Consider the following 227936-nt stretch of genomic DNA (forward strand, 5'->3'; position numbering starts at 1 on the left):
GGCGACGCGGCGACAGCCCAAAATGCCCCGGGAGGGACAACGAATGAAGCATGAGCGCCGCGATTCCAATCGTGATTTCGATCATGGTTCCGGCCACTTGATGCTGATCAGCCCGGAGCGGGTGTTCTATGCCGGGCTGCTGGGCCGGCCGCGCGGCCGCACCACCGGCTCGCTCATGATTTATGTCAGCATCGAAGGCCGACTGAAGCTGACACAGAATGGCCGCTGCGACGAAGGCCTCACCATCGCGACCGTACGGCCCAATGTGCCCCATACCATCGAAAGCGAGTTCCGCTCGGTCATCAACGTGACCATCGAACCCGAAACCGTCACGCCAGCCGCGCTGGAGCAATTGATACAGCGGGTGAGCGATGATGGGCCGACGCTGGTCGAGCGGATTCGCGGGGCCTATCACCAATGGCGGCTGGAGAAGCGCCGCGGCGGCTTCACCACCCAGGAGTTCGACAGCATCCTGCTCGGCGAGGTTTTGCCGCGCCGGCCGCTCGATGCACGCATTGTCGCGGCGATCGCGCGCTTGAACGTGTTCTCCGGGCCGGCGGTGACCGCGGCGGACTGCGCCGACGCCATCAACCTGTCGCAATCGCGCTTCCTGCATCTGTTCAAGCAGGAGACCGGGATCTCGTTTCGCGCCTACCGCGCCCACAAGCGGGCGCGCCACCTGCTGCACTTCGTCAATGACGACATCAATCTCGCCCACTTGGCCCAGGACATCGGTTATCCGGATTCGACCCACTTCTGTCATTCGATCCGGCGCTTCTACGGGCTGAAGCCCCGCGCCATTTTTTCCGGATCGCGCGATCTGCGGATCTACCGCAGCGATGCCTCCGATGGCGCGCAACTGGTGACGGCGTAAGCCGTTGCTCGCGGGCGAATAGCCAGTCAGCGCAAGAGTTTCGCTGTCCCGGTCCCCATCATGCGGGCGTTGCAGCATGGGGATAAAACAAGCATGGCCGACAAGGCGGTGATCACCTGCGCGCTGAATGGCGTGCTGACCGACCCGAAACAGCATCACGTTCCGGTGACGCCGGAGCAGATGGCGCGCGAAGCGAGGGCCGCGTTCGATGCCGGCGCCAGCGTTATGCACATTCACTTGCGGCAGCAGGCGCCGGACAAGGGGCATCTGCCGTCGTGGGATGTCGAAGTGTCCCGCGAAGTCCAGCAGGCGATCCGCGAGGCCTGTCCCGGCGTCATCATCAACCACACCACCGGCGTGGTCGGCCCCGATTATGCCGGCGCGCTGGATTGCGTGCGCCAGACCAAACCGGAAATGGCCGCCTGCAATGCCGGCTCGCTGAATTACCTGAAGGTCAAGGCCGACAACACCTGGGCCTGGCCACCGCATCTGTTCGACAACCGGATCGAGAAGATCCAGGATTATCTCGATGTGATGAAAGCGGCCGGCACGCTGCCCGAATTCGAGTGCTTCGATGTCGGCATCGTGCGCAGCGTCGGCATGTACCGCCAGACCGGCATGTATTCGGGGCCGCTCGAATACAACTTCGTGATGGGCGTGGCCTCGGGCATGCCGGCGGATCCGGATCTGTTGCCGATCCTTTTGAAGCTGAAGGCCCCCGACGCCAACTGGCAGGTGACGGCGATCGGTCGCGCCGAGATCTGGCCGCTGCATCTGCGCTGCGCCGAACTCGGTGGTCACCTGCGCACCGGCCTGGAAGATACTTTCTACCGGCCCGACGGCAGCAAGGTGACGTCGAACGGGCAGTTGATCGAGAGCATCGCCGCCTGCGCCCGCAAGGCGGGGCGTGAGATCGCCAGCCCCACTGAGGCCAAAGCCATCTTCGGCATCAGGCACTGATCGCGGGCGGGACGGCTGAATCAATTGCCGCTTTCTGGAGGGTACATGACGGATCTGACTGCCACCGGCGGCGTCCCCGGGCCCGGCCGGATCGGACGGGTTGCTATCGGCGATCTGCTGCGCCGCGCGGCGCGGCGATTTCCCGATCGCACCGCGCTGACCGATGGTGTGAAACAAATCACCTTCACCGAGATCGAACGCGACGCCAATCGCTTCGCCAACTACCTGGTTGCCCGCGGGCTGAAGCCCGGCGACAAGATTTCGACCATCTGCAACAATTCCGTGGAGATGGTCAAAGCGCTGTTCGGCATCCATCGCGCCGGCCTCGTCTGGGTGCCCATCAACACCATGCTCGGCCCCGACGACATGGACTACATCATCGATCATGCAGGCGTCTGCTTTGCGCTGATCGACGACAACCTGCATGCACAGCCGGAGCGGCGGGCTGCGCTTGAGAAGCGCAAGGTCGAGCTGATCGCGGTCGATCTCACCGGCAAGGCCAAGGCGGCCGGTCTCGAAAGTTTCAACGATCTGATAGTCGGGCAGTCTGACATCGAGCCCGAGATCGCCTTCGACGATCATGACCTGGCGATGATCATCTACACCTCCGGCACCACCTCGCGGCCGAAGGGCGCGATGCACTGCCATCTCGCGGTGGTGATGGCGGTCATGAGCAACGCCATCGAAATGGGCCTCGGCCGCAACGACGGCATCACCGGGCAGTTCCCGCTGTTTCACTGCGCCGGCCATGTGCTGCTGCTGAGTTATCTCTCGGTTGGCGGCAAGATGGCACTGATGCGCGGCTTCGATCCGGTGGTGGCGATGGAGGCCATCGCCCGCGACAAGCTCACCGTGTTTGTCGGGCTGTCGCTGATGTACCAGGCAATCCTCGATCATCCGCGCCGCAAGGAGTTCGACCTGACGTCGCTGCGGGCCTGCATCTACACTATGGCGCCGATGGGCCGGCCGCTGCTGGAGCGCGCCATCGCCGAACTCTGTCCCAATTTCGTGTTGACCAGTGGGCAGACCGAAATGTATCCGGCCACCACCATGTCGCAGCCGGACCGGCAACTGGAGCGGTTCGGCAACTACTGGGGCGAGTCGCTCATCGTCAACGAAACCGCGATCATGGACGACGATGGCAATCTCCTGCCGCCGGGCCAGATCGGCGAGCTGGTACACCGCGGCCCCAACGTCATGCTCGGTTATTACAAGGATCCCGGCGCCACCGAAGCCGCGCGAAAATTCGGCTGGCATCACACCGGCGATCTCGCGCTGATCGACGCCCATGGCGAGGTGCTGTTCATCGACCGCAAGAAGGACATGATCAAGTCCGGCGGCGAGAACGTCGCATCGGTGCAGATCGAGGAGACGCTGCTGGCGCATCCGGCGGTGGCCAATGCCGCCGTGGTCGGCCTGCCGCATCCGCAATGGGGCGAAGCGGTCTCGGCCTTCGTCAAGCTGAAGCCGGGGGTGCAAGCGAGCGAAACCGAGATATCAGAGCACTGCCGTAAGACACTCGGCGGCTTCCAGGTGCCGAAGCTGGTGCGGATTCTCGACGAGATGCCGATGACGGCAACCGGCAAGCTGCGCAAGGTCGACCTGCGCAACCGCTATGTCGACCATTTCGGCACGCAAGGATGATGCAGCAGCCATGGCCCTGATCGACAACACCATCGCGCCGAGCGGCGCGGCTTTTCAGGCCAATCGGGCCGGCATGCTGGCGCTGATCGACCGCATGCGGTCGCTGGAGGAGCGGGCACGCGCGGCGTCGGCGGCGGCGAAGGAACGTTTCCACAAACGCAGCCAGTTGCTGCCGCGCGAGCGCGTTGCGCTTCTGCTTGATCCGGATACACCGTTCATCGAGCTGTCGACCCTCGCCGGCTACATGTTCGATGTACCCGATGCCGACAAGAGTATTCCCGGCTGCGGCCTGATCGCCGGCATCGGCTTTGTGTCCGGCGTGCGCTGCATGGTCAGCGCCAGCGATTCCGGCATCGATGCCGGCGCGCTGCAGCCGATGGGGCTCGACAAGCAGTTGCGGGTGCAGGAGCTCGCACTGGAAAACAAGCTGCCGCTGGTGCAACTGGTGGAAAGCGCCGGCGCTAATCTCCTGCGCTATCGCGTCGAGGACTTTGTCCGCGGCGGCAACATCTTTCGCAATCTCGCCCGATTGTCAGCCGCCGGGCTGCCGGTGGTCACCGTGACCCATGGCTCGTCGACCGCGGGTGGCGCCTACCAGACCGGCCTGTCGGACTATATCGTGATGGTGCGCGGCCGCACCCGGGCGTTTCTCGCCGGGCCGCCGCTGCTGAAGGCGGCCACCGGCGAAATCGCCACCGAAGAGGAGCTCGGCGGCGCCGAGATGCACACCAGCATTTCCGGCCTCGGCGATTATCTCGCCGGAGACGACCGCGATGCGCTGCGTATCGCCCGTGACATCATGGCCGGCCTTGCCTGGGATCGCCCGTCGCGCGACGGCGATACCGTCTTCGTGCCGCCGCGCTACGATCCGGAGGAACTGCTCGGCATCATGCCGATGGATCACAAGCGTCCGGTCGACATGCGCCAGGCCATTGCGCGGTTTGTTGACGGCTCCGACTTCATCGAGTTCGGCGCCGATTACGGTCCGGCCACGGTATGCGGTCATGCCAAGATCGAGGGACATCCGGTCGGCATCATCACCAACAACGGGCCACTCGATCCCGCCGGCGCCAACAAGGCGACGCATTTCATCCAGGCCTGCTGCCAGTCGCGCACGCCGCTGCTCTATCTCAATAATACCACCGGCTACATGGTCGGCCGCGCCTATGAGGAGGCCGGCATGATCAAGCACGGCTCGAAGATGATCCAGGCGGTGACCAGCGCCACGGTGCCGCAGATCACGCTGTATTGCGGCGCCTCGTTCGGCGCGGGCAATTACGGCATGTGCGGCCGCGGCTTCCATCCGCGGTTCTGTTTCTCCTGGCCCAACGCCAAGACGGCGGTGATGGGCGGCGAGCAGGCGGCGGAAACCATGGCCATCGTCACCGAGGCGGCGGCCGCGCGCAAGGGCAAGCCGGTGGAGCGCGAGCAGCTCGATAAGATGAAGGCGAAGATCACTGCGGTGTTCGATGGCCAGATGGATGTGTTCGCCACCAGTGCACGGGTGCTTGACGACGGCGTGATCGATCCGCGCGATACCCGTGCGGTGCTGGCAGAAGTGCTGGCGATCTGCCGCGAAGCGGAGCGGCGCAACCCGCAGCCGATGCAGTTCTCGGTTGCGCGGCCATGAGCGAAAGCAAAGCCGTGAAGCTCACGCCATTCCGTAAGATCCTGGTCGCCAATCGCGGCGAGATCGCGCTGCGGGTGATGCGCTCGGCGCGCCGGCTCGGTTATGGCGTGGTGGCGGTGTACTCATCAGCGGACGCGGACGCTCGCCATGTCCGTGAAGCGGATGAAGCCGTGTGGATCGGCGAGGCGCCGCCAGCGCAATCCTACCTGAAGATCGAAACTATCATCGCCGCCGCCAAAGCAAGTGGCGCCGATGCGGTGCATCCCGGTTACGGCTTTCTCGCCGAAAACGCGGAGTTCGCCGCCGCCTGTGCGGCCGCCGGGCTTGTCTTCATTGGTCCCTCGGCGGACTCGATCCGCGCCATGGGAAACAAGGCCGCGGCCAAGGCGATCATGGAGAAGGCCGGTGTGCCCTGCGTGCCCGGCTATCAGGGCGACGACCAGAGCGAGACGACGCTGGCCGCTGAGGCACGCAGGATCGGTTTTCCGGTGATGATCAAGGCGACGGCCGGCGGCGGCGGCCGCGGCATGCGGCTGGTGCCGAATGAGGCTGCATTCGCCGATCTCCTGCGCAGTGCCAAATCCGAGGCCAAGAGCGCGTTCGGCGATGCCACCGTCATTCTCGAGCGCGCCATTGTCGATCCCCGTCACATCGAGATTCAGGTGTTCGGCGATCGTCACGGCCACGCCATCCATCTCGGTGAGCGCGACTGCTCGGTGCAGCGGCGGCACCAGAAGCTGATCGAGGAGGCGCCGTCGCCGGCGGTCTCGCCTGAGCTGCGCGCACGGATGGGCGCGGTGGCCGTGGCCGCCGTCAAGGCGATGGGTTATGAGGGCGCCGGCACGCTGGAGTTCCTGCTCGACCCCGCCGGTCACTTCTATTTCATGGAAATGAACACCCGCCTGCAGGTCGAACACCCGGTCACCGAAGCGATCACCGGGCTCGATCTGGTCGAGCTGCAGTTGCGAATCGCCCGCGGCGAACCGCTGCCGTTGCGCCAGGACGACGTGGCTTTCTCTGGCCATGCCATCGAGGTACGGCTGTGCGCGGAAGATGCGGACCATGATTTCATGCCGCAATCCGGCCGGCTGCTGCGCTGGCAGATGCCGGGCGAATTGCGGGTCGAACACGCGCTGGTTTCGGGCGCGACCATCCCGCCGTTCTACGATTCGATGATCGCGAAGATCGTCAGCCATGGCGCCACCCGGGAGGAAGCGCGGCGCAAGCTGCTGCACGGCCTTGGGCACACGGTGGCCTTCGGCGTCACCACCAACCGGCAGTTCCTGGCGGCGTGCCTGTCTCATGACGGTTTTGCCGCGGGTGCGGCCACCACGGCCTTCATCGATGGCCATCGTGATGTTCTGTTCAGGGCGCCCGAGCCGCGCGACCCATCGCCGGTCGTGCTGGCTGCGTTGCTGCTGTGCGTCACCAGTCGTGGTTTTGAATCCTGGCGCAAGGGTCGCGCGCTCACGCCGGCCTTTCCGATCCCGATGCGCATCGCTCTCGGCGGGCCTGTCCATGAGGTCGAGATTGTCCGCCGCCGCGACGGCAGCTATGCCGTTTTCCATGAGGGCCGGGAGACCATCGTCGATATCGACACTCTCGATGCCGACACCATCCGCTTCCGGACGGGCGAACTCATGGTCTCGGCAACCTATGCGCGCGACGGCGACAGGCTCTTCATCTTGGCTGATGGCCTCACCATCGCAGCAAAGGATCTCACCTATGCGGCGCCGGAGCGCGCGGCCGCGGAGGGTGGTGACGGCAAGCTGCGCGCGGCCATGAACGGCCGCGTCGTCGCCGTGCTGGTCAAGCAGGGCGAGCAGGTTGCTGTCGGGCAGCCGGTGGCGACGCTGGAGGCGATGAAAATGGAGCACGTCCATGTCGCGCCAGCGGCGGGCATCATTTCTGCCATGCATGTGATCGAGGGCGAGCAGGTGACCACTGGCAAGATCGTGGCCGAGATCGATACCAAGGTTAAGAACGAGTCCGAGGCGGCGGAATAAGAGGCGCACAATGAGCGACAGCACAGCCGTTCTGCACGACAAGCGCGGACCTGCGTTCTGGATCACTATCAACCGGCCGGACAAGCGGAATGCGCTCAATGCGGATGTGATCGCCGGGATCAAGGCCGGTTATCACAAGGCCCACAACGATCCCGATATCCGTGTGATCGTGCTCACCGGTGCTGGCGACAAGGCGTTTTGCGCCGGTGCCGATCTTCAGCCTGGAAAATCCTTCACCTTCGATTTTGCCAAACCGAATGTGGATTATGCCGACATGCTGCGGCTGGCGCAGGGCGCTACCAAGCCAAGCATCGCCCGGGTCAATGGTGCCTGCATGGCGGGTGGCATGGGGCTGCTCGCCATGACCGACATGGCGGTTGCCGCCGATCATGTCGCGTTCGGCCTGCCGGAGGTCAAGGTCGGCGTGTTTCCCATGCAGGTGATGAGCCTGCTGCAGGCGATTGCGCCACTGCGCCTGATCAATGAATGGAGCCTCACCGGCGAGCCGTTCGACGCCCATGCCGCAAAAGATGCGGGCCTTCTGAATTACGTGGTGCCGGCGGCCGAGCTCGACGCCAAGGTGGACTGGCTGGTCGGGCGCATCAGTGACAAGTCGCCGACCGCGATCCGCCGCGGCAAATACGCCATGCGCGCCATTGCGTCGATGTCATTTGACGAAGCCATTGCCTTTACCGAAAGCCAGATCGCGTTGTTGGCAATGACCGAGGATGCCAGGGAAGGCCTGGCGTCGTTCGCCGAAAAGCGCAAACCCTCCTGGCCGGGCAAATAGGCGGATTGCTCAGGGGATGTCGTCGCGATATCACGACCGGCCGTCACATTCGGGGATCGTCATGAAGGCAACCGCCGCGCTTCTTCTTGTTTCCGTCGTCGCTTCGGTGTCACCGGCTCTGGCGCAGAAATCAACACCTGGCGTCACCGATACCGAAATCCGCATCGGCAACACCATGCCCTACAGCGGGCCAGTGTCGGCATTCGGCCTGGCCGGACGGGTGATGTCGGCCTATTTCGATCAGGTCAACGGCAAGGGCGGGATCAACGGCCGCAAGCTGAATCTGCTGTCGCTCGATGATGCCTTCTCGCCACCGAAGACCGTCGAGGCGGTCCGCCGCCTAGTCGAAAGCGACAACGTCGCCTTCATTTTCGGCACCATGGGCACGGCGCCGAGTTCGGCCGTCGCCAAGTATCTCAACATCAACAAGGTGCCGCAGATCTTCCTGATCAGCACGGCGGCGAAGTGGAATGATCCCGTCAACATGCCGTGGTCGATCGCGCTGCCATGGGGGCCGAACTACCTGATGGAAGCGGCGATGGATGTGCAGTATGCGCGGGCGCAGAATCCGAACGCGCGTTTTGCCGTGCTCTACCAGAACGACGATGCCGGCAAGGAGTATCTGCGTGGTGTGCGCGAGGCGCTGGGTGCGGATGCCGACAAGGCGATCGCCATGGCTTCGAGCTTCGAGGTGGCTGATCCGACAGTGGATTCCCAGGTGCTGACGCTTGCCAGCACCAAGGCCGATGTCTTCATGATCTATTCGGTGACGCCGCGCGCCTGCGCCCAGGCCATCCGCAAGGCCTTTGAAGCCGGCTGGTTGCCGTTGCGTTTCATCTCCAGCGGTTGCGCCAACACCACCGCGGTGATGGCGCCGGCCGGCCTCGAGGCATCAGCCGGCATCCTCTCGCTGGGCGCACTGAAACCCTACGATGCCGAGACGGCCAAGGACCCCGGTCTCGCCGAGTACACCGCATTCATGCGGGAGCGTTTCGCGAACACCGACCCGAACAACTCTGCCGCGATCTATGGATATTATGTGTCGCAGGCGCTAGTGGTCCTGCTCGAACGTTGCGGCAACGATCTCTCCCGCGAGAACATCATGGCGCAGGCCACCAGCCTGAAGAATATCGAGTTGCCGATGCTGATGCCCGGCATCACCCTCAACACCAGCAAGGACGATTTCCGCGCTATCAAGGACGGTTACATGGTGCGCTTTGACGGCAGCCGCTGGTCCGTGATCAGCGAGCGGCTGCGCGGGAACTAGCAGGGCAGGTGATCGAGACCCGGATCTCGACGCTCGATTGTGCAGGTTTTGCGACCAAACTGGTCGATTGTGTGATTTTGACCCTGAATCGCCTGCGTCTCTCGACATTCGAAACCAACTCACCTAGCGTCGATGATGAGTTGCCGCTCCGGTGGCTGAATGCGCTTGAGCGCAGACAGCGGCGATTGTGGCCTCGTGACGTCTGTTCGGACGTCCGGAGGGCGGCATGGCACCCCGCACATCTTGTTTGGCGTACGTTTTGTTCGGCGTACGTCGGTATGACGGGAGTCTGTTTAAGCATGGCTATGATCCACCCCTCGGCCCATGTCGCGGCCGGGGCGCGTATTGCCGATACTGTCGAGATCGGCCCGAACTGCACGATTGGCGGCGATGTGACCATCGGTCCGGGCTGCCATCTGGCGGCCTTCGTCAACATCGGCGGCTTCACATCGATTGGCCAGGATACGCGGATTGGCGCCTTTGCGTCGCTGGGAACGCCGCCACAATCGATCGCGGCGGGTGACTCGACGGGCCGGCTGGTGGTCGGTGCCGGCTGCAATCTCGGCGGACATGTCACCATCAATGTGGGCACCCGGGATGGCGGGAATGTCACCGTGGTCGGCGATCGGTGTCGCATGCTGGCCTACAGCCACGTCGCGCACGACTGTTCGATTGGATCGGATGTCACGCTTGGTCTCGGGGTGGCGTTGGCGGGTCACTGCCAGGTTGGCGATTTCACCCAGTTCGACAATTATTCGGCCGCGCACCAGTTCAGCCATGTCGGTGCGTCGGCCATGGTCGAGATGCGGACGTTCGTGCGCTCAGACGTCATCCCGTTCGGTCTTGCGGCGGGGGACCTCTCGTATTTGGGCGGATTCAATCGCCTGGGGCTGCGGCAGCGGGCGTTCAGCGAAGCCGACATCGACATCGCCGAGGAGGCGTATCGCGGCATATTTTTCGGAGCCGACACCTTTGCCAGCCGGCTGAATCTCGTGGCCGGCAGATATCAGGGGCACATTCTCGCGGACCAGATCATCGACTTCATTCGGGCCGACAGACGTCGGCCGCTCTGTCACCCCCTGCGGCAGCGGACATCCCGTCGGGTGAGGGAGATGTCCTGAGGCCAGTTGCTGAGGTGTAGCGATACGGTGGCGTATTGCGATCCCGACGCCAGCCTGATACGTTACCGTATCAAACCAGCGTCTGCCGGGAACGCCCTCATGACCGCACGCGAGCCCCAGGATCCGGACTATCAGGAGCGGGTCATCGCGAGCTTCGACCGCCAGCAGGCGATGCGGACACTCGGCATAGCGATAACGCGCATGGCGCCCGGCAAGCTCGATCTCGCCATGGCGTATGACGCGGCCTACACCCAGCAGCACGGTTTTGTTCATGCCGGCATCATCACCGCGGGACTCGACAGTGCCTGCGGTTACGCTGCCTTTACGCTGATGCCCGCTGATTGCGATGTGTTGACCGTCGAATTCAAGACCAACCTGCTGGCGCCGGCGAGCGGCGACCGGTTTGAGTTTCGCGCCGAGGTGATCAAGCCCGGGCGCACCCTCACGGTGTGCGAAGCCCGGGCGTTCGCGCTGCGCAACGGCGAGGAAAAACTGGTGGCCACCATGTCGGCAACGCTGATGGTGCTGCGTGGACCGCAATCAGCGACCGCTAATGCGGGGTGAGTTTGCATTGAAGCAATTCCGTCATCCTGAGGTGCGAGCCTTGCGGTGCACTTGCACCGCTGGGCGAGCCTCGAAGGATGAACGGCCAATGAGCTGCCGCCCGGGCCGTCGCCCTTCGAGGGCCATCCTGCGGATGGCCACCTCAGGATGACGGATGACATTGGTCGAACCATATCTCATCGGGCGCTAGCGCTGCACCACGATGACCAGCACCTTGCTGCGTTTGCGCACGCTGCGGACATTGTGTTTCACCGATCCGGGAAATTGCAGGTAATCGCCCTCATTGAGCAATTGCGTGCGGTTGCCGAGCTCGATTTCGACGGCGCCTTCCAGCACAAAGAAGATCTCCTCGCCGCTGTGGTGGGCCGTGGCGGATTTGCGCATTTCGGTATCCGCTGCCGAAAATTCGACCACGAACGAGTTGATCATGGGATCGTTGCTGCGGCTCAGCGCGGCAAAGGCATAACCGCCATCGGTGGCGGTCGCCTTGCGGAAGGTGCGCCCCGCGGCTTTCGACAGATGCGATTTGCCGGCTGCGGTCGGCTCGCCCAGCAGTTCGGCGACCGAGGCGTGCAGCGCGTCGGCCAGCCGCATCAGCATGGCGAGCGACAGCGATTTCTGCCCGCGCTCGAATCGTGACAGATGGCCCTTGCTGACGCCGGTGTGTGCGGCGAGCTCGTCGAGGGTCATGCGCTGATGCAGCCGCAGCGATTTTGCGCGGGCGCCGACATCATTGCTCTCCGGGCTGGCGTCGGAGCGGGGAGCCTTGCTGACGGCCTTCTTCGCCACGTGCTTTCGGACCTTCCATTGCGATTCGCGCCTGCGACCATAAAGCCGGTCGCTGCGCGGCCAAATCGGCTTTTACCCGATCTGCCCAAAATTCTCGCGCCTGCGAGATAAAAATTGAGCTTGCAAATCGGACGGGCGCGGCGGAAGTTGGCTATAGGACAATAAAAGTTGTCTTTCAGGAGGCGCCCATGGTTGAAATAGCCGACGTCACGGCGGAATCCTTCGCACAGCCTTTTCCGGACTCCGTGGCGGACAGCCGCTCGATGCTCAAGGTGACACTTGCCACCATGATCGGGAGTGCGATCGAAGCCTTCGATTTCCTGACCTATGGCACCGCGGCCGCGCTGGTATTCAACAAGCTGTTCTTCCCGACCTTCAATCCCACCGCCGCGCAGCTGGCGGCGTTCGGTGCGTTTGCCGCGGGGTTCTTCGCGCGCCCGGTCGGCGGTCTCATTTTTGGTCATTATGGTGACCGGCTCGGCCGCAAGAAAATGCTGATGCTCGGCCTGGTGCTGATGGGCGTGGCCACGGTGGCCATCGGCCTGCTGCCGACCTATGCCTCGATCGGCCTTGCCGCGCCGATCCTGCTGATTGTCCTGCGCATTGCTCAGGGCATTTCGTTCGGCGGCGAGTATGCCGGCGGCATGCTGATGATGGTCGAGCACGCGCCGGCCGCGCGTCGCTCGTTCTTCGGCAGCCTGCCGCAAGGCGCAACCCCGGTCGGGCTGATGCTGTCCACCGGCGCATTCGCGCTGGCCAGCCTGTTGCCGGAGGAAGATTTCCTGGCCTGGGGCTGGCGGGTGCCGTTTCTCGCGAGTGTGGTGATGTTTGCGATCGGCGCCTATATCCGCCGGGATGTTGCGGAATCGCCGGTCTTTGTCGCCATGAAAAGCGAGCAGAAGATTCGCGCCTTTCCGGCCCGCGACGTTATCAGGCGGCACTGGCGCTCCCTGCTGCTGCTGATCGGCGGCAAGCTCGGCGAGGTCACGCTGTACTTTACGCTCGTGGTGTTTTCGGTCTCCTACGCCATCGGCACGCTCGGGTTTTCCCGCAGCGAGGTGTTGCGCGCGATCACGGTGGCCGCCGCCTTCCAGATCGTCGGCATTCCCTTGTTCGGCTGGCTTGGCGACAAGGTCGGCTCCCGTCGTCTCTATATCGCCGGCGGCCTGCTGCTGGCGGTGTCGGCGGTTCCGCTGGTGATAGCGCTCGGCAGCGGATCGGCGCTGGCGTTCCAGATCGCCGTCATTGTCGGACTCTCGATCAACTATGCGGCGATGTTCGGTCCGCAATCGCATCTCTACAGCGAGCAGTTCCCGCCGGAGCTGCGTTATTCCGGCATGTCGATCGGCATCCAGGTTGCCGGTGCGCTGGGTGGCGGGCTTGCCCCGATCGTGGCGACAACGCTGATTGCGAGCTTCGGCACCATCCAGGCGGTCGGGGTGTATCTCGCCGGCCTCGGCCTTCTCGCCGCGGCCTGCGCCTTCCTGATGCGGCAGACCTATCAACCGGCGTCCCAAATCCAGCTCTGACATCCACAGAGGATAACAACCATGTCGGCAACACCCCTCAAGGCCCATGCGGACAAGACCCATCACGCCAAACGCGTGGACGCCGATCTCGAAAGTCTGCACCGGACCAGCAGCTGGACCGATCAGGAAAAACTGACGTTCACCGCCCACATCCTGGCCGCCGAAGGCCACTTCGGCGGGCTGGCCGGCCAGCTGACCGCGCGGATCGGGCCGGACCGGTTTCTGACACTGCCGCTCGGCACCGGCTTCGACGAAGCCAAGCCCACCGGTTTCATCATGGTCGACGGCGATCTCAACGTGATCGAAGGTGACGGGATTCCCAATCCCGCCACGCGATTCCATCTGTGGATCTACAAACACAAGCCGGCCATTCGCTCCATTGTGCACACCCACCCGCCGGCCACCTCGGCCCTGTCCATGATCGGCCAACCGCTGATCGTCGCGCACATGGACGTGTGCATGTTCCAGGACCAGTGCGCCTATCTGCCGGATTGGCCGGGGCTTCCGATCGGGGACGAGGAGGGGATCGTTATTTCCGCTGCGCTTGGCGAGAGGAAAACCATTTTGCTCGCCAATCACGGCCTGATCACCACCGGCAATACGATCGAGGAGGCGGCCTATCTCGCCTTCTTCTTCGAACGCGCGGCGGCGCTGCAACTGACCGCTGCGGCCGCCGGCACAATCCATCCGGTCGATCCCGACAAGGCGCGGGAGGCGCGCGACTTTCTGCTCAAGCCCAAGATCGTCGAGATGACCTTCGAATACCTGGCCCGCAAGGTCGAACGTCAGAGAATGTAATGTGAGAGCTCAAGGCGTCCGGCTGGTGCCGGAGCCGTTTCGCCTCCAGACGTGCGCGCAAGAGCATGTCGAGGCCACATCAGAAGCGGATCATGTTGGATTCCCCGCGCTGTTGCGTCGAGCGCGGGGAATAAGCGGAAATCAGGCCGCGTAGCCCTTGATCTGGGGCGCCTGCACGGCGCGTAGCGCCGGCTTCGGCGCAACGGCGCGGAGTCTCGCTGTTTCGGCCAACTGGCGGTCGACTTCCGCGATGCTCTCCGGTGCGACCTCGCGGGCGACAGGGGCCATCTCGCGGGCCGGATGGTCGGGGCTCGCCACCAGGCGCGAGGTGGCCGCCATTTGCAGTGCGGTGGCGATTTCGCCGGCGCTGGTGCCGGTCTTCAGCAGCAGCAAGATCAGGAGGGCCTTGACGTCGGAGTTGAGGATATCTGCGTCCTGCATTGGTATTCCCCGTTATTGCCAGTTTTTGCCGATTACAGTTGGTTCGGTTGAGCGCCGAACAGTCTTTCGAAGAACGGCGTCGGCTGCGCCGGTTCTGTCGATTCTTTTTCCGCGACATGGTTGAGCGTCCGTGCAGTTTCGATGTGCTTGGCGCGGACGCGGGTGGTGCGGACACGGGGGCGCGGCACCGGATCGGATGACGCGACAATCGGAATGTCTTCGATGCTTCGGCGAAGCGCGACCAACTCGGTCACGCGCGCAGTGGCCTGATTGAGGTCGGTCAACCCTACGCGGCAAAGGCCGTCAGCGGGCTGCACCGTCTCGCGCGCCACCACCTTGACAATCGGCGCGGCAGGCGTCGCGACAGGTGCGGTGGCTGCGACAGGGACGGAAATCGGGGCGGCGTTGATTTTGACGCTTGTGAGCAGGCTGGCGTAGGCTGCCAGAAAGGGCATAAAGGCAAAGCACAGAGCGGAGATAACCACGACCGCGGTGGTGACGGTGACCCAGCGGACCATGCGGCCATCCGAGAGCACGATCGACGGAGGCACGGACAGTTGCGACAGCAACTCCTCCAGTTCTTCGATCTGCGCGTCCGTGTTCATGGGGCGGAGAGTCCGGCTGGTATGGTTAATCGATCCTTAATTTGATTCTGTCTTGCGTGTTTGTGCGTAACGGCCCCGTATTCCGGTGAGTCAAATGCGCGCCGCCGATTTCGAGCGCGTGAGCGTCGCCTTCCGATCGATGCAATGGCCTCTGGAGGCCCTTCGGATCCCGCCCGCCACGACTGCCCACATCCTGAGCAGGAATCCGGAAAATCCGGTGTTGGAAGGTCGATTTCTTGCACGGCAGCATCTTGCGTGGGCGGTCCGGATTATGGACAAATGATGCACTGCAAAAAGTTGGAAGGGATGGGCCATGTCTGCCGAGGTCAAGACGTCCGAGGTGAAGGCGCCCGGTGCGGGAATGCCGGTCTATGACGAGACCCGCGGCGCGGGGTTCGAGGACACCCAGCTTCGCAACGACATCCGCCAGCTTGGCCGTATCCTGGGCGACACCGTCCGCGACCAGGAGGGGGCGGCGGTGTTCGACCTGGTCGAGCGCATCCGGCAGACCTCGATCCGCTTCCACCGTGACGAGGACCAGGAAGCCAAGCGCGAGCTTGACGAGATCCTGAGCCGGATGTCGATCAGCGACACGGTGCGGATTGTCCGCGCCTTCAGCTATTTCTCCCATCTCGCCAATATCGCCGAAGACCAGAACCACATCCGCCAGAACCGCTCCCGCATCCTGGCCGGGCAGTTGCCGGAGGCCTCGACGATGGCCGGCGCGGTCGCCCGTGCCCGCAAGGCCGGCATCGGCGCCGAGCGGCTGCGGCAATTCTTCGATGAGGCCCTGGTCAGCCCGGTGCTGACGGCCCATCCGACCGAAGTCCGCCGCAAGAGCACCATCGATCGGGAAATGGAGATCGCGGCGCTGCTGGACCACAACGAGCGCACCCGGATGACCGCGGATGAGCGGCGCGACAGCGAGGAGCAACTGCGCCGCGCCGTGCTGACGCTGTGGCAGACCAACCTGCTGCGCCGGACCAAGCTGACCGTGCTGGACGAAGTTGCGAACGGCTTGTCGTTCTACGATTACACGTTCTTGCGGGAATTGCCCCGGCTGCACTGCGCCCTCGAAGACCGGCTGCAGGCGGAGGAAATGGCGAACCGGGATGTCGCCGAGAACGCGCTGGAGCATGATGAGCTGGCCTCGTTCGTGCGGGTCGGCAGCTGGATCGGTGGCGACCGCGACGGCAATCCCTTCGTCACCGCCGATGTGCTGCGCGACACCACCCGCATGCAGAGCACCCGGATCCTGCGGTTCTATCTCGACGAGCTGCATCAGCTCGGCGCCGAACTGTCGCTGGCGTCGCAACTGGTCGAGCTGTCCGAGGAGCTGCAGGCGCTGGCGAAACAGTCGCCGGATGCTTCGCCCCATCGCCGCGGCGAACCCTATCGACTGGCGATATCAGGCATCTATGCCCGCCTTGCCGCCACCGCGATGAAGCTCGACGGCATCGATTCCGATCGCCGCCCGGTCGGCAAGGCTGCGGCCTATGACGGCGTGGCGGATTTCCGCGCCGATCTCGATGTCATCCATCGTTCGCTGCTTGCGAATAATTCCGCCGTCATCGCCCGGGGACGGCTGCGCCAGCTGCGCCGCGCGGTGGATTGTTTCGGCTTCTATCTCGCCAGCCTCGACATCCGCCAGAACTCCGCCGTGCACGAGCGCACCTTGATCGAACTGTTCGATGCGGCGATGCCTGAGGTCGGCTATCGCGACCTCGATGAGGACGCCCGCATCGACCTCTTGGCCCGCGAACTCGCCACGGTGCGGCCGCTGGTGTCGCCGTTCGTCGCTTATGGCGAGGAGACCCGCGGTGAACTGGCATTGCTGCACGCCGTCGCCGACGCGCAAAAGCTGCTTGGCGACAAAGCCATCACCCAGTGCATCGTGTCGATGACCGAAGGCGTCTCGGATCTGCTGGAAATTGCGGTGCTGCTGAAGGAGTCCGGCATCATCGATCCCTCGGGAGCAAGCCGCATCAATGTGGTGCCGCTGTTCGAAACAATTAAAGACCTGCAGCACTGCGCCGAGATCATGGACCGGCTGCTGTCGCTGCCGGTCTATCGCAAGCTGGTCGACAGCCGCGGCGGTGTCCAGGAAGTGATGCTGGGGTATTCCGACAGCAACAAGGATGGCGGCTTCGTCACCTCCGGCTGGGAGCTCTACAAGGCCGAGATCAGTCTCATTGAAGTGTTCAAGCGTCACGGCGTGCGGCTGCGGCTGTTCCATGGCCGCGGCGGTTCGGTCGGCCGCGGCGGCGGGCCGAGCTACGATGCCATCATCGCCCAGCCGGGCGGCGCGGTGAACGGCCAGATCCGCATCACCGAGCAGGGCGAAATCATCTCCAGCAAATACTCCAATGCGGAAGTCGGCCGCCGCAACCTGGAAATCCTGGTTGCGGCGACGCTGGAAGCCAGCCTGATCCAGCCGCAGCAGGCTGCGCCGCGCGAAGATTATCTGGTCGCCATGGAAGAGCTGTCGTCGCTCGCCTTCGCGGCCTATCGCAATCTCGTGTACGAGACCGAAGGCTTCACCGATTATTTCTGGGAATCCACCGTGATCTCGGAAATCTCCGGCCTCAACATCGGCAGCCGGCCGGCCTCGCGCAAGCAGACCCGCCGCATCGAGGACCTGCGCGCGATTCCCTGGGTGTTCAGCTGGGCGCAATGCCGCCTGATGCTGCCGGGCTGGTTCGGCTTCGGTACCGCCGTGGAGACCTGGATCAAGCAGCACCCCGACAAGGGCATTGAACTGCTGCAGGAGCTCTATCGCGAGTGGCCGTTCTTCCGCACGTTGCTGTCGAACATGGACATGGTGCTCTCAAAGAGCAGCATTGCCATCGCCTCGCGTTATGCGGAGCTCGTCACCGACAAGAAGCTGCGCGACACCATCTTCCAGCGCATCCGCACCGAGTGGCAGACCTCGATCCGCCTGTTGCTGCAGATCATGGAGCAGGACCGCCTGCTGCAAGGCAACCCGCTGCTGGAACGCTCCATCCGCAACCGCTTTCCTTATCTCGACCCGTTGAACCACACCCAGGTCGAGCTGCTGAAAGCCCACCGAGCCGAGAATGCCGACGAGCAAGTGCTGCGCGGCGTGCAGATCACGATCAATGGAATTTCGGCGGGGTTGAGGAATAGCGGGTGATCTTCAAACTCGGAGATCATTATTTTTTCCGTCATGCCCGCACTTGGTGCGGGCATCCACGCCTTTACAGCATTACCAAAAGAAAGACATGGATGGCCGGGACAAGCCCGGCCATGACGAAAAACAGCGAACGCTAAATCGCCCCTGAGCCCGACCCCGTATCCCCCAGCGTCGCCTTGAAGCGTTTCAGCGTCTCTTCGTTCGGCGGATAGGTGCCGCGCAGCGGCGCGCCCTTACGGATTTCGTCGAGCACGAAGCTCTCCAGCTTGTCCTGGTTGAAGCCCTCCAGCGCCACCTCATCGGCGATGCCGCGCGGCAGCACGATCACGCCGTCGCCATCGCCCACCATGATGTCGCCGGGGAAAACGGGGGCGGTGCCGCAGCCGATCGGCACGTTGAGGTCGACGGCGTGATGCCGGGTCAGGTTGGTCGGCGCGGAGCGGGCCGCGCAGTAGGTCGGCATATCGAGCTCGGCGATCTCGTCGGCATCGCGCAGGCCGCCGTCGGTGACGATGCCGGCGCAGCCCCGGATCATGGCGCGGGTGGCAAGAATGCCGCCGGCGGATGCGGCGGAATGATCGCCCCGGCAATCCATCACCAGCACATGGCCCGGGGGCACCGTCTCGATCGCCTTGCGTTGCGGGTGCTCGGGATCACGGAACACCTCGATGGTGTCGATATCTTCGCGCGCGGGAATGTAGCGCAGGGTGAAGGCCGGGCCGACCATCTTCAGCGGCCGGCTGGTGAGCCGCGGCACGCCCTGGATGAATTGTGAACGCAGGCCGCGCTTGAACAGGATGGTGGCCAGTGTTGCAGTGGAGACCACCATCAGGCGGTCACGGGTCTCGGAAGACAATTCGGTCATGGTGCGTCCTTGGCGTCGGCGATGGTGGTGCGAAGCAGATCGCTCGCGATCAGGTTTCGGTAAAAAAAACTCGGCCTGTTTGGCGGCGTGATGCGTTGCGAACAGCGGGGTCTCGCGCAGCGCCGCGAGGGTGGTCTCATCCTGCGCGTCGAGGCGGGCGGTGGCAATGGCGGACGCGCGCCGCCGTCCAGGTCATGGCCGCCGAGAGCGACACGCAAGAGCCGCAGGCCGGCGAGATCGTAAGACTGCATGGTTGTCTCACCCCTTGATCGAAGAACTGGTGTCATCACCAACACGTCCGGCTGCCACAAGGCGCCCCCAAAGCATCTTTACAACATTGAGCCGAACAGTTTCCCTCCCCAGGTCGCCCTGATCACGGGACGGTACAGTTCAAGCTGTTATCCGGCCTTTGGAGTGTTGCTACAAACTGTAAGTAAAGTTGTAAATATGTTAGATTTGCGTCCCGGGCGGAACCATGCGTGGATCTGATAACAGCAACATGATGAGTCGACGGACGATGACCGCCCGGGTGAAGCTGAGCGACAAAGCCTATGAATACATCCTCAGCCAGATCATCAGCGGCGCTTACCCCGTCGACAGCCGGCTGCCGACCGAGACCGATCTCGCCGACAAGCTCGGCGTCTCCCGGCCGATCGTGCGCGAGGCACTGCTGCGGCTGCGCGACGACGGCGTGATCGCCTCGCGCCAGGGATCGGGCTCCTATGTGCTGCGCCGGCCGGCCAAGGATGTCGGCATGTTCTCGCCGGTCGGCAGCATTGCCGATATCCAGCGCTGCTTCGTGTTTCGCGTCGCGGTCGAGGGCGAGATCGCTGCGATCGCGGCGCGGATGCGCGACCCCGATGGCATGACGCGGCTGCGCGGGGCGTTCGCCGCACTCGAAATCATCACCGAGCAGGGCAAACTTGGCGTGGAGGAGGACGTCGCATTTCACCGCGCCGTGGCCGAGGCCACCGGCAATCATTTCTTTGTCGCGACCCTGCAAAGCCTGCACGACCAGATCGCCGCCGGGATGAACCTCAACCGCAATCTGTCGCTGATCCAGCCGCGCAGCCGCTTGCTGATGGTCCAGGTCGAGCACAAGGCGATCGTCGATGCCATCGAGGCCGGTGACGAAGCCGGCGCGCGCACCGCCATGCACACACATCTGGAATGCGCCCGGCGCCGGATATTCGAAGGCGGCTGAACGATCATCTTTGGTGTATAGCCGATAGATGTTCCCTTTTGGACTTTCACTCGCAGCATCGAGGCATCATGTCGGCATCCGCGGATCTTCACGGCGTCTTCCCTTATCTCGTATCGCCGATCGACGCCGGCGGGCAGATCCGCACCGATGTGCTGGGGCGGCTCTGTGACGATCTGATCAAGGCCGGCGTGCACGGCCTGACGCCGCTGGGCTCGACCGGCGAGTTCGCCTATCTCAATGCGGCGCAGCGCACCGCGGTGGTGAAAACCACCATCGAAGCCTCCGCGCGGCGCGTGCCTGTGGTGGCCGGCGTGGCGTCGACCTCGACGGCGGATGCGGTGGCGCAGGCCAGGGCTTATCAGCAGCTCGGCGCCGACGGCATCCTGGCCATCCTGGAAGCGTATTTCCCGGTCAGCGATGCGCAGGTCGAAAGCTACTTCCGTGCCATCGCCGACGCCGTGGATATTCCGGTTGTCATGTACACCAATCCGCAATTCCAGCGCTCCGACCTGACGCTCGATGTCATCGAACGGCTCGCCCAGCATCCGCGCATCGGCTACATCAAGGATGCCTCCACCAACACCGGCCGGCTGCTGTCGATCCTCAACCGCTGCGGCGACGCCATTCGGGTGTTCGCCGCATCCGCGCATATTCCCGCCGCCGTGATGCTGATCGGCGGTGTCGGCTGGATGGCCGGCCCGGCCTGCGTGGTGCCGCAGCAGAGCGTCGCTTTGTACGACCTCTGCAAGGCCGGCCGCTGGGACCAGGCGCTGATCCAGCAGCGCAAGCTCTGGCGCATCAACGAAGCCTTCGCACGTTTTAATCTGGCCGCCTGCATCAAGGCCGGCCTCACCCTCCAGGGCTACGACGTCGGCGACCCCGTGCCGCCACAGGCGGCGCTGAGCGAGGCCGATCGCAAGGTGGTGCAGAAGTTGTTGGAGGAGTTGGCTTGAGAATGATTTGGAAAAGCCAGTGTGAGCGCTGGCGCATCATCCCCACTCCGTCATTGCCGGGCTTGACCCGGTAATCCAGCTTATGCGCGGCAGGACTTCAGTGAAGAAAGCTGGATCACCGGGTCAAGCCCGGTGATGACGCTGAATATGGAGAAACGTCGTCTCCCTACGACGCCGCCAGATCCGCATCGCTGCGCGCGACACTGCGAATCCTGGCCACCGAATCCCGCACCACCAGCTCCGGTGTCAGCACGATGCGGTTGGTTTCGATCGGCGTGTCGTTGATCATGGCGATCAGGAGCTTCGCGGCCTGGATGCCGAGATCGGCGGTGGGGGTGTGGATGGTGGTCAGCGCCGGCGCGATCGCGTCCATGAACTGCATGTTGTTCATGCCGACTAGCGAAATCTGCGACGGACAGCGGATCTGGTTGGCCCGAAGATGACGAAGCGCGCCGACTGCCAGCATGTCGTTGGCGGCCGAAATCGCGGTGATGTCGGGATGCTCGCGCAGCAACTGCGCGCAGGCGGTCTCGCCATCCTCCACGGTGAATTCGGCGGCAAACACCACCGATGGCGAGACGCCATCCCCGGCGCGGGCGCGGCAGGCGCGGCGGAAGCCGCGGTAGCGATGATAGCCGGTCGAGACGTTTTGCGGGCCGGCGATATGGGCGATGCGGCGGTGGCCGTGGTCGGCGAGATGTGCCACCACGATTTCCATTGCCCTGGTGTCGTCGACCCGAACGCTCGGGATCAGCTCGGACTCGGCGGCGCGAAACACCGAGACGGTAGGGATGTTGGCCTCGACGCAGACATCGACATCGGGATCGTTGCGCGCGAAGGTCGCGATCGCGAGGCCTTCGACGCCCTGGCGGATGAAGCGCTCGATCAGCGCGCCCTGGCGTCCCGGATAGTTGTCGGTGTTGCCGACAATGGTGACATAGCCGATCTCGGCAAAGCAGTCCTCGATGGCGCGAACGATCGGAGGGTGAACCGGGTCGCCGAGATGCGACACGATCACGCCGATGGTGTGCGAGCGCTGGGTGCGCAGGCCGGACGCCAGCGCATTGGCGCGGTAGCCCATTTCCCTCACGCAGGTCTCGACGCGCTCGATCATCTCCGGCGAGATCAAATGGCGCTTTTCCGGATTGAGCGCACGCGACACCGTGGACCAATGCACGCCTGCGCGCTTCGCCACGTCGATGATGGTGACGCGTGCGGCGCGTTCAGGAACCGTCTTCGAAGGTGTCTTTCGAACCATTCCGCGTCCCGGTGAGTCTCAGTCCGTGAACCTACCCGAACTCGCCGGCAATGGCACGCGATGTTGATCCGGATGACGGACAAAGAAACCCAAGGTTTCGAAATTGAGGCTTGGAAAATTCGCCGGGTCGTGATCCCAGCGTATCGTCGAAAACCCCTGCAAACACCGATTGACAAACGTGTGCATAAAAACTAACAGTGCAGGCGGGGAAACATGACCGTGCCGCGCGGCTGGCTTCAACTGGCCGTGACGGCATCGCTCATGCGCGGAAAAATCGCGCGCCGCGATCGATGGCGTGCATAATGCAAGCGCGGACCAAGGAGTAGATGATGGACCGGTTCGTCTATCAGTCGGCACCCATGCGGGTGGTCTTCGGGACGGGGACGCTGGCGGAATTGCCGGCGGAGCTCGAGCGTCTGTCGATCAGTCGCGCGCTGGTTCTGACCACGCCGCCTCAGGAAAAACAGGGACACGACATCGCGGCGCTGCTTGGCGCGCGCGCCGCCGGCATATTCTCCGGCGCCACCATGCACACGCCGGTCGACGTGACTGAGCTGGCGATGGCGCAGGTCAAGGCGCTCAATGCCGACGGCGTGGTTGCGGTCGGCGGCGGCTCCACCACCGGGCTTGGCAAGGCGATCGCGTTGCGCACCGATTTGCCGCAGGTGGTGGTGCCCACCAGTTATGCCGGCTCGGAGATGACGCCGATCCTGGGCGAGACCCGCGACGGCCTCAAGACCACGCAGTCGAGCCCGAAAATCCTGCCCGAGACCGTGGTCTATGACGTGGACCTCACCATGTCGTTGCCGCCGGGCATGACCGCGACCTCCGGCATGAACGCGATCGCGCATGCGGTCGAGGCGCTCTACGCCCGCGAAAAGAATCCGATCATCTCATTGATGGCGGAAGAGGCCATTCGCGCACTGGCGACGGCCCTGCCTGTGATCGTTGCAACACCGGGCGATCGCGAGGCGCGCTCCGGTGCGCTGTATGGCGCCTGGCTGGCCGGGACGTGCCTGGGCGCAGTCGGCATGGCACTGCATCACAAGCTTTGCCACACCCTCGGCGGCACCTTCGATCTGCCGCATGCGGAAACCCACACCATCGTGCTGCCTCACGCGATGGCCTACAACGCGCCCGCGGTGCCGGAGGTCGCGGCGCGCATCGCGCGGGCGCTCGGCACCAGCGATGCAGCGCAGGGACTTTACGATCTGGCGCGCCGTCTTCATGCGAAGCTCGCCTTGAAGGACATCGGCATGCCGGAGAGCGGCATCGACAGGGCCGCCGACCTCGCTGTGACCAATGCCTACTGGAATCCGCGGCCGCTGGAGCGCGGCGCGATCCGCGACTTGATCGCGCGGGCCTTCGCGGGCGAGGCGCCCGTCACCGTGCCGCTGGCATGAGCGTCCCATGACCGGTACGGCGACCCGCACGCTGATCCGCTCCGCCACGATCGTGACCATGGACGATCGCCTCGGCGATCTTGCCAGCGCCGATCTGCTGGTCGAGGGCGGGCAGATCATCGATATCGGTCCGAACATCGCGGCGAGCGATGCGGACGTCATCGACGGCCGTGACCGCATTGTGATTCCCGGGCTGATCAATGCGCATATGCACACCTGGCAGACGGCGCTGCGCGGCTATGCGGCGAACTGGACCCTGCTGGAATATTTCCGGCGCATGCATGCCGGTCTTGCCACCTTGTTCACGCCGGACGACATCTACATCGCCACCGTGATGGGCGCGCTGAACCAGATCAATATGGGCGTCACGACGCTGGTCGACTGGTGTCACAACAACCCGACCCCGGCGCACACCGACGCTGCCGTGCGCGCGCTGCTCGAAAGCGGCATCCGCGCCGCCTTCTTTCATGGTTCGCCCAAGCCGGAGCCGAAGCCGGGCGAACCGCATTTCTCGGAAGTCCCGCACCCGCGCCATGAGGTCGAGCGTCTGCTGGCCGGCCCGTTGTCCGATCGCAATGGCCTGGTAACGCTGGGGCTTGCGATTCTGGGGCCGCATTATTCCACCCTCGACGTGTCGCTGCAGGATTTCCGGCTGGCGAAGGAATTCGGTTTGGTCGCCTCGATGCATCAGGGCGGCGGGCCGGCGAAGACATCAGGTGGCTGGGAGAAACTGATCGAGGCCGGCCTTGTCGGCCCCGGCGTCAACATCGTGCACGGCAACGATCTCTCCGACGATCTGCTGGCGCGCTTTGTCGATCTCGGCGTGTCGTTCTCGGTCACGCCGGAAAACGAAATGATCCAGGGCCATGGCTTTCCAATCACCGGCCGTCTGTTGAAGGTGGGGGCGCGGCCGTCGATCGGGATCGATCTGGAATCCGTGCTGGCCGGCGACCTCATCGCGGTGGCGCGGGTGGCGCTGTCGACCCAGCGCGCGCTGGACAATGCCGAGGCACGTCGCGCTGGCGGTCCCATTCCCGCCACCACCACAATCCCCGTGCGCGAGGCGCTGCGCTGGATCACCATCGAAGGCGCGCGCATGCTTGGTCGCGAAGCCGAGATCGGTTCGCTGTCGGTCGGCAAGCGCGCCGACCTCGTGGTCATCGACGCCGGCGCCCTGAACATGTCGCCGGTGCACGATCCGGTGTCGACCGTGGTGATGCAGACCGGCCTTACCAACATCGAGGCGGTGATGATCGACGGCGTCTGGAAAAAGCGGGCCGGGCGCCTGCTGGCCGGCGGCATTGAAGACAAGCAACAGGAACTGGCGCGCTCGGGTCGGCGCCTGGTTCACGATATCGAACGACAGCAAGCGGCGTGACAACAATGACAGAACAAAAAACCAGCATCGCCTGGATCGGGGTCGGCAAGATGGGGCTGCCGATGGCGGCGCTCGTGGTGAAAGCCAGCCACCAGGTGACGGCGTTTGATCCGGACCACGCCCGGCTCGCGGCGGCGAAGGCGCAGGGCATAGGCGAAGCCGCTTCGCCAAATGACGCGGTTGCCGGCAAGGGCGTGGTCATCACCTCGCTGCCGGATGATACAGCACTGCGTGCCACGGTGCTCGGACCGCAGGGCCTGCTGCAGGCCATGGCGGCCAATTCTATCCTGATCGAAACCAGCACCGTCAGCGCCGAGATTTCGGCGGAGGTGGCCGTGGCTGCGAAGGCCAGGAATATCGCCTATCTGCGCACACCGGTGTCCGGCAATGCCAGCATCGCCCACACCGGTGCGCTGACCTGTTTCGTGTCCGGACCGAAGGTCACGTTCGAGGCTTTAAAGCCGTTGCTCGCCACCTTCACCCGGGCGCAGACTTATCTCGGGGAAGCCGAAGAAGCCCGCTTCGCCAAGCTTGCCGTCAACCTGATGATCGCGGTGTCGGCCGGCATGATGGCGGAGAGCCTGGCGCTGGCGCGCAAGGGCGGCATCGCCTGGCAGGACATTCTGAAGGTGCTGGATGACAGCGCGGTGGCCTCGCCGATGGTGAAGTACAAGACCGCGCCGCTGCGCACCCGCGATTTCGACTCGACGTTTTCCTGCCGGCAGATGGCCAAGGATCTCGACTTGATCCTGTCCGCCGGCCACACTGCCGGCGTGCCGCTGCAGCTTGCGGCACAGGTGCGCGAAACCTACGGTTCGCTGGTGGCCCAGGGCCACGGTGAGAGCGATTTCATCGCCACCGTGCGGCATGTCGAGCGCCTGTCGGGCCTCGACGAACCCAAGCTTTGATAGCCGAAACTCTGATGATCCAAATCTTGAAGATCGGAGCGTCCCATGCGCAACTTCAATGAGAACACCATCACCGATGCGGTGCTGGAGCGGATCGCGAATGCCGCCGATCCCCGCATCAAGCAGGTCAGCGAAGCCCTGGTGCGCCACCTGCATGCCTTTGTGCGCGAGGTGCGGCCGACCCAGAAGGAATGGGAGCAGGGCATCGATTTCCTGACCCGCACCGGCCAGATGTGCGACGACAAGCGCCAGGAGTTCATCCTGCTGTCGGATACACTCGGCGTATCGATGCTGGTGGATGCCATCAACCATCCGCTGCCCGATGGCGCAACCGAGACCACGGTGCTCGGTCCGTTCTTCGTGCAGGCGGCGCTGGAGAAGCAATTGGGTGAGGACATCTCCGGCGGCATGAAGGGCGATCCGCTGATCGTCACCGGCACGGTCGCCACTCCGGACGGCAGGCCGATCCCCGGCGCCACCATCGATGTCTGGCATTCCAACAATGACGGTTATTACGACGTGCAGCAGCTCGACGACATCGGCCACTTGGCGATGCGCGCGCGTTTCCTCGCCGATGACAATGGCGGCTTCTCGTTCTGGTCGATCAAGCCCGCGGCCTATCCCGTGCCGCACGACGGCCCGGTCGGGCAGATGCTGGAGGCGCAGGGGCGCCATCCCTGGCGGCCGGCGCATGTCCATTTCATGATCGCGGCGCCGGGTTATGAGACGCTGGTGACCTATGTGTTCGAGGATGGCGACAAGTACCTGGATTCCGACGTGGTGTTCGGCGTCAAGGACAGCCTGATCCGGGAGTACAAGCCGCGCGAGCCAGGCCTGGCGCCGGATGGCTGGCAGATGAACGTGCCGTACTACTATCTGAACTACGATTTCGGCCTGAAGCCGGCGGCGAACAGCGCCACGTAGAGCAACCGATACAAGGCAACGGACCGACAAGAGTCCGGCGTCGGATCAAAAATGGAGCGCGCGCAGTCGCGCTCCATTGTGAGGGGAACAAGGATGGGACTGCCGATCAACACGGCCGGGGTTGTCGATCGTCTGACGCAGATGGTCGGATCGCGCGCCACCACCGCGCGCGGCGTGCTGGAGCAGCATGGCCGCAGCGAGGCGTATCATGCCAGCCGGCCGCCGGATGTGGTGGTGTTTCCGGAAACCACGGAGGAAGTCGCCGAGATCGTGAAGCTATGCGCCAGCGTCGGTTTGCCGGTGGTGCCGTTCGGCGCCGGCACCTCGCTGGAAGGCAATGCCGCGGCGGTCGAGGGCGGGCTGTGTTTCGACTTCTCCCGCATGAACAGGATTCTTGCGGTGCACGACAAGGATATGGACGTGGTGGTGCAGCCCGGCATCACCCGCAAGCAGCTCAATGCGCAGCTGCGCGACACCGGTTTGTTCTTTCCGATCGATCCCGGAGCCGATGCCTCGATCGGCGGCATGGCGTCGACCCGCGCGTCCGGCACCATGGCGGTGCGTTATGGCACCATGAAGGACAATGTGATGGCGCTGGAGGTGGTGCTGGCCGATGGCCGCATCATCCGTACTGCGCGCCGCGCCCGCAAATCTTCCGCGGGCTACGACCTCACCCGGCTGTTCGTGGGCTCTGAAGGCACCCTCGGCATCCTCACCGAGATCACCTTGAAGCTGCATCCCTGGCCGCAGGCGATCTCGTCGGCGGTGTGCAGCTTCACGTCGTTGCATGATGCGGTCGAGACCGCGATCGAGATCATTCAATCCGGCATTCCGGTGGCCCGGGTCGAATTGCTCGATGACGTCATGATGCGGGGCATCAATGGCTACGCCAAGTTCGGCTATCGTGAGGCGCCGACGTTGTTCTTCGAATTCCACGGCACCGACGCCGGCGTTGCCGAACAGGCGGAGCTTGCACAGGCGATCGCGGCGGAGCATGGCGGGCTCGGCTTTGAGTGGGCGCGGGCGGCGGAGGAGCGCAGCCGGCTCTGGCAGGCGCGCGACAACACGCTCTATGCGGGCCTCAGCCTGAAGCCGGGCGCCCGCGCCATGATCACCGACGTCTGCGTGCCGATCTCGCGGCTGGCGGAATGCCTGGTGGAGAACCGCAGGGATGTCGAAGCCAACGGCCTGATCGCGCCGATTGTCGGCCATGTCGGCGACGGCAACTTCCACATGCTGATCCTGATCGATCCCGACAATGCCGATGAAGTTGCGCGGGCCAAGGCGCTGCACGCTCGTTTGGTGGCGCGGGCCATCGCCATGGATGGCACCTGCACTGGCGAGCACGGTGTTGGCCTGGGCAAGATCGATTTTCTTCGGGATGAGCTCGGCGACACCGTCGACGTCATGCGCGGCATCAAGGCTGCGCTCGATCCACGCCATCTGATGAACCCCGGCAAGATCTTTCGCCGCGCCGAGGTGACGCCATGAGCGACGCGCTGCCCATCGATGACACCGCGGGCCGCGCCCCGGCCACAGCACCGTTGCTGGAGCTGCGCGGCATCAGCAAGGAGTTTCCCGGCGTCAAGGCGCTGGATGATGTTTCATTTGCGGTGTGGCCCGGTGAAGTCCACATGCTGCTCGGTGAGAACGGTGCCGGCAAGTCCAGCCTGATGAAGGTGCTGTGCGGCGCCTATCGCGCCGACCGCGGCGAATTCTATCACAACGGCGACAAGGTCGAGATCGCGTCGGCTGCGGATGCGCAAAAGCTCGGCATCGCCGTGATCTTCCAGGAGTTCTCGCTGGTGCCGTATCTCGACATCGCCCAGAACATTTTCCTGGGCCGTGAGCCGGCCGGCCGCATTCCCGGCACCATCGACCGCCGCCGCATCCTCAGCGACGCCAAAAAGATCCTGCAGACCATCGGCTTCGACATCGATCCCGCCGTCAAGGTGGACAAGCTCGGCGTCGCGCAGCAGCAGATGGTGGAGATCGCCAAGGCCATCAGCCAGAACGCCCGCATCCTGGTGATGGATGAGCCGACCGCGGCGCTGTCGGACCGCGAGTCGGAACTGCTGTTCGCGCTGATCGCCCGGCTGAAGGCCGACGGCGTCGCCATCATCTATATCTCGCACCGCATGGCCGAGGTGTTCGCCATGGGCGACCGCATCACCGTGCTGCGCGACGGCCGCCGTATCGACGAAGTGCGTCCCGGCGATGCATCGCCCGACCAGCTGGTGCGGATGATGGTCGGCCGCAACGTCGACATGAGTTACCCCCGCAACTTCGCGCAAACTCCCGGCAAGATCATGCTCGAGGTCCGGGGATTGTCGGCGGCCTCCGGCATCAGCCGCATCGATCTGGTGGTACGGGCGGGGGAAATTGTCGGTCTCTGCGGCCTGGTCGGCTCCGGCCGCACCGAAGTGGTGCGGGCGATCTTCGGCGCCGACAAGGCCACCGCAGGCACCATCATTTTCGACGGCCACGAAAAATCCGGCGGCCCGGATGAAGCGGCGCGGCTGGGGCTGGCGCTGATCCCGGAAAGCCGCAGGGCCGAGGGCCTGGCGCTGCTGCGCTCGGTCGGCGACAACCTCGTAGTCTCCGCGCTGCGCAAGCTGTTTCCCAGCGGGCTGTTTGACCGCGGACGCGCCGAACGCACCGCCGATGGCCTGGTGCAGCAATTGCGCATCGTCACGCCGACGGTGAAGCAGACCGTGGGCCTGCTGTCCGGCGGCAACCAGCAGAAGGTGGTGATCGGCAAATGGCTCGCTGCCGGCGCCAAGCTCTTCATCTTCGACGAACCCACGCGCGGCATCGATGTCGGCGCCAAGGCCGAGATTTTCGCCCTGATCGACCGGCTGGTGGCGGAAGGCGCCGCGGCGCTGATGATCTCGTCCGAGCAGGCCGAGATCTGCCATGTTTGCGACCGTGCCTATGTGATGCGCGACGGCCGCATCGCCGGCGAACTGTCGCGTTCCGAGCTGACCGAGGAAAACATCGTGAGACTGGGGATGCACCATGCGTGAGGATGTGATTGCCGTCTCCGCCAATCCGCTGCAGCGGATTCCCGGCGTTGCCGTCATGCTGGTCGTGCTGGTGGCGGTGTTCGGCGTGATCGCGCCGGGCTTCCTGTCGCTGCCCAACATCTCCAATGTGCTGGTGCAGTCCACCATCCTGATGCTGCTGGCGCTGCCGATGACCCTGATCATCATGACCGAGGGGCTCGACCTCTCCATGGGCGCGGTGCTGACCCTGACCTCGCTGGTTGTCGCCATTGTCGCGGTTGCCACCAAGTCGATGGCGCTGGGGCTGATGGCGGCGGTGCTGGTCGGCCTGGTGTTCGGCGTGGCCAATGGCTGGCTGGTGGCCATTGTCGGCATCCCGCCGTTCGTGGCCACGCTGGGCACGCTGGGCATGGCGCAGGGGCTGTCGCTGATCGTCAGCGACGGCCAGAGCGTGGTCGGCATCCCCGCCAGCGTGCGCGGCATCTATTCCGGCGTGGTGGCCGGCGTGCCGGTGCCGATCATCGTGGCACTGATTGCGTATCTGGTGTTTCACGGGCTGCTCTATCACACCCGGTTCGGCACCTATATTTTCGCGCTCGGCGGCAACCGTGAAGCGCTGCGGTATGCCGGCCGCTCGCCCAGCCGATTGCTGATTGCGGTGTATGCCATCGGTGGCGCGATGGCCGGCATCGCCGGGTTGTTGATGACCGCGCGGATGAACTCCGGGCATCCGACTGCGGGGCTCGGCCTTGAGTTCGACGCCATCGCCGCGGTGGCGGTGGGCGGCACCTCGTTCGAGCGCGGCAATGGCTGGCTGCTCGGAACAGCGCTCGGCGTCATCACGGTGGGCGTACTGCGCAACGGCCTCAATTTGATGGCGCTGCCGTCGTCGATCCAGGTCGCCAGTGTCGGCATCCTGGTGATCGTGGCCCTGTTTGTCGACGGATTGCGGAGCCGGACATGACCGACGTCTCGAAGCCGACCACTCCGAAGCAGACCTTCATGCCGCCGCGCGCGTTCCTGTCGGAAGACGTGATCCAGGTGTTCTACCGGCTGCTCGCGGCGCTGCTGATTTGCGTCGCGTTGTCGCTGCTCAGCGACTCCTTCCTCAGCGTCAACAACATCCTCAATGTGCTGCGCCAGGCCAGCCTGATGTTCTTCATCGCCGCAGGCCTCACACTGGTGGTGCTCACCGCCGGCCTCGATCTGTCCGTCGGCGCCAATGTGGCGCTGTCGGCCTGTCTTGCCGGCACCGTCATCCATGTCACCAAGTCGCCCGCGCTTGGCGTGCTCACGGGTCTGGCTGCTGGTGGCGCCATCGGGCTTCTCAACGGGGTGATGGTAACGGCGCTGCGGATTCCGTCCTTCATCGCCACCTATGGCATGCTGTGGGTGCTGCATGGCGTGACCTACTGGTACATGGCCGGGGACACCATCCATGGTTTCCCGCCGGGTTTCCGCCAGATCGGCAGCGGCTACTGGCTGGGCTTGCCGATTCCGGTCTACCTGCTGCTGATCTTCCTCGCCATCGGCACGATTTTCGCGCAGCGCACCACCTGGGGGCAGGAGATCTATGCCATCGGCGCCAATCCGGTGGCGGCGCGGCTGTCCGGCATTCCGGTCTCGCGCCGGCTGATCCTGGTCTATGTGATGTCCGGCCTGATGGCGGGCCTCGCCTCCATCGTGTTCCTGGCGCGGCTGAATTCGGCCGAGGCCGACATCGGCGAAAGCCTGACGCTGCCGGCGATCGCGGCGGTGCTGATCGGCGGCACTTCGCTGTTCGGCGGCATCGGCACGGTATTCGGCACCTTTGTCGGCGCGCTCATTCTCACGCTGGTGCTCAACGGCATGAACCTGCTGCAGGTCAGCGCTAGCTGGCAGCCGCTGGTCACCGGCGTGATCGTCATCCTTGCGGTGTGGCTCGACATGAAGACGCGCCGTCGCACGCAATGATTTTTCGCAACGTTTCAACAATCAACAAGAGGGGTGGAGATATGACCAAATCGACTAATATGAAGCTTGCCGGTGGGGCGGTGACCTTGCTGGCCTCGGCGGCATTCGCAACCGGCGCATTCGCCGACGGCGAGACCATCGCGGTGTTCACCAAGAACCAGACCAATCCGTATTTCCAGACCGTGCGGGTCGGCGCCGATGCCGCCGCCAAATCGCTCAATGCCAAGACGCTGCATTACATCCCGACCAAGCCCGACAGCATTCCCGAGCAGCTCAGCCAGATCGAAGACGTGATCGTGAAGAAGCCGAGCTCCATCGTCTTTATCCCGGTGGACTACAAGGCGATGGTGCCTGGCGTTGAGCAGATCAACAGCGCCAAGATCCCGGTGGTTAACGTCACCGACCGCTCCGAAGGCGGCAAGTTCGTCGCCTTCGTCGGCGCCGACGACTACAGCCTGGGGCTGGAGACCGCGCGTTACCTGCTCAAGACACTCGGCGGCAAGGGCAACATCGTCATCATCGAGGGCGTCAAGGGCTCGCTCACCAACGTCGATCGCGTCCGCGGCTTCTATGATGCGCTGAAGGAAAATCCGGGCGCCAAGCTGCTCGCCGCCCAGCCCGCCAACTATCAGCGGCTGCAGGCGCTGCAGGTGATGGAAAACCTGATGCAGTCGAATTCGCAGATCGACGGTGTGCTCGCCGCCAACGACGCCATGGCGATTGGCGCGATCGAGGCGCTCGACGGCGCCAACCGCAAGGCCCAGGTGATCGGCGTCAACGGCACCAAGGAAGCGGTCGACGCCATCAAGGCCGGCAAGCTGCTCGCCAGCGGTGACTATAACGGCTTCGTGCAGGGCTGTGTCGGCACCATGATCGCCATCCGCGCGCTGCGCAACGAACCGGTGGTGACCGAGATCGTGCTGAAGCCCACCGTCATCACCAAGGACAACTACCAGCCCTACGACGTGGCGCTGGACGCCCGCAAGTGCCCGAGCTGGGATGAGGCGGCGAAGCTTGGGGTGAAGTGAGGGGGATGGCTGAAATCGGCAGCCGGAAAATGTTGTAGGAAACGAAGGTATCCTACCCACTCCGTCATCACCGGGCTTGACCCGGTGATCCAGCTTTCTTCTTCACTGTGCTGGAACCAAGCTGGATCCGCGGGTCAAGCCCGCGGATGACGCAGTGGGGATGCTACGCTCGCGCTGAATGATACGCTTAGCGGTATCCGCCTCACGCGATCAGCAGCGGCCGCAACTGGCGCATGTCATCCAGCTTCTCCAACGCGTTGACCTGATCAATCAGCTTCTCCGCCCGATCAGCCCCGAGCACCGGCGCGATCAGGTCGCGGGTCTTGGCGTTGACGGCTTCCGTGCTCAGCGGGTTCTCCTTGGTGCCGGGCGGAAACTTGGTGAAGTGCTCGACCTTGCGTCCGTCGGTCATAGTCACCTCGACAATCGCGCCGCGTGGTGCCGCGGGATCCATCAAGGCGGGATCGCCGGCGAGCTTCACCTTGGCGCGTTGCGCCAGGATGGCGGGATCGCGCATCAGCCCCACATCGTGGCTGTCGGTGAACGACACCGCGCCCTTGACCAGCGCCAGCGCGACCAGATGCGGGCAACTGACATCGGGCATCGCACTGGTGCCGACGATCCCCATGGCGTCGGTGGGCAGCTTGACCAGGATGTCCCGGACATTGTCCGGCGTCAGCCCATGTTGTTTGCGCAGAGTCAGCAAGGCGTCCAGCGGTGACTGGATCGGGTAGCCGACGGAGAACGTCTTGATTGCGGTCTCGGTGACATAGAACCGGCTGCCGAGGCCTTCCAGCATGGCTTCTGGTTTCGGATCGGTCGACAGCGCGATGAACAGGTTGTGGGTGCCGTCGAGCACGTCGCTGACACCGGTCAAGCCGGCCTGCACCATGGTGACGGCCATCACGCCGTTACGCGCACCCATGCCGGCGAAGTCGAACGCCTTCTCGACATGGTCCTCGTCCTTCACCCAGCTCCACAGGCCCGACACCTGCTGGGCCGCATAGGAGATGGCGAAACGCATGCCCGTCTCGTCGAGGCGTGCGAGCGAGGCCGCGCCGCCAAGGGCGCCGAAGGTGGAACTGGTGCCTTCCGCGCTGCGGTGGCTGCCGCGCACGAGGTCGGGCCCCAGCGCCATCAACAGGCGGCAGGTGAGGTCGTAGCCAAGCGCCACGGCGCGCACGAATTCCTCGCCGGAGCGGCCTTCCTTCTCGGCGATGGCAAGGGCCGCAGGAACCACCGCGCAGCCCGGATGCGCCTTGGTCACCGGCTCGAAATCGTCGGTTTCGTCCGCATGGCCACACATCGCATTGGCAAGCGCGGCATTGATCGCGGTGGTGCGGAAGCTGGCGCCGATCACGGTGGCCTGCTCGGTGCCGCCGAGCCCGCGCACATAATCCACCGCCAGCACACCGGGTTTCATGCGCGCACCCGACACCATCGCGCCAAACGTGTCGAGGATGCGATGCTTGCAGGCGACGAGCACCGCATCGGGCAGCGCGCGATCGCGCGCCGATACCATGTAACGCGCAAGCCGTCCGGTGATATCGGCGCCGGCCGCCGTCGCGCACCCGGGAAACGCAGCAAGTGCGGTGAGGGCGCTGGCGGACACGAGGATGTCGCGACGTGATCGTAACTGCCTTTTCGACATTATTATTATGCTCCCAGAGAATTTTGCGTTGCAGCGGCGTGTGGGCTGATCGCCGTCTCAGCCGGTTGTATCAGCCAAGCGCGTTTTCACGAACAGCGCCAGCGGCACCGCATAGAAAAAATGCGACATGAAACCGCCGATCACCACCATCGGGTCGAAGTAATCGGGATGGTTTGTGGTGGCAACCATGATCGCCGCATGCATCACGATCCAGATCACGATGGCGTAGAACAGCGCCACAAACGTGGCCTCGTAGCCGCGACGCCGGAACATCGGCCAGAGGTAAGCGAACAGCACACCCCAGGCGAGCGCGAAGGCAAAGTGGATGGCCGTGCCGACCACATAGGCCCCAGCCCCCAGCTGGTCCTGCACCACCTTGCCGAACACCAGGCCCGTGGCATTGCGTGGAATGCCGGCGAGCGGCATCAGGTGCTGCACCCCGACCCAGACGATGGCCTCGTAGATCCAGATGATCACGCCGCCCAGCAGTCCGCCGGCGAGGCCGGTGCGGATCAGCAGGGATCGGCCCGGAACATTCGTCGATGACGTTGAGCCGAACTGCGTCACCTGTGTGGCGGTGCTGCTCATGATGGTCGTCCCTCCTGTGTGATGACGTTTCTGGTTGGTATTGGATCTGGCGGTCTGGCGCCGCACGCCGCGTCAAAGCCATTGGACCACGCGCGCGGGCGATGCGATAAACTCACCTGACCTGCCCGCGAAGGACACCCAGCTTGCGCATCGATCTCCTCGGCATCGAAACCTTCGTCAGCATCGCGGACCGCGGCAGCTTCCATCTCGCCGCGGCGCATCTCAATCTGTCGCAGACCGCGCTGAGTCACCGGATGAAGCGGCTGGAGGACGATCTCGGCATCAAGCTGTTCACCCGAACCACCCGCAAGCTGGCGCTGACGCCCGCCGGCCTCGAGCTGCTGCCGAAGGCCCGCCGCATGCTCGACGACATGGCGGCCTCGTATCTGCAATTGCGGCAGCAGGGCCGCGAGGGCCAGACGCGGCTGGCGTTCGGCTGCCTGCCGACCATTGCCAACCATTACCTGCCGCCGGTGCTGAAGACGGTGACGAGCAACTATCCGGACCTCGCCATTCGTGTGTTCGACAACTCCGCCGGTGAAATCGCTGATCTCGTCCAGAAGGGCGAGGCGGAATTCGGCATCACCTTCGTCTCCGCGCATCCCTGGGACATCGACATCAAGCCGCTGATGAAGGAGCCCTATGTGGTGCTGTGCCCGGCGGATCATCCGCTGGCGCGCAACGAGGCGGTGGCGTGGTCCGAGCTCGAGGGCTATCCGCTGGTCCGCATCAGCCCACAGACCGGCAACCGCGCGCTGATCGACGAAGCGCTGGGCAGCCGCCGTGAGACCATGACCTGGCGCTACGAAGTGCAGCATGTGGCGACCGCTGTGAGCATGGTGCAGGCCGGTGTCGGGCTGACCATCGTTCCGCGGCTCGCTGTCGTGGCGGCCGCCGTTCCGGGTCTTGTCGCACGTCCGATGCGCAATCCGTCGGTGGCCCGCACCATCGGCATCATCATGCGGCGCGGGCTGCCGCTGAGCACGGCCGGCCAGGCGCTGGTGAGTTGCCTGGAGCGCAGCCTCCCGGTGGATGTCTGAGCAGGCGATCTCGCTCGTCGCGTCGTCCACGCATCGACCCTTCTTCGTTGTCTGCTGCGCCTTGCTGGGCTGGGCCTTGGTCACGGCGGGGAAGCCGGCGATGCAAGTTGAACCGGCGCGCTTCGGCTCACAAGCCGCCGATTGATGCTAAGTTTTCATGAGAAGCGCAAAATCAATCATTTGATCGATGGTGCGGTGGAACGGTACGGGCCTTTTCATCTCGCCATCATGGCGGGATCGGTGCGCGGCCTCCGGCAAGTGTGGTGTGGCACCCGAACGGAGGAAACAGCATGCATCGACGCGATCTCCTTGCCGGCATGGCAGGGCTCGGACTGGCTTCGAAATTGGCGATGCCCTCGTCGCGCGCGGCCGACGAGAAAAGCATCCCCACCATCGCCGGACCCGATCCGGAGACGAAGACGCCGGCCTTCAAGGCTCCGCCGGGCGCGGTCGATACCCACACCCACATCTTCGGCCCCGCCGCCGTCTATCCCTTCGCGGCGAACCGCCCCTATTCGCCGCCGGATGCGCCGCTCGACATGTTCCGCAAGCTGCACGCCGCGATCGGCGTGGAGCGCGCCGTCATCGTCAATGCCACCGTGCACGGCTTCGACAACCGCGTGGTCACCGACGCCATTGCGCAGAGCGGCGGCAAGTACAAGGGCGTGGCCAATGTCAACGCCGCCATGAGCGATGGCGATCTCGCTGCGCTCGACAAGGCTGGCATCCGCGCCTGCCGCTTCGCCTTCCTCAAGCGGCTCGGCGGCGTCGGCGACATGAAGGTGTTTCGTTCGCTGGTCGACCGCGTCGCCGCGATCGGCTGGCATGTCGACGTCTATCTGGAGGCGGGGACGATCCAGGAATTCGTGCCACTCCTGAAGGCGCTGCCGGTCACCTATGTGATCGACCACATGGGCACCATCAGCGCCGCCAGGGGTCTCGACGATGCCGAGTTCAAGGCGTTGCTCGATCTGCAAGCAAGCGACGAGAAGTGCTGGATCAAGATCACGGGGCCGGAGCGGGCCTCCGCCGCGGGGCCGCCGTTCCACGACGCCGTGCCCTTCGCCAGGCGTCTGATCGACAACGCACCGGACCGCGTGCTCTGGGGCACCGACTGGCCGCATCCGAATGTGAAGATCATGCCGAACGACGGCGATCTCGTCGATCTCATCCCGCTATATGCACCGGACCCCGCGGTTCAGCGCAAGCTGCTGGTGAGCAATCCGGAGCGGCTGTTCAGGTTTGAACCGGTGACTTGAGACGTGTAGCCCGGATGAGCAAAGCGACATCCGGGATGCATGCGGACCCGGGTGTCGCTTTGCTCACCCGGGCTACGGGATAAGTCACGTCCGCGCGCTGCGATCGACCAGCCCCGGCCGCGCGCCGGTGGCGCAGGCCTGCTCGACGCAGCGGCTGGCGCGCAGGATGGTTGGTTCGCTGAACATCGGCCCCACGATCTGCAGGCCGATCGGCAGGCCATCGACAAATCCGCAGGGCACCGAGGCCGCGGGCTGGCGGGTGAGGTTGAACGGCCATGTCAGCGGCGTCCAGTCGAGCCATTGCGGGAAGCGCTCAGGGTCGGGCGTATCGATGCCCGCCGCGAAGGCGGTGATGGGAATGGTCGGTGTCAGCAGCAGATCGTAATCCCGGTGAAACTGCTGCATCTGCTGGCTCAGCGCACGCATGTCGAGATACGCCGCCTGCAGTTCGCTTGTGGAAATATCCTGGGCCGAGACCGCCAGCCGCAGCAGGCCCGGATCGAGCGCCGCCAGTTGCGCGCCGTCGAAGTCACGCACCAGCGCGGCATGCGATGCGGCCCAGATCACCTCGATGGTGCCCTGCGCGCCGGACAGATCCAGCGGTACGCGCTGCACGTCGGCGCCGGCCTTCACCAGCGCATCGAGGGCCGGCTGCAAGCCGGCGACGACGGCGGGATCGGAGACCGGGAAGCCGAGATCGGGCGACCATGCGATACGCAGGCCCGCCACGCCGCTGTCGAGGCCATCGAGATAGTCGATGCCGCGATCGGGAATGGCAAAGGAATCGCGGGGGTCCGGGCGGGTGAGCACGTTCATCAGCAACGCGCTGTCGGCGACATCGCGCGACAGGCCGCCATAAACCGCGAGCGTGCCCATCGGCCCCGGCAGGTTCGGCACCAGGCCGTAACTCGGCTTCAGTCCGAACACGCCGCTGAACGCCGCCGGGATGCGGATGGAGCCGCCGCCATCGCCGCCGGTGGCGAGCGGCATCACGCCGGCCGCCACCAGCGCGGCCGAGCCGCCGCTGGAGCCGCCGGGCGTGCGCGACGTGTCCCAGGGGTTGCGGGTGATGCCGGTCAGCGGGCCGTGGGTGATGCCCTTCCAGCCGTATTCGGGCGTGGTTGTCTTGCAGAAGAACACCGCGCCCGCCTCGCGCAGGCGCGCGACACCCGGGGTGTCGAATGTGCTGGGCGCGGTTGGCGTGGTGTGGGAGCCGATGCGCATCGGCCAGCCCGCGACATGCCCGGTGTCCTTGATGGCGACGGGCACGCCGTCCAGCGGCCCGACCGGTGCGCCGCGCCGCCAGCGTTCCGCCGACTCCGTCGCGAGCCGCCGCCCCTGCGGCTCGTCCAGCAGGCAAACGGCGTTGAGGATGGGATCGACCGTGCGCAACTGCGCCAGCGTGGCATCCAGCACATCCACCGGCGAAAGATCGCCCGTGGCGAAGCGGCTGACCATCTCGCGGGCAGGAAGCCAGTTCAGGTCGTTGGGCATGACGTGTGTTCCAGTGTGCAGCGAATCTGTCGAGCGTAGCACGATAGGCCGTGACCGGGCGCGTCCTCAACTCTCGCGCTTGCGCCGCGTGCTGGCGATCAGGACCAGCAGGAAGGAGGCGGCGGTCATCAGGGTGCTGATCGCGGCGATGGTCGGGTCGATCTCGTCGCGCAACGCGATGAACATCCGCTTGGTGAGCGGCTGATATTGACCGCCGGAAATGAACAGCGCCACCACGGTTTCGTCCATCGCCGAAATGAAGGCGAAGATGCTGCCGGTCAGTACGCTGGTCTTGATCTGTGGCAGGGTGACGGCGAAGAAGCTGCGCAGGCGGTTCATGCCGAGGCTGCGCGCCACCATTTCCTGCGCGGGGTCGAAGCTCTGCAATCCCGCCACTACCGAGGTGATGACGTAGGGCAGGCCGAGCATGACGTTGGCGAGCACCAGCCCGGACATTGTCGCCACCAGCCCGACCCTGGCATAGACGAAAAAGATACCGACGGCGGTGATGATGATCGGCACCACCAGCGGCAGCATCAGCGTCATGTGGATCAGCCGCATGATTCGCAGCTTGGAATTGGTGATGGCGTAGGCCGCGGCGACGCCCAGCGGCGTCGCGATCAGTACGGTGAGCACCGCGACCGTGAATGTCACGCGGGTGGCCTGCATCCAGGCCGGATTGCCGACATAGTCCTGGTACCAGCGCAACGACAGCGATGGCGGCGGAAACGTCAGGAAGCGGGTGCTCGAGAACGACATCGGCACGATGATCAGCACCGGCAGGATTAAATAGAGCAACCCCAGCGCGCAGAACAAAATAAGGGCGATGCGTCCCGGTGATAGCGTCTTCATTTCGGCGCCAGGATGCGATCGAATGGAATGAAGCGGCTGACGATCAGGAAAACGGCGAGGACGCCAGCCAGCAGCACCACCCCGACGGCGCTTGCTGCGCCCCACTGGTTGTAGAGTTCGACATTGCGGCTCACCAGCAGCGACACCATGATGGTTCGACCGCCGCCGAGCAGTTCCGGCGTGATGTAGAAGCCGAGGCTGAGCACGAACACAAGTGTCGTGCCGGCGAGCACGCCCGGCAGCGACAGCGGCAGGAAGATGCGCCAGAAGGTGTGCGCCGGGCCGCCGCCGAGACTTGCGCCGGCCTGCATCAGGTCGTTCGGAATCTTCTGCATGGCGGCATAGAGCGGCAGCACCATGAACGGCAGCAGGATGTGCACGGTCGCCACCACCGTGCCGAAGCTGTTGTGGACCAGCGCCAATGGCTCGTCGACCAGGCCTACGTATTGCAGCACCTGGTTGATCACGCCGGTCCGCTGCAGCAGTGCCAGCCAGGCATAGGATCGCACCAGCACGCTGGTCCAGAACGGCAGGATCACCAGCGCGAGAATGACAATGCTCCATCTCCTCGGCGCCGCATTCGCGGCATAAGCGAGGGGATAGCCGATCAGCAGTGCCAGCGTCGTCACCAGGAGGCTGATCTCGAAGGTCAGCGCGAAGCTGCGCCAATAGATGTCTTCGCTGAGGATGCGGCGGTAGTTCTCCAGTGTGAAGCCGTCATGGTAGATCGATTGCCAGGCGAGCCACCCTACCGGAAGCACGATCAGCAGCAGGATCACCAGCAGGGCCGGTGACGCCAGCGCCAGCATCAGGCCCTGTTCGCGGCGATGATGGCGCAAGGAGATATCCTGGTCGGATGTGCTCAATGCCGTTGTCCCATGTCGATCGGCGCGCTCATTTCTGCATGAAGGCGACCCAGCGCTTCTCGGCCGCTTCCCCCGCCGGCGACGCCCACCAGGCATAGGACATCAGCGCCTGCTTGCGGGTGTTCTCCGGCCCGCTTGGCAGTTGAACCGCCCGGTCCGCCTTGATCACGCCGGCGTCGAACGCCTTTGGATTGGCCGGGCCATAGTCGATATGCAGCGGCAAGTTGGCCTGCAGCAGGGGGTCGACCGCCTCGTTGAGGAATTGGACCGCGGTCTCGCGATTGGGCGCGTTCTTCAGGATACAGAGTGAAGTGCTCTGCAGCACGCCCTGATTGTAGGTATAGGCGACCTTGGCACCCTCGCTCGCGAGCGCGCTGACGCGGCCGTTCCAGGCCATCACCATGTCCACCTCGCCGTCGTTCAGCAATTGCGCCGATTGTGCGCCCGACGTCCACCACACGGTGATCGCGGGCTTGATCTCCTCGAGCTTTTTGAACGCGCGGTCGACATCGAGCGGATAGAGCTGGTCGGACGCCACCCCGTCGGCCATCAGCGCCGCCTCCAGCGTCGCCAGTGGATGGTTGCGCAGCGCGCGGCGGCCCGGAAATTTCTTCACGTCCCAGAAATCGGCCCAGCTGTTCGGCGCAGCACCGCTCGAATATTTCTTCAGGCTGTAGGCGAGCACGCTGGAATAGAATTCATAGGCGATGGAGTAGGGGCTGCGATATGCCTCCGGCATGGCGGCGGCGTTCGGGATTTTCGAGACGTCGAGCTTCTCGATCAGACCTTGCTCGCCGCCTCGCAGGCAATAGCTGGTCGGAACATCGACCACGTCCCAGGTCGGCGTGCCGCTGGCCACCTGCGACTTTATCACCGGCCAGGCGTCGGGAATGCTGTCCTGATTGATTGTGATGCCGAGTTTCCTGGCGGCCGGATCGAGGATCGCGACCGTCTGCGCCTTCTGGTAGGCGCCGCCCTGCGAGACGAAGGTGATCTGGTCTGCGGCCCGTGCCGGCAGGCTGGACAGTCCGGCCAGAAGGCCAAACGAAACACTCAGCGCATGTCGGGAAAAACGCGAACGAGATGCAACCGAACGAATTGCCGTTGTCATGGTCTATTCCCCTGTTGTTGGAATCGGGCCCGCGGATCTATCTCCCGATCGCATCCAGAAACTGGTACCAGCCGGCCACCATGCGGATGGCCGGTTCACGCAGCGGATAAAACGGAATGGTTTTGAGCCGGCTGGCATCGAGCAGGCCGACATTGGGGCTTTCGCCGCGCACGAAATCGGCCAGATAGCGCCCCATCAGGCTGGACATCGCCACGCCGGCGCCATTGTAGCCCATCGAAAACAGTGTCCGGTCGTCGAGCCGGCCGATATGCGGCATGGAATCCAGTGTCATGCCGACAAGGCCGGACCATGTGAAGGCCAGCGGCACATCGGTGAGTTCTGGAAAAATGCCGATCATCGCCTTGCGTAGCGCCTCGAATGCCGCCGTCGAATCCTGTTTGCCGAACGCGCCGCGGCCGCCGAATACCACGCGGTCGTCGACCATCCGGAACCAGCGCATCATCCGCTTGGTCTCGGTGTAGGTGCGGCCGCTCGGCATCAAACAGCGGGCGAGATTGGGCGACAATTTTTCCGTCGCGATGATGGCGCTGCGGAATGGCACCAGTGTTCGCTGCATATGGCGTGTGGCCGGCGTCAGGTCCGAATAGCTGTTGGTGGCGATGACCGCCTGCCGCGCCCGCACCGCGCCGTGGGGCGTCTCGGCGATCACGACGCCGGTGTCGCGCCGCAACTGGAGCACCGGGCTGTCCTGGAAGATGGGGACGCCGCGCTGCGCCACACCTTCGGCGACGCCACGCAGGTAGTTCAGCGGATGGATGCCGCCGGAACCGGGGTTCAGCACGCCGCCGACGAAGAGGCTCGAGCCGGTTTCGTCGCGTACTTGATGGGCATCGAGGATGCGAACATCGGTGTCGCCCATTTCGCGAGCCATCCAGCCAGCTTCCTCGACCGCGGCTTGCAGCGTCGCGCGATTGTGCGCCGCCTTGACCTGGCCACTCCGCGTCAGCAGTGCACCGGCAATGCCGAACTCGGACACCAGTTCCTCCACCATCTCGACGGAGTCGTGGGCGATCTCGTACATACGCTTCGCCATGGCGCCGCCATGGGCGGTATCGATGCTGCGAAAGGATTGCCGGAACTTGGCGGTGAGGACGCCGCCGTTGCGGCCGCTCGCGCCCCAGCCCGGATGGTTGGCTTCGATGACAACCGGCATTAGCCCGCTCTTGGCGATGTGATGCGCGGCGGAGAGCCCGGTATATCCCGCGCCGATGATAGCGACGTCGGCCTGGATCTCGCCGGACAGCGACGGAAAGGCCCGCAATGGCCGCGCGGTGCTCTCCCAGAGCGAGGCGGCCGATGCCTTGGGGCTCCAGATCTTCGGGCTCCAGATCTTCGGGGTCCAGCGCTCTGCCACGGCCGCACCCGCTCAGTGGCCGAGCGCTGCGTCGGCGAAGGCCTTCATGGTGGCGAAGTGGAAGTCCGGCTTGGTCAGCTTCACTTCCGGTGAGCCGCCGAAGCCTGCCATGCCCTGGCGACGCTCGATCCAGCACACCTTGTAGCCGAGCTGACGGGCGATCCCGATGTCATGATACTGGCTCTGCGCCACATGCAGGATGTCGGACTGCTTGTAGCCGAACGCGGACTGCCGCCCCTTGGTATAGGCGAAGAATTCGGGATTCGGCTTGGCGACGCCGGTCTCGTCGGCGCACACCGTGTCGTCGAAGGGGTCGCCCAGAGCGTGGGCGTAGCACGACAGCGCCACGCGATCCGCATTGGTCATCGCCACCAGCCGGAATTTGGTGCGGAGGCGTTTCAGTGCGTCGACCGAGTCGACGAAGGGCTTCCAGCGCAGCACCGCGAGCTGGAAGGCGTCGCACGCCGAATCTTCGGCCGGCAAGTCGAGTTCGTTGGCCAGGAGGCGATAAACGTGGAACATCACCTCGCTCGATCGTTCGGGATGTGCCTCGCGGCCGCGCTTGTAGGACTCGAAGATCTGGTCGTCGCTGAGTTCGGCCGCGCCTCGTCCGGAAATCTTGCGAACGCTGTCGAGCACGCCGGTTTCGAAATCGATCAGGGTGCCGACGACGTCGAAGGTGAGGACCTTGAAGTTGCTGAAGGACATATGCGTTGCATCTCTCTTGTTGGAACGTGGCAGGTCGTGGTCTCCCGGCGTCAAATCCGTGCCTCCGGCACGACGATGATGTCTTCGGGATGGAGCGTGACGGTCAAGTTGCCGCCGACGGATGGAATGCGGCGGCAGGCCTCGTGATGACTGGGCTGGCGCAGGCTCAGCGCGGTGCCGTCGGGCAGGGTGAGAAAAATGCGCAAGCTCTCGCCCTGATAGACGACGTCGGTGACTTGCCCGGTGAGGCGATTACGTACGCCGTCGCCGTCGCCGTCGTCGATCAGCAGCTTTTCGCTATGCACCGCCAGGATCAGCGCATCGCTGTCCGGAATCGCCCGTGCGCTGCGCAGCACGGTCGGGCCCAGCGCCACGCTGCTGCAATCGAGGCGGCGGACCGGCAGCAGACTCGCCTCGCCGATGAAGCTGGCGACAAAGGAATCCGCCGGATGATCATGCAACTGCGCCGGCCGGTCGACCTGGACCAGGCGCCCGCCCTTCAGCACGGCGACGCGGTCGCTCATGGTTAGCGCCTCGCGCTGGTCATGGGTGACATAGATGATGGTCGCGCCGATCCGACGGTGCAGGCCACGCAGTTCGATCTGCATCGATTCCCGCAACTGCTTGTCGAGCGCCGACAGCGGCTCGTCCATCAGAATCAGGCGCGGTTCGAAGATCATCGCCCGTGCCAGCGCGACACGCTGGCGCTGGCCACCGGAGAGCTGGGCGATGCCGCGTTCCTCGTAGCCCGAGAGGTCGACCATCGTCAGCGCCGCGCGCACCTTCTCCGGCCAGCTCGCCCTGGGCAGTCGTCGTGCGCGCAGCGGGAAAGCGACATTCTCGCCGACGCTCATGTGCGGAAACAGCGCGTAGTTCTGGAATACGACGCCGATGTCGCGCTTGTGCGGTGGCACCTGCGTGACGTCCCGGCCGCCGAAATGGATCGAGCCGGACGAGGGCTGGATGAAGCCGCCGAGCAGGCCGAGCAGCGTGGTCTTGCCGGAGCCGGATGGTCCCAGCAGGGAGACGAATTCGCGGGGTTCGATACGAAGCGTGACATCGTCGAGCGCGCGGACCGCGCCGTAGCTCTTGCTTGCGGACCTGATATCGACGCCCTCGCCACCGCTGTCCAATGCTCAACCTCCTGCTGCGCCTCGGCCGACGGTCCCGGAGGCGGACGCACGTCCCCGGCGCTCCCCGCTTGAACCGCGGGAATTGGCATAATCTTGCTTTATAGTCTGGACAATCCGCGAGGCTGCTCAAAGCGGCGCTGTTAGAGTGCTGACGCTTCCCGGCGTGCGCTCATATGGTGATGGGAGCAGAGTTTGCCATCACGGGCAATTGCCAAATTGTCACCCGTCTCATAATCTCAGGTTATGCCTGAACTTCGTCGGATGTTGTCTTCCAGCAATGCGCTGTTCGTCTTCGACGCCGCAGCGCGCAACGGCAGCTTTACTGCTGCGGCGGCCGAACTGAACGTTACCCAGCCGGCGGTCAGCCGCATGCTGGGGCGTCTCGAAGACCATCTCGGCGTTCGCCTGTTCGACCGCGCTGCCGGCCGCGCCACCCTGACCGAGGACGGCGAACTGCTCTATCGGAGTGTGCTTGACGGATTTCGCAGCATCGAAAGCGGTCTTGTCGAGATCGAGCGCCGCCGCAAGGGCACCGAGACCGTCACGCTCTCGCTGTCCACGGCGTTCACCACCCATTGGCTAATGCCGCGCATCGACAAGCTGCAGCGTCAGTTTCCGAGCATCGACCTGCGCTTCCAGTTGATCTCAGGCTCATTGCGCGGCCCGGTTGAGAATGTGGACTTCGGCATGCGCTTCCGCGATCGCGACGATTCCGGTTCGAACGGCGCGCTGGTGATGAAGGAGGTCATGCTGCCGGTCTGCAGTCCCGGTTATCGCGATGCGGAAGCCGATACGCCGATCGAAGGCAACACGATCATCCAGCTGGCCGACACGCCCGGCGACTGGGCTGCGCAATATCCAGACTTTCTGACGCGACGGCGCGGCCCCGCCAAGACGCTGAATTTTTCGGATTATGCCGTCGTCGTGCAGGCGGCGCTGCTCAGCCAGGGAATCGCGCTCGGCTGGCTCACCGTCGGCTCGCACTGGTTGTTGACGGGCGCGCTGGTGCCGGCGGCCGAGACGCTGACCACCACACGGCGGATATGTGAGCTGGTCCATCCGCGCAGCCGGCCCATCCGTCCCATTGCCATCGAGATCCGCGACTGGATCATCGAACAGCTGCGGGCTGAGGTCGCCGAGATCGATCAGCTCTATCCGCGTCTGGGCTTGATGGCGGCCGGCTATTGATCGGTCTGGCGCTCGCTTGACCTGAGCAGCGTCATCCGCACCACGTCAGCGGCTAAACCCAGGCAAAGCAATCCGCTCCACGAATCTGTTGGCCGTCATGGCGGCAGACTGTCGTAGTGTTTCCCTGCCGGAGAAGGGTGCGATCGACATCCCGTTTACCGTCGGTGTCACTCAAGAAGACACCAGGGCATGTCCGCTGACCTTGCGATGCAGGCCGACGCTCTGGAGATAACTCTCCAGCATTGCGAGCTTGTCGGGGGCAACGATCGCGCCGACATAGCCGTCAGGTCGCACCAGGATCCAGTCGCCGGGCCGGACGCCGTAACCCTCACGAAGATGTCCATCGCTGTCGATGAGGTCTCCCCGCGGACCGCCAGGGGCCGCGTGTTGACGGACGCGCTGGACGCCGCGCGGGTGCGAATGATGCGGCCGATCCTGACAAGCTGGAGCGACGAGGAATTTGCCGACCTCGTCAGGCTGACGCGGCGTTTCGTCGACGATCTCCTGGCGTTGCCGGAAGGGGCAGGCGAGGCGAGGCAAGAGCGGAAATAGCCGGCCCGCGGCTCGTCCATTGCGAAGAAAATATCTCAGTTTATCAGGGCCTTAATTTCAACCGGCGGCGCCCCGGCGTCGGTCTTCGATCGCATCGCCTTGACAAACGATAGAATTAAACGATATATTGTTTGTACGAAACGGAGATACTATCGAATGAGATCACATCATCATTGGGGCTTCGGCCGCGGGCGCTCCGAAGCGCGCGAAGAATTTGGCGACCGGGAGTTTCTTGGCCGGGAGTTTCGTCACGGACGCCGGCGCGGATTTCGCGACGAGGCCGACGACATCAGCCTGAGCGAGCGCGGCCACGGCCATCGTGGCGGCCGGCATCGTCATGGCTTTTTTGACGACGGCGGTCGCGGCGGACGCGATGGTTTTGGCCGCGGCGGCGGTGGCCGCTTCTTCGGCCCCGGTGACTTGCGGATGCTGCTGCTGTGGCTGATCGGCGAGAAGCCGCGCCATGGCTATGAACTGATCAAGGCGGTCGAGCAGTTGGTCGGCGGTGCTTATTCGCCGAGTCCGGGTTCGGTCTATCCGATCCTCAGCCTGCTGGAAGACATGGGCCAGATCGAAGGCACCACGTCGGATGGCGCCAAGAAACTGTTCAAGATCACCGACGAGGGACGCAAGGCGCTGGAGCAGGAGCAGCCGGCCATCGAAGGGCTGTTGAGCCGGATGCGCATCATGGCGCGAACCATGGGCATGCGTCCGCCGGAATCGATCTTCCAGGTGTTCCAGACCCTGAAGACCGCCATCGCGCTGCATCCCCGCGCCTGGACCGACGAGGAAGCTGAACGCGTGCGGGCCATCCTCAACACCGCGATCGCCGATATTCAGGCTGATGGCGGCGGCGATCGCTGAGTAACAGTCAGGAATCCAAGATGCCCCCTCATGACTTCACACCTTCAGATCTCTCCCCCGGTCCACTCCATGATCCGCGCGTGCGCGCCGTCATCGAGCGACTGCACGCCAACCGCCGCCGCCCGGATTCCGGCGGGCCACGCCGCAGTGGCGGCCGGTTCGATCCCGCCGTGTTCGCCGACTACGGCTTTTCCATCCTCCCGGAACAGGGCGACCTGATCTATCTGCTTTGCCGCGGCCTGCGCGCGCGGCGTGTGGTCGACTTCGCGACATCGGTCGGCATGTCCACGCTCTATTTCGCAGCGGCCATGCGTGACAATGGTGGCGGCCTGGTCATCGGATCGGAACTGGTGCCCGCCAAAATCGAGGTCGCCAAACACAATCTCGATGAGGCCGGTCTCGGCGATTATGCCGACATCCGCCCCGGCGATGCGCGGCAGAGCCTGCGCGATCTCGGCGGTGACGTCGACTTCGCCCTGATCGACGGCTGGCCCGGCGCCGAAGGACCCTCGCTGGCGCGCGAGGTGATCGAGATCGTGGCGCCGCAATTGCGCGTCGGCGGTTACGTCCTCAACGACAATGCCGAGCCGGACTTTCTCGACTTCATCCGCGATCCCAAAAACGGCTTTCTCTCCCTCACGCTGCCGATCAAGGGCGGGACGGAGCTTTCCCTGAAAGTGCGCTGACGATTTCGGAGCTTGCCGCTTTGCGGCATCCGGCAATGACGTGATAAGGCTCTGCGTTTTCGAATGCGGAGCCGACCATGCTGTTTGTGATCCATGCCCTCGACCGTCCCGGCGCCCTGCCGGTGCGGCAGGCGAACTATGACGCCCACAAGACGTTTCTTGCCGACACCACGCCCCATGGCGTGAGCATTGTGATGTCCGGCCCGCTTGTCGCTGACGATGGCGCGACCATGATCGGCAGCATGTTTCTGGTGGAGGCGCCCAGCCGTGCCGAGGTAGAGACATTCAACCACGCCGATCCGTTCTTCGCCGCCGGCATCTGGGAAAAAGTCTCGATCACCGCTTTCCTGCGCCGACAGGGCTGAACAGCAGGGCCGATCGACCAAAATTTCATCACGCCCCGGGAAAGCTGTTGTCGGAACGGGTCCGTGAGGTAACAATCCGCGCCGCCAATACGTAAAGACTGTCGCGTCCCGCCAAGCCGACAAGACAAGCCAAACAACAAGAGGCCAACGATGCTCAAATTCTATTTCAACGGCTCGCCGAACCCGACCAAGGTCGCGCTGTTTCTGGAGGAGGCCGGGCTGCCCTATGAGGCAATTGCCGTCGACACCCGCAAGGGCGAGCAATTCCAGCCGGATTTCCTGAAAGTGAATCCGAACGCCAAGGTCCCGGCGATCGACGACGGCGGTGCGGTGGTGTTCGACAGCAACGCCATCCTTTTGTATCTCGCCGAGAAGACCGGAATGTTCCTGCCGAGTTCGCCGTCGCTGCGCGGTGAATTCCTGTCCTGGCTGATGTTCGCGGCCACCGGAGTTGGCCCCTATTCCGGGCAGGCGGTGCACTTCCGCCATTTCGCGCCGGAGAAAGTCGCGTACGCCATCAACCGCTACATCTTCGAAGCGCAGCGGCATTTCGGCGTGCTGAACGAGCGGCTGGCCGGCCGGAAATACATGGTCGGCGATACCTACACCATCGTGGACATGGACGTGTGGGGCTGGGCGCGCATGGTGCCGTTCGTGCTGGGCGAGGAGCAGTGGGCCAAGTTCCCGAACCTGAAGCGGCTGGTCGACGAGATCAACGCCCGACCGGCGGCCGCGCGCGCCATCGGCCTCAAGGACAAGCACACCTTCAAGGCCGAGATGGACGAGGAAGCCCGCGGCCACATGTTCCGCCATCTGGCGGTGAAGGCGGGCTGACCCCTCGCGGCCGCGGTTTTCGCGGCAACTGGATCGAAGGCCGGCGCTCCCGCCGGCCTTTTTTGTACATAGCGTTTTCGAGCGAAGTGGGTACCGGTTCGCGTGAAGAAAACGCGTCAAAATAAAGGACTACTAAAACTTGTAAGCTTATACGATGACTTCTCGACAAGCGGCCCCGGCCGTGCATGATACCGCCCCGCAATGGCCAACAAGTTGCGGTCCAAACACGGTGCGGGGAGCATGTCATGGCGTTTTCAGGAGGGCGGTCGGTTGTTCTGCCAGTTGTTTTGATGGTTGCGGCGGTCACCAGCGAGCCGGCGTTCGCAAAAACATACGCCTATGTCGGCAATGCCGGCAGCAACGAGATTTATGTGTTTTCCATCGAGCCCAAAAAGGGCGAACTGACCTTGATCGAGAAGGCCGCGTTCCCGGGCATCGAGAAGCCGGGACCGTCGACGCCGATGGCGGTGAGCCCCGATCATCGCTATCTGTTCGCGGGCGTGCGCTCCGATCCGTTCACGGCAGTGACGTTTGCGATCGACGGCAAGACCGGCAAACTGAAGCATGTGGGCAACGGTCCGTTGGCGGACAGCATGGCCTACATCTCCACCGACCGCACCGGCAAATTCCTGCTCAGCGCCTCCTATGGCGGCAACAAGGTGGCGGTGAATCCGATCGGGACCGACGGCGTGGTCAAGGTGCCGGCCCAGGTGGTGCCGACCGGACCGAATGCGCACGCGATCCTGGTCGATCCGTCCAATCAACACGCGATTGCGACCAATCTCGGTTCTGACACGGTGCTGGATTTTCGCTTCGATGGGGCGACCGGCAAACTGACGCCCAACGATCCGCCGTCGATCAAGGTCGCCGACAAATCTGGCCCGCGTCACTTCATCTTTCATCCGAACAGAAAGTATCTCTATCTGATCCATGAACTGGATGGATCGGTTCGGGTGTTCGACTTCGACGGCAAGACCGGCGGCTTGCGCGAGAAGCAGACCGTGAGTTCGCTGCCCGATGGCTTCAAGGACAAGCCCTGGGCGGCGGACATTCATATCACCCGCAATGGCCAGTTCCTCTACACCAGCGAACGCACATCGAGCACGCTGAAGGCGTTCAAGGTGGATCCGAAGGACGGCACGCTCACCGCGGTCGGCAGCGTTCCCACCGAAACCCAGCCCCGCGGCTTCGCCATCGATCCCACCGGCCACTTCCTCGCCGCCACCGGCGAGAAGTCCGACGGCGTCACCGTGTATGAGATCGATCAGAAGACCGGCGCACTGACCAAACTGAAATCCTACAAGGTCGGCAAGAGCCCGAATTGGGTGGAGTTCGTCTCGTTCCCGTAATGAACGTCATGAAGATGAACCGAGTGGGGATGCGCTGCGCGACGATTGGCGCACCGCGCCGTTTTGTCCCGTGAAACCGGTAAGGGCCGGTTAGGGAAATCCGCTATGCTCGCGGCATGTCGAATCAAACCACATTGAGGATGCTGTTTGCGGGACTTGCCGCGTGCATCTGCATCGTGCCCGCAGCGTCCCCAGCATCCGAAACCGCTCCCGCACACCTGCAACTGGCGCAGCTATTCACCTCGCCGGCGATGGCCGAATACAAGCGTAGGCTCGAGGAATACAAGGCCGCGCGCGCCGAATTCGAGGTGGACGCGTCGGCCTATTGGACCGCGATCACCGAAAAACGCCGCACCCGCAACGCCAAACGCAGGGATCGTTTGGAGATCGCGGCCGACGATTACGTGCTGGCCCAGCCGCCGGTCTACACCGGGCCGAAACGGCCGGTGAATCCGGAACCGGAACCTGAGCCCGACAAGGGGACGCGGCCGCCGAAATACATTCCGGTGGTGTCGGATTTTCTCAAGGCCGCAGCACAACACTTCCAGTTCGCGCCGCAACGCCCCGCAGCCGAAATCGAGTTCAAGCGCGCCTATGTGCGCACCGCTTTGGCCGAAGGGTTGACGCGTGAGCAGATCGTTCGTGTCTATGCGTTCGAGACCGGCGGCAACGGCAATTACGACCTGCAGTCCGGCTTCGCCTCGGGCCGTCCCGGTTCGCGGGCGATCTCGACCGCGATTGGCTACAACCAGCTGCTCACCACCAACAGCGTCGAGCTCTTGGCCGAGCGCGGCGATCATTTCATCAAGGTGCTGACTGAGCGCGCCCACGCCTTGTCCGGGCCGCCGCGCAAGGCGATGGACCACAAGCTCGCCGTGCTCAAACGTATGGTGGCGTTCTGCAAGACTGTTCCCGACGAGTGGAACGAGCATGAAAAACTCGCCAAGACCGAGCAGGGGCTAGGTGTGCACGCCATGGTGCTGGACATCGATGTCGGCCCATTGCTGCAGACCCACAAGCTGATGACATCGGTAATCTTCGCCCGCAACAAGGGCACCACGCGACCGTTGACCGCGGCCGAGCTCGAGATGATGAATCTCACCGGCGACGGCACCGGCCTCGACATGGTGACCATGCCGGCGAGCCTGCGCGAACAGGTGCCGACCTCGAACTTCTTCCAGCGCGGCGGTTACGAACGCAACCCGGTCGCCATCCGCCACAACACCGTGGCCAAATTGTTCACCGTGATGAATTCGCGAATGGACAGCGCGCAGAACGCGCAGGGCGCGAAGGATCTGGCGGGGCTGTAGTCGTTAGTCCCCGCGGCGTGGCCTTCATACTCCGCGTCATGCGCGGGCTTGACCCGCGCATCCAGCTTTCTTGACGCAGTGAAGAAAGCTGGATTGCCGGGTCGAGCCCGGCAATGACGGAGAGAGAGGAGGTCTTTTGCCTCAATCAGGAAATTTTCCCCTCGCTTGCCTTCCCCGAAAATAACGATCAGGCTGGCGCCCCCATCGCTTAACGGAGTCACCATGCCGAGTGTCTATGAATTCACCGCCAACGCGCTGACCGGCGAGGAATTGCCGCTGGCGAAATTCCAGGGGCAGGTGCTGCTGATCGTCAACACCGCCAGCAAATGCGGATTCACACCGCAATATGAGGGCCTCGAGGCGCTGCACCGGGCGCACGCAGAACAGGGATTTTCGGTGCTCGGGTTTCCGTGCAACCAGTTCGGCCAGCAGGAGCCGGGTTCGGCGGATGAGATCGCCGGTTTCTGCACGACCAAATACCACGTGACGTTTCCGATGTTCGCCAAGATCGATGTCAATGGCGCGCAGGCCCATCCGCTCTACGAGCATCTGAAAAAAGCGCGGCCGGGATTGATGGGCTCGACGGCGGTCAAATGGAATTTCACCAAATTCCTGGTCGACCGGCACGGCGCGGTGGTTGCGCGCCACGCGCCGACCACCGCGCCACAGGCGCTGGTCTCCGATATCGAAACGCTGCTGAAGCAGCCTGCAGACTGACGTGGAGGAAAGAGCCATGAAGATCGACGATCTGTTTTCGGTGCGCGGCAAGATCGCGCTGGTCACCGGCGGCAGCCGCGGCCTCGGCGAGATGATCGCGCGCGCCTATGTCGAGAATGGCGCCAAGGTTTACATCACCGCGCGCAAGGCGGATGCCTGTGATGCGCTGGCCAAGGAGCTGTCGGCCCATGGCGAGTGTTTCTCGATTCCGGCGGATCTGTCGAAGATGGAGGAGATCGAGCGCTTGGCGTCGGAACTGGAGAAGCGCGAAAAGCGTCTCGACATTCTGGTCAACAACGCCGGCGCCAGTTGGGGCGCGAGCTTTGCCGAATTTCCCGAAGCCGGTTGGGACAAGGTGATGGACCTCAACGTCAAGTCCGTGTTTTTCCTGACCCAGCGCTTGCTACAGCTGCTGGAAGCCGCGGGCTTGCCGGAGTTCTATGCACGCGTGATCAACATCGGCTCGATCGAAGGCATCCGCACCTCGCATCTGGAGACGTATTCCTACGCCGCCTCCAAGGCCGGCGTGAATCACCTGACGCGGATCATGGCGAAATTCCTCGCGCCCAAGCACATCGCGGTCAACGGTATTGCGCCCGGCTACTTCCCCTCGAAGATGACCGCCGGCATCAGCGATGAGGGCAATCGCGAGACGCTGGCGGGCACGCCGCTGAAGCGGATGGGCGAGCCTGACGACATGGCTGGCATCGCGCTTTACCTCGCATCGCGCGCCAGCGCCTTTGTCTGCGGTGCAGTGATCCCGGTCGATGGTGGGCTCGCGACCACTGCGTGACGACAAAACGGCCTGATGCAACAGCTTGACGCGCTGTCACATTGACGCAGCTGTCATAAATCTCCCTATTCTAGTGCTGGTGTCACACAATGTTCTCTGGCACAGTCGACCTTTGTGACAGGTTTTTGACAACCTGCGCTTTGAGCGGCGTGGCGGCAGGTGTCGCGGGGGCACGCGACCACAACGGCAACAGAGAACAGGTCCCGGTTCTGGTGGGAACCGGCGGGACCGGATTGTGACACAAACGATGGCATTCGCTTCAGTCAACGAACTCGAACTGGCTTATGACGAGCGCGGCCCCAAGTCCGGGCCTGCGATCCTGCTGATCATGGGGCTCGGCACCCAGATGATCGCGTGGCCGGAAAGCTTCTGTAATCAGCTGGCCTCCGCCGGCTTCCGCGTCATCCGTTTTGATAACCGCGACATCGGCCTCTCGACCAAGATCGAGGACGCGCCGAAGATCCGGCTGGCCGCTCTTCTGTTCAACGCTCTCATCGGTCGCAAGATCAAGGCGCCTTACACGCTTGAAGACATGGCGGGGGATGCGGTCGGTCTGCTTGATGCGCTCGACATCGACAAGGCGCATATCGTCGGCGCATCGATGGGCGGCATGATCGCCCAGATCGTTGCCGCGCGTTATCCCGAGCGCACGCTGAGCCTGACCTCGATCATGTCGTCGAGCGGCGATCCGAAATTGCCGCGCTCCAAGCCGAAGGTAAACGCCGTGATGTTCGGACGGCGGCCGAAGCCGGACGATCGCGAGCAGCTGGTTCGCTTTGGCATGAAGATGTTCCGCACCATCGGCAGCCCCGGTTATCCGACGCCGCCGGATGTGCTGCGCCAGAAGGTCGAGGCCTCGATCGCGCGCTCTTATTATCCCGCCGGCACGGTCCGCCAGTTCGCCGCCATCATCGCCAACGGCAGCCGGGTCGACATGCTCAAGACCATCAAGGCCCCGACACTGGTGGTGCACGGCTCCGACGATCCGCTGGTGCCGGTCGAAGCGGGGATCGATACCGCTGATCATATCGCGGGCTCGCGGCTTGAGCTCATTCCCGGCATGGGTCATGATTTCCCCGCCGAACTGATGCCGAAGCTCGCCACCGATATCGTCGCGCACTGCCGTGCCGCCGATCGGGCGATGACCAGTGTCCCGAATTCGAAGTTCGCACCATTTGCCGCACCCCAGAACGAACTTCGAATTCGATAAGGACACTGGCAATTTTATGATTTCTAGTGTGCTTTAAGAATGCGAAGTTCCTAAGGAGCCAGCTGCAAAGTTAGAGGAACTTCGCATTCGGCACACTAGGGGAGAGATTTATGAGCGGACGCGAGGACCCTATCAAGGCGCCATCGCGCCTGAAACTCGCGCTGGAGGGCCGAGGGCTCTTTGATATCCCGGCGCTGTTTGCCGCAGCGCCCTTCCTGAGTACGGCGCCGCGCGGCGAACGCCACCCGGTGCTGGTGCTGCCCGGGCTTGGCGCCAACGACCGGTCCACTTTCGCAATCCGCGGCTTCCTGTCGTCGCTCGGCTACGAGGTGCATGGCTGGGGCCGTGGCCGCAATGTGCGGCTGCCGGAGCTGGAAATCCCCGCCATCGTGCGCACCGTCAAAGAGCTGCATGAGGCCTCCAACCGGCGTGTCAGCGTGATCGGCTGGAGTCTCGGCGGCATCCTGGCCCGCGAGGTTGCCCGCGAAGCATCCTCGCAGGTGCGGCTGGTCATTACGCTCGGCAGCCCGTTCGCGGCGCCCAGCGCCAACAATGTCCGCACCATCTGGCGATTGCTGACCGGCCAGCCGGAGGTGACTGCGACCTCCGCACGCGTGGCCGAACTGGCGCGGCCGTTGCCGGTTCCCGCCACTGCGATCTATACCCGCTCGGACGGCATTGTTGCCTGGCAGGCTTGTCTCGAACAGGACGGGCCGCAGCGCGAAAACATCGAGGTGCGCACCACCCATATCGGCCTCGGCTTCCATGCCCCGGCGCTGTGGGCGATTGCCGACCGGCTGGCCCAGCCGGAAGGCGTCTGGACGCCCTTCAAGCCGGGGCTACTGGTCGCGCCGTTCTTCCCGATGCGGCGTTAAAGGCGCGATTAACTTCATAGCGTTTTCAAGCGAAGTGGGCACCGGTTCGCGTTAAGAAAACGCGTCAAAACCAATAAGCCACATTTGAATTCAAACGGCCGGTTTGCAATTGGCAGGACGATGCCGGACAATACCGGCAACGAGCGCCTAAGGCGTCGAGCTCTCAACGGAGGAAACCATGAGCGGCATCGGCAAGAAGCTGTCTTCTCTCGACGCATCCTTTCTCTATCTCGAAACCCCCGAAATGCCCATGCATGTCGGGAGCATGGCGATCTTCAAACTCAAGGAGGGCTATGAGGGCAGTTTCTTCGAGGACTTCAAGGCGATGATCGCGGAGCGGCTGCATATCGCGCCGATCCTGAAGTCGCGCCTCGCCAAGACGCCGCTCGACATCGATCATCCGAGCTGGGTCGAAGACGACCAGTTCGATATCGACCGCCACATCTTCCGCGCCAGCCTGCCGGCGCCGCACGATCGCGCCACTCTCGAGCGCATCGTCGGCTGGATGCATGCCAAGCTGTTGAACCGGGCCCGCCCGCTGTGGGAATTCTACGTGTTCGAGGGCATGGCCAACAACGAGGTCGGGCTCTATTCCAAGATGCACCATGCCGCGATTGACGGCGGCGCGGGCGCGGCGCTGACCGCCATCATCTATGATGCGACCCCGGTGCCGCGGAAGATTCCGCAGGCGCCGCCGCAGGCCAAGCCCGAGCGCGAGGCGCGCGACATCGCCGCCGACTTCATCGATTCCTATCAGCAGATCTGGCGGCAGCCGTTCGATATGTCGGCCGGGATCAAGTCCCTCGATCTGCCGCGCACCGGCAAGAGCGATCTGGGATCGGTACTGTTCGACAATGCGATGATGCAGATCGAAACTGCGGTCAAGTTCGCGGGCGGCATCCCGACCGTGCTCAAGAGCGTGTCGGAGATGGTCACCAAGGTGGCGGATCCGAAGGCGCGCGAGAGCATTTCCAGCATGATCTCGCCCTCCACCATCCTCAACAAGTCGATCTCCTCGGAGCGCAGCTTCGCCGCAGTGTCAGTATCGCTGTCGGAATCCAAGGCGGTCGCCAAGCAGGCGGGCGGCAAGCTGAACGACGTGGTGCTGGCGCTGTCCAGCGGCGTGCTGCGCCGTTATCTCAGCGAGCGCAACGCGCTACCGACCCGCTCGCTCACCGCCGGCGTGCCGATCTCGCTGCGTGAAGAGGGCAATGCCGACGCCAACAACCAGGTGTTCGGCATGGTGTGCTCGATCGCCACCAATGTTGCCGATCCCAAGGAGCGGCTGCAGACCATCATCGGCGAATCGACCAAGTCCAAGGAGATGTCGCATCCGCTGCGCGCCCTGGTGCCGCAGATGTCGAACGTCTCGATGCTGGGCTCGCCGATCCTGGTGCAGGTGCTGGCGCTGCTCTACAGCCGCTCCAACCTCTCCGACGTGCTGCCGCCGACCGCCAATGTGACGATCTCCAACGTTCCGGGACCGCGGCAAACGCTTTATGCGGTGGGCGCGGAGCTGCTGAACATCTTCCCGGTGTCGATCTCGGCCCATGGCCTGGCACTGAATATCACCGTGCAGAGCTACCGCGATCAGCTCGACTTCGGCTTCATCGCCGGGGCGAACATCATTCCCCATGTGCAGGAGCTCGCCGACATGCTGCCGCGCGAACTGGAGCTGCTGGTCAAGGCCTATGCCCAGCCAGCGCCGGTCCAGAGCGCGGCGAATTGAGCGACTTAATCTTGTAGCCCGGATGAGCGCAGCGATATCCGGGGGCCGCCCATGAGGCTCAATCCCGGATGTCGCTTCGCTCATCCGGGCTACGTCGACCACCTCCGCCGACCCCTTCGATGCCACACAGGTTCACATCATGCCCGTTATGACAGAGATGCCGCCGCTGCAGTTCGCCGACACCAACGGCATCCGCATGGGGTATTACGACGCCGGACCGAAGGACGATCCCATCCCCATGGTGCTCTGCCATGGCTGGCCGGAGATCGCGTTTTCCTGGCGGCACCAGATCAAGGCGCTGAGCGAGGCGGGTATCCGCGTCATCGCGCCGGACCAGCGCGGGTATGGCGCGACGGAACGCCCAGCTGCTGTCGAAGCCTACGATCTCGAGCACCTGACCGGCGATCTTGTCGGCCTGCTCGATCATCTGAAAATCGACAAGGCGATCTTCGTCGGCCATGATTGGGGTGGCTTCGTGGTGTGGCAGATGCCGCTGCGGCATCTTGCGCGGGTGGCCGGCGTGGTCGGTGTCAACACCCCGCACACCGACCGGGCGCCGGCCGATCCGATTTCGCTGTTTCGCAAGCGGTTCGGCGACCAGATGTATATCGTTCAATTCCAGGATCCCGCCCGCGAGCCCGACCGGATCTTCGAAAGCCGGATCGACGCGGCCTTCGATTTCTTCATGCGCAAGCCGCCGCCGATGCGCAGTCCGCCGCCGGCAAGCGCGCCGCCGGCGGAAGCGCCGACCGCCGGTGTTGGCGCGCCGCCAAAAGCCAATCTGGCGTTCCCGCAGATGGTCGCCGGCTACGATGCGACCAAGGATCCGCGGACGCCGATCCTGACGCCCGAGGAGAAGCAGGTGTTCGTCGATACCTTCACCAAAAGCGGCTTCACCGGTGGCATCAACTGGTATCGCAACATGAGCCGGAACTGGGAGCGCTCCGTCGGGATGGACCATACGGTGCGGGTGCCGTCGCTGATGATTATGGCGGAAAACGACATGGTGCTGCCGCCGTCCGCCGCCGACGGCATGGAAAAGATCGTTCCCGATCTGGAAAAGTACCTGGTGCGCAACAGCGGCCACTGGACCCAGCAGGAGCAACCCGAGGAGGTCAGCGCCAAGCTGATCGAGTGGCGTCGGCGCCGTTTTGGCTAGAGCCCCGTTCCGATTCTATCGGAACGGGGCTCTAGTATTTCGTTTTGACGCGTTTTCTTGACGCGAACCGGTACCCACTTCGCTGGAAAACGCTCTAATCGAGCGGTTGCTCGATTATATTTGACGGCGGAGGCGCGACGCAGAACAATGCCTGAAAAACCCCGGCTCAACCGGGACCGGACAAATGGGGAGGCATATGAGCGCAATCTGGCTTTCGAGTTATCCGGCCGGCGTGCCCGGCAAGGTCGACACCACGGGTTACGCCTCGCTGGTGTCACTGTTCGAGGAAAGCTTCCAGAAATACCGGGATCGCGACGCCTATGCCTGCCTCGGCAAGCGCCATACCTATGGCCAGATCGACCGGCTGTCGCGTGATCTCGCCGCCTGGCTGCAGGGTTGCGGGCTGAAGCAGGGCGACCGGGTCGCCATCATGATGCCGAACCTGCCGCAATATCCCGTTGCGGCCGCCGCCGTGCTGCGCGGCGGCTTTATCGCTGTGAACGTCAATCCGCTGTATACGCCGCGCGAACTCGAGCATCAGCTCAAGGATTCCGGCGCGAAGGCGATCATCATTCTGGAGAATTTCGCCAACACCCTCGCGGACGTGGTCGCGCGCTCTCCCATCAAGCACGTCGTGGTGGCCAAGACCGGCGACCTGTTCGGGTTTCCCAAGCGCAGCCTGGTCAACTATGTCGCCGGCAAGAACACCCCGACCTATTCGTTGCCGGGCGCGGTCTGGTTTCGCCGGGCGCTGGCGGAAGGCGCACGGCTGCCGTTCGTCAAGCCGACCATCGGCCGCGACGACGTCGCCGTGCTGCAATACACCGGCGGCACCACCGGCCTGTCCAAGGGCGCGACGCTGACCCACGGTGCGCTGATATCGGCGGTGCTGTCCTCGGAAGCCTGGGTGCAGCCCGCGCTGAAGCGGCGCAAGATGACCGGGCAGGCGACGTTCGTCTGCGCGCTGCCGCTCTATCACGTGTTCGCCTTCATCTCCTGCGCGCTGTTGGCGATGCGGATCGGCGGCCTCAATGTGCTGATTCCCAATCCGCGTGACATGGCCGGCATGATCAAGGATTTGGCCAAATACAAGATCCACTTCTTTCCCGCCGTGAACACCCTGTTCAATGGGCTGGCCAACCATGCCGACGTCGGCAAGCTGAATTTCTCCGAACTGATGGTGTCCAATGGCGGCGGCACCGCGGTGCAGGAGGCGGTGGCGCGGCAGTGGCTGAAGGCCACCGGCTGTCCGATCGTGGAGGGCTATGGCCTGTCGGAGACCTGTTCGGGCGTGACCTGCAATCCCACCGATTCCGATGCCTTCACCGGCACCATCGGATTGCCGCTGCCCAATGTCGAGATCAGGATTCTCGACGACGAGGGCAAGGAGCTCGCGGTCGGCGAGGCCGGCGAGATCGCCATCCGCGCGCCGCAGGTGATGTCCGGTTATTGGGGGCGCCCGGATGAGACGGCCAGCGTGATGACCCCGGACGGCTTCTTTAAGTCCGGCGACATCGGCATCATGGACAGCCGCGGTTACATCAAGATCGTCGACCGGAAGAAGGACATGATCCTGGTGTCGGGCTTCAATGTCTATCCCTCCGAGGTGGAGGCCGTCGCCTTCGAGCATCCCGGCGTGCTGGAATGCGCGGCGATCGGCGTGCCCGATGCGAAGTCCGGCGAGGCCGTGATGCTGTTCGTGGTGCGCAAGGATCCCAACCTCAGGAGCGACGACGTGATGTCGTTCTGCAAGCGCCAGCTTGCGGGATACAAAATGCCACGCATGGTCGAATTCCGCGACACCTTGCCCAAGACCAATGTCGGCAAGATCCTGCGCCGGGAGCTGCGCGACGAAGTGATGCGGGCCAAAGCCGAGATCAAGGCGGCATCCTGATCGCCACCGCCTATTGAATTGATTTATAGAATTGGCCCCTTGTCGGGCAGGAGAGAAGAGAGAATGGCGTCCCAGAACAAGCTCGGTCCGATCCCGCACCCGCCGAAAAAGCCGGTGGTCGGCAACATGCTGTCCGTCGATGCCTCCGCCCCGGTGCAGGATCTCGTCAGGATGTCAAAAGAGCTCGGGCCGATTTTCTGGCTCGACATGATGGGCACGCCGATGGTGATCGTGTCGGGCGCGGCGCTGGTCGATGAGCTCAGTGACGAGAAGCGTTTCGACAAGGCGGTGCGTGGCCCGCTGCGCCGTATCCGGGCGTTGGCCGGCGACGGCCTGTTCACGGCCGATACCAAGGAACCGAACTGGAGCAAGGCCCACAACATCCTGATGACGCCGTTCGGAAACCGGGCGATGCAGTCGTACCACCCGATGATGGTCGATATTGCAGAGCAACTGGCCAAGAAGTGGGAACGGCTGAACGCCGACGAGGAAATCGACGTCGTCCACGACATGACGGCCTTGACCCTGGATACCATCGGCCTGTGCGGCTTCGACTACCGCTTCAACTCGTTCTACCGCCGGGATTATCACCCCTACGTCGCGGCGCTGGTGCGTTCGCTGGAGACGGTGATGTCGATCCGCGGCATTCCGCTCGAAGGCCTGCTGCTGCGCGGCCGCAAGAACCAGATGGGCGAAGACATTGCCTTCATGAACAAGATGGTCGATGAGATCGTCGCCGAGCGCCGCAAGAATGCCGAGGCTGCTGCCGGCAAGAAGGACATGCTGGCCTCGATGGTCAGCGGCGTCGATCGCGCCACCGGCGAGCATCTCGACGACGTCAACATTCGCTACCAGATCAACACCTTCCTGATCGCCGGCCACGAGACCACCAGCGGCCTTTTGTCCTGCGCCATTTACGCGATGCTGAAGCATCCGGAGGTGCTGCGCAAAGCCTACGAAGAAGCCGACCGGGTGCTCGGACCCGACACCGATATCAGGCCGACTTATCAGCAGGTGACCCAACTCACCTACATCACCCAGATTCTGAAGGAAGCGCTGCGGTTGTGGCCGCCGGCACCGGCATTCGGGCTGATGCCGCTGCAGGACGAAACCATCGGCGGCCAATACAAGCTGCGCAAAGGCACCTTTGTCACGGTGCTGGCGCTGGCGCTGCACCGCGACCCCTCGGTGTGGGGCCCGAACCCTGATCTGTTCGACCCGGAGAATTTCAGCCGCGAGGCGGAAGCCAGGCGTCCGGTGAATGCCTGGAAGCCGTTCGGCAACGGCCAGCGGGCCTGCATCGGCCGCGGCTTCGCCATGCATGAAGCCGCGCTCTGTCTCGGCATGATCCTGCAGCGCTTCAAGCTGGTCGATCACACCGGCTACCAGATGTTGCTGAAGGAAACCCTGACCATCAAGCCCGACGGCTTCAAGATCAAGGTGCGGCCGCGCACCGATCAGGATCGTACCCATACCAACGTGACCCGCGCGGCCGGCCCGGCGTCGGCGCCGTCCCAGCCGGTCGCGAGCGTGCGGCCGCGGCCCGGCCACAACACGCCGCTGATGGTGCTGTACGGTTCCAATCTCGGCACCGCGGAAGACATCGCCCATCGTGTGGCCGATCTGGCCGAGGTCAACGGCTTCGCCACCACCCTGGCGCCGCTGGACGATTTTGTCGGCAAGCTGCCTGACGCAGGCGGCGTGATCATCATCTGCGCCTCCTACAATGGGGCTCCGCCCGACAACGCGACGCAGTTTGTGAAGTGGATCGGCGGCGACCTGCCGAAGGATGCGTTCGCCAAAGTGCGCTACGCCGTGTTCGGCTGCGGCAACAGCGATTGGCTTGCCACCTACCAGTCGATCCCGCGCCTGATCGACGAGCAATTGGCCGGGCATGGCGCGACCAGCGCCTGCGCGCGCGGCGAGGGCGATGCCCGCGACGATCTCGACGGCCAGTTCGAGACCTGGTTCAAGCAGCTGCGCGCGCTGGCGGTGAAGGAGTTCGGCGTCGACACCGGATTCCAGCGTGAGGCCAACGACGCGCCGCTGTACCAGGTCGAGCCGGTCGCCACTTCCATTCCCAACACCATTGCCGGCCTTGGCGGCGCTGCTCCCATCAAGATCGCCGTCAACGAGGAACTGCAGAGCGGCAGCGGTGGCCGCTCCACCCGGCATATCGAGGTGGAACTGCCCGAGACCATGACTTACCGGGTCGGCGACCATCTCAGCGTGGTGCCGCGCAACGATCCCGAACTGGTGGATCGTGTCGCGCGTCGCTTCGGCTTCCTGTCCACCGACCAGATCCGGCTCGGCGTGGCCGAAGGCCGCCGGGCGCAATTGCCTGTGGGACAGCCGGTGTCGGTCGGCCGGCTGCTCGCCGAATTCGTCGAGCTGCAGCAGGTGGCCACCCGCAAGCAGATCCAGATCATGTCCGAGCACACCCGTTGCCCGATGACCAAGCCGAAGCTGGAGGCCATGGCAGGCGACGATGCGGCGTCCAACGAGCTCTACCGCGCCGAGGTGCTGGCCAAACGCAAGTCGGTGTTCAACCTGCTCGAGGACTATCCGGCCTGCGAACTGCCGTTCAACACCTACCTCGAAATGCTGTCGCTGCTGTCGCCGCGTTATTATTCGATCTCGTCCTCGCCGCAGGCGGCCGGCGCTTCACGCTGCAGCATCACCACCGCGGTGGTCGAGGCGCCGGCGATTTCGGGGCGCGGCACCTACAAAGGCATCTGCTCGAATTATCTCGCCGGCCGCCGGGTCGGCGAAACCGTCCACGCCACGGTGAAGGAAACCAAGGCGGGCTTCCGGCTGCCGGACGACTCCGCCGTGCCTGTCATCATGATCGGGCCGGGCACGGGTCTGGCGCCGTTCCGCGGCTTCCTGCAGGAGCGCGCGGCGCGCAAGGGCCAGGGCCAAACGCTCGGGCCGGCGATGCTGTTTTTTGGCTGCCGTCATCCCGATCAGGATTTCCTCTACGCCAAGGAGCTCAAGCAATTCGCCGCCGACGGCGTTTGCGAACTGCATGTCGGCTTCTCCCGCGGCGATGGTCCCAAGACCTATGTGCAGCACCTGATCGCGGCGCAGAAGGACCGGGTCTGGAGCCTGATCGAGCAGGGCGCGATCATCTATGTCTGCGGCGACGGCGGCAAGATGGAGCCGGACGTCAAGGCGGCGCTGGTGGCGATCTATCGCGAGCGCAAGGGCACGAGCGACGACCAGGCGCTGCGCTGGATCGATGACATGGGCACGCACAATCGTTATGTGCTGGATGTGTGGGCGGGGAGCTAAACCGCCGCCAGCTTGGCGTCGAGATAAGCCGACAGCACCACGATCAACTCGTCGAGCAGCTTGCGCCGCTCGCCGGGCCTGCTGCGATCGAGGTTCGCGATCATCGCGCCGGTGATCGCCGACCACGCCGCCAGCATGCGGCTGCGTTCCGCTGAGGGCAGTCGCGGAAATGCCTCGCCGACCACGCGATCGAGATGGTGGGTGAGGGTGTGGCGCAGATCCCGCGCCAGGCCGTCGAAGCGGTCGTTGGACTGGCTGCGCGAGAACACGCACACGAACGCCGAGGCCTCGGCCTGGATGCCGGCAATGCCGTCCACAAGCGCTGTGATGAATTCAGTGCGATCCCGCTTCAGGCTGGCCGCATCGAGTTGCCCGCTCACCAGTGCGCGAAGGCGCTCCTGGAACTGCTCGACCAGTGCGGCGACGATATCATCCTTGCCGTCGAAAAACTGATAGATCGAGCCGACCGGAACGTCCGCGCGCTCCGCGATCAGGTTGGTCGTAAGACCATCATAACCGACCTCGCCCAGCAGCGCGCCGGTCGCCTTGAGAATGGCGTCGACCCGCGCGCGGCTGCGCGCCTGGGTCGGCAGCTTGCGCAGCCCGCGCGGCTTGTCGGGTGCGGATTTCGGCAGCCCGGCTTTCGAAGGCTCTGGGTTTGCGGGTCTCGGTTGGCGCATGCCGCTCCATCGTTCGGCCGATTGACAACATGAATATATGCTCATATTCATATTTGCAAGCTCCAGCTGTAGCGTTTTTTGCGGGGTTTTGTGATGGGTTTTCTTTCCACCCTCGGGCTTCGTCCGCCTGGTCCTCCGCGGCCTGCCGCAGGAGGGCGCTTTCGCATCGATGGCGTGACGGTCATCAATCCGATGCACGGCCGCCACATCAACGCGAGCCTGCAAATCGCTGATGGAGTGATCGCCGATATCTCGGATGTGCGATCCGAACAATCTGCCGACTTCGCCGGCTGTTTCGCCTTGCCCGGCCTGGTCGACATGCATGTCCACCTGCCGCCCGACAATGCCTTGAAACTGACCCGGCATGCGGCGCTGTCCTATCTCGCCCACGGCATCACCAGTGTGCGCGAGGCCGGCGACCTCGACGGCACGTCGGTCGACGCCGCGCGACGGCTCGCCCGCGAAGGCGTTTATCCGGTGCCGCGCGTGATCTCCTGCGGACCCTTTGTCGGCGCCGGCAAGCCGACCTTCCGCAACACCATTTTGCTGCCCGACGACAGCGACGCTGCGGCGGATGCAGCTGCGATCAGCGTCAAGGCAACCGGCGCGGGCTTCATGAAATTCTACGATGGTTTGACCAGGCGGATGATCGACGCGCTGGCGCGCGCCTGCGCGCGTCATGGCTTGAAAACCATGGGCCATGTGCCGGCCGCGTTATCTTACGAAGATGCGGGGATCGCCGAGGTGCAGCATTTCTTTGGTGTGCCGAAGCCGCAAACCCTGGAGCGCGAAACGCTGCTCAATCGCTCCTGCGATTGGCATGCGGTGGACGAGCAGCGGATGGATGCGATTGTCACGGCAACGCTCAAGCAAGGCATCGCCAACACTCCGACCATCGTCACCAATTACTGCATGCTCAGCTATCGGGATTTTGCGGCGTCCGCCCGCGAGGCGCGGGCGCAGCACGTTCCCCCCTTTTATCTGGATGTGATCTGGCATCCCGAGCGCGGCCGGTTCAACAACCGCCTGTCGCGCGATTATCTGGAGCGGCAGGTCGTCCCGGCCATCGCGAAGAAGCAGCAGCTCGCCAAAAAACTGTTCGACGCCGGTGCGCAGCTTTATCTCGGCACCGACGTGGCGCAGCCCTTCATCCTTCCCGGCGTCAGCCTGCACCAGGAAATGACGCTGTTTGCGGAGGCCGGAATCGGCATCGAGGCGGTCTGGAAACTGGCGACGCGCGATGCCGGCGAGCGTCTCGGTGTGCCGGGTCTCGGCCGCATCGCGGCCGGCGCGCCCGCCGATATCCTGCTGTTCCGGCGTGATCCGACGCAATCTCTCGATAACCTCGCCAGCCTCGAGGCGGTGATCTCAGCGGGACGGCTCTATCGTCTCGCGGATCTCAAACGCGCGCTGGATACAAGCCAGGCCTACTTCCAGTCGCCGCTGATCAGGCCGCTCGCCCGTCGTGGCGCGGAGAGGGCGCTGGCGAGTGCCCTGCGCGGCAGGTGAGTTGGGGCTGTAGCCCGGATGAGCAAGCGCCCTGCGCGGCCGGTGAGGCGGGGCCGCAAGGGCCGTAGCCCGGATGAGCGCGCAGCGCGATATCCGGGGACGATCGCTGCTCTGATCCCGCATATCGCGTTGCTCATGCGGGCTACAGGTCCATTGCCGCGCGCCCGCTGCGGCCGTGCATGCATTCCCGGCAGTACCTTCGGAGCAAGATCCAAGGTAAGGGTGAGCCTTGAGCCGCCGCTGGTCCAGCGATGTCTTCCTGCCTCATTCGGAAACACTTAAGCAGCATGCAGCCCGATATCTGGTTCTATGTGGTCGGCTCCATCGCCGTTTTCATTCTCGGGCTGTCGAAAGGCGGATTTGCGGGCGTCGGCATGATCAGCACGCCGCTGCTGGCGGTGGTGACCGGTCCCGTCATCGCGGCCGGGTTCATTTTTCCCCTCCTGATCATCCAGGATGTGGTGGCCGTCGCCATCTATCGCCGCACCTACAGCGGGCGGATCCTGGCGACCATGATTCCGGGCGCCGCGCTCGGCATCGCCCTTGCCTACATCTTTGCGTCAAGCGTGCCGGGATGGGCCGTCGAGCTGGTGCTGGGGGCCGTCTCGGTGGTGTTCTCGGTGCAGCAGATGGTGCGCCAGCTCGGCGCGTCGTCCGCCCCGCAACCCGTGCAGGGACCGGCGACACCGGGGCAGGTCTCCTGGCTCGGCGTTCTCAGTGGCGTGGGCTCCGGCTTCACCAGCATGATTGCCCATGCGGGGTCGCCGCCGTTCCAGTTCTACGTCATGCCCAAGCGGCTGGATCGCGACATGTATGTCGGCACCAGCGTGTTGTTCTTCGCGGCGACCAATTTGATGAAGGCCCCGGCGTTTTTCGCGCTGGGCCAGCTCTCCGTCAGCCAGCTCAAGACAACGCTGATTTTCGTTCCGCTGGCCATGGCCTCCAGCTGGCTGGGCGTCCGCCTGGTCCGCTCGATCGACGTGCGCAAATTCAACGTGGTCATCACCTTCATATTGCTGGGCGTGAGCGTACTGCTGATCGCCCAGGGCGTGTCGGGCTTTATGCATGTGCAGGGGATGGCGCACGGCAAATGAGTGGGGCGGCGCTGTAGCCCGGAATGAGCGCGAAGCGCGATATCCGGGGACGGTCGTAACCGTAGTCCCGCATGTCGCGTTGCTCATGCGGGCTACCAGCTGCTACGTTACGATGTCGGGAGGCTTTGCCATGCCGAAGCGTTGTCTGGTCATCATCGATGTGCTTAATGATTTTCTCGACCGGTGGGACGCCACCAAGGCCGATCGCCTGGTGCAGAACATCAATCGCCTGGTCGCGGCCTTCAGGCAGGCCGGGCTTCCCATCATCTGGGTGCGGCAGGAGTTTCGCTCGGACCTCAGCGACGCTTTGCTTGAGATGCGCGATAAAGGCATCGCCATCACCATTGAGGGCACGCGAGGCGCGCAACTGCATGCCGGGCTCGATTGGCAGCCGACAGACACGATCATCGTCAAGAAGCGTTACAGCGCGTTTTTTGGCACGGAGCTGGACACCATTCTGGCTGATATGGGCGCCGGTGAACTGACCCTGTGCGGCCTCAACACCCACGCCTGCGTTCGAATGGCCGCGATCGATGCCTATCAGCGGGATTTGCGTGTCGTCATTGCCAGGGAATGTGTCGGCTCGAACAACGAAGAGCACGCGCGCGTGTCGCTGGACTACATGGACGGCAAGATCGCCAGAGTTGCGACTGTCGCTGATATCATCGAGTCGTTGGGGGCAAGTTGACGCGCGATTATTCCCCTCATGGTGAGGAGCGCAGCAAGCTGCGCGTCTCGAACCATGAGGCCGTAGCACTCACCACACGTGGCCTCATCCTTCGAGACGCCGCTGCGCGGCTCCTCAGGATGAGGAGTCAAGCTTTCTCCGCCGCCTTCGCATGCGCCGCGATCGCGCCGATGATCTCCGGCCAGGTCGGAATCGGAATCGCGTGCCCCATATTGGGGATCATCAGCAGTTTCGCGCCGGGCACGGTGGCGGCGACGTCCTTGCCGCATTCCGGCGGCACCAGTGGATCGATGCTGCCATGGATCACCAGCGTCGGGATTTTCAGCGCGCCGAGCCGCGGCTTGCGGCTGCCCGACGCAATGATGGCATGCAGCTGCCGCGCCACGCCGGCCGGGCTGAGGCCGCGCTCATAGGTGCGTTCCGCGCGCTGGCGGTCCTTGGCTTCGTCAGCGGGAAAATTCGGGCCGCGCAGCACCTTCCAGTTGCGCTGGAAATTCGCGACGTATTCGTCGCGGGTCTTGGGCGGCGGCCCCATCAGCACCGCCATCGCTTCCGGTGTCGGCGGCGGCAGGCTCGGATCGCCCGAGGTCGCCATGATCGAGGTCAGCGAGCGCACGCGCTGCGGCGCATTGAGCGCGAGCTCCTGGGCGATGGCGCCGCCCATCGAGGCGCCGACGATGTGCGCCGATGCGATGCCGAGCGCATCCATCAGGCCGATCACATCCTCAGCCATGTCGCGCAGCAGATAAGGCGGCGGGACCGGCTTGCCGGTGAGCTGGCCCTGAATCACGGCCTGGATGCCGACCGGCTCGAAGCCGGAGATCTTGCTGGACTGGCCGATGTCGCGATTGTCGAACCGGATCACGCGAAAGCCCGCGTCCGCCAGCTGCTCGCAGAACTCGTCGTCCCAGTGCGTCATCTGGGCGGCCAGTCCCATGATCAGCACCAGCGGTTCGGCGTTGTCGGCGCCGAATGTCTCGCAGCAGAACTCGAGACCGTTGGCCTTGACGAATTGTGGCCCTTGTCCGGCTGTCGCTGTCATGGATGTTTCCCCGATTGCGTTGCAAAACTGTTTGCCCCAGCATTAACCAATGTCACCTCCGTACACCAGACGCCATCGCGGCCCGGTCCGGCGGCAACACGCGGCTTGACCCTGAGGCCCGTGATGCGAGAGACTGTCACAAACAACAAGGGGCGAGGCATGCTGAGCCATCGGTCCCGTCCCCCTGGAGGATCGCTCGATGGCCAATCAGAGCAACGACCCGGCCGACGTTTGGCGAACGATGCTCGCCGAGATGGAGAAGGGCTACAACGCGTTCGCCAACCAGGCGATGGGCTCGCAGGAGTTCAGCCGGGTGATGAATCAGGCCGGCAATGCATCGTTTGGCGCGCAGAAAGCGCTGGGCGATCTGATGGAGAAATATCTCACCGGCATGAATTTGCCGAGCCGCGCGCAGCTCACCAACATGGGCGAACGGCTGCAGGCGATCGAAAACCAGCTCAACGAAATCAAGGCGCTGTTGTATCGCACCCATGGTGACGGCAATGGCGCGTCCGCCGGGCTGGCGTCGCAGCCGAAGCCCCCGCGCACCAAACGCCCGCCGTCGGCGGCGGGCGGAGGCCAGCCATGAACGTGACAGCCCAGCAACCGTTTGCGGACATTCCCGGCCGCATCCAGTCGGAAGTGCAGCGCGCGATCCAGCGCAGCATCAAGGGCGTCGAATATCTGAGCTCGGCGGCGCCGGTGCTGGGATCGACGCCGAAGGATGTGCTGGCGTCGCGCGGCACCATGAACCTCTATCACTATCGCCCGCAGTCGGATGAAATCTACCGGGTGCCGATCCTGATCGTGATGGCCACCACCAATCGCGGTTACATCCTCGATTTGGTGCCGGGCCAGAGCTTCATCGAATTCCTGCTCAAGCGCGGCTTCGATGTCTACATGCTGGACTGGAACGCGCCGCGGCCGGATGAAAAGGGCCTGCGCATGGAGGACTATGTCCTCGATTTCATCCCTGAGTGCGTGCGGCGGGTGCAGGAGGATTCCGGCGAGACCGACGTCAACATCATCGGCTATTGTTTCGGCGGTGTGCTGTCGCTGCTCTATGCGTCGATCTTTTCCGAGGGGCCGCTGAAGAGCCTGGTGTGCTTCACCACGCCGATCGATTTCCGCGAAATGAAGCTGTTCCAGAATTTCTCGGACAAGCGATACTTCAATGTCGATCAGCTGGTCGACGGCGTCGGCAATGTGCCGCCGGAATTGATCTTCTCATCGTTCGAGATGCTGCGGCCGGCGTCGCGCGTCGTCAGCCAGGTGCAGTTGTGGGAAAACATCTGGAACGACGAGTACGTCAAGTCCTACCGCATGTTCGATCGCTGGGCGACCGACACGCTGCCGCTGGCCGGGGAATATTTCCGCCAGACCGTGCGCGATCTGATGTGGGGCAACAAGCTGTTCGACCGGACGATGACGGTCGGCGGCCGCCTCGCCGATATTTCCAGGATCAAGGTGCCGATCCTGCATGCGGTCGCCGAACACGATCACATCGTGCCGTATGACGCCGCGAAACATCTGATCCCCAATGTCGGCTCCGCCGACAAGGAGGAGGTCATCCTCAAGGGTGGTCATGTCAGTCTTGTCGCCGGTGCCAACGCCATCAAGCGGCTGTGGCCCAAACTGGATTCCTGGTTGAGCGAGCGATCCGTATGAACAGCACCGAGATGCGATCCTATCCGCGCCATATCAAGACCGACGGCGGCGACGTCGAGTTTCGGCTGATGGGGCACGCCGACGAAGCGGCGGTGCTTGCGTTCGCCAGGGGCTTGCCGGTCCATGACCTGCTGTTCCTGCCACGCAACATCAGCCAGCCCAAGGTGCTGTCCGCCTGGGTCAAGGAGATCGAGCGGGGATCGATCGTCAGCGTGCTGGCGGTGAAGGACGGCGCGGTGGTCGGCTGCGGCACCATCGTGCGCGATCCGCTGTCATGGTCGCCCCATGTTGGCGAAATCCGCATGGTGATTTCGACCGACGTCCGCGGCCTCGGTGTCGGGCGGGCGCTGTCCAACGAAACCTTCGCGCTGGCGCTCTCGATCGGTGTGCAGAAGCTGGTGGTGCAGATGACTGTCGACCAGACCGGCGCCATCGCCATCTTCGAGGGGCTTGGCTTCCGTGCCGAGGCGCTGCTGCGCGACCATGTGAAGGACCTCGCCGGGAATACCCACGACATCGTGGTGCTCGGGCATAATGTGGCGCAGGTCCGGGCGCAGCTCGAGGCCTATGGGCTGCCGGAAGCGGTGCAATAGCTGGGGGCGTTGCATTAATCGAGGGCGGGGGTTCGAGTCGGGCTCCCGCTACCAAATCCTCAGTCGCTCATTTCTCCGTCTGCAGCAGACCGACCGCGAGATGCCGGAATGCCTCGACGGCCTTGGCCAGAACGGCGTGAGGATCGTCGGCTGCGGCAATCCAGAGTGAGGCGTTGAGTGCGGCTCCGTTGAGCAGCCGGGCAGCGGCTTCCGCATCCATTGGTTTGACCGTTCCCTCATCGATGAGGGCCTGGATGGTTTGCGTGGTGGTGCGAAGGCACGCGGTCTGGTTGGGCCATTGCGATGGATCGCCGAGCACGGCCGGTCCGTCCAGCAGCATGATGCGCTGGATCTCCGGCTCCAAGGCCATCTCGATATAGGCGATGCTCTCGTCGAGAAGCCCGAGCCATGGGGTCTGCGCCCGATCGCGTGCGGCGCGCAGCCGTATCAGCATCTCCGCGTCGATCTGGTCGATCACGGCCTGCAGCAGGCCCTTCTTGTCGCCGAAGTTGTGATAGAGCGCGCCCCGCGTCAGTCCGGCGTCTGCGGTCAGGTCGTCCATCGACGCTGCCGCATAACCGTTGGCCGCGAAAGCCTTCCGCGCAGCCCGGATCAGCTTGGCCCGGGTTTCCTCCATCATCTGTGCACGTCGTGTCGCGACCACGGCCGTCTCCTGGAAAACATACGTCGCGTATGTGTATTGACATACGGTGCGTATGTGATTTTATCTCACATACGAGGCGTATATCAAATCGCCTCGTTTGAACAGGAGTGACACGATGGCCAAACGCGACGCGATTTTCCCTGCCGGCCGGCAGGCGCTTTATGAGATCAACCGTTATTCGGCGGCGATCCGGTCGGGCAACCTGCTGTTCGTCTCGGGTCAGGTCGGCAGCCGCGACAACGGCTCGGCTGAGCCGGTGTTCGAAAAGCAGGTCCAGCTGGCCTTCGACAATCTCGCAGCCGTGCTGACAGCCGCAGGCTGCACGTTCGACGATGTCGTTGACGTCACCACATTCCACACCGATCCGGCCCAGCAGTGGGAAGCGATCAAGACCGTCCGCCGGAAGGTCATCGGGGATCCGCCCTATCCGAACTGGACCGCGGTGGGTGTGAACTGGCTGGCGGGCTTCGATTTCGAGATCAAGGTGATTGCGCGCATTCCCCAGTCCAGTTGATTGCCGGGAGAGGGGGCATCACGGGTTCGTGATATTGCAGTGCAATATTATGTTGCGTCGCACCATGGGGTGTGTCATAACACTTTCACCCCGGGCCAAACGGACGGGGTGAGCCATAGCTCAAACCCCGAGGATGGAGAAAACGTCATGACCACCGAAACCAATTCCGTGCTGAACACCTTCAAGGATGCCTTTGCTCCCGTTACCGACGCGCTGAAGAACTTCCAGAACATGGAAGTGCCTGAGGCTGCTCGTGATTTCGTGAAGCGTGGCGCCAACACCGCCAAGGAGCGCGCTGCCGCGATCCACACCGGTGCTGAGAAGGTGACCGGCGCGATCGAGACCGCCGTTGCCGGTTCGGTCAGCGAGACCGCCAAGATCAGCCGCAGCATCCAGCAGGCGATGTATGACGACGCCGAGGCGTTCTTCGCCGGCATCGAGAAGCTGGCGTCCGCCAAGTCGCTGAACGAAGCCGTTTCGATCCAGTCCGACCTGATCCGCGCCCGTGGCGAAGTCGCCGTGGCCCGTGCCAAGTCGGCCTCCGAGTACGTCACCAAGCTGTTCACCGACGGTGCCAAGTCGGCCCAGGACAACCTCTCGAAGGTCGTCGCCTTCAACAAGGTTGCGTAAGCATCCTCAAGATACGATCTCTGATCTGTGAAGGCCCGCTCACGCGGGCCTTCGTTTTGACAGGGCTATCTCATGACGGCCAGTGAGATCCGTTCGCTCGAGATCGACGCAAGCGACGCCTTGCGCGCGGCCGAGCTGCGGCGCGTCAAGGCGCTGGCCACCGCGGTTCTCGCCGGATGCCTGGGGCTGCTGGTGGTCGCCAAGGCGCTGGGTGATCGCCACCCGGTGTTCGGCTTCATCGCCGCCTTCGCGGAAGCTGCCACCATCGGTGGGCTCGCCGACTGGTATGCGGTGGTGGCGCTGTTCCGCCGGCCGCTCGGTTTGCCGATTCCCCACACCGCCATCATCCAGCAGAACCAGCACCGCATCGCCGACAAGCTCGGCGAATTCATCGAAGTGCATTTCCTCAGTTCCGGTGCGGTCGACGCCAAGCTCAAACAAGTCGATTTCGCCACCTTCGTGGCCGATTGGCTCAACGACCGCAAGCGCAGCTCTGATCTCGCGCGATTCGTCCTGCAGCTGTTGCCCGAGGCGCTGTCGGCGGTGGAAAGCTCCGGGCTGAAGACGTTCTTCACCCGCCGCATCGTCAGCCAGATCGAGGGCCTCAATCTGGCGCCGCTCGCCGCCGGCACCTTGCGCGCTTTCATGAAGGACGGCCGGCACCAGGCATTGCTCAACGATCTGCTGGTCGCCGTTCACGGCGCGCTGAACAATCCGCAGACGCTCGCGACGATCCGCGACAAGATCCGTGATGAGTTGCCGACGCTGCTGAGATTCTATCGCGCCGACAAATACGTGCTGAACAAGATTGTGGCGTCGGCAACCTCGCTGTTCGACGACATCCGCAGCGATCCGCAGCATCCGTTTCGCAGCGAATTCGACCAGATGGTCCGCTCGTTCGTGGATAAGCTGGACGGCGAATCCGCCTATGCGGATCGCATCGAGCAGCTCAAGCGTGACGTGCTGGCGCGGCCGGAACTCGGCGACCTGGCGCAGCATCTGTGGTCCAGCGTCATTGCCATGATCAGCGACAACTCCGGCAGCGGCGCCGTGTTGCAGCAGCATCTCTCCAGCATGTTCATGGAAGCGGGCCGCCAGCTCGCCGCCGATCCCGAAATGCGCGCCGAGATCAACCAGGGCCTGGTCGCGGTTCTGCGCAGCTTCATCGCCGACCAGAAGAGCGGCGTCTCCAGTTTCATCGCCGATCAGGTCAAGTCCTGGGACATGGCGCAACTGATCGGCCTGATCGAACTCAACATCGGCCGCGATTTGCAATACATCCGCTTCAACGGCACGCTGATCGGCGGCCTCGCGGGTTTGGCGCTGCATACGGCGGAAGTGCTGATCCGGATGCTGTGAAGCGCGATAAGGTTTATCGCGACATGATAAGCCCCTTTTGTCGTTGCCGGGCTTGTCCCGGCAACCTCGCTTAGGGACGCACTGCTCACCTAAGCGGGATCACCGGGACAAGCCCGGTGATGACAGGAGGAAGCAAACCTGCGCAGCCTACTACACCGCCACCCCCGGACGGCCGATGTCAGTCGCCAGCGCCTGCTCCACCCACTTCGCAATCCGCAGCGTCTTGAAATCCTCGCGATAGGCGCCGACCACCTGCACACCCAGTGGCAGGCGATTTTTGCCGAGGCCCGCGGGCAGTGACACGGCGGGCGCGCCCAGCAGTGTCCACGGCGCGCAATAGTCCGCGTCGCCGGTGTAGCTCAGCCCATGCGGCGCTTCGCCGAATGCCGGCAAGGTCAGCACCGCATCGTATCCAGCCATCTGCACCGCGAAGTCTGCTCGCAGGATCTCCTGCTGCTTCTTCGCCAGCAGATACTCGTAGGCGCTGCGCGTCCGCCCGGCTGTGACGAACTCCTTCAGGCGGTCGCTGGTACGATCGGGGTAGCGTTCCACCAGTTCGGCATAGATGGCGGTCGCCTCGCAGAGCATGATGGTGTTGATCGTGTCCCAGGCGGAACGGTCGAGTGTGCTGAAATCAGCATCATGCACGATCGCGCCGGCCTCGCGCAGCGTTGCAACAGCTGCATCGAACACCTGCTGCTGCTCGGGCTCCGCGCGCGACCATTTTTCAAAACGGACAATGGTCAGGCGAGGCGCTTTCAGCGGATCGAGCCCGCTATCCGCCGCGACCTGAAACGCCGGCACCGGCTGGCCATGCCGGTCGGCGTCGCTCGTGCCGCCGAGCAGCGACAGCGCGAACGCCACGTCGTCGACGCGCCTTGCGAAAAAACCGACATGATCGAGTGACGGGCTCAGGGGGTGCACGCCGACGCGGGGAATGGCGCCGAAGCTGGGCTTGAAGCCGACCACGCCGTTGAAAGCCGCGGGCCGGATCACCGATCCCAGGGTCTGCGAACCCAGCGCCAGCGGCACGATGCGCGCGGCCACCGCCGCCGCGGATCCCGATGACGAGCCGCCCGGCGTATGTTCGGGATTCCAGGGGTTCACCGTGGGTCCCGGATGACGCCAGGCAAACTCGGTGGTGACGGTCTTGCCGAAAATGGTGGCGCCGAGGTTGCGCAGCCGCTCCACGATCCAGGCGTCGGCTGCGGGCACGTGATCCCGGTAGATCGCCGAGCCGTTGGTAGTCGGCATGTCGGATGTCGCGATGATGTCTTTCACCGCGACCGGGACACCCGACAGCGGGCCGGGCCGGCGCGGAGCCAATTGTGCGGGCAGGTATTCAAAAGCCTTCAGCGTGGGCTCGATGGTCCTGGCGCGGCCAGCCAAATCATTCGCATAACGATCCGCGGCCGCATCATCGTGCGCGAACGCGCGTAGCAGATCGAGAACGCCCGCGCCGGAGGACAGCGCGGGTCGGGAATTGGCATCGGTCATGGGATTTGCTCGACACGGAGGCGGGAGCCGCGAGATTACTCCGCGTGCTCCTGCTGTCCAGAGCAACTTTCCGCGTGTGGTTTGTGATCGGCGCGGCCGATCACGGACAACGCGGATTAGATGACCGAGTATCGCATCTGCTTGCTACGGTCGCTCTCTGCGTCCAGGCAGCCGAGCCCCTCGAGGCTGTCGCGCACCGCGATCTCGAGCGGGGTTACCGGCAGCGCATCGCCGAGAAATGCCTGCAGCTTGCGGCCATCGAGCGCAATCGACTCGCGCCAGAGATAACGCATCTCGGCCAATTCGCGGAACAGGTGCACGAACGGCTGCAACGCCAGCACCAGCGGCCATGGAAACGGCCAGACCTTCAGGCCAGGTTTGCCGGTGGCCTTGATAATCGCCTGCGCCATCTCACCCTGCGCCAGCTGATAACCGGCGATATGAAACACATCGAAGGTGGCCAACTCGCTCTCGCGGTCGAGCAAGCGTGCGATGGTCTCGCCGAGATCAGGCAGATAGGCCCAGGCATGGCTGGTGCCGCGCCGCGCCAGCTCAAAAATCCGTTTCACCGGGGCGCCGCGCTGGATCATGGCCGAGGAGAAATTGCTGTTGGCGGTGGAACGCGGGCCGAAGAAATCGCCGGCGCGCACGATCAGCACGGTGGCGCCGGCGCTTGCGGCCGCCTTGAGCCGCTTCTCCATCTCGACGCGGATGGCGCCCTTGCGGGTGCGCGGATGCTGCGGCGAGTCCTCGCGCAGCGACGGAAAGGCGTCGGGGCCGAAATTATAGATGGTGCCCGGCAGCACGATGCGGGCGCCGACCGCCTTTGCGGCGGCAATGGTGTGGTCGATCATCGGCAGCACCAGTTTGTCCCAGTCGCGATATCCCGGCGGGTTGGCGGCGTGGACGATCAGCTGCACGCCCTGTGCGGCACGCAGCACGTCGGCAGCCGACATAGCGTCGCCCGAAATCCAGTCGATCTGCGGATGGGCCGGCTGCGGGCGGCGGGTCAGGCCGCGTACGGTCCAGCCGTGGCGGGCCAAGGCCGCGGCGGTCTCGCCGCCGATGCCGCCGGTGGCGCCGATGATCAGGGCAATGCGGGTGGGCTTGGTCATGTCTGTCCTCGTCGTTTGAATTGCGAACCCGGGAGCAACCATGCCTTCCGTTTTGATATGCGTGAATTGCCTAATCGTGTAGCTTTGATATACATAAATGTATGGAGCCGAACTGGAGCCACTACCGGTCTTTTCTCGCCGTGATGCGCGAAGGCAGTCTGTCGGGGGCGGCGCGGGTGCTCGGCATGACCCAGCCGACGCTCGGACGGCAGATTGCCGAACTCGAACAGGATCTGGGCACCGCGCTGTTCATCCGCTCACAACGAGGGCTGCTGCCGACCGATGCGGCGAAAGACATCGCGCCCCATGCCGAAGCCATGGCCGCGGCCTCCGGCGCCATGGTGCGTTCGGCCTCCGGCGGCACCGGCGACGTCGCCGGTGTCATCCGCCTCACGGCCAGCGAGATCGTTGGTGCCGAAGTGCTGCCGTCGCTGCTGGCGTCGTTCCGTCGCGCGCATCCGGCGGTGGCCATCGAGCTCTCGCTGTCAAATCGTGTGGAGGATCTGCTGAAGGGCGCGGCCGACATCGCCGTGCGCATGGTGCGCCCGGGGCAGCAGGCGCTGGTGGCGCGCCAGCTCGGCAGCGTTGGTCTCGGACTCTACGCACACAAACGCTACTTGGGCTCAAAGGCGCCGCCGGCCACGCTGGACACGCTGCTCAACGACCATGCCCTGATCGGCTTCGATCAGGAAACGCCGTTCCTGCGCGCGCTGCAATCACGCTTGCCGATCACCCGGGCGCGCCTTGCGCTGCGCACCGACAGCGATCTCGCGCAACTCGCCGCGATCCGTGCCGGTTTCGGCATCGGCTTCATCCAGCACGGCATTGCCCGCCGCGATCCGGAGTTGATTGCCGTGCTGCCGGAGGACATCAGCTTCACGCTCGAGGTGTGGCTTGCCTTGCACGAGGATCTGCGCGCCAGCCGGCGACTGCGGCTGATGATGGATCACCTCACCGCGGGACTTGCGGAGTATGTCGCGGGATCGCAGGCGGGTGGGACTGCGCGCAGGCGCGCCGGAGCGAAACCGGGCAAACCGTGAACGCGGCGAATTTCGCTGTCAAACTTGTCCTGTACAGTCGGATTGCGCTTGTCCGGCATGAATCGTGCCTCGTTGGCCGTGCCCGCCGCGGCGTTGGATGGACATTTTCAGTATTCAGGTACGGAGCGTCTCATGAGCCTGTCCGGATTGCGTGCAAGCACGATCGCTTTGGTCTCCGCGACGATGGTTGCGGTTTCGCCGCTCGCGGCCGAGCCCGTGGGACTGCGTGGCTATAATGCCGCGATCGGCGACAGCTCGATCTCCGGCATTTCGTCCGGGGCGTTCATGGCGGTTCAGTTCGGCACGGCCTGGTCCTCGGTGATCAAGGGTGTCGGCGTCGTCGCGGGCGGACCGTTCTGGTGCGCCAAGGCGGACGCAGATGATTTCATGAACGGCTACACCCTGCCGATCATGCACGCGACCGGGTCATGCATGGTGGGACCGCCGCGGGATATGGACGATTATCTCGCCAAGGCCGATGCCAAGGCCGCCTCCGGCGATATCGATCCGCTGCAGAACCTGGCCAGGCAAAAGATCTATCTTTTTCACGGCACCAACGACGCCGTCGTGGCCCGATCGGTCACCGATGCGGCGGCGGATTTCTACCGCCACTATCTGGGCGATGCCGGTCGCGGCAATCTGTATTACCAGACCGCGATCGGAGCCGGACATTCGCTGGTCGTGCTGCAGCAGCCGGCCGGCAATCGCCTGAACGACTGCAAGGATAACGCGCCTCCCTATATCGACCAGTGCGGCTATGATCAGGCCGGCGTCATCCTGCAACACATCTACGGTGCGCTGAATCCGCCCAACCGCGGACAACTCGGCGGCGCGATGCAACGCTTCGATCAGTCGCTCTACACCAAAGGCCGCGAAGCCGGCGCGCTGAGCCTGGGTGAAAACGGCTACGTTTTCGTGCCCAAGGCGTGCGAGGACGGCGGAGCATGCCGCGTCCATATCGCGCTGCATGGCTGCAAACAGGACGCCGGCGAGATCGGCCGGCGGTTCATCGACGACACCGGTTACAATGCCTGGGCCGACACCAACCATCTCATCGTGCTGTATCCCCAGACCAAAGCCAGCTCCTACCTGCCGTTCAATCCGCAGGCCTGCTGGGACTGGTGGAGTTATGTGGATCACGCCGACAGCTACGTCACCAAATCCGGCGCGCAGATCGCAGCCATCAAGGCAATGCTGGACACGCTGACAGCCGGCGCAGCGGCACCGGCAACCCCAGCGCCGGGCGATGGCACCCCGCGTGGACTCACGATCGTCGACACCTCGGACACCAGTGCGGCTCTCGCCTGGACGGCGCAAGGCGGAGCTATGACCTACCGTGTCCAGCGCGCCGGACCGGATGGCGCGTTTGTGACCGTGGGCGACGTGAAGGGGCCCAGTTTCGGCGACTCCGGCCTGGCGCCGCAGTCGACCTATCGCTGGCGTGTCGCGGCCGTTGTCGGCGGGGTCGAAGGACCGCCGTCAGGCGAGGTCGCCGCCATCACCCGCGCAACACCCGCGCCATGCGACAACCCTGGCAGTTGCCCGATCGGCAAATGACGCATCTGGAGCGGGATGAGTTTGGATTGAAGCGCCACAAGCGTTTGCGTCACCTCGCCCCGCTTGCGGGGAGAGGTCGGATTGCGAAGCAATCCGGGTGAGGGGGACTCACCGCGAGTCCGAGCCTGCGAAAAGCGCCCCTCACCCCGACCCTCTCCCCGCAAGCGGGGCGAGGGAGAAGTGGCTCACGCCGCCAGCGTGCTTTCTACCAGCTTGATCCAGTATGACGTGCCGAACACGATGGCCTCGTCGTTGAAGTTGTAGGCGGGGTGGTGCAGCGGCGCGCTGTCGCCGTTGCCGACATTGATGAAGGCGCCGGGGCGGGCCCGCAGCATGAAGGCGAAGTCCTCGCCGCCCATCACCGGCGGCACGCCGACCAGCACATTCTGCTCGCCGACAATCTCCGCCGCCACCCGCGCCGCGATGTCGACCTGGGCGTCGTGATTGACCAGCACGGGCGTTTCGCGCTGATAGTTCAAATCGATCCGCGCGCCGGTCATTCTGGCGACGCCGGCGACCACCTCATGCATGCGCTTTTCCACCAGATCGCGGATCTCGGCCTTCAGGGTGCGCACCGTGCCGGTCAATCTCGCCTTTTGCGGAATCACATTGTGGGCGTTGCCGGCGTGGAATTCGCAGATCGAGATCACGGCGGATTCCAGTGGGTCGATGCTGCGCGACACGATCGACTGCAGCTGTCCGACCAGTTGCGTGCCCACCAGCAAGGTGTCGATCGCATTGTGCGGCCGCGCCGCATGGCCGCCCTTGCCCTCGATCTCGATGTTGATGCGGTCGGTCGAGGCCATCGACGGGCCACTGCGGATCGAGAATTGTCCCAGCGGCAATCCCGGCCGGTTATGCATGCCGTAGACCTGGTCGATGCCGAAACGATCGATCAGGCCGTCTTTGATCATCTTCTCGGCGCCGTTGCCGCCTTCTTCCGCCGGCTGGAAGATCACGATGGCAGTGCCGGCGAAATTGCGGGTCTCGGCGAGATAACGCGCCGCGCCCAGCAGCATCGCGGTGTGGCCGTCATGGCCGCAGGCGTGCATCTTTCCGAACGTTTTCGACTGGTAGGGCAGGCCGGTGTCTTCCTCGATCGGCAGCGCGTCCATGTCGGCGCGCAGGCCGATCACCCGCATCTCGCCTTTGGCCGGCGCGCGGCCGTGGATGACGCCGACCACGCCGGTGTCGCCGAGGCCAGTGACGACTTCATCGCAGCCGAACGCGCGCAGCTTGTCCGCGACCACCGACGCGGTGCGATGCACATCGTACAGCAGCTCTGGATGGGCATGGATGTCCTGCCGCCAGGCGGCGATGTCGGCATGCAGGTCGGAGACGCGATTGACGATGGGCATGGTCGTGTCCTTGGTTATTGCGCGGGGACGGCGAGATCCGGGGTCCGTCCTTCTTCCACGGCGTGGCAGGCAACGCCACCGATCAGTTCCGGCATTTCGGTTCGGCAGCGCGCGAAAACGTAGGGGCAGCGCGGATTGAAGGCGCAGCCCGGCGGCGGATCGATCGGGTTGGGTATCTCGCCCTTGACCGGAATGCGGGGACGGCCGGACAGCGCCAGATCCGGCACCGCGCCGAGCAGCATGCGCGTATACGGCATCTGCGGCGATGCGAACAACTCACGCGCCGGAGCGATCTCCACCACGCGCCCCAGATACATCACGCCGATCCGGCTCGCCATGTGGCGCACCACAGCGAGATTGTGACTGATGAACAGGTAGGTGAGGCCGAACTTGTCCTGCAGGTCGCGCATCAGATTGAGAATCTGCGCCTGCACCGAGACGTCCAGCGCCGAGGTCGGCTCGTCGCAGACGACGAACTCGGCTTCCGACGCCAGCGCCCGGGCAATCGCGATGCGCTGGCGCTGGCCGCCGGAAAACTCATGCGGAAATTTTTGCGCGTCGTCGGGATGCAGGCCCACCAGCGCCAGCAGCTCGCCAACCCGCGCCGCGATATCGCGCTCGCCCTCGATCAGCGCGAAGGCGCGGATCGGCTCGGACACGATGGCGCCGACCCGCAGCCGCAGGTTGAGGCTGGCGTAGGGGTCCTGAAAGATCATCTGGATGCGGCGGCGCAGTTTGCGGCGCGCCTCGGCCTGGCGCGGATCGCTCATCGAGATGCCGTCGATCACCACGTCGCCGGATGTCGGCGGCAACAGGCCCACCACCATGCGCGCGATGGTGCTCTTACCGGAGCCGGATTCGCCGACCAGGGCGAAGGTCTCGCCCTTGGCGATGTCGAACGACACGCCGCTCACCGCTTTGAGGAATTCGCGATTGCTCCCTTCGAGCACGCGGTTGAGCCAGGGCTTCGACACGTCGAACTCCCGGCGCAGGTTCCGCAGCGTGGCGAACACGGGCGCGCTCATGCGACGGGCTCCCCGGCGGTCTCATACAGGTGGCAGGCGACGCTGTGGCCCTTGTACGGACGCGGCTCGGGTCGCTCGCTGCGGCAGCGATCGAACACCATCGGGCAGCGCGGATTGAAGGCGCAGCCGCGCGGAATTGCCGACAGGCGCGGCATGCTGCCGGGAATTTGCGTCAGGCGCTCGGCGTGGCTGTCGAGCGTCGGGATCGCGCCCATCAGGCCGCGGGCATAAGGATGCAGCGGATTGCGCACCACGTCGCGCACCGGGCCGATCTCGGCGACGCGTCCCGAATACATCACGGCCACCCGGTCGGCGATCTCCGCGATCACACCCATGTCGTGGGTGACCAGCATGATGGCGGTGCCATGCTCGCTGGCGAGCTTCTTGAGCAGGCTGATGATCTGCGCCTGCACCGAGACGTCGAGCGCGGTGGTCGGCTCGTCGGCGATGATCAGCTCGGGCTCCGCACACAGCGCCAGCGCGATCACCACCCGCTGGCGCATGCCGCCGGAGAACTCGTGCGGATAACCGTCGATGCGTTTGTCCGGTGCGGGAATGCCGACCTCGGCCAAAAGGTCGATGGCGCGTTTGCGCGCGGCTGATGCCGACAAATTGGTGTGGGTCTGGATGGTTTCGATCAGCTGGTCGCCGATCCGGTACAGCGGATCGAGGCTGGTTAGCGGATCCTGGAAGATCATGCCGATCCGACGTCCGCGCAGCTTGCGCATCGCATCCGCATCGAGATTGTCGATCCGGTTGCCGGCGAGGCGAATCTCGCCGCCGCTGATGCGGCCGGGCGGATCGATCAGGCCGATCACGGCAAGGCCGGTAACCGACTTGCCTGCGCCGGATTCGCCGACCACGCCAAGGATTTCGCCCCGCGCGATGTCGAACGAGAGGTCGTCGATGGCATGCAGGGTGCCGCGCCGGGTGACGAAGTCGACTTTCAGGTTGCGTACCGAGAGAACTGGATCTGTCATGCGGTCATCGAAGTTTTGGGTTCAGCGCATCGCGCAGCCAGTCTCCGACCAGATTGATCGAAAGGACAAGCGCGGCCAGCGTCAGCCCGGGAAAAGTGACGATCCACCATTCGCCGGAGAACAGATAGTTGTTGCCGATCCGGATCAGCGTGCCCAGCGACGGCATGGTGTCCGGCATGCCGGAGCCCAGGAACGACAGCGTCGCTTCGGTGATGACGGCCAGCGCCAGGTTGATGGTGGCGATCACCAGTGTCGGCCCGGTGGTGTTGGGCAGCACATGGCGCAGCATGATGGTCCGCGCCGGCAGTCCGATCAGGCGGGCGGCGGCGACATAGTCCTTGTTCTTTTCCACCATCACGCAGCCGCGCACGGTGCGGGCATACTGCACCCAGAAACTGAGCCCGATGGCGATCACCAGCACGGTCAGGGTCTGGCCTGCGTCGAGATGGTTGCCGAGCAGCGATTTGGCGACGCCGTCGATCAGCAGCGCGATCAGGATCGCCGGGAAGGTGAGCTGCACGTCGGCGATGCGCATGATCAGGCTGTCCACCGCGCCGCCGACATAACCGGCGATCAATCCCAGTCCGATGCCGAGCACGCCGGCGAACAGCACGCCGAGCACGCCCACCGTCAGCGAGATGCGCAGGCCGTAAAGGATCGCCGAGAGCACGTCGCGGCCCTGCTCGTCGGTGCCGAGCAGGAACGGAGCCTGGCCCTCGCTGCCCCACAGCGGCGGGATCCGCGAGTTCAGCAGTTCCAGCTGCGCCGGATCGAACGGGTTCTGCACCGCCAGCAGCGGCGCGAAGATCGCGACTGCGAACAGCAGCACCGTCACCATCGCCGCCACCATGGTCAGCTTGGAGCGGCGGAAGGAGTGAAACAGGTCGCTGTCGGCGATCCGCCCGAGCATGCCCACGGGGCGCACGGGCGAGGGGGCGGCAATGTCTTTTCCGGTGAGCAGGGAGTCGGTCATTCGCGCCTCACGCCGGTCCGCTGACGGTCGCCCGCAGCCGCGGATCGACGATCGTGTAGAGGATGTCGACCACCAGATTGATGGTGACGAAGATCAGCGACACCAAAAGCAGATAGGCCGCCATGATCGGGATATCGACATTCTGGATCGCCTGCACGAACAACAGACCCATGCCGGGCCATTGGAACACGGTTTCGGTGATGATGGCGAAGGCGATCACCGAGCCGAATTGCAGCCCGGCAACGGTGATGACAGGCACCAGGGTGTTGCGCAGCGCATGGCCGAAATGGATGGCGCGGGTGGTCAGTCCGCGGGCGCGGGCGAAGCGGATGTAGTCGGTGCGCAGCACCTCCAGCATCTCGGCCCGCACCAGCCGCATGATCAGCGTCATCTGGAACAGGCCGAGCGTGATCGACGGCATGATCAGCGCCTTCAGCCCGGAGAAGGTGAGCAGCCCGGTGCTCCAGAAACCGAGGCGCACGGTGTCGCCGCGTCCGTAGGACGGCAGCCAGCCCAGTGTCACCGAAAACAGATAGATCAGGAGAATGCCGATCAGGAAGGTCGGCAGCGAAATGCCGATCAGCGACACCGCCTGGAACAGTTTCGCGATCACCGAGTCGCGCCGCAGCGCGCAATAGACCCCGAGCAGGATGCCGAACACCATGGCGAGCACGGTGGCGCAGGTGGCGAGCTCCAGCGTTGCCGGCATCCGCTGGATCAGCAGATCGGAGACGGGTTGGCGGAACTGATAGGAGACGCCGAACTTGAACTGGGCCGCATTGGTGAAATAACGCGCGAACTGCACGATCACCGGATCGTCCAGGCCCAGCGACTGGCGGATCTGCGCCCGCTCTGCCGCGGGCGTGTCGATCGAGACCATCTGGTTCACGGGGTCGCCGGCGAAACGGAACATCGCAAAGGCGATGATGCCGACGGCGAACAGGACGCCCACGGCCTGGAATGCGCGGCGAAGCGTGAATGCGAGCATTTGGCCTCTTTACGCCGGTGGCGGCTGTAGCCCGGATGAGCGCAGCGATATCCGGGTTGATGACTGCGACCGATCCCGGATGTCGCTTCGCTCATCCGGGCTACGAAAGAAATGTCCCGGAGGTCTTGGACCACCGGGACAACAAACCTGCGAGAGTCTCAGTCCTTGGCGTCTTTGGTGGCCCAGTACAGCAGCACCTGATTGTCGGCGCGCTGGGTCAGCTTGACGTTTTTCGACACGCCCCAGGCCAGCGATTGCTGGTGCAGCGGGATGTAGCCGTAGTCGTCGATCACCAGCTGGAACGCCTGCTTGATCATCTGGTCACGCTTGGCGAGGTCGCTCTCGACCAGCACCTGGTCGGTCAGGGCGTCGACCTTCTTGTTGCAGTAGCCGCCGAGATTGGCTTCGCCGCGCGAGCTGCTGGCATCATCGCGGCAGCCCAGGATGTCATACATCACGTTGTGCGAATCCATCGTCGCCGGGGTCCAGCCGAGCAGGTACAGCGTGGCCTGATAACCGCCCTGCTTGAACACCTTGGCGAAATACAGCTGTTTCGGCTGTGCCAGCAGGTTCACCTTGATGCCGACCCGCGCGAGCATGCCGACCACGGCCTGGCAGATCGCTTCATCATTGACATAGCGGTCGTTGGGGCAGTCCATCCCGACCTCGAAGCCGTCGGGATAGCCGGCCTCGGCCAAGAGCTTCTTCGACTGCGCCGGGTCGAACCCCGGCCGGGTGAACTCCTTCGAGGGCTTGAACAGTTCCGGCGCGATCATCAGCGCGGAGGGCGTCGACAGGTTACGCATCACCCGCGTCTTGATCAGGTTGATGTCGATGGCCTTGAAGAAGGCTTCGCGCACCCGGATGTCCTTGAACGGGTTCTTGCCCTTGACGCTGGAACTCAGCAACTCGTCGCGAACCTGGTCCATGCCGAGGAAAATGGTGCGCAGCTCCGGCCCGATCAGAACGGTGGCGTTGGCGCTGTTCTTGATGCGCTCGATGTCCTGGATCGGCACCGGCTCGATCACATCCACCTCGCCCGACAGCAGCGCGGCGACCCGGGTGGCATCGGACTTGATCGAGGTGAACACGATTTCCTTGAGGTTATGTTCCGGCTTGCGCCACCAGTTCGGGTTCGGCTTGAACACCGTCTTCACGCCGGCCTGGTGGCTCTCGACCATGAAGGCGCCGGTGCCGTTAGCATTCAGCGCGGCATAGGTGGGAGAGGTGGCCGATGACGGCGTCGGCGCGATGGCGTTGTTGGCTTCGGCCCACTTCTTGCTCATGATGTACCAGACGTCCCAGGATGACGTCAGGATCGGGTTGGGCGTCGTCAGCACGAAATCGACGGTATAATCGTCGACCTTCACCACCTTGGTGCCGGCCGGAATGCGCGTCTGCATGTTGGATCCGGGCGCGCGCACGCGATCCGCAGAGAACACCACGTCGTCGGCGGTGAAGTCTTCGCCATTGTGGAACTTGACGCCCTTGCGCAAATGGAAGCGCCAGCGGGTCGGCTCCGGCGTCTCCCAGCTCTCGGCCAGTGCCGGGATGATCTGCAGGGTCTTGTCGCGCGCGACCAGCCCTTCGTAGATGTGGCCGATATGGGCGTGGGTGGTGGTTTCGTTCAGGGTGTAGGGATCGAGCGACTTGAGGTCGCCTTGGTTGGCGTAGCGCAGCGTCTGGGCGGACGCAGAGCCTGCGGCACATTGAAACGCGGCGACGGCGACAGCGAACGCGAAGGTACGAAACGGCATCATCCAACATCTCCGCTGAACGTACGAAGCAAAAACGACACATAGCCTCGGGTCGTACGCGGCCCAAGGTGGCGTAGCATGCCATCCATGTTGCCAGAGTTGTTGAGGCAAGCAAGCCGGATTTGGCGGCGGGCCGTGACCGTGTCTTGTGCAGCGCACTCATTCGCAAACGGCTAAATTCCAATGAATTTTGAAACGCTGTCGTAATGCACTGGACATACGTCAAGTTCATTGCCGTGGAGTGGCGGCAAGTACAGCGGCGTGCAAAAGCCAGCGCCGACGGTCAAGATGTTGATCGCGATGTCACTGCTGGTGCGCTCCCCGACATATCAAAAACGTCTGAATATCGACTGCGCGACGATATTGGTGCGGGCGTCCGCTCCTGATACCCAGGAGGACATGAGTGACACGCCACACGCCCTGATCCTGGATCTTCTGGAGTGGCTGGCAAAAGGCCCCAAGCCCTATGCCGAGGTGATGGACGCCTGGCGCACAAGCTGTCCGCGGCTGTCCATCTGGGAGGACGCGATCGAGCAGGGCCTGGTTCGGCGCCGACGGAATGAAGGCGAAGGACCATTGGTCGAGTTGACCGATGCTGGGCGGGCCGCGCTCCATCGTGGCCGGCCGGTTGATCGGCCGGACAAGGACATCGGCGCGGATCAGGGACGGGCGGGCGCATGAAGATCACGATTCTCGACGACTGGTTCGATACGCTGCGAACGCTACCCTGCTTCGGCAAGCTCGCCGGCCACGACGTCCAGATCTGGAACGATCACATCGATGACGTGGACGTGTTGGCCGATCGCCTGCGGCAGACCGAGGTTCTGGTTCTGATTCGCGAACGCACCGCGATCCGCGATGCACTCTTGCAGCGCCTGCCGCACCTGCGTCTGATCAGCCAGCGCAGTGTCTATCCGCATATCGATATCGACGCGTGCACCCGCTTGGGTGTGATCGTGTCGTCGAGCCAGCACGAGGGAACGCCATCCTACGCGGCCGCGGAATTGACTTGGGCCTTGATCCTGGCGTCGATGCGTGACCTGCCGCGACAGATGGCCGCGCTGAAAGCCGGTCAGTGGCAGGTCGGCGTCGGACACACCCTGCGGGGCCGGACACTTGGCATCTACGGTTATGGCCGGATCGGCCGTGCGGTCGCCGGATACGGCAAGGCGTTCGGCATGAATGTTCAGATTTGGGCCAGCGAGGCGTCACGCGCGCGTGCGCGTGCCGATGGAGAGGCCGTCGCCGACAGCAAGAGCGCGTTCTTTCAGACATGCGACGTGATCTCGCTCCACATGCGGCTATTCCCCGCCACGCGCGGCATTGTCACGGCAGACGATCTCGCGCAGATGAAATCGACCGCGCTCCTGGTCAACACCAGCCGCGCAGGTCTGGTCGCGCCGGGTGCGCTGGTCGCGGCATTGCGCGCGGGGCGTCCCGGTTCGGCGGCGATCGATGTGTTCGACAAGGAGCCGCTGCGCGATCCCGGCGATCCGCTGCTCAACATGCCGAATGTCGTCTGCACGCCGCATATCGGTTACGTGACGCACGAAGAGTATGAGATCCAGTTCACCGACATCTTCGATCAGGTCGTCGCCTATGTCGCGGGCGCTCCGATCAATGTGGTGAATCCCGAGGTGCTAACGCAGCCGGGGCTGGCGCCGCCGATCAGGTGATCGGGACGGGCGGATTCACTCTCATTTGTCGCTGGCATTCGCGGCCCCGCCATTCGGAGGAGCTTTCGTCCGGCTGTTCTGGCGTGCGCCGCCGGGGTAACCAACCTTCTGGTTGATCCGAAGCCTGCAGTGCAGGCGCTTCCCGTCCGGCAGAGGAGCCGCGCATGCCCCCCAAAACGCAGGCTGATGCTGATCCATGGGAGATGTCGCCGGATATTCCCAAAAGCCCGTCGAAAGTCCGTTAGGAACTGGAGACGTTTCTGTCCAAGGCTGACGTCGATCAGCTGATTCGTCCGACACCGGTGACCTACGGCAAGAATATCTTTGTCGCCTATCCGGGGTTTCTCGCCTGGCTGAATTCCATGATGACATTCGGCATCACGGAAATATCCGCGGCAAGGTCGAGCGCTACAAGCTGAAGAAGGCGGGCTACGAGAACCTCCTCATCAAACGACTGGATGACCTGAAGAAGTTCGTGACGCCAGGGATCGTGCTGGGCCAGACCGACCGTGCCAAGTATTTCGTCAGCTTCGCGCCCGAAACCTGGAACAAGCCATTCGACGGCAGCTCAGGTGCCGTTTACGATCTCGCATTGGCGACCTACAAGGGCGAACCCGTGCGCAACGGCGACGTGGTGATCGACGCGGCCGACGATTTCCTGGGCAGCAAGGACATCATTCCGGCTCGGCGTTATCTACCCGATCGTTTCAAGATGGCGGAACCCGGGGCGTTTCGCAACGTCGCAGCCATCCCCGCGATCAAGGCCGCGTTCAATCCGATCCGGCAATACAACGACGAACTAAGAAGAGCCAGGCCGAGGCGCCGGCCGAAGCGGCTCCGATCTGAGGAAACGAGACTGATTTTCACCCTGCCTGAGCGCAGCCAGGGCGCGGTCGCTTCACGTGCCTCTGGCGCGATTGTGAGCAACCTGTGACGCTTTTAGCGCAGATGCAGTGCAACAAAAGGCATCCAGATACCTTAATCGCTTCCTTATTCATCATCTGCTCATTTGACCAGATGTTTAATTTGTCCGGAATCATTGCCACATTCCTGTCGTGGCCTCGCTTGGCCAGTGCAGAAAGGAAGCCGGATGTCGATGGAAGCCCAGACGCTGCGTCCCCCCTCGCGACTGCTGTTGTTGCTCGAGGGCCGGGCGCTCCAGGAACTCGGCGCATTCTATGCGACGCTGCCGCTGCTCAATCTGACGGCGACCGGCGACGGCCATCCGGTGCTGGTGCTGCCCGGTCTCGTGACCAGCGACGTCTCGACCAAGCCGCTGCGCAGCTTTCTCGAAGGCCGCGGTTATGCGGTGAGCGGCTGGGGGCTGGGGCGCAACTACGGCCTGCGCGAGGGCGTGCAGGACGGCATGCTCGATCTGGTGCGCAAGATCACCGATGAGCAGGGACGCAAGCTCAGCATCGTCGGCTGGAGCCTCGGCGGTCTCTACGCCCGCCAGCTCGCCAAGCTGTTGCCCGATCATGTGCGATCGGTGATCACACTCGGCAGTCCGTTCGCGGCCAACCCGAAAGCCACCAACGCCTGGCGGGTCTATGAATTCGTCAGCGGCGAACGCGCCGACGACGCCCACACCCAATCCGGTTTCGGCGGCGCGCTGTCCGAGACGCCACCGGTGCCGACCACCGCGATCTTCAGCCGCACCGACGGCGTCTGCGCCTGGCAGGGCTGCATGGAAAAGCCGGGCAGCCACAGCGAGAACATCGAAGTCTATGGCAGCCATTGCGGCCTCGGACATCATCCCGCGGTGGTCTATGCCGTCGCCGACCGCCTGGCGCAGCCGGAAGGCGCCTGGCAGCCGTTCGACCGCAGCGGCTGGCGCAGCCTGGTGTTTCCGAATCCGAATAGGTGAGTGTGGTGGTGTCTGTTTTCTGACGCCCGTCTTCACTCACGATGTTGACGGATTTCGATCCGAAGCGTTTCTCCACTCTCTGTGTCGTCCCCCGGCTTGACCGGGGGACCCAGTAAACGCAGGCGCTACTTGGTGTGCACCGCGTTTACCCCATTGATACTGGGCGTACTGGATACCCGCGTTCGTTCGCGGGTATGACAGTGCGGAGTGAAACGATGCACCTCAAGCCCGAGCCGCCTTTCACGCCTCGCCCAGCACCTCTTGCAGCCGCGCAATCAGCCAGCTGGCCGCCGGTCCCGGCGGCGTGTCGGTGCGATGGATCGCCTGCAGCGGATAGATTGCGCTCGACCAGGTGTCGAGATCGAGCTCGGTCAGCCGGCCGGCTGCGATGTCGTCGCTCACCATCGCATCGGGCATGCTGCCCCATCCGACGCCGGCGAGCAGCAGTGCGTGCTTTGATCCCAGATCCGCCAGCCGCCAGGTGCGAACCGAGATCACGCCGAAGTCCTGCGACTTGGTCAGCTCCGAACGATCGGTCAGCACCAGCTGGATGTGTTTGCGCACGGCCGCCACCGTGGTGCGTCCGCGATGCTGGCTCAGGGGATGGGAGGGGGCGGCAACCGGAATTAATCGGATCGATCCGATGCGACGTCGCTCCAGAATGTCGGTATCGAGCAGCGCCGGCCCGCTCACGCCGACGGTCGCGGTCCGGTTCAGCAGCAGTTGCGTCACCGCGCCCAGCGCCTCGACATGCAGGCGCAGCGATACGGTGGGATAGGCCGCCTGAAATTCATCCAGCACCAGCACCAGTTTCGTTGTCGGCAGCATCACGTCCACCACCAGTGCGACTTCCGCTTCCAGCCCCGACATCAGTCCGCGGGCCTTTGCCAGCAGATCGCCGAGGCCCAATGAAATGCTGCGCGCGTCCGAGAGCACGGCGCGCCCGGCGTCGGTGAGCTGCGGCTTCTTCGTCGAGGCACGATCGAACAGTTCGAGCCCGAGCTGGGTTTCGAGATTGGCGACGGCGTAACTGATCACCGACGTCGCCCGCCCGAGTTTGCGCGCCGCGCCGGAAAAGCTGCCGGTCTCCACGATGCTCAGGAAGATCTGCAGCTGGTCCAGGGTCGGTGGCTTCGGATCGGGGGCTTTGGCGGGCTTTTTTGACATATCAAGATTCTCGAACGATTGGTTCGATATTATCCCACTTTTCAGAACTTGGGAACGGCTCCAGGTAGGAGGGGACAGCTCATCCACCTTCCCAAGGAAATACGACGATGTCTCAGCCCAAGGTTCTGATCGCTTTCTATTCCCGCTCCGGTGTCACCGAAGCCCTCGCCAAGGAGATTGCCGAGGGTGCCCGCGCCGCCGGCGCCGAGGTCCGCATTCGCCGCGCCCGTGAAATCGTCAGCCAGGAGGTCATCAATTCGGTGCCCGGCTGGGCCGAGCAGGCGGCGGCGCTGAACGCCAAATATGAGGCGCCGACCGAAGCCGACGCCGAATGGGCCGACGCCATCGTGTTCGGCACGCCCACGCGCTTCGGTTCGGTGTCGTCCGAACTGAAGGCCTATATCGACGGCCTCGGCGGCCTCTGGTTTCAGGGCAAGCTCAACGGCAAGGCCGGCTCGGTGTTCGGCTCGTCGTCGACCATGCACGGCGGCAACGAGTCCACGCTGATCTCGCTCTACAATCCGCTGGCCCATCTCGGGCTGATCATCGTGCCGCTCGGTTATGCCGACCCTGCGCTGTTCAAGGCGGGCTCGCCCTATGGCGCGACGTCGGTGTCGTTCAATCAAGCCACGCCGCCGACAGCAGACGATCTCGAAGTTGCCCGCTTCCAGGGCAAACGCGTCGCCACCATCGCCAAGGCCTTGAAGGCCGCGTGATTGCCTCGGCGCCAAATCATTTTTCGAAGGATAACCATCATGACTGCACAAGCACTCCAGGTCCGTGACACATCGGCCCTTGCCAGCTACGTCCCCGCGATCGGGCGGCTGCTCATCGCCGTGATTTTCCTGCTCAGCGGTGCCGGCAAGGTGTTCGCGCCCGGCGGCACGCAAGCCTATATCGCGGCGGCCGGCCTGCCGCTGCCGGTTGTGGCGTATCTGATCGCTGTCATCGTTGAAGTTGGTGGCGGCCTGCTGCTGGTGCTGGGATATCAGACCCGCGCGGCCGCAGCCGTGCTGATTGTATTCACCATCGCAACCGCACTCGGCTTCCACAATAACTTCGCCGAGCAGAACCAGATGATCCACTTTTTGAAGAACATCGCCATCGCCGGCGGCCTGCTGCAGGTCGTGGCGTTCGGCGCCGGCGGTTTCAGCCTCGACGCGCGGCGCAGCTGAGATCGATTAGTGATCGTTGAAGGCAACGCCACCCACCACTGTCATCACCGGGCTTGTCCCCAGCGACTTGGCTACGCCAAGTCGCAGTGATCCCGCTTAGGAGGGCACTGCGTCCCTAAGCGAGGTTGTTTCCGCGACTTCGGCGAAGCCGAAGCCGCGGAGGACAAGCCCGGCAACGACAAAAAAGAAGCAACGATAGAGAGAATAGCTGTCGGGGATTACTTCTTCCCCGCCCGCGTGATCGCCTCGACGATCAGCTTGCGCGCTTCGTCCGCATCGCCCCAGCCCAGCATCTTGACCCACTTGCCGGGCTCCAGGTCCTTGTAGTGCTCGAAGAAGTGCTGGATCTGCTCGCGGGTGATGGTCGGCAGGTCCAAGTAATTGTGGACGTTCTCATAGCGCTTGGTCAGCTTCGGGGTCGGCACTGCGATGATCTTCTCGTCGCCGCCGCCGTCGTCCTCCATCTTCAGCACGCCGATCGGGCGCACATTGATCACGGCGCCGGGCACGATCGGCCGGGTGTTGGCTACCAGCACGTCGATCGGGTCGCCGTCGTCGGACAGCGTGTGCGGCACGAAGCCGTAATTGCCGGGATAACGCATCGGCGTGTGCAGGAAGCGGTCCACCACCAGGGTGCCGGCGGCCTTGTCCAGCTCGTACTTGATCGGCTCACCGCCGATCGGCACCTCGACGATGACATTGACGTCGTCGGGCGGGTTCTTGCCGATGGCAATTGCGTCGATATTCATCACGGTCTCCTGCTCATGCTCAGGGAGGACGCGAATTCGCAACGGATTCGCGTCCAAAATCAGATAATCAGGCGTGTCTTCCCCAGGCGAACGGCGCGTCAGCGAGGGCCGGCCGGCAGTCTTTTGACGAACAGGAAGCCCATTTCTAGGTCATTTGCAACGGCTCGGCCTGATAAATCTCCAGTGTCGAGGGTTCCGCCAGCAGGCTACGCAGGGCCCGGACGAAATCGCGCGATTCCCGTTTCTGGAAATGCTGCGTCAGCGCCTCCCGGTCGGCCCAGCGCTCCACGAACACCAGCCGGTGCTCATCCTCGCAATCGATGTGGACCGCGTGCGACAGGCAGCCCGGCTCGGCGCGCGACCGCTCGACGTGTTCGAGGCTCAGCGCCAGGACCTCCTCGAACGTATCCTCCGATGCCAGCGCGCTGCCGGTGACGATGATCATGACGTCCTCCCTTGAGGGTAACGATTGGTCTGCTTGAATTTTTTCGGTCAATCAGATTAGCTGCCACGAGTGTGCTGAATGCGAAGTTCGTGCGATTTCGCGGCAGACGCTTTCACGAACTTCGCATTCATAAAGCACACTAGAATCATAAACCTGCTAGTGTCCTTGTCGAATCCGAAGTTCGCTCCGAAGGCGCGGTCGAGTGATGCGAACTTCGGATTCGGGACACTAGCGCCTGTTGCACAAAGCGGATCTCGGCTTTTGTGATCACAGTCGGCGCAAGGATCTGGGACATAGGGATCTGGGACAAAGGAACAGGCCATGAAGGTGACCGTCAATATCGACTGCACGCCGCTGGAAGCGCGGGAGTTCATGGGCCTGCCCAATGTCGCGCCGATGCAGGAGAGCGTGATGAAACAGCTCGAGGTGCAGATGATGGACAACATCACCAAGATGACGCCCGAGGCCATGCTGCGCAACTGGATGTCGTTCGCGCCGGAGCAGTTTCAGGATCTGTTCAAGATGACGTTCGGCGGCAGCAAGTCGAAGTAAACGGGAGCGATGATCCGTAGCCCGGATAAGCGCGCAGCGCGACATCCGAGGACGACAGTGCGTTTGGCCCCGGGGTCGCTGCGCTCGCCCGGGCTACAGGCTTCCTTCGCCAGTCTTCAATGCGCCTGCCGCAGCCGCGTCACTGTCGCCGCCACATCGCCCCAGGCGGGCTTGTCCGGCGCGAACTGTTTGCGCAGGAAGCTGACGAGTTCGGCCACTTGGTTGTCGCTCAGGTGTGATTTGAACGCCGGCATGTAGCCGAGATCGCTCGATACGGGGTCGGCGATGCCGTGCAGGATCACCTGGATCAGGTTGTCCGGCACCGCCGAATGCAGATTGCTGTTGAGCGCCAGCGACGGCCTTGCGCCGAACAGCGGCGGGCCGCCGATCTGGTGGCACACCGCGCAGGCGCCCTGGTAGATGCGTGCGCCGGTGGAGGCGCCGAGAAGGGCGGAGGCGGCGGTGATGGTTTCTAGCTGTGTCGCGTGTGTCTCCTGCATGGCGGGAGCGACGGCGGGGCTGTTGAACGACGCCAAATACACTGCCATCGCCCGGATGTCGGCGTCCGGCAGTGTGGTGAGCTCCTTCACCACCGGCGCCATCGGTCCGGCGGCGACGCCATGGAAGCGTGAGGCGCCGGTGCGCAGGTAAGCGAACAGCGCGTCCTCGCTCCAGGGGATCGGTGCCGTCGACAGCGACGTCAGCGCCGGCGCTTCCCAGCCATCGGCGAAACCGCCGGCGAGATAGGCACGCTGCCGCTCCGCGCCGAGCGCATTGCGCGGGGTGTGGCAGGCGCCGCAATGTCCCAGGCCCTCGACCAGATAGGCGCCGCGATTCCACTGTTCGGATTGGGCCGGGTTCGGCACGAACGTCGTGGTGTCGTGGAACAGCGCATTCCAGCCGGCGAGCAGCGGGCGGATGTTGAAAGGGAAGGCGAGCTTGGTCTTTGGATTGGGCGAGGTGACAGCCGGCTGCGCCATCAGGTAGGCGTACAGCGCCTGCAGGTCGGCATCGCTGGTCTTTGCGAAATGGGTGTAGGGAAACGCCGGGTAGAGCTGCCGGCCGTCGCGATGGATGCCTTCGCGCATGGCGCGCTCGAACGCGGGATACGACCACGCGCCGATGCCGGTCTCCACGTCCGGTGTGATGTTGGTGCTGTAGACAATGCCGAACGGCGTCTCCAGCGGACGGCCGCCGGCATTGATGACGCCGCCGATCGACGTGTGGCAGACCGCGCAGTCGCCCAGCGCCGCAAGCTGTTGTCCCCGCGCGATGGTGGCCGCCGAGAACACCGAGATATCGGGCCGCGCGATCGGTGCGATGGCGCGCGACGGCCAGATGGCGGCGCCGATACCGACCACCGCGGCGCAGAGCGCTGCGGCGCCGGCGACGAGGCCATAACGCGCGAACGGATTGCGCGGGCTTTTTTTGGGCGGCGCGAGGCGGGCCGGCGATACATCGGGCAATGCGCCTGATACGGTCTGCCGCTCGCCCTGCAATCCCGCCAGAATCCGTTCCGGCGTGAACGGCGGCTCGCGGAATCGCACGCCGGTGGCATCGAAGATGGCATTGGCGATCGCGGCCGCGCTTGGCACCGACGCGGATTCACCGACGCCGAGCGGCGGCTGGTCCTGGCGCGGCAGCATCAGCACGTCGATCTTGGGCACCTCGGGGAAGGTGATGATCGGGTAGGCGCCCCATTCCTTGCTGGCGACGCCGATCTGGTCGAACGCCACCTGTTCCTTCAGCGCGCGGCTGGTGGACTGGATCACATTGCCATGGATCTGGTGCCGCACGCCCTCCGGATTGATCATCAGTCCGGAGTCCTGGCCGGCCACCACGCGCACCACACTGACATCGCCGGTGGTTGTGTTGACGGCGACATCGGCGATCCACGCCGACCACGCCGCGCCATACCCCGGAAACTTGCTGTGCACATAAAGCGCGTAGGCGAAGCCGCGGCCACGCACCACATCGCCCTCGGCGTCCTTTGGTGTCCATTCGGGCCGCGGTGTCCAGTTGCCGCGCTCGGCCACCGCCTTGACCAGATCGACCGCGCGCGGGTCCTTCAGATAGCGCAGGCGGTATTCGATCGGATCGACCTTCGCTTCCGTGGCGAGTTCGTCGATATAGGACTCGTGCGCAAACGTGTTGGGCAGCGCCGAGACGCCGCGCAGCCAGGCGGCGCGCACGATCGGCGGCATGTCGTGGGCCACCACGCGCATGTGCTCGTAGTCATAGGGCGGGATCGCGGTGCGATCGCCCATCTGCAGCACCGTGGGGATCGGCGCGATGGTGCCGGTCAGGATCAGCGCCAGTGTCGGTGCGGCATTGGACGGATAGCGGGTGACGAAATCATAACCGGCGGCGCCGCCGTCGGCGTTGAGTCCGCCATTGACGTCCATCAACTGTGCGGTGCCCTTCGGCTCCCACAAATGCTCCTGCTCGCGGGTGAGCTGCACCCGCACGGGACGGCCGACCGCGCGCGACAGCAGCACCGCGTCGGCGCAGACGTCGTCGGCGCAGTTGCGGCCGTAACAGCCGGCGGCTTCCATCCGGATCATGTCGATCTGGTCTTCCGGCATCGCGAGGAGATGCGCGAGATCGGCACGCAGCAGATGCGGGTTCTGGGTGCCCGACCACACCCGCACCGCGCCGTCGCGATAATCCGCGACCGAACACGAGGGACCAATCGAGCCGTGCATGTGATAGGGCCACACATAGGTGCGGCGCATCGGTTTCTCGGCACCGGCGATCGCGGTGTCGACATCGCCCTTGTCGATCAGCGTGCGCGGGGTCGAGGGATGGGCGCGCAGCGCGGTCTCGATCTCCCTGATGTCGGGGATCGTCGGCGTCGGCTTCCATGTCACCTTGAGCTGCTCGGCCGCCTTGATGGCGTTTTCCTCGCGCTCGGCGACCACGCCCAGGAAGTCCGCGATCCGCACGACGGCGACAATGCCGGGGATGTGGCTGATGGAGGTCTCGTCGATCGCCAGCAGGCTGGTGCCGATGAAGGGGCCGGCGTCGACCCCGGCATAGGGCGGGCGCACCACCCGGCCATGCAGCATGCCGGGCACGCGGACGTCATGCACATAGACCCATTCACCGGTAGCCTTGGCGGGAATGTCCACCCGCGGCGCCGATTGGCCGACAATGCTGTAGGCCTCGACCGGCTTCACGGCCACGGCGTCGGCGAGCTCCAGGCGAATGGTGTCGCCTGCGATCAGCTCGCCATAACCGATGCTGTTGTTGTGGCCGCGGACCAGTCCGTCCTCGACGGTCAGTTCGCTGGCCGGCAGTTCGAACCTCTCGGCCGCGCGCGCCACCAGGAAGTGTCGCGCCTGCGCCGCGGCCTTGCGCAGCGGGACGGCTGTGATCTGGATGGTTTCGCTGGCGATGGTCGCGCCTTGATTCGGCACGCGCGCGGTGTCGCCGAGCACCATGGTGACGCGCTCGAGCGCCACGTCCAGCTCTTCGGCCACGATCTGCGCCAATGATGTGCGGATGCCGGTGCCGAGATCGACATGGCCATTGAAGGCGCTGATAGCGCCGTCGGCCGTGATCAAGATGAAGGTCTCGGCGACTCCCGTCGCGCTGGTGCGGACGATCGTGAGCGATCCAGCCTGTGCCGGCGTGCTGTCGGTTGTCGCGTGATTGGAGTCCTGCGCCATTTCAGCTTCCGGCGCTTGAGGTTTGACCCGCGCGCAGCACGGCGCGGACGATTTCCACATGGGTGCCGCAGCGGCAGAGATTGTAGCGCAGCGCCTCCAACACCTCGGTTTCGCTGGGATGCGGATTGCGGGTCAGCAGCGCCTTCGCCGTCATGATCATGCCGTTGAGGCAATAGCCGCATTGCGCCGCCTGCTCGTCGATAAAGGCCTGCTGCACCGCATCGGGCTGTTCGCGCGAGCCCAGCCCTTCCAGCGTCACGATGTCGCGTGCGATGCAGCCGCCGACCGGGATCACGCAGGAGCGGGCGGCGACGCCGTCGATCAGCACCGCGCAAGCGCCGCACTCGCCGAGCCCGCAGCCGTATTTCGGGCCGTTCAGCGCGAGATCGTTGCGCAGCACGTACAACAACGACGTGTCGTGCGCGACCGCCACGTCATGGCAACGTCCGTTGACGGTGAGGCGAATGGTATCCTGCATCAGGCCCTTGCATGAGGTCTGCCGTACCGCGGCATGGTCCTGCGACGATACCGTTAGTATACAAACGTGCAAGGCCAAACCTGCAAGAGGCGCGCCAGAAAGTCTTCTTCCTGTCGTTGCCGGGCTTGTCCCGGCAACCTCGAGTAGGGACGCACTGCCTTTCTATTTTAGGGACGCACTGCGCCCCTAAGCGAGATCACCGGGACAAGCCCGGTGATGACGGTGGTGGGTGGGATGCGCCCCGTCTCACAGACTCGTCGTAATCCCGCCATCCACATACAGCGTGTGGCCATTGACGAACGACGACGCCGGTCCCGCCAGGAACACCGCGGCGCCCACCAGCTCCTCCACATTACCCCAGCGTCCTGCCGGTGTGCGGTTGGCCAGCCAGGCGGAAAAATCCGGATTGTCGACCAGCGCCTGGTTCAGCGGCGTCTTGAAATAGCCCGGTGCGATGGCGTTGATCTGCAGGCCGTGTTTGGCCCAATCGGTGCACATGCCGCGGGTGAGGTTGCGCACCGCGCCCTTGGTCGCCGTGTAGGGAGCGATGCCCGGCCGCGCCAGTTCGCTCTGCACCGAGGCGATGTTGATGATCTTGCCGCGGCCGCGCTTGATCATGTGCCGCGCCACCGCTTGCCCGGTATAGAATACGCTGGAGATATTGGTGCTCAGCAATTGCTCCCAGCGCTCGGCGGGAAAATCCTCCAGCGGGCTGCGGAACTGCATGCCGGCATTGTTGATCAGGATGTCGATGGCGCCGATCCTGGCTTCGATGTCGGCGACGCCTTGGGTGACGGCGGCGTGCTGCGTCACGTCGAACGCGGCGATATCGGCCTTGTGCCCCCTGGCCTGCAGCGCCTGCGCCGCAGCCGCGAGCTTGCCGGCGTCGCGGCCATTGAGCACGATCTCGGCGCCATGATCGGCAAGGCCCTGCGCCAGCGCGAGCCCGATGCCCTGACTGGAGCCGGTGATCAGCGCGCGCAATCCGCTGAGGTCGAACAATGAACTGGCCACGCGAGAATCTCCTGAATTGATCGCAACATCCTGACTATTGACGCCCATGTTATCGCCAACATAATCAGCAGGCAAAGCGATCGTGCGCGCGATCATTCGATCCCACATTGTGGTTCAATGTGGTGAGTCAATCCGAGCACTGATCGTGCAGATACCCGCTTCAAGATGTCCGGGAGAACACCCATGAAATCGATCGTCATCCATGCCGCGAAAGATCTTCGGATCGAAGAGGCTGAAGCCGGCGCGGTCGAGCCCGGACAGGTCGAGGTCGCCATCGAAGCCGGCGGCATCTGCGGCTCCGATCTGCACTATTACAACCATGGCGGCTTCGGCACCGTGCGGATCCGCGAACCGATGATTTTGGGACATGAAGTTGCCGGCCGCATCACCGCGCTGGGCAGCGGCGTGAGCACGCTTGCGGTCGGTGATCGTGTCGCGGTGTCGCCGAGCCGTCCCTGCGGCCACTGCCGCTATTGCCAGCTGGGCCAGCAGAACCACTGCCTCAACATGCGTTTTTACGGCAGCGCGATGCCGATGCCGCACATCCAGGGCGCGTTCCGCCAGCGGCTGGTGGCGGAAAGCTGGCAGTGCCACAAGGTCGCGACCCACGTCTCCGCCAACCAGGCCGCATTCGCCGAACCACTCGCAGTGACCCTGCATGCCGTTAATCGCGCGGGATCGCTGCTGGGCAAACGCGTGCTGGTCACCGGCTGCGGGCCGATCGGCGCGCTCAGCATTCTGGCCGCTCGCGTGCATGGCGCGCGCGAGATCGTCGCCACCGATGTGATGGACGGCGTGCTGAAGAAGGCCGCGGAGGTCGGCGCCGATCGCACCATCAATGTGGCTGCGAATCCCGAGCAGCTAGCGGCCTATAATGTCGACAAGGGCAGCTTCGACGTGGTGTTCGAGGCATCCGGCAACGAACGCGCCGTGCGCGCTGGCCTCGATGTGATCAAGCCCCGCGGCGTGTTCGTGCAGCTCGGCCTCGGCGGCGATATTTCGATTCCGCAGAACGTGGTGGTCGCTAAGGAAATCGAGATGCGCGGCACGTTTCGTTTTCACGAGGAATTCGGTCTCGCGGTCGATCTCATCAACCAGAAGCGCCTCGATGTCAGTCCGCTGCTGACCGGGATTTATCCGATCGACGAGGCCGTGCAGGCGTTCGAGATTGCGGGTGATCGGAACAAGTCGATGAAGGTGCAGATAGGGTTTTGAATAACTGAGATTGTTCCGTCATCCTGAGGTGCGAGCAGAGCGAGCCTCGAAGGATGAATGGCCGGGGCCGTCGCCCTTCGAGGGCCGCGCTTCGCACGGCCACCTCAGAGGCTGTGAATCTTTCGTCAGACTTGGGGCGTAGCCGAAGAAGCCACGGGTATGATTCTCTGTGATCGACTGAGTCGCAGGAGATATTGATGGCAGGTGACGAGCTGTTTGGAGAACTGCCGGAAGCAAAGCCGCCAACCGCGGTAGCTTCGAGCGGCATCCCGCGCATGCTGGAACCTGAGCGCCAGCAAATCGAGCTTCAGGCGGTTGATATTGAGAGCTTAATTGGAGAGAACCACCCGGCGCGCGTGATCTGGGCGTACGTGGAGGGGCTCGATCTGAGCGAGCTCGAGGGCCGGATCAAAGCGCGGAGCGACCGGCCGGGCCATCCCGCCATTTCGCCACGGCTGTTGCTGGCTTTGTGGTTGGTCGCCACCAGTGACGGCGTCGGCAGCGCACGCGCTCTGGAGCGGCTGTGCGACAGCCATGATGTGTATCGCTGGCTGTGCGGCGGCGTGTCGGTGAACTATCACACGCTGGCGGACTTTCGGGTCGGCCATGCCGACCTGCTCGATCGGCTGCTGGCCGAGCATATGGCGGCGCTGGCCAAGGCAGGGCTGGTCGATCTCGACGCCCTGGCGCAGGACGGCGTGCGGATCCGGGCGAGCGCGGGCGCGGCCTCGTTCCGGCGTGAGGCGACGCTTGATCGGCATCTTTCGGCGGCCGAGGCCGTGGTGGATCAGCTCAAGCGCGAGGTGGAGACGCGTTCGGATGCCAGCAACCAGCGCATCAAGGCCGCCAAGGAGCGAGCCGCGCGCGAGCGCAGCGAGCGGGTCAGAGCGGCACAAGCCGCGCTTGAAGCGATCAAGCGGCAGCGTCAGGAGCGCGAGGAGAAGCGCGGCAACGGCAAAAAGCCGAAGGAGCCGCGCGCCTCCACCACGGATACACAGGCGCGGGTGATGAAGATGGCCGACGGTGGCTTCCGTCCCGGCTATAACGTGCAGGTGGCAAGCGTGGCCGCTCAGCAGATCGTGGTCGCCGTCGAGGTCTGCAATACCGGCTCCGACCGCGGTCTGATGCGGCCGATGCTGGAACGGCTGCGGGCTCGCAATGGCCGCTTACCAAAGAGCTATCTCGCCGACGGCGGCTTTGGCAGCGCTCGGGATCTCGAGTGGGCGCATACCGAGGGCGTCGAGGTCTATTGTCCTCCCACGCAATCCAAGCATGGCACTGATCCGTATCTGCCGCGACGCGGCGACGGCGCAGGGGTATTGGCTTGGCGCGCCCGCATGGCCAGCGACGCCGGCAAAGCTGCCTACAAGCCCCGCTCGATCTGCGAATGCATCCACGCCCGCTGGCGCAACTGGAATCTGCGACAACTGACCGTGCGCGGGATCGAAAAAGCCCGCGCCGTGGTGCTCTGCTACGCCCTCACCAATAACATCTTACAGGGATACAATCTCGCAAACGCATAAACCGGGGGGCCTCACCCCTGGCCAACAGCAAATCTGCTCGACATCGCACATGTTGTGCATCCAGAAGCCTGAAAGCTTCACAAGCTGTCAGGGTGACGGATAACGGATACGGCCCTGCCGATGCTGCTCTGCACAATTTATCGACATCACCATTAGGCAATTGCGGGTTTATGTTGCAACGGCCCGTTGGCGGCGCTGAGAGCGCTTGACAGCCACCGGGGAGGCCGCGCAAGATCGTTCGTATACGAACAAAGCGGTGCGCGGCTGCCGACGGGGTTGGGAATTCGATCCGTCGCGTGCCCCGCAGTGCGGACACCCATTGACGGTTTTCCGGTGCGACGTTGGATACGCCCATGCTGAATGATGCACCTTCGAATGCAGCCGCATCCGGCGCCGCGGACAAGATCCGCTGCGATGCGTGCCCGGTGATGTGCTACATCAAGCCCGGCGCAACCGGCGCGTGCGATCGTTATGCAAACCACGCAGGCGAACTGGTGCGGGTGGATCCGCATGTGGTGCTGGAACGCACGGTGTCGCACGGCGGCCAGATCGTTCCTTTCCAGAAGGTCGGCGACTGGGACGGCAACATCGTCGGCCGCGACAAGGTGTTCGTCACCGCCATCGGCGCCGGCACGACCTATCCCGATTACAAGCCCGCGCCCTTCATCGTCTCCTCCGAAGTCGATGGCGTCGACATGGTCACGGTCGTCACCGAGGGCATCTTCAGTTACTGCGGCGTCAAGGTGAAGATCGATACCGACCGTTATCTCGGGCCGGAGACCGCCACGGTCCGCGCCCAGGGCGAAGCGATCGGCCATGTGATGACCAGCGAATACGGCTCGCAGATGCTGTCGCTCGGCGGCGTGCATCATCTCACCGGCGGCTCCAAGAAAGAGGGACGTGTCACCTGCGACGCGCTGATGGATCTCTCCAACGGCAAGGCGGTGGAGCTCGCCATCGACGGCGGTGCCACCGTGGTGGTGCAGGCCGGCAAGCCGCCGATCGTCAATGGCGTGGCCGAGGAGCGCATGCGGGTCGGCTGCGGCTCCGCCACCATCGGCATGTTCGCCAAGCAGTGGTTTGGCAAGGTGGACGAAGTGGTCGTGGTCGACGACCACATCACCGGCGTGCTGTCGGAACACCAGGCCGGCAAGCTGCTGGATATCCCCGACACCGGCATCAAGATGAAGGGCCGCCGTTCGACGCCCGGCCGTTATTTCCAGGTCGCCGAGCCCGGCACCGGCTGGGGCGGCACCAACATTTCCGATCCGCTGTCCATTCTCGGCCCGTTCGATCCGAAGGAGGCCAAGGCCGGAATGCGCATGCTGATGGTGAGCACCACCGGTGAGCACGCGGCCTATTTCGAACTCGACGAGGCGCTGAAGCCGGTGGAGAAGGCTCTCCCCACCGATCTGCAGCTCTCGGTCGAACGCATCCAGGAAAACTGCGAACCGGCATTGTGCACTGTGCTGTTCATGGGCGGCGCCGGCGGCTCGCTGCGCGCCGGCGTCACCGACAATCCGGTGCGCCTGACGCGCTCGGTCAAGGATACGCTGACCAAGGTGACGAGCGGCGGCGCGCCGACCTATGTCTGGCCCGGTGGTGGCATCACCTTCATGGTGGATGTCACGCAGGTGCCGCAGGGCGCATTCGGCTATGTACCGACGCCGGCACTGGTCGCCCCTATCGAATTCACCATGCCGCTTGCGGATTACGCCGCGCTCGGCGGTCACATGGATCACGTGCGGCCGCTGTCGTCGCTGAAGGACAACACCGAAGTGCTGCGCCACGGCCCGGCGCAGGATGAGAGCGGACAACCCGCATGACCCGCGCCCCGCAAGTCAGGTTGTTGGCAGACGGCAGGCGTCTCCACCTGCAGGACGGGCCGATCGATCTCGTGGTGCAGGCGTTCGGCGCGGATGTTCAAGTCGAGCGCGCCTACCGGGCGGCGGTGGACACATTCACCGGCCTGCTCGATACGCTCTGTGCCGAACTCCCCGAGTTGCGCCGTCCGGCCGAGGTTTCGGGAACGCGCCTGCGGGGCCGCGTCGCACAGCGCATGTTGACTGCTGTGGCGCCGTTCGCGGCCGATCACTTCATCACGCCGATGGCGGCGGTGGCCGGCGCCGTTGCGGAAGAGATTCTCGGCGCGATGATCGCGGTGGCGGATCTCGACCGCGCCTACGTCAACAATGGCGGCGACATCGCGCTGCATCTCCGGCCCGGCACGCGCTTCAGTATCGGGCTGGTCGATCGCCCGGACACCCCGAGCCTGATCGGCACCGCAGTGATCGCGGCCTCGCAGCGTTCACGCGGCATCGCCACCAGCGGCCGCCATGGCCGCAGCTTTTCCCTCGGCATCGCCGATGCGGTCACGGTGCTGGCCGCGACCGCCGCGCAAGCCGATGCGGCGGCAACCATCATCGCCAACGCCGTTGATTTGCCCGGACATCCGGCCGTCACGCGCGTGCCGGCCTGCGAATTGCAGCCCGACAACGATCTCGGCCATCGCCTGGTCACCCGTGACGTCGCACGTTTGTCACGTGCCGACGTCGATATGGCGCTGGACGCTGGCGTCGTCATGACCGAGCGATTGGTGATGCGTGGCCTGATCGATGGCGCGGCGCTGCGGTTGCAGGGCGAGAGCCGGTCGGTCGGGATCGACGCCGCGCCCTCGATTGCCGCACCGTTGTCCGTATCACAACAAGAAGCCTACAAACCCAACGAAAGCCTGATGCATGCCTGATGTCGTCATTCGCAAGCGCCTGATCCAGGTGGAGGAGATTTTTCACGAGGGCGGCAAGCCGCAGGCGGTGCCGTTGCGCCGTGGCGCCGCGCTGGTGGTGATCAAGAATCCATTTGCCGGCCGTTATGTCGAGGAGATTTCCGGCTTCATGGACGATCTCAATCCGCTCGGCATCGAAATGGCGGCGGCGCTGGTCAAGGCGCTGGGCAACGATCCCGCGGCGATTCAGGGTTACGGCAAGGGTGCCATTGTCGGCGCCGCCGGCGAACTCGAGCATGGCGCGCTCTGGCATGTGCCGGGCGGCTACGCCATGCGCCATGCGCTGGGCGAAGCCAAGGCGATCGTGCCCTCGGCCAAGAAGGTCGGTGGCCCCGGCACCCGGCTCGATGTGCCGGTGACCCACATCAATGCCTCCTATGTGCGCTCGCACTTCGACGCCATGGAGGTCGGCATCACCGACGCGCCGCGCGCCGACGAAATGCTGCTGGCGCTGGTGATGACCACCGGCTCGCGCATCCATGCCCGCGTCGGCGGTCTCAAAGCCCATGAGATCAAGGGAGAGGATGGATTGCGATGAGTGCCGTCATCCGCAAGATCGTGACCGTGGTCGAAGAGACCCATCAGGAAGCCGGGCGCGACATCAGTCCGCCGACCCGTCGCGCCGCGGCGATCGCCGTGATCGAAAATCCGTTTGCCGGAAAATATGTCGAAGACCTGTCGCCACTGATCGCGATCGGCGAGGAACTGGGCGGCCTGCTCACGGAGAAGGCTGTTGCCGCGCTCGGCATCGAGGGGCCGCGCGCGCAGAGTTATGGCAAGGCTGCGGCCGTCGGTGAGAACGGCGAACTGGAACATGCCGCGGCCCTGCTGCATCCCAAGATGGGGACACCGGTGCGCAAGGTGCTGGGCAAGGGCGCGGCGCTGATCCCGTCGTCAAAAAAGCGCGGCGGCCTCGGCACCGTGCTGGATATCCCGCTGGGCCACAAGGATGCGGCCTTCGTGCGCAGCCATTTCGATGGCATGGAAGTCCAGATCAACGATGCGCCCCGCGCCAACGAGATCATGGTGGCGGTGGCTGTCACCGACAGCGGCCGGCCGCTCGCTCGCGTCGGTGGCCTGACAGTTGCAGAGGTCAAGGGAGAAGATGGGCTGCGCTGATTAGAGCATGATCCGGAAAAGTGGATACCGGTTTTCCGAAAAAGATCATGCTCCAATAGGACGTAGCCGATTGGTCGAAAGAACCGGATGACAACGCCGGGGTGAACAGGGACGATCACAATCAACCGAGAGCGCGCAGTCTCTCGCAACACTGGAGGACTTCAATGCCGAGATCTGGAATATCGGACAGCAAACGTCTCTTGGTCGCGGGGCTTGCGGCGGCAGCGCTCGGCACCGCGCTGGCTGGCCTGGCCACGCCCACGTTCGCGCAAAGCGAAATCAAGGAAATCAAGATCGGCGAGATCAACAGTTACTCGGCGCTGCCGTCCTTCACCGAGCCCTATCGCAAGGGCTGGCAGCTCGCGGTCGAGGAAGTCAACGCCGCCGGCGGCATCAAGGGCAAGAAGCTGGTGGTCGTCTCCAAGGACGACAACGGCAAGCCGGCCGATGCAGTGACGGCCGCGAACGAACTGGTCGCCAGCGAAGGCGTGGCGATGATCTCCGGCACCTTCTTCTCCAACATTGGGCTGGCGGTCAGCGACTTCGCCAAGCAGAAGAAGGTGTTCTTCCTGGCCGGCGAACCCCTGACCGACGCCATCACCATGGCGAGCGGCAACCGCTATACCTTCCGCCTGCGCCCGTCGAACTACATGCAGGCCGCGATGCTGGCCGATGAAGCCGCCAAGCTTCCGGCCAAGCGCTGGGCCACCGTGGCGCCGAACTACGAATACGGCCAGTCGGCCGTCGCCGTGTTCAAGGCGCTGCTGTCGGCCAAGCGTCCGGACATCCAGTGGGTCAGCGAGCAGTGGCCGCCGCAGGGCAAGATCGATGCCGGTCCCGTGGTGCAGGCCGTGGCCGCCGACAAGCCGGAGGCCATCCTCAACGTCACCTTCGGCCCGGATCTCGTGAAGTTCGTGCGCGAAGGCAACACCCGCGGCCTGTTCAAGGATCGCGCGGTCGTGTCCTTCCTGACCGGCGAGCCGGAGTATCTCGATCCGCTGAAGGACGAGACTCCCGAAGGCTGGATCGTCACCGGCTACCCCTGGTACAGCATCAAGACGCCGGAGCATGATGCGTTCCTCAAAGCCTATCAGGCGAAGTTCAACGACTATCCGCGGCTCGGCTCGGTGGTCGGCTATCAGCTGATCAAGTCGGCGGCGGCAATCCTGGCGAAAGCCGACTCCACCGATCCGGAGAAACTGATCGCGGCCGCCGAAGGCATCAAGCTGCCGTCGCCATTCGGCGAGATCGCTTTCCGCAAGGCGGACCACCAGGCCACGCTCGGCGCCTATGTCGGCAAGACCTCGGTCAAGGACGGCAAGGGCGTGATGGTCGAGTCGGTCTATCGCGACGGCGCGGCGTTCATGCCCAGCGAAGCCGACGTCGCCAAGGTGCGGCCAAAGGATTGATGCAAGAGGGGACCGTGGCGGGTCGGCGTCGGAGTGACCCGTCACGATCTCGGATGTTTCCTCATCCTGAGGAGCCCGCGGAGCGGGCGTCTCGAAGGATGGGGAAACGCGAGGCCTCGGCCTCGTGGTTCGAGACGCGCGGCGTTGCCGCGCTCCTCACCATGAGGAAAACCACCAACCTCCGCCCGGATTTCAGATGAGCTTTTATGTCGTCCAGTTCCTGACAGGTCTTGCGAGTGCGGCGTCGCTGTTTCTTGTCGCTTCCGGCCTGTCGATCATTTTCGGCGTGACGCGCATCGTGAATTTTGCTCACGGCGCGTTCTACATGCTCGGCGCCTATGTCGCCTTCACGCTGACGGAACGATTTTCCGGCGCCGTTGGATTTTGGGGCGGCATCGTGCTGGCGGCACTGATCGTCGCGGTCGTCGGCGTTCTCGTTGAAATGTTGCTGCTGCGGCGGATCTACAAGTCGCCGGAATTGTTCCAGTTGCTCGCGACCTTCGGCCTGACCCTGATGGTCGAAGACCTCGTGGTGGTGATCTGGGGTCCGGACGATCTCCTGGGCCGTCGTGCCCCGGGCCTGAAGGGCGCGATCGACTTCTTCGGCCAGGCGCTGCCCTCGTTCGACATCTTCCTGATGGTGCTGGGGCCGCTGGTGCTCGGCGCGTTGTGGCTGTTGTTCCACCGCACCCGCTGGGGCGTGCTGGTGCGCGCCGCGACCCAGGACCGCGACATGGTGGCGGCGCTCGGCGTCAATCAGAAATGGCTGTTCACCAGCGTGTTCGCGGTCGGCGTCTTTCTCGCCGCCCTCGGCGGCGCGCTGCAGATCTCGCGTGACGCGGTCAACCACACCATGGATCTGCGCATCATTGTCGATGTGTTCGTGGTGGTGGTGATCGGCGGCCTCGGCAGCATCACCGGCGCCTTTGTCGCCGCGGTGCTGGTGTCGGAACTGAATGCATTCGGCATCCTCATTTTCCCGAAGATCTCCATCATCCTGGTGTTCCTGGTGATGGCGGTGGTCTTGATCGTGCGTCCATGGGGCCTGTTCGGCAAGGCGGAGGCGCCGGCACGGCGCACGCCCGGATTGACCGTGCGTCCCTGGCGGCCGATGACCAGTAATGAGCGAATGTTGGCGCTGCTGGCGCTGCTGGCCGCTGCGATGCTGCCGCTGATCGGCGGCACCTACGCACTCACCGTCGGCGCCGAGATCGTCATCTACATCATCTTCGCCGCCAGTCTTCATTTCCTGATGTCGGTCGGCGGTCTCGCCTCGTTCGGCCATGCCGCCTATTTCGGGCTGGGCTCCTACGGCGTCGCGTTCCTGGCCAAGTTCGCCGGACTGCCGATGATTGCGTGCCTGCTGATCGGGCCGCTGCTCGGGCTGCTTGGCGCCGTGATTTTCGGCTTCTTCGCGGTACAGCTCTCCGGCGTCTACTTCGCCATGCTGACACTGGCGTTTGCGCAGATCGTCTGGTCGATCGCATTCCAGTGGGTCGGCGTCACCGGCGGCGACAACGGGCTGCTCGGGATCTGGCCCGCGGCCTGGGTCGCCACGCCGGCGCGGTTCTACTGGCTGTCATTGGTCATCGCCACCTGTGCCGTGGTCGGCCTGCGGATGCTGGTGTTCTCGCCATTCGGTTATGCCTTGCGCGCCACCCGTGACTCGGTGCTGCGCAGCGAAGCGATCGGCATCGATGGCAAACGCATCCAGTGGGTGGCGTTTGTCATCGCCGGCACGGTGGCCAGCGTGGCCGGCGCGCTGTTCGCGTACCTCAAGGGCAGCGTGTTTCCGGACAGCATGGGCATCTCGCTGTCGGTCGACGCATTGGTGATGGTGCTGCTCGGCGGTGTCGAGACCATTTCCGGCGCCGTGGTTGGTGCGATCGTGTTCAAGGCGCTGAACATCTGGCTGGTCAGCCAGATCGACCAATCCAAGCTGGTGCTCGGCGGCATCATTGTCTTGCTGGTGGTCGCATTCCCCACCGGCATTGTCGGTGTGTTCGAAACCGTGCGCGAACGTTTTCGCACCCGCTCGCTCGGCAAGCCCTCGGCGCTGAGCGCAGCGCCCAAGCTCGGGAGCGCCGAATGAGCGTGATTCTCAAGGTTGACGGCCTGACCAAATCTTATGGCGGCGTGCATGCGGTGCGCGGCGTGTCGTTCACGGTCGCGGCAGGCGAAATCCTGGCGCTGATCGGGCCCAACGGCGCCGGCAAGACCACCTGCTTCAACATGCTGAACGGGCAGATCACCCCCGATGCCGGGCGCATCACGCTGCTGGGGCAGGACACCACGGGCCGGCAACCACGCGCGGTGTGGCGGCTCGGCGTCGGCCGTACCTTCCAGATCACCGCGACGTTTCCCACCATGACGGTACGCGAGAACGTCCAGGTGGCGCTGTCGTCCTATGCCTCGAAGCTCTACAACATGTGGCGGTCGACACCGAAGTTCGCCCGCGCCGACGCCGACGGCCTGCTCGATCTGGTCGGCATGGGCGCCTATGGCGACCGGCCCTGCGGCGAGCTCGCCTATGGCGACCTCAAGCGGCTGGAACTCGCCATCGCGCTCGCCAATGCGCCGAAAATCCTGCTGATGGATGAGCCGACCGCCGGCATGGCGCCGAAGGAGCGCATCGAACTGATGCGGCTGACCGCACGGATCGCCCGCGAAAAGCAGATCGGCGTGCTGTTCACCGAGCATGACATGGACGTGGTGTTCGAGCATGCCGAGCGTGTGCTGGTGCTCAACCGCGGCACGTTGATCGCCGAGGGATCGCCGGAGATGGTGCGCAACGATCCGCAGGTGCGCGCCATCTATCTCGGCGAGGGCCTGCTGTATGAAGCGGGACACCAAGGCACGCACGATCAGGGAGTGCCCGCATGAAACTTCAAGTCTCCAGCCTGAATAGTTTTTATGGACCCGCGCACATCCTGTTCGATGTCGGCCTTGAGGTGGGCGAGGGCGAGGTGGTCGCGCTTCTCGGCCGCAACGGCGCCGGCAAGTCGACGACGTTCCGCTCCATTGTCGGCCTGGTCAACCAGCGCCGCGGCCAGATCATGTTCGAGGGCGTCGATGTCTCCGACAAGCCGACCCACGCCATCGTCCGCGGCGGCCTCGGTTATGTGCCGGAAGAGCGGCGCATTTTCACGGATCTGACGGTCGAGGAAAACCTCGAGGTCGGCCGCCAGCCCGAGCGCAAGAACGCGCCGCGCTGGACCCAGGAGAAATTGTTCTCGCTGTTCCCAAACCTCGGCGAAATGCGGGGACGTGCCGGCGGCCGCATGAGCGGCGGCGAGCAGCAGATGCTGACCATTGCGCGCACGCTGATGGGCAATCCCTCGCTGATCCTGCTCGATGAGCCGTCCGAAGGCCTGTCGCCGAAGATCGTGGAGCAGATGGTCGCCGCCATCCTGACCATGAAGCAGGAAGGCGTCAGCATTCTCGTGTCCGAGCAGAACCTGCATTTCGCGCGGCTGATTTCCGATCGCGCCTACATCATCGAGCGCGGCCGGATCTGCTTCAGCGGCACCATGGCCGAGCTCGATGCAAGGCCCGATATCCGCGACGCCTATCTGGCGGTGTAACACGCGCGTATTCCGCAAAAGTGGGAACCGGTTTTGCGATCAGAATACGCGCAAGCTATAAAGTTCAGTTCAGCGAATCGGCAGCAATCCAGGGGACTATCATGAGCAAGGCCGCTTCGCCGAAACCGCGAAAGACCACGCGGCCGGCCTATGTGCTCGAGGAGCAGATCGGCTTCGTCCTGCGCCAGGTGTCGCAGCGCCACTCCACCATTTTCATGGAGCAGATCGGCAGCGGCCTGACGCCCACGCAATGGACCGCGCTGATCAAGCTGTACGAGACCGGCCCCTGTTCGCAAAATCAACTGGGCCGCATCACCGCCATGGACGTCGCCACCATCAAGGGCGTGATCGACCGCCTGACCGCCCGCGGCCTGACCGAGACCGGCCCCGATCCCGACGACGGCCGCAGGCTGCTTGTGAGTCTCAGCAAGGCCGGCCAACTGGTGGTGGAGAAAGCGCTGCCCAACGCGCTCGAGATCACCGAGACGACACTCGCTCCGCTCAACCCCAAAGAGCGCGAGACGCTGCTGGCGCTGCTGTCGAAGTTGCGGTGATGGCCGGTCGGCGCGGGAGCGAAGTAAGCTTTGGCGTGCTGAGCCTTTCAGCCCTCCCTCGATTGGGCTAAGGTGCTGAATTGGTTTGGCCTAGCAATGCTCTCGGCTTGTAGCCGTCCTCTTTGGTGTTGCCGACAAGACGATAAACATGCGCAACACGGTCTTGATCCTCGCCACGATTCTTGTTTTCGCGGCCTCTATTACGGCGGCGTCCTGCAAGACCGAATGATGCGCAAGACACGCAGGCCTGGTTCGTCAATATTTTCCATTGGCACCACGTTTAGGGCTCTCGCCACCCGAGAGTCCTTTCTCTTTGTTTTGCTCGTTTGTGCACTGGTTGTGTTTATAGCGACGCTTGTTGGAATGGATAAGGCTGGCTACTTTGGGCCGCGCTGATAGTGAGCGGAGGGAATATTACCGCCTGCTGCCTCTCTCAGGAAGATTCCGAGCATCTTCGGCGGTCTCGCTGATTAGCATTGGCAAATCGTGACCCATACGGCTTACCGAGCGGCCGTCGACGTGGTGTCCTTCGGCTCGGTAAACACACATGGAGACTTCGGTCAGGCTGAAATGCCATCCTGGGAGCTCGGGGAATGACGGCGTGCGATTGTCCATGCCAAGAACCATATCACTCCGAGCCAAGAGCTAACAAATTTCGATAAAGGTCTTGTCGTACAAGGGTGGGTTAGTTAGCGCAGCGTCACTCCACCATCTTCACCGAGCAGATCGGCAGCGGCCTGACCGAGACCGGGCCCGATCCCGACGATGGCCGCAGGCTGCTGGTCAGCCTGAGCAAGGCCGGCCAGCTGGTGGTGGAGAAGGCATTGCCCAACGCGCTCGAGATCACCGAAGCGACGCTCGCCCCGCTCAATGCCAAGGAGCGCGAGACGCTGCTGGTGCTGCTGTCGAAATTGCGGTGAGCGGCGGAGTGAAGCGGACTTAGACCGTCATCTCTTTGCCGACCGGTGGCAAGAGCGCCAAAACGATATAGGGCAAAGGATAGAACAATCCGCCCCAGATGAACCAGATGGCCTGAGAGCGTCCCCGCTGTGCGGCATATCTCGCGGTATGACGCCCGCACATAGAAATGAGGGTGAGATATAGGATTGCAGCAAGCATCAGCGCGAACATGCGACGGCTCCGGTCACTGTGCTGCTAAATATAACAGGCTCGAGGGGCGCGGGCGATACACGCTGTCGTTAACGAAAGTCGCCTTCCGCCCTCAAGCCTTTCGCCCATCCGGCTTGCCGATCACGCAGCGCCAGGCGGCGAGGCGCTCTGACGGATGCTGCTTCATCCATTCGGCCAGCTGCGGCATGCCGATCATGCATGACTGCATCGAGATCTCCGCGAAGTCCGAGGTTGTGACGGTCTGCTCGTGGCAATCGGCCGGCGCGGCGAGGCTGCAGAGTACGGCGATGATCTTGATCACGACAGCGATCCGCCGTCGTTGCGATCGCCGCCGGTGACGCTCACCGAATTGTCCCGCTGCTCGGAATCGGTCGACGGAAAGATGTTGTCGTAGAGCGCGCGGGCATCCCGAATGAGGCGGATGCGCTCGCGCTCGGACTTTGAAACAAACCGGATAACCTCGCCCATCTTTCGCTCCTGATGCTCTGTGCGGCGGGTCTTGCGCCGCATCGTCTCGTGTTGCACTGCAACACTCATGCCATTGAGCTAGGGCCGAAAGCCGGCGTCACCAAGGGGGCGGATGTGGAAGCAACCCTCCCGAATTTTGGAAGGCTAGAACGTTAAACGCCCCATAACCGCCGAAATTTCGCATGTTTTCACTGTTTTGACGGCTTGTGCGTCCCAGCGCCTTCCGACGTCTGCCGGGATATGGCAAACTCGGGAGCTATCCTTCCGGATTATGGAAGAGGGATCGATGGATCGCCTGGACGCGATGTCGACCTTCCTGGCCGTGGTCGAGGCCGGCAGCCTGTCCGCCGCCGCCCGGCGATTGAGCACGCCGCTCGCCACCGTCAGCCGCAGGATCTCCGAACTCGAGTCCCATCTGCACACCAAGCTGTTCAACCGCTCCAGCCGCAAGCTGGTGCTGACCGATGCCGGCAGCTCCTATGTCGCGGCATGCAAGCGCATTCTCGCTGATGTCTCCGAGGCCGAGCGCATCGCGTCCGGCGAATATGCCGCGCCGACCGGCGAACTCACCGTGACGGCGCCGATCGGCCTCGGGCGCACGTTCCTGATTCCGATCCTGACGGATTTCCTCAAGCTCTATCCGGACATCAAGGCGCGCCTGATCCTCAGCGATCGCGTGCTCAGTCTGTTTCAGGAGCAGATCGATATCGGGCTGCGCATCGGCGCGCTGCCGGACAGCAGCCTGATGGCGATCCGGGTCGGCACCACGCGCCGCGTGGTCTGCGCCAGCCCGGCCTATCTGGCTGAGCGCGGAACGCCGCGCACGCCGGACAAGCTGGCCGGCCATGACTGCATCAGTTATGTGGGTTTCGTGGCGCCCGACGTCTGGACCTTCGTCAGGGACAACACCACCGTCGCCGTGCCGGTGCAGCCGCGGCTCGTGATCGACAGCGCCGAAGCGGCGTGCGATGCCGCCTGTGCCGGCATCGGCATCACGTCCGCTTATGCCTATCACTTCCAGGCCGCCCTGGAACGTGGCGCCCTGACGACGCTGCTGGACGAGTTTCAGCCGGCATCGCTGCCGGTGAATATCGTCTACACGGCCAACCGTTTCCTGCCGATCAAGGTGCGGGCGTTTCTCGATTTCGCTGCGCCACGGCTCAAGCGTGGCTTTGCCGAGTAGGTAGTCTGTAGGGTGGGTTCGCGAAGCGTAACCCACCGTCATGGAACGCGGAGCGAGAGAATGGTGGGTTACGCTGCGCTAACCCACCCTACATGACTACATCACCCGCGCCGGGCCGCCTCGATCGCGGCGACATCGATCTTCGTCATGGTCATCATGGCCGTGAAGGCGCGTTTGGCTTCATCGCCGCCGATCGCCAGCGCCTCCGTCAGCACGCGCGGCGTGATCTGCCAGGAGATGCCCCATTTGTCCTTGCACCAGCCGCATGCACTCTCCTGGCCGCCATTGCCGACAATGGCGTTCCAGTAGCGATCGGTCTCCTCCTGATCGTCGGTGGCGATCTGAAACGAGAAGGCTTCGGTTTGCTTGAACATCGGACCGCCGTTGAGGCCGAGACAGGGAACTCCGGCGACGGTGAACTGCACGGTGATCACGTCGCCCGCCTTGCCGGCGGGATAGTCGGTGGGCGCGCGATGCACGCTGGTCACGGCACTGTCGGGAAAAACTTCGGCGTAGAAGCGGGCCGCAGCCTCCGCATCCTTGTCGTACCACAGGCAAATCGTGTTCTTGGCTACGGTCATTGCGTGTCCTTCCCTTGGCTAATTGGCTAAGTACCGTCTGCGGGTGTTGATCGATACCACGCTGTCATGACTATGCGTTGATTCCAAGTCATGCACGCATGGAGATTGTGAACCCATAAACCGATGGACGGTTCCTGGGGCGGATCTTACTGCGCCACATATTCACTTCGACGGCGAAACGAACCGACGAAACGTGCCCGGATGCGAGGAGACCAGGCGTGATACCTGTCCGGTAATCAGCTCCGTCACAACAAGGCTTGCGCGGGTCGGAGGCCGATCCCGATGACGAAACAGAGTTCGCGTGACTTCGAGACCTTCGATCGGCGCACCGACGAACTCTTTCTCTCTCAACTGGCGGCCCACGGCCGATGACGGCACGACGGCAAATCCGGCACCGGCGCGGATCGCTTCCATCACCAGCGTAAATGAATCCACATCCGCGACCACGCGAAGGCGAAACTTCGATCGGGCCTGCAGCCGTTCCAGCATCTCTCGCGTGAAGCTGCCGAGCACAAGCGGGATGTCGTCGAGCTGGCTCGGCTTGAGCCGGCGCGATTTGAACGGCCAGTCCTGGGGCCTCGCGATCAGCCACATGGATTCCTTGAACAAGGGTTCGTCGATGAGATCCGGATGCTGAAGCTCTGACGTCATGATGCCGATATCGACGCGGCCGGACAGCAGGCCGTCGCGCACGGCCGGGGAAAAGTCCTCGTGCAAATAGAGCTTGATGCGGGGATAACGCGCGACGCACTCCGACAGGATTTTCCCGACGAACAGGATGCCGACCGATGGCGGAAAGGCAAATCCCACGTGTCCGACGGGGTCAGTTCCTTGTGAGCGCACTTCGGTTTCGAGCTGTTGCGCCATGCGCAGCATGAGCTCCGCGCGTTCAAGCACAAGAAGACCGGCTGCGGTTGGCTCCACCCCGCGCCGGTGCCGTGTCAACAACGCCAGGCCCAGATGGTCTTCCAAGAGCTTGATGCGCCGCGTGAGTGCGGGCTGAACAATGCCCAGTGATATCGCCGCTCGCGAGAAGCTGCGCTGACGGGCGATCTCGACAAAATAACGAAGGGAGATGAGGTCCACGTCGGGGGTCATGTCCATCTAGATATCATGGTTCGCTATGGCTGCGATCAGAAATTACCATTTCAAATATAACACGATTGCTGCTCATCTCGGCCAGCAGCGCGGACATCAAGGTGCGCGCCAAATAATCAAGGGTGGAGGAAATGGTGCTGACGCAGCTCGCTGTCGCCTGTCTGTGCGCGGCCGCAAAGTAACTGCGGCGCTCGTGGCCAACACCGATCAGCCCCTTATCGCAGCATCCCTGGAACGGAAGGAAATCCCATGATCATCGAACGTGATGTGGCCATCGCGATGGACGATGGGCTGGAGCTTCGGGCCGACATCTATCGTCCCGACGGGGCGGAGCCCGTGCCGGTGATCATGACCATGGGCCCTTACGGCAAGGGCGTCACCTACCAGGATCACCATTACAAGCACAGCTGGGACTGGATGATTCAGAACCATCCGGATCTGCTGGCCGGCTCGAAACACCGCTGGCTGACCTGGGAAACCGTCGATCCCGAAATCTGGGTGGCGTGGGGATACGCTGTCATCCGTGTCGACTCCCGCGGCGCCGGACGTTCTCCCGGCACTCTTGATATTTTCTCCGAGCGGGAAACGCTCGACTTCTATCATGCCATCGAATGGGGGGGCACGCGGGACTGGTCGAACGGCAAGGTCGGGCTGAACGGGATTTCCTACTACGCCATGAATCAATGGTGGGTGGCCGCCCTGCAGCCTCCGCATCTCACCGCCATGATTCCCTGGGAAGGCGCGGCGGACAGCTATCGCGATGTGTTTCGCCATGGCGGCATTCTCTCCAACAAGTTCATCGAGAGCTGGTATCCACGCCAGGTGCTTTCGGTCCAGCACGGCAATCCGACGGCACCGCATGATCCGTGGCTCGATCAGTCGTCGAGCGGACCCGAGAAGCTGTCGGAGTCGCAGCTGGCGGCGAACCGTTTTGATACGCTGGCAAATGCGCGCGCCCGCGAGATGGACGATCGCTGGTATCGGAATCGCTCGCCGGACTGGTCCAAGGTGATCACGCCATTCGTCAGCGCGGCAAGCTGGGCGGGCTTCGGTCTGCATCCGCGCGGAAATTTCGCGGCGTTCACCCATGCGGCCTCGAAGCAGAAATGGCTCGATGGCCATCCCGGTCGCCACGAGGAATGGTTCTATCTCGAGTATGGATTGCAGCTGCAAAAGAGGTTCTTCGACCATTTTCTGAAAGGAGAGGCCAATGGCTGGGGCAATGAGGCCCGCGTATGGCTCAACCTGCGCAAGCCATTTACCGACCAGGTCGAATTGCGGAAAGAGAACGAATGGCCGCTGTCGGGGACGGCATGGACGAAACTGTTTCTTGATGCCAGGGCCGGGGCGCTCACCTGGGAAGCTCCCAAACAGGAGGGGCAAGCGACGTTCGCTGCTGCGGTCGAGAGCCTGCGCTGGATGTCGCCACCGCTGACGGAGGAAACGGAAATCACCGGGCCTCTGGCGCTGAAGCTCTTCGTGTCGTCATCAACAATAGACGCGGATATGTTTGTGACGCTGCAGGCGTTTTCGCCCGACGGGCGCGAGGTCGAGTTTCAGGGAACGGTTGATCCGCATACGCCGCTGGCGCAGGGCTGGCTGCGCGCGTCACATCGAAAGCTTTGCAAGGAGCGCTCCACGCCGTTTCAGCCGTATCACACCCATGATGAGAAGCAGCCGCTCACCCCAGGGGAGATCTATGAGCTGGATGTTGAAATCTGGCCGACTTGTATCGTGTTGCCGGCCGGATATCGCCTGGCGTTGGACATCCGTGGTCACGACTTCAGCCGTCCGTCGGCGAATGAAGGCCTGCTTTACAGTGGGGCCGGTCCATGGCTTCACGACGATGCGCTGGATCGGCCGATGAGTATTTTCGGCGGCGAGACCACCATTCATACCGGTCCTGGCAGAGAATCCTTTCTGCTGGTTCCTGTGATTCTCCGGCGCTCGACCTAAAGCGTTTTCCAGCAAAGTGGATACCGGTTCCCCCGCGACAAACGCGAAGCGTTTGCGCGGAGAAAACGCGTCAAAACAAAAAGCTGGAGCTTCCGTTTCGATTTTATCGGAACGGGAGCTCTAGCTCTGGAGCATCCTCGCCGGCTGTGTTGACGATGTCAGGCACCTGGCGCCGCTGATGTCTGGCTTGTTGATTGATCACTTGGGAGGCCGCGTGCTTATCGTATCGTCGGGGCTAAGCATTGCCGCTCTCGTTGCCTTGAGCCTCGTTCACAGAAATGCGCGGGCTCCCCGGAGCAGGAACAGTCACGGCGAAAGAGTTGCGGTGATTGATCTGCACCGCAGCTCGTGTCGGCGCAGCAATTGCGTGCGTATCAGCGTCATTGAGATTTCGGACCGCCGTGATAGCGCGGTCCGTTGCCAACTTCGTCGGTCCGCGGCACGGCTGTGGATCGGGGGGCCGTGACAGTCGATGCAAATGCAGAATTCGGGTCGACCTGCGGGACGGCATCATAGGCAATTGGCCTGGCCTCATTCGGCCAATAGCTTTTGTCGGTGATGGTCGAGCCCGCCTGGGCCGTTGCCGATATCGCCGCCAGCGGCAGCAAAAGTGACATCGTGAGAAGGCTTTTCTTCAACATGGTTCGGCTCCATTTTAGGAAGCGCGTCATATGCGCTTCTTAAGATGAGTTCGGAGCCGAACGTCCGTCGGTTACATGTTCACGCCGACTTGAAGATAAGCACGAATCCGCGTCACCATCGCAACAGCCGCGGTCCAAGTATCGCGCCCGTCAGCGTGCACAGGACGATCGTGCCGCCATACCAGACGGCGACGAACGGCAGGGAATCGTCGGTACAGTGCAGCGCGTAGGCCAATGCGCTGATGCCACCGGCAACGAGACCGGCGCAAGCTCCGGCCCGGCGGAGATCGGTCGGCGCCGCCTGGCGCACCGCCCACATCATGACGGCGAACGGAACGATCGCGATCACCGGAATCGAAAGCAGGCATTCGAGCCATTGTTCGCCCATCACCATCTTGTCCCAATGCGAAGACGGCGTCAGCCCGAGGCTGATTGCGGCGAGCAGCACGACTGCGGCAAACGGCAGGACGACTGGGATCGACGAGGTTCGTCGCTCGCCGCCGGGGCGCGCCAGCCGTATCAGACATACCGATGCCAAACCGACGATCCCGGCCGCAAATGCGAGCTTCAAAGCAAGAAACATCACGGCGCGTGCGGTCATCAGGTCGGCGCGGACACCGAGCCCGACGAGCATCAGGCCGAGTGCCATGGCGGCTCCCGCGGCAAGGGCCATGCCCATCCTGCGGCCCACCCATCGGTGATCGACCGGTTCGACGTGCGCGCTCAGCGCGGTCACGAGGTCATCCGTCTTCATGCAGGGGTCTCCCGGGCGATCAAGGCCGCCAGGGCCTTGAGCCCACGGTGAATGTTCACTTTGACCGCCGACTCCGAGAGGCTGCACCTCCTGGCCGCCTCGGCGACGCTCAGCCCGTCGAGTTTGACCGCCTCGATGGCGCATTGCATCTTCTGTGGCAACTGCTGCATCAACCGCCTGACATCGAAGGTGCTTTCGGCGCCGATATGATCGTCGTGCGCCATGACCTCATCGGCCTCGTCGATCGGCACGTCAGCGCGCGAGGTGCGAGTCCGACGCAGACAATCGATCAGTTTGTAGCGCGCGATCGCATGCACCCAGGGCGTCAATGGCTCAGCCGGGTTGTAAGTGTGCCGTTTGATGTGGATCGCCAGCACCGCTTCCTGAACCAGATCCTCAGCCTCGGACGCACCTCTGCCAATGCCGGCAAGTTTGCCTTTGTAATAGGCCCGCAGACGGCGGCTCAACCGTTCGAGCAATGTGCGGTGCGATGCCGCGTCACCTTGCAGGCTTGCCAGCATCAGCGCTTTCAGGTCCGTTTCCGTGGTCGTCATGCGCGTGCAATCTGTTAGTTCGCAGGTCCAGCCGGTTTGGTTACAGCCGCCGATGCGAAACGGATAAAAATCGTGGGACTCCCGAAACCCGGTTGGCCCCACCTTATTCAGCAGGTTCCCGTATGTGTGCAGCCTCGACGATTGCGTCATCCCGCGTCGCCGGCCCTTGGTCACGGTGCGGCAGCCGATACCCCTTGATCAGGGCGAAGATCGCGGGGATCACGATCAGCGTCAGAAGCGTTGAGGAGATCATGCCGCCGATCATCGGCACCGCGATGCGCTGCATGATCTCGGACCCGGTGCCGCTGCTCCACATGATCGGCAAAAGCCCGGCCATGATGGCGACCACCGTCATCATCTTCGGCCGCACCCGCTCCACCGCGCCTTCCATGATGGCGTCTTGCAGATCGCCGCGGGTCAGCGGCCGACGTTCGGCCGTGCACTGCGCTTCGGTCGCCGCCAGCGCCTGGTTGAGATAGATCAGCATCACCACGCCGGTTTCGGCCGCAACACCGGCCAGCGCGATGAAGCCGACGACAACGGCAACCGACAGGTTGAAGCCGAGCCACCACATCAGCCAGAGGCCGCCGACCAGGGAGAACGGCAGCGACAGCATCACGATCAGGGTCTCGGTCAGGGAGCGGAAGTTGAGGTAGAGCAGCAGGAAGATGATCGCCAGCGTCGCCGGCACCACGATCTTCAGCTTGGCCGTGGCACGCTCGAGATATTCATACTGGCCGCTCCACATCACATAATAACCCGCCGGGAAGGCGATGCTGGCTTTCACCGCCTCCTTGGCTTCGGTAACGTATCCACCCAGATCACGGTCGCGGATGTCGACATAGATGTAGGTGGCCAACTGGCCGTTCTCGGTGCGGATCGAACTCGGCCCGCGCGCGGGCACGACCGTCGCCACCTCGCCAAGCGGCACCGTGCCGCCGTTCGGCATCGACACCAGCACGTCGCGGGCGATCGCCTGGGGATCGCTGCGCAAGTCGCGAGGATACCGCATGTTGACGGTGAAGCGCTGGCGCCCTTCCACCGTGGTGGTGACGGTCTGGCCGCCAAGCGCGGTCGCGATCACATCCTGCACGTCCTGCACCATCAGGCCATAACGGGCGAGCGCGGCGCGGTCCGGCGTGATGTCGAGGTAGTAGCCGCCGAGGCCGCGTTCGGCGTAAGCCGACGACGTGCCCGGCACCGCCTTCAGGACCTGCTCGATCTGCCGGGCGAGCCGGTCGATCTCGACGAGATCCGTGCCGATCACCTTGACCCCGATCGGGGTGCGGATGCCGGTCGACAGCATGTCGATGCGCGCCTTGATCGGCATGGTCCAGGCGTTGGAGACGCCGGGAAACTGCAGGGCTTTGTCCATCTCGGCGGTGAGGCTGTCGATGGTGACACCGGTCCGCCATTGCTCCCTGGGTTTGAGGTTGATCAGCGTCTCGAACATCTCTGATGGCGCAGGGTCAGTAGCGGTCGCGGCCCGGCCGGCCTTGCCATACACCGAGGCCACCTCGGGGAAGGCGCTGATAATGCGATCCTGCATCTGCAGCAGCTCGCCGGCTTTTGTCACGGAGATGCCGGGCAGGGTGGTCGGCATGTACAGCAATGTGCCTTCATTGAGGTTCGGCATGAACTCGGTGCCGAGCCGGCTTGCCGGCCACACGGTCACGGCCAGCACCGCCAGAGCCAGCACGATCACCAGAATTTTCGCCCGCAGCACGCCGCGGATCACCGGGCGATAGATCCAGATCAGGAATCGGTTGATCGGGTTCTTGTGCTCCGGAACGATCCGTCCGCGCACGAACATCACCATCAGCGCCGGCACCAGGGTCACCGACAGCAAAGCGGCGGCCGCCATGGCGAAGGTCTTGGTGAAGGCCAGCGGGCTGAACAGCCGCCCCTCCTGGGATTCCAGGGTGAAGATCGGCATGAACGACACGGTGATGATCAGCAGGCTGAAAAACAGCGCGGGCCCGACCTCGGAGGCCGCGGCGATCAGAACGTCGATCCGGGAGTCGCCGGGCTTGGCGCGCTCCAGGTGCTTGTGGGCGTTCTCGATCATCACGATCGCCGCGTCCACCATGGCGCCGATCGCGATGGCGATGCCGCCCAGGCTCATGATGTTGGAGCCGAGCCCCAGCAGCTTCATGGCGCCGAACGCCATCAGCACGCCGACCGGCAGCATCAGGATCGCCACCAGCGCACTGCGCACATGCAGCAGGAACACGAAACACACCAGCGCCACGATCAGGCTTTCCTCGAGCAGCGTGCGCTTCAGGGTCTCGATCGCGGCATGGATCAGGTTGGAGCGGTCATAGACCGGCACGATCTCGACTGATTTCGGCAGGCTGCTGGCGATCTCGACAAACCGCTTCTTCACATTGTCGATTACGTCAAGGGCATTGACGCCGAAGCGCTGCAGCACGATGCCGCTTGTCACCTCGCCTTCGCCGTTCAGCTCGGCGAAACCGCGCCGCTCGTCTGGTCCCAGTTCGACCCGGGCCACGTCGCGCAGCAGCACCGGCGTGCCGTTGCTGGTTTTGAGCACGACATTGCCGAGATCGTTGATGCTCTTGAGATAACCTTTGCCGCGGATGACGTATTCGAACTCGGACAATTCCACCGTGCGGCCGCCGACATCGGCGTTGCTGGCGCGGATGGCGTCGCGCATTTTCGCCATGCTGATGCCGAGGTCGCGCATCCGCTGCGGATCGAGGATGACATTGTACTGGCGCACGAAGCCGCCGACACTCGCCACCTCGGCCACGCCCTCCGCCTTGGCCAGAGCGAAACGCAGATTCCAGTCCTGCAGGGCGCGGGTGTCGGAGAGATTGAGTTCCTTCGACATGACTGCGTACTGATAAACCCAGCCGACGCCGGTGGCGTCCGGGCCGATGGTCGGCGCGACACCGGCCGGCAGCCGCGACGCAGCGCCATTGAGGAATTCCAGCACCCGCGAGCGCGCCCAGTAGATGTCGGTGCCGTCCTCGAAGATGACATAGACAAACGACACGCCGAAGAACGAGAAGCCGCGCACCACTTTCGATTTCGGCACCGTCAGCATGGCGGTGGTGAGGGGATAGGTGACCTGATCCTCGATCACCTGCGGCGCCTGTCCCGGATATTCGGTGTAGACGATCACCTGGGTGTCGGAGAGGTCGGGGATCGCATCCAGCGGCAAATGCAGCAGGGCATAGAGGCCGGCCGCAGCCGCAAAGCCGGTGCCGAACAGCACCAGCAGCAGATTGCGCGCCGACCAGGTGATCAGGCGGCCGATCATGGGCGGGCTCCCATAGATGTCTCTTGTGATTGTGGATCCGCAGGGGCAGGCGCGCCGGCCTCGGAAAATCCCTTGAGCGCCGCCTTCAGGTTGCTTTCTGCATCGATCAGGAAATTCGCCGACATCACCACGAGTTCGGCCTCGGTGATGCCCTCGCGCACCTCGACATAACCGTCGCCGCGACTGCCGAGCTTGACCGCGCGCGGTTCGAACCGTCCCTCGCCCCTGGCGATAAACACCGCCTGCCGCGTGCCGGTGTCCAGCACGGCGCTGTCTGGAATCGCGAGCACGGCCGCGGCAGAGCCGGTGTCGATCTCCGCATCGACATACATGTCGGGCAGCAGCGCGCTGTCCGGGTTCTGCAGTTCGATCCGCACCCGCGCTGTGCGGGTGTCGCGGTTCACCTGCGGATAGATCACCGCGATGCTGCCGCGAAAAGTGCGGCCCGGAAAGCTGCGCGCGCGCACCGTGACCGGCTGTCCTCTGGCGATGGTCCCGAGATCGCGCTCGGCCACATCGATCATCGCCCACACCACGGAGGTGTCCGCCACCCGAAACAGCACGTCGCCCGGTTGTGCGCGCATGCCCTCCACGGCATTGCGCTCCAGCACGATGCCGTCGCGTGGCGCCGACCACTGCACCGTGACCGGCACGGTGCGGGTTGTCTCCATGGCGGCGATCGCGGCGTCGGGGACGTCGAAATTCATCAGCCGCTGCCGCGAGCCGCGGCCATATTGCTCGACGCTGCCGATGGTTCGGGAATTGATGGTCGCGATGTATTCGGCGGAAGCGGATGCGATGGCGGAGCTGTAGATCTCCATCAGCGGTTGCCCTTTGATGACCCGGGAGCCGGTGGTGACGTCGGCGATCTTCTGCACAAAACTCTCCGCACGCATCGCGATCACCGAGACGCGGCGCTCGTCGAGCTGGATCGTGCCCGGTGCGCGCACCACGGTGCGGATCACGCGCCGTGCCGCGGGCTCGGAGCGCACGCCGGTGCGCTGGATCTTGCCCGGCGACAGCTTCACCGATCCGTCGTCAGTGTCGTCGCCCTCATAGACGGGGATATAGTCCATCCCCATGGAATCCTTTTTCGGCGCCGGCGACCTATCCGCAAGCCCCATCGGGTTGCGGTAGTACTTGATCCTGCGCGGTGCATTGCTCTCGGTCGCTGACGCCGCCGCTGGTGTGGGCGGCGCATCCGCGTCGTCGAAGTTGAGATCGGCGCCGGCCGGCACGGCGCGAAAGGCACGGCCGTCCGCCGTCGTTCTCGGCGTCAGCGAATAGAAGGGCCGGCCATCCGGATGCTGGTAATAGAGCGTCGCGCGGCCATCCTCGGCCGCCGCCCGGGTCACGATCTCCATCGCAGCCGGCACGTGATGCGAGGGATGCCAGACGATGAAGCTGCCGGCCGCCGCTGCGGCCATCGCAACGGCGGCGGTGCTGATGAGAGCGGCGCGCTTCATTTCTGCGCCGTAATGACGAGCTTGGTGTCGACCGTGCCGGTCTCGCCCTGCACCTTGGCGCCGAGCGACAGTTGCCAGCGCCCGGCCATGCCGAAGGTCGCCTTGAATTTGTAGGTGCCCGGCTCGGCGCCCGGCATCGGCGTCACCTTGGTGGCCATCTCCTGCATGCCGTCCGGCGCCATGTCGAGCCGGGTGGCGAAGATCACCGCGTCCGGCACCGCCTTGCCCGTGGTCTTGTCGATCAGCTTGACCGAAACGATCCGGTCCGGCCCGGGCTGGACGACGGTCTCGACCAGCTGGAATTCATAGTTCTTGATCTCGGCCCGCGCCGTGGTCGCAGCAGTGACAGCGGAGCTCAGGGTGACGGCCGTCATCAGCGCTGCCTGCAGCGTGCGCCCGCGTTTCAGTGAATACATCTTTTTAAATCCTCGAATCCTGGGAACGCACATGACGTGCGTATGGCCGCGCGCACATCAGTGCAGGCGGCAACGATCCGGCCGGCGGCCGGCTCAGGCGAGGAATCGAGGGGGCTGGTCGGGCGGTGGCCGGGTCAAGCCGTCGGCCACCACATCATCGTGCGGATGAAGCGTCTCGCGAATGATCAGCTTTTGCGGGCTGGCCGCAACGGACGGGCCGGCCTGCAGCACCTTCAGCATGCAGATCGCGATCAGCGGGCAATCCTGGCAGCCGTTGTTTTTCTGCTGGTCCGGGCAGCAGGGCATGTCGGCCATCATCGCGGAAGCATCGGACGCGTCCGCCGTCATGTCCGCCATCGGCATCATCGCCGTGGGCGACAGCCGCTGCGCCGCCGCCGGCAGAGCCAGCGGCGCCAAAACCAGGCCCGCCGTCACCAGGACGGCGAACACACAACTGAGCAAGCGGCGAACAGCCATGACCGGACATGTCCCACGCGGATGGAGCAGGGGACAAGTGCCCTGCGTTCACAACTTCGCCATCGACGGCGCAGCGGGGTACCGCCGGATCGGTCTGGAGCGGCCGATCGCCGTGACCTGCAAGACCCGTTCGCCGTCTTTGCCCGACGTGCCGACGCCCGATGAATCAGGGCTTCCCGGATTTGAGGCGACATCCCGGTTCGGTGTGTTCGCGCCGGCCGGTACGCCGCCCGCCATCGTCAAGAAGCTGAACGAGGCCGTCGTCAAGGCCCTCGCGGATCCGCAGGTCAGCGACAAGATCCGGCAGATCGGCGGCGAGCCCCGCCCGGAGACGCCCGAACAGTTCGCCGCCTTCATCAAGTCCGAGGGCGCGAAGTGGGCCGACGTCGTGAAGGCCTCCGGGGCATCGCTGGACTGGTGCCCGTGGGCGCTAAGATTCATCATTTGTGAACCGAAGCTGCTCGTCCCTCTCAGTGTCGTCCCCCGGCTTGACCTCAGCGACTCGGCTACGCCGAGTCGCTGAGGGGACCCAGTAGGCAGTGACGCTCATGGTTTAAATGGTAGCGTCGGCCGTCAGATATCCATGTTCTGGGGCTGCCGGCAGTCGTCATGCCGATCCTCGGATGGTGTTTGCAGGCGATAGCCTACGCCGGATTCAGTGACGAGCAGCCGGGGATGGTTGGGATCGATCTCGATCTTTTGGCGCAATTTGCGGACCAGAATACGCAAATATTGGATGTTGTCTCGCTGATTGGCGCTCCAGATCTCCTTGAGAAGTTGATCGTGCGTCACCACGAGTCCGATATGGGTCGCGAGGATGTGCAGCAGGCGGTATTCTTTTCGCGTCAGCTTCACCTTGCTCTGACTGACGGTCACGCTGCGTGAGACCAGATTGATGGTCAGTGGACCAGCGACGACGATCGGGCTTTCCGTACGGGTCTTGAAGTAGCGGCGCAGCGCCGCTTCGCCGCGCGCGAGCAGTTCGGCGATGCCGAACGGTTTGACGACATAGTCGTCCGCGCCGCACTTGAGCAGCCGGACCTTCTCCGCTTCGTCCGATTCGATCGACAGCATGATGACCGGCGTGTTCGACCAGCCGCGCAGCCGCTCCAGCACGTCGTCGCCATTCATGTCTGGCAGGCCGAGGTCCAGGATGATCAGGTCCGGGGCATTGAACATCGCGGCCTTGAGGCCGTCCGCGCCGGTCTCGGCCTCGATCACACAATAGCCGTGCAGCTCGAAGCCGGCCCGGAGGAAGCGCCGGATCTTCGGTTCGTCATCGACAACCAGGACGGTGTTGACGGGATCACTCATGCGCCGACATCGCCAGGTCGGATGCGGCCTCTTGGTCCACCGGGAACTGAATTGACGCGATGGTGCCGTGGGTCTGGCTGCGGCTCGCGATGTCGAGGCTGCCGCCGTTGGCCTTGACGAACGCCGATGCGATCCAGAGGCCGAGGCCGAAGCCTGGGACGGAATTGAGGTGGCGCTGGCCCCGGAACGAGCGGCGGCCGAGCTGCCTTTTTTCTTCCGGCGTTAGCCCGGCGCCCTCGTCGAGCACCGAAAACACCACGCGGCCAGCCTCCGCGCGGACGACAACGCTGATGGTGGAGCCGGCCGGCGAGTACTTCGCGGCATTGTCGAGAAGCTGCCCGCAGGCTTCCTCGACAAGCACGCAATCCACCTTGATCAGCGGCAACTCGTCGCCGAACTGGGCGCGCACCTGATGCTGGCATAGCGGCCGTGCCTTGCGCTTGATCGCGGCATTGACGATGTCGGCGGGATCGACCCATTCGATCCGCGGCCGCACGCCGTGCGTCGTCACCCGCGAGGCGTCGATCAGGTTGCGTAAAAAGCCGTCGAGCTGGTTGGCCTCGTCGTGGATGCCGTCGACCAGGGAATGGATCGTTGGGTTGCTTTGGATCGCTGGCGTCGCGTTCAGGACGCTGGCGGCGCCCAGGATCGACGCCAGCGGCGTCCGCAGTTCGTGCGAAACGATACCGTGCAGGGCGTCCTTCAGCAGTTCGCCCTGCAGCCGCAGGCGGGCTTCATCCATTGCCCTGCCGATATCGATGCGCGACAGCGTCAACGCGGCTTCCTCGATCACGGTCTCGACGCGCCTGGTATCCTCGTCGATGGTCGCACGCGTGTTGTCGCCGATGTCGACCGCGATCACGCCGTGATTCACCGCCTCCGAGGACACCGCCTTGAGAATCCAGAACGTCTGCGCGATGCCATCGAAGGTGATGCGAGTCTGCAGATCGTTGCTCGCGATCATGGCGATCGCCTCGCGCCGGATATCCGTTGGCAGGGTCCTGTCGTCGAGCGATCCGACGACGTCGTCGTCGGAGGCGACAAACGCGGCGCGCTGGCCCAGTGCGTTCGAAACATAATTATGGATCGCGATGACCAGGTCTTTGACGGTGAAACATAGCGCCAGCTGCCGCGAAAATTCATAGAGGCTCTGGATGTACTGCTCGCGCCGGCGCAGCATATCGGCTTCGCGGCGGACGCGCGCGGCAAGGTTGCTGCTGACCACGGCGATGAACAGAAACAGCAGCAAGTCGACCACCTCCTGTGGGTCGTCGATCCGGAAGCTGTAGTAAGGGGGAAAGAAAAAGAAATCGGCCGCGGCGGCTCCTGCGATCGCGGCAGTTGTCGCCGGCCAGAAGCCCCAGCGCGTGGCGGCAACGACGACCGGGATCAGGTAGACGATCGGAACCAGATTGAGCGGCAGCGTTGTGTACAGCAGCAACTGCCCGACCGTCGCGATGGCCACGAACAGGATGGCCATCAGAACGTCAGGCGTGCCGCTGCAGGCGCGGCGCCACAAGCGGCGCGCGCGCGCCGGCCGCATGCCGGCCGGATGGCCCGTTGTCGCGCCGCTGGTTGCGTGGGCGGTGGGGTCGACGGTCAAGTCTCTGATCTCGCTAAGGGCACCGTGAAACGGTCCCGGCTCCGGCAAAAGCCAGAACAGCGTCGATCGCAATTTTCGACCTTGTTCTCGCAGATGGTGCCGCCGAACCCAATCGAGCAGCCGTTCAATGACCGCTCCGCCGATATCGGTCGTGAGCGGATGACTTCGGCTCGATGTTTGTCCTGACGTTGCCTTTAGTTGTCCCGGCGCAACGAACCTCTCTTGAATTGCCATAGAGAATCCATATTGAAGCCGGCGACAAGAAATAAAGAAATAATAGGAAATCCGCTTCCGGCGCGTGTTCTTACACCAAAAGATAGTTCTGTCACCGTGAGCTCAACCGACGCTCGGCTGTCCGTCGGAGCGCGACTTCGTCAACGTTCGGAGAAATCCTGGCTCACGAGCGTCGGCGCGCTTCGGGATTGTCGCGCCTGACTTTCTTTGCGACAGGCCAGAACGATGTCGCGAAAGGACGTCGTCTCGTGCGGGTCCTCGTGCAGGTCCTCATGCGAATCCCTGGGCGGCCGATCGGGCGCAGCAGTGCTCGCGAGCGGGGAGGGGACCAGTGGCAGGGTGATGGTCACCGCTGGGCTGTTGTAACGCGGCGGATAGAGATAGTGCTCCATCAGCCAGGTGCGCGTCGTGGGCGTGCTTGCGTCCAGCATCTCGGTGGCGATGGTCTTGGCCGCCGGAAGCACGGCGCTCCAGTTGGCGTATTCACGTGCCAGCACCTCCAGCGACAGAATTTCCGTCGCGATCGTCACGAACATGTCGTTGGCCTGCCGCGCACTTCGCGTGGTGCTCGCCTTTCGCAAGACGTCGTTGAGGTTGCGATGCTTTTCGATGAAGCCGCTCAAGCCCGCCTTCCATAGCATGTTCGGCAGGCAGGAGTATCCGTGCATGGCGTGGAACGTCTGAATCAGGTTGCGGCATTGCGATCGCAGCGTGTCCGGGATGAAGCTGAATTCCACGATGGGAGCAGCCCGGGCAGCTCGATGCTTTCTCGCGCCGGAATCCATTTTCGATATGACGTGCATGAGTGTGTCTCGCGGCAAGCGGTCGAATAGCGCTTGTTGCGGAGCAGTGTAATTTGTCCGGTGATATGGTTTCGATGTACAATTTTTGCCGAAACCATAGAAAAAAAATATCATTTGGAATTGTGCGGTTGCATTCGCCGCGCCGTGCGCGGCGAGATGATGCGTTTCGACAACACATACAAAGATAATGTGTGTCGACGATCCGCACCGCTCATGGGATTGCCGCATGATGCGTGGGGTATGATCCGATGATCCGGCATCCTGTTCTCGATTCGGATGGATGCAGCGGCGAGCCTGACAGCGGCGCGTGAGATCTGTTGGTCGTCATCCGCCATTCAGTACTTTTAGCCTTTGAATGCCGGTCTTTTCGCGCGTCACTTCGCGGTAGTGAATGGTGAATTTCGAGTCGATCGGTTCACACTCTGGTGGAGTCGTCGGTGTCGGATGCCGCCATCAAGATGCCGCGACACGCCGGCGCAAACGTGTTCGAACTCGGTCTCGATCGTGGTGCGGCGTGTCACAATGCTGCCGCGACTCTCGCTCGAAATTTCATCATCGTTATGTGCAACCGGCTCTTTCCTGTGCAGTCGGCGCTCACAGCCGCAACCGCGATATCTTTTTTTAATGTTTCCCGATGCCCGCGCGTATCGATTTTTTCCTGCCCGCCTCAGAAAACTGACCTTACCGATTTTTAGGAATCGAAGCGGCGCCAGAATGGGGATGCGCCGCAACAACGGGGTTAGTCATGAAAAAGATTCTATTGGTGGGCGCCTCCGCGGCTGCGCTGGCCGTGTCCGCGAGCGCACAGGCGGCGGATCTCGGCACCATGCCGGTGAAAGCGCCGGGTTATTGCGATCCGTACAAGAATTATTCCTGTCTGGACGCATATCTCGGTGACGACGTGCTGGGACGCTTCTTCCGATACTATCAGCTCGAATGGGGCCACGATGCCGCGCCGTCGGACCCGAAGGCGCCTGCCGGGCGTCGTGCCGAATGGCCGCCGACGCCGCAGACCACGCCGCCGATGCCGTTCACTGAATGGCCTTATGGCGGCACGACCAATCTTGGGGTGACGCGGCCGGGTTCGGCCGACAGCCCGCTGATGAATGCGATCGCGCACACCGGTGTCGGCGAGGCGATGGCCGATTCGCATATCCAGGTGTATGGCTGGATCAACGCCGGCGGCAATCTCAGCACCAACTCGGTCAGGCCGGGTGGCAACGCGCCGGCGGCCTACAGCTATACGCCCAACACCGTTCAGCTGGATCAGGCGGTGATCTATCTCGAGCGCCTGCCGGACACGGTGCAGCGCGATCACATCGACTGGGGCTTCCGCGTTTCGGCGATCTACGGCGAGAATTATCGCTACACCACCGCCTACGGACTGTTCAGCAACCAGTTGCTGAAGAACAATTCGGTCAACGGTTTCGACATGCCGATGGTTTATGGTGAGGTGTTCATTCCGCAGGTCCTGGAAGGCCTGAACATCCGCGTCGGCCGCTTCATCTCGGTTCCGGACATCGAAGCGCAGCTCGCGCCGAACAATTATATGTACTCGCATTCGATGACATATACGTTCGACAACTATACCAACACCGGCATCCAGGCGACCCTTGCGGCCACCAAGAACGTCATCTTCCAGTTCGGCGTGGTGACCGGCACCGAGGCGATGCCGTGGCATGTGGGCGCGCGCATCGCCAACCCGTTCCCGAATCCAGTGTTCCCGGATTCCACCATGCTCAAGGATCCCGGCGCGCAGCCGTCGATCACCGCGGGCATCCGCCTGACCAGCGACAGCGGCAACGACAGCCTCAATATCGTCGCCGACGGCATCAACAACGGGTCGTGGGGTTACAACAATCTGCAATGGTATGGCGCTACGTACTATCACAAGTTCAACGATCAGTGGCATCTCTCGGTCGAGGCCTACACCCTGTCGCAGCGCAAGGTGCTCAATGCGGCCGATCCGGCGGGCATCGTTGCCAACAGCGGATATCCGTTCGGCGTGCAGCAGATGCCGTTCAACTCGCCGTTCCTCGCCCAGTGCAGCAATCCCAACGAGCTGACATGTACTGCGCGCGTGTTCGCCGCCCTGGCGTACCTGAACTACAAGTTTACGCCGCTGGATAACCTCTCGTTCCGCGGCGAATACTTCGACGACCAGCAGGGCCAGCGTACCGGGGTCAAGACCCGTTATGTCGAAGCCGGCATCGGCTGGCAGCACTGGTGGTCGCCGCAGATCGAGGTGCGTCCGGAGGTCAGCTATTACAAGGCGCTCGATGCGCTGGCGTTCAACGGCAATTCGAATGCCGGGATCCTGCCGACCAAGAGCTACGCGGTGATCGGATCGGCCGACATCATCGTGCACTTCTGACACTCGCGGAGGCCGGCGGTCACGCTGGCTTCGTTGGCGTGGTCCCGAGAACACGTTCCTGAGTGAAGGCCCGGAGATCCGCGAGGCCGGCGTCGTGTTGACGCCCGGCCTCGCGGCAGCAGGCAGAGGGATATCCATGAGCATGACATTATTCATACGGAGGGTCGGCGTCGCCCTGGCGATCTCGGTGCTGGCGTCCATGCTGGCCGGCTGCATCAGCGATGCCGGTGTGTCGCCCGCGGCGACGTCGTCGTATGGTCATAACACCGAGCTGCGCTATTACGGCGGACCGAAATCGCCGATGTGGCCGGCGCAGCCATGACAGCGTTGTTGCGCAGGCGTTTCCTGCCTGCCGGACTGCTGCTTCTGGTCATGGCCGGCCTCGGCGTGATCGGTATCAGCAAGATGTCGGCCACGCACATCGAGGCGCCGCCGCACGTGCGCGATCAGGGTCGCTATAAGCCGACCGCCGCCGAATGGGCAGGCCTGTCCGTCGAGCCGGTGAGCGAGCGCGTATTCCGTACCGAGCATGTGACCGAAGGCAAGATCGCGGTCGACGAGGATCGCGCGACGCCGATCTTCTCGCCCTATAGCGGGCGCATCGTCAGGCTGTTGGCGCGGCCCGGCGACGGCGTGACGCAGGGGCAGCCGCTGGTCGTGATCGAGGCGACCGACAATGTCCAGGCGCAGAACGATTTCATCACCGCGCTGACCGGGCTGAACAAGGCACGGGCGCAGCTCGAGCTGGCGCGGCTTCAGGACAGGCGGGCGAAGGATCTGTTCGTCGGCAAGGCTATTCCGCTGAAAGACGTGCAGCAGGCGCAGGCCGGTCTGGTCTCGGCGGAGAACGACATGCAGTCCTCGGAGGTGGCGCTGGAAGCGGTCCGCAATCGTCTGCGCATCCTCGGACTGAGCGATGCCGCGATCGCCACTTTCCAGGACAAGGGGCGCATCAGCGCCGACACCGTGATCTCGGCGCCGATCGCCGGCACCGTGGTGCAACGCAAGGCGGGGCCCGGACAATATGTGAGCACGGGCGCCAGCGATCCCGTGTTCATGATCGGCGACCTGTCGACAGTCTGGCTGACCGCGTTCGTCCGGGAGACCGAAGCCGCCGATATCGGCCTTGGCGAGGACATGGTGTTCTCGGTGCTGGCGTTCCCGAACCAGGTATTCAGGGCGCGCATCGATTATGTGGCGGCGGCGATCGATCCGGCCACGCGCCGGCTGATGGTCCGCGCGACCGTCGATAATGCCAAGGGGATACTGAAGCCTGAGATGTTCGCGAGCGTTACGATCTATTCTGGCGCGGATCGCCGCGCGGTCGCAGCGCCGAAGTCCGCTTTGATCCGCGAGGGTGACAAGGTGCGCCTCTGGGTCACCGGCGCCGACAAGTCTATCGAGCTGCGCCAGGTCGCCACGGGCCTGACCAACGGCGACCTCGTCGAGATCCGCGACAACCTTGCGCCCGGCGAGACCATCGTCACCAGGGGCAGCCTGTTCATCGACCGGGCCGCGTCGGGCAGTTGACACCGGTCCCGTCAAACCCGTTCCGAATGCAGAGTCCCCATGGATCGCCTCGTCGCCTTTGCCGTCAACCGCCGCTTCCTGATGCTGGCGTTGTTCCTCGGCATTGTGGTCGGCGGCCTGATCGCGTTCGCCCAGCTCAACATCGAAGCCTATCCCGATCCGACCCCGCCGATGGTCGATATCGTCACCCAGACTTCCGGCCTCTCGGCCGAAGAGGTTGAGCGCTATATCACCATCCCGATCGAAACCCAGGTTGCCGGCCTCAAGAACCTGCGCGTCATCCGCACGATTTCGTTGTATGGCCTGTCCGACATCAAACTGCAGTTTTCGTTCGACTACACCTATGACGACGCGCAGCAGCAGGTGCTCAATCGCCTGTCGCAGCTGCCGCAGCTTCCGAACGGCGCGCAGCCGCAGATTTCGCCGCTCAGCCCGATCGGGGAGATCTATCGCTACCGGCTGGTCGGGCCGCCGAACTACAGCGTGCTGGATCTCAAGACGCTGCAGGACTGGGTGCTGCAGCGTCGCTTCCGCTCCGTTCCCGGCGTGATCGACGTCACCGGCTGGGGCGGCAAGAGCAAGACCTACGACCTGCAGGTCGATTTCGGCAAACTGGTTGCCAATGGCCTGACGCTGCCGCAGCTGCTGCAGACCATCGGCAATTCCAACGTCAATGTCGGCGGCAACACCATCGATATCGGTTCGCAGTCCGCGGTGGTGCGCGGCGTCGGCCTGATCAAGTCCGCCGACGATCTCGCCAACACCATGCTGGCCCAGAACAACGGCAACCCGGTGCTGGTGAAGGACGTGGCGACGGTGATGGTGGGCGAGAAGCCGCGGCTGGGCATCGCCGGCATGGACCAGGACGACGACATCGTGCAGGGCATCGTGCTGATGCGCCGCGGCGAGCAGAGCGCGCCGACCATCGCCCGGGTCGAGCAACTGGTCAGGAGCATCAACGGCTCGACGATCTTGCCGCCCGGCGTGCACATCGAGCGGATCTACGATCGCAAGGATCTGCTCGACACCACGACCCACACCGTGCTGCACAACATGGTGCTCGGCATCGTCCTGATCGTGGTGCTGCAGTGGTTGTTCCTCGGCAACCTGCGCAGCGCGATCATTGTTGGCGCCACCATTCCGTTCGCGCTGTTCTTCGCCGTTATCATCCTGGTGCTGCGCGGCGAATCCGCCAATCTGCTGTCGGTCGGTGCCATCGATTTCGGCCTGATCGTCGATGCCACCGTGATCATGGTGGAGGCGATCTTCCGGCGGCTGTCGCACACGGTCGAGCTGTCGGAGCAGGAGCAGCGGACGATCTCGGCCAAGACCGTGCTGGACATGAAGAGCCATGCCATTCTCAGCGCCTCGACCGACGTCGCCCGCTCGATCTTTTTCGCCGCCGGCATCATCATCGCGGCGTTCCTGCCGCTGTTTACCCTCAGTGGTGTCGAGGGCAATATTTTCGGACCGATGGCGCGCACTTATGCCTATGCGCTCGCTGGAGGACTGCTCGCGACCTTCACCATCACCCCGGCGCTGAGCGCGATCATCCTGCCGGCGCATGTGCGGGAGACCGAAACGCTTGTCGTGGGTTGTCTGCATCGTCTTTATATGCCGGTGCTGCGGCGCGCCAACGACAGCTGCCGCACGGTGATGATGGCGGCGGCGGCCCTGGTGGTGCTCACCGTGATCGCTGTCCGCCTGCTGGGCCTCGAATTCCTGCCCAAGCTCGAGGAGGGCAATCTCTGGATTCGTGCGACGCTGCCGTCGACCATCTCGCTGCAGGAGGGCAACAGCTACGTCAATCACATGCGCAAGCTGATCCGCAGTTTCCCCGAGGTCGAGTCAGTGGTGTCGCAGCACGGCCGGCCCGACGACGGCACCGACGCCGCCGGCCCGTTCAACGCCGAGTTTTTCGCGCCGCTGCGCCCGGCGAGCGAGTGGCCGGGCTCCCATGACAAGGACGACCTGACGGCACGCATGCTGAGGCAACTGCAGGCGCGTTTTCCCGGCGTCGAATTCAATTTCTCGCAATACCTGCAGGACAATGTCGCTGAGGCTGTCTCCGGCGTGAAGGGCGAGAACTCGATCAAGCTCTATGGCAACGACCTGGTGGCGCTGACGGAGACCGCGAACAAGATGAAGGCGGTGCTTGCGACGGTGCCCGGTGTCACCGACCTGTCGGTGTTCACCTCGCTGGGACAACCGACGCTGCAGATCGATATCGACCGGGCGCGTGCGGCGCGTTACGGCCTCTCGCCGGGCGATATCAACTCGACCATCCGGGTCGCGATTGGTGGCGACAGCGCCGGCGACCTGTATGAACCCGGCAGCGACCGGCATTTCCCGATCATGGTGCGGCTCGCTCCCGAATACTGCAAGAGCGCGGAAGCGATCCAGAACCTGCGGGTCGGCGCGCAGGGGCCGAACGGCACCACGCAGATCCCCCTGAGCGAAATCGCCGACATCCGCCTGGTGTCCGGCGCGGCCTATATCTATCGCGAACAGCAGGAGCGCTATTTGCCGATCAAGTTCTCGGTGCGGGAGCGCGATCTCGGCAGCACCATCAAAGAGGCGCAGGAGAAGATCGCGCAGCAGGTGCAGCTGCCGCCGGGCTCGCATGTCGAATGGGTCGGCGAATTCGGCAACCTGCAGGATGCCATCCGCCGGCTGTCGGTGGTGGTGCCGATCAGTTTGGCGCTGATCGCGCTTCTGCTCTGGTTCAATTTCGGATCGGTGGTCGACGTGCTTCTGACCATGAGCGTGATTCCGATGGCCATCCTCGGCGGCGTCGCCGGGCTGCTGCTCACCGGAATTCCCTTCAGCGTGTCGGCGGCGATCGGGTTCATCGCCTTGTTCGGCATCTCGGTGATGGACGGCATCATTATTCTTTCGCAGTACAACCAGTTGATCGATGCGGGGATGGATCGCAAGGCGGCGGTGCTGCGCACGGGTGAGCTACAACTGCGGCCGGTGATCATGACCTGTGTGGTCGCGGGCATTGGACTGCTGCCCGCTGCGTTGTCTTCCGGGATCGGATCGCAGGTGCAGAAGCCGCTGGCCGTGGTTGTGGTGGCCGGGATGACGCTCGCGCCGGCCATCATCCTGGTGACGTTGCCGGTGCTGATCTCGATGTTCTCGCGGCGGAGGAGTGGGCGGAGCCTGCCCGGCGCCGCGGCGTTGGCGCCGGCGGAGTGATGCAGTCGATGTTTTTGAGCTGGCACAGTGCGTGGACGCGGCGGACGGCGGCGATGTTGCGGATCGGCGCCTTCGCGGTTCTGCTGCATCTGGGGAGCGGTCGATCCGCCTCGGCTGAAACCATCGAAACGGCCCTCGTGTTGGCTTATCAGGCCAACCCGCAGCTCAATGCGGAGCGGGCCCGGCAGCGCGCCACCGATGAGAACGTGCCGCAGGCACTGGCCGGCTACCGACCGCAGATCATGGCGAGCCTGAGCACCGGCCTGCAGCAGGTCCGCGATTTGCTGCCGGGCAATGTCATTGCCAACGCCACGCTGCGGCCCTGGACAATCGGTGTCACCGTCACGCAAGTGCTGTTTAACGGCTTCAAGACCGCCAGCAGCGTTCGTGTCGCCGAGTTCCAGGTCAAATCAGGCCGCGAGGCGCTGCGCAATGTCGGCCAGGGCGTGCTGCTGGATGGCGTCACCGCCTATATGAACGTGCTGGCCAGCCAGGCGCTGGTCGAAGCCCAGCGTGCCAACGTAACGTTCCTGAAAGAGACATTGACCATCACCCGCCGGCGGCTGGAGTCCGGCGACGTCACCCCGACCGATACCGCCCAGGCCGAGGCGCGGCTCAGCCGAGGGCTCGCCGACCTCAACGCTGCCGAGGTGGCCTATGCCATCAGCAAGGAAACCTACGCCCAGGTGATCGGCCAGTTACCGGGATCGCTGATGCCGGCCGCGACGGTGGACCGGTTGTCGCCGGGCAGTCTCGGCGAATCGAGCACGGCGGCCCGCGACGAAAATCCCGCCGTCATCGCCGCGAGCTACGACGTGGAGGTGGCCACCACCACCATCAGCGTGGCGGAAAGCAGTTTGTTGCCGCAGGTGAGTGTCCAGGGCGGCGTCAGCCGCAGTGTCGAGAGCGATACCACGCTGGGTTCATTCCGCACCGACCAGGCATCGATCGTCGGACAAGCCAGCGTGCCGATCTATGACGGCGGCACGGCAGCATCGCAGACGCGACAGGCCAAGGAGCTGGCGTCCCAAAGCCGCCTGGTGCTGGAGCAGGTGCGCAACCAGGCCCGCACGGCGGTCGCCAGCGCCTGGGTTACCAACGAAGGCTCCAAGGTGGCGCTGCGCGCCGCGGAGTCCGAAGTGAAGGCGGCCGGCGTTGCGCTCGACGGCGTGCGGCGTGAAGCGCAGGCCGGCCAGCGCACCACCGTCGATGTGCTGAATGCTCAGCAGGACCTGATCAACGCCAAAACCCGCCAGATCGTGGCACAGCGTGATCGGGTGATCGCGTCCTACACGCTACTGAGCGCTGTGGGCCGGCTCGACGTGCGCACGCTGAACCTCAACACCCCGGATTACCTGCCCGAGGTGCATTACCATCAGGTTCGCGACGCCTGGCACGGCCTGCGCACCCCGGACGGCAAGTGATGCGTTCCGGCCGGTTATGAAATCCTTATGAGGACGGGTCGCGTTCCGTCTCGATTTCCTATTGCGACATCCGCATCTTTGATGATCAGGCAATGGCTGAGCTGTCGGAGACCCGCATGAGGTTGCATTTTTTCTCGCTCTATCCTGCTCTGGCCGCGATCCAGGCGGGGCTACGTTCCGGGGGAACGCATTTTCTGACCCGGCTGTCGGGAGGATCGGTCAGGCAGTATCGGCCGGAGGCGCATTACATGCGCGGCCCCGGCCCGAAATGGCGCAAGAAGCACGGTGAGGATGGACCAAGCTCCAAATACGTGCAGCACCTTGCGCTGCTGAATGACAAGTGGAGCCTGTAGAGCGTTTTCCAGCGAGACGCGCCGCACGCGGCGCTCTTCACTATGAGGGCGGGCGTCTCGAAGGATGGGCCGCGAAGATGCCGCTTGGCATGGCAGCTGCTGCAGCTCCGCGGTGGCCGCCGAATGCCAGGCCCCGAAGGCCTGAAGAGGGCGCGATGCGGGGCCACAGCAGATAGTGCGCACCAACATGGGAGACGGCTGTATGATCCAGCGCAACCAGCTGTCGGCGCGGTCGCCAGTGATGCCCGGTACCAAGCAGGAGGATCGTCGTATGGCGCTGAAACCGTTGGAATTGCGGACACTGACCCCGGAGGAAAGGGCGGCGCGTGAGCGTGCGATCAAGAAAGCAAAGAACGCGGCGAAGGTCAGGCCATCAAAGAAGAAGAAAAAATAAGGGTTAAGCCCAGGACCAAGTCGATGCGGCTCAGTCCAGTTGACGCGGCGTGCGCAGGCCGGCGGTCTCGCCGCCATCGACGGGGATCACCGTCCCGTTCACATAGCCGGACTGCTCCGAGATCAGCCATGCGATGACCTCGCCGACATCTTCGGGGGTCGCGAGACGGCCGGAGGGAATCCGCAGCTCCAGCGCGCGGCGTTTTCGATCGTCGGCCAGCACCGTCTGCATCATCCGTGTGGCCACTTGGCCGGGGCAGATGGCGTTGAAACGCACGAGATGGCCGAGCTCCAGCGCCAGCGACTGGGTGAGCCCGATCACCGCGGCCTTTGAGGCGCTGTAGATCGCGAGCTTCTCTTCACCGACCTGTCCGGCGACCGAGGCGACGTTGACCACCGCGCCTTGTCCCGCGATCAGCCCATCGAGGGCAAAGCGGGTCATCAGGAAGACGCTGCGGGCATTCACCTGCATGATGGTGTCCCAATCATTGGCCGTGGTTTGTCCGAACTCATGGCGGCCGCCGATCCCGGCATTGTTGACCAGGCCGCGGATGCGGCCGTCGCCCAATTGCATGGCGCGATCGACCAGGGCCCGGCAGTCGGCCTCCTCACTCATGTCGGCGCGCATATAAGTCGCGCCTTCGATCTCGCGTGCGGCCTGATCGCCGGCCTCGCTGTCGCGTCCGGCGATCAGGATGCGGTGGCCTGCTTTGGCAAGGCATTGTGCTGCCGCGCGCCCGATGCCCTGGGTGCCGCCGGTCACGATGATCATGGTGCGGAATCCCCAGTGGTGGCGACGGAGTAATCGACGGATGTGGCGTGCCAGCCCTCGGCACGCTTGGCCCAGAACAGATCCTTCAGACGCGCCGAGATCGGCCCGGGACGGTCGTTGTTCATGATGCGCCCGTCGATGCGGGACGCCGGCATGATGCCTCCCGCCGTGGTGCTGGCGAAGATCTCATCCGAATCGCGAAATTCGTCGGCGTGAATATCGCGCACCTCGGTGGGGATGCCGAGTTCCGCACACATCTCCAGAACCGATGCGCGGGTCACGCCTTCGAGCGCGCCGCGTGCCGGGCAGATGACCTTGCCGTCGATGATGCAGAATACGTTGAAGCCCGAACCTTCGGTGACGTTGTCGTCGAAGTCGAGCAGGACCGGATAGTCTGCTCCAGTATCCTCCGCCTCGATCAGCCCGCGGGTGAAGTCGCCCCAGTGGAAGTTCTTCACCGTCGGATCGACGCTTTCCGTCGGAATCCGGCGCGCCTTGGGGATGATGAGATGCAAACCGCGCGCGAACATCTCGGGGGTGGCGACGGACACCCAGGGAATGGCGTAACACGACAGATAGCTGCGGCAGTTCGACGGATGCCGCGTCTTTCCCGGCGGTGGCGCGGCGCGAAGGCAATCCATCGCGACATACGCCTCGCGCAAACAGGCCATCGCCACCAGCCGATTGAGGATCGCCTTGATCTGCGCGTCGCTCTCGGGCGGCGTCATGCGCAGGCTGTTCATCGAGGTGCGGAAGCGGTTGATATGATCGTCGAGCCGGAAGAATGCGCCCTGCCAGACGCCGACGACATCATAAGTCACATCGGATCGGCGGTAGCCCGAGTCCGTCACCGGAATGGCGGCGTCCGTGACCGGCATGTAACGCCCGTCAAGATACGCTGCGCCTGCGGCATACCGTGAATCAGGACCTGGCTCATGATTGCCTGCGTTCATCTCAGCCTCGCCACTGCAGTTACGTTGCTACGGGCGATTATGCCCGCTTCTTCGTCGTGATGTAACGATGCTTGCAGCGCTCGGCCGTATAAAGAGGTGACACCCACGTCCTGATGATCTCACCCAATCAGGGCAAATGTCGTCTTGACGAAATATGGTGGTATCACCATAGTATGGAAGAGTGAGCAGGAAGCCACCCGATCTCAAGGAATGTGTCTTTATTGGCTCCAGCCTTAAAGACCTCAAGGCGTTTCCGCTCAAGGTGCAGAATCGTATGGGATTCGCGTTGCATCAAGTGCAGGCGGGCGACGAGCCGCTCGCCGCGAAAGCGCTCAAGGGGTTCGGCGGGCGTTCGATTTTGGAGCTTGTGGACGATTTTGACGGAGACACCTATCGGGCGGCCTACACAGTCCGTTTTGCAAAGATGGTCTACGTGCTGCATGCCTTTCAGAAAAAATCGAAAAAAGGTATTGCGACGCCTCAGCGGGACCTTGAGCTCATCAAGGCGCGTCTACGGGATGCAGAGGTGCATTACCGCGAGCTGAATGAAAAAGGAGGGCGCTGACATGGCCAAACGTATTCAAGCTCGCAAAGGAAGCGGCAACGTCTTTGCCGATCTTGGCTTACCCAATCCCGAAGAGCGGATGCTGAAGTCCAGCATCGTGATTGAACTAAGCCGGCTCATCAAGCAGCGAGGCCTGACTCAGCTCAATGCGGCCAAGTTAGTGGGCATTTCCCAACCGGATATGTCGCATCTGCTCCGCGGCGACTTCGACGATTATTCAGCGGAACGTCTGATGAAGATGCTGACCGCCTTCGACCAGGATGTTGAGATCATCACGAGGCCCCACCGAAGGGCCGGCGAGCGCGGTCGTATTATTTTCAAGCCAGTAGCCGCGTAGGATTTGCTCCCGGGAAGGACCCCGTCGTGATGTAACGATGCTTGCAGCGCTCGGCCGTATAAAGAAGTGACACCCACGTCCTGATGATCTCACCCAATCAGGACGTGGATGCACGTCAACCCGGCAGGCCGGGCTGTGGTCTCAAAAAATGTGCCTCAGGCATGCGTTTTCTGACGCGTGCGTCTTGAAGCCTAAGCACGCGTTTTCGAACGCATGCGTCTTGGAGCTTAAGCATGCATCTTCCAATGCATGCGTCTCGTAGAAAGTGTCTTGAAGGCTGGATTAAGCGATTCGAATGACCGCGCCATTTCAGCTAGAGCATGATCCGCAAAAACGGAAGCCGATTTCCCCTGCGACAAACGCAAAGCGCGGTTGCGCAGGGAACATGCTCCATCGAAAACTGCAGCGCGATGGCTAGTGGGCTTTAGAGACGATTTCAGGCACTTTGGTGGCGGGCGGCGTATTTCGGCTGCGTTGGGTGCGCACGATTCCGTCAATGATGGTCATGCCGATGCCGGGCAGGTCGCCGAGCTGCACGCTGTCCAGGATGTTCTTGCCGGCCGAATGCTGGGCCTTGTCCATGATGACGAAATCGGCCGCGCGGCCCACCTCGATCAGGCCGCAATCCAGCGCGCGCATCCGTGCGGTGTTGCCGGTGGCGAAGCAGAAGGCCACCTCGGCCGGCACATCGCCGAGCGATGACAACAGCGACACCATGCGCAGGATGCCAAGCGGCTGCACGCCGGAGCCGGCCGGCGCATCGGTGCCGAGGATGACGCGCTTGAGGTCGCCCATCTCGCGCGCGATCCGCAGTGTGTAGAGCGCGGCGCGTTCATTGCCGTTGTGCACGAGCTCGAGGCCGCGCTTGCAGCCCTCGCAGATACAGCGGATCTGGCCGTCGGGGAGCGCCGTGTGGCCGCCATTGATGTGGCCGACCACGTCGGTGTCGGCCTCCAGCACCACGTCGGCGTCGATCAGCCCGGAGCCGGGGATCGAAGGGCCGCCGGTGTGGATGGTGCTCTGGATGCCGTATTTGCGCGCCCAGGCCACCATCTTGCGCGCGGTCGGGCCGTCCTTGACGCCGCCGAGGCCGACTTCGCCGAGCAGCTTGACGCCGGCCGCCGCCAGTTCCTTGAAATCTTCCTCGGTCATGCCCGGTTCGATCACCGGCGCGCCGGCATGGACCTTGACCCCGCCGGGGCGGAAATTGTCGAACGCGCGTTGCGCAAAGATCGCCATCGCCTTGACGCCGACCACGTCCCGCGGACGTCCCGGCATATGGACCTCGCCGGCGGAGATCATGGTGGTGACGCCGCCGTTCAGGAAACTGTCGATCCAGCCGATCTGGTTCTGCCGGGGGGTCCAGTCGCCGGCCACCGGGTGCACATGGCTGTCGATCAGGCCGGGCGTTACCGTGGTACCGTTGGCGTCGATCACCGTGGTGGCGCCCTCGGTATCCAGATCTTTGGCGCGCCCGATGGCGCTGATTTTGCCGTTGTCGGCAACAATCGTGTCGGCGTCGTGAACCGGTTTGTCGATATCGCCACTCAGGAGCAGGCCGATATTGCGGATCACCAGCTTGCTGGGGCCGCCTGCCTGCGGTTCATCGTGCGCCATGGGGTCTGTCCTTTTGTGCTCGTTTTGGTGCTGTCGGGGGCATTCCCCGAAACGGCGGAATTTTGGCTTAGAATAACCCTAACTCGTTGAAAAAGAGAATTTTAGTGCGGTGCAGCGCATTTCGTTTTGAGCGAAAATACCTTAGATACACCCCAGCTTGAGCCCGGTCTTGACGGTGGGAACCCATTGGGTTATTCATTAGTACACAAACGAATTAACCAGACAAGTTTCTTCGACAAGTTCTTCAGCATCCTTCCGGCCGGACAACCCCAAAATTCAGCCTTGTGAGTGACGGATCAAAGATGAGCAACTTCAATCAGGAAAGCGTTGTCAGCGTCCACCACTGGACCGATACCCTGTTCAGCTTCAAGACCACCCGCGATCCCTCGTTCCGTTTCCGCAACGGCGAATTCACCATGATCGGCCTGAAGGTCAACGAGAAGCCGCTGCTGCGCGCCTACAGCGTCGCCAGCGCGAACTACGAAGAGCAGCTCGAATTCTTCTCCATCAAGGTGCAGGACGGCCCGCTGACCTCCCGGCTGCAGCATCTCAAGGAAGGCGATTCCATCATCGTCAGCCGCAAGGCCACCGGCACCCTGGTGATCGACAACCTGCTTGACGGCCGCAACCTGTATCTGGTCGGCACCGGCACGGGTCTCGCGCCGTTCCTGAGCGTGATCAAGGATCCGGAGACCTACGAGCGTTTCGAGAAGGTCGTGCTGTTGCACGGCTGCCGCCACGTCAAGGAACTCGCTTATGGCGAGATGATCACCGAGACGCTGCCGAAGGACGAAATGCTCGGCGAGATGGTGCGCAACCAGCTGATCTATTACCCGACCGTGACCCGCGACCCCTTCCACAACCGCGGCCGCATCACCGACCTGATGTCATCGGGCAAGCTGTTCAGCGATGTCGGCCTGGCCGATTTGGAGGCCGAAAAGGATCGCGTCATGATCTGCGGCAGCCCGGCGCTGCTCACCGACACCAAGCAGCTGCTGCTCGATCGCAACTTCATCGAAGGCAACCACGGCGAGCCCGGCCACTTCGTGGTCGAGAAGGCTTTTGCCGAGCGCTGATCATAGCGTTTTCGAGCGAAGTGGATACCGGTTCGCGTCAAGAAAACGCGTCAAAACGAAAGACGAGAGCATCGGTTCTGATGCAATCAGAACCGATGCTCTCGAGTTCACCACCAGACTGCCAGGCCGCAAGCAGCCATGCTTGCGGCTTTTTTCTTTTTGGGGCGGCGTTGTAGTCCGGATGAGCCAACGGGTCCGCGCGAAGCGCGGCCCGATGACAGGCTCCGCGACATCCGGGAAAGCGTCCGCGGCAAGCGGGCTACAGCACGATCTTCTGATGATAGGCGTCAAGGACGTCATCGGCGCTATAACTTTTGCGTTCAGCGAAGCTGCTGCGCAGCGCGGCGTCGGAGGATAAACGAAGTCGCTTGACGACCGCTTCCGTCATCACCGGTTCGAGGCCGAGTTCCTGCAGGCCGTCGCGGACCCCTTCCATCTCGACGGCCCGGCGTTCGGCGTGCAGCACGTCCGTGCGGATGCACATGTCCAGGAACTTGCTGAAGGTTGTCGCATCCATCGTTGAACAGATGCCGCGTAGGACTTCCTGCCGCACGCCGGCCAATGAAGCCGCCGTCAGGGCCTCCACCACCAGCGTTTCGATTCCCTTTGTCACCACGCTGCGCAGCATCTTGACCGCGGCGGCCTTGCCCGCTTCGGAGCCTGCGAGTTCGATGGAAAAGCCGAGTGGCGTAAAAATCTGAAAAAACCGCGCCGCCCCGCTGCCCGACGTATAGAGCGGAACGGAAGCGCCATACAGGCTGACGGCGCCCATCAGATTGGAGTCGGCGAACCGGCCGCCGCGCGCCTCGACCGCCTCTGCGACCCGTTTCTTGGTGGTCGGTGTCGAAGCATTGATGTCAATGACCAGCGTGTCCGGCCCGATGATCTCAGCGATCGCTTCTCCCATCTGTCCGGCCGAGGCGACGACCACCGCCGAGAAGACGACATCCATGTCGCTGAGATCGTCAATCTCGTCGACCAATGTGACCCCGCATCGGGCGGCCTGGGCGATAAAGGCCTCGGAATAGGGCGGTCTGTTCGTCTGGCCCTGGCAATACGCCAGGATCGGCTTTACGCCCTGTGCTGCCAGGTGGGATGAAAAGCACTGTGCGGCTTCTCCAAAACCAACAAAACCAATCCTGGGATGCCGCATGCGATGCTCCAAAAAGACCGGAAAAAAACCCGGCAAAAAAACCGGACCGTGCAGAGTTGCGATCTTTGCAGGTAAGTTTGGCAGTGTCAATGAACCGGTTCATCAAAATGATGACTCACGTCGCGCCGCCACGCCCGTGCGATATCGGCGCTGGCTGCGGTCGGATACCGAATGGTTCTGGAAAGGGCTTTGAAGAGTGTGGTTGCGCCGAGGAGGCCGGCCGCAAGAATGAGGGCTGATGAACGCCGCTGAGGTCAAACGGCTCTGCAGGAGCCGCGGACAACCAGCGAAACCGGAAGCCGGATGCGGCGGGGAGGCGACTGTGTTTCCTGGTCGATCCTGTCCAGCAGCATTTCGGCGGCATGGCGGCCCATTTCCGAACGGTCCCAGCGCAACGCCGTGATCGGTGGTGTGTTGAGTTCGGCCAGGTCGGAGTCGTTTCCGCTGATGACGGAAATGTCCTTTCCCACAACCAGGTCCGCCGCGCGGATCGCGCGCAGGGGGCCGGGCAGCGTGTCGAGACCGGCGGCATAGATCGCTGTCGGCCGCTCCTTGCGGCCAAGCAGGGCGGATGTTTCGCGAAACGTCGCCTCGTTCGAGAGCAGGCGGTCGCGAATGAGAGACGCATCAACCTGAACTCCGAAGGAACGATGAGCTTCGGTGTACCCCTCGATGCGGCTGCGGGACGGATAGGCCTTCGGATCACCGACCAGCAGTGCAATACGGCGATGTCCCAGCGACAACAGGTATTCGGTGGCTTGACGGGCTCCGGACCGATGATCGGCCGAGACGCTGTCCACGGATTGGACGAGTTCGCGATCGATCAGCACGACCGGCATGGCGGCGTTGGTGATGGCGTTGACGAGATCGGGATCGGTCTCGTCGCTCATCGTCATCATCACGCCGTCGACGCGGCGTTGGCTGAATGTCTGCAGCAGGGAGAGCTCGACGTTCTTGGCGTTCGAGGTGCTTGCAAGAATGAACGTGTAGCCGGCGCTGCGGAAGGCTGCCTCGGCTGCTTTCACATAGCTGGCGAATGCCGGGATATCGAAGTCGCGAATGGCGCAGGCGACCATTTTGGTTCGGGGGCTGCGCATGCTCTGGGCGATGGCGTTTCGCTGATAGCCCAGAGTCGAAATCGTTTTCTGGACGCGCTCGCGTATTTCCTTGGTCACCGAATGGTGATCGTTCAAAACGCGGGACACCGTTCCAACGGCGACGTCAGCCGCCGCCGCGACATCGCGAATGGTGACGTTGCGTCTCATCGCCTTTCCCATGGGTCGAAATCCCCCTCTGGCAGCCTCTCGCGCCCCGGAGGCGCCGTCGCGCCCCCGGGGCGCTATTGCGCCCAGTTAGCACGGAAATGATCACGGCATACGAAATAGACGCATGAATCGAACCCCGCATTGGAAACGGTTCATTGACAGTTCGGAAAATGGAGTGATAGTTGTTGGTATTCCCTCGTTTTGGAGAGATGAACGTGTTCCAAACTGCCCTGCGCCTCACGCGCGTCAAGCCCTCGCCCACGGTCACGCTGTCCGCTCGCGTGGCGGCTCTCGTGGCAGCCGGCAAGGATGTTCTCAGCCTCGTTGCCGGTGAGCCTGATTTCGACACCCCGGACCACATCAAGGAAGCGGCTTCCGCGGCCATCGCGCGTGGCGAGACCAAGTACACGGCCGTCGATGGAACGCCCGCCCTGAAGGATGCGGTCGCCGGCAAATTCCGGCGCGAGAATGGATTGAGCTACGAGCGGGATCAGGTCGTCGTCAGCACCGGGGGAAAGCAGGTCGTCTACAACGCGTTGATGGCGAGCGTCAGCCCGGGAGACGAGGTGGTGATTCCGGCTCCCTACTGGGTCTCCTATCCGGAAATCGTGTTGCTCGCCGAGGGAACGCCAGTGATCGTGCCGTGCGCGGCGGAGCGGGGCTTCAAGCTCGCGGCCGCGGACCTCGAGGCGGCGATCACGCCAAGGACACGCTGGGTGATCCTGAATTCTCCCTCCAATCCGTCGGGCGCGGCCTATACGAAGCCGGAGCTCAAGGCGCTCACCGATGTTCTGGTGCGTCACCCGCACGTCTGGGTGCTCACCGACGACATTTACGAGCATCTCACCTACGGCGACTTCGACTTCGCCACTCCCGCCCAGATCGAGCCGAAGCTCTATGATCGTACGCTGACGATGAACGGGGTTTCGAAGACCTACTGCATGACCGGCTGGCGCATCGGTTACGGCGCGGGGCCGCGCCCGCTGATCAAGGCCATGGCGGCCATCCAGTCGCACTCGACGACAAACCCGTCCTCGATCAGCCAGGCCGCCGCCCTGGAGGCTCTCACCGGCTCGCAGGACTTCATCGCCGGCCACGTGTCGGCTTTCGAACGGCGGCGCGACATGGTTGTCGACGGCCTCAACGCCATCGATGGAATTGTCTGCCACAAGCCGGAGGGAGCCTTCTACGTGTTTCCATCCTGTGCCGAATTCATCGGGGCGCGGCGTCCGGACGGCGGCGTCATCGCCAGCGACGAGGATTTTGTCCTGTATCTGATGGATCGAGCAGGTGTCGGGCTTGTGCACGGCACCGCGTTCGGCTCGCCGGGACATTTCCGGCTGTCCTATGCGGCGTCCAACCAGCGCCTGGAGCAGGGGCTGGAGCGGATCGCCGCGGCCTGCGCGCATCTTGAACGCATGGATGTGTCGGCTGCCGTACCGGCCTGATCGATCCGGCTTCCCGATTCCGCACAACCCGCTCGCGCGTTTCCGGCGCCGCTGGTCCCTCTGCAGAGGGGCCAGCCGCCATTCAAGGAGTTAACGTGGGTCTGTATGACCATTCGCAGGAAGGTCGTCTGATCAGCTCGGCGCGGGGCATGGCCGCGACCGGCCGAGCCCGGCTTTCCGAACGCCTGATCATCGTTCTGCTCAGTACGGTCGCGTTCGTGGTCGCCCTGAACTCCATCATCATTTTTCCGCTGGGTCCGTTCCTGGCGGCGAGCCTTGGTTTTCCGGCTCAGCAAGTCGGCTTCCTCGGCGGCAGTTATTCGATCGCCGCCGCCGTCGGCGGATTCGTCTCCGCCGGCTTTCTGGACAGGTTCGATCGCCGCGCAGCGCTGGTTGCCTGCGCTCTCGGGTTCGTCGCGGCGACGGCGCTCTGCGCTACGGCGACGAACATCGCCGGGCTGGTCGCCATGCGGGCGCTTGCCGGATTGTTCGCCGGTCCCTTGTGGGGGCTGCTGATCGCCATCGCTTCGGACAATGTACCGCCGGAGCGGCGCGGCGCGGCGGTCGGGGTTTTGATCGGCGCCTACGGCTTGGCATTGATTGTCGGGCTGCCCCTGGGGGTCATGGTCGCGACCTCGGCAATGGGCTGGCAGATGAACTTCGTCGGCATCGCCGTCATCAGCCTGATTCTGGCTGGAATCGTCAGCTGGCAGATCGGCGCGCAACGCCAGCACCTGGCCGAATTGCGAACCTGGAGTTGGTCCGAACAGCAGGCCGCCATGATCGAACTCGCCACGGCGCGCTCCAGCATTCTCGCGTTTCTGCTGATTGCGAGCGCGTCCTATGCAGCTCTGCTGATCTCGCCGAACCTCGCCGTGTTCGCCGTCCACAATGCTGGTCTGTCGCCGGAGCGCCTGGCGCATGTCTATCTGCTGGGCGGCGTCATGTCTCTGCTGGCGATGCCGTTGACGGGCCGCCTGGTCGATAGCCTCGGCGCAACGCCCGTCTCCATTGCCGTCGCCATGATCACCACTGTTCTTCTGGTCGTCGTCTTCATCGACCGTCGTGCGATCGACCTGCCCGCGGTTCCGCTGTTTGCTCTCATCGTTGTTTTCCAACTGGTGCGCAGCACGGTCAACCAGGCCTGGGTCACGCGCGTGCCGGCTGTCGGGGAGCGCGCGGCCTTTCAAGCTCTCATCGCCGCGTTCACCAATCTCGCGCAGGCCGCGGGCGCCGCCAGCGCGCCGTTCCTGCTCGGCCTTTCGCCGGATGGGCAGCTTGTCGGAATGGATGCTGTTGCCCTGCTGGCTCTGTTGATGACCTGGGCTGCGCCTCCTCTGTTGCTCATGCTTGATCGTGTCCTGGCCAATCGGGCTCTGCCCCCCAACAGCCCGCCGTGATGTCTTCGGAGAAGGAGAGCGCCATGCGAGACGAGTTGCTGCACGACAATGAAACGTCGCTGCCGCAGGTTTACAGGACGGGCGTCGACGATCCTCCGACCCGGGTCCTGACCGGGTATCAGCGCGCCGATGTGGCGATCGTCGGGGCAGGGCTCACGGGCTTGTCGGCAGCGCTCCATGCCGCCAGGCTGGGAATGACCGTTGCGGTGGTGGAAGCCAATGGGATCGGCACCGGTGCCAGCGGGCGGAGTTTCGGCCAGGTCGTCCCCTATTTGAAGCATGAACCGGGGCATGCCCTGAAGCTGTTCGGGGAGACTCTGGGAGAACGGCTGGTCACGGCGGCCGCCAGCGGTCCTGATTTCGTGTTCGGACTGATCGAGACGTATCAGATTGCCTGCGAGGCGGTGCAAGGCGGGCTGATCTTCGCGGCCCATTCTTCCGAAGGCCTCGAACGGCTGACGCAGCGCGCCGCTTTCTGGCGCAGACGTGGAGCGACTGTCGACATTCTCGATCGGGACGGAACGTCACAGGCGATCGGCGGCGGAGATTATCCGGGCGCGCTGCTCGATCACCGCGGCGGCACGCTGAACTCCTTCGCATTCACGGTCGGTCTCGCGCGGGCTGCGGCAATGAATGGCGTCAGCCTGTTCTGCGGCTCACCCGCCGAAGCGATCAGTCGCCATGGTGCGACCGGTTGGAAGTTGAAGACCGGTTCCGGATCCTTGATTGCCGACAAGATATTGATCTGCACCAATGCCTATCGCAACGATCTGGCCCCCGGCATCGGCGCTCATGTGCTTCCCATCCGCGTTCACCAGGCCGCAAGCGAACCTCTTCCTGCCGAGATCGCAAGCACGATCCTCCCTGGCGGACGAGCCCTGACCGATACGCGCCGGTTGCCGTCCGGTGTTCGTCTCACCAGAGACCGACGCCTCGTCGTCACCATTGAAGGCCCCTTGTTCTCGACCGGCGGCGCCGATCTCAAGCACGCTGCCGCGCGCATTTCCGGACTCTTTCCGCACCTCGGCCCGATGGTGTGGCAGCCGAGCTGGAGCGGTTGGATTGACATGGCGCCGGACCAGTATCCGCGCATCATCGAAGCGGCGCCAGGCATCATGGTCGGCACCGGCCTCAGCGGGCGTGGTCTTGCTCTTGGGCCGCTGCTCGGCCGCGACCTGGCGCACCGGGCCGCCGGCGCGCATTCCGACGAACTCGCATTCGGCGTCGTCGGTCCGCAGGACGGCCCGCGCTGGCCCATCGGAGCCAAGGCGATCGCCGGCGGAGCGGCACTGCAGCGCAGATGGATGGATCGGATCGATGTTTGGCGCAGGCGCGGCTGGGCACGAGACCGCGGGATCTCTCCGCAAAACAGGCGCGCGCGTCGCTCCCATCTCGCGACCTGACGATCGTCGAATGGAGTTCAGGGTCAACTCATGGTGCTGGCTTCGCGGGCCTGGTAACGGCGAAGTCTAGCTGAATGCCGTGAACATCGCCGCAGGCCGGGCAGGCTTGACCGAGACCGACATGGCCTTGAACGCTGGCTGAGCAAGCCTTCGTCGAGACGATGACGGCGTTCGATAGCTCCGAGGAGCCCGCGGCGACTTGGAGCGTTTTCCAGCGACCTGGATACCGGTTCTCCCGCGGCAAACGCCAAGCGTTTGCGCGGAGAAACCGCGTCAAACAAGAATCTAGGGGGAGGCCGTCTGCTGCCCGATGCGGACGATGCCGACGCCGTCCTCGATGGCGATCCGGGTGCCGAACGGTTCCGAAAGACCTTGCAGGCGCTTCAGGATGGACTGGGCTTTTTCGGTGTCCGCCAGGACGGGCACTCCGCGCCGCGATGCTCGCCCCAAGGCGTCCAGATCGATGGGGTAGAGCCGGATTTCCTTGATGTCGCCGCGCTCGAAGCGGCTGACCGCGACGACACTTTCCAGCAGCGTCGTGTCGTTCAAGAGCAGCTCGCGCCATTGATGCATGTAGGTGGCGGGCGTGATGGCGTCCGGGTTGGCGCCGAGCAGCGCGTAATGGTCACGCGGCAACGGTTGCAGCGCGTCGTCCATGTGGCAGAAATTCGCCAGCGAATAGAAGATCGGCTTGCCTTTGTAGATTTCGATCCCCCGCAACAAATGAGGCCCGTGCCCGACGAAAATATCGGCGCCGGCGTCGATCGCCTTGTGCGCGATCGCCTGCATGAAGGCTGCCGGAACGAGGTTGGATTGGTCGAATTCGTGGCTGTGCATGGACACCACGGTGAAGTCCGCCGCCTGCTTGCCTTGCCGGATGTTGCTCAGGATATCGCGTTCATCCCTGGCATCGATCTCGAACGTGCGGATGACGCTGTCGCCGACGCCCGGGTCGCTGCGATAACTCGTCGTCTCGAGCGTGACCGTGCCCGCCGCGGGGCGCGCGGTCCATTCCGTCGGCGGCACCGCCCTTCGCAGAGCCTCGAGCACGGCAAGGCGCTGCGGCGAGACGGTCACGATCCGCGTGACGCGCAATGCGTTGACACCGCCGCGGCCGGGAATTTCACCCAGAGGATCCATCGCTCGCGACATCGGCGTGAAAGTCGAGGTGAGGCCGATCAGCGCGGCGCGGACCGATTTCACCTCCAGGAAACGCGGCGCACGGGCCGCGGCAAGGGTCTCGCCGGTTCCGGCGTGAGCGATGCCGGCGCGGTCCAGGGCCTGGCTGGTGGCGCGCATGCCCTCGACTCCCCAGTCGGTCGCATGATTGTTGGCGCGGCCCACCATGTTGAAGCCCAAGGCCTTCAAGTCCTGAGGCTGGTCGGGCGTCGCCAGAAGCCAACTGCCGCCCGCTTCCGCCTGGGCGGTGCCGGCGAAGCTTTTGAGGTCGAGAGCGGTGTCCTCATAATTGCCGACCGTGATGTCCGCGTTCCGCAGAATGTCCAGAAGTCCTGGTGACACCACCTTGAGCATTCCGGTGATCGGATAGGTGCAGATCAGATCGCCGACGGCCGTCACGGTAAAGCCGTCCGGGACGTGGTTCTGCTCCGGCTGCGGCGAGGCGGTCTCGGATGATGCCGGCCCGGCCGCAAACGTCTGGAGCATCGCCATGATCAAGGAGTAAGTCAGGATTTGCCGCCTTCGTATCATCGGTGTCTCCTTGATCGTCGCCGTTTCCGCGAAGGCCGGGTCTTGTGATCCCCGCACAGGCGAAGCGCCGGGCGGGTGAACGGGATGCTGGAAACGGCTTTACATCGATATGAAACGATTCCATATTGAGACGGAATTGTCGAGATCATGTTCTGATATATATTATCTTTCTAGGATGAACCGATCGCTTTCGCCGGTTGCAAGTCACCGAGAAGCGGTCATGACCCCGCTGTCCCGCCATGATGACAAATCCCTGTTTCTCCGGTGTGAGCCTTCGTGTTTCGGAAGCTCGCCTGCATTATCCGTCCGGTGAGGAGGTGCACACGGCTGCGTCGGGGCGTGTCGATGCCCTGCACGAGATCTTTCTGGAGATCGGAACGGAGACCGGCTTCTGCGGACTCGGCGAGATCCGCGCCAACATCGCCTTCATCACCGGCACTCCCGAATCTCGCGTGCTGCCGGGAATCGTCGGGCTGCTGCGCGCGATTGACTGGCGCAAGGAGCCGGCTGCGATCCTGCGGGACCTGCCGATGCCCGGTGCCGGGTTTCCGAAGATCAGCCGGGCCCTTGTCGAGAACGCGCTCGTCGACGGCCTCGGCCGCGCCGAGGGGCGCACGGCTTGCAGTTTTCTCGGCGGGGCCTGGCAAAGGGCCGTGCCGTGCAATCAATGCATCTTCTGGGGCGACGACGCGGCCATGCATCGCTTGGCGGAGCGTTACTGGGCCGAAGGGTTTCGCTCCATCAAACTGCGTGTTGGCATCGGAACGCTGGACGATGACCATCGACGGGCCGCGTGGCTGCGCGAACGCTTTGGCGACGATCTGCATCTGGCCGTCGATGCCAACGGGGCCTGGACTCCGTCAGCGTCACTGGCGGCCATCGCCCGCCTGGGGCCCCTGGGGATCGACTATGTCGAACAGCCAACCTCGCCGGGAGACTGGGGTGCCCTGGAGGAGGTCGGACGCGCGACAGATATTCCCATCATGATCGATGAGGGTCTCCAGGGCGAACACGACATCGCTCTGCTCTGCCGGCAAGCGCCGCGCTTTTCCGCGCATCTCAAGATCGCCAAGGCCGGCGGTGCGCTCGCGATGGTGAAAATCGGCAGGCGGCTTGACCGCCACGGGGTGTCCTATGTGGTCGGGCAGATGAACGAGGGGACCGTGGCCACGGCGACCGCCATTCATTGCGCCATGGCGCTCAAGCCCATGTTCGGGGAGCTCTATGGTGCATTGGGCCTGTTGGATGATCCGGCCTCGGGCGTGAGTTATGCCGGCGGCCAGGTCTCGGTGCGGGAGCGTCCTGGTTTCGGCGTCTCTTTCGATCCGAGCCTAACCCGGACGCTGTGGATCTCGGAATCCTGACCGAAAGCGGCGCGGCCTTCATTTATTTAAATGCGTAAATGCGCCGGTGAGACACCGGCGAGTTTTCGCAGAGCAAGCCGCTGGTTTGGCGGCCGCTCCAATCTCCTCTGCATCGGCGCGCGCGTGATGACGATCGTTGCAGCGCTGCGCAGATATTGAGCGGCCGGTCACGTCGACATGCGAAGGATCGCTGCACGCCGTGTCGAACTGCGACCGCAAACTCCGGGAAAAAACCACGTCGAGCCGCGCATGACGCCTCGATCTGCCCCATCGGCGGACCATCATTGCCCGATTTGGAACCGTTTCATAATTGGCCTGTGATTTGCTTGGACTGATGGAGCGCCATGGACTGGAGGGAAGAATGATGCGGGCATCGACAAGGATTTTCGGTTGGGCAGCCGTGATAGGCACGATCTTGGTGTCGCTGCTCCCCTTGGCGCCGGCGGCTGCGGAGCCGATGCCCAAGCTCGATTTTGCCGGCTCCTTCACGTGGCTGGGCCAGGTCCCCATTCTTGTTGCCGTCGAGAAGGGCTTCTTCAAAGACGAAGGCCTGGACGTCAGCGTCCAGGTGATCCTGAGTTCGAGCGACCGGATCCGGGCCGTGACCTCCGGCGCTGTCGCGTTCAGCAACCTCGGCCGTTCGAGCGTGATCAGCGAGATGGCGCGCGGCAACAACAGCTTCTTCTATTTTGCCAATGTCGACGATTCTCCCGGCAGCGAAGGATGCTGGGCACGGGCCGGCTTCCAGTCCTTTCCCGACCTCAAGGGCAAGAAAGTCGCGGCCAACACCTCGGCCGAGGTGACGATGGACGGCCTGCTTCAGAACTCCGGCATGAGCACGCGGGACATCCAGTTCGTGAATCTGTCGCCCAACGAGATGGCGCTCGCGCTCGGACGCGGCGATGTCGATGCGGCCTGTGTATGGCAACCGCTGCTCGACAACCTCAAGAAGGCTGCGCCGGATGGAAAGCTGCTCGGCACCGACGCCGACACGGAGAGCTACAAGCGCTTCGGCACGATGTCATCGCCGGACATTCTGATCATCTCCCGAAAGCTGGTGGAGGAGCACCCCGATCAGGCGCGCCGACTTGCGGTCGCGATCCTCCGCGGAGCGGATTATGTGAACGAGAATCCTGAAGCCGCCGCCGCCGCCGTCGCGCACCTGTTCCGGCAACCGCCCGATGTCTTGCTCGCCGGCATCAGGAACTTCAAATACTACGGCTCGAAAGGCTGGCGACAGCATCTCAACAAGCACACCGAGCAGATGCAGTTTCTCTCGCTCTGGCTGCATCGGAACAAGAAGATCGAGAGTGCTCCCGACGTCAAGCAGTGGGAGAACACGTCGTTCGTCCCCGAATTGTGAAGTGTCGCTGGTCCGCGCGAGCGGAGCGGCATTCCCTGCGGCTCAATCTGATGGAAAGACAAGTGACATGACGTCGGCACCCGATATGGTCAGCAATCTCGTTGCTCCGCCCGACCGGGCGAAGCAGAAGCGCGGCGCGAGCCTTCGTGATCGCCCGATTATCCTGCTCAATGTCCTCGGCGTATTCGCATTTTGCGTCACCTGGACGCTGGCGACCGAAGGGGGCTGGGTGTCGCCGCTGTTTCTTCCGTCTCCGTTCAAGGTCGCAAGCGAGGCCGCGGGTGTCGCCGCCACTCACGAACTGTGGTGGGCGATCGCGGCGTCTTCGCTGCGCGTGTTTTTCGGCTTCGCGCTCGCAGCGGCCGTTGCAGTGCCTCTTGGCGTGCTGATGGGCAGCTGGTGGCCGGCCAAGGCGTTCATCGATCCGCTGATCTCGCTGCTGCGCCCGCTGCCTTCCATCACCTGGATTCCGCTCACGATGCTGTGGCTCGGTATTGGAGAAGCGCAAAAGGTCGCCATCGTGTTCATGGGGTCCTGGATCTACATCCTGCTCTACACCGTGGAGAGCACCAAGCGGGTGGATCCGATCCTGATCAAGGCGGCAAGAAATCTTGGCGCCTCTGAGTTCGCCGTCATGCGGGAGGTCGTGCTTCCTGGTGCCCTTCCAGGAATTCTGTCGGGCCTCAAGGTCAGTCTCGCCATTGCCTGGTCCTGCGTGCTGTCGGCCGAGATGGTTGCGGCCCAGAACGGACTTGGCGCCCTGATCTGGTCAGCGAAGGACTGGGGCAATCTCGCGCTGGTGCTGGTGGGCATGGTGAGTATCTCGGCCACGGTGCTCATCGCCGATCTCCTGGCCAACCGGCTGGAGCGCGCGCTGCTGCCCTGGGAACGCCACAAGCGCCAGAACTGACCCCGATCTCCGCGACAAAGGACGTTCTCGATGTCATCAGTCATTCTCTCCGCACAACATGTCAGCAAGTCCTTTTCCGTGCGCCAGAACGAGAGTGTTCTGGCACTGCGCGACGTCAGCCTCGATGTCTACGAGCACGAGTTCATGTGTCTTCTCGGCGCGTCCGGATGCGGCAAGTCGACATTGCTGAACATGTTCGCAGGTTTCACGGCGCCGTCGCAGGGCGATATCCTGCTGCGATCGAGCCCGATCACCGGCATCGACCCCCGCTGCGGCATGATGTTCCAGTCCTATGCGCTGTTTCCATGGCGGACGGTTCGCAAGAACGTCGAGTTCGGCCCCCGCATGAAGGGTCTGCCTGCCGCCGAGTGCCGGGCCATCGCCGGTCGATTCATCGAGATGGTCGGCCTGCGCGGCTTTGCCGATCATTATCCGGCCGAATTGTCCGGCGGCATGCAGCAGCGCGCGACGCTCGCGCGCAGCCTGGCAGCCGATCCGGAAGTGCTGCTGATGGATGAGCCCTTTGCAGCGGTCGACGCCATGACGCGCCACGTTCTGCAGGAGGAGCTCAGTCGCATTCAGCGGGAGAGCCTCAAGACCGTCGTGCTGGTGACCCACAACATCGATGAGGCATTGATCATGGCCGATCGCATCGTGGTGATGTCCCCCCATCCCGGCCAGATCAAGGCGGTCATCACCAATGACCTCGCGCGGCCGCGCGATATCGATGTTCAGCTGTCCCGTGCATGGGGCGCACTGAAGAAGGACGTCTGGTCGCTCGTCGCAGGCGACGTTTCGCTGCACGCGGCCTGACGTCCCCGCGACGGGGAGGCGGCGCGTATCGGACCGCAGAACAAGCCAGGGAGATGAGAGTGGTGGATATAGCCCGGCGCGACGTGTTGACGATGGCGGGAGCGGTGGGTGTCGGAGCCGCCATTCCGGTTTCTCCAGCGCTGGCAGAGGCGCCGGGGAAGGACCCGCCTCAAGCTCCGGCTGCAAACGCAGCGCGATCCTATCAGTTCTTCAATCTCGACGAGGCGGCCTTCATCGAGGCTTTTGTCGATCATCTGATTCCGGCCGACGACCTCACGCCCTCGGGGACGGAGCTCGGCATCTCCATCTATATCGACAGGCAGCTCGCCGGTGCCTGGGGCAAGGGAGCGCGGATGTATCAACTCGGGCCGTGGGCTGCCGGCACGCCGCAGCAGGGCTATCAGCTGCCGCTTGCTCCCGCCGATCTCTACCGCTGTGCCATCCGCGCCGTCGAAGCCCATTGCGCGTCCGCCCACGGCGGCAGTTTCGACAGGCTTCAACCCGCGCTGCGCCAGCAGGTCGTGCAGGCCCTCTCGGAAGGACGCCTTCCGCTTCAGGAGATTCCGGCCGGCGCTTCTTTCGACAAGACTTTTTTCGACATGGCCTATGCCAACGTCATGGAGGGTCTGTTCGCCGATCCGATCTATGGCGGCAACAAGGACAAGCGTGGCTGGAAGCTGGTCGGATTTCCCGGCGTGATGGCCGCGCATGCCGAGAACATCGAGCGCTTCCGCGGCAAGCCGTATCCGGTCGAGCCGCTCGGCATTGCCGATCTCTCGTGAGGATGTCCTGATGGCGACGAAACTCAAGGAGGCCGACGTCGTCATCGTCGGCATGGGCTGGACCGGCGGCATCATGGCCAAGGAGCTGTCGGATGCGGGGTTGACCGTGGTCGGGCTGGAGCGAGGTCCTCCGCGCTCGGACGCCGACTTCTCGGTGCCGATGATCCGTGACGAACTGCGCTACGCCGTCCGCAACGAGCTGTTCATGGATGTCAGCCGCGATACGCTGACCTTCCGCAACACGCCGGGACAGCAGGCGCTGCCGATGCGCAGGCTCGGCTCCTTCCTGCCGGGCGAAGGCGTGGGCGGCGCCGGCGTGCATTGGAACGGACAGACCTATCGCTTCTCTCCTCATGACCACGCTCTGCGTTCCCGCGTGGAAGAGCGATACGGCAAATCCTTTATCCCGCAGGACATGCAATTGGCCGACTGGCCGATGAGTTATGCCGAGCTCGAACCCCACTACGACAAGTTCGAGTACATGGCGGGCATCTCCGGGAAGGCGGGCAACATCGCCGGCAAGATTCAGGAGGGGGGCAATCCCTTCGAGGGGCCGCGTGCGCGCGAGTATCCGAATCCTCCGCTCAAGCCGAGCCTCGCCAGCGAAATGTTCACGGAGACGACCAGGAAGCTCGGATATCATCCGTTTCCGCGCCCCGCTGCCAACATGAGCCGCCCCTATACCAATCCGGACGGCATTCAGCTCGGCGAGTGCCAGTATTGCGGCTTCTGCGAGAATTTCGGTTGCGAGGCCAACGCCAAGGCCAGCCCGCATATCACGGTGATCCCGGCCGCCCTTCGCAACAAGAACTTCTCCATGAAACCGTACGCCTGGGTCACGCGTGTCAATCGCACTGCGGATGGAAAGCGGGCGACCGGGGTCACCTACACCAGCGTGCTGACCGGGGAGGAATTCGAGCAGCCGGCCAGCCTCGTGATCCTGTGCGCGTATGGTTTCGGCAATGTCCACCTGATGTTGCTGTCCGGCATCGGCAAGCCTTACGACCCGGTCAGCGAGACCGGCACGGTGGGGAAGGGTTATTGCTACCAGGTGGCCACAGTCGTGCAGTCGTTCTTCGAGGACAGGATCTTCAATCCCTTCATGGGCACTGGCTCGCTGGGCGTGGTCATCGACGATTTCAACGGCGACAATTTCGATCACGGGCCGGTGGGGTACATCGGCGGCGCCTCGATCTACAGCGCGTCGCTGGGCGGACGTCCGATCAATCAGCGTGGCGTGCCGCCGGGCACCCCGCGCTGGGGATCGGAATGGAAGAAGGCGACCGCGCGCTGGTATAACCGCACACTGCAGATGTCGGTGCAGGGATCGAACATGGCCAGCCGCTACAACTATCTCGATCTCGATCCGACCTATCGCAACGCGTTCGGCTTGCCGCTGATGCGCATGACCTACAATTTCACCGACAACGACGAGAAGCTCTCGGCCCATCTGACGACTGTCGCCCATGACATCGCCCGCGCGATGGGGCCGACGCATCTCGGCGCCAAGGCACCCCGCCGGGCGCCTTATTCGATCGTGCCTTATCAGAGCACGCACAACACCGGCGGCGCGATCGCTGGGCATGATCCAAGCAAAAGCGCCCTCAATCGATACTTGCAGAGCTGGGACGTCTCCAACGTCTTTGTCATGGGCGCCAGCGCCTTCCCGCACAACTCCGGCTACAATCCCACCGGCGCCGTCGGAGCTCTGACCTATTGGGCGGCCGATGCGATCCGGACGAAGTATCTGAAGGATCCAGGCCCGCTCTTGCGCACCTGATAGGAGCAAAAGGTGAAGGATCCGGCGCGTCGATTGCTCGTTGCATGCGTGTTTGTCCTCGCCGGCGCGCGCGTCGCCCAATCCGCCGATTTGGCAAAGGGCGAAGTCCTGTTCCAGAAGTGTCATGCCTGTCACGCCACCAAACAGGAGGGGACAACGCTTGGACCGTCGCTCGCGGGACTCTTCGGCCGCGCGGCAGGGAGCCAGGAGCAGTTTCGTTTCTCGCCTGCCATGCGCCGCAGTCATCTGGTCTGGGATGATGCAACACTGGATCGGTTCCTGGCTGAACCTCAGATGCTTGTGCCCGGCAACCGCATGCCATTTGCAGGTATGCCCGAGAAGAACGACCGCGACGATCTGATCGCCTACCTGCGCAAGGCAACAACCGAACAGTGACATCGCCTTAGCGCCTTTCGTCGCCACGCCGAACGCCTGTTCGATCGGCGTGCGAATGCGCTGGTTGTCGAAAACAGCGCGTTCGTTTTTCCCGCGCAGAGCGCGCCCGCGTCGACGATCTCGGACTTGCCCCGCGCTACCGGGCAGTCCGCTTCGATGAATCTCCGCCCGGCATCAATGAACGCTGGAGCCGTCGCGAGGCCAACGATCGACGCTCGTTTTTGAAGAGGCTTTCCGACAATGCGCAAAACGCACGCACAGTGACGCCCGCAATTCGTGCAGCTCAACCGCGATTTGTGCATCGCATTCAATTGACGCGGTGCACAGATTTGGTAACGTTTCATCAGCATCGAGATGAAATGTCGCGCGGTCAGAGACACGCCTGTTGATGAATCGTCTGCAGAAAAACAACAAAATACCAAGTTTAAAAATGCTTTTTGTGGCGATTGTCTTTGTTGTCTCTGCTGAGCTGAAGGTAATTATTCCCTTTAATTGCCGGAATCTAGCCTGAATTCGTGAAAACGAAAAGGAATCGGGGCTATGTATTCGCATGATGTGGTCGTAAATGCGGTAAATCCTGCAATAATCGAGAATGTAGTAAGTATAGATGCTTCGTCGCAATTCACGCGCGGCGCATCTTGCGTTGCAGCATCGCAGCACATGTTCGATCGCATTTGGAACATGTTCATTCAGATTATCAAGTGCGACGTGCTGTCGGACGGTGACGCCGTCGTCGTCACCGAAGCTGATATCAGGGAGACCTATGGCGGGTGGTCCTCGATCCATCCGACCTCCGGCGCAGATGGCGGAGCGGGCGCAGCCAAAGATCGCTCTTTCGATCCGCGCGACCTGAGAACGCTCCGCGTCACGCTGATGCGGCAACTCCTGATCAACGCATCGTTGCAGGCTTGCCTCAACCGCCAGCGCCGCGGTGTGTCCATTGTCGATCGGACCGATTGGCGGCCTTCTCGCGGCGAGAGCGGGCCTCTGCGCATGGAGCTCGGCCTGCATTGCCAGGAGACGGAGTTTCTGCGCGCCAGGGTCGTCAAGGGCCTGCGCGGCTTGGTGCAGGTGCTTGAGGACGACCTGTCGGATCACGCAGTCAGCGAAGCGCTCAAAGCCTTGTGGGATGCAATCTGGTCCGACGAGGACGTCGACCTCGTTGCAACCCAGTTGCTCTATGCGGACAGCATGTACGCGGCGCTGCCGCAAGCACTGAGCGAGGCGAGCAGTCTGCTCGCCGGGCAAGGTCTCGATCCCGCGGATCTGGAGACCTGTCTCAGGCCCTACACCTGGCTCTACGGCGATCGCGACGGGCGCCCGCATGACACCGATGCGCACACTGAAAGACTGATTATCGCGCTCGAAAAGGGCATTCGCGCCAATTACCGGCGCGACCTCGCCGAGATCGCCAAAGGCCATCCAGCTTCGAAGTTTTTTCAAGCGCTCGCGGAAAGGCTCGATCCCGGTCACCCCGAAAGCTTCACGACGCCCGTGCAGATTCTGGCGGAGCTGGAGGCGAGCGACTGGCGCACCGATGAACGCGTTCGTGCGCTGGCGCTGCGTATCGGCGTCTTCGGTTTCCACTACCTCAAGATCGAATTCCGTCAGAACGCAGCCATGTTCACCGAGGTGGTGGACAGCATCCTTCCGTCCGGCCTGATCGCCGGGACGCTCGGCTCCGGCCGTCCTTCCTCTTATGCCGAGCTTTCGACGGCCGACAGGGTCGAGCTTCTCACCCGGCTGCACGGGTGCAACGGCCAGCGCCAGGACCTGCGCCAGGACCTGCCCCAAAATCTGCCCGAGCAGCTCTGGCGGCGTTTCTGGGACGACAACAGCCAGGCCTTTTACGATAAGGCAGCCCACTATCAGGGCAGGGACTACATCGACATCTACAATGTCGATCGCGCGCACATTCGCATCCTCAACGCCGTCAATACGCTGAACACCCTCAAGCTGCTGAAGACCTACAGCGATCGGATCACGATCCACGGTATCGCGGAAGCGGCCAACATCGACGAGCCCTTGGCGCTGCTGTTCCTGCTGGCCGCCGCCGGCCACCGCAACGGTGTCGACATCGCGCTGCAGCCCGAGGATCTCGCGGGCGCAGAATCCATGCTGCAACAGGTCGAGGATCTCTACACCAATCCGGTCTATCTGGAGCATCTGGAGCTGCGCGGCCGCCGGCAATTCATCACCTTCGGACCTAGCGACACCGGCAAGCAGGGCGGCAAGGCGATGCATATTGCGAATATGCAGATCGCCAAACTGCATCGGGCCATCGCCCGCCGCTTCCGTATCGAGCTCGTACCCAGCATTGTGATCGGATACGAGCATGCGCGTTCGAACGGGCCGATTGCCGAGAACCTCGAGGCTTTTGACGCATTCGCCGGCAATGACGTACGCTACATGCTCTCCGGCATCCTGGAGATGCGCAGTCATCTCCTGACGCCCCTGATGGCGCACCAGTGTCTGCGGGATCTGCTCCTGGCGAACGCGATGCGTCGGTCGCCGCTCAGTCTCGCAAAGCCGTCCCGCGGCAACGACCTGAACGGCGCTTCGCGGGTCGACTGGATCGCGATCGTCCGGCTCTACAAGCAGAGATTCTTCGAGCACCCGGTGCTGCCGGCGCTGCTGCGCGGTATGGCGCGTTTCGACATCGTTCGCGCCAACAGCAAGAGCACCCGCCCTCCGTCCCGCGCCTTCGACGTGCAGGAGCTGGAATCGCGGCCGGATGCCATCCGCGCGATCCCCTGGACGCGGGCACTGATGCTGAGTGGCGTGCATCACGAGTTGATCGGCGCGAGTCTGCTGGCGACGCGGGACGTGGGCGATCTGCGGGATCTGTACAGAGCAGATGCAAGTTTCCGCGGCTATGTCAAAAACATGGCTTACGCGGCCGCGCGCACCCGCATGGAGCTCGCCTGGCGGACCTTGACCGGTGCGGTTCCCGAACGGCGCGACGTGATGGCGCTGGCAGGCGGCATCAGGCCGAGCGACATCACGGATCCGCGTCAGCTCCTGGCGTCGATTCACGTCGAATACGTCCAGGCCAAACGTCTTGTCTACAAGGCTCAGTATGGCGTCGACCCCGTCAGTCCCGAAGACCTCACAGCCGAGCAGCTGCTGAGTGCGTGGCCTTTGCTCGCCCAGGAAGTCGCGTGGAAAGAGCGCGAGATCGATCGCTACGTCTCGCTTCTTGTGGCCACCAGGCACGAGGCCGAGCTGTTCAGCAAGGCTGCGATCCAGGACATCTATTCCGGCTTCATCCTCTCCGCCAACACCGATCTCTTGTTTTACGCGGCGGAAGAACCAGACGTGCCTCGGCGCGAAAGCAACGATCACGAACTCGAACACGGCTATGGCCGACGTCACCATTCCCTTCGTACGGCGGTTTGATCGGACGGTTATTGCGAAAAGCAGGAGACACGCATGAGTGACGTGATCATCGTTGGTGGCGGAATCGGCGGCCTTTCCCTCGCCTTGACTCTCGAGAAGGCGGGTATCGGTTCGACGATCTACGAGGCGACGCCGGCCATTCAGCAGGTCGGTGTCGGTATCAATGTGTTGCCTTACGCCATGCGCGTGCTGGCGAACCTCGGACTTGAAAAGGAACTGGCGCAGCGCGCGATTACCACCCAGGCGAGTGCCTATTTCGATCGTTGCGGCAGCTCACTGCATCGGATGCCTGTCGGGCGCTTTGCCGGCGAAACGTCGCCGCAACTTTCGATCCGTCGCGGTGAACTGCAGGCGGTGCTGCTCGACGCCGTACGCCAGCGTCTCGGACCCCACCGAGTGAGAACCGGTTGGGAGTGTACCGGCGTCTTGTCGGAACGCGATGACGAGGTGTGTTTGAGCTTCAGGGATCGTCGAACCGGACAAAAACTCGAACCGCAGAGCGCCAAAATTGTCGTCGCATGCGACGGGATTCACTCAAAGATCCGCCAGCAATTCTATCCCGATGAAGGCCCACCTCGTTATTCCGGAATCTTCATGTGGCGTGGGGTGACATGTGGTCCCAAATTTCTGGATGGCGCCACCATGGTGCGTATCGGGCTGCCTTCGGTCGGCAAGATGGTGATCTATCCCATTCACAGTTACGAAGACGGCACGCAGCTCATCAACTGGGTGGCGGAGATCGAGGTTCCCGATCCAGGGAGCTTCTGCAACAAGCGCGACTGGAATTGTCCGGGGGATGCGAAGGACTTCGTCGATGTCTTCGCGGACTGGCGCTTCGATTGGCTCGACGTCCCCGAACTGATCCGCAACGCGCATACGATTCTGCAATTCCCCATGATGGACCGGGACCCGCTGCCGCGCTGGAGCTTCGGCCGCGTGACACTGCTGGGCGACGCCGCCCACCCATTGGTGCCGCTCGGCTCCAATGGCGCCGGACAGGCGCTGCTCGATGCCGAAGCGCTGGCGAGCGAGCTTGCCGCGTGCCGGAATCCGGTCGACGCGCTTGCGCGCTACGAGGACATCAGACGTCCCGCGACGGCGAAGATCGTCATGTCGGATCGCGCAGGCGCACCCGACATCATTCTCAGGGACGGCGAGGAGCGTGTTCGATCGCAGGTCGCGCTTCCGACGGGGCGGGCGTTCCCGCGGCCCGCGCGGGCGGCATGAAAACGCTCGGTGGGGTTTCCGAGCGCAGGGCGTTGGCGTGGTGCGGCGTCGCCACGGCATCGGCGAAGGCGATGGTCGTTGGAGCTCCAATGATCACTCGCCGTGGACTTAACACAATTCGCGCGACGCCGGCGCGGTCAATCGGGGGCGTTCATGATTACGGACTATTGCACCAGCATCATCAAAAGCGTCGCGCTATGCAGTGCGGCCAGTTTGGCAACACTGACGTCGGTTCAGGCAGCTGATCTGCCCGCGAAGGCCAAGCCTGTCGAATATGTCAAGATCTGCACGCTGTACGGCGCGGGCTTCTATTATATTCCGGGCACCGATACCTGCATGCGCATCAGCGGCGGCATCCGCGTCGGTACCTCCATCAACGCGCTGGCGTGGGGCGTGCCCTACATTCGGGGCGGCTCGGGCGGCGCGAACTCCTACAACCGCACGTATTTCACTACGCGCTCACGCTTCACGTTCAACACCGACACCCGCACGGCCACGGACTACGGGATGCTGCGGACCTATGCGAGCTTGTCGCTGGATTTCACGCAGGGTTACGAGAACATCGCCGGCGGCGAAATGTCCAGCGACTACCTGTTCATTCAGTTCGCCGGCTTCACGTTCGGCAAGGCGGTGTCGCAGTTCGATCCGCAGTGGACGTTGTACAGGCCACTGGTCAGTGGCACCGGCTTCTTCACCGGCTCGAACAACACCACCGGCATTCCGCAGTTGGCCTACACCGCGGAGTTCGGCAATGGTGTGTCGGCCACGATTTCGCTGGAAGACGCTTATCCCTATCGCACCTCGGGCGTCGCGAATACCTCGCTGTCCGGTACGAGCGCACTGATCGGGCCGTTTGACAGCGCCTCCCTCGGCTACGGCACCACGCCCAACAACTTCCAGGGCAATGCGCAGGGTGGCGATCACGTTCCGGACATCGTCGGCAACCTGCGCCTGGATCAGGCCTGGGGCACACTGCATGTCGGCGCCGCCGCGCACGAGGTGCACGGCACTTATTATACGCCGACCAACAGCGATACCGGTCATCCCAGTGCGACCTGGGGTTACGCTGTCGTCGGCGCTTTCGAACTGAAGAATCTGCCGACCGGCGTGGGCGACAGCCTGAAGGTTGAGGGCACGTTCGCCAACGGCGCCGCCAAGTATGTCTTCGGCGGGAGTTTTGACACGGCCGGTGCGGGTCGTTTCGCCAGGATGGGCGATGGCGGCATGGCGTTCGGCTATGTGCTCGACGGCATCTATGCCAACGGCACCTCGATCTTCAAGAGCGAGGCCTGGGAAGTCAGCGCATTCTACGAGCACTACTGGAATCCGGCGTGGCGGACCTCGGTGTTCGGGGGCTATAGCCACGTCGCCTACGGATCCGGTGGCAATGCGCTCCTGCTTGCGGCCGCCAATGCCGGGCGCCTCAGCACCGGTGCGACCAACGCAACCGGCAGCTTCGAACTCGCCGTGCTGCAGCTCGGCACCCGCACGGCGTGGGAGCCGGTCAAGAATCTGACCTTTGCGGCGGAGTTCGACTACACTCGGCTCTACCAGCATCTCAATGGCACGTTCACGACCAGTGCGGCGCTCTTCGGCAATCCGGCCGGCTCGGTGTTCCAGCTCAAGGATCAGAATGCCTACTCTGGCCACATCCAGGTGGCACGGAGTTTCTGATCGCACGCAACCGGGTGCGAGTGCGTCTCGCGACATCGCACCCGGCGCCTTGTTGAACAGGTACAGGTGTCATCGAGCACAGGGATCAGCCCGTGAAAGCGGCTGTCTTCGGAGCGGGATCTGCGGACCACCGCTTTGAGAACATCGCTGCCGGGGCTTCCGACAGCACGCGTAAAACTTCGCACCAGCAACATGGGATCAGCCAGATGAAGGAAATATTCTCAAAGGGGCCGGTTGTTCATGACGGTTGGCCGCATCTTGGCGCCATCGCCCGGTTCGCGCTTCATGAGTCCGAAGTCTTGTGCTCCGAAGTCTTGAAATCCGAGGGCTCGAACGCTTGGACTCCCACGTCCTGGCGCGCGATGCCGGTGAAGCAGATGCCGCAATACCCTGACATGGCGAAGCTCGCCGCGGCGGAGCAGAGGCTGTCGAAGTATCCGCCTCTGGTCTTCGCCTCCGAGGCGCGATCGCTCAAGACGGTGCTGGGCCGGGTGGCCGAAGGCAAGGCTTTCCTGCTGCAGGGCGGCGATTGTGCCGAGAGCTTCGCCGAGTTTCATCCTGACAAGATCCGCGACACCTTGCACGTGCTGTTGCAAATGGCGGTCATCCTGACGTTCGGCGGTGGCTTGCCGGTGGTGAAGGTCGGCCGCATGGCCGGCCAGTTCGCCAAGCCGCGCTCCGCCGACATGGAGACGATGGACGGTGTCTCGCTGCCCTCCTACCGTGGCGATATCATCAACGCCTCCGAGTTCGACGAGGCATCGCGCACGCCCGACCCGGCCCGCATGATCCAGGCTTATCACCAATCGGCCGCGACATTGAACCAGCTGCGGGCCTTCGCTCACGATGGCTATGCCGACCTGCACAAGGTGTACCAATGGAACCTCGGCTTCGTCACGCGGTCGCCCTGGGTCGAGCGTTATGAAACGTTCGCCAGCCGGATCGACGAAGCGCTGGAGTTCATGGCGGCCTGCGGCGTCACCGCGGAGACCACGTCGGCGATCCGCGAGATCGACTTCTACACCAGTCACGAGGCGCTGCTGCTGCCGTACGAGCAGGCGCTGACTCGAATCGATGCGGCCACTGGAGACTGGTACGACCTGTCGGCCCATCTGCTCTGGATTGGCGACCGCACGCGCCAGCTCGACGGCGCGCATGTCGAATTCCTGCGCGGGGTGAAAAACCCGCTGGGCCTGAAGTGCGGACCGTCGCTCGCCCCCGACGACCTGATCCGGCTGATCGACGTGCTGAATCCCGATAACGAGGCCGGGCGGTTGACGCTGATCGTTCGCATGGGTGCGGACAAGGTGGCGGACAAGCTGCCACCGCTGCTGCGCCGCGTGCGCGACGAGGGGCGGGCCGTGGTCTGGGTCTGCGACCCCATGCACGGCAACACCATCACCTCGCCTTCGGGCTACAAGACCCGGCCGTTCGATCGCATTCTGTCCGAGGTGCGGGGCTTCTTCGATGCGCACCGGGCCGCAGGCACCCACCCGGGCGGCGTGCATTTCGAGATGACCGGCCAGGATGTCACCGAATGCACCGGTGGCGCCGAGGACATCACTGACGATGCCCTGTCGCTGCGATACAAGACCGCGGTCGATCCACGGCTGAACGCCAATCAGTCGCTCGAGCTGGCGTTCCTGATCGCCGAGATGTCCAAATCGGAGCGGATGGCCATCAAGCGGCTTCGCATGGCCGGCGGCCACGCGGGAGGCAGGGCGTAGGCAACGAGGACGCATGTCACGTGCCTGGCTTGTCGCCCGGATGAGCGAACGACATCCGGGGCAATGGACTCCATTTGTGCAGAAGCGTTTCGTCCCTCTCAGTGTCGTCCCCGGCTTGACCGGGGACCCAGTAGGCGGCGACGCTCATGGTTTAAACGCAGCATCCAAAGCGGCTGCCACAGGGCTTTGCTGGTGCATTCTTCCCAGCATGGGCGCTCCCGGATACTGGATGCCCAGCTTTCGCGGGGCATGACACCGGTGAACTGCGTGACGCTTTGACACCGCCCACCGCTCCATTACCCTGCGAACGAGGTTAGCGCTGAGTGGGGCTCACGGCATGCTGGATCACGTCACCATCGGGGTCGGCGACATCGCCCGGTCCATCGCCTTCTACGACCGCGCCTTGCGCCCCCTGGGCATCACGCGCCTCTATGCGGAAGGCGAGACCTTCGCCGGCTACGGCCGCAACCGGAAAGCCTTCTTCTGGATCGGCCATCGCGATGCGGCTCAAACCGGCGCTCACGTGGCCTTTGTCGCCGATGACCGCGCCAGCGTGGACCTGTTTCATCGGGAAGCACTCGCCGCCGGCGGACACGACAACGGGCCGCCGGGATTTCGCCCGCATTATCACGCGAACTATTACGGCGCGTTCATCCTCGATCCCGACGGGCACAACATCGAGGCGGTGTGCTACGTGCCTTAGCTCGTAGCCCGGATCAGCGAAGCGATATCCGGGAGTCCCTTCGGGCAGAGATATCAGCCAAGATCGACCGGCTTGAAGATTCCACGATCGACGCGCGGAGGATCGCTGTGCTCATCCAGGCTACGGCTCGGCATTCACTCAAGCCATCCCCGGTAATGCACGATCAGCCCGATCAGCGGCAACGAGATCGGTACGTCGAACTGAAAACGATCCTCCGCCTGCCACTCGCGGGCGACCGAGCGTGGGGCCAGGGCAATGGGAAGCGGCAGCGGGCCCAGCCACCAGCGCCTGATGTGCATGGTGAAGCCCGATTTATCAGCGGGCAGGTCGAAGCCGAACCGCAGCGGGCCGAACTGCTCCACCAGACGCCCGTCCTGCTGCGAGAGACGGCTGTGAAAACGGCGGCCGGAAAATTCGCGGGTCCAGGTCTCGACACCGTCGCGCGCGCCAAATGACACATGCAGATCGTGTTCGCCCTCGGGCGGGAACCCGATCACGCTGGCGATGATGCGCGCCAGAGGATTGCGCCCACGGGTGACGGTGGCGCGGCCACTGGCGCCGTGATCGCGCAGCACCTCGTGCATGGCGCGCACCTTTGGCGGCAGCGCCTCGAACGCAGCCCCCATCACACGGGCATACAGCGGCGGCGGCAGGGCATGGGTGGTGATGGCGTGGCGCATCGGCATGGCGTCCAGTGCCGGCGCGAAATCGGCCAGCGACAGCAGCGTGCCGGCATCGCGGGCGCCGGCATCGAGGGTGCGATCGCGCAGGCGCCGCAGCAGCAGCGGGACCGCCAGCCCTGGAATCTCGGGACCGCAGCCATCGCTCGCCACCAACGTCCAGCGCCGCTCGGTCCGCGCGCCGTTGCTGCGGCCGAAGCAGCGCACGATCATGCCGGAGCGGTCGCTGCCGAAGACCGATGTGACGCGCTGCGCCGCCAGCATCACCGGCAGCAGGCGCGCGGGGCGCTGCAGCCATCCCCATCGCACCAGCCAGCTCATGGCCCACACGCCGAGGCTCTGCAGTGTCAGTTCGGTGCCGGCGCGAAACGTCACCGCCGGCCGGCCGGGCAGGCGCTCGGGCAACAGCGCAAGGTCGGGGACATCGGCGAGGCCAACCAGACGTTTCTCCAGCACTGGCGCGCCGGCGACGCGAAAATCTTCCCGGCGCAAATCCTGCCAGCCATAGGCAATGCTCCAGCGGCGGCCGCGCCAGACCCGGATCGCACGGCCGATATAGGAGAAGATCGCGCGTGTCACCGATACGCCGGCGGTGGCGCGGTTCGATGCGCTGATCGCCATCTCGATGGCGTTGATATTTTCCATGCCGGGTGTCAGTTCGCGCAGCACCGCGCCGGACAGCGCCGGCACGCTGGAGGCGCCGGAGATCACCGCCACGTCGGCCGCGCGCGCGGCTTCATCGAGAGCAGCGATGCCGGCGACGAAGTCGCGGCCGTCGGCGATGTCGAGATAATGGCAGCGCGCGGCGATGCAGGCGCGGGCGATCTCATAGGACGCGCCCTGGAAGGGACCTGCGGCATCGACCACCGCAAAGGGACGATAGGTGGCCAGCGCGTCGGCGATTCCGTTGTCGCGGTCGAGCGCGACGGCGAGCAGGTTGGAGCGTCCGGTGCAAAACTGCTGCGCCTTCAGCAGGCTGCGCCCGGCGACAAACACCTCCCAGCCATCGTCGGCGAGCCGGCGCGACATCCGCGCGCCGAACCCGCCATAACCGCCGATGACCAGGACCCGCCTCACAGGATGCGATCCATCACGTCAGGGGCCGGGCGCCAGCAGACATCGTGGCGGCCGAACCAGCGATAACGGTTGCGGGCGACAAAACGATAGAGACGATCGCGCAGCGCGCGGGGCACGATCCTCGCGATCGTCGCGACGCGCCAGGGCCAGCCGAGGCCGCCCGCGATGGCCAGCACCGCGTCGGAGTGCATCAGCGCGCGGTCGTCTGAGATCAGCAGCATGGTGTGATAGACATCGGTCGGCAGCCCCAGGCGTCCGTAGAGCGCGCGGCCGACCTCGCCTTGGGCGGTGGTCAGGCGAAAGCGTCTGGCATGATCATGCCGCAGCACGAACTGCGCCTGCGTGGAGCACAGCACGCATTCGCCGTCGAACACGATCAGCGGATCGTGTCCGGCGATGTCGCTGAATGTTGTGCGCGGCGCTTGCGTCGCTCGCGCGAGGCCCAGTGGCCGCAGCGGCCAGCCGATCAGGCCGGCGACCATGGCGGCGAGAATGCGCGTCGCCGGCCAGAGTTTTGTCAGCGGACCTGCGATGCGATCGCGCAGCAGCGGCAGCAGATGGCCGTCGGATTGATACACCGGCGTGAACAGCGCGCTCATCGCCTGATAGGTCCGGACATGCCGGCGCCGCAGCGCGATGGCGCGTGGCACGGCGTGCGCGGGGGTCTCGGAGTCGCGCAGCGCCCTAGCCAGCGCATAGGCGTCAAGGAACGCCATGTTGGCGCCCTGGCCGAGCTGCGGGCTTGCCGCATGCCAGGCATCGCCGATGTGGATCAGCCCCGGCTCGGCGGGCGCCGCGGTGGTGCGATGGGCGTAGGCCGCGAAGGTGAGGCGTTCCGGGGTGTCGATCTGGTCGAGCAGCGGTGCGGTGGCTGGCCAGACCTTGCGCACGTCGTCCTTCCAGGTTTCGAGACCGCGTTGCCGCCAGGTCTCGAGCTGATCGCCGCGCAGCGACCAGAAGAAGGCGGTCTGAGGCTTTGGTGCGCCGGGCGCGGCGCCGATCGGCAGCACGCCCACCATGGTGCTGGCGCGCACATAACGCTGCTCCAGCGCATGCGGGTCGAAGCCGGCGTCGTGCGGCCAGTCCAGCGAGGCCCACAGCGCGCCGTAGGCGAGGGTGCGCCCGGCGGCCGGGGTCAGCGGGCTGGCGAGGCCAAGGGTGTCGACGACGAGATCGAAAGGACCGGCGCTTGTGCCATCGCTAAAAGCGAGATGCCGGCGGCCGTCGCCGTCATTTGGGGCCGCCGTGACGATGCGGCCGGTCTCGATGGTGATGCCGGCGCGGAGCACGGCCTGATACAGCACGTCGAACAGCGCGGCCCGATGAATGCCGATGCCGAATGCGGTCGTACCACCCAGTGCCGCATAACGCACATCCAGCACCGTGCGGCCCGATGGCACCGCCTTGCCGAACAGGCGATCGATCTGTGCACCTGCCGCCAGCACCGCTTGATCGAGCGCCATTTCGCGCAGCACGGCAAGGCCGGTGGTCTGGATCATCAGGCCGGATCCCAGCGGCTTTGGCGTCGTGAAGCGTTCGAACAACGTGACACGGTGGCCGGCGCGATGCAGCAGCAAGGCTGTCGCCAGCCCCGCAAGGCCACATCCCGCCACTCCGATTGTCTGACCACGCATGGGATCAAGATCTTGATTGAAGGAGGGCGCATCCTTGGTGCGGCGAGCTGTCGTCGTCAATATCCCCGATATCCCCGCGGGAGTCGCGACGCCGGGAGGCATGCTTGGTATGATGGAGGCTGTGGCCGGAAAGGGATTTTTGAATGCTGAAGATGGGATTGTGGATCGTGTCGCTGATGCTGCTGGTTGCGGGCCCTGCGATTGCGCAGGACGTGCCGGGCATCGAAATCTGCACCGTGGAAAAGACCATGGAGCGGCGCACCAGCTGCCTGCAGAGCAACGTCGACTTCCTGAAGAAGTCGATGACCAAAGATGCCCTCGAGCAGCAGAAAAAGCTCGACGCCGCAGGGCGGGACGCTGGTGCAATAAAGGTCCAACTCGAGGCCCTGAAGGCCACCGTGGCAGCCTTGCAAAAAACCGTCGAACAGCTGCAGGCCCAGGCGGCGGACAAAAAGCCGAAGGAGGCGCCGGCCAAATAAGGGTGACATTTTTGCAACGCCGATCCCTCTGGTTTTGTAGGGTTTTTTTGCCGAAAGGTGGCCGGATTCCGGCGCCGGCGTTCATGGATCGTTCAAGCAGGCTATGAAACCCTATGATCCGGCACACGTTATTTCGTTATCTTTTCGACCAAGGAGTGAAGCCATGAAACGAGCATTGATGGCACTTGCCGCCGCAAGCGTCCTGGTGGTCACGGCCGTCGCAGCGCCGGCGCCCGCCGAGGCAGGGGGCGGCCGCATCGCCGCCGGCGTCATCGGCGGCCTCGCTGCCGGCGCGATCCTGGGCGGCGCGCTCAGCGGTGGCTACGGCTACGGTGGTTACGGCTATGGCTATGCCCCGGGATACAGCTACGGACCGGGATATGGCTATTACGGCGGCCGCCCGGCCTATGTCGCCGATCCCGGTTATGGCGGCGGCTGTTACCTGCAGCGCCAGCGCTTCTGGGACGGTTACGGCTGGCGCATCCGCCGCGTTCAGGTCTGCGACTGAGATTGCCAGCGGACAAAAATCGACCAATTCGGTGCTGTCCGCTGTCATGAAGATGAACGCCAAAATACGGCCAAAATGAACGGCTTGGAGGTTCTGTAAGGAATCCTCCCGGCCGTGTTTTCTTAAGACCCTGGCAATAAAATCGACTATGATGGGAGCGGGGACGAGCGCTACCGGTTTTCCGTCAGATTCGGCGGGGCCGCTTTAATTGACGGAACTAACAAGGTACAAAAGGCTCGACGTGGCCTTGAGTCGGTCCAATCCCCTGCGCCGGGCTTTGGCGTGATCTGAGGAGAATGAGAATGAAGAAGATGCTTTCCGCGTTCCTTGCGGTCGCCACGATCGCCGGTTCGCTTGCGGTGGCCATGCCCGCCGCCCAGGCCGATGGCGGCCGGATTGCCGCCGGCGTTGCCGGTGGTCTGATCGGTGGCGCCCTGCTCGGTGGTGCGCTGGCCGGTGCGGGTGGTCCGCCGCCCGCTTATTACGCTCCGGCACCGGTCTATGTCGAAGAGCCGCCCTGCCGCTTCGTGCGCGAGCGCTTCTGGGACGGTTACGGCTGGCGCGTCCGCCGCGTTCAGGTCTGCGACTGATCTGATCGACAAAAGTTGATTTCGAAAAGCCCGGTCAGCGATGACCGGGTTTTTTGTCAGCGCGCACCGCTCATGGCCCGCAGCACGTCCGCGCTGGGCCAGCAATCGACCTTCAGCCCCGCCGATTTCTGATAGGCGCCCAGCGCCGCGCGGGTCTTCATGCCGGCCTTGCCGTCGAGCTTGTCGGCATAGAGCCCGATCCGCGTCAAATGCCGCTGCATCGATTCCACATCGGTGGTGCGCAGCTGTGTCGTGGCCGCCCATGGCGTTGCGAATGGCTGCGGTTTGCTGATGCGGTCGCTGAGATGGCCGACGAACAGCACGTAGAGATCCGAGAAATTATACTCCTTGATCACGAAGTAGTTCTTCGTGGTCAGGAACGCCGGACCGTAGATGCCCTCGGGCTGCAGCAGCGACGCCTGTTCAGCCTTCTCCGCAGCCGTAAGCTGCTGGCCGCGGACCGGAACGAAGCCTATCCGTTGCCATTCGCCGATCGGCCGCGTCACCTCCGGCACGCCCTGGGTGCAATCGACATTGCCCGGTGCGCGCACTTCATAAGCCCAGCGCAGCCCCGGCTGCCAACCCTTGTTCTTCAACTGCTGCGCGGCAGAAGCCAGCGCGTCGGACACCGAATTCCAGATGTCGATGCGGCCGTCGCCGTCGAGATCGACGCCATGCTTGTAGTATTCCGACGGCAGGAACTGTGTGAGGCCGGTGGCGCCGGCCCAGGATGAGCGCATGTCCTTGCGGGTCACAGCGCCGTCGCTGAGGATTTTCAGCGCCAGGATGAATTCGGTGCGGTACTGATCCTTGCGCCGGCCGACATAGGCCTGCGTCGCCACCACACGCAACGTGTCGTAGGGCAACCCGTAACGGCCGTAGTCGGTCTCGCGACCCCAGATCGCAAGCACGGTCGTCGCCGGCACACCGAAGCGGCTTTCGATGTCGGCTAGCGCCGCGCGGTATTTCTGCATCAGCCGCTGGCCTTCGGAGGCCAGCCGCGCGATGGAGGTCTCTTTCACATAGTCGGCCGGCACCTGCACGAACTCGGCCTGTGACGGCGCGCCGGTTGCGGGCCGTCCCGGCAGAATCAGATCGGGCAGTTTGTAGTCCGGCTCAAGACCGCGGGTCTCAGTGTCGAACGTCGCGCGTGACACGCCGGCCTGTTGCGCTTCCGGCCACAACGACGCGATGAATCGCGTGAAGCCGGCGTCGGCCGCGATGGCAGACGCGGGGCTGACGAAAATGACCAGCGCAGCCGCCGCGATGCCGAGAAAATGTCGGCGATATATTGGCCATCCCGCGTCGCGCTGCGTCGCCATCGTCACCCCAGCATCAATGCTTCGCGCCCTGATGAGCGTTTTGCATCGAGTCGTTGGACAGCTTGTCGACGAAAGCGATGCCGATCGCGGACAGGATGAAGAGCCCGTGGATGATGGTCTGCCACATCACGCCGGTCTCGGTGTAGGTGGTGGTGCGGCCCGCAGCTGCCCCCAGATTACCGGCCTCGATGAAGGTGCGCAGCAGATGAATCGAGGAGATGCCGATAATAGCCATCGCCAGCTTGATCTTCAGCACGCTGGCGTTGACATGGCTGAGCCATTCCGGCTCGTCCGGATGTCCCTCGAGATTAAGCCGCGACACGAAGGTCTCGTAGCCGCCGACGATCACCATCACCAGCAGGTTGGAGATCATCACCACGTCGATCAGGCCCAGCACCACCAGCATGATCTGCTGCTCGTTGAAGTCGGTCGCGTGGGTGATCAGGTGCCACAGTTCCTTCAGGAACAGCACCACGTAGACGCCTTGCGCCACGATCAGCCCGATGTAAAGCGGAAGCTGCAGCCAGCGCGAGCCGAAGATCAGCATCGGCAGCGGGCGCAGGGGGGTGCCGCGCGGCGGCAATGAGGTCTTGGGCGTTGGCGACATCGGAAACGGCACTCCTTATGGGTGGTGCGCAACTGGAATCACAAACCGGTCTTTGCCCGTTTGAACCGCGCGGAAAGTCGAGTTTCAATAAATGCCGCGTTTAGGCGCTGTCGTGACGGCCGGCAGTGGCGTTTCACCGCAGCCGGCCGTCACATGGCGATCAGCGCGTCAGCTTCTTGTACTTGACCCGATGCGGGATCACCGAATCCTGGCCCAGCCGGCGCATCTTGTCCTTTTCGTAATCCTGGAAGTTGCCTTCGAACCACTCGACATGGCTGTCGCCTTCGAACGCCAGGATGTGGGTCGCGATGCGGTCGAGGAACCAGCGATCATGGCTGATGATGACGGCGCAACCGGCGAAATCCTCCAGCGCCTCTTCCAGCGCGCGCAGTGTGTCGACGTCGAGATCGTTGGTCGGTTCGTCGAGCAGCAGCACGTTGGCGCCCGACTTCAGCATTTTGGCCAGATGCACGCGGTTGCGCTCACCGCCCGACAGCGCGCCGACCTTCTTCTGCTGGTCGGCGCCCTTGAAGTTGAAGGACGAGCAATAGCCGCGTGAATTTACCTCGCGCTTGCCGAGCAGGATCAGTTCGTTGCCGCCAGAAATCTCCTCCCAAACCGTCTTCTTGCCGTCGAGATTGTCGCGCGACTGGTCGACATAACCGAGATGCACGCTCTCGCCGACGGTGATGTCGCCCTTGTCAGGGGTTTCCTGCTTGGTGATCATCCGGAACAGCGTGGTCTTGCCCGCGCCGTTGGGACCGATCACGCCGACGATGCCGCCCGGTGGCAGCTTGAAGGTGAGATCGTCGATCAGCATGCGGTCACCGAAGCTTTTGCTGAGGCCTTCGAAGTCGACGACGTTCTGGCCGAGCCGCTCGGCCACAGGAATCGTGATCTGCGCGGTCTGGGTCTGCTTCTCGCTGGCCTGCTTCAACAGGTCTTCGTAACGCTGGTAACGCGCCTTGGACTTGGCCTGACGCGCCTTGGGCGAAGAGGCGATCCATTCCTGCTCGCGGGCCAGCGTCTTCTGGTGTGCGGCGTCCTCGCGGCCTTCCTGCTCCAGGCGCTTCTGCTTCTGCACCAGCCAGGACGAATAATTGCCCTCGTAGGGAATGCCCTTGCCGCGGTCGAGCTCGAGGATCCAGCTGGTGACGTTGTCGAGGAAGTAGCGATCGTGGGTCACGATCAGGATCGCGCCGGGATAGTTGCGCAGATGGCCTTCCAGCCATGACACCGACTCGGCGTCGAGATGGTTGGTCGGTTCGTCCAGCAGCAACAGCTCCGGCTGGTCGAGCAACAACTTGCAAAGCGCCACGCGGCGGCGTTCACCGCCGGAGAGCTTGGTGACATCGGAATCGTCCGGCGGGCAGCGCAGCGCGTCCATCGCCTGGTCGACCTTGCTGTCGAGATCCCACAGGCCCTGGGCCTCGATCTCGTCCTGCAGCTTGGTCATTTCGTCGGCGGTCTCGTCGGAGTAGTTCACCGCGAGTTCGTTGTAGCGGTCGAGGATCGCCTTCTGCTTGGCGACGCCCTCCATGACGTTCTCGCGAACGGTCTTGGTGGCGTCGAGTTGCGGCTCCTGCTCGAGATAGCCGACGCGGGCGCCGTCGGCGACCCAGGCTTCGCCGTTATATTCCTTGTCGAGGCCGGCCATGATCCGCAGCAGCGTCGATTTACCGGAGCCGTTGACGCCGAGCACGCCGATCTTGGCGTCCGGATAGAACGACAAATGCACGTTATCGAGCACCTTGCGGGTGGGGTAGCTCTTGGTCAAACCCTGCATGAAGTAGACGAACTGGCGAGCCATCGTGATCCTTAAAGGTCCTGGAAACCCAACGGGTGCGGGGAAAATGCTGTTGCTGATGTAGCGGGGCGGCCTCCAAAGGGCAACCGGGGTGGTAACCCTTTGGAAAGCTTAACGTCAGGCGTTTGCCGAAGATTAACAATCACAACCGCTTTTTAATCAGTTCCGCAGCAAAATTGACCCATCAAGCCCGGCAGAAACCGCGGCCTCCACTGAGACGTGCGTCATGGCGTTTCTCGATCCATCCATCCGGTCCGAAGCAGCCGGTGCCCGCGATCCCGGCCTGTTCCAGGAGATCGTCGATTTCATGCGGCAGTTCGTGATCGCCGCCTTCGATCCCTATCGTCCCGAGCAGCACTACATGCGCGGCCCAGGCCCAGCCTGGCACGCCAAGCATGATGAGCCCGCGTCCGGGTCTGCACGGCTGGACTAGGGCCTCCCCGCAACGTGTCTTGCACCCTGGGGGATTGCAGGCGAGCATAAGGATCCCTGCGATCGGTAGTCCTGATCGCGCCCCTCAATTTTCTACGGTGATCAGGCATGGCGCTCCGCTGCGCAATTCTCGACGACTATCAAAGTGTGGCGCTGAAGCTGGCCGACTGGACCCCGATCCGCGACCGTGTTGATGTGACGGTGTTTGACAAGCCGTTCGCGAACGCTTCCGAGGCGGTCTGCGCCCTGCAGGATTTCGAGATCGTCTGTGCGATGCGCGAGCGGACGCCGTTTCCGGGCGACGTGCTGTCGGCGCTGCCGAAACTGAAGCTGCTGCTGACGTCGGGCATGCGCAACGCGTCGTTCGATCTGGCGACGGCAAAAGCGCGCGACGTCACGGTGTGCGGCACCGGCACGGTCGGCAATCCGACGGCGGGACTGGCGATCGGTCTGATGCTCGAACTGACCCGCAGGATCGGCTTCGAAAACGCCCGGATGAAAGCCGGGGAATCCTGGCAGGTTACGGTGGGGCAGGATGTCGAGGGCAAGCGGCTCGGCATTATCGGTCTCGGCAAGCTCGGCACCAGGGTCGCAACCATCGCCAAGGCGCTTGGCATGCAGGTGCAGGCCTGGAGCACCAACCTGACCCAGGCGACCTGCGACGCGGCCGGCGTCGCCTATGCGACCAAGGAGGAATTGTTCGCGACCTCGGACATCATCACCCTCCACACCGTGTTGTCGGAGCGCTCCCGCGGGCTGGTGAGCCGCGACGACCTCGCCCGGATGAAACCGACCAGCTATCTGATCAACACCTCGCGTGGACCGCTTGTCGATGAGGCGGCGCTCCTGGCGCTGCTGCAGCAGCGCGGCATCGCCGGCGCCGCGCTGGATACGTTTGCGCAGGAGCCGCTGCCGGTCGACCATCCGCTGCGCAAGCTCGACAACGTCCTGCTGACGCCGCACCTCGGTTATGTCACCGAAGAAAACTACAGCCGCTACTACCAGGACATGGTTGAAAACATCGCCGCCTGGCTGAAGGGCGCACCGGTGCGGGTGATGTCGTAGTGCAGGGCGCGGGCGTTTCGCGCCAAAGCATCAAAGAACAAAACATCAAAGAAAAAGGCCTCCGCTCTGAAAACGGAGGCCTTTGTTTTATTCGCGGATACTAGGGCCTGTCCTCAATTGAGCCAAATGATAGCAGCGGCGAGGTGGATTGCGGCAAGGAAATTTCTCGCAGTTTTATCGTAGCGGGTTGCGATGGCGCGATACTGCTTGAGTTTGCAGAAGAAGTTCTCGATGAGATGGCGCGCCTTGTAGGCGTCTTTATCGAAGTCGCGCTGGATTTGGCGGTGGCCTCTTGGCGGGATCACGACCGATTTTGCCCGGGCGAGTAACGGTTCGATCACCCGCTGGTCGGCATCGTAGGCCTTGTCTGCCAGCAAGGTATTGGCCGCCATGTCCGGCAGCAGAGCATCGGCGCCTTGCAAATCATGGGCCTGGCCGGGCGTAAGTTTGAACCCTAGCGGATTGCCCAGCGCATCGACGAGCGCATGAATCTTGGTGCTTAACCCGCCTTTGCTGCGCCCGAGCGCCTCGTCTTCGCCCGCTTTTTTTGCGCCCCGGCACTGTGCTGATGCGCCCGCACGATTGTGCTGTCGATCATCGCGTACTCATTGTCGGCATCGCTCGCCAGCATCTCAAACAACTTCTTCCACACACCGCTCTTGGCCCAGCGTGAAAACCTCGTGTGAACCTTGATCGGATCGCCAAAGCGCTCCGGCAAATCCCGCCAGGGAATCCCGGCGCGATAACGGTACAGCACCGCCTCGACAAACAGCCGATTGTCCTTGGCGGTGACCCCAACGTGCCCTTTGCGGCCGGGCAAAAACTCCTCGATCCTGTCCCATTGATCGTCCCGAAGGGCGTAGCGGCGCATCTGTCAGCTCCCGAATCAGCTGACTGCCTATGAATCACGCGATAATCTGCCGGGGAATCCTCTAATTGAGGACGGGCCCTAGTACCCACTTTTGATCAAACGTGATTCAGAATCGGTGGGCACGTACAGTGTTTGCTCGTGTCACTTGGCTATGATTCCGGGTACTAGGACCGGTTAGCGCACCGTGACCGGTGCCGGCAGCGGTGGCACCACGGTGGGGCCGGTGCCGGGAATGTTAGCGGCGGCCTGGCCGTTATACTGCCCTTGGTACTGCCCCTGAACTGGTGCAGCGGAGGCGGTGGTCGCGGCCGGGATCGGCGGCTTGCCACCCGGCAGCACCACGACGCGGGTGCCGACCTTGGTGCGCTCGAACAGGTCCGTCACGTCTTCGTTGAGCATGCCGATGCAGCCCGACGACACGAACTGACCGATGGTCGACGGCTGGTTGGTGCCGTGAATTCGGTAGACGGTCGATCCCAGGTACATCGCGCGCGCGCCGAGCGGGTTGCCGTCGCCGCCGGCCATGAAGCGCGGCAGATAGGGCTGGCGCTCGATCATCTCTGGTGGCGGATGCCAATCCGGCCACTCGGCCTTGCGGGTGATCTTCTGCACGCCGGTCCAAGTGAAGCCATCGCGGCCGACGCGGACGCCATAACGGACCGCCCGGTTGTTGCCGAGCACATAATAGAGCTGGGTGTTCGGCGTATCGACGATGATGGTGCCCGGAGGCTCCTTGGTGACGTAATTGACTTCCTGGCGGCGCAGCCGCTCGGGCAGTTCCTTGCGCGGGCCGGTTTCCGGCTGTTCATCTTCCGGCAGCGACATGACGGTGTTGGGCCGGCCATCGGGGCCGAGCGGCATCGGTGCCGACTGCGGCGGATTGAGCGAGCCGGTCACTTGGCCCCCCTGTCCGTCGATTGCGCCGGGCGGGCGCAGCCGGTCGGACGGATCGATGAAGCCGGCGCCATAGCCGGAGGGCGCAGGCGCGCGATTGTTCACATAGGCGCCATCGGCCGGGCGGTTCGAATAAACCGGCGGCGGGCTCGGGCGACCATAACGCGGATCGTCCGGCGACATCACCGGGCCGCGCGGAGCCGGGCCGGGTGTCGACAGTGCGGTCGAGGAGGGCGCCTGCGGAGCATCGTCGTCAATGGCGTCGAAGTCCGGCAACGCGGAATCGGCCGGATAAGCTCCGGGAGGGGTGTAGCCGGCGGGTGCGCCCGTATAGGCTTGACCTTGGGCATACCCGCCTTGCGAGTAGCCCCCCTGCGGATAGCCTTGCGCCAGCGCAGCGGAGGTTCCCGCCAAGCCGGCCGCGGCGACCGCAAAGATCGTCAGAATGCGTTTGTCCATCATCACCCTTTATAGCCCGCGACCCGACACCGGAAGGTTAATGTGCTGATTGCGCAGGATAGCGGCACATTCAAGACATTACTGAAAAAACAGGCGAAAAACCGCTGACTTTTTTGCGAGATTGCGTTTATCGGCCACGGTTCCGACAGATGAATGGCGACAGCCGCGCCACGGCCCACTTTTCATGATTCTGTGATCGTTGCTTGAGCTATCCTCCAAAAGTGCCTGATTCGCAGCCAGTTGGCGCCGTCAGACCCTAGTTTGTACCGCGTTCGCGTCAGCTCACCCTCTGACCCAAGCTCTGAATCCAAATCTTCGCGGTCCATGCATCGCGAAGGCGACGAGGACTCCATGCTGCCGGGCTTCCGTTTCCTGTTTGCGACCGTGGTTCTGTCAGTCTCGGTGCTGGTGTTTGCTCTGGGCGCCGCGGCGCTGCTGCGGGCCGCACACGAGGATTTCGCCAGCCTGCCGGCGGCGCACGCCCGCGAGGCCAAGGTTGCTCAGGAGCGTGATGCCCGTCAGGCGACGCTGGCCCTGCTGCGTGTCGAAATGATTGCCGACCAGGATACCAACGTCGAGAAAATGGCGGCTGCATCGGCCGCAGCCGACCACGCGAGCGAGCCGACGGAGGCCGCAACGTCGAGCGCACCGACGCCGGTTGCATCCGTTCCGGATGTCGCTGCACCGGTAGCCGTACCCTCGACCGAAGCGACCGCGGCACCAGTTGCCGTCACGACGACCGAACCGCCAGCTGTGAATCCGCCAACTGTCGTGGCGGCCGTCACCGCGCGGCCGCAACCTGATGCGCAAGCGCCGGTCGCAAGCGCGCCCCCGCAAGCGGTGCTGCCTCAGCCTGACGTGAAAGTCGCTGCGCTGGCCGACCCGGCCGCCGCCAGTGCGGAGGTCGCGACGGCGCCGCCGGCTGCGATGGCCGCGTCAAAGCCAACGGGCAAGACGGATGTCAAAGCGGCGTCGAAAGCCGACACGCCAGATGCCGCAAAATCGGCCAAGGCGAAGCGGGCAGCCATCGCACGCCAGAAGGCCGCGTCACGCAGTCGAGCAAGGGCCGCGGCGCAGGTGATGCAGCAGCAGATGCAACCGAGCGATCCGTTTGCCGGTTTCGGCAATCAGCGCACGGCGGCGTTCCCGCGATAATTTTTGACGCGTTTTCTTAACGCGAACCGGTCGCCACTTCGCTCGAAAACGCTATGGATCAAGCCGCCCCGGTCGCGATCGGCGGTCCGTCCGCCTGTCCCCATTCCGTCCAGGAGCCGTCATAGAGCGCCGTGCCGCGCACGCCGATGCGATAGAGCGCGAGCGTCAGCACCGCGGCAGAGACGCCGGAGCCGCAGCTGGTCACCACCGGGCGTGCCAGGTCGAGCCCCTCATTGCCGAACAACTGCTTCAACTCCTCGACCGACTTCATCGTCCCGTTCCTAGCGTCGATCAGCTCATTGTAGGGCAGGTTCAGGCTCGATGGGATGTGGCCCGAGCGCAGACCTGGACGCGGCTCGGTCACCGTGCCGGCAAAGCGATTGCGTGCGCGCGCGTCGATCATCTGCTCGCGCTGCGAGGCGAGGTTGTCGACAAGCTGGTCCTTGCTGCGGATAGAGGACGGATTAAAGGTCGCAGAGAACTGTCCGGGCTTCGGCGACACCGGACCGGACTGCACGGGGCGGTGTTCTGCGCGCCATTTCTGCAGGCCGCCGTCAAGCACTTTGATGTTGGTGTGGCCGAAGCTGAGGAACATCCACCAGGCGCGTGGCGCGGCCATCCAGCCTCCGGAATCATAGGCGACGACGAGATTGTCGCTGGAGATGCCGAGGTCGCCGACGTCACGCGCGAACTGTTGTTCTCCGGGATACATGTGCGGCAGCGGACTGTCGTGATCGGATACGGCATCCACGTCGAAGAACGCCGCGCCCGGAATGTGGGCCGCGAGAAAATCATCCACCGGCAGCGGCAGCACGCCCGGCAACTTGAAGGACGCATCGATGACGCGCACCTTCGGATCGTTGAGATGGTCTGCCAGCCATTGCGTGGAAACGAGGGGATCGTCGGTCGCGGTGCTGTTCGTCGAAGTCATGGTTATGTCCAGTTATGATTTCGGCGCGCGCGGCTCGACCTTTTCGGTCGGCCCGCCAGCATCGCGCCAGGCGGCATAGCCGCCGGCGATGTGCGCGACCGGCTTCAGACCCATGTCCTGCGCGGTCTTGGCGGCAAGCGCGGAGCGCAGACCGCCGGCGCAATGGAAGATGAACTTCTTGTCCTGCTGGAAGGCTGGCTTGGCGTAGGGGCTTTCCGGATCGATCCAGAACTCCAGCATGCCGCGGGTGCAGGCGAACGCACCGGGGATGCGACCGTCACGCTCGATCTCGCGCGGATCGCGGATGTCGACGATCACCACGTCGTTGCCCTGCGCCGCCTTGATGGCGTCGGCCGCGCTCATGGTCTCGATCTCCGCGTTGGCTTCGTCGACAAGGGCCTTGTAGCCGCGATGAATGGTCTGGGGCATCGATGGTGGGCTTTCCACTTTTTGTTGATTCTTGGACGTTGGGTTCGTCTTGGCCGAACGAGGAACTATCGCACCAGTTCCTTCATGGCGTTTTCCAGGCCTTCGAGCGTCAGCGGGTACATGCGATCGGACATCAGCCGCCGGATGATGGTGGTGGATTCCGAATAGTCCCAGTGCTTCTGCGCCACCGGGTTGAGCCAGACCGCATGCGGATAGGTCCGCGTCACGCGCTCAAGCCAGACCGAGCCTGCCTCCTCGTTGACGTGTTCGACCGAGCCGCCGGGCACCACGATCTCATAGGGGCTCATCGAGGCGTCGCCGACGAACACGATCTTGTAGTCGTGCGGATACTTGTGCAGCACGTCCCAGGTTGGTGTGCGGTCGGTGAAGCGGCGCTTGTTGTTCTTCCACACGCCTTCATAGAGGCAGTTGTGGAAGTAGAAATATTCCATGTGCTTGAACTCGGTCTTCGCCGCCGAGAACAGCTCCTCCACCTGCTTGATGTGGGAATCCATCGAGCCGCCGTTGTCGAAGAAGATGAGAACCTTCACCGCGTTGCGCCGCTCCGGGCGCATGTGGACATCGAGATAGCCGTGGTTGGCGGTTTCCTTGATGGTGGTGTCGAGATCGAGCTCGTCCGGCGCACCGGTGCGGGCAAACTTGCGCAGCCGCCGCAGCGCCACCTTGATGTTGCGGATGCCGAGCTCGACATTGCCGTCGAGATCCTTGAACTCGCGGCGGTCCCACACCTTCACCGCGCGGAAGTTGCGGTTTGTCTCCTGGCCGATGCGGATGCCTTCGGGATTGTAGCCGTGTGCGCCGAACGGCGAGGTGCCGCCGGTGCCGATCCACTTGTTGCCGCCCTGATGCCGGCCCTTCTGTTCCTTCAGGCGCTCGCGCAGCGTCTCCATGAGCTTGTCCCAGCCCATGGCCTCGATTTGCTTCTTCTCTTCCTCGGTCAGGTATTTCTCGGCGAGCTTCTTCAGCCATTCCGCCGGAATGTCGGCCTTCTCCATGGCGTCGAGCAGGCTCTCAAGCCCCTTGAAGGTGGCGCCGAACACGCGGTCGAACTTGTCGAGATTGCGCTCGTCCTTCACCAGCGAGGCGCGGGACAGATAATAGAAATTCTCCACTGTCTGTTCGGCGAGGTCGGCGTTCAGCGCCTCGATCAGGGTCAGATATTCGCGCAGGGTCACGGGGACCTGCGCATCGCGGAGAGATGTGAAGAATTGCAAGAACATGAATGGCAGTTTGCCCGTGAAGGGCCTGCCGTCAAGCGCCCCGGCGGGATTATTGCCTGTCGGCGACGCCCGGCAAGGCTGGCATGTTTTGGCGACACAAGGGCGGCTGTGGTCTGGACCAGCCCGGTTTTTCAACTAAAGTCAGTCTGTTGGGCGATCCGTCCGGGCGCTGGATTTGCATACGGGCGTTTGAAACAGAAGGGGGATTGGCTGATGGGTATCATTGTTTGGCTTATCGTCGGTGCCATCGCGGGTTGGCTTGCGGGGCTCATCGTCAAGGGCGCAGGCTTCGGCCTGCTTGGCAATATCATCGTCGGCATCATCGGTGCCGTGGTGGCGGGCTGGCTGTTGCCCCGGCTCGGCATCTATCTGGGCGGCGGCATTGTCGCCGAAATCATCAACGCTGCGATCGGCGGCATCATCGTTCTCGTCATTCTGTCGTTCATCAGACGCGCGTGACGGGTGTTTTCAGGTTGGGACGACCGCCGCGACGGCGGTCGTTTCATGTGTGCAGAAGCGAGGCGGACTTTCGATGAAATTTACCGGCACCAAGGATTACGTTGCGACCGATGACCTCAAGATCGCCGTCAATGCGGCCATCGTGCTTGAACGTCCGTTGCTGGTGAAAGGCGAGCCGGGCACCGGCAAGACGGTGCTGGCCGAGGAAGTCGCCAAGGCGCTGAACGCGCCGCTCCTGACCTGGCACATCAAGTCCACCACCAAGGCGCAGCAGGGCCTTTATGAATACGACGCGGTGTCGCGGCTGCGCGACAGCCAGCTCGGCGATCCCCGGGTGTCCGACATCGGCAACTACATCAAGCGCGGCAAGGTGTGGGACGCCTTTACCTCCGAGCAGCGCCCGGTGTTGCTGATCGACGAGATCGACAAGGCCGACATCGAATTCCCCAACGATCTGCTGCTCGAGCTCGACCGCATGGAATTCCATGTCTACGAGACCGGCGAGACCATCCGCGCCGCCAAGCGGCCGATCGTGATGATCACCTCGAACAACGAGAAGGAATTGCCGGACGCGTTCCTGCGCCGTTGCTTTTTCCACTACATCAAGTTCCCCGATGCCGACACCATGGGCCGGATCGTTGACGTGCATTTCCCCGGCATCAAGCAGCGGCTGGTGCAGGAAGCGATGCGGATCTTCTTCGAAGTGCGCGAAGTGCCGGGCCTGAAGAAGAAGCCCTCGACCTCGGAATTGCTGGACTGGCTGAAGCTGCTGCTCAATGAAGACATCACGCCGGAAACGTTGCGGGAGCGCGATCCGCGCAAGCTGATCCCGCCGCTGCATGGCGCGCTGCTCAAGAACGAGCAGGATGTTCACCTGTTCGAGCGGCTGGCGTTCCTCAGCCGCCGCGAGGTCTGAGCCCGGTCATATCAAGTGGGTATCCGACATTGAAAGCCGCCTTCGGGCGGCTTTTTCTTTTCGAATGTATACATATAGGTTTTATAATACCGTAAATTTTGGAGATATTGCGAGCGTATCGAATTTAATGTATACATGATGGATGCAATAAGAGGTCGTCGGGAGGATTTCAGCCATGACCCAGCCCCAGCCCTTTCCCATGAACGCCTGGTACGCCGCTGCCTGGGACGTCGATATCAGGGACGCGCTGTTTCCGCGCACCATCTGCGGCAAGCATGTGGTGATGTACCGCAAGGCCGACGGCACGGTTGCCGCGCTCGAGGACGCCTGCTGGCATCGCCTGGTGCCGTTGTCCAAGGGGCGGCTGGAAGGCGACACCGTGGTCTGCGGCTATCACGGCCTGAAATACAACGCGCAGGGCCGCTGCACCTTCATGCCCTCGCAGGAGACCATCAATCCCTCGGCCTGCGTGCGCGCCTATCCGGTGGTGGAGCGCGACCGTTTCATCTGGCTGTGGATGGGCGATCCGGCGCTGGCCGATCCCGCCCGTGTTCCGGACATGCACTGGAACGACGATCCGGCCTGGGCCGGCGACGGCAAGACCATCCATGCCAAATGCGACTATCGCCTGGTGGTCGACAATCTGATGGATCTCACCCACGAGAGCTTCGTGCACGCCGGCAGCATCGGCAACGATGCGGTGGCGGAGGCGCCGTTCGACGTCACCCACAGCGACACCACCGTCACCGTGACGCGCTGGATGAAAGGCATCGAGCCGCCGCCGTTCTGGGCGATGCAGATGCCGGAGGCGGACCTGGTCGACCGCTGGCAGATCATCCACTTCCAGGCCCCCGGCACCGTCAACATCGATGTCGGCGTGGCGCGCGCGGGAACCGGTGCGCCGGAGGGCGATCGCTCGCAGGGCGTCGGCGGTTATGTGCTCAACACCATGACGCCGGAGACGGCGACCACCTGCCATTATTTCTGGGCGTTCGTGCGCAACCACCGCCTCACCGAGCAGAAGCTGACCACCGAAATTCGTGAGGGCGTCTCCGGCATCTTCCGCCAGGACGAGATCATCCTCGAAGCCCAGCAGCGCGCGATGGACGAAAATCCCGATCGCGTCTTCTACAATCTCAACATCGATGCCGGCGCGATGTGGGCGCGGCGGGTGATTGACCGGATGATCGCCGGCGAGACCTCGCCACCGCGTTTGCAGGCGGCGGAATAGCGCCATGAACGAGCGCGAGGCCGACCGCTCCGTATCGCAAACCGTGCGCGCGCAACTCGCCTTGCGCAACCTGATCCTGTCCGGCGGCCTGCGCTCGGGCGAACGCATTTCCGAACTTCAGGCCGTGGAGACCACGGGGGTCTCCCGCACACCGGTGCGCATGGCGCTGGTGCGGCTGGAGGAAGAAGGTCTGCTGGAAGTCATTCCCTCCGGCGGCTTCATGGTGAAGGCGTTTTCCGAACGCGACGCGCTGGATTCCATCGAGCTGCGCGGCACCCTCGAAGGGCTCGCCGCACGCTTTGCCGCGGAGCGCGGCGTGTCGGCCCGCAGCCTTGCGCCGTTGAAGGAAACCCTGGCGGAACTGGACGAGCTGATGCGCCTCGATCCGATCGCGGTGGAGACGTTTTCGTCCTATGTCACACTGAACGCGCGGTTTCACGCCTTGCTCGCCGAATTGTCGGGCAGTGCGCCGGTGATCCGGCAGATCGACCGCGCCTCGGCGCTGCCGTTCGCCTCGCCAAGCGGCTTCGTCATGGCCCAATCGGCGCTGACAGAGGCGCGCCAGCATCTGATCATCGGCCAGGATCACCATCACATCGTGGTCGATGCGATCGAGAATCGGGAAGGCGCCCGCGCAGAAGCCGTGATGCGCGAACATGCGCGGCTTGCGGTTCGCAACCTGCAACTGGCGCTGCGCAACCGCACCAGCCTGGACATGCTGCCGGCGCTGGCGCTGATCCGCTCGCCGGTTACGGACATCTGAGGAGATCACCATGCGATTTGCCCAGTCATGGTCGCCGTGCGTCGTGCAGCAGATCCGCGATGTCGCGCCGCAGATTCGCGAGATCACGCTGCGACCCGAGAAGACCGGCACCGAGACCTATCCGGTCGGTAGCCACATCAACGTCAATCTTCTGATCGATGGCCAGCCGGAGACGCGCTCCTATTCGCTGGTCGGCGAGACGGGGGCGAACAGCTATCGCATCGCGGTGCGGCTTGCGCCGGACAGCCACGGCGGCTCGCGCGCGATGTGGGCGCTGACGCCGGGGGCGCGCATCGAGGTGAGCAATCCCACCTCGCTGGTCGAACTGGATTGGAGGCGCCCAAGCTATTGCCTGATCGCCGGCGGCATCGGCATCACGCCGATCTTCGGTTTCGCGGCGGCACTGGCGCGGCGCAACGCTGCGCTCAAGCTGCATTACTGCGTGCGGTCGCGCGCCGACGCTGCTTATCTCGACGAGCTCGCGTCATTGCTCGGCGACCGGCTCGTCGTGCATGCCGGCGATGAAGGTGGGCGCCTCGATCTCGATGCGACGTTTGCGCAACTGCCAGCGGAAACCATGACCATCCTGTGCGGCCCGATGCGTCTGCTGGATGCGGCGCGGCGCAGCTGGCAGGCCGCCGGCCGGCCGCTGCCGGATCTGCGCTACGAGACGTTTGGGTCGAGCGGGCTGCTGCCGACCGAGGCGTTTCGGGTGCGCATCAGCAATGGTGGTGGCGAAGTCGTTATCCCGGCGAACAAGTCGATGCTGGAAGTGTTGAACGAGGCAGGGCACGACGTGATGTCGGATTGCGAGCGCGGCGAATGCGGCGTCTGCGCCCTCGATGTGGTTGAGGTCGACGGCGAGATCGACCATCGCGACGTGTTCTTCAGCGATCACCAGAAGCAGGAAAACCGCAAGATGTGCGCGTGTGTGTCGCGCGCGGTGGGCGTGGTGACGGTGGATACGCTGTATCGAAGGGATGCGGCGTAGGTTTTGACAAGCGGGCAACGTCTGCTCTGAAGTTATCCCACCCACATTGTCATCACCGGGCTTGTCCCCATAGGCGCTAAGAATTGAAGCATCTCGACACCCTCAACTGTCATGCCCGCGCACGCACGCGGGCATGCAGTACGCCCGGTGTGCAAGAGGAATTGCTGCATTCATCACAACGGCCTGCGTGTACTGGGCGGATTCAAACAGTCGTCGCAACACGAATTGTTTTCCGCTCATGACAGCAGCTCGTCAAGCGCCTCTGCCGGCGTTTTCCAGCCCAACGTCTTTCTCGGTCGGGCATTGAGGGCCGCTGCCACGGCGGATATCTCGTCAGCGCTGTGGATGCTCAGGTCTGTGCCTTTCGGGAAGTACTGCCGCAACAAACCGTTGGTGTTCTCGTTAGTGCCACGCTGCCAAGGGCTTTGCGGGTCGCAGAAGTAGACCTGGATACCCGCATCGATCTTGAGACGATCGTGCTGAGCCATTTCGGCTCCCTGATCCCAGGTTAGCGAGCGGCGCAGCTCTTCGGGCAAGGTGATGATGGTGCGCGTGATCGCGTCGCGCACGGCCTCGGCCCCGTGTCCTGCGAGTGCAGGCCCGTTCTTCGTGCGCGGAGCTTCGCCATGCCCCGCCAACCGGGGAAGGTGCAATAGCATCGTGAAGCGCGTCGTCCGCTCGACCAGCGTGCCGATTGCCGAGCTGCCAAGACCGAGGATAAGGTCTCCCTCCCAATGTCCCGGCACCGCTCGATCGGCCGCTTCAGCAGGGCGCTCACTGATCATAATCTCCGGCGAGACGAAGCCCTTGCCTCGCCTGCGTACGCGCGCCCTGGGCATCCGTAACACACGCCCTGTTCGCAAGCAGGCCGTTAGCTCGCGGCTCAGCGCCCCACGACCCTGAACGAAGAGGGTTTGATAGATCGCTTCGTGGCTGATGCGCATCCTCTCGTCGTCCGGGAAGTCGATCGGCAAGCGTCGGGCAATCTGCTCAGGGCTCCAGGCCTTGGCCCATCGCCGTTCCTTGCGCGGGCCATGCCGGCGGCCCTTCCACGGAACGGCGGGACCATGAACGGGAGCACCGCTCGTGTCTTCGGTGTGGTTGCGGCATTCGCGTGCAGGTTCAGCTCCATGACACAAGGCCTCCCTCGCAAAAGCTATACCCTGTTCTACACCGATTCCATCCAACCAATCCTCCGGGACCAAACACCTAAGCGGGGTTGCCGGGACAAGCCCGGCAACGACAAAGAGGGTGCCGATGTGCCCCGGCTCCCGCTACCGCTTCCTCTCCAACTGATACGTCAAATGCCCCTTCACCGTCGGCCACTCGGCCGCGGTGATGCTGTAGACCACGGTGTCGCGCAGCGTGCCGTTGACGATCAGGTGGCTGCGCAGGATGCCGTCGAGTTTGGCGCCGAGGCGTTCGATGGCGCGGCGGCTTTGGTGGTTGAAGAAGTGGGTGCGGAATTCCACCGCGATGCAGTCCAGGGTCTCGAACGCATGTCCCAGCAGCAGCAGCTTGCATTGGGTATTGAGATGGCTGCGCTGCACGTTACTGCGATACCAGGTCGAGCCGATCTCCACCCGCTTGTTGATGGCATCGACGTTCATGTAGCTGGTCACGCCGGCAATGGTGCCGTCGGGCTGCTTCACCGTGAACGGCAGCATGGTGCCCTTGGCCTGCAGGTCCAGCCGTCGGTCGATCTCCTTGGTCATTGCCTCCGGTTTTGGAATGGCGGTGTACCAGAGTTTCCAGAGTTCGCCGTCGTTGACGGCTTCGACAAGGCCGTCATGATGGGCGTGCGACAGCGGCTCGAGGCGCGCATGGGCGCCTTCGAGCACGACAGGATCCAACCAGGGCATTCAGAAATCCAGTTTAGCGATTGAGGAAGTTGAGCGGCAGGCCGCCGCGCGGCCAATCCATCATAACGAGTTCGCCCTTGCCCGACAAAGTGATGTAGGCGGTTTTCAGCTCCGGCCCGCCAAAGGCGATGTTGGTGGTGACGTTGTCGCCGGTCGGCACGTGCTCGATCAGCTTGCCGTCGGGGGCGATCACTGAAATGCCGCCATTGATCAGTGTCGCCACGCAGACATTGCCGGAGGCTTCCACCGCCAGCGAATCGAACATCTGGTAGCCGCCCAGACCGGCGATCGGCCGGCCCCGCTCGCCGCGATAGATCACATCGGTGGGGACGATCTCGCCGGGCTCGCCGACCTTGAAGGCCCACAGACGCGCGGTGGGGGTCTCGGCCACGTAGACGGTCTTCTCGTCGGGGGACAGGCCGATGCCGTTGGCCGGCAGCATGCCGAAGTGGCCCTCGACCACGCCGGAGGCGCCGGGCTTCATGTAATAGAACGCGCCGACATCCATGTCCCGGGCGCGGCGCTTGCCGAGGTCCGTGAACCAGAGGCCGCCCTGCCTGTCGAACACCAGGTCGTTCGGCCCCTTCAGCGGATGATCGCCGACCTTGTCGAACAGGGTTTCGATCTTGCCGCTCTGGATATCGACACGCTGGATCGAGCCGCCGATGTATTCCGAGGCGCTCGGCGCGCCCGGCATGATGATGCCGCGGGACGGTGCCCAGCTGAAGCCGCCATTGTTGCAGACATAGATCTTGCCGTCCGGCCCCAGTGCCGCGCCGTTCGGGCCGCCGGGAATCTGGGCGATCACCTCCTTGCGGCCGTCGGGGAACACCCGCGTCAGCCGCTGCGCCCGGATTTCCACCAGGATCACCGAGCCGTCCGGCATTACCACCGGACCTTCCGGAAATTCGAGACCCGTGGCGATGACGCGCGGATTGGACATGAAAGCCTCCCGTTCTTGCTTTTGCTGATTGGCCTTCGATTGCTTTGCGATCGGCCATCGGTGGATGAGGGGCGATCCTAGTTCAAGCCGATGTGGGCTGCCAAGCAGCGCGGACTGTTTCCGCGAGGCGGAATGATTGGCGGCAACCGATTGTCATTAAGTCGCAGCGCGTTGCAACGCATCAAGGCTGGATCAGGTTGGTTGATGCTGCCGCTTCATGCATACTCGATATGCAGACGTGATCTGCCAATGTCCGATGGCTCGAAGCCGCCCCACAAGACCACCGAGCCTCGGTTCAAAAATGGGAGGACGATGATGCATCATGGTTTGAAAACCGCGATGGTGGCGGGACTGCTTTTTGTTTCCGCGGCCAGCGTCGCGATGGCGCAGAAGCGATACGACACCGGCGCCAACGACACCGAGATCAAGATCGGCAATATCATGCCGTACAGCGGACCGGCGTCATCGTACGCGACCATCGGCAAGACGGAAGCCGCTTATTTCCGGATGATCAACGAGCAGGGCGGCATCAACGGCCGCAAGATCAATTTCATTTCCTATGATGACGGCTACAGCCCACCCAAAACGGTGGAGCAGGCGCGCAAACTGGTGGAGAGCGATGAAGTGCTCTTCATCATGAATCCGCTGGGCACGCCGGGCAACACCGCGATCCAGAAATACATGAACCAGAAGAAAGTGCCGCAGCTGTTCGTCTCGACCGGAGCCGCGAAGTGGGCCGACCCGCAGAACTTCCCGTGGACCATGGGCTGGCAGCCGAGCTATCAGGGCGAGGCGCGGGTCTACGCCAAATACATTCTGAAGGAGTTTCCCGGCAAGAAGATCGGCATCCTGTTTCAGAACGACGATTTCGGAAAAGACTATCTGGTCGGACTGAAGGAAGGGCTGGGCGACAAGGCCGGCAGCCTCATCATCAGCGAGGTGCCCTACGAGGTGACGTCGCCGACGGTGGATTCGCAGATCGTGCAGATCAAGTCGGCCAATCCGGATGTCTTCATCAACATCGCCACGCCGAAATTCGCGGCGCAGGCCATCAAGAAGGTGGGCGAGCTCGGCTGGAAGCCGGTGCACCTGGTCACCAACGTGTCGGCATCGGTGGCGAGCGTCATGAAGCCGGCCGGCTATGAGAACGGCCAGGGCGTGCTGAGCGCAGCCTATATGAAGGATCCGAAGGATCCGACCTGGAACAACGATGCCGCCATGAACACCTGGCGCGCGTTCATGGACAAATATTATCCCGAAGGCGACAAGGACGACGGTGCCACCGTGTTCGGTTATGGCGTGGCGCAAGGCATCGTGCAGGTGCTCAAGCAGTGCGGCGACAATCTCACCCGCGAGAACATCATGAAGCAGGCCGCCAATCTCGATTTCGAGATCGGCATCTATCTGCCGGGCACCAAGATCAAGACCAGCCCGACCGATTTCAGCCCGCTGGAGCAACTGCAGATGATGCGGTTCAAGGGCGAAAGCTGGGAGTTGTTCGGCCCGCTGATGAGCGGCGAAAAGAGTTCGTGAGGACCGCCGCCTGAAACGACTTCGGCCCGCGTCGTGAGACGCGGGCCGAGCGAATAATGGCGAGCTCTGATCGGTGGCTTAGAACAGTGAGGCGTACTGCGCGAGACCGGCGCGCTGCACGAGGCTCATGGCGGTCTGCTTCTGGTTCTCGTCGAGGCTGGCGAGCAGCGGCGAGATCGAGGGGGCGACGCGGCGCACGGCGTTCTCATCCACCCGCTCCATGCGCGCGAGCGTCCGCAACGCACTGGCGACCCCGGGCCAATATTTCTGCTGGGCAGCGGTCAGCTTCAGCGCGGCGCGATAGCGCGCGATCGCGACTTCGCTCGCGGCAATCCGCCAGACCGAAGGCTTGCTGGCTTTTTCGGCCGGCGCAGCCGGGGCCGATGCCAAAGACATGGTGTTCTGTGAATTCTGATCAAATTCCTGAGCCGCCAGCGGCGCGCTCATGGCAACAAACAATACCAATGCAATCTTCAATTGCCGCATTATATCCCACCGATGTGATTGAGCTGCCCGCGTGCTATAGACCATATGTGACGGAAGTGGGGTTACAATTTGTCACACTTCCTTAACGGCAATCGTTCCGATCGGTTCCCGCTTTTTGTCCACATAACTGCAGCCAAGCTATGCTTTTGTGCCGCCTTAATGCTGTCGGAGCGCATGGCTCGCCCATATATTCATCGTGAGGGAAGCGGTTCCGCCATTTGATTCGCTAGTGTGCTGAATGCGAAGTTCGTGCGACCGTGCGGCAGGCGCTTTCACGAACTTCGCATTCATAAAGCACACTAGGGCCTGTCCTCAATTGAGCCAAATGATAGCAGCGGCGAGGTGGATTGCGGCAAGGAAATTTCTCGCAGTTTTATCGTAGCGGGTTGCGATGGCGCGATACTGCTTGAGTTTGCAGAAGAAGTTCTCGATGAGATGGCGCGCCTTGTAGGCGTCTTTATCGAAGTCGCGCTGGATTTGGCGGTGGCCTCTTGGCGGGATCACGACCGATTTTGCCCGGGCGAGTAACGGTTCGATCACCCGCTGGTCGGCATCGTAGGCCTTGTCTGCCAGCAAGGTATTGGCCGCCATGTCCGGCAGCAGAGCATCGGCGCCTTGCAAATCATGGGCCTGGCCGGGCGTAAGTTTGAACCCTAGCGGATTGCCCAGCGCATCGACGAGCGCATGAATCTTGGTGCTTAACCCGCCTTTGCTGCGCCCGAGCGCCTCGTCTTCGCCCGCTTTTTTTGCGCCCCGGCACTGTGCTGATGCGCCCGCACGATTGTGCTGTCGATCATCGCGTACTCATTGTCGGCATCGCTCGCCAGCATCTCAAACAACTTCTTCCACACACCGCTCTTGGCCCAGCGTGAAAACCTCGTGTGAACCTTGATCGGATCGCCAAAGCGCTCCGGCAAATCCCGCCAGGGAATCCCGGCGCGATAACGGTACAGCACCGCCTCGACAAACAGCCGATTGTCCTTGGCGGTGACCCCAACGTGCCCTTTGCGGCCGGGTAAAAACTCCTCGATCCTGTCCCATTGATCGTCCCGAAGGGCGTAGCGGCGCATCTGTCAGCTCCCGAATCAGCTGACTGCCTATGAATCACGCGATAATCTGCCGGGGAATCCTCTAATTGAGGACGGGCCCTAGAATCATATGCTTGCTAGTGTCCTTATCGCTTCGCAAGTTCGTACAGAGCTCGCTGAAAATGTGACGAACTTGCGAAGCGGGACACTAGCCGGTGCCTTGTTTTGCCGGATTCGCGGCGACACTTTGAATTGAACTTGATGTGCGCGGGATCGCGTTCGCGACAGCGCAGGCGGAGGCCGACATGAATGATTTAGCCGTTAATGACGACGATGCCGAGAATGTGGATATCCGCGCCGCGATCGAGCGGCACTGGAAGGCGATCGATGCCGGCCAGCTCGACGCGGCTCACAAGATCTATCGCGACAACGCCACCTTGGACTTTCCGCAGTCGGGTGAGCGCATCACGGGGCGAGACAATATCCGCGAGAGCCGTGCTGCCGAGCCGCATCATGCCTCGATCCAGATCCGCAGCATTGTCGGGCAGGGCGATCTGTGGGTCAGCGAGTGCACCACCACCTTCGACGGCGATCCGGAACTGGTCGTCAGCATGATGGAGTTCCGGGACGGCAAGGTGATCCACGAAACCCTGTATTTCGCCGAGCCGTTTGCCGCGCCGAAATGGCGGGCGAAATGGGTCGGCGACAAGGCCTGAATCAGAGACCTTGCGGCGCGGTCTGCGAAACCGCTTTAACCCTTGTTTGAAGCTATTTTAGAGTCGTTCCAAACTTAAAACGGCGGTTTTTAGCCAGTTTGGAATAGCTTGAAACAGCAGCTTTTCCTTTTGCATCCGGGCGGGGGCTTCAATATCGAAAAGGGCAGCATCACAGCCGGATCTGTCTTCTTTCATGATCGTTTGCTCCTGCAATGTCCTGACCGACGACGACGTACGCTCAGCCATGAGTGGGTCGGGCGACCTGCCGCGCACTGCCCGGCAGGTGTATGGCTGTCTCGGCTGCAGCGCCCAGTGTGGCCGCTGCGCGCGAACCATCCAGAAGATCATGAAGGATGCGCTGGGTGCCTGCGCCAAGGAATGTTGCTCGGGCTGCCCGCACAGCGGTGCTCATGCTCCCATCGAGCACATGAAAGCTGAGCTTGATCAGATGGTTATCGCGCTCCAGGCGTAACTGTTTGCTTATCTCTCCAGCCGACCTATCCCCATGTCAGGAACAATCACGCGGGTTTGTGCGCGCGAGGCTTGCCGGCCTCTCCATTCTGATTTAGAAGCATTCTAAATTGAATTCGGCGCCCCGTCAGCGCCGCGGATAAGGAACCGGCACCATGAAGGGCGATCCCAAAGTCATCGATTTTCTCAACAAGGCGCTCCGCCATGAGCTGACGGCCGTGAACCAGTACTGGCTGCACTACCGCCTGCTGGAAAACTGGGGCCTCAAGGACCTCGCCAAGAAGTGGCGGGCGGAATCGATCGAGGAAATGCAGCACGCCGACAAGCTGATCGACCGGATCATCTTCCTGGACGGTTTCCCCAACATGCAGGTGCTCGATCCCTTGCACATCGGCCAGGACGTCAAGGAAGTGCTGGATTGCGACCTGAAGGCCGAATACTCGGCCCGCGCGCTCTATGAAAAGGCGGCGACGCACTGCCATGCCGCCAAGGACTACGTCACCCGCGACATCTTCGAGAAACTGATGAAGGACGAGGAAAGCCACATCGACTTCCTCGAGACCCAGATCGAGCTGGTCAAACGGATCGGCGTCGAGCTGTACTCGCAGCATCACATCGGCGAACTCGACCACGACTGAGTTTGGATGGATACGGTTTGCGCGGAGCCCGGCTGGCAGAGTGTCAGCCGGGCTTTTTGTTGATCCTGCTTCTCATCCGAAAACATGACTCGAGCGAAAGCGGCTCATCACATTCAGCGTCATCACCGGGCTTGACCCGGTGATCCAGCTTAAGAGCTTCTCCAAAGAAAGCTGGATTGCCGGGTCAAGCCCGGCAATGACGGTGTGGGGATGATATGCGGGATTTCAAAATCCTCACGCCGCATCCGCCGGCACAAAGCAGCTGATGATGATGTTGCCGCTGTGCTTGACGTACCAGACCACGGCCTCACCGACCGGGTTGCCGCCATCGCGGATGATGGCCTTGTCCGGCACCTGCATCCATTGGCCGTCGATCGGCACCCAGTAGTTGCCGCTGCGCACGTCGTATTCGGTGCGATGGCCGTCGGAAATATCGCAGCAGGGAACGCCGGTGGGACTGCGCACGCTCTTGAACCAGGAGCGGATGTTGTCGGGGACGTTTTCGAATTGTCCGCGATCGACCGCAAGGGATGTCGATGGCGGCGCTGCCGATAACACCATCAGTAAAGCAAGGCTGCCGAGCGGGGCCAGCCATCGTCTGCGTCGCGACACCATCCGCGTTCCTCCACAGAACGCCGGCCGCACGAGGGCGAAGATATTGTTACTGACTAGCTACCTACGCACCGTCTTCGGCGCCTGACTCCGCAGTAAAACGTCCCTTAAAAGAGAACTTTCTCAAAAGAGAACTTTCTCAAATAGAGACATCGCTTACGACGTCCGCCGAGGGCGATGATCGCGCCCGTGTGTTGCGGCGAATCTCAGTCACAGAAGTGTAACGCAGATCGAGCGTTGGCGAAACGATGACTATCGATTACCAACGCGCCTGTGTAATTCGTCGGTGTTATGATCACGCTTGCGCGCGTCCCGTCACCCACAGAGCGAAGGCATAAGCCAGCGCGACTTCATCCAGTCGATTGAAACGGCCGGATGCGCCGCCATGGCCGGCGTCCATGTTGGTGCGCAGCAGCACCGGGCCGCCGCCGGTCATGCTGGCGCGCAGCCGCGCAATCCATTTCGCCGGCTCCCAATAGGTCACGCGCGGGTCGGTCAGCCCGCCCATTGCCAGGATGGCGGGATAGGTCGTCGCGGCAACGTTGTCGTAGGGCGAATAGGACAGGATGGTACGGAAGGCCTTTTCGTCGGCGATCGGATTGCCCCACTCCGGCCATTCCGGTGGCGTCAGCGGCAGGGTGTCGTCGAGCATGGTGTTCAGCACGTCGACGAACGGCACCTCGGCCACGATGCCGGCGAACAGTTCGCCGGCGCGGTTGGCGACGGCGCCCATCAGCATGCCGCCGGCGCTGCCGCCGTGGCCGACGATCTTCTTCGCCGAGGTATAGTTCGCGGCGATCAGGGCGCGGCCCGCGGCTGCGAAATCATCGAAGGTGTTGGTCTTCAACTCGCGCTTGCCGTCGAGATACCATTGCCAGCCCTTGTCGGAGCCACCACGGATATGTGCGATGGCATAGACAAGGCCGCGGTCGACCAGCGACAGCCGGTTGGCGGAAAACGAGGCCGGAATGGCGTGGCCATAGGAGCCGTAGCCATAGAGCAGCAGCGGCGCCTGGCCGTCGCGCACGAGATCGCGGCGATGCAGGATCGACACCGGCACCTCCGCGCCGTCCTGCGCGGTCGCCATGATGCGGGTGGTGACATAGTCGGCCGGATCGTGGCCGGAGGGGATGTCCTGGCGTTTGCGCAAGCTACGCTCACGCGTCACCATGTCGTAGTCGAACACCTCCGAGGGCGTCGTCATCGACGAATAGCCGAAGCGCAGATTGGTGGTGTCGAATTCGTAGCCGCCCATGGTGTCGAGCGAATAGGCCGCCTCGTCGAAGGCGATGGCATGTTCGTCGCCGCCAGCGAGATCGCGGATGACGATCGACGGCAGCGCGTTCCGGCGCTCCAGCCGGACCAGATGGCCGGCATAGAGTTCGATGTCGAGCACGTAGACGCCCACGCGATGTGGAACGAGATCGCGCCAGTTGGCGCGCTCGGGGCTTGCGAGCGGCGCGGTCACGATCTTGAAGTCGATGGCGTTGTCGGCATTGGTGAGGAAGAACAGCTCGTCGCCGCGGTCGGCCAGCGAATATTGCACGCCGTCCTCGCGCGCCGCGACCAGGCGCGGCTGTGCGTCGGGGACGCTGAGATCGATCAAGCGCTGCTCGGAGGTTTCGTGGTCGCCGCCGGCGATGACACAGAAGCGGCCGCTGGCGCTCTCATGCAGATGGGTGAACCAGCCGGAATCCTGTTCCTCATAGACTAGAGCGTCGTCCGCCTGGGCGGTGCCGAGGCGATGGCGATAGACCTGCATCGGGCGATGGTTGTCGTCGAGTTTGACATAATAGAAGGCTTTGGAATCCGCGGCCCACACCACGCCGCCGTCGGTGTCCTCGACGATGTCGTCGAGATCTTGGCCGGTCGCCCAGTCGCGGACGCGGATGGTGAAATATTCCGAACCCTTGATGTCCGCGCTCCAGGCCTCCAGCGCGTGATCCGGCGAATGCCGTGCGCCGCCGAACTGGAAGAATTTGGATTGTGCGGCAAGCGCGTCGCCATCAAGGATGACATGGCCGTCGCCGCCTGCGCGCGGCTCACGCGCGAACAGCGGATGCTGGCCGCCGTCGCGGAATTTGCGGAAGTAGGCGAACGGTCCATCGGGGGAGGGGACGGTGGAATCGTCCTCCTTGATGCGCCCCCGCATCTCCGCCACCAGGGTCTTCTGCAGGGCGGATGTCGTGCCGAGCAGGCTCTCGGCATAGGCGTTCTCCGCTTCGAGATAACCGCGGATATCAGGCGCGAGCACGGTGGGATCCTGCAGCACCTTCTGCCAGTTGGCATCCTTCAGCCACGCATAGTCGTCGCTCACGCTGATGCCGTGATGGACCACGGTGTGGGGGCGTCGCTCGGCGAGGGGCGGGGTGAGGGAGGGTGTATCGGGCATGGGGATCCAGGTTCCGTGGAATTCGTTGAAGGCACATATAAGCGGCGCAGCAGCACTTCGCATCGCGCGATGGCGAGAAATTTCCACGTGTAGCCCGGATGAGCGGAGCGATATCCGGGGTGACCTCGGTGGGAAAATCCCGGATGTCGCTTCGCTCATCCGGGCTACGGACTGTCAGCTTCGTCAGCGCGGCGCCCCGATTACATCCGCAAACTGCTCGAGCGCCCGCAGCGCGAAGGTGCGCATGTTGGCCTGTCGGTCGGCGCTGCCGGTCTCGATGGTCATGACCCGCTCGCCAAGTTGTCCTTCAGGACCGCCCACCACCGCGGTGCAGGAATGTCCGGCGGCGTCGCCATAGCGGTTGCCGGTCGGGCCGGTGGCGCCGGTTTCACTCAGGCCCCAGGTGCTGCCGAGCAGATCCCTTGTCTTGCGCGCCAGCAGCAGGGCATAGGGCTCGCTCGCGGCGCGGATGCCCTCCATCTCCTCCTTGGTGATGTTGACCAGGGCGGCGCGGGCGCGCGGCGTATAGATCACGCCGCCGCCGCGGAAATACGCCGAGGCGCCTGATACCGCGAGCAGGGCCGCCGAAATCAGCCCGCCGGTGGAGGATTCGCCGACGCCAACGGTTTCACCGCGCTCGATCAGCCGCGCGGCAATGGTCTCTGCAAGAGGGATCAGCGTCTGCATTGGTTTGTCTCCTCGACCCAGTGTCTCGAATTCGAAATTCCACCCGTCGCGATTGGATGCTATCAAGCGGCGCTCAATAAGAGAACACGGAGACCAACCGATGCCCGATACGGCCCCGAAGATCAAATGGGACCACATTCACCTGCGCACGCCGGATGTAGAGGCGACGGCACAATGGTTTGAAACCATGCTGGGCGCGGAGATCATCCGCTCTCCCAGCCGCACCGATCTGAAGCTTGGTGGTGGAATGATCTTTCTTGCGCCGGTGGCCTCGGGCGACGGCGTCAATCCGCCGCCGGTGACGCCGCACCAGGGCCTCGATCATTTCGGGCTCGCGGTGGTGGATATCGACGATGTGGCGGCCGGCCTGAAGGCGAAGGGCGTCACCTTCACCGCGGAGCCCTACAACATCCGTCCGGGCATCCGCATCTGCTTCATCCGCGGACCGCAGGGGATTTCGATCGAGTTGCTGGAGCGGGATGCGAAGTATAAGTGAGGGGTGACGACGATCGTTGCTTGCAAGCGTTATCGGCGAATGCCTTTCGGTATCGACTCCGTCATTGCCGGGCTTGACCCGGCAATCCAGCTTTTTTCGACAGAGTCATAGCGCGAATTGAAGGCTTAAGCTGGATCCGCGGGTCAAGCCCGCGGATGACGCTGAATATGACGAAGCGCTCACTTGTCCTTCTTGTGCTTCCGCTTTTTCTTCTTGCCGTGACGCTCGTCATCATCGTCCTCGGCGTCATCCTCGTCGTCTTCGTGCAAGGCGGCTTCGGCCTCCGCCAGCGCCGCGCGCTCGGCTTCTTCGCGCTCGCGGGCCTCGCGTTCCACGGCTTCACGCTCGTCGCGTTCCCGCTGTTCCTCGGCCTTGCGGTAGGCGTCCCACTCCTTGAAGAGGAGATGCAGCCAGGGGATGATCTGCTCGACCGGCGGCAGCGTGCCGGCGGGGCCCTGCGGACCCGCCTCGCCACGTAGGCCGCGCTCACCTTGCGGGCCGGCTGCCCCCGGCGCGCCATTCGGTCCGGGCTTGCCGTCCTTGCCATCTTTTCCGGCCGCGCCTGGCTTGCCGGCGGCGCCTTGCGGGCCGGCTTCGCCGCGTTTGCCCAGGGGGCCGGGCGCGCCCTGAGCTCCCGCCTTGCCTTGCGGGCCTTCCTTGCCGCGCACGCCGTCGGGGCCACGCTTGCCGATATGACCTTGCGGACCGGGCTTGCCCGGCGAACCGGCATTTCCGGGCGGGCCCTTCGGCCCGGGTTTGCCCTGCGGGCCGGCTCGGCCTGCGCGCCCTGTGATGTCGTCGTCTGCCATGTCTCACCTCCGCACGGTGTGGATGGGGTCTCTTATCAGAGGGACTATGACGGGTTCAATTCAGGCTGTGGCCGCAAGTGGGGACAACAGCCGAAGACCGCGCCATATCAATGCACTTTCCTGCCACGAATTATCGCCGCCACGGCCAGTTGATGACGCCTGCGCCGTACAGGGCCCACCAGGCGATCACCGGCTGCAACGCGATTCGCGGCCCATGATAAAGCCAGCTGTTGGTGATGTAAGGCAGGTCGATGCCGTCGACCGCGTGCTTGATGTTGGCCGGCCAGACACAGACGGCGTAGACCGCCATGGCGATGCCGGCCCAGGAGCGCAACGTTCCGGTGACGAGCGCCGCGGAGGCGGCGATCTCGAACAGGCCGGTGAGGAAAATCACCTGCGGCGCGAACGGCACCCATGACGGCGTGATCGACAGCAGTTTGTCCGGCGCGACCAGATGGGCGATGGCCGCGGCCGTATAAAATGCCGCGATGATCCAGCGCATTATTGCGCGCGCACGATCAGAGGATGGTGCGGGGTCCGACGTTGCGGCCATCGTTGGCGATCAGAGCTGCGTCTTGTAACGCGCCTCGACCTCGGCCTGCGGCTCCGGCGCGCCAAGCGAGGTCTGGGCGTGGATGACTTCGGCGATGCTGGGATAAACGGCGCGTTCGACCCGGCTGTCCGGCGACCAGAGTTTCGAGCGCATCAGCGCCTTGCCACAATGCAGATAAGCCTCGCGCACGGCGACGCGCAGCACCGCGCGCGGCAATTTGCCGAACTCCTCCATCGCCGCCAGCAGCTTCGGCTCTGCCGACACGGTGCCGTGGCCGCCGACCCGCAGCGTCTCGTCGATGCCGGGGACAAAGAAGATCAGTTGCACATAGCCGCTGCCGGCAAGGATGTTCTTGAAGCTGTCGATCCGGTTGTTGCCGGCGCGGTCGGGCATCAACAGTTCATGCTCGCCGTTGACATGGACGAAGCCCACGCCGCCGCCGCGCGGCGAGGCATCGACGGTGCCATCGGGGCCGCTGGTGGCGAGCACGCAGAACGGCGACATGGCGATGAACTTCGCGGCGTGCTCGTCGATGGCCGGGCGCTGCTTGGCGATCACCCGCTCGGTCGGTGGTGGATAGATCTTGGCGAGATCGGACGTGGCGAGGTCAGGCATGGCGAGGTCGGTCATATGCGCTCCGCGAAGCGGGTTGGCTTGCACGGAGGGTAGCATCGGAACCGGAGGGCGCAAGAGGCGCATGTGCGCGGAAGAGGCGACAGCATGCGCGGAGCCCGAGTTGCGAGGCCATCCGGGCCTGATTATGTTGCCTGGAACGATCAATGCAGGAGGCGCCGATGTGCCGGAACATCAAGACCCTGTTTAATTTCGAGCCTCCCGCGACACGGGAGGAGATCCACGCCTCGGCGCTGCAGTTCGTGCGCAAGCTGTCCGGCTTCAACAAGCCCTCGCAGGAGAATACCGAGGCGTTCAACCGCGCCATCATCGAGGTCAGCGACGCCGCGCGGCGGCTGCTGAATTCGCTGCACACCCAGGCGCCGGCCAGGGATCGCGAGGTCGAGGCGGAGAAGGCAAGGGAACGGTCGCGGGCGAGGTTTGGGTGAGCCGGCGCGATGTCGCTATGAGCGGCGTTGTCCCATGCTCTGCAGGACCTTCAAATAGAGCGCCTCGACGATGGTCTGCTGAGACCGGCCGCTGCGCGCATAATGGTCGAGGCCAGGCGCCGAATTGATTTCCAAAATCCAAAACTTATCCGGCCGTTCCGCGATGCTGCCGTTGATCATGAGGTCGACGCCGCACAGCCGAAGTCCCATGTCCTTGGTCAGACGGATCGTCAGCTTGGCGAAGTCCGGATGAATTTTCTTGGTGACATCGATTGAGTCGCCTCCGGATGATAGATTGGCATTGGCCAGGAGAGTAATCGTGTCGCCCCTGCGGGGAACGGACGCGAACGTGAGATGCTGCCGCTTCAGATAATCCTTGATTCGTGGATCTTGCGGCCGCAGTCGCGTGTCTCTGCTCGAGGCGACGAAGCTGCGCTGTTTGACGCGCAGCAATTGTCGAATGGTTTTGGAGCCATCTCCGGTCACGTTGAGCGGGACGCGCTGATAGGCGGAGATGATCTTGTCGTCCAGCACCACCACGCGATAATCGTTGCCCGTCACCGCGGGCTGCACCAAAGCGACGCGATCCTCCTTGAAGATCGCGCGCAGGGACCGATAAAATTCGCGTTTTGTGTAAACTTTGTAGACGTTCTTGCCCTGGCTGCCACTGTTGGGTTTGACCACGACGGGAAAACCGATCTTGACCGCGTAGCGGTACGCGGCGTCGATATTCAATCGTGAACGAATCGCCTCACACCACTTCTCGGAGAAAAACGCGCGGCCGGGGACAACGGAGTATCCCATCTGTGCCATAAAGAAGTTTGCGTAGTCCTTGTCCTTGGCTATGTCGGATGCGCCAAGCGAATTAATGTCGATGGTGTTGTGTCTGAAATAGCATCGGCGGCCGTTCTTGAACGTGATCTGTCCGGCAATCCGCCAGTCCGGCTCGATGAGAACTTTTGCTCCGATTTTCGGGGCAATTTTCTCGAAGATCTGGCCGATGAAGGGTGTTGTCGTTCGAAGTTTGGGCTTTTTGGCCATGAAAATGAGTCCCGATTCTGAAGTCATGGTCGTTCTTGAATATGCGTCTGGCGCGTAAATATGCGTCGGCACGAAAAAGCCGGGCTTTTTCCAAGCCCGGCTTCGTTCCCGATGCGTGCCGGGTCAGCCCGGTCATCATGAAAGAAGAGCGAGCGCCTCACAGCGCCCGGTTGCTCTCCTTCACCCGGTCGGTGTCGAGGTAGAGCTGTTCGCCCATATCCTTGAACTTCTGGCTCATCTCCGCCATCCCCGCCTTCGCAAAGGCTTCGGCGGGCAGGCCGTCCGCCAGCGTGCCTGAGATCGACATGCCGATCGAGTTCGGATCATTCAGCGTGGCGGCGTAGTCGCGCACGTCCTGGGTGATCTTCATCGAGCAGAATTTCGGGCCGCACATCGAGCAGAAGTGGGCGACCTTGTGGGCTTCCTTCGGCAGGGTTTCGTCGTGATAGGCCATCGCGGTATCGGGATCGAGACCGAGATTGAACTGGTCCTGCCAGCGGAAGTCGAAGCGGGCGCGTGACAGCGCATCGTCGCGCAGCTGCGCTGCCGGGTGGCCCTTGCCCAGGTCAGAGGCGTGCGCCGCGATCTTGTAGGTGATGACGCCGACCTTGACGTCGTCACGGTTCGGCAATCCGAGATGCTCCTTCGGGGTGACGTAGCAGAGCATGGCGCAGCCGAACCAGCCGATCATGGCTGCTCCAATGCCCGAGGTGATGTGGTCGTAACCCGGCGCGATGTCGGTGGTGAGCGGCCCGAGGGTGTAGAACGGCGCTTCGCCGCACTCCTTGAGCTGCTTGTCCATGTTGATCTTGATCTTGTGCAGCGGCACGTGGCCGGGGCCCTCGATCATCACCTGGCAGCCCTTCTTCCAGGCGATCTGGGTCAGTTCGCCCAGGGTCTCCAGTTCGGCGAACTGGGCGCGGTCGTTGGCATCCGCGATCGAGCCCGGACGCAGGCCGTCGCCCAGCGAGAACGACACGTCGTACTTGCGCATCAGGTCGCAGATTTCGTCGAAGCGCTCGTACAGGAAGCTCTCCTTGTGATGCGCCAGGCACCACTTGGCCATGATCGAGCCGCCGCGCGAGACGATGCCGGTGACGCGGTTGGCGGTCAGCGGCACATAGGCGAGGCGCACGCCGGCGTGGATGGTGAAATAGTCGACGCCCTGTTCGCACTGCTCGATCAGGGTGTCCTTGTAGACCTCCCAGGTGAGCTTGACCGGATCGCCATCCACTTTCTCCAGCGCCTGGTAGATCGGCACGGTGCCGATCGGGATCGGCGCATTGCGCAGGATCCATTCGCGGGTGGTGTGAATGTTGCGGCCGGTGGAGAGGTCCATCACGGTGTCGGCGCCCCAGCGGATCGCCCACACCATCTTGTCGACCTCTTCCTCGACCGACGACGTCACCGCGGAGTTGCCGATGTTGGCGTTGATCTTGGTCAGGAAGTTGCGGCCGATGATCATCGGCTCGAGTTCGCCATGGTTGATGTTGCAGGGGATGATGGCGCGTCCCCGCGCGATCTCGCTGCGCACGAACTCCGGGGTGATGAACGCCGGCACCGCGGCGCCGAAGCTTTCGCCGTCGGCAAGGGCTGCTTCCGCGCGATCCAGCTGGGTCTTGCGGCCGAGGTTCTCGCGCTCGGCGACGTAGATCATCTCCTTGGTGATGATGCCGGCGCGGGCGAACTCGATCTGGGTGATCATCTCGTTGCCGATGCCCCGCAGCGGCTTGTGGTAGGCGTTGAACGCCTTGGCGGCATGGGACGCGCCGACATTGCCGTTGTCTTCCGGCTTGATGACGCGGCCCTCATACTCCTCGACGCCGCCGCGCTCCTTGATCCAGGCGGTGCGGGCGCGGGAGAGGCCCGAATTGACGTCGATCAGGACGTCCGGATCGCTGTAGGGACCCGAGGTGTCATAGACAGGCAGGTTCGGCTCGCCGGCGCCTTCCGACAGGATGATTTCGCGCAGCGGCACGCGCAGGTCCGGCGCTGTTTCCGGCACGGAATAGAACTTCCGTGACGAGGACATCGGGCCGGTGGTCACTGCGGGGCGGGTGTTGTCGGGGTTGGAGCGAATGTTCATGGGCGTCCTCCTTGAGGTCCTGGATTCTTTAAGCTGCTTCTGAGACGTGATCGAGCCAGGCGCGCACCCGCGCGTCCGGATCGGCGTTCTGGGTGACGTCGCTGACGACGGCGATGGAATCGGCGCCGGCGGCGAAAATGGGTCCGGCCTGTTCGAGCTTGATGCCGCCGATCGCCACCAGCGGGATGTTGCCGACACGCTTGTTCCACTCGCCGATCTTCGGCACGCCTTGCGGCGCGAAGCGCATCGACTTCAGCGTGGTCGGATAAATCGGCCCGAGCGCGACATAGTCCGGTGCGTGGCGCAGCGCGGTCTCCAACTCCTCATCGTCATGGGTGGAGAGCCCGAGCGTCAGTCCGGCGGCGCGGATCGCCTTGACGTCGGCCTCCGCCAAATCTTCCTGTCCCAGATGAACATGGTCGGCCTTGGCCTCGATCGCCGCGCGCCAGTAGTCGTTGACCACAAGCTTGGTGTCGGTGCCCCGGGTGATGGCGAGCGCCTCGCGCACCAGCGCGAGCGCATCGGCGTCGTTGAGGTCCTTGGCGCGCAGTTGCACGGTGCCGACGCCAAGCGCGGTGAGGCGTTTCACCCAGGCCAGCGTGTCGACGACGGGATAGAAGCGGTCAGGATACGGCATGCCAGAAAGGTGTCCCGATGACAGGAGTGGAGGGAGAAGCGAAATCGCGCGGGCCCATCAGCCCGGCTTCGAAACCGGTGCGGCCGGCATCAACGGCGAGGCGGAAGGCATTGGCCATGGCGACGGGATCGGCGGCTTTGGCGACGGCGGTGTTCAACAACACCGCGTCGAAACCGAGTTCGAGGGCTTCTGCCGCATGCGACGGCGCGCCGATGCCGGCATCGACAATCAGCGCAATGTCCGGCAGGCGTTGGCGCAGCAGCCTCAAGGCATCGCGGTTGATGATGCCGCGGGCGCTGCCGATCGGCGACGCCCAGGGCATCACCACGCGGCAGCCGGCATCCACCAGCCGTAACGCCACGCCGAGATCTTCGGTGCAATAGGGGAACACTTCGAAGCCGTCCTTGATCAGGATAGTGGCGGCTTCGACCAGGCCGACCACGTCGGGCTGCAGGGTCTCGTCGTCGGCGATCACTTCCAGCTTGATGCGGGCGGTGCCGAACAGTTCGCGGGCGAGCTTGGCGGTGGTCACGGCCTCGCGCACGCTCTTGCAGCCGGCGGTGTTGGGCAGCACGGTGACGCCGAGCTCGCGGATCAGCGACCAGAACGCATCGCCGGTCTTGCCGCCGGCGCTCTCGCGCCGCACCGAGACGGTGACCAGTTGCGATCCCGACGCCTTGATCGCCTGCTGCATGATCGCCGGCGACGGATAAAGCGCGGTGCCAATCAGCAGGCGCGAGGAGAATTCGGTATCGTAGAATTTCACCATCGAAATTATCCACCCTGCCGTGGCGTCAGGATTTCCACCTGGTCGCCGTCGTTTAGCGTCGTCTCCGCCCAGCGTGTGCGCGGCACCACGTCGTAGTTCACCGCCACCGCCAAGTGGTTGCCCTCGTAGTCGAGCTCGCCGAGCAGCGCGTCGACGCGCGTCGCTGTCGTCTCCCTGCGCTCGCCATTGACGATCAGGAACATCGCATCACCTCATTGTCGATTTCGCCGCGGGCCACATAAGCCGCGGTCAGTTCCGCCAGCGCCGGCGCCAGCAGGAAGCCGTGACGATAGAGTCCGTTCACGGCGATGGTGTTGTCCTTGATGTCGATGCGCGGCAGGTTGTCGGGAAACGCCGGCCGCAGACCGGCGCTGAACTCGACAATCCGCGCTTCGCCGAACGCCGGATGCACCGCATAAGCCGCGCTCAGCAGCTCCAGCGCGGAGCGCACGCTGACGCCGCGGTCCTCGCTCTCGATCGAGGTGGCGCCGATCATGAAGCGGTTGTCCTCGCGCGGGATGATGTACAGCGGCCAGCGCGGATGCAGCAGCCGCACCGGGCGCGACAGCGTGATCTCGTCGGTCTCGACCACGATCATCTCGCCCTTGACGCCGCGCAGGTCGGGTTGGGTGTCGCGTGCGCTGAGGCCGCGGCAGTCGACCACGATGTGGTCGGCTTCATTGGTGCGTTCGGTCTCGAAGCGGATGTCGATGCCCAGGGTGGCGAGCCGCGCGTGCAGTTGCGGCAGCACACGGCGCGGCTCGACATGGCCTTCGTCCGGGAAAAACAAGGCGTCGCGGAAGCGGCCGTCGAGCGAGGGCTCCAGTGCATTGACGCCGTCGAGGTCGAGGCGCTGGTGATGAGTGGTCAGCCGGGCGAAGCGGTCGAAATCGGCGCGGTCGCGCGGATGCGCCACCACCAGCGAGCCGTTGAACGGGGTGTCCGGCAATTCCGCGCGCCACAGGTCGAGTGCGCGGGTGCCGAGCCGCGTGATCACGGGTTCAGCCGATTCGCTCTCGCACCACGGCGCCAGCATGCCGCCGGCCATGTGGCTGGTCGCCTGCATCATCGCCGCGGTGTCGCGCTCGAAGACCGCGACCTTGCAGCCGGCCTTGGCCAGCATCAGCGCCTGCCAGGTGCCGGCAATGCCTGCACCGATGACATCGACTTTTTGGTTGATAGCGGCTGAATTGATAGCCGCGGAATCGCGTATGGAAGACGTCTGAAGCATCCCTGTCCCTTCGCCGGCATGACCCGGATCAGGTTCAAAGGGTCACCGCGCCATTTGCGGTATCTCAGCTCCATGTCGGAGCCCCCCTCGGAACTAGCCTTGATAATAGTGCGCTTCGCGCGAGGGTGCAACCGCGCTCCGGTGTCGCGTCGTGCAGGGCTGCCCCCGGCGCAATGTTGGCACTGACCCGCGCGCCAAAGTCGCCCAATATTTAGCTGCGCAAATGGGCAGACCTGCGCCTGAAAAATCCTCTTTTGCGGCTTGTCGATATCGGCTTTGCTCGCGGCATCTTGATCGGCGTCTGCGATTGATGCGCCGCACAAATCGACCAGGGAGCGATGCGATGAGCGGATTAGGTGGCCTGAACAAATCGCCCAATGGTGTCGTGATCGGACTGGTGCAACTGCAGTTGCCCGTGGTCGTGACCAAGGCGGATCTCGCCCGCCAGACCGAGACAATCGTCGCCATGGTCGGCAAGGCGCGGCGCAATCTCGGCACCATGGATCTGGTGGTGTTTCCCGAATATTCGCTGCACGGCCTGTCGATGGACACCAATCCCGAGATCATGTGCCGGCTCGACGGGCCGGAGGTCGCCGCCTTCAAGCAGGCCTGCATCGACAACGCCATCTGGGGCTGCTTCTCCATCATGGAGTTCAATCCCGACGGCAATCCTTACAATTCGGGCCTGATCATCGACGATCACGGCGAGCTCAAGCTCTATTATCGCAAGTTCCATCCCTGGATTCCGGTGGAGCCGTGGGAGCCCGGCAATATCGGCATTCCCGTGATCGAGGGACCGAAAGGCGCCAAGCTCGCGCTGATCATCTGCCATGACGGCATGTTCCCGGAGATGGCGCGGGAGTGCGCCTACAAGGGCGCGGAGATCATGATCCGCACCGCGGGCTACACCGCGCCGATCCGCGACAGCTGGCGCTTCACCAACCAGGCCAATGCGTTCCAGAACCTGATGATCACGGCGAACGTCTGCATGTGCGGTTCGGACGGCTCGTTCGATTCGATGGGCGAGGGCATGATCGTGAACTTCGACGGCAGCGTGATCGCGCACGGCACCACCGGCCGGGTCGACGAGATCATTACCGCCGAGGTGCGCCCCGACCTGGTGCGCGAGGCGCGCATTCACTGGGGTGTCGAGAACAACATCTATCAGCTGTGGCACCGCGGTTATGTGGCGGTGAAGGGCGGGGCGATGGACTGCCCCTATACATTCATGCAGGACATGGTGGCGGGCACGTTCCGCCTGCCGTGGGAAGATCAGGTGAAGATCACTGACGGCACGTCGTGTGGTTTCGCCGCGCCGACGCGAGCGTTCGGGATGAAGAGCGCGAAGGCGGCGGAGTAGATTAGTCATCCGTCACCCTGAGGTGGCCATCCGAAGGATGGCCCTCGAAGGGCGACGGCCCGTACGTCAGACGCATCGGCCGTTCATCCTTCGAGGCGCGCAAGTGCGCGCACCTCAGGATGACGGGGTTAGATCATCACGGCTTCTTCGGCTCCTGCGACACCACTCCGTCGCCACGCTCGATCAGGGTCGCAATGGCCTGGGCAAAGCCGCGCACCACCGGCTCCAGCACCTCCGGTCCAGTGGTGGCGGCCGTGTCGGCGGGGTTGTGAAAGAACCGATGCCCGGCGGCGATGCCGAAGAAGTTCGCATAGCCGGCGGCATGGACGTCGCGCAGCTCGCCCGGCGGCGGGCCGCTGGCGATGACGCGGACGAATGGCTGGCCGGCGAAGGCACCCTCGGTGAGGCCGGCCAGCGACCGGCTGGTGATCATGGCGCGGCGCGGGTCGACGGCGCGGGCCGTGGTCCATCCGGCATCGATCTTCTGCCATTCGAAGCAGGCGATCGAGGCGCCGAAATGAATCCAGGCCAGCGTCTTGTCCGGCGCTGGCGGTTGCCGGTGCAGAAACACGTCCATCCCGCCATGGCCGATCTCGTGGCCTGAGGTGGCGACAAACACGAAGTTCACGTCCGGTTTCATCAGTGCGAAGATGCGCGCGATGGCGAGAAAGCCGGCGATGCCGGAGCCGCGCTCACAACCGCCGCGGAACCAGCCGGTGGTCGGCGTCGAGACCACGATGGTCTTGTCGGCGCCGCGGTCGAGCCGTGCCACCACATTGCGGCCCTCGACATCGGAGGCGTAGCGTCCCTTGATGTCGATGGTGAGGGGCGTGCCGCCGCGTTGTGCTGCGTCGAGCGCGTCCTGTTCGCGGGAAGCGACGATGATCACCGGCACCGGCCACGGCGCGTCGTCCTGAGCCACGTTATAGGCGTAGATGTCCTCGCCGGGATTGTCGATGGTGACGATCACGGCGAGCGGCGTCCGCGCAACTGCTGCCTTGATGGCGATGCGGTGGGCATTGCTGAGATAAGCGGAGCGGTCGTTCGGCAGCTTGAGCCAGACGATATGGCCGGAGGCATTGCCGGTGTCGCCGCTTGCGAGCGGCGCCGTCAGGGTCAGCGAGGCCTTGTCACCGGTCTGATTTTGCGGCGGCCACCAGAACGGCAGTGCCGCGATGGTTTTGCCGCCGAGCGTGACATTGCCCTCATCGAGAAAATACTGCTTGCCGAGTGTGAAGGTCTGAAATTCGGTTTGCAGTCCGGCGTTCGACAGCTCGGCCGCGATCCAGTCGATGGTCTGCCGGTCGGTGTCGGTGCCGAAACGATGCACGCCGAGTGACACATAGTGCTCGACGTCGGCATAGAGGTTGGTGCCGCTGAGCGGATCGTCCGTCGCGCGGCCCGCGCTGCCGACAGGGATCAGCGCCAGAAGGGTCAGCGCTGCAGCGAGGCTTCGAAGAGATGGCCGCCCCGACATCAGGTGCGGAAGGATATGCGCCGGATTCGGCATCTTGTTTATCGGGGGTGCAGCTCTGTTGCGTGGAGCACCAGCGGCATCCGGCGCTGACGCTTTGCGGCGTAATAATAGCCGCCGGCGTAGTAGGAGACGGCGCGGGTGTGGTTGCCGTTGGCGGTGCGATAGGCGCCGGCGAGATAACGAATGCCGTAGGTCAAGTTGGTTTCGGGATCGCGCAGGCCTTCCGCGTTGCCGGTGTAACCGACGCCGCGGGCGGTTGCGAGCTTGATCTGCATCAGCCCGATGGCGCCGCCGCGGCCGATCAAATGGGGCTGATACTTGCTCTCGCGCACGATGACCCGGTGCACCAGCTCTTCCGGAACGCCATTGGCGCTGGCCTGGCTGGAAATGATCGCATCGTAAGCGGTGTTACGGGACTGGGCCGATGCGGGCTGCGCCATAGCGATGACAGCACAAGCGGCGAGGCCGGACACGGTCGTCAGGGGGAATCTCATGGCAGGTCCAATGTCGTGCAAATGCATCGCGCTGGAGGCGGCCTCCAGGTTCCGCCGAGATGTGTCAGTCATTCATGGCGATGGTGGGGCACGGTGGATCGCGGGAGCGGTTCTTATTTGAATACTAGCGTATTATCAAATGGTTGCGGCGTTTCTGCCGCGGGATTTCGCGCCACGATTTACCCGAAATTATCAGTTGGCTGATTGGATGCATCCCGTTCGGCGCCGATCCGGCTCCAACACGGCACCAAACCAGCACAAGGTCCATGTCCATGAGCGCTGTCGGTGCGGACACCGTCCAGCCAAACCGAAGCCCTGTAAGCGGCCTCGCGCACGCGCTTGCGCCGATGCCGGCCTGGTTCTGGATCGCCGTCGGCACTTTCGCGCTGATGGTGCTGCTGGGGGGCAGTCTGCTGGCAGACCCCGATACGCTCTGGCAGGTCAAGATCGGGCAATGGATCATCGCCCAGCATGCGCTGCCCCAGGTCGATATCTATTCCTGGACCAAGGCCGGCACCGCCTGGATCTCGTCGTCATGGCTCTCGCAGGTGCTGTTCGCCGCAACCTATGCCGTTGCCGGATGGGCCGGCGTTGTCGCGCTGTCGTCGCTGGCGATCGCGGCGACGTTCGCCCTGCTGACGCGCATCCTCGAACGCCGTGTGGCGGCGACCTACGCCATTTGCGTCACCATGCTTGCGCTGGCGCTGTCGGCGCAACACCTGCTGGCGCGGCCGCATGTGCTGGCGATGCCGGTGATGGTCGCCTGGGTGGGCGGCCTGATCGCGGCGTCCGACGCCCGGGTCAAACCGAGCTTCTGGCTGCTGCCGTTGATCGCGCTGTGGGCCAACCTGCACGGGGGCTTCGTGCTGGGGCTGGCACTGATCGGCCCGATCGCGCTCGATGCGGTGTGGACCGCGCAGGCGTCGCAGCGCAAGCGGCTTGCCGTGCACTGGGTGCTGTTCGGCGTCTGCGCGCTGGCGGCGAGTTGCCTGACGCCTTACGGCTGGAATTCGTTGCTGGCCTCGCAGAAAATTCTCGGCCTCGGCGACGCGCTGAACCTGATTACGGAATGGCGGCCGATCGACTTCGCCCAGTTCGGCGTGTTCGAAGGCGGCCTGCTGCTCCTGATCGGAGCTGCGCTGTATTTCGGCGTGGTGCTGCCGCCGCTGCGCATTCTGCTGACGCTGGGCCTGCTGCATATGGCGCTCAATCACGTGCGCAATGTCGAAGTGTTCGCGTTGCTGACGCCGCTCGTGGTGCTGGCGCCGCTGGCGGATCGGTTCGGCTGGCACAACGTGCGTCCGGCCGGCGGACAATGGTTGCGGGCTGGAACCGCCGTGATCGCTCTGGTCATGCTGGCGGCGGCGGGCGCGCTGGCCGCGACGCGACAGGTGCAACCGCCGAACGAGGGCAGTGCCGCGGCCATTGCGGCGCTCCGCGCGCACCACGCCGCGCGGGTGTTCAACGACTACGACCTCGGCGGCGCCATGATCTGGCAGGACATGCCGCCGTTCATCGACGGCCGCACCGAACTCTATGGCGCACGCTTCACGCGCGATCACATGATGGCGATGTCGCTTGCGGAGCCGAGTACGCTGTTTCGGCTGCTCGACGGCTACCGGATCGATGCGACACTGCTGCGCCCCGGCACGCCGGCCGCGCAACTGCTCGATCATCTCGACGGCTGGAGCAAGGTGTTCGCCAGCGATTGGGCTGTCGTCCATGTCCGCACGGCGCCCTCGAAAATCGCCCCGGCACCGTCCGGAACCGGCGACAGCACGTCGCAACCTCGCTGAAGCTGGCACGGCGTCCGGGGGCGCGGAAGATCATCATGCGAGTCATGCCTCGCTGGCGTCGAAGCCGGACGAAGTGACCGCGCCGATCGATGAAGCCGCACTTACTCCGCCGCGCGATCGAACGGCGCCACCCGCGGCAGCACGATCTGGATCCGGGTGCCGGCGCCCGAGGTGGAGTCGAGGCCGATGCGGCCACCGAGCCGGTTGGTCACGATGTTGTAGACGATGTGCAGGCCGAGCCCGGTGCCGCCCTGGTTGCGGCGGGTCGTGAAGAACGGATCGAACGCCTGGCGCCGCACCTCCGGCGACATGCCGCGGCCGTTGTCGGCGAACAGGATCTCGACCCCATCGCCGCCCGAGGCGCGCACCTGGACGTCGATCTGGCCGGGCTGCCCCTCGGGAAAAGCGTGGATCACCGCGTTCAGGAACAAGTTTGTGAGGATCTGGCCGTAAGAGCCGGGATAACTGTTGAGCACCAGGCCGGGCTCGCACTCCACGGCGAGGTTGACGTTCTGCCGTCGCAGGCCCGGGCGCAGGCTGGTGATGATCTGCTCGGTCAGTTCGCGAATGTCGAATTCACGCCGCTCGCTGAAATTGCGATCGGTCGCGACCTGTTTGAACGACTGGATCAGTTCTGCCGCGCGGTTGAGATTGTCCACCAGCTGGGTGGCGGCTTCCCGGCTCATGTTCAGGAAATTGATGAGGCTCGATTTGCGCAGGTCGCCACGCTCGACTTCCTCGGCGAACAACCGGCTCTGGCGCTGCAGCGAGGAGGCCACCGTCAGGCTGATGCCGACGGGATTGTTGACCTCATGGGCCACGCCGGCGACCAGGCGGCCCAGCGCTGCAAGCTTCTCGGCCTCGACCAGCGAGTTCTGCGTCTCCTTGAGCTCGCGCAAGGCGGTTTCCGCGGCATCGCGCGCACTGCGCATCTCCTGCTCGACCCGCTTGCGATCGCCGATATCCAGCGCCACGGTGACGATGTAGCGGATGTTGCCGGCGTCGTCGAAGATCGGCACCTTGTTGGCCATCCACTGCCGCGCCGTGCCGGTCGAATCCAGATACTCCTCTTCGTAGAAGCCGAGTTCCTTCTTGTCCTCCAGCACGCGGCGGTCGTTGCCGTCGGTCTTGGCGGCGCCATAACGGGACATGATTTCGCTGGTGGTGCAGCCCAGGGCGTCTGACGGCTCGATATTGAAGATCCCCGACATGTAGCGGTTCATCAGCACGTAGCGCAGATCCGCGTTCTTGACGTTGATCACCGCCGGCACCGTGTCGATCACCTCCTGCAGGCGCTGGCGGCTTTCGGCCAGCGCCGCCTCGGCGGTTTTCTGCGCGGTGATGTCGCGCACGGTGCCTTCATAACGAATGATGCGGCCGGTCGGATCGCGCACGGCAGCGGCGCTGTCGGACAGCCAGAGCACGTTGCCGTCACGCTGGCGGACCTGATACTCGAATTCGCGGACGATGCCGTCGCGCTCCATGCGGCGCTGGTATTCGGCCCGGACCGTGCGATCGACATACACCCGCCGGGCGATATCGTCGGCGGCCTGGATCAGTTCCTGCGGGCTGGTATATCCCATCATGCGGGCCAGCGCCGGGTTGGCGTTCAGCAGTTCGCCGTCCGGCGTGGTCACATAAATGCCGTCGACGGAATTCTCGAACAACCAGCGATAGGTTTCCTCGGTGTGGGGAAGCGCGGGGCGCACTTCCTCGGCCGGCTGCTCGAAGGCAGCTCTTACGGCCCGTGCCACAGAGGAAAGCAGCAGAGAAACTCTGGACGTCATCGAAAAAACCGCGACACGCAGCACTCAATATGTATGCAGATCGGAACTCGGCTCAACGTCGCGATCATACCGCGTAATTTGTAAAAATGGGTATCGGTTTCCGGCCCTTACCGGCAACGCGACTTAGCAGGGGAGCCAGCCCGGCCGGTGCGCCGGGCCGGGCACCGGGGGCTGAAAAATACCCGGAAAACATTGCCTGAGGATGGCTTGTTGCGGCCGCGCCCCCAAAACGGGACGCGGTCGGGCCGGAATTCATTGCACGGGACGGCTTGGTCAGTGCGACTTGACCAGCGGGCAGCCGCCCTTGTCGAGCGGACGGAAGGCCTGGTCACCGGGCACCGTCGCCAGCAATTTATAGAGATCCCAGGGCGACTTGGATTCCTCCGGCTTCTTCATCTCGAACAGATGCATCTCGTGCACCATGCGGCCGTCCTCGCGGATGCGGCCGTCCCTGGCGAAGAAATCGTGGATCGGGGTGGCCTTCATCTGCGCCATCACCTTGCCGGTGTCGTCGGTGCCGATGGCATCGATGGCTTTCAGATAGTGCAGGGTGGCGGAATAGAGCCCGGCCTGGATCATGGTCGGCATATGGCCGACCTTGTCCATGAACCGCTTGGAGAATGCGCGGGTCTCGTCGTCCAGATCCCAATAGAAGGCGTCGGTGGCGATCAGGCCGTGGCCGTCCTTCAGCCCGATCGCATAGGCGTCGGTGATCTCGAACAGCAGCGCAATCAGCTTCTGGCCGCCCTGGGTCAGGCCGAACTCGGTCGCCTGTTTCAGCGCATTGGTGGTGTCGCCGCCGGCATTGGCCAGCGCCACCACCTTGGCTTTGGAGGCCTGGGCCTGCAGCAGGTACGAGGAGAAATCGGACGAATTGAGCGGATGCCGCACCTCGCCCAGCACCTTGCCGCCGCTCTCCTTGACCACGTTGGACGCATCGCGCTGCAGCGCCGCGCCGAACGCATAATCGGCGGTGATGAAGAACCAGCTGTCCTCGCCCCGCTGCACCATGGCGCGTCCCGCGACATTCGACAGCGCATAGGTGTCGTAGGTCCAGTGCACGGTGGTGGGGGAGCAGGCGACGCCGGTCAGGTCCGAGGTGCCGCCGCCGGAATTGATGAAGACCTTGTTCTTGTCGCGGGTCAGCTGCTGGATCGCGAGCGCGACCGAGGAGGTGGGCACGTCGAACACCGCGTCGACCTTGTCGTTGTCGAACCAGTTGCGGGCGATGCCCACGCCGACATCGGGCTTGTTCTGGTGATCGCCGGAGATCACCACGACCGGCTTGCCCTTGACCTTGCCGCCGAAGTCCGCGACCGCCATCTCGGTCGCGATCAGCGAGCCCTTGCCGGTCGCATCCGCGTAAAGGCTCGACATGTCGGTGAGCACGCCGATCTTCACGACATCGTCGGAGATCTGGGCTCGGGCCGCTCCCGTCGAGACGGTGAGCGCGGCGGCCGCGCAAGCGGCGATGGTCAGTTGTTTCATTGCAGTCTCCCTTGATGCTTCTTATTGGGGCCGACTCTGCCGGGCTTCGCTGGCCTCAGCAAGCGCAAAACGGCGTGATCGGCGCGCGCATCACGCCGCCGATTTTTCCGTCGATTTTTCCGTGGATTTCTGCTCGATTTGGTGCGGCAGCACGATGCGCACGGTCAGTCCGTGAGGTTTGCGGTCGTGCAGCGACAGCACGCCGCCATGGGCCTGGGTGATGGATTGCGCGATCGACAGGCCGAGACCGAAGCCGCCCTCGTCCATGTTGCGGGCGGTGTCGCCGCGGACGAAGGGTTCCAGCATCGCGGCCTTGCGCGCATCGGCGATGCCAGGGCCGTCGTCCTGCACCTCGATGACGGCATACTCGCCGACCACCTCGACCGCGATGGTGACGTTGGCGCCGAACTTGACCGCGTTCTCCACCAGGTTGGTGACGGCGCGCGACAGCTCGTCCGGCCGCGCGGTGATGGTGAGCTGGGCCGGCCCGCGATAGACGATGGTGTGGCCGAGGTCGCTGAACTGGTCGCAGATCTGATGCAGCAAGGCGGAGAGATCGACCAGCGTCATCCGCTCCACGGTATGGTCGTTGCGCAGGAACGACAGCACGGATTCCAGCATCGAGCGCATCTGGTTCAGGTCCCGCAGCATGTGGTTGCGTTGGGTTTCGTCCTCGATGAACTCGGAGCGCAGCCGCAGGCGGGTGATCGGCGTGCGCAGGTCGTGGCTGATGGCGGCAAGCATCTGCATGCGGTCGTTCATCAGTGCGGTGATGCGTTCGCGCATGCGGTTGAGCGCGCGCGCCGCCGCTCGGATTTCCGCCGGTCCGCTCTCCGGCAGCGGGGACGCCTCGCCGTTCAGGCTGAAACTCTCGGCGGCCTTGGCAAATGCGGAGAGCGGGGCGCTCAGCGTCCGCATCGCCCACAGCCCGAGCACGGTGATGCTGGCGATGATGAACACCAGCGTCGTCATCCAAGGGCCGAACAGGTGCAACTGCCGTCCCGGGCCGAGCCGGGCCGTGAGCACGGCGCCGTCGGGCAGACGGATCCCGACATGATCCGGATGCGCTTCGCCGGGCAGCATGAACACGCTGAAGCCCGGGCCGATATGGTGCGGATAGCCGGGCGGCAGCGGAGTGGGGGGATCGATCGCGTCGGCGTCCGGCGCCTTGAAGTCCGGCGGCTGGAGCTCGAGGGCGAGCTGCGGAAATGCGCCATTGATGGCCTCGATCAGCCGAGGCCGCTCAGCGGCGGGCGTTGCACTGATCAACTGCGCCATCGGTCCGATTTCACGGCGCGGGCGTTCGTGCGGTGGCGGTTCGCCCGGCGGGGCGTGGAGGAAAAAAAATCCGCCGATGAGGAAATGGATGACGATCGGCGAGATGATGACAAGCGCCGCGATCTGGCCACTGATGCGGCGGAAGGAAAAGAACGCGAGCAGTTTGCGGACCGCGATCACGCGGGCTCCACCACGGGCGTGAACAGGTAGCCGCCGGAACGAACCGTCTTGATGATGCCGCTCTGGTCGGGGCCGCGCTCCAGCTTGCGGCGGATGCGGCTGACCAGCACGTCGATGCTGCGCTCGAACGAGCCGGCGGCGCGTCCCTGGGTCAGGTCGAGCAGGTTGTCGCGCGACAGCACCCGGCCCGGACGTTCGCAGAACGCCTGCAGCAGATCGAATTCGGCGCTGGTGATGGCGACGCGCGCGCCTTCGGGGTTGCGCAGCTCGCGCAGCCGCAGGTCGATGTTCCAGCCGAGGAAGGTCAGCGCGGTGGCGCCCTTGGTCAGGTTGGCAGTCAGCGCCGCGGCCTGCCGGCGCAGCACCGCGTTGATGCGGGCCAGGAGCTCGCGGGGGTTGAACGGCTTGCCGAGATAATCGTCGGCGCCCATTTCGAGGCCGAGAATGCGGTCGACGTCCTCGCCGCGCGCGGTCAGCATGATGATCGGCAATTGCGACTGCGAGCGCAACCGGCGGCAGAGGCTCAGGCCGTCCTCGCCCGGCAGCATCAGATCGAGCACCACGAGGTCGACGCGGCTGTCGGCGAGATGCCGGTCCATTTCGCGGCCGTCGGCGGCGACCGCCACGTTGCAGGCATTGGCGCGCAGGTAACGGGCAATCAGCGCGCGGGTCTCGCGATCGTCTTCGACGACCAGAATCTGGGGGGCAGAAGGGGCCATGATGAAATCCTGTTGATCACCCTTTGCCGCATGATTCTGCGGCGCGCGCATGATCTTTTTTGTTTCGAAGTATTTCCAAATCTCCGGTCGTAACGTGCCGCAACAGCTTGCCCCGGCCGTGGCAATCTCTCGTTAAGCATACCCCGCCTAGCGTTGTCTCGTGTTTTTCGCGTGATTTTCCCCGGAGCCTGTCATGACCTCGATTTCCGCTGCCTCCACCGGCAGTTATCTTTCGCCACTCGATCTTCTGAAGCAGCAACTGCAGTCCGAGGTCGCCTCGGGCAAGGTCTCGTCCGCCGACCAGGACGCGCTGTCTTCGGCGCTGGACGATATCGATTCCGCGCTGACCAGCCAGCGTCAAGCCGATGGTGCCGGCAGCAAGCCGCCCGGGGATCTTCAATCCAAGATCGACGACCTGATCGCGGGGGAAGTCTCCAGCGGCAAACTGACCAGCGATCAGGCCACCGAACTGAAGACCGTGTTCGCCGATGCATTTGCGAACGGTGGTCCCGGCGGTCCGCCGCCACCGGACAGCAGTACCGCCAGCGACAGTTCGTCGTCGACCGACAGCACGTCCAGCACCAGCAGCACCGAGGAACTGCTGAAAAAATTGCTCGAGGCCCTGCAGGAGTCGCTGTCGCAATCTTCGTCCTACGGTGCGAACGGCAGCGGCAGCAGTTCGTCGTCGTCCACAGCGCTGCTGGTCGATTTCAAAAGCTGACGGGCATCACAACGCCGGCAGCGTCGAGACTATGACGTTTGCGGTGCCGGCGGTCTCCGTGATCACCCGCAGCGTGTCGTCGTCGAACGCGACGCCGACCAGGCGGATGTCGTTGATGCCGAGGTCGACACGCACGCCATCGCCGCCGTCGCGGAAATCCGACAGCGCCGCGTCGATCTTCTGCTTGGCGTTGGCGGCGAACGGCTTGAGGTCGATGCTGGCCTTGTCCGCCAGCATGGTCCGCAGATAGGGCTCGGCGGCGCGGGCGGCGGCGCCGAGCAGGCCGAAAGCCGCCTGCGATTCCACCGCGAGCTCGATGTCGGTCAGCCGCAAGGTCTGCTGCTGCTGATCGAGCAGCGGGCGGCCCCAGACATGCACCGTTGCCTGCGCGCCGAAATTGAAGAAACTCTTGGTCTCGTTGGCGTCGACGTCGAGCGAGATCAGCAGCCGGTCGCCCGACGGCACCACGGTGGCGTTGCGCACCGTCACCGCCACCGGGCCGCTGCCGTCCTCCGGCAAGGTGCGGCCCTTCAATTGCGCATTGATGATCTTGTTGACCTCGGTGAACGGCAAGTCGATCGGCACGCCGATGTTCATGCTGCCGGTCTCGATCGGCGGTACGATGTCGAGCAGGGCCGGGAACGGGCAGTTCGGCGTGGTCTTGCTGGACAGGATACGGGTTTCCGCCTCGACGCCGATGCTGAGGATGACGCTGGACGCATCGACCCGCGGCTGTGCCGCGATTGCCTTGGTCGGCCGCAGTTCGAGAAACAGATCAGGCATGCCGGGCGCGGCGCGCGGCAGCGGGATCGAGCGGCACATCTTGGCCCATTCGCGCCGCGCGTTCTGCTCGATGATCGGATCGCTGCGCACCCGCTGCTGCATGGCGGCGACCTGTTCGCCGACCAGCTTGTCCATCACCGGCTTGACCTGTCCAGGCACGCCGATGCGGATGCCGCCGGCGGTAACACCCGTGTCGTTGATGTTGACCTGCGCGGTGATGTTCGGCTCGACGCGCCAGCGCTCGGTCAGCAGCGGCTTTGAGGTCATCGTTACATTGCCGCGAATGTCGGCATTGGCGTTCAGCGCCTTGATCGAGATGTTGCCGAGCTGTTTGCCGATGTTGCCGCCGATCAGGTTGCCGAGCGCGTTGCTGGCGTTGTTCGACAGCGAGCCGGTCACGTTCAGCTTGCCATTGAGCGGCGTCGACAGCGTCAACTGATTCGACGCGCCGGTCGCCACGATCGGGCCGCGTTCCACGGTCCAGTTGATATCGGCGTTCTGCAGGATCTGGCCGACCGGATTGTCGGCCTTGCCGGCAAAATTGCGCGGCGCCGTGCGATCCACCGCAATGCGGATCGCGCTGATGGCGACGGCGACGGGTGCGATGATCTTCGAGGGCCGGGCCGGCGGCGGCAGCCGCGGCAGCTTGACCAGCTTCGGTGCGGCGCTGCCCGGCGGCGGCGAGATCCAGTTCATGACCTTGAGGCTGACCACGAACGAGACGGCGAGGGCCGCCAGTCCGAACAGCAGTATCTTGACGCGCATGAGGTCCCCGGTCGTGTGACGGTACGAAGATTAGAAGGTTGCACAGGGATAGGGAACCGGGTTGTGGCGGCAACATGACGGTGTGGCGGCGGGCCCCGTTCAATGTGCCGGCGAAGTTTGCTGAATCTTAAGCGGGTCCATGGCCCGGAGATGGCGGGCTTGTCCTGTTGGCGGTTGGCAGAACGATACAACCGCGGTTAGTTTGCGGATGGATTCACCCGCATTCTGAGTTTGCTGAAAATGATGCTGAAGCCGTTCGGTCGCGAGATCTGGATCGCGGATGGATCGGCCGTGTCGGTGGCCGGCTTTCATTATCCGACACGAATGGCCGTCATTCGATTGTCTGACGGAGGTCTTTTTGTCTGGTCGCCGATCCAGCTTCCGGACAGCCTTCGTGTCGAGGTCGATGCACTTGGCGATGTCCGCTATCTGGTCTGCCCCAATTCGCTGCACCATGTGTTTGTCGATGACTGGCGGCGCGCCTACGCCGGCGCCAGGCTCTACGCTGCCCCGGGTTTGCGGGAGAAGCGGAAGGATATCCGCTTCGACGGCGATCTGGGCGATGGAGCGATCGCTGAGTGGGCCAACGATATCGATCACGTTGTGGTGCCAGGCAATCTCATCACCACCGAGGTGGTGTTTTTTCACCGCAGCAGTGGCACCGTGCTGTTCACCGACTTGATCCAGCAGTTTCCCGCCAACGCGTTCTCCGGCTGGCGAGCAGTTGTTGCGCGACTGGACCTCTTGGTGAGCCCGGAGGGCGCTGTGCCGCGAAAGTTTCGTCTGGCGTTTACCAGTCGCCGGGCCGCGCGTGCTGCACTCGCGCGTATTCTGGCGTGGCCCGCCGAGAGGGTGCTGATGGCACATGGAACTCCCGTCCAGGAGGACGGGCAGGCTTTCATCGGCCGCGCGTTTCGCTGGCTGACCGGGTGATGTCGATAGCCTGCACCTCAGACGGGATAAAAAAATGGCGCGGACCAGCCGCGCCATTGGAAGTCTTGGGAGGAAAGTCTTGGGAGGAAATTGCGTTGCGCGATCAGCCCTGCCGGCCGGAAGCGCTTTCGGCGCGGCGTTCGATCGGCATCACCACGACCTTGGTGCCGACATGAGCGCGTGAATAGAGATCGGTGACGTCCTCGTTGGTCATGCGGATGCAGCCCGAGGAGACGCGGCCGCCGATGGTCGAGGGATCGTTGGTGCCGTGAATGCGATAGATGGTGCCGCCGAGATACATCGCGCGGGCGCCGAGCGGATTGTGCGGGCCGCCGGCGACAAAGCGCGGCAGGTAAGGCTGACGCGCGATCATCTCGGACGGCGGCGTCCAATTCGGCCACTCGGCCTTGCGGGTGATCGACTGGGTGCCCGACCAGGTGAAGCCCTGGCGGCCGACGCCGATGCCGTAACGAATCGCGCGGCCACCGCCGAGCACATAATAGAGATAGGTGTTGCCGGTATCGATCACGATGGTGCCGGCGGCTTCGCGGGTCTGGTAGCCGACGATCTGGCGCTTGAAGCGCTCGGGCGTCTCGGCTGTCGTGGCCTCGTCGTCAGCCTCGATCTGCGGGGTGGCCTGCGGCATGACGGGTGCCGGTGCCGCGTAGACAGGCAGCGGCAACGGCAAGAACGGAAACAGCAGCGGCTGCGCTGCGTTCGCCGATCCGGAAATCAAAAGACCAAGTGCAAGAGCGCCCGCGGTTAGACCGAGGCGACGTCCGTTCTTTGCTGTCAGCAAACCATCCAGATTGAACATTTTAAGTCTCCCTGCCTTTCCTTTTGGTCTTGGCAGGGGAAGTGAAGGTTCAAACGATACCCGCGATCATGCAAACGAAAGCGCACCGCGCTCCGAATGCTGGATTTCGGAATGCCGAATCTCTGGCCGCCTAGAACAGGCCCAGGATGATCGCGCCCACAAAGGCGAGCGCCGCATACGCAACAACGAGGTTCAACCGGCCGGTGAAGGTCATGGCGATCTCCCTGTTCCGATCATTCGCATGCGCGAGATAACCGCATGCCCGGACCGAGGAAACGGCACGACAAAAAGAGTGTGGCCAAAGCCATTCCTGGAGTCCGGCGCCTGTCAACGCCGAAGCCGCCAAAAGGTTGCATCAAAAGGTGTCCCGGCGATTATGGTAAAAAATCCATGAAAACAATGCGTTGAAGAGTCTTTAAGTAAATTCGACGAACGTGCGCGGCATGACGCGCGGAGTTCGTTTGTATCTCGTCGGCTCCATCGTCCTTGTGTCGCTGGCTGGCTGCGGCCGTGGTTTCATGACCGCGGAGCGGGAACCCTGGCGACGCGAGGCCGAAATGGCATGCCTCAAGTCGGGTGCGGTGCATGAGACCGCCAATCTGGTCCGGATCAATCCGATCAATGGCCCGGGTATGTGCGGCGCCGACTTCCCATTGAAGGTCGCTGCGCTGGACAGCGGCGGGACGCTCGGCTTTGCCGATGAATCGATGCGGCCCCCGGGAGGCATTCCTACGGGACGGTCGCAGCCGCGCTGGCCGATTTCGCAGGCGCCGCAGCCCGCGCCGCAGCAATATCCGTCATCCCAATACCCCTCATCCCAATATCCCTCGTCGGACGGAGCCTCCTATCCCGCGCCGCAACGTGGCGCAGCGATGTCCTCCCAGGGGCCCGTGCCGCTGAATGCGCCGGGCGTCGAGCCGGCCGAGAATGACATCGACCTGCCGCCGGATGGCGCGCCCGACACCGAGCCGCCGCAGCAGCGTTATTCTCAGCCGACGTATTCTCGCGCGGCGCCGGCCGAGCCGTCGCTGCCGCGGCTGGGACCGGCCCAGGGATCGCAGGTGGCCTCCGTCGGGCCGGTCGCGGTCAAGCCCGCAGCGACATTGGCGTGTCCGATCGTCTCGGCGCTCGACAAATGGATGGTGGATACGGTGCAGCCCGCCGCGCTGCGCTGGTTCGGCGCGCCGGTGGCCGAGATCAAGCAGATCTCCGCCTATTCCTGCCGCGGCATGAACGGCAATTCCAACGCGCACATCTCCGAGCATGCCTTCGGCAATGCGCTGGATATCGCTGCGTTCACGCTCGCCGACGGGCGGCGCATTTCGGTCAAGGACGGCTGGCGCGGGCTTGCGGAAGAGCAGGGCTTCCTGCGCGATGTGCAGGGCGGCGCCTGCCAGCTGTTCAACACCGTGCTGGCGCCGGGCTCGAACGTCTATCACTACGATCACATTCACGTCGACCTGATGCGCCGCTCCAGCGGCCGGGTGATCTGCAAACCGGCGGCGGTATCGGGCGAGCAGATCGCGGGGCGGGCGGCGCCACGTACCGCCTATGCATCGGAGCCGGGCGTGACCGGCTCGATCTCCAGCCGGCTGCGCCGCGTCTTCTCCAACAAGCCGTTGTCCAAGGAAGACGAAGCGACCATCGAGGACGAGTCGCGGATCAAGGATTCCGGCCGCTGATGGGGGGGGGCCGGGCGGGGATCAGCCCTTCGGCTTCGCCTGATAGGCAGCGAGGAATATCCGCACGGCGCTGTCGATCACATAGGCGATGCGTTCCGGGGTCGGTGAGGGCCCCGCCTGGAGCACGAACGGCAGGAACAGCGTCGCCTGGCAGCATTTCAGGAATTGTTCGGCGGCCAGTTCGTGGTCGGCGATGTCGAGCAACCCGAGCTTGCTTTGCGCGGCGAGGTATTGCGCCAGCCGGTTGATGCTGCCGGCGATGATGGTCGAGTAATAGCGCCGGCCGATATCCGGCATCCGTTCCGCAATGGCCATCACGGTCCGGACCGCCGATCCGCCCTCGGGGCGGCATAGCAGTTCCATATAGGCGGTGCCGTAGTTCGCGAGCGAGCCGGCGACGTCGTGATTGTCGAGGTCCAGGTCGTAGCCGATGCAGCCATGGATCCGCGCGATCTCCTCGACGATCGCCTCGAACAGCGCGGTCTTGTCGGCGAAATAGACATACAGCGTGCCCTTGGAGACGCCCGCGGCCTTGGCGATTTCCCCCATGCTGGCGGCATCGAACCCCATGGTCATGAACATCCGGCGGGCGCCGTCCAGGATCTGGCGGCGTTTCGAGGATTCCTCGTCGGCTGGGTGAACGGTGAGCACGGCGGGAATTGTCATCGAATCAGGACCTTAACGGAGTTGTCGGGCAGCCTCTCAACAGCATGTCTCGCCCGAACGACCATTTAAAGACGCCTTGGGGTGTTCTAAACAAACTATATTGACCGAACCGTTCGGTCAATGATACTGGATTATCCGTGGGTGCAGTGCAGCGCCGATCAATAGGCCTCTCCGCTTGGCCGCGATGGCGTAGGATAATGAGGAGGCCTTGATGGCCGCGGGACGTGATCAGGCTGCGCGGATTGTTCGCGCCGATGCGCAGTCGCAAGATTCTGACGTTCGAGTTTCAGACCTGCAGGATTCCACCATGCCGGGTTCCCCCGCTCAGGAGCCGCGATCCGACGAGCGCGATGCGTCGCGCCCCGTGATCGTGCCTGTCACCGATCGCAAACCACAGGATACACCGCACGAAGCCCCCTCGACCGATGCGCCGGCGGATGCCCCCGCTGGTACCGGCGAGGCGGCTCCCGCTGCGAAGCCGAACCGGCGCAAGTTCGTGCTGACGGGAATCCTGGGTTTGCTCGCCATCGCCGCGGTGTCGTACGGCACATACTACGTGATGGTCGGCCGCTTCTTCGTGTCCACCGACGACGCTTATGTGCGCGCCAACAACACCATTATCGGTGCGCGGGTTTCCGGCCACATCGCCAAGATCGCGCCCAAGGACAACACCACCGTCAAGGCCGGCGATCTCCTGATCAAGGTCGACGACGGCGATTACAAGATCGCGGTCGACGCCGCGCGCGCCAAGATCGAGACCCAGCAGGCCACTATCGAGCGGATCGGCCGCCAGGCCGATGCCCAGGTCAGCATGGTGGAGCAGGCGAAGGCGCAGCTCGACTCGATGCAGGCGGCGGTGAAACGCGCGCAATTCGATTACGACCGCCAGCAGCAGCTCAGCGACAAGGGGTATGCCTCGAAGGCGACCTTCGAGACCTCGCAGGCAACCCGCGACCAGTCGATCGCCTCCGTGCAGAGCGCCCAGGCGGCGCTGGTCGCAGCGGAGCGCAACATCGACGTGATCAAGGCGCAGCAGGTCGAGGCGCAGCGCCAGCTCGGCGAATTGCAGACCTCGCTTGCCAAGGCCGACCGCGATTTCAATTTCACTGAAGTGCGGGCCGCCGTCGACGGCGTGTTCTCCAATCGCCTGGTCAACGAAGGCGATTACATCCAGGTCGGCCAGCGCCTCGCCAACCTGGTGCCGCTGGACGACGTGTTCATCGACGCCAACTTCAAGGAAACCCAGCTGGGACGGCTCAAGGCCGGCCAGCCGGTGAGCTTCACGGTCGATGGCATCAGCGGCCGCAAGATCGAGGGCGTTGTCGAGAGCCTGGCGCCGGCGTCCGGCTCGGTGTTCACGTTGCTGCCCCCTGATAATGCGACCGGCAACTTCACCAAGATCGTGCAGCGGGTGCCGGTGCGGATTCGCGTGCCTGCCAATGTCGCCCGGGAAAACCTGCTGCGTGCCGGCATGTCGGTGGTTGTTTCCATCGACACCCGGCCGCCTGCGGACAAGTAAGGCGCTCGGAGCACACGTTTCCCGTCATCCTGAGGTGCGAACCTTGCGGCGCAATTGCCGCTGGGCGAGCCTCGAAGGATGAACGGCCAATGCGTCTAAGACCGAGGCCGTCGCCCTTCGAGGGCCGTGCTGCGCACGGCC

General features: G+C 63.7%; 207 protein-coding genes, 4 pseudogenes and 1 riboswitch. Of the genes and pseudogenes, 122 read left to right on the forward strand and 89 right to left on the reverse strand.

What is annotated here, in order from left to right; translation table 11 throughout:
* The first annotated feature begins 43 nt into the window (after window positions 1-43).
* The 9 genes from RS897_RS17860 to RS897_RS17900 all read left to right on the forward strand — a co-directional run bounded on the left by RS897_RS17860 (window position 44) and on the right by RS897_RS17900 (window position 10856).
* Entirely contained in the window at window positions 44-874 is an 831-nt protein-coding gene (locus RS897_RS17860; protein WP_315837835.1) for a helix-turn-helix transcriptional regulator, read from the forward strand.
* A 93-nt stretch (window positions 875-967) separates the two neighbouring features.
* A complete protein-coding gene (locus tag RS897_RS17865) occupies window positions 968-1834 on the forward strand; it encodes a beta-keto acid cleavage family enzyme (RefSeq protein WP_315837836.1) in 867 nt (288 codons plus the stop codon).
* Window positions 1835-1879: 45 nt separating this feature from the next.
* Window positions 1880-3478, forward strand: coding sequence for an AMP-binding protein (locus RS897_RS17870; protein ID WP_315837837.1), 1599 nt, complete (start codon window positions 1880-1882; stop codon window positions 3476-3478).
* A gap of 10 nt (window positions 3479-3488) precedes the next feature.
* Window positions 3489-5108 (forward strand): acyl-CoA carboxylase subunit beta, encoded by a 1620-nt coding sequence (locus RS897_RS17875; protein ID WP_315837838.1) that lies wholly within the window; start codon window positions 3489-3491, stop codon window positions 5106-5108.
* The gene (locus RS897_RS17880) at window positions 5105-7114 is read left to right on the forward strand and encodes an acetyl/propionyl/methylcrotonyl-CoA carboxylase subunit alpha (RefSeq protein WP_315837839.1); all 2010 of its coding nucleotides are present in this window, start codon (window positions 5105-5107) and stop codon (window positions 7112-7114) included. The genes RS897_RS17875 and RS897_RS17880 overlap by 4 nt, the downstream gene beginning before the upstream one ends.
* A gap of 10 nt (window positions 7115-7124) precedes the next feature.
* Window positions 7125-7904, forward strand: coding sequence for an enoyl-CoA hydratase/isomerase family protein (locus RS897_RS17885; protein WP_315837840.1), 780 nt, complete (start codon window positions 7125-7127; stop codon window positions 7902-7904).
* A gap of 61 nt (window positions 7905-7965) precedes the next feature.
* Window positions 7966-9171 (forward strand): ABC transporter substrate-binding protein, encoded by a 1206-nt coding sequence (locus RS897_RS17890; RefSeq protein ID WP_315837841.1) that lies wholly within the window; start codon window positions 7966-7968, stop codon window positions 9169-9171.
* Window positions 9172-9470: 299 nt separating this feature from the next.
* Window positions 9471-10292: an acyl-ACP--UDP-N-acetylglucosamine O-acyltransferase gene (lpxA, locus tag RS897_RS17895; RefSeq protein ID WP_315837842.1), complete on the forward strand. Its 822-nt coding sequence runs from the start codon at window positions 9471-9473 to the stop codon at window positions 10290-10292.
* Window positions 10293-10391: 99 nt separating this feature from the next.
* A complete protein-coding gene (locus RS897_RS17900) occupies window positions 10392-10856 on the forward strand; it encodes a PaaI family thioesterase (protein WP_315837843.1) in 465 nt (154 codons plus the stop codon).
* Between the two features lie 186 nt (window positions 10857-11042).
* Here the strand turns inward: RS897_RS17900 and RS897_RS17905 are convergent, their stop codons facing one another.
* Window positions 11043-11645 carry a helix-turn-helix domain-containing protein gene (locus tag RS897_RS17905; protein ID WP_315837844.1) on the reverse strand — a complete coding sequence of 201 codons (603 nt, stop codon included), beginning with the start codon at window positions 11643-11645 and terminating at the stop codon, window positions 11043-11045.
* 188 nt (window positions 11646-11833) lie between these two features.
* On the opposite strand from RS897_RS17905, the gene RS897_RS17910 reads away from it, so the two are divergent.
* Together RS897_RS17910 and RS897_RS17915 are read left to right on the forward strand one after the other, a co-directional pair.
* A complete protein-coding gene (locus RS897_RS17910) occupies window positions 11834-13174 on the forward strand; it encodes an MFS transporter (RefSeq protein WP_315837845.1) in 1341 nt (446 codons plus the stop codon).
* Window positions 13175-13195: 21 nt separating this feature from the next.
* Window positions 13196-13972: an aldolase gene (locus tag RS897_RS17915; protein ID WP_315837846.1), complete on the forward strand. Its 777-nt coding sequence runs from the start codon at window positions 13196-13198 to the stop codon at window positions 13970-13972.
* A gap of 141 nt (window positions 13973-14113) precedes the next feature.
* Here RS897_RS17915 and RS897_RS17920 read toward each other — a convergent pair whose 3' ends face one another.
* Complete coding sequence (locus RS897_RS17920; protein ID WP_315837847.1) at window positions 14114-14413, reverse strand: hypothetical protein; 300 nt, start codon at window positions 14411-14413, stop codon at window positions 14114-14116.
* 32 nt (window positions 14414-14445) lie between these two features.
* Window positions 14446-14931 (reverse strand): hypothetical protein, encoded by a 486-nt coding sequence (locus RS897_RS17925; protein WP_315837848.1) that lies wholly within the window; start codon window positions 14929-14931, stop codon window positions 14446-14448.
* A gap of 484 nt (window positions 14932-15415) precedes the next feature.
* Here RS897_RS17925 and ppc point away from each other — a divergent pair.
* Window positions 15416-18172 (forward strand): annotated as a pseudogene (gene ppc / locus RS897_RS17930) (phosphoenolpyruvate carboxylase); the annotation flags it as partial.
* Window positions 18173-18305: 133 nt separating this feature from the next.
* Here ppc and RS897_RS17935 read toward each other — a convergent pair.
* Entirely contained in the window at window positions 18306-19037 is a 732-nt protein-coding gene (locus RS897_RS17935; protein ID WP_315837849.1) for a ribonuclease activity regulator RraA, read from the reverse strand.
* Between the two features lie 517 nt (window positions 19038-19554).
* Here RS897_RS17935 and RS897_RS17940 point away from each other — a divergent pair.
* Both RS897_RS17940 and RS897_RS17945 read left to right on the forward strand, forming a co-directional pair.
* Window positions 19555-20241: a FadR/GntR family transcriptional regulator gene (locus tag RS897_RS17940; protein WP_315837850.1), complete on the forward strand. Its 687-nt coding sequence runs from the start codon at window positions 19555-19557 to the stop codon at window positions 20239-20241.
* Between the two features lie 68 nt (window positions 20242-20309).
* Entirely contained in the window at window positions 20310-21194 is an 885-nt protein-coding gene (locus RS897_RS17945) for a dihydrodipicolinate synthase family protein (RefSeq protein WP_315837851.1), read from the forward strand.
* 166 nt (window positions 21195-21360) lie between these two features.
* Here the strand turns inward: RS897_RS17945 and RS897_RS17950 are convergent, their stop codons facing one another.
* Window positions 21361-22452 (reverse strand): LacI family DNA-binding transcriptional regulator, encoded by a 1092-nt coding sequence (locus tag RS897_RS17950; protein ID WP_315837852.1) that lies wholly within the window; start codon window positions 22450-22452, stop codon window positions 21361-21363.
* Window positions 22453-22781: 329 nt separating this feature from the next.
* On the opposite strand from RS897_RS17950, the gene RS897_RS17955 reads away from it, so the two are divergent.
* The 9 genes from RS897_RS17955 (at window position 22782) to RS897_RS17995 (ending at window position 33051) form a co-directional block, all read left to right on the forward strand.
* The gene (locus RS897_RS17955; RefSeq protein WP_407654507.1) at window positions 22782-23855 is read left to right on the forward strand and encodes a maleylacetate reductase; all 1074 of its coding nucleotides are present in this window, start codon (window positions 22782-22784) and stop codon (window positions 23853-23855) included.
* Window positions 23856-23862: 7 nt separating this feature from the next.
* On the forward strand, window positions 23863-25233 hold the full coding sequence (locus RS897_RS17960; protein ID WP_315837854.1) for an amidohydrolase family protein: 1371 nt from the start codon (window positions 23863-23865) through the stop codon (window positions 25231-25233).
* 5 nt (window positions 25234-25238) lie between these two features.
* Complete coding sequence (locus tag RS897_RS17965) at window positions 25239-26141, forward strand: NAD(P)-dependent oxidoreductase (RefSeq protein WP_315837855.1); 903 nt, start codon at window positions 25239-25241, stop codon at window positions 26139-26141.
* 45 nt (window positions 26142-26186) lie between these two features.
* A complete protein-coding gene (locus tag RS897_RS17970; protein ID WP_315837856.1) occupies window positions 26187-27065 on the forward strand; it encodes an intradiol ring-cleavage dioxygenase in 879 nt (292 codons plus the stop codon).
* Window positions 27066-27158: 93 nt separating this feature from the next.
* Window positions 27159-28556: an FAD-linked oxidase C-terminal domain-containing protein gene (locus RS897_RS17975; RefSeq protein WP_315837857.1), complete on the forward strand. Its 1398-nt coding sequence runs from the start codon at window positions 27159-27161 to the stop codon at window positions 28554-28556.
* Window positions 28553-30091: a sugar ABC transporter ATP-binding protein gene (locus RS897_RS17980; RefSeq protein WP_315837858.1), complete on the forward strand. Its 1539-nt coding sequence runs from the start codon at window positions 28553-28555 to the stop codon at window positions 30089-30091. Before RS897_RS17975 ends, RS897_RS17980 begins: the two co-directional genes overlap by 4 nt.
* Complete coding sequence (locus RS897_RS17985) at window positions 30084-31034, forward strand: ABC transporter permease (RefSeq protein WP_315837859.1); 951 nt, start codon at window positions 30084-30086, stop codon at window positions 31032-31034. The genes RS897_RS17980 and RS897_RS17985 overlap by 8 nt, the downstream gene beginning before the upstream one ends.
* Complete coding sequence (locus RS897_RS17990; protein WP_315837860.1) at window positions 31031-32023, forward strand: ABC transporter permease; 993 nt, start codon at window positions 31031-31033, stop codon at window positions 32021-32023. Before RS897_RS17985 ends, RS897_RS17990 begins: the two co-directional genes overlap by 4 nt.
* Window positions 32024-32064: 41 nt before the next feature.
* On the forward strand, window positions 32065-33051 hold the full coding sequence (locus RS897_RS17995) for a sugar ABC transporter substrate-binding protein (protein WP_315837861.1): 987 nt from the start codon (window positions 32065-32067) through the stop codon (window positions 33049-33051).
* A 202-nt stretch (window positions 33052-33253) separates the two neighbouring features.
* Here RS897_RS17995 and RS897_RS18000 read toward each other — a convergent pair whose 3' ends face one another.
* Window positions 33254-34702 carry an MmgE/PrpD family protein gene (locus RS897_RS18000; protein ID WP_315837862.1) on the reverse strand — a complete coding sequence of 483 codons (1449 nt, stop codon included), beginning with the start codon at window positions 34700-34702 and terminating at the stop codon, window positions 33254-33256.
* A 57-nt stretch (window positions 34703-34759) separates the two neighbouring features.
* Entirely contained in the window at window positions 34760-35290 is a 531-nt protein-coding gene (locus RS897_RS18005; RefSeq protein ID WP_315837863.1) for a hypothetical protein, read from the reverse strand.
* A 143-nt stretch (window positions 35291-35433) separates the two neighbouring features.
* On the opposite strand from RS897_RS18005, the gene RS897_RS18010 reads away from it, so the two are divergent.
* The gene (locus RS897_RS18010) at window positions 35434-36330 is read left to right on the forward strand and encodes a LysR family transcriptional regulator (protein WP_315837864.1); all 897 of its coding nucleotides are present in this window, start codon (window positions 35434-35436) and stop codon (window positions 36328-36330) included.
* A gap of 290 nt (window positions 36331-36620) precedes the next feature.
* Window positions 36621-37589, forward strand: a complete 969-nt coding sequence (locus tag RS897_RS18015; RefSeq protein ID WP_315837865.1) for an amidohydrolase family protein — start codon at window positions 36621-36623, stop codon at window positions 37587-37589.
* A gap of 84 nt (window positions 37590-37673) precedes the next feature.
* On the opposite strand, the gene RS897_RS18020 is transcribed toward RS897_RS18015, so the two are convergent.
* The 7 genes from RS897_RS18020 to RS897_RS18050 all read right to left on the reverse strand — a co-directional run bounded on the left by RS897_RS18020 (window position 37674) and on the right by RS897_RS18050 (window position 45128).
* Entirely contained in the window at window positions 37674-39083 is a 1410-nt protein-coding gene (locus RS897_RS18020; protein WP_315837866.1) for an amidase, read from the reverse strand.
* A 66-nt stretch (window positions 39084-39149) separates the two neighbouring features.
* Complete coding sequence (locus RS897_RS18025; RefSeq protein ID WP_315837867.1) at window positions 39150-39935, reverse strand: ABC transporter permease; 786 nt, start codon at window positions 39933-39935, stop codon at window positions 39150-39152.
* Entirely contained in the window at window positions 39932-40744 is an 813-nt protein-coding gene (locus RS897_RS18030) for an ABC transporter permease (protein WP_315838674.1), read from the reverse strand. The genes RS897_RS18025 and RS897_RS18030 overlap by 4 nt, the downstream gene beginning before the upstream one ends.
* An 85-nt stretch (window positions 40745-40829) precedes the next feature.
* On the reverse strand, window positions 40830-41912 hold the full coding sequence (locus tag RS897_RS18035) for an ABC transporter substrate-binding protein (RefSeq protein WP_315837868.1): 1083 nt from the start codon (window positions 41910-41912) through the stop codon (window positions 40830-40832).
* A 37-nt stretch (window positions 41913-41949) separates the two neighbouring features.
* Complete coding sequence (locus RS897_RS18040; protein ID WP_407654508.1) at window positions 41950-43287, reverse strand: NAD(P)/FAD-dependent oxidoreductase; 1338 nt, start codon at window positions 43285-43287, stop codon at window positions 41950-41952.
* Between the two features lie 12 nt (window positions 43288-43299).
* Window positions 43300-43995: an HAD family hydrolase gene (locus RS897_RS18045; protein WP_315837869.1), complete on the reverse strand. Its 696-nt coding sequence runs from the start codon at window positions 43993-43995 to the stop codon at window positions 43300-43302.
* 50 nt (window positions 43996-44045) lie between these two features.
* Window positions 44046-45128 (reverse strand): ABC transporter ATP-binding protein, encoded by a 1083-nt coding sequence (locus tag RS897_RS18050; protein WP_315837870.1) that lies wholly within the window; start codon window positions 45126-45128, stop codon window positions 44046-44048.
* 243 nt (window positions 45129-45371) lie between these two features.
* Between RS897_RS18050 and RS897_RS18055 the strand changes: the two genes are divergently transcribed.
* The 16 genes from RS897_RS18055 (at window position 45372) to RS897_RS18130 (ending at window position 63947) form a co-directional block, all read left to right on the forward strand.
* On the forward strand, window positions 45372-46316 hold the full coding sequence (locus tag RS897_RS18055) for a LysR family transcriptional regulator (RefSeq protein ID WP_315837871.1): 945 nt from the start codon (window positions 45372-45374) through the stop codon (window positions 46314-46316).
* A 189-nt stretch (window positions 46317-46505) separates the two neighbouring features.
* Window positions 46506-46868 carry a hypothetical protein gene (locus RS897_RS18060; RefSeq protein ID WP_315837872.1) on the forward strand — a complete coding sequence of 121 codons (363 nt, stop codon included), beginning with the start codon at window positions 46506-46508 and terminating at the stop codon, window positions 46866-46868.
* A 156-nt stretch (window positions 46869-47024) separates the two neighbouring features.
* Window positions 47025-47732: a PadR family transcriptional regulator gene (locus tag RS897_RS18065; RefSeq protein WP_315837873.1), complete on the forward strand. Its 708-nt coding sequence runs from the start codon at window positions 47025-47027 to the stop codon at window positions 47730-47732.
* A 20-nt stretch (window positions 47733-47752) separates the two neighbouring features.
* Window positions 47753-48418 carry an O-methyltransferase gene (locus tag RS897_RS18070; RefSeq protein ID WP_315837874.1) on the forward strand — a complete coding sequence of 222 codons (666 nt, stop codon included), beginning with the start codon at window positions 47753-47755 and terminating at the stop codon, window positions 48416-48418.
* A 77-nt stretch (window positions 48419-48495) separates the two neighbouring features.
* Window positions 48496-48783, forward strand: coding sequence for a YciI family protein (locus tag RS897_RS18075; RefSeq protein WP_315837875.1), 288 nt, complete (start codon window positions 48496-48498; stop codon window positions 48781-48783).
* 150 nt (window positions 48784-48933) lie between these two features.
* Window positions 48934-49617 carry a glutathione S-transferase family protein gene (locus RS897_RS18080; protein ID WP_315837876.1) on the forward strand — a complete coding sequence of 228 codons (684 nt, stop codon included), beginning with the start codon at window positions 48934-48936 and terminating at the stop codon, window positions 49615-49617.
* A gap of 245 nt (window positions 49618-49862) precedes the next feature.
* Complete coding sequence (locus tag RS897_RS18085; RefSeq protein ID WP_407654509.1) at window positions 49863-50966, forward strand: lactonase family protein; 1104 nt, start codon at window positions 49863-49865, stop codon at window positions 50964-50966.
* 116 nt (window positions 50967-51082) lie between these two features.
* On the forward strand, window positions 51083-52276 hold the full coding sequence (locus RS897_RS18090) for a hypothetical protein (RefSeq protein WP_315837877.1): 1194 nt from the start codon (window positions 51083-51085) through the stop codon (window positions 52274-52276).
* A gap of 222 nt (window positions 52277-52498) precedes the next feature.
* A complete protein-coding gene (locus RS897_RS18095) occupies window positions 52499-52993 on the forward strand; it encodes a glutathione peroxidase (RefSeq protein ID WP_315837878.1) in 495 nt (164 codons plus the stop codon).
* A 16-nt stretch (window positions 52994-53009) separates the two neighbouring features.
* Complete coding sequence (locus RS897_RS18100) at window positions 53010-53786, forward strand: SDR family oxidoreductase (protein WP_315837879.1); 777 nt, start codon at window positions 53010-53012, stop codon at window positions 53784-53786.
* Between the two features lie 247 nt (window positions 53787-54033).
* Entirely contained in the window at window positions 54034-54996 is a 963-nt protein-coding gene (locus RS897_RS18105) for an alpha/beta fold hydrolase (RefSeq protein ID WP_315837880.1), read from the forward strand.
* Between the two features lie 110 nt (window positions 54997-55106).
* Window positions 55107-55871 carry an esterase/lipase family protein gene (locus tag RS897_RS18110; RefSeq protein ID WP_315837881.1) on the forward strand — a complete coding sequence of 255 codons (765 nt, stop codon included), beginning with the start codon at window positions 55107-55109 and terminating at the stop codon, window positions 55869-55871.
* Window positions 55872-56049: 178 nt separating this feature from the next.
* Window positions 56050-57600 (forward strand): WS/DGAT/MGAT family O-acyltransferase, encoded by a 1551-nt coding sequence (locus RS897_RS18115; protein WP_315837882.1) that lies wholly within the window; start codon window positions 56050-56052, stop codon window positions 57598-57600.
* Between the two features lie 148 nt (window positions 57601-57748).
* Entirely contained in the window at window positions 57749-58759 is a 1011-nt protein-coding gene (locus RS897_RS18120) for an alpha/beta fold hydrolase (protein ID WP_315838677.1), read from the forward strand.
* A 196-nt stretch (window positions 58760-58955) separates the two neighbouring features.
* Window positions 58956-60653: a long-chain-fatty-acid--CoA ligase gene (locus tag RS897_RS18125; RefSeq protein ID WP_315837883.1), complete on the forward strand. Its 1698-nt coding sequence runs from the start codon at window positions 58956-58958 to the stop codon at window positions 60651-60653.
* Window positions 60654-60716: 63 nt separating this feature from the next.
* Window positions 60717-63947 carry a bifunctional cytochrome P450/NADPH--P450 reductase gene (locus RS897_RS18130; RefSeq protein ID WP_315837884.1) on the forward strand — a complete coding sequence of 1077 codons (3231 nt, stop codon included), beginning with the start codon at window positions 60717-60719 and terminating at the stop codon, window positions 63945-63947.
* On the opposite strand, the gene RS897_RS18135 is transcribed toward RS897_RS18130, so the two are convergent.
* Entirely contained in the window at window positions 63944-64627 is a 684-nt protein-coding gene (locus tag RS897_RS18135) for a TetR/AcrR family transcriptional regulator (RefSeq protein ID WP_315837885.1), read from the reverse strand. The genes RS897_RS18130 and RS897_RS18135 overlap by 4 nt on opposite strands.
* 93 nt (window positions 64628-64720) lie before the next feature.
* On the opposite strand from RS897_RS18135, the gene RS897_RS18140 reads away from it, so the two are divergent.
* From RS897_RS18140 to RS897_RS18150, 3 genes are all read left to right on the forward strand, one after another.
* On the forward strand, window positions 64721-66136 hold the full coding sequence (locus RS897_RS18140) for an amidohydrolase family protein (RefSeq protein WP_315837886.1): 1416 nt from the start codon (window positions 64721-64723) through the stop codon (window positions 66134-66136).
* Window positions 66137-66423: 287 nt separating this feature from the next.
* A complete protein-coding gene (locus RS897_RS18145) occupies window positions 66424-67230 on the forward strand; it encodes a sulfite exporter TauE/SafE family protein (RefSeq protein WP_315837887.1) in 807 nt (268 codons plus the stop codon).
* Between the two features lie 130 nt (window positions 67231-67360).
* On the forward strand, window positions 67361-67918 hold the full coding sequence (locus RS897_RS18150) for a cysteine hydrolase family protein (protein WP_315837888.1): 558 nt from the start codon (window positions 67361-67363) through the stop codon (window positions 67916-67918).
* A 127-nt stretch (window positions 67919-68045) separates the two neighbouring features.
* Here the strand turns inward: RS897_RS18150 and RS897_RS18155 are convergent, their stop codons facing one another.
* Window positions 68046-68960: an alpha/beta fold hydrolase gene (locus RS897_RS18155; protein ID WP_315837889.1), complete on the reverse strand. Its 915-nt coding sequence runs from the start codon at window positions 68958-68960 to the stop codon at window positions 68046-68048.
* A gap of 199 nt (window positions 68961-69159) precedes the next feature.
* Here RS897_RS18155 and RS897_RS18160 point away from each other — a divergent pair, with 199 nt between their 5' ends.
* Genes RS897_RS18160 through RS897_RS18170 form a run of 3 tightly spaced genes read left to right on the forward strand, consistent with a single transcriptional unit; the run spans window position 69160 to window position 71221 of the window.
* Complete coding sequence (locus tag RS897_RS18160; RefSeq protein WP_315837890.1) at window positions 69160-69549, forward strand: hypothetical protein; 390 nt, start codon at window positions 69160-69162, stop codon at window positions 69547-69549.
* Window positions 69546-70628: a PHA/PHB synthase family protein gene (locus RS897_RS18165; protein ID WP_315837891.1), complete on the forward strand. Its 1083-nt coding sequence runs from the start codon at window positions 69546-69548 to the stop codon at window positions 70626-70628. Before RS897_RS18160 ends, RS897_RS18165 begins: the two co-directional genes overlap by 4 nt.
* A complete protein-coding gene (locus RS897_RS18170; protein ID WP_315837892.1) occupies window positions 70625-71221 on the forward strand; it encodes a GNAT family N-acetyltransferase in 597 nt (198 codons plus the stop codon). The genes RS897_RS18165 and RS897_RS18170 overlap by 4 nt, the downstream gene beginning before the upstream one ends.
* A gap of 67 nt (window positions 71222-71288) precedes the next feature.
* Here RS897_RS18170 and RS897_RS18175 read toward each other — a convergent pair whose 3' ends face one another.
* The gene (locus RS897_RS18175; protein ID WP_315837893.1) at window positions 71289-71885 is read right to left on the reverse strand and encodes a TetR/AcrR family transcriptional regulator; all 597 of its coding nucleotides are present in this window, start codon (window positions 71883-71885) and stop codon (window positions 71289-71291) included.
* 115 nt (window positions 71886-72000) lie between these two features.
* Here RS897_RS18175 and RS897_RS18180 point away from each other — a divergent pair, with 115 nt between their 5' ends.
* The 3 genes from RS897_RS18180 (at window position 72001) to RS897_RS18190 (ending at window position 74388) form a co-directional block, all read left to right on the forward strand.
* Window positions 72001-72399: a RidA family protein gene (locus RS897_RS18180; protein WP_315837894.1), complete on the forward strand. Its 399-nt coding sequence runs from the start codon at window positions 72001-72003 to the stop codon at window positions 72397-72399.
* Between the two features lie 147 nt (window positions 72400-72546).
* Window positions 72547-73029, forward strand: coding sequence for a phasin (locus RS897_RS18185; RefSeq protein ID WP_315837895.1), 483 nt, complete (start codon window positions 72547-72549; stop codon window positions 73027-73029).
* Window positions 73030-73101: 72 nt separating this feature from the next.
* Window positions 73102-74388 carry a DUF445 domain-containing protein gene (locus RS897_RS18190; protein ID WP_315837896.1) on the forward strand — a complete coding sequence of 429 codons (1287 nt, stop codon included), beginning with the start codon at window positions 73102-73104 and terminating at the stop codon, window positions 74386-74388.
* A 150-nt stretch (window positions 74389-74538) separates the two neighbouring features.
* On the opposite strand, the gene RS897_RS18195 is transcribed toward RS897_RS18190, so the two are convergent.
* Together RS897_RS18195 and RS897_RS18200 are read right to left on the reverse strand one after the other, a co-directional pair.
* Window positions 74539-75885 carry an amidase gene (locus RS897_RS18195; protein ID WP_315837897.1) on the reverse strand — a complete coding sequence of 449 codons (1347 nt, stop codon included), beginning with the start codon at window positions 75883-75885 and terminating at the stop codon, window positions 74539-74541.
* A gap of 116 nt (window positions 75886-76001) precedes the next feature.
* On the reverse strand, window positions 76002-77000 hold the full coding sequence (locus tag RS897_RS18200; RefSeq protein WP_315837898.1) for an NAD-dependent epimerase/dehydratase family protein: 999 nt from the start codon (window positions 76998-77000) through the stop codon (window positions 76002-76004).
* 101 nt (window positions 77001-77101) lie between these two features.
* Between RS897_RS18200 and RS897_RS18205 the strand changes: the two genes are divergently transcribed.
* Both RS897_RS18205 and RS897_RS18210 read left to right on the forward strand, forming a co-directional pair.
* Window positions 77102-78040: a LysR family transcriptional regulator gene (locus tag RS897_RS18205; RefSeq protein WP_315837899.1), complete on the forward strand. Its 939-nt coding sequence runs from the start codon at window positions 77102-77104 to the stop codon at window positions 78038-78040.
* Window positions 78041-78172: 132 nt separating this feature from the next.
* Window positions 78173-79597 (forward strand): extracellular catalytic domain type 2 short-chain-length polyhydroxyalkanoate depolymerase, encoded by a 1425-nt coding sequence (locus RS897_RS18210; RefSeq protein WP_315837900.1) that lies wholly within the window; start codon window positions 78173-78175, stop codon window positions 79595-79597.
* 185 nt (window positions 79598-79782) lie between these two features.
* Here the strand turns inward: RS897_RS18210 and RS897_RS18215 are convergent, their stop codons facing one another.
* The 6 genes from RS897_RS18215 to RS897_RS18240 form a co-directional block, all read right to left on the reverse strand.
* A complete protein-coding gene (locus tag RS897_RS18215; protein WP_315837901.1) occupies window positions 79783-80955 on the reverse strand; it encodes a M20 aminoacylase family protein in 1173 nt (390 codons plus the stop codon).
* A gap of 14 nt (window positions 80956-80969) precedes the next feature.
* On the reverse strand, window positions 80970-81980 hold the full coding sequence (locus RS897_RS18220; RefSeq protein WP_315837902.1) for an ABC transporter ATP-binding protein: 1011 nt from the start codon (window positions 81978-81980) through the stop codon (window positions 80970-80972).
* Window positions 81977-82960 carry an ABC transporter ATP-binding protein gene (locus RS897_RS18225; protein ID WP_315837903.1) on the reverse strand — a complete coding sequence of 328 codons (984 nt, stop codon included), beginning with the start codon at window positions 82958-82960 and terminating at the stop codon, window positions 81977-81979. Before RS897_RS18225 ends, RS897_RS18220 begins: the two co-directional genes overlap by 4 nt.
* A 4-nt stretch (window positions 82961-82964) precedes the next feature.
* Window positions 82965-83933 carry an ABC transporter permease gene (locus tag RS897_RS18230; protein ID WP_315837904.1) on the reverse strand — a complete coding sequence of 323 codons (969 nt, stop codon included), beginning with the start codon at window positions 83931-83933 and terminating at the stop codon, window positions 82965-82967.
* 7 nt (window positions 83934-83940) lie between these two features.
* A complete protein-coding gene (locus RS897_RS18235; RefSeq protein WP_315837905.1) occupies window positions 83941-84921 on the reverse strand; it encodes an ABC transporter permease in 981 nt (326 codons plus the stop codon).
* Between the two features lie 158 nt (window positions 84922-85079).
* Window positions 85080-86678: an ABC transporter substrate-binding protein gene (locus tag RS897_RS18240; protein WP_315838678.1), complete on the reverse strand. Its 1599-nt coding sequence runs from the start codon at window positions 86676-86678 to the stop codon at window positions 85080-85082.
* Between the two features lie 288 nt (window positions 86679-86966).
* Here RS897_RS18240 and RS897_RS18245 point away from each other — a divergent pair, with 288 nt between their 5' ends.
* From RS897_RS18245 to RS897_RS18260, 4 genes are all read left to right on the forward strand, one after another.
* The gene (locus tag RS897_RS18245; RefSeq protein WP_315837906.1) at window positions 86967-87359 is read left to right on the forward strand and encodes a hypothetical protein; all 393 of its coding nucleotides are present in this window, start codon (window positions 86967-86969) and stop codon (window positions 87357-87359) included.
* The gene (locus tag RS897_RS18250) at window positions 87356-88354 is read left to right on the forward strand and encodes a D-2-hydroxyacid dehydrogenase family protein (protein ID WP_315837907.1); all 999 of its coding nucleotides are present in this window, start codon (window positions 87356-87358) and stop codon (window positions 88352-88354) included. Before RS897_RS18245 ends, RS897_RS18250 begins: the two co-directional genes overlap by 4 nt.
* A gap of 475 nt (window positions 88355-88829) precedes the next feature.
* Window positions 88830-89288 (forward strand): hypothetical protein, encoded by a 459-nt coding sequence (locus RS897_RS18255; protein WP_315837908.1) that lies wholly within the window; start codon window positions 88830-88832, stop codon window positions 89286-89288.
* 156 nt (window positions 89289-89444) lie between these two features.
* The gene (locus RS897_RS18260; RefSeq protein ID WP_315837909.1) at window positions 89445-90221 is read left to right on the forward strand and encodes an esterase/lipase family protein; all 777 of its coding nucleotides are present in this window, start codon (window positions 89445-89447) and stop codon (window positions 90219-90221) included.
* A gap of 240 nt (window positions 90222-90461) precedes the next feature.
* Here RS897_RS18260 and RS897_RS18265 read toward each other — a convergent pair whose 3' ends face one another.
* The gene (locus RS897_RS18265; RefSeq protein WP_315837910.1) at window positions 90462-91388 is read right to left on the reverse strand and encodes a LysR family transcriptional regulator; all 927 of its coding nucleotides are present in this window, start codon (window positions 91386-91388) and stop codon (window positions 90462-90464) included.
* Window positions 91389-91495: 107 nt separating this feature from the next.
* Here RS897_RS18265 and wrbA point away from each other — a divergent pair, with 107 nt between their 5' ends.
* Together wrbA and RS897_RS18275 are read left to right on the forward strand one after the other, a co-directional pair.
* Window positions 91496-92104 carry an NAD(P)H:quinone oxidoreductase gene (gene wrbA, locus RS897_RS18270; protein ID WP_315837911.1) on the forward strand — a complete coding sequence of 203 codons (609 nt, stop codon included), beginning with the start codon at window positions 91496-91498 and terminating at the stop codon, window positions 92102-92104.
* A gap of 39 nt (window positions 92105-92143) precedes the next feature.
* Window positions 92144-92563 (forward strand): DoxX family protein, encoded by a 420-nt coding sequence (locus RS897_RS18275; RefSeq protein ID WP_315837912.1) that lies wholly within the window; start codon window positions 92144-92146, stop codon window positions 92561-92563.
* Between the two features lie 218 nt (window positions 92564-92781).
* Here the strand turns inward: RS897_RS18275 and ppa are convergent, their stop codons facing one another.
* Complete coding sequence (ppa, locus tag RS897_RS18280; RefSeq protein WP_315837913.1) at window positions 92782-93312, reverse strand: inorganic diphosphatase; 531 nt, start codon at window positions 93310-93312, stop codon at window positions 92782-92784.
* A gap of 145 nt (window positions 93313-93457) precedes the next feature.
* Entirely contained in the window at window positions 93458-93757 is a 300-nt protein-coding gene (locus RS897_RS18285) for a putative quinol monooxygenase (protein ID WP_315837914.1), read from the reverse strand.
* 321 nt (window positions 93758-94078) lie between these two features.
* Here RS897_RS18285 and RS897_RS18290 point away from each other — a divergent pair, with 321 nt between their 5' ends.
* On the forward strand, window positions 94079-94309 hold the full coding sequence (locus RS897_RS18290) for a DUF6489 family protein (RefSeq protein WP_315837915.1): 231 nt from the start codon (window positions 94079-94081) through the stop codon (window positions 94307-94309).
* Between the two features lie 116 nt (window positions 94310-94425).
* Here RS897_RS18290 and RS897_RS18295 read toward each other — a convergent pair whose 3' ends face one another.
* From RS897_RS18295 to RS897_RS18305, 3 genes are all read right to left on the reverse strand, one after another.
* Window positions 94426-97980, reverse strand: coding sequence for a molybdopterin cofactor-binding domain-containing protein (locus RS897_RS18295; protein ID WP_315837916.1), 3555 nt, complete (start codon window positions 97978-97980; stop codon window positions 94426-94428).
* A 1-nt stretch (window position 97981) separates the two neighbouring features.
* Window positions 97982-98461 (reverse strand): (2Fe-2S)-binding protein, encoded by a 480-nt coding sequence (locus tag RS897_RS18300; protein ID WP_315838679.1) that lies wholly within the window; start codon window positions 98459-98461, stop codon window positions 97982-97984.
* Window positions 98462-98704: 243 nt separating this feature from the next.
* A complete protein-coding gene (locus RS897_RS18305) occupies window positions 98705-99472 on the reverse strand; it encodes an SDR family oxidoreductase (RefSeq protein ID WP_315837917.1) in 768 nt (255 codons plus the stop codon).
* A gap of 183 nt (window positions 99473-99655) precedes the next feature.
* Between RS897_RS18305 and RS897_RS18310 the strand changes: the two genes are divergently transcribed.
* The 12 genes and pseudogenes from RS897_RS18310 to RS897_RS18365 all read left to right on the forward strand — a co-directional run.
* The gene (locus RS897_RS18310; RefSeq protein ID WP_315837918.1) at window positions 99656-100687 is read left to right on the forward strand and encodes an L-idonate 5-dehydrogenase; all 1032 of its coding nucleotides are present in this window, start codon (window positions 99656-99658) and stop codon (window positions 100685-100687) included.
* Window positions 100688-100884: 197 nt separating this feature from the next.
* Window positions 100885-102210, forward strand: coding sequence for an IS1182 family transposase (locus RS897_RS18315; protein WP_315837919.1), 1326 nt, complete (start codon window positions 100885-100887; stop codon window positions 102208-102210).
* Between the two features lie 353 nt (window positions 102211-102563).
* Window positions 102564-104036, forward strand: a complete 1473-nt coding sequence (locus tag RS897_RS18320; protein WP_315837920.1) for a 6-hydroxynicotinate reductase — start codon at window positions 102564-102566, stop codon at window positions 104034-104036.
* Window positions 104033-104956: a UPF0280 family protein gene (locus tag RS897_RS18325; protein WP_315837921.1), complete on the forward strand. Its 924-nt coding sequence runs from the start codon at window positions 104033-104035 to the stop codon at window positions 104954-104956. The genes RS897_RS18320 and RS897_RS18325 overlap by 4 nt, the downstream gene beginning before the upstream one ends.
* Window positions 104949-105533 carry an amino acid synthesis family protein gene (locus RS897_RS18330; RefSeq protein WP_315837922.1) on the forward strand — a complete coding sequence of 195 codons (585 nt, stop codon included), beginning with the start codon at window positions 104949-104951 and terminating at the stop codon, window positions 105531-105533. The genes RS897_RS18325 and RS897_RS18330 overlap by 8 nt, the downstream gene beginning before the upstream one ends.
* The gene (locus tag RS897_RS18335; RefSeq protein WP_315837923.1) at window positions 105530-106114 is read left to right on the forward strand and encodes an amino acid synthesis family protein; all 585 of its coding nucleotides are present in this window, start codon (window positions 105530-105532) and stop codon (window positions 106112-106114) included. Before RS897_RS18330 ends, RS897_RS18335 begins: the two co-directional genes overlap by 4 nt.
* A gap of 164 nt (window positions 106115-106278) precedes the next feature.
* On the forward strand, window positions 106279-107523 hold the full coding sequence (locus RS897_RS18340) for an ABC transporter substrate-binding protein (RefSeq protein WP_315837924.1): 1245 nt from the start codon (window positions 106279-106281) through the stop codon (window positions 107521-107523).
* A 196-nt stretch (window positions 107524-107719) separates the two neighbouring features.
* Window positions 107720-109615 carry an ABC transporter permease gene (locus RS897_RS18345; RefSeq protein WP_315837925.1) on the forward strand — a complete coding sequence of 632 codons (1896 nt, stop codon included), beginning with the start codon at window positions 107720-107722 and terminating at the stop codon, window positions 109613-109615.
* Window positions 109612-110406 carry an ABC transporter ATP-binding protein gene (locus RS897_RS18350; protein ID WP_315837926.1) on the forward strand — a complete coding sequence of 265 codons (795 nt, stop codon included), beginning with the start codon at window positions 109612-109614 and terminating at the stop codon, window positions 110404-110406. The genes RS897_RS18345 and RS897_RS18350 overlap by 4 nt, the downstream gene beginning before the upstream one ends.
* Window positions 110403-111107, forward strand: a complete 705-nt coding sequence (locus tag RS897_RS18355) for an ABC transporter ATP-binding protein (protein ID WP_315837927.1) — start codon at window positions 110403-110405, stop codon at window positions 111105-111107. Before RS897_RS18350 ends, RS897_RS18355 begins: the two co-directional genes overlap by 4 nt.
* A 101-nt stretch (window positions 111108-111208) precedes the next feature.
* The gene (locus RS897_RS18360; protein WP_315837928.1) at window positions 111209-111661 is read left to right on the forward strand and encodes a MarR family winged helix-turn-helix transcriptional regulator; all 453 of its coding nucleotides are present in this window, start codon (window positions 111209-111211) and stop codon (window positions 111659-111661) included.
* 734 nt (window positions 111662-112395) lie between these two features.
* Window positions 112396-112581 (forward strand): annotated as a pseudogene (locus RS897_RS18365) (MarR family transcriptional regulator); the annotation flags it as partial.
* 19 nt (window positions 112582-112600) lie between these two features.
* Here the strand turns inward: RS897_RS18365 and RS897_RS18370 are convergent.
* The 3 genes from RS897_RS18370 to RS897_RS18380 all read right to left on the reverse strand — a co-directional run bounded on the left by RS897_RS18370 (window position 112601) and on the right by RS897_RS18380 (window position 113260).
* Window positions 112601-112792, reverse strand: coding sequence for a hypothetical protein (locus RS897_RS18370; RefSeq protein WP_315837929.1), 192 nt, complete (start codon window positions 112790-112792; stop codon window positions 112601-112603).
* A gap of 91 nt (window positions 112793-112883) precedes the next feature.
* Window positions 112884-113093, reverse strand: a complete 210-nt coding sequence (locus tag RS897_RS18375) for a hypothetical protein (protein ID WP_315837930.1) — start codon at window positions 113091-113093, stop codon at window positions 112884-112886.
* Entirely contained in the window at window positions 113090-113260 is a 171-nt protein-coding gene (locus RS897_RS18380; protein WP_315837931.1) for a hypothetical protein, read from the reverse strand. The genes RS897_RS18375 and RS897_RS18380 overlap by 4 nt, the downstream gene beginning before the upstream one ends.
* A gap of 286 nt (window positions 113261-113546) precedes the next feature.
* Between RS897_RS18380 and RS897_RS18385 the strand changes: the two genes are divergently transcribed.
* On the forward strand, window positions 113547-114443 hold the full coding sequence (locus tag RS897_RS18385) for a LysR family transcriptional regulator (RefSeq protein WP_315837932.1): 897 nt from the start codon (window positions 113547-113549) through the stop codon (window positions 114441-114443).
* A 101-nt stretch (window positions 114444-114544) separates the two neighbouring features.
* On the opposite strand, the gene RS897_RS18390 is transcribed toward RS897_RS18385, so the two are convergent.
* Together RS897_RS18390 and RS897_RS18395 are read right to left on the reverse strand one after the other, a co-directional pair.
* Entirely contained in the window at window positions 114545-115024 is a 480-nt protein-coding gene (locus RS897_RS18390) for a VOC family protein (protein ID WP_315837933.1), read from the reverse strand.
* Window positions 115025-115186: 162 nt separating this feature from the next.
* The gene (locus RS897_RS18395; protein WP_315837934.1) at window positions 115187-116128 is read right to left on the reverse strand and encodes a LysR family transcriptional regulator; all 942 of its coding nucleotides are present in this window, start codon (window positions 116126-116128) and stop codon (window positions 115187-115189) included.
* Between the two features lie 243 nt (window positions 116129-116371).
* Here RS897_RS18395 and RS897_RS18400 point away from each other — a divergent pair, with 243 nt between their 5' ends.
* On the forward strand, window positions 116372-118078 hold the full coding sequence (locus RS897_RS18400; protein ID WP_315837935.1) for a CocE/NonD family hydrolase: 1707 nt from the start codon (window positions 116372-116374) through the stop codon (window positions 118076-118078).
* A gap of 380 nt (window positions 118079-118458) precedes the next feature.
* Here RS897_RS18400 and RS897_RS18405 read toward each other — a convergent pair whose 3' ends face one another.
* From RS897_RS18405 to RS897_RS18435, 7 genes are all read right to left on the reverse strand, one after another.
* Window positions 118459-118719, reverse strand: a complete 261-nt coding sequence (locus RS897_RS18405) for a hypothetical protein (protein WP_315837936.1) — start codon at window positions 118717-118719, stop codon at window positions 118459-118461.
* Window positions 118720-118831: 112 nt separating this feature from the next.
* Complete coding sequence (locus RS897_RS18410; RefSeq protein ID WP_315837937.1) at window positions 118832-119473, reverse strand: NrsF family protein; 642 nt, start codon at window positions 119471-119473, stop codon at window positions 118832-118834.
* On the reverse strand, window positions 119470-120027 hold the full coding sequence (locus tag RS897_RS18415) for a sigma-70 family RNA polymerase sigma factor (protein ID WP_315837938.1): 558 nt from the start codon (window positions 120025-120027) through the stop codon (window positions 119470-119472). The genes RS897_RS18410 and RS897_RS18415 overlap by 4 nt, the downstream gene beginning before the upstream one ends.
* Before the next feature lie 103 nt (window positions 120028-120130).
* Window positions 120131-123313, reverse strand: coding sequence for an efflux RND transporter permease subunit (locus RS897_RS18420; RefSeq protein WP_315837939.1), 3183 nt, complete (start codon window positions 123311-123313; stop codon window positions 120131-120133).
* Window positions 123310-124779 carry an efflux RND transporter periplasmic adaptor subunit gene (locus tag RS897_RS18425; protein ID WP_315837940.1) on the reverse strand — a complete coding sequence of 490 codons (1470 nt, stop codon included), beginning with the start codon at window positions 124777-124779 and terminating at the stop codon, window positions 123310-123312. Before RS897_RS18425 ends, RS897_RS18420 begins: the two co-directional genes overlap by 4 nt.
* Window positions 124776-125195 carry a FixH family protein gene (locus tag RS897_RS18430; protein WP_407654510.1) on the reverse strand — a complete coding sequence of 140 codons (420 nt, stop codon included), beginning with the start codon at window positions 125193-125195 and terminating at the stop codon, window positions 124776-124778. The genes RS897_RS18425 and RS897_RS18430 overlap by 4 nt, the downstream gene beginning before the upstream one ends.
* A gap of 93 nt (window positions 125196-125288) precedes the next feature.
* Complete coding sequence (locus RS897_RS18435; protein ID WP_315837941.1) at window positions 125289-125672, reverse strand: hypothetical protein; 384 nt, start codon at window positions 125670-125672, stop codon at window positions 125289-125291.
* Between RS897_RS18435 and RS897_RS18440 the strand changes: the two genes are divergently transcribed.
* Window positions 125671-126195, forward strand: coding sequence for a tripartite tricarboxylate transporter substrate-binding protein (locus RS897_RS18440; protein ID WP_315837942.1), 525 nt, complete (start codon window positions 125671-125673; stop codon window positions 126193-126195). The genes RS897_RS18435 and RS897_RS18440 overlap by 2 nt on opposite strands.
* Window positions 126196-126245: 50 nt before the next feature.
* Here RS897_RS18440 and RS897_RS18445 read toward each other — a convergent pair whose 3' ends face one another.
* From RS897_RS18445 to RS897_RS18455, 3 genes are all read right to left on the reverse strand, one after another.
* The gene (locus tag RS897_RS18445) at window positions 126246-126986 is read right to left on the reverse strand and encodes a response regulator (RefSeq protein ID WP_315837943.1); all 741 of its coding nucleotides are present in this window, start codon (window positions 126984-126986) and stop codon (window positions 126246-126248) included.
* Window positions 126979-128589, reverse strand: a complete 1611-nt coding sequence (locus RS897_RS18450) for a DUF4118 domain-containing protein (protein WP_315837944.1) — start codon at window positions 128587-128589, stop codon at window positions 126979-126981. Before RS897_RS18450 ends, RS897_RS18445 begins: the two co-directional genes overlap by 8 nt.
* A gap of 374 nt (window positions 128590-128963) precedes the next feature.
* Window positions 128964-129608, reverse strand: a complete 645-nt coding sequence (locus RS897_RS18455; RefSeq protein ID WP_315837945.1) for a hypothetical protein — start codon at window positions 129606-129608, stop codon at window positions 128964-128966.
* Between the two features lie 763 nt (window positions 129609-130371).
* On the opposite strand from RS897_RS18455, the gene RS897_RS18460 reads away from it, so the two are divergent.
* The 7 genes from RS897_RS18460 to RS897_RS18490 all read left to right on the forward strand — a co-directional run bounded on the left by RS897_RS18460 (window position 130372) and on the right by RS897_RS18490 (window position 138902).
* A complete protein-coding gene (locus RS897_RS18460; RefSeq protein WP_315837946.1) occupies window positions 130372-132000 on the forward strand; it encodes an outer membrane beta-barrel protein in 1629 nt (542 codons plus the stop codon).
* 142 nt (window positions 132001-132142) lie between these two features.
* Window positions 132143-132322 (forward strand): hypothetical protein, encoded by a 180-nt coding sequence (locus RS897_RS18465; RefSeq protein ID WP_315837947.1) that lies wholly within the window; start codon window positions 132143-132145, stop codon window positions 132320-132322.
* On the forward strand, window positions 132319-133530 hold the full coding sequence (locus tag RS897_RS18470; protein WP_315837948.1) for an efflux RND transporter periplasmic adaptor subunit: 1212 nt from the start codon (window positions 132319-132321) through the stop codon (window positions 133528-133530). Before RS897_RS18465 ends, RS897_RS18470 begins: the two co-directional genes overlap by 4 nt.
* A gap of 39 nt (window positions 133531-133569) precedes the next feature.
* Complete coding sequence (locus RS897_RS18475; protein WP_315837949.1) at window positions 133570-136731, forward strand: efflux RND transporter permease subunit; 3162 nt, start codon at window positions 133570-133572, stop codon at window positions 136729-136731.
* A 53-nt stretch (window positions 136732-136784) separates the two neighbouring features.
* Window positions 136785-138155, forward strand: a complete 1371-nt coding sequence (locus RS897_RS18480) for a TolC family outer membrane protein (protein ID WP_315837950.1) — start codon at window positions 136785-136787, stop codon at window positions 138153-138155.
* Between the two features lie 116 nt (window positions 138156-138271).
* Window positions 138272-138508: a hypothetical protein gene (locus RS897_RS18485; protein WP_315837951.1), complete on the forward strand. Its 237-nt coding sequence runs from the start codon at window positions 138272-138274 to the stop codon at window positions 138506-138508.
* A 202-nt stretch (window positions 138509-138710) separates the two neighbouring features.
* Complete coding sequence (locus RS897_RS18490; RefSeq protein ID WP_315837952.1) at window positions 138711-138902, forward strand: hypothetical protein; 192 nt, start codon at window positions 138711-138713, stop codon at window positions 138900-138902.
* A gap of 30 nt (window positions 138903-138932) precedes the next feature.
* On the opposite strand, the gene RS897_RS18495 is transcribed toward RS897_RS18490, so the two are convergent.
* On the reverse strand, window positions 138933-139673 hold the full coding sequence (locus RS897_RS18495) for an SDR family NAD(P)-dependent oxidoreductase (RefSeq protein ID WP_315837953.1): 741 nt from the start codon (window positions 139671-139673) through the stop codon (window positions 138933-138935).
* Complete coding sequence (locus tag RS897_RS18500) at window positions 139670-140551, reverse strand: aminotransferase class IV (protein WP_315837954.1); 882 nt, start codon at window positions 140549-140551, stop codon at window positions 139670-139672. The genes RS897_RS18495 and RS897_RS18500 overlap by 4 nt, the downstream gene beginning before the upstream one ends.
* A gap of 256 nt (window positions 140552-140807) precedes the next feature.
* On the opposite strand from RS897_RS18500, the gene RS897_RS18505 reads away from it, so the two are divergent.
* Both RS897_RS18505 and RS897_RS18510 read left to right on the forward strand, forming a co-directional pair.
* Complete coding sequence (locus RS897_RS18505; protein ID WP_315837955.1) at window positions 140808-141191, forward strand: type II toxin-antitoxin system RelE/ParE family toxin; 384 nt, start codon at window positions 140808-140810, stop codon at window positions 141189-141191.
* Window position 141192: 1 nt separating this feature from the next.
* The gene (locus RS897_RS18510) at window positions 141193-141528 is read left to right on the forward strand and encodes a helix-turn-helix domain-containing protein (RefSeq protein WP_315837956.1); all 336 of its coding nucleotides are present in this window, start codon (window positions 141193-141195) and stop codon (window positions 141526-141528) included.
* A gap of 414 nt (window positions 141529-141942) precedes the next feature.
* Here RS897_RS18510 and RS897_RS18515 read toward each other — a convergent pair whose 3' ends face one another.
* Complete coding sequence (locus RS897_RS18515; RefSeq protein ID WP_315837957.1) at window positions 141943-143145, reverse strand: amidohydrolase family protein; 1203 nt, start codon at window positions 143143-143145, stop codon at window positions 141943-141945.
* Between the two features lie 302 nt (window positions 143146-143447).
* Here RS897_RS18515 and RS897_RS18520 point away from each other — a divergent pair, with 302 nt between their 5' ends.
* Window positions 143448-144221: a ferredoxin--NADP reductase gene (locus RS897_RS18520; RefSeq protein ID WP_315837958.1), complete on the forward strand. Its 774-nt coding sequence runs from the start codon at window positions 143448-143450 to the stop codon at window positions 144219-144221.
* Between the two features lie 259 nt (window positions 144222-144480).
* Here RS897_RS18520 and RS897_RS18525 read toward each other — a convergent pair whose 3' ends face one another.
* Both RS897_RS18525 and RS897_RS18530 read right to left on the reverse strand, forming a co-directional pair.
* On the reverse strand, window positions 144481-145374 hold the full coding sequence (locus RS897_RS18525; RefSeq protein ID WP_315837959.1) for an NAD(P)-dependent oxidoreductase: 894 nt from the start codon (window positions 145372-145374) through the stop codon (window positions 144481-144483).
* A 254-nt stretch (window positions 145375-145628) separates the two neighbouring features.
* Window positions 145629-146639, reverse strand: coding sequence for a LacI family DNA-binding transcriptional regulator (locus tag RS897_RS18530; protein WP_315837960.1), 1011 nt, complete (start codon window positions 146637-146639; stop codon window positions 145629-145631).
* 209 nt (window positions 146640-146848) lie between these two features.
* Between RS897_RS18530 and RS897_RS18535 the strand changes: the two genes are divergently transcribed.
* The 3 genes from RS897_RS18535 to RS897_RS18545 all read left to right on the forward strand — a co-directional run bounded on the left by RS897_RS18535 (window position 146849) and on the right by RS897_RS18545 (window position 150890).
* A complete protein-coding gene (locus RS897_RS18535; protein ID WP_407654511.1) occupies window positions 146849-148087 on the forward strand; it encodes a pyridoxal phosphate-dependent aminotransferase in 1239 nt (412 codons plus the stop codon).
* Between the two features lie 95 nt (window positions 148088-148182).
* Complete coding sequence (locus RS897_RS18540) at window positions 148183-149487, forward strand: MFS transporter (RefSeq protein ID WP_315837962.1); 1305 nt, start codon at window positions 148183-148185, stop codon at window positions 149485-149487.
* A gap of 23 nt (window positions 149488-149510) precedes the next feature.
* The gene (locus RS897_RS18545) at window positions 149511-150890 is read left to right on the forward strand and encodes an NAD(P)/FAD-dependent oxidoreductase (protein ID WP_315837963.1); all 1380 of its coding nucleotides are present in this window, start codon (window positions 149511-149513) and stop codon (window positions 150888-150890) included.
* A gap of 285 nt (window positions 150891-151175) precedes the next feature.
* Here the strand turns inward: RS897_RS18545 and RS897_RS18550 are convergent, their stop codons facing one another.
* Window positions 151176-152600: a CapA family protein gene (locus RS897_RS18550; protein WP_315837964.1), complete on the reverse strand. Its 1425-nt coding sequence runs from the start codon at window positions 152598-152600 to the stop codon at window positions 151176-151178.
* Window positions 152601-152839: 239 nt separating this feature from the next.
* Here RS897_RS18550 and RS897_RS18555 point away from each other — a divergent pair, with 239 nt between their 5' ends.
* From RS897_RS18555 to RS897_RS18610, 12 genes are all read left to right on the forward strand, one after another.
* Window positions 152840-153964: a mandelate racemase/muconate lactonizing enzyme family protein gene (locus tag RS897_RS18555; protein WP_315837965.1), complete on the forward strand. Its 1125-nt coding sequence runs from the start codon at window positions 152840-152842 to the stop codon at window positions 153962-153964.
* 361 nt (window positions 153965-154325) lie between these two features.
* Entirely contained in the window at window positions 154326-155327 is a 1002-nt protein-coding gene (locus tag RS897_RS18560) for an ABC transporter substrate-binding protein (protein ID WP_315837966.1), read from the forward strand.
* Window positions 155328-155394: 67 nt separating this feature from the next.
* Entirely contained in the window at window positions 155395-156237 is an 843-nt protein-coding gene (locus tag RS897_RS18565) for an ABC transporter permease (RefSeq protein WP_315837967.1), read from the forward strand.
* A gap of 30 nt (window positions 156238-156267) precedes the next feature.
* A complete protein-coding gene (locus RS897_RS18570; protein WP_315837968.1) occupies window positions 156268-157050 on the forward strand; it encodes an ABC transporter ATP-binding protein in 783 nt (260 codons plus the stop codon).
* Window positions 157051-157109: 59 nt separating this feature from the next.
* Entirely contained in the window at window positions 157110-157832 is a 723-nt protein-coding gene (locus tag RS897_RS18575) for a gluconate 2-dehydrogenase subunit 3 family protein (protein WP_315837969.1), read from the forward strand.
* A 10-nt stretch (window positions 157833-157842) separates the two neighbouring features.
* Entirely contained in the window at window positions 157843-159612 is a 1770-nt protein-coding gene (locus RS897_RS18580) for a GMC family oxidoreductase (RefSeq protein ID WP_315837970.1), read from the forward strand.
* Between the two features lie 12 nt (window positions 159613-159624).
* The gene (locus tag RS897_RS18585) at window positions 159625-160008 is read left to right on the forward strand and encodes a c-type cytochrome (RefSeq protein ID WP_315837971.1); all 384 of its coding nucleotides are present in this window, start codon (window positions 159625-159627) and stop codon (window positions 160006-160008) included.
* Between the two features lie 681 nt (window positions 160009-160689).
* Window positions 160690-163407, forward strand: a complete 2718-nt coding sequence (locus tag RS897_RS18590; RefSeq protein ID WP_315837972.1) for a phosphoenolpyruvate carboxylase — start codon at window positions 160690-160692, stop codon at window positions 163405-163407.
* A gap of 33 nt (window positions 163408-163440) precedes the next feature.
* Window positions 163441-164634, forward strand: a complete 1194-nt coding sequence (locus RS897_RS18595) for an FAD-dependent monooxygenase (RefSeq protein ID WP_315837973.1) — start codon at window positions 163441-163443, stop codon at window positions 164632-164634.
* A gap of 153 nt (window positions 164635-164787) precedes the next feature.
* On the forward strand, window positions 164788-166308 hold the full coding sequence (locus tag RS897_RS18600) for a porin (RefSeq protein WP_315837974.1): 1521 nt from the start codon (window positions 164788-164790) through the stop codon (window positions 166306-166308).
* Between the two features lie 314 nt (window positions 166309-166622).
* Complete coding sequence (locus tag RS897_RS18605) at window positions 166623-168035, forward strand: class II 3-deoxy-7-phosphoheptulonate synthase (protein WP_315838681.1); 1413 nt, start codon at window positions 166623-166625, stop codon at window positions 168033-168035.
* A 337-nt stretch (window positions 168036-168372) separates the two neighbouring features.
* A complete protein-coding gene (locus RS897_RS18610; protein WP_315837975.1) occupies window positions 168373-168738 on the forward strand; it encodes a VOC family protein in 366 nt (121 codons plus the stop codon).
* A gap of 134 nt (window positions 168739-168872) precedes the next feature.
* Here RS897_RS18610 and RS897_RS18615 read toward each other — a convergent pair whose 3' ends face one another.
* Both RS897_RS18615 and RS897_RS18620 read right to left on the reverse strand, forming a co-directional pair.
* Window positions 168873-170495, reverse strand: a complete 1623-nt coding sequence (locus RS897_RS18615) for a saccharopine dehydrogenase family protein (RefSeq protein WP_315837976.1) — start codon at window positions 170493-170495, stop codon at window positions 168873-168875.
* Window positions 170492-172129 (reverse strand): DCC1-like thiol-disulfide oxidoreductase family protein, encoded by a 1638-nt coding sequence (locus RS897_RS18620; protein WP_315837977.1) that lies wholly within the window; start codon window positions 172127-172129, stop codon window positions 170492-170494. The genes RS897_RS18615 and RS897_RS18620 overlap by 4 nt, the downstream gene beginning before the upstream one ends.
* Before the next feature lie 176 nt (window positions 172130-172305).
* Here RS897_RS18620 and RS897_RS18625 point away from each other — a divergent pair, with 176 nt between their 5' ends.
* The 3 genes from RS897_RS18625 (at window position 172306) to RS897_RS18635 (ending at window position 173706) form a co-directional block, all read left to right on the forward strand.
* Entirely contained in the window at window positions 172306-172608 is a 303-nt protein-coding gene (locus RS897_RS18625; RefSeq protein WP_315838682.1) for a hypothetical protein, read from the forward strand.
* 163 nt (window positions 172609-172771) lie between these two features.
* Window positions 172772-173116 (forward strand): hypothetical protein, encoded by a 345-nt coding sequence (locus RS897_RS18630; protein ID WP_315837978.1) that lies wholly within the window; start codon window positions 172772-172774, stop codon window positions 173114-173116.
* Between the two features lie 302 nt (window positions 173117-173418).
* Window positions 173419-173706 carry a hypothetical protein gene (locus RS897_RS18635; RefSeq protein WP_315837979.1) on the forward strand — a complete coding sequence of 96 codons (288 nt, stop codon included), beginning with the start codon at window positions 173419-173421 and terminating at the stop codon, window positions 173704-173706.
* 56 nt (window positions 173707-173762) lie between these two features.
* Here the strand turns inward: RS897_RS18635 and RS897_RS18640 are convergent, their stop codons facing one another.
* The 3 genes from RS897_RS18640 to ettA form a co-directional block, all read right to left on the reverse strand.
* Entirely contained in the window at window positions 173763-175028 is a 1266-nt protein-coding gene (locus tag RS897_RS18640; protein WP_315837980.1) for a lytic murein transglycosylase, read from the reverse strand.
* A gap of 13 nt (window positions 175029-175041) precedes the next feature.
* Window positions 175042-175635, reverse strand: a complete 594-nt coding sequence (locus tag RS897_RS18645; protein WP_315837981.1) for a TIGR00645 family protein — start codon at window positions 175633-175635, stop codon at window positions 175042-175044.
* Window positions 175636-175795: 160 nt separating this feature from the next.
* Window positions 175796-177445, reverse strand: coding sequence for an energy-dependent translational throttle protein EttA (gene ettA / locus RS897_RS18650; RefSeq protein ID WP_315837982.1), 1650 nt, complete (start codon window positions 177443-177445; stop codon window positions 175796-175798).
* Window positions 177446-177668: 223 nt separating this feature from the next.
* Here ettA and RS897_RS18655 point away from each other — a divergent pair, with 223 nt between their 5' ends.
* Together RS897_RS18655 and RS897_RS18660 are read left to right on the forward strand one after the other, a co-directional pair.
* Window positions 177669-177875 (forward strand): hypothetical protein, encoded by a 207-nt coding sequence (locus RS897_RS18655; RefSeq protein WP_315837983.1) that lies wholly within the window; start codon window positions 177669-177671, stop codon window positions 177873-177875.
* Between the two features lie 107 nt (window positions 177876-177982).
* Window positions 177983-178939: a D-2-hydroxyacid dehydrogenase family protein gene (locus RS897_RS18660; protein ID WP_315837984.1), complete on the forward strand. Its 957-nt coding sequence runs from the start codon at window positions 177983-177985 to the stop codon at window positions 178937-178939.
* A gap of 113 nt (window positions 178940-179052) precedes the next feature.
* On the opposite strand, the gene RS897_RS18665 is transcribed toward RS897_RS18660, so the two are convergent.
* Window positions 179053-179810, reverse strand: a protein-coding gene (locus RS897_RS18665) for an IS5 family transposase (RefSeq protein WP_315831238.1) whose coding sequence is annotated in 2 segments (ribosomal slippage) — window positions 179053-179480 and window positions 179480-179810 — 759 coding nt in all. Because the reading frame shifts where the segments join, the coding sequence is not laid out codon by codon here.
* Window positions 179811-179984: 174 nt separating this feature from the next.
* The gene (locus tag RS897_RS18670; protein ID WP_315837985.1) at window positions 179985-181163 is read right to left on the reverse strand and encodes a L,D-transpeptidase family protein; all 1179 of its coding nucleotides are present in this window, start codon (window positions 181161-181163) and stop codon (window positions 179985-179987) included.
* 351 nt (window positions 181164-181514) lie between these two features.
* On the opposite strand from RS897_RS18670, the gene RS897_RS18675 reads away from it, so the two are divergent.
* On the forward strand, window positions 181515-182318 hold the full coding sequence (locus RS897_RS18675) for a hypothetical protein (protein WP_315837986.1): 804 nt from the start codon (window positions 181515-181517) through the stop codon (window positions 182316-182318).
* A gap of 58 nt (window positions 182319-182376) precedes the next feature.
* Here the strand turns inward: RS897_RS18675 and sseA are convergent, their stop codons facing one another.
* The 3 genes from sseA to RS897_RS18690 form a co-directional block, all read right to left on the reverse strand.
* Complete coding sequence (gene sseA, locus RS897_RS18680; protein WP_315837987.1) at window positions 182377-183249, reverse strand: 3-mercaptopyruvate sulfurtransferase; 873 nt, start codon at window positions 183247-183249, stop codon at window positions 182377-182379.
* Between the two features lie 12 nt (window positions 183250-183261).
* Entirely contained in the window at window positions 183262-183678 is a 417-nt protein-coding gene (locus RS897_RS18685; RefSeq protein WP_315837988.1) for a rhodanese-like domain-containing protein, read from the reverse strand.
* Window positions 183679-183743: 65 nt separating this feature from the next.
* A complete protein-coding gene (locus RS897_RS18690) occupies window positions 183744-184919 on the reverse strand; it encodes a vWA domain-containing protein (RefSeq protein WP_315837989.1) in 1176 nt (391 codons plus the stop codon).
* A gap of 213 nt (window positions 184920-185132) precedes the next feature.
* Between RS897_RS18690 and RS897_RS18695 the strand changes: the two genes are divergently transcribed.
* From RS897_RS18695 to RS897_RS18715, 5 genes are all read left to right on the forward strand, one after another.
* On the forward strand, window positions 185133-185378 hold the full coding sequence (locus tag RS897_RS18695) for a GlsB/YeaQ/YmgE family stress response membrane protein (protein ID WP_315838683.1): 246 nt from the start codon (window positions 185133-185135) through the stop codon (window positions 185376-185378).
* Between the two features lie 73 nt (window positions 185379-185451).
* Window positions 185452-186294, forward strand: a complete 843-nt coding sequence (locus RS897_RS18700; protein WP_315837990.1) for an AAA family ATPase — start codon at window positions 185452-185454, stop codon at window positions 186292-186294.
* A 175-nt stretch (window positions 186295-186469) separates the two neighbouring features.
* Window positions 186470-187525, forward strand: coding sequence for an aromatic ring-hydroxylating dioxygenase subunit alpha (locus tag RS897_RS18705; protein WP_315837991.1), 1056 nt, complete (start codon window positions 186470-186472; stop codon window positions 187523-187525).
* A gap of 4 nt (window positions 187526-187529) precedes the next feature.
* Complete coding sequence (locus RS897_RS18710; RefSeq protein WP_315837992.1) at window positions 187530-188288, forward strand: GntR family transcriptional regulator; 759 nt, start codon at window positions 187530-187532, stop codon at window positions 188286-188288.
* Window positions 188289-188298: 10 nt separating this feature from the next.
* Window positions 188299-189279 carry a PDR/VanB family oxidoreductase gene (locus RS897_RS18715; RefSeq protein WP_315837993.1) on the forward strand — a complete coding sequence of 327 codons (981 nt, stop codon included), beginning with the start codon at window positions 188299-188301 and terminating at the stop codon, window positions 189277-189279.
* Between the two features lie 236 nt (window positions 189280-189515).
* Here the strand turns inward: RS897_RS18715 and RS897_RS18720 are convergent.
* From RS897_RS18720 to RS897_RS18730, 3 genes and pseudogenes are all read right to left on the reverse strand, one after another.
* A pseudogene (locus tag RS897_RS18720) lies at window positions 189516-190346 on the reverse strand (IS30 family transposase); the annotation flags it as partial.
* Between the two features lie 207 nt (window positions 190347-190553).
* Window positions 190554-191141 (reverse strand): GNAT family N-acetyltransferase, encoded by a 588-nt coding sequence (locus RS897_RS18725; protein WP_315837994.1) that lies wholly within the window; start codon window positions 191139-191141, stop codon window positions 190554-190556.
* 13 nt (window positions 191142-191154) lie between these two features.
* On the reverse strand, window positions 191155-192084 hold the full coding sequence (locus RS897_RS18730) for an SMP-30/gluconolactonase/LRE family protein (RefSeq protein ID WP_315837995.1): 930 nt from the start codon (window positions 192082-192084) through the stop codon (window positions 191155-191157).
* Between the two features lie 312 nt (window positions 192085-192396).
* Here RS897_RS18730 and RS897_RS18735 point away from each other — a divergent pair, with 312 nt between their 5' ends.
* Window positions 192397-193617, forward strand: a complete 1221-nt coding sequence (locus tag RS897_RS18735; protein ID WP_407654512.1) for an ABC transporter substrate-binding protein — start codon at window positions 192397-192399, stop codon at window positions 193615-193617.
* A 78-nt stretch (window positions 193618-193695) separates the two neighbouring features.
* Here RS897_RS18735 and RS897_RS18740 read toward each other — a convergent pair whose 3' ends face one another.
* Window positions 193696-194103: a hypothetical protein gene (locus RS897_RS18740; protein ID WP_315837997.1), complete on the reverse strand. Its 408-nt coding sequence runs from the start codon at window positions 194101-194103 to the stop codon at window positions 193696-193698.
* A 312-nt stretch (window positions 194104-194415) separates the two neighbouring features.
* Window positions 194416-195173 (reverse strand): IS5 family transposase gene (locus RS897_RS18745; RefSeq protein ID WP_315831238.1). Its coding sequence is split into 2 segments (ribosomal slippage): window positions 194416-194843 and window positions 194843-195173, totalling 759 coding nucleotides; the frame shifts between segments, so codons are not numbered across the junction.
* Window positions 195174-195436: 263 nt separating this feature from the next.
* On the opposite strand from RS897_RS18745, the gene RS897_RS18750 reads away from it, so the two are divergent.
* On the forward strand, window positions 195437-195847 hold the full coding sequence (locus RS897_RS18750; protein ID WP_315837998.1) for a nuclear transport factor 2 family protein: 411 nt from the start codon (window positions 195437-195439) through the stop codon (window positions 195845-195847).
* A gap of 57 nt (window positions 195848-195904) precedes the next feature.
* Here the strand turns inward: RS897_RS18750 and RS897_RS18755 are convergent, their stop codons facing one another.
* A complete protein-coding gene (locus RS897_RS18755) occupies window positions 195905-196042 on the reverse strand; it encodes a hypothetical protein (RefSeq protein WP_315837999.1) in 138 nt (45 codons plus the stop codon).
* On the opposite strand from RS897_RS18755, the gene RS897_RS18760 reads away from it, so the two are divergent.
* Both RS897_RS18760 and bfr read left to right on the forward strand, forming a co-directional pair.
* Window positions 196041-196319, forward strand: a complete 279-nt coding sequence (locus RS897_RS18760) for a (2Fe-2S)-binding protein (protein ID WP_315838000.1) — start codon at window positions 196041-196043, stop codon at window positions 196317-196319. The two genes, RS897_RS18755 and RS897_RS18760, sit on opposite strands and share 2 nt — an antisense overlap.
* Window positions 196320-196473: 154 nt before the next feature.
* Window positions 196474-196956, forward strand: a complete 483-nt coding sequence (bfr, locus tag RS897_RS18765; protein WP_315838001.1) for a bacterioferritin — start codon at window positions 196474-196476, stop codon at window positions 196954-196956.
* Between the two features lie 234 nt (window positions 196957-197190).
* Here bfr and RS897_RS18770 read toward each other — a convergent pair whose 3' ends face one another.
* The 3 genes from RS897_RS18770 to RS897_RS18780 form a co-directional block, all read right to left on the reverse strand.
* A complete protein-coding gene (locus tag RS897_RS18770; protein WP_315838684.1) occupies window positions 197191-197517 on the reverse strand; it encodes a hypothetical protein in 327 nt (108 codons plus the stop codon).
* 346 nt (window positions 197518-197863) lie between these two features.
* Window positions 197864-199960, reverse strand: coding sequence for a S9 family peptidase (locus RS897_RS18775; protein WP_315838002.1), 2097 nt, complete (start codon window positions 199958-199960; stop codon window positions 197864-197866).
* Between the two features lie 183 nt (window positions 199961-200143).
* Complete coding sequence (locus RS897_RS18780) at window positions 200144-200647, reverse strand: CinA family protein (RefSeq protein WP_315838003.1); 504 nt, start codon at window positions 200645-200647, stop codon at window positions 200144-200146.
* A gap of 100 nt (window positions 200648-200747) precedes the next feature.
* Between RS897_RS18780 and RS897_RS18785 the strand changes: the two genes are divergently transcribed.
* The gene (locus tag RS897_RS18785; protein ID WP_315838004.1) at window positions 200748-201143 is read left to right on the forward strand and encodes a VOC family protein; all 396 of its coding nucleotides are present in this window, start codon (window positions 200748-200750) and stop codon (window positions 201141-201143) included.
* Window positions 201144-201322: 179 nt separating this feature from the next.
* Here RS897_RS18785 and RS897_RS18790 read toward each other — a convergent pair whose 3' ends face one another.
* From RS897_RS18790 to RS897_RS18800, 3 genes are all read right to left on the reverse strand, one after another.
* On the reverse strand, window positions 201323-201952 hold the full coding sequence (locus RS897_RS18790) for a collagen-like domain-containing protein (protein ID WP_315838005.1): 630 nt from the start codon (window positions 201950-201952) through the stop codon (window positions 201323-201325).
* A gap of 130 nt (window positions 201953-202082) precedes the next feature.
* Window positions 202083-202454 (reverse strand): DoxX family protein, encoded by a 372-nt coding sequence (locus RS897_RS18795; protein ID WP_315838006.1) that lies wholly within the window; start codon window positions 202452-202454, stop codon window positions 202083-202085.
* A gap of 60 nt (window positions 202455-202514) precedes the next feature.
* A complete protein-coding gene (locus RS897_RS18800; protein WP_315838685.1) occupies window positions 202515-203120 on the reverse strand; it encodes an MSMEG_1061 family FMN-dependent PPOX-type flavoprotein in 606 nt (201 codons plus the stop codon).
* A gap of 179 nt (window positions 203121-203299) precedes the next feature.
* Between RS897_RS18800 and RS897_RS18805 the strand changes: the two genes are divergently transcribed.
* Entirely contained in the window at window positions 203300-203566 is a 267-nt protein-coding gene (locus tag RS897_RS18805; RefSeq protein WP_315838007.1) for a DUF2277 domain-containing protein, read from the forward strand.
* Between the two features lie 15 nt (window positions 203567-203581).
* Here RS897_RS18805 and RS897_RS18810 read toward each other — a convergent pair whose 3' ends face one another.
* The 6 genes from RS897_RS18810 to thiO all read right to left on the reverse strand — a co-directional run bounded on the left by RS897_RS18810 (window position 203582) and on the right by thiO (window position 209330).
* Window positions 203582-204607: a hypothetical protein gene (locus RS897_RS18810; protein WP_315838008.1), complete on the reverse strand. Its 1026-nt coding sequence runs from the start codon at window positions 204605-204607 to the stop codon at window positions 203582-203584.
* Between the two features lie 157 nt (window positions 204608-204764).
* Window positions 204765-206693, reverse strand: coding sequence for a phosphomethylpyrimidine synthase ThiC (gene thiC / locus RS897_RS18815; protein WP_315838009.1), 1929 nt, complete (start codon window positions 206691-206693; stop codon window positions 204765-204767).
* Window positions 206694-206721: 28 nt separating this feature from the next.
* Window positions 206722-207330 (reverse strand): thiamine phosphate synthase, encoded by a 609-nt coding sequence (locus RS897_RS18820; protein ID WP_315838010.1) that lies wholly within the window; start codon window positions 207328-207330, stop codon window positions 206722-206724.
* Window positions 207317-208099 (reverse strand): thiazole synthase, encoded by a 783-nt coding sequence (locus tag RS897_RS18825; RefSeq protein WP_315838011.1) that lies wholly within the window; start codon window positions 208097-208099, stop codon window positions 207317-207319. Before RS897_RS18825 ends, RS897_RS18820 begins: the two co-directional genes overlap by 14 nt.
* Window positions 208100-208104: 5 nt before the next feature.
* Entirely contained in the window at window positions 208105-208302 is a 198-nt protein-coding gene (gene thiS / locus RS897_RS18830; protein WP_315838012.1) for a sulfur carrier protein ThiS, read from the reverse strand.
* Window positions 208293-209330, reverse strand: coding sequence for a glycine oxidase ThiO (gene thiO, locus RS897_RS18835; RefSeq protein ID WP_315838013.1), 1038 nt, complete (start codon window positions 209328-209330; stop codon window positions 208293-208295). Before thiO ends, thiS begins: the two co-directional genes overlap by 10 nt.
* A riboswitch (TPP riboswitch) is annotated at window positions 209318-209428 on the reverse strand. Its footprint overlaps the gene before it by 13 nt.
* A 245-nt stretch (window positions 209429-209673) precedes the next feature.
* Here thiO and RS897_RS18840 point away from each other — a divergent pair.
* Complete coding sequence (locus RS897_RS18840) at window positions 209674-210690, forward strand: formamidase (RefSeq protein WP_315838014.1); 1017 nt, start codon at window positions 209674-209676, stop codon at window positions 210688-210690.
* Between the two features lie 136 nt (window positions 210691-210826).
* Here the strand turns inward: RS897_RS18840 and RS897_RS18845 are convergent, their stop codons facing one another.
* Entirely contained in the window at window positions 210827-212200 is a 1374-nt protein-coding gene (locus tag RS897_RS18845) for a hypothetical protein (RefSeq protein WP_315838015.1), read from the reverse strand.
* 5 nt (window positions 212201-212205) lie between these two features.
* The gene (locus RS897_RS18850; RefSeq protein ID WP_407654513.1) at window positions 212206-212661 is read right to left on the reverse strand and encodes a lytic transglycosylase domain-containing protein; all 456 of its coding nucleotides are present in this window, start codon (window positions 212659-212661) and stop codon (window positions 212206-212208) included.
* A gap of 272 nt (window positions 212662-212933) precedes the next feature.
* Between RS897_RS18850 and RS897_RS18855 the strand changes: the two genes are divergently transcribed.
* A complete protein-coding gene (locus RS897_RS18855) occupies window positions 212934-214457 on the forward strand; it encodes a hypothetical protein (protein WP_315838016.1) in 1524 nt (507 codons plus the stop codon).
* Window positions 214458-214558: 101 nt separating this feature from the next.
* Here RS897_RS18855 and RS897_RS18860 read toward each other — a convergent pair.
* The 4 genes and pseudogenes from RS897_RS18860 to RS897_RS18875 all read right to left on the reverse strand — a co-directional run.
* A pseudogene (locus RS897_RS18860) lies at window positions 214559-216202 on the reverse strand (PAS domain-containing sensor histidine kinase); the annotation flags it as partial.
* A 315-nt stretch (window positions 216203-216517) separates the two neighbouring features.
* Window positions 216518-217732: an ABC transporter substrate-binding protein gene (locus RS897_RS18865; protein ID WP_315838017.1), complete on the reverse strand. Its 1215-nt coding sequence runs from the start codon at window positions 217730-217732 to the stop codon at window positions 216518-216520.
* 90 nt (window positions 217733-217822) lie between these two features.
* Window positions 217823-219190: an ATP-binding protein gene (locus RS897_RS18870; protein WP_315838018.1), complete on the reverse strand. Its 1368-nt coding sequence runs from the start codon at window positions 219188-219190 to the stop codon at window positions 217823-217825.
* Window positions 219187-219909 carry a response regulator gene (locus RS897_RS18875; RefSeq protein ID WP_315838019.1) on the reverse strand — a complete coding sequence of 241 codons (723 nt, stop codon included), beginning with the start codon at window positions 219907-219909 and terminating at the stop codon, window positions 219187-219189. Before RS897_RS18875 ends, RS897_RS18870 begins: the two co-directional genes overlap by 4 nt.
* 193 nt (window positions 219910-220102) lie before the next feature.
* Here RS897_RS18875 and RS897_RS18880 point away from each other — a divergent pair, with 193 nt between their 5' ends.
* A complete protein-coding gene (locus RS897_RS18880) occupies window positions 220103-220630 on the forward strand; it encodes a hypothetical protein (RefSeq protein ID WP_315838020.1) in 528 nt (175 codons plus the stop codon).
* Between the two features lie 6 nt (window positions 220631-220636).
* On the opposite strand, the gene RS897_RS18885 is transcribed toward RS897_RS18880, so the two are convergent.
* Window positions 220637-222178: a DUF4403 family protein gene (locus tag RS897_RS18885; protein ID WP_315838021.1), complete on the reverse strand. Its 1542-nt coding sequence runs from the start codon at window positions 222176-222178 to the stop codon at window positions 220637-220639.
* 243 nt (window positions 222179-222421) lie between these two features.
* Between RS897_RS18885 and RS897_RS18890 the strand changes: the two genes are divergently transcribed.
* Window positions 222422-223111 (forward strand): DUF4336 domain-containing protein, encoded by a 690-nt coding sequence (locus RS897_RS18890; RefSeq protein WP_315838687.1) that lies wholly within the window; start codon window positions 222422-222424, stop codon window positions 223109-223111.
* A gap of 103 nt (window positions 223112-223214) precedes the next feature.
* On the opposite strand, the gene RS897_RS18895 is transcribed toward RS897_RS18890, so the two are convergent.
* Window positions 223215-223928, reverse strand: a complete 714-nt coding sequence (locus RS897_RS18895; RefSeq protein WP_315838022.1) for a L,D-transpeptidase — start codon at window positions 223926-223928, stop codon at window positions 223215-223217.
* Window positions 223929-224371: 443 nt separating this feature from the next.
* On the opposite strand from RS897_RS18895, the gene RS897_RS18900 reads away from it, so the two are divergent.
* Window positions 224372-225610 (forward strand): extensin-like domain-containing protein, encoded by a 1239-nt coding sequence (locus RS897_RS18900; protein WP_315838023.1) that lies wholly within the window; start codon window positions 224372-224374, stop codon window positions 225608-225610.
* 21 nt (window positions 225611-225631) lie between these two features.
* Here the strand turns inward: RS897_RS18900 and RS897_RS18905 are convergent, their stop codons facing one another.
* Entirely contained in the window at window positions 225632-226276 is a 645-nt protein-coding gene (locus RS897_RS18905; RefSeq protein ID WP_315838024.1) for a TetR/AcrR family transcriptional regulator, read from the reverse strand.
* A gap of 211 nt (window positions 226277-226487) precedes the next feature.
* Here RS897_RS18905 and RS897_RS18910 point away from each other — a divergent pair, with 211 nt between their 5' ends.
* Entirely contained in the window at window positions 226488-227795 is a 1308-nt protein-coding gene (locus RS897_RS18910; RefSeq protein WP_315838025.1) for an HlyD family secretion protein, read from the forward strand.
* The last annotated feature ends 141 nt before the right edge of the window (window positions 227796-227936 follow it).

Origin of the sequence: Bradyrhizobium prioriisuperbiae (assembly GCF_032397745.1) — a bacterium.
Classification (GTDB): Bacteria; Pseudomonadota; Alphaproteobacteria; order Rhizobiales; family Xanthobacteraceae; genus Bradyrhizobium_A; species Bradyrhizobium_A prioriisuperbiae.

Bases quoted from the DNA above. Each gene is read 5' to 3' on its own strand.
- RS897_RS17860 (WP_315837835.1), top strand. From the start codon at position 44: ATGAAGCATGAGCGCCGCGATTCCAATCGTGATTTCGATCATGGTTCC.
- RS897_RS17865 (WP_315837836.1), top strand. From the start codon at position 968: ATGGCCGACAAGGCGGTGATCACCTGCGCGCTGAATGGCGTGCTGACC.
- RS897_RS17870 (WP_315837837.1), top strand. From the start codon at position 1,880: ATGACGGATCTGACTGCCACCGGCGGCGTCCCCGGGCCCGGCCGGATC.
- RS897_RS17875 (WP_315837838.1), top strand. From the start codon at position 3,489: ATGGCCCTGATCGACAACACCATCGCGCCGAGCGGCGCGGCTTTTCAG.
- RS897_RS17880 (WP_315837839.1), top strand. From the start codon at position 5,105: ATGAGCGAAAGCAAAGCCGTGAAGCTCACGCCATTCCGTAAGATCCTG.
- RS897_RS17885 (WP_315837840.1), top strand. From the start codon at position 7,125: ATGAGCGACAGCACAGCCGTTCTGCACGACAAGCGCGGACCTGCGTTC.
- RS897_RS17890 (WP_315837841.1), top strand. From the start codon at position 7,966: ATGAAGGCAACCGCCGCGCTTCTTCTTGTTTCCGTCGTCGCTTCGGTG.
- lpxA (WP_315837842.1), top strand. From the start codon at position 9,471: ATGGCTATGATCCACCCCTCGGCCCATGTCGCGGCCGGGGCGCGTATT.
- RS897_RS17900 (WP_315837843.1), top strand. From the start codon at position 10,392: ATGACCGCACGCGAGCCCCAGGATCCGGACTATCAGGAGCGGGTCATC.
- RS897_RS17910 (WP_315837845.1), top strand. From the start codon at position 11,834: ATGGTTGAAATAGCCGACGTCACGGCGGAATCCTTCGCACAGCCTTTT.
- RS897_RS17915 (WP_315837846.1), top strand. From the start codon at position 13,196: ATGTCGGCAACACCCCTCAAGGCCCATGCGGACAAGACCCATCACGCC.
- RS897_RS17920 (WP_315837847.1), bottom strand. From the start codon at position 14,413: ATGCAGGACGCAGATATCCTCAACTCCGACGTCAAGGCCCTCCTGATC.
- RS897_RS17925 (WP_315837848.1), bottom strand. From the start codon at position 14,931: ATGGTCCGCTGGGTCACCGTCACCACCGCGGTCGTGGTTATCTCCGCT.
- RS897_RS17935 (WP_315837849.1), bottom strand. From the start codon at position 19,037: ATGACCGAATTGTCTTCCGAGACCCGTGACCGCCTGATGGTGGTCTCC.
- RS897_RS17940 (WP_315837850.1), top strand. From the start codon at position 19,555: ATGACCGCCCGGGTGAAGCTGAGCGACAAAGCCTATGAATACATCCTC.
- RS897_RS17945 (WP_315837851.1), top strand. From the start codon at position 20,310: ATGTCGGCATCCGCGGATCTTCACGGCGTCTTCCCTTATCTCGTATCG.
- RS897_RS17950 (WP_315837852.1), bottom strand. From the start codon at position 22,452: ATGGTTCGAAAGACACCTTCGAAGACGGTTCCTGAACGCGCCGCACGC.
- RS897_RS17955 (WP_407654507.1), top strand. From the start codon at position 22,782: ATGGACCGGTTCGTCTATCAGTCGGCACCCATGCGGGTGGTCTTCGGG.
- RS897_RS17960 (WP_315837854.1), top strand. From the start codon at position 23,863: ATGACCGGTACGGCGACCCGCACGCTGATCCGCTCCGCCACGATCGTG.
- RS897_RS17965 (WP_315837855.1), top strand. From the start codon at position 25,239: ATGACAGAACAAAAAACCAGCATCGCCTGGATCGGGGTCGGCAAGATG.
- RS897_RS17970 (WP_315837856.1), top strand. From the start codon at position 26,187: ATGCGCAACTTCAATGAGAACACCATCACCGATGCGGTGCTGGAGCGG.
- RS897_RS17975 (WP_315837857.1), top strand. From the start codon at position 27,159: ATGGGACTGCCGATCAACACGGCCGGGGTTGTCGATCGTCTGACGCAG.
- RS897_RS17980 (WP_315837858.1), top strand. From the start codon at position 28,553: ATGAGCGACGCGCTGCCCATCGATGACACCGCGGGCCGCGCCCCGGCC.
- RS897_RS17985 (WP_315837859.1), top strand. From the start codon at position 30,084: ATGCGTGAGGATGTGATTGCCGTCTCCGCCAATCCGCTGCAGCGGATT.
- RS897_RS17990 (WP_315837860.1), top strand. From the start codon at position 31,031: ATGACCGACGTCTCGAAGCCGACCACTCCGAAGCAGACCTTCATGCCG.
- RS897_RS17995 (WP_315837861.1), top strand. From the start codon at position 32,065: ATGACCAAATCGACTAATATGAAGCTTGCCGGTGGGGCGGTGACCTTG.
- RS897_RS18000 (WP_315837862.1), bottom strand. From the start codon at position 34,702: ATGTCGAAAAGGCAGTTACGATCACGTCGCGACATCCTCGTGTCCGCC.
- RS897_RS18005 (WP_315837863.1), bottom strand. From the start codon at position 35,290: ATGAGCAGCACCGCCACACAGGTGACGCAGTTCGGCTCAACGTCATCG.
- RS897_RS18015 (WP_315837865.1), top strand. From the start codon at position 36,621: ATGCATCGACGCGATCTCCTTGCCGGCATGGCAGGGCTCGGACTGGCT.
- RS897_RS18020 (WP_315837866.1), bottom strand. From the start codon at position 39,083: ATGCCCAACGACCTGAACTGGCTTCCTGCCCGCGAGATGGTCAGCCGC.
- RS897_RS18025 (WP_315837867.1), bottom strand. From the start codon at position 39,935: ATGAAGACGCTATCACCGGGACGCATCGCCCTTATTTTGTTCTGCGCG.
- RS897_RS18030 (WP_315838674.1), bottom strand. From the start codon at position 40,744: ATGCTGGCGCTGGCGTCACCGGCCCTGCTGGTGATCCTGCTGCTGATC.
- RS897_RS18035 (WP_315837868.1), bottom strand. From the start codon at position 41,912: ATGACAACGGCAATTCGTTCGGTTGCATCTCGTTCGCGTTTTTCCCGA.
- RS897_RS18045 (WP_315837869.1), bottom strand. From the start codon at position 43,995: ATGTCCTTCAGCAACTTCAAGGTCCTCACCTTCGACGTCGTCGGCACC.
- RS897_RS18055 (WP_315837871.1), top strand. From the start codon at position 45,372: ATGCCTGAACTTCGTCGGATGTTGTCTTCCAGCAATGCGCTGTTCGTC.
- RS897_RS18060 (WP_315837872.1), top strand. From the start codon at position 46,506: ATGTCCGCTGACCTTGCGATGCAGGCCGACGCTCTGGAGATAACTCTC.
- RS897_RS18065 (WP_315837873.1), top strand. From the start codon at position 47,025: ATGAGATCACATCATCATTGGGGCTTCGGCCGCGGGCGCTCCGAAGCG.
- RS897_RS18070 (WP_315837874.1), top strand. From the start codon at position 47,753: ATGCCCCCTCATGACTTCACACCTTCAGATCTCTCCCCCGGTCCACTC.
- RS897_RS18075 (WP_315837875.1), top strand. From the start codon at position 48,496: ATGCTGTTTGTGATCCATGCCCTCGACCGTCCCGGCGCCCTGCCGGTG.
- RS897_RS18080 (WP_315837876.1), top strand. From the start codon at position 48,934: ATGCTCAAATTCTATTTCAACGGCTCGCCGAACCCGACCAAGGTCGCG.
- RS897_RS18085 (WP_407654509.1), top strand. From the start codon at position 49,863: ATGGCGTTTTCAGGAGGGCGGTCGGTTGTTCTGCCAGTTGTTTTGATG.
- RS897_RS18090 (WP_315837877.1), top strand. From the start codon at position 51,083: ATGTCGAATCAAACCACATTGAGGATGCTGTTTGCGGGACTTGCCGCG.
- RS897_RS18095 (WP_315837878.1), top strand. From the start codon at position 52,499: ATGCCGAGTGTCTATGAATTCACCGCCAACGCGCTGACCGGCGAGGAA.
- RS897_RS18100 (WP_315837879.1), top strand. From the start codon at position 53,010: ATGAAGATCGACGATCTGTTTTCGGTGCGCGGCAAGATCGCGCTGGTC.
- RS897_RS18105 (WP_315837880.1), top strand. From the start codon at position 54,034: ATGGCATTCGCTTCAGTCAACGAACTCGAACTGGCTTATGACGAGCGC.
- RS897_RS18110 (WP_315837881.1), top strand. From the start codon at position 55,107: ATGAGCGGACGCGAGGACCCTATCAAGGCGCCATCGCGCCTGAAACTC.
- RS897_RS18115 (WP_315837882.1), top strand. From the start codon at position 56,050: ATGAGCGGCATCGGCAAGAAGCTGTCTTCTCTCGACGCATCCTTTCTC.
- RS897_RS18120 (WP_315838677.1), top strand. From the start codon at position 57,749: ATGACAGAGATGCCGCCGCTGCAGTTCGCCGACACCAACGGCATCCGC.
- RS897_RS18125 (WP_315837883.1), top strand. From the start codon at position 58,956: ATGAGCGCAATCTGGCTTTCGAGTTATCCGGCCGGCGTGCCCGGCAAG.
- RS897_RS18130 (WP_315837884.1), top strand. From the start codon at position 60,717: ATGGCGTCCCAGAACAAGCTCGGTCCGATCCCGCACCCGCCGAAAAAG.
- RS897_RS18135 (WP_315837885.1), bottom strand. From the start codon at position 64,627: ATGCGCCAACCGAGACCCGCAAACCCAGAGCCTTCGAAAGCCGGGCTG.
- RS897_RS18140 (WP_315837886.1), top strand. From the start codon at position 64,721: ATGGGTTTTCTTTCCACCCTCGGGCTTCGTCCGCCTGGTCCTCCGCGG.
- RS897_RS18145 (WP_315837887.1), top strand. From the start codon at position 66,424: ATGCAGCCCGATATCTGGTTCTATGTGGTCGGCTCCATCGCCGTTTTC.
- RS897_RS18150 (WP_315837888.1), top strand. From the start codon at position 67,361: ATGCCGAAGCGTTGTCTGGTCATCATCGATGTGCTTAATGATTTTCTC.
- RS897_RS18155 (WP_315837889.1), bottom strand. From the start codon at position 68,960: ATGACAGCGACAGCCGGACAAGGGCCACAATTCGTCAAGGCCAACGGT.
- RS897_RS18160 (WP_315837890.1), top strand. From the start codon at position 69,160: ATGGCCAATCAGAGCAACGACCCGGCCGACGTTTGGCGAACGATGCTC.
- RS897_RS18165 (WP_315837891.1), top strand. From the start codon at position 69,546: ATGAACGTGACAGCCCAGCAACCGTTTGCGGACATTCCCGGCCGCATC.
- RS897_RS18170 (WP_315837892.1), top strand. From the start codon at position 70,625: ATGAACAGCACCGAGATGCGATCCTATCCGCGCCATATCAAGACCGAC.
- RS897_RS18180 (WP_315837894.1), top strand. From the start codon at position 72,001: ATGGCCAAACGCGACGCGATTTTCCCTGCCGGCCGGCAGGCGCTTTAT.
- RS897_RS18185 (WP_315837895.1), top strand. From the start codon at position 72,547: ATGACCACCGAAACCAATTCCGTGCTGAACACCTTCAAGGATGCCTTT.
- RS897_RS18190 (WP_315837896.1), top strand. From the start codon at position 73,102: ATGACGGCCAGTGAGATCCGTTCGCTCGAGATCGACGCAAGCGACGCC.
- RS897_RS18195 (WP_315837897.1), bottom strand. From the start codon at position 75,885: ATGACCGATGCCAATTCCCGACCCGCGCTGTCCTCCGGCGCGGGCGTT.
- RS897_RS18200 (WP_315837898.1), bottom strand. From the start codon at position 77,000: ATGACCAAGCCCACCCGCATTGCCCTGATCATCGGCGCCACCGGCGGC.
- RS897_RS18205 (WP_315837899.1), top strand. From the start codon at position 77,102: ATGGAGCCGAACTGGAGCCACTACCGGTCTTTTCTCGCCGTGATGCGC.
- RS897_RS18210 (WP_315837900.1), top strand. From the start codon at position 78,173: ATGAGCCTGTCCGGATTGCGTGCAAGCACGATCGCTTTGGTCTCCGCG.
- RS897_RS18215 (WP_315837901.1), bottom strand. From the start codon at position 80,955: ATGCCCATCGTCAATCGCGTCTCCGACCTGCATGCCGACATCGCCGCC.
- RS897_RS18220 (WP_315837902.1), bottom strand. From the start codon at position 81,980: ATGAGCGCGCCCGTGTTCGCCACGCTGCGGAACCTGCGCCGGGAGTTC.
- RS897_RS18225 (WP_315837903.1), bottom strand. From the start codon at position 82,960: ATGACAGATCCAGTTCTCTCGGTACGCAACCTGAAAGTCGACTTCGTC.
- RS897_RS18230 (WP_315837904.1), bottom strand. From the start codon at position 83,933: ATGACCGACTCCCTGCTCACCGGAAAAGACATTGCCGCCCCCTCGCCC.
- RS897_RS18235 (WP_315837905.1), bottom strand. From the start codon at position 84,921: ATGCTCGCATTCACGCTTCGCCGCGCATTCCAGGCCGTGGGCGTCCTG.
- RS897_RS18240 (WP_315838678.1), bottom strand. From the start codon at position 86,678: ATGCCGTTTCGTACCTTCGCGTTCGCTGTCGCCGTCGCCGCGTTTCAA.
- RS897_RS18245 (WP_315837906.1), top strand. From the start codon at position 86,967: ATGTTGATCGCGATGTCACTGCTGGTGCGCTCCCCGACATATCAAAAA.
- RS897_RS18250 (WP_315837907.1), top strand. From the start codon at position 87,356: ATGAAGATCACGATTCTCGACGACTGGTTCGATACGCTGCGAACGCTA.
- RS897_RS18260 (WP_315837909.1), top strand. From the start codon at position 89,445: ATGTCGATGGAAGCCCAGACGCTGCGTCCCCCCTCGCGACTGCTGTTG.
- RS897_RS18265 (WP_315837910.1), bottom strand. From the start codon at position 91,388: ATGTCAAAAAAGCCCGCCAAAGCCCCCGATCCGAAGCCACCGACCCTG.
- wrbA (WP_315837911.1), top strand. From the start codon at position 91,496: ATGTCTCAGCCCAAGGTTCTGATCGCTTTCTATTCCCGCTCCGGTGTC.
- RS897_RS18275 (WP_315837912.1), top strand. From the start codon at position 92,144: ATGACTGCACAAGCACTCCAGGTCCGTGACACATCGGCCCTTGCCAGC.
- ppa (WP_315837913.1), bottom strand. From the start codon at position 93,312: ATGAATATCGACGCAATTGCCATCGGCAAGAACCCGCCCGACGACGTC.
- RS897_RS18285 (WP_315837914.1), bottom strand. From the start codon at position 93,757: ATGATCATCGTCACCGGCAGCGCGCTGGCATCGGAGGATACGTTCGAG.
- RS897_RS18290 (WP_315837915.1), top strand. From the start codon at position 94,079: ATGAAGGTGACCGTCAATATCGACTGCACGCCGCTGGAAGCGCGGGAG.
- RS897_RS18295 (WP_315837916.1), bottom strand. From the start codon at position 97,980: ATGGCGCAGGACTCCAATCACGCGACAACCGACAGCACGCCGGCACAG.
- RS897_RS18310 (WP_315837918.1), top strand. From the start codon at position 99,656: ATGAAATCGATCGTCATCCATGCCGCGAAAGATCTTCGGATCGAAGAG.
- RS897_RS18315 (WP_315837919.1), top strand. From the start codon at position 100,885: ATGGCAGGTGACGAGCTGTTTGGAGAACTGCCGGAAGCAAAGCCGCCA.
- RS897_RS18320 (WP_315837920.1), top strand. From the start codon at position 102,564: ATGCTGAATGATGCACCTTCGAATGCAGCCGCATCCGGCGCCGCGGAC.
- RS897_RS18325 (WP_315837921.1), top strand. From the start codon at position 104,033: ATGACCCGCGCCCCGCAAGTCAGGTTGTTGGCAGACGGCAGGCGTCTC.
- RS897_RS18330 (WP_315837922.1), top strand. From the start codon at position 104,949: ATGCCTGATGTCGTCATTCGCAAGCGCCTGATCCAGGTGGAGGAGATT.
- RS897_RS18335 (WP_315837923.1), top strand. From the start codon at position 105,530: ATGAGTGCCGTCATCCGCAAGATCGTGACCGTGGTCGAAGAGACCCAT.
- RS897_RS18340 (WP_315837924.1), top strand. From the start codon at position 106,279: ATGCCGAGATCTGGAATATCGGACAGCAAACGTCTCTTGGTCGCGGGG.
- RS897_RS18345 (WP_315837925.1), top strand. From the start codon at position 107,720: ATGAGCTTTTATGTCGTCCAGTTCCTGACAGGTCTTGCGAGTGCGGCG.
- RS897_RS18350 (WP_315837926.1), top strand. From the start codon at position 109,612: ATGAGCGTGATTCTCAAGGTTGACGGCCTGACCAAATCTTATGGCGGC.
- RS897_RS18355 (WP_315837927.1), top strand. From the start codon at position 110,403: ATGAAACTTCAAGTCTCCAGCCTGAATAGTTTTTATGGACCCGCGCAC.
- RS897_RS18360 (WP_315837928.1), top strand. From the start codon at position 111,209: ATGAGCAAGGCCGCTTCGCCGAAACCGCGAAAGACCACGCGGCCGGCC.
- RS897_RS18370 (WP_315837929.1), bottom strand. From the start codon at position 112,792: ATGTTCGCGCTGATGCTTGCTGCAATCCTATATCTCACCCTCATTTCT.
- RS897_RS18380 (WP_315837931.1), bottom strand. From the start codon at position 113,260: ATGGGCGAGGTTATCCGGTTTGTTTCAAAGTCCGAGCGCGAGCGCATC.
- RS897_RS18385 (WP_315837932.1), top strand. From the start codon at position 113,547: ATGGATCGCCTGGACGCGATGTCGACCTTCCTGGCCGTGGTCGAGGCC.
- RS897_RS18390 (WP_315837933.1), bottom strand. From the start codon at position 115,024: ATGACCGTAGCCAAGAACACGATTTGCCTGTGGTACGACAAGGATGCG.
- RS897_RS18395 (WP_315837934.1), bottom strand. From the start codon at position 116,128: ATGGACATGACCCCCGACGTGGACCTCATCTCCCTTCGTTATTTTGTC.
- RS897_RS18400 (WP_315837935.1), top strand. From the start codon at position 116,372: ATGATCATCGAACGTGATGTGGCCATCGCGATGGACGATGGGCTGGAG.
- RS897_RS18405 (WP_315837936.1), bottom strand. From the start codon at position 118,719: ATGTTGAAGAAAAGCCTTCTCACGATGTCACTTTTGCTGCCGCTGGCG.
- RS897_RS18410 (WP_315837937.1), bottom strand. From the start codon at position 119,473: ATGAAGACGGATGACCTCGTGACCGCGCTGAGCGCGCACGTCGAACCG.
- RS897_RS18415 (WP_315837938.1), bottom strand. From the start codon at position 120,027: ATGACGACCACGGAAACGGACCTGAAAGCGCTGATGCTGGCAAGCCTG.
- RS897_RS18420 (WP_315837939.1), bottom strand. From the start codon at position 123,313: ATGATCGGCCGCCTGATCACCTGGTCGGCGCGCAATCTGCTGCTGGTG.
- RS897_RS18425 (WP_315837940.1), bottom strand. From the start codon at position 124,779: ATGAAGCGCGCCGCTCTCATCAGCACCGCCGCCGTTGCGATGGCCGCA.
- RS897_RS18430 (WP_407654510.1), bottom strand. From the start codon at position 125,195: ATGTATTCACTGAAACGCGGGCGCACGCTGCAGGCAGCGCTGATGACG.
- RS897_RS18440 (WP_315837942.1), top strand. From the start codon at position 125,671: ATGACCGGACATGTCCCACGCGGATGGAGCAGGGGACAAGTGCCCTGC.
- RS897_RS18435 (WP_315837941.1), bottom strand. From the start codon at position 125,672: ATGGCTGTTCGCCGCTTGCTCAGTTGTGTGTTCGCCGTCCTGGTGACG.
- RS897_RS18445 (WP_315837943.1), bottom strand. From the start codon at position 126,986: ATGAGTGATCCCGTCAACACCGTCCTGGTTGTCGATGACGAACCGAAG.
- RS897_RS18455 (WP_315837945.1), bottom strand. From the start codon at position 129,608: ATGGATTCCGGCGCGAGAAAGCATCGAGCTGCCCGGGCTGCTCCCATC.
- RS897_RS18460 (WP_315837946.1), top strand. From the start codon at position 130,372: ATGAAAAAGATTCTATTGGTGGGCGCCTCCGCGGCTGCGCTGGCCGTG.
- RS897_RS18465 (WP_315837947.1), top strand. From the start codon at position 132,143: ATGACATTATTCATACGGAGGGTCGGCGTCGCCCTGGCGATCTCGGTG.
- RS897_RS18470 (WP_315837948.1), top strand. From the start codon at position 132,319: ATGACAGCGTTGTTGCGCAGGCGTTTCCTGCCTGCCGGACTGCTGCTT.
- RS897_RS18475 (WP_315837949.1), top strand. From the start codon at position 133,570: ATGGATCGCCTCGTCGCCTTTGCCGTCAACCGCCGCTTCCTGATGCTG.
- RS897_RS18480 (WP_315837950.1), top strand. From the start codon at position 136,785: ATGTTGCGGATCGGCGCCTTCGCGGTTCTGCTGCATCTGGGGAGCGGT.
- RS897_RS18485 (WP_315837951.1), top strand. From the start codon at position 138,272: ATGAGGTTGCATTTTTTCTCGCTCTATCCTGCTCTGGCCGCGATCCAG.
- RS897_RS18490 (WP_315837952.1), top strand. From the start codon at position 138,711: ATGATCCAGCGCAACCAGCTGTCGGCGCGGTCGCCAGTGATGCCCGGT.
- RS897_RS18495 (WP_315837953.1), bottom strand. From the start codon at position 139,673: ATGATCATCGTGACCGGCGGCACCCAGGGCATCGGGCGCGCGGCAGCA.
- RS897_RS18500 (WP_315837954.1), bottom strand. From the start codon at position 140,551: ATGCCGGTCACGGACGCCGCCATTCCGGTGACGGACTCGGGCTACCGC.
- RS897_RS18510 (WP_315837956.1), top strand. From the start codon at position 141,193: ATGGCCAAACGTATTCAAGCTCGCAAAGGAAGCGGCAACGTCTTTGCC.
- RS897_RS18515 (WP_315837957.1), bottom strand. From the start codon at position 143,145: ATGGCGCACGATGAACCGCAGGCAGGCGGCCCCAGCAAGCTGGTGATC.
- RS897_RS18520 (WP_315837958.1), top strand. From the start codon at position 143,448: ATGAGCAACTTCAATCAGGAAAGCGTTGTCAGCGTCCACCACTGGACC.
- RS897_RS18525 (WP_315837959.1), bottom strand. From the start codon at position 145,374: ATGCGGCATCCCAGGATTGGTTTTGTTGGTTTTGGAGAAGCCGCACAG.
- RS897_RS18530 (WP_315837960.1), bottom strand. From the start codon at position 146,639: ATGAGACGCAACGTCACCATTCGCGATGTCGCGGCGGCGGCTGACGTC.
- RS897_RS18535 (WP_407654511.1), top strand. From the start codon at position 146,849: ATGAACGTGTTCCAAACTGCCCTGCGCCTCACGCGCGTCAAGCCCTCG.
- RS897_RS18545 (WP_315837963.1), top strand. From the start codon at position 149,511: ATGCGAGACGAGTTGCTGCACGACAATGAAACGTCGCTGCCGCAGGTT.
- RS897_RS18550 (WP_315837964.1), bottom strand. From the start codon at position 152,600: ATGATACGAAGGCGGCAAATCCTGACTTACTCCTTGATCATGGCGATG.
- RS897_RS18555 (WP_315837965.1), top strand. From the start codon at position 152,840: ATGATGACAAATCCCTGTTTCTCCGGTGTGAGCCTTCGTGTTTCGGAA.
- RS897_RS18560 (WP_315837966.1), top strand. From the start codon at position 154,326: ATGATGCGGGCATCGACAAGGATTTTCGGTTGGGCAGCCGTGATAGGC.
- RS897_RS18565 (WP_315837967.1), top strand. From the start codon at position 155,395: ATGACGTCGGCACCCGATATGGTCAGCAATCTCGTTGCTCCGCCCGAC.
- RS897_RS18570 (WP_315837968.1), top strand. From the start codon at position 156,268: ATGTCATCAGTCATTCTCTCCGCACAACATGTCAGCAAGTCCTTTTCC.
- RS897_RS18580 (WP_315837970.1), top strand. From the start codon at position 157,843: ATGGCGACGAAACTCAAGGAGGCCGACGTCGTCATCGTCGGCATGGGC.
- RS897_RS18590 (WP_315837972.1), top strand. From the start codon at position 160,690: ATGTTCATTCAGATTATCAAGTGCGACGTGCTGTCGGACGGTGACGCC.
- RS897_RS18595 (WP_315837973.1), top strand. From the start codon at position 163,441: ATGAGTGACGTGATCATCGTTGGTGGCGGAATCGGCGGCCTTTCCCTC.
- RS897_RS18600 (WP_315837974.1), top strand. From the start codon at position 164,788: ATGATTACGGACTATTGCACCAGCATCATCAAAAGCGTCGCGCTATGC.
- RS897_RS18610 (WP_315837975.1), top strand. From the start codon at position 168,373: ATGCTGGATCACGTCACCATCGGGGTCGGCGACATCGCCCGGTCCATC.
- RS897_RS18620 (WP_315837977.1), bottom strand. From the start codon at position 172,129: ATGCGTGGTCAGACAATCGGAGTGGCGGGATGTGGCCTTGCGGGGCTG.
- RS897_RS18625 (WP_315838682.1), top strand. From the start codon at position 172,306: ATGCTGCTGGTTGCGGGCCCTGCGATTGCGCAGGACGTGCCGGGCATC.
- RS897_RS18630 (WP_315837978.1), top strand. From the start codon at position 172,772: ATGAAACGAGCATTGATGGCACTTGCCGCCGCAAGCGTCCTGGTGGTC.
- RS897_RS18635 (WP_315837979.1), top strand. From the start codon at position 173,419: ATGAAGAAGATGCTTTCCGCGTTCCTTGCGGTCGCCACGATCGCCGGT.
- RS897_RS18640 (WP_315837980.1), bottom strand. From the start codon at position 175,028: ATGGCGACGCAGCGCGACGCGGGATGGCCAATATATCGCCGACATTTT.
- RS897_RS18645 (WP_315837981.1), bottom strand. From the start codon at position 175,635: ATGTCGCCAACGCCCAAGACCTCATTGCCGCCGCGCGGCACCCCCCTG.
- ettA (WP_315837982.1), bottom strand. From the start codon at position 177,445: ATGGCTCGCCAGTTCGTCTACTTCATGCAGGGTTTGACCAAGAGCTAC.
- RS897_RS18655 (WP_315837983.1), top strand. From the start codon at position 177,669: ATGGCGTTTCTCGATCCATCCATCCGGTCCGAAGCAGCCGGTGCCCGC.
- RS897_RS18660 (WP_315837984.1), top strand. From the start codon at position 177,983: ATGGCGCTCCGCTGCGCAATTCTCGACGACTATCAAAGTGTGGCGCTG.
- RS897_RS18670 (WP_315837985.1), bottom strand. From the start codon at position 181,163: ATGGACAAACGCATTCTGACGATCTTTGCGGTCGCCGCGGCCGGCTTG.
- RS897_RS18675 (WP_315837986.1), top strand. From the start codon at position 181,515: ATGCTGCCGGGCTTCCGTTTCCTGTTTGCGACCGTGGTTCTGTCAGTC.
- sseA (WP_315837987.1), bottom strand. From the start codon at position 183,249: ATGACTTCGACGAACAGCACCGCGACCGACGATCCCCTCGTTTCCACG.
- RS897_RS18685 (WP_315837988.1), bottom strand. From the start codon at position 183,678: ATGCCCCAGACCATTCATCGCGGCTACAAGGCCCTTGTCGACGAAGCC.
- RS897_RS18690 (WP_315837989.1), bottom strand. From the start codon at position 184,919: ATGTTCTTGCAATTCTTCACATCTCTCCGCGATGCGCAGGTCCCCGTG.
- RS897_RS18695 (WP_315838683.1), top strand. From the start codon at position 185,133: ATGGGTATCATTGTTTGGCTTATCGTCGGTGCCATCGCGGGTTGGCTT.
- RS897_RS18700 (WP_315837990.1), top strand. From the start codon at position 185,452: ATGAAATTTACCGGCACCAAGGATTACGTTGCGACCGATGACCTCAAG.
- RS897_RS18705 (WP_315837991.1), top strand. From the start codon at position 186,470: ATGACCCAGCCCCAGCCCTTTCCCATGAACGCCTGGTACGCCGCTGCC.
- RS897_RS18710 (WP_315837992.1), top strand. From the start codon at position 187,530: ATGAACGAGCGCGAGGCCGACCGCTCCGTATCGCAAACCGTGCGCGCG.
- RS897_RS18715 (WP_315837993.1), top strand. From the start codon at position 188,299: ATGCGATTTGCCCAGTCATGGTCGCCGTGCGTCGTGCAGCAGATCCGC.
- RS897_RS18725 (WP_315837994.1), bottom strand. From the start codon at position 191,141: ATGCCCTGGTTGGATCCTGTCGTGCTCGAAGGCGCCCATGCGCGCCTC.
- RS897_RS18730 (WP_315837995.1), bottom strand. From the start codon at position 192,084: ATGTCCAATCCGCGCGTCATCGCCACGGGTCTCGAATTTCCGGAAGGT.
- RS897_RS18735 (WP_407654512.1), top strand. From the start codon at position 192,397: ATGATGCATCATGGTTTGAAAACCGCGATGGTGGCGGGACTGCTTTTT.
- RS897_RS18740 (WP_315837997.1), bottom strand. From the start codon at position 194,103: ATGCGGCAATTGAAGATTGCATTGGTATTGTTTGTTGCCATGAGCGCG.
- RS897_RS18750 (WP_315837998.1), top strand. From the start codon at position 195,437: ATGAATGATTTAGCCGTTAATGACGACGATGCCGAGAATGTGGATATC.
- RS897_RS18760 (WP_315838000.1), top strand. From the start codon at position 196,041: ATGATCGTTTGCTCCTGCAATGTCCTGACCGACGACGACGTACGCTCA.
- RS897_RS18755 (WP_315837999.1), bottom strand. From the start codon at position 196,042: ATGAAAGAAGACAGATCCGGCTGTGATGCTGCCCTTTTCGATATTGAA.
- bfr (WP_315838001.1), top strand. From the start codon at position 196,474: ATGAAGGGCGATCCCAAAGTCATCGATTTTCTCAACAAGGCGCTCCGC.
- RS897_RS18770 (WP_315838684.1), bottom strand. From the start codon at position 197,517: ATGGTGTTATCGGCAGCGCCGCCATCGACATCCCTTGCGGTCGATCGC.
- RS897_RS18775 (WP_315838002.1), bottom strand. From the start codon at position 199,960: ATGCCCGATACACCCTCCCTCACCCCGCCCCTCGCCGAGCGACGCCCC.
- RS897_RS18780 (WP_315838003.1), bottom strand. From the start codon at position 200,647: ATGCAGACGCTGATCCCTCTTGCAGAGACCATTGCCGCGCGGCTGATC.
- RS897_RS18785 (WP_315838004.1), top strand. From the start codon at position 200,748: ATGCCCGATACGGCCCCGAAGATCAAATGGGACCACATTCACCTGCGC.
- RS897_RS18790 (WP_315838005.1), bottom strand. From the start codon at position 201,952: ATGGCAGACGACGACATCACAGGGCGCGCAGGCCGAGCCGGCCCGCAG.
- RS897_RS18795 (WP_315838006.1), bottom strand. From the start codon at position 202,454: ATGCGCTGGATCATCGCGGCATTTTATACGGCCGCGGCCATCGCCCAT.
- RS897_RS18800 (WP_315838685.1), bottom strand. From the start codon at position 203,120: ATGCCTGACCTCGCCACGTCCGATCTCGCCAAGATCTATCCACCACCG.
- RS897_RS18805 (WP_315838007.1), top strand. From the start codon at position 203,300: ATGTGCCGGAACATCAAGACCCTGTTTAATTTCGAGCCTCCCGCGACA.
- RS897_RS18810 (WP_315838008.1), bottom strand. From the start codon at position 204,607: ATGGCCAAAAAGCCCAAACTTCGAACGACAACACCCTTCATCGGCCAG.
- thiC (WP_315838009.1), bottom strand. From the start codon at position 206,693: ATGAACATTCGCTCCAACCCCGACAACACCCGCCCCGCAGTGACCACC.
- RS897_RS18820 (WP_315838010.1), bottom strand. From the start codon at position 207,330: ATGCCGTATCCTGACCGCTTCTATCCCGTCGTCGACACGCTGGCCTGG.
- RS897_RS18825 (WP_315838011.1), bottom strand. From the start codon at position 208,099: ATGGTGAAATTCTACGATACCGAATTCTCCTCGCGCCTGCTGATTGGC.
- thiS (WP_315838012.1), bottom strand. From the start codon at position 208,302: ATGTTCCTGATCGTCAATGGCGAGCGCAGGGAGACGACAGCGACGCGC.
- thiO (WP_315838013.1), bottom strand. From the start codon at position 209,330: ATGCTTCAGACGTCTTCCATACGCGATTCCGCGGCTATCAATTCAGCC.
- RS897_RS18840 (WP_315838014.1), top strand. From the start codon at position 209,674: ATGAGCGGATTAGGTGGCCTGAACAAATCGCCCAATGGTGTCGTGATC.
- RS897_RS18845 (WP_315838015.1), bottom strand. From the start codon at position 212,200: ATGCCGAATCCGGCGCATATCCTTCCGCACCTGATGTCGGGGCGGCCA.
- RS897_RS18850 (WP_407654513.1), bottom strand. From the start codon at position 212,661: ATGAGATTCCCCCTGACGACCGTGTCCGGCCTCGCCGCTTGTGCTGTC.
- RS897_RS18855 (WP_315838016.1), top strand. From the start codon at position 212,934: ATGAGCGCTGTCGGTGCGGACACCGTCCAGCCAAACCGAAGCCCTGTA.
- RS897_RS18865 (WP_315838017.1), bottom strand. From the start codon at position 217,732: ATGAAACAACTGACCATCGCCGCTTGCGCGGCCGCCGCGCTCACCGTC.
- RS897_RS18875 (WP_315838019.1), bottom strand. From the start codon at position 219,909: ATGGCCCCTTCTGCCCCCCAGATTCTGGTCGTCGAAGACGATCGCGAG.
- RS897_RS18880 (WP_315838020.1), top strand. From the start codon at position 220,103: ATGACCTCGATTTCCGCTGCCTCCACCGGCAGTTATCTTTCGCCACTC.
- RS897_RS18885 (WP_315838021.1), bottom strand. From the start codon at position 222,178: ATGCGCGTCAAGATACTGCTGTTCGGACTGGCGGCCCTCGCCGTCTCG.
- RS897_RS18890 (WP_315838687.1), top strand. From the start codon at position 222,422: ATGCTGAAGCCGTTCGGTCGCGAGATCTGGATCGCGGATGGATCGGCC.
- RS897_RS18895 (WP_315838022.1), bottom strand. From the start codon at position 223,928: ATGTTCAATCTGGATGGTTTGCTGACAGCAAAGAACGGACGTCGCCTC.
- RS897_RS18900 (WP_315838023.1), top strand. From the start codon at position 224,372: ATGACGCGCGGAGTTCGTTTGTATCTCGTCGGCTCCATCGTCCTTGTG.
- RS897_RS18905 (WP_315838024.1), bottom strand. From the start codon at position 226,276: ATGACAATTCCCGCCGTGCTCACCGTTCACCCAGCCGACGAGGAATCC.
- RS897_RS18910 (WP_315838025.1), top strand. From the start codon at position 226,488: ATGGCCGCGGGACGTGATCAGGCTGCGCGGATTGTTCGCGCCGATGCG.